Here is a 230,686-nt window from a genome sequence, read left to right as displayed (position 1 = left end):
CTTTTTGAAAGGTTTGGAGGATCTGCTGGGCATAGGGGAGGAATTGTTTGCCTTTGTCGGTCAGATGAATCTGTTTACCCAAACGGTCGAACAGCCTGCAGTCGAGCTCTCTCTCTAGTGACTGGATGCGTGCGGTCACCGTCGGCTGGGACAGAAACAGGACGTCTGCCGCCTTATTGAAGCTGCCGTAATGATTGATGTAGACAAAGGCCTCGATATTTTCGATGTTCAAACTAACACCTCCGGACATCATTATACTCACTATTCCAATGAATATAGATGGTTTTAGGACCGCAATTTCCTTATAAATTATCCTTATCTTAGGCAGTTGGCAAATTATTGTCAATCCAAATATGCATATAGATTTTTTTAATGACAGCATTAATAATTTTGTTTTCCAATGTGTTTAATGGGAATAAGCTGCTATACTAATCTCACCTTATCAGGATACGACCGTATCCTCTGAAACTGTAATGAACTAAAAAAGGAGTGGGAACGATGAATTCAATGCAGGAAGTGATCATACGGGATGCTCATGAGTGGGAACGAGAGGCTGTTGCTGCTATAATGCTGGAATCCTATCAGCAGTATGCCTTCGATCTGTCTACGGAGCGATGGGAGGAATATCGGGATTCCATCAGGAATTCCGCGTACAGCCATGCGCCGCATGCCCGGATCGTCGCCGAGCTTGACGGGAAAATCGTGGGCAGCGTCCAGCTCTTCCTCTCCTCGGAGGCCGCTTACGGAAAACCGGAAATGGGGATTCACTCGCCCATTATTCGCCTTCTAGCCGTATCTCCGGGTTCCCGGGGACGCGGCATCGCCACGCTTCTGATTCAAGAGGCTGCCCGCAAATCGATCCAGCTCGGCGCAACCACGCTGAATCTTCATACCTCCGACATGATGGCCTCTGCGGTGAAACTCTATGAGCGGCTTGGCTTTGAGCGGGCATATGATACGGATACGTTTAACGGCGAACATCTTGTCAAAGGATACCGGATCGAACTGCCCGGCTCCCTGCTGCTGCAAAGCGCCGTGTGAAATAACAGGCTAAATACGAATAACCGGACATCTTCTCCTGCATTGAGGGGATGAGTCCGGTTATTTTTTATATGTACATTTATTCCCTGCCCCCATCGTAGTCGATTCGTTCCATGGTTGTAAAAGCGAGAATTTCATTTCCCATTGATTGACAAGTATCATACAATGAACAACAAAGGAGGATATCGCTCATGTGGAGTAAATGGAAGCTGAACGGGCCGGTATGGGCAGGCATCGCCTCGGGCATTCTCCTCGGGCTGTTCCTTAAAGTGATCGAGCACATCACCTCGTTAGAGGTCTATACACTGCTGCTGAACGTTGATTACGTACCCGTTCTGAAGGAGATGAAGCTCTCCGAACCTATCGAGTTTGCGCTGCATCTCGTCATCTCCGTCCTGCTGAGCATCGCTCTGGCTGTCTTTCTGAAGCAGAAGAATTGGTCCCGCGGACGAAGCTTGTCCTGGGTCACCCTGGTCTGTTTGACCGTAGGGCTTCTCCTGTATCCGACTACGGTCTTGTCGGTTCACACACCGGAGCTGTCCGACTTCGCTGCCCTTCTATTCTGGCTGGCAGGTCATCTGCTATACGGCATTGCATTAGGCTGGCTGCTGATAAGTTCACGCGGAGCCTCTGCCAAGATCGGGAAAGCAGTCATGCGAAAACGTCGATTATGGATAAACGCAAAATGACCGCCCCACTTGAATAGGAGCGGTCACGCTATGATACCGAATGCGCAAATGCCGCACTCATGCTATTGGATCCTTCACTTTAGCAATGCTAGTGTCCCAGGGACAAGTCCTTGTCCGCTTCGCTCTCGGATTCCTCATCCTCGACGTTCGCGTCGTCACCGGACGCCGCTACGCCATCCATGAAGTCTTGAATCTGACCGCTGTTGCGGGTCAACGTAGCAACGGAAACCTCATGCTTCTTCGCGATATCGGACTTCGTTGTTGAAATGTTCAGCGATGAAGTTACTATATATTCCAACGCACTTGCATATCCGCCCTGTTTACGGTACTTCGGATTGGCTTCTCTGGAGAAGCTGTTCCAGACCATCAGGAGGCTGAACACTTGAAACAGCTGCTGATCATCCTGCAGCTCATAATCCCGGCAGATCTGAGGAAACACAGACTCGGCAAGCTCGCGATGCTCATCAGCGTTCCAGTCCATCCATCCTAGCTTGTCGTTAATCATCTGACGCAATTGATCGACCTGCAGCTTAGGCTCTTCTGCTCTCGCACCAGGGAACTGGATGACTTTACCGTATACCGTGCGTTCATCTTTTTCAAGACAACATCTTTTGTACTTTTTCCCGCTTCCGCAGTGACATAGATCGTTTCTTCCTAGCTTTTTCATTTCCTAGCTCCTATTTGAATGATTTCTTCTATTATACATGGAAAATATGAAAATGCGCATCTCAAGCCTGTAAACCCTTAAGGCATGCCGGCCTTCCGCGTCATAACACTCTCTTACAGGGGGGGCTTCCGATAAGAAGGTGTCCAGGCAAGTTAGATAGCAAAAAAGCGCGGGTCCCCTCTATGAAAGCCGCGCCCCTTCATATTATTCTATATTATCGTCATAACGCAAGTAGGATGTAACAAATTTGTTAGAACCTATAATAGACTTGTACCATTTTTGGTAAAGATTCCATAGATCCGCGCCATAAGGCTCATTGGCCTGGCCCAATGGTCACAGATTTCGATTTCATTGCGTTTACGATACTCCACCCATACGCCAACATTTGAACCTGTTGACTGCCTTATCGCCCTGCTGCAGATGCACTATCGCCAATCACTTGCCTGAGCACAGGCTCAAGCCGGTCCGCCATCAGCTTGAAGCCGAGGTCCGTCGGATGAACTCCGTCAACCGTCGTTTCCCCGGGATCATCACCTAACCAATCCGATCCATCGACAAACGTTAGGTTCTGATCTCCCGCCTCGGTCAGCTGCCGGATAAGATCCATCTGGAACTTCTTCCGCGCAAGCCGCCCTTCGAGAATCTCCGGTTTAAACGACTCGGCTCCATGGCGGATGCGGGATATCAAAATGATAGGGACCTCCGGGTGAACCTTGCGGTAGGTCTCGATATATAGAGGCAAGGTCTGTCGATAAGACTCAGTGCTCCCGGCGTTCCCCTCGTAATCAATGACGAGACATGCGGGTTCCGGAATTTGAGCCGCCAGTACCGCAAGCTCCGACTCCCCTTTTCCGTTGCCCGAGAAACCCAAATTGATAAACTCCAGATGAAACCTGCGGCTTACGATGTTTGTATACGACATGCCGGGCCGTGATGCGCATCCGCCTTGCGTAATGGATGTTCCGTATACAATCACTTTTTTGGAAGAATCATAGGATTCCGGTGCCCAAACCTCGGCCCCTGGTTCAAGTCCAATCCATATCTCTTCGACGCCCTGGTACAAGGGCATATTCAGGAGGAATGATCGTGCCGCGCTTGTCTCGGAATCAAAGATGCTGCTCTCATACTCCACCTGACCGGCCTGAAAACGAGCCGTTCCCGCATGCAGCCAATGGCCGGGGCCGCCGATATACGCATCCACGCCGCACTCCCCCGTTGGGGGCATGTGGTACATACTGGAGCCAGCGGTCAAACATACGCGGACCGACACGCTCCGCGAATTCGTGCGAAAGCGGATCTGACCGCCCGATGTGCAGTTCGCTAACGCATCCACCTCAGGTCGGATGTAAACCTCCGGTACCGCAGGCAGTCTACGATATATGCGTTCTGTGTGGAACCAGCCAAATCCGGATACCTGAAACGGCCCCCTCTTGGGGGAATACCATATCCGTTCGTCCGCTCCATGGTTCTCGATCTTCATGTTCTGATCCAACTGATAAGGGGATACCTTCTCAGGTTCAGGAACATTGTTCTGCACAATTCTCGCCTCCCTATGTAGTTAGGAATGAATAAAAATCCAAAGCGCTTATCTTCTTCTCCAGTGTTATATCGCCTCATCCGCTCCGGTTTCGGAGCCATTGAGCCATAATATCAGAGCCTTCTTACCGGTCCCATGCGGTGGCAACCTCTTCCTTCAGCTCCTTCAGCAGCTCTTCCTTGTCGTCTCGGTAGAACATGTTGTAGGTGTCAAACGGGATCATTCGTCCGTCAGGATGCATGATGTGGACGCAGGATTTCTTGACGGAACGGACGTCGAAGTTATGGGCGTCCAGGAACTGCATGATAATGACCCGGAAGACGTTGTCATAGGTAATCTGCTCCGGCACGGCCGCCAGCGGCAGACAGCAGAGCAGGCTCTTCAGGGAAAGTGCAGAGGATTGCGGCGAATGGCCGGTCGACAGCAGCTCAAACATTTTGCCGCGAATCACCGGATCCTGCTCAAACACAATCGTGTTGCTGTCGCCCTCGAGCAGGATTTCCGGGTCGATCATCCGTGTCAACGGCAGCACTTCCCCGCCCAGCTTCAAGGCGTAGCCCATGGCCAGGCAATCCGGGTGGCAAGGAACCGGCAGAATGTCCGCATCCGTAAATACCTCGGACTGGTCGATGATCATCCGCCGCACTTCGCTCACGGTCAGCCGGTCGGTTGCCGGATCATACCCCTCCAGCCGGCCCGCAGCCTGAATCGGCTGAATGGTGACGCCGCGCACCGCTTTTTGCTGAAGTCCATACTGAATGATATCTCCGATTTCGCCGTCATTGAGGCCTTTCTTCAGCGTGACGACCAGTGTCGTGGAGATATTGAATTCATTCAGATGGTCGATGGCTTGCTGGCGGATGCGCCGAAGGTCGGCCCCTCTCAGCTCCTTCAGCACATGCGCCTCAAAGCTGTCGAATTGCAGGTAAATTTCGAATCCTGGCATGTACTCGGCCAGCCTCCGCGCAAAATCGCGGTCCTGGGCAATGCGGATGCCGTTTGTGTTCACCATAATATGCTTGATCGGACGGCTCTTGCACATGTCCAGGATGTCAAAGAAATCCGGATGCGTCGTCGGCTCGCCACCGCTGATCTGAACGATGTCAGGCTCCCCCTCGTTCTCCACGATCCGGTCGAGCATGAATTCGATCTGCGTTAGCGACCGGTACGAGGTACGATGCGGTGACGACTCCGCGAAGCAGATCGGGCACTGCAGATTGCAGTGGTCCGTGATCTCCAGCAGCGTGAGGCAGCTGTGCTGCTCATGGTCCGGACAGAGCCCACAGTCATAAGGACAGCCGTAACGGATCGGCGTATTCCAGACAAGCGGCATTTCGGACGGCTTGATAAACTTTCGCGTCTGATGGTAATAATCGGCCTCTGTGGCGATCAGCACTTTTTCCGGACCGTGAACGAGGCATCTTTTGAGCATATAGATCATGCCGTTCTCCTCGATGATCTTGGCTTCCACTTTGCGGTAACAAGTCGTGCATATGCTATTCGTCAGTTCATGATACAGATAAGGCCGGTTTTTTGGCATAATCAAGACTCCTTTGGTCAGCTTGGAAGATGGGAACCCGGCATGAAGCGGCGAAGCCGGTTTCTGCCGCCGATCAGCCATGCATAATAGATGAGGCCCGCGATGCAGGCTAATTGGATATTGTTCAGTCCCAGGTAAGGATGCGGCGTCGGTTTAATCCAGTCGATCACCAGGCGGAACAGCAGGTACCCGGCCATAAACCATTGAAACATCCGCCCGGACACGTAGCCCTCGCGAGTAGATCTGCCGCGACTTTGGCGGTACAGCGGAAGCAGCAGCAAGGCCAGCACGATCAGGAACAGGATCTCATACAGCTGAGTCGGATGGCGATAAACCCCGTCGCCAAAATCCACGCCTGTGAACCAGGTCGTCGGCGTGCCATAGGTATGGTCATCCAGGCCGGTCAGAAAACAGCCGATCCGTCCGAGTCCCAGGCCCAGCATCAGCGGGTAAACAAAATCGTCGCCCGTGGAATGCTTCCATCCCACCAAGCGCTTTGTCAGCTCGACGCCGATCAATCCGCCCAGAAGACCGCCGACAATCGTCTTGCCTCCCCATAGCAGGTGGAATTGGCGCAGCTGTTCCCAAGTGGCAGCCGGATCCTCCAGCCAAAATAGCAGCTTGGAGCCAATGGCCGCGCCGGCGATGATTCCAGCCAGAATCTGCAGGCTCATCAGCTTGGTCATGCCGCTCGGCCTGCGGGTCCATAAATACACGCGGAAGCCGATAAAATAAGCCAGCGATTCAAACAACACATGGGGATGAATCCGCCAGGAACCTAGGTACAAATAAACAGGAAACTCCATCTGTCCACTCCTTGAAATAATAACTGATTTGAAAATTGCGCTTGTCGGAACTAGGAACACGTGCGTTAATAAGAAAACAGTATGGCTCCGCAGATCGTCAGCAGCAGCAGCGCAAGACCGCCCAAGATAGCCAGTATGGAGACGATTACGGTTACCCATACGTTCCTAGGCCGTCCCGGCATACCGGGAGCGGGGTTCATCTCACCGCAGCGATAGCGGCAGTGGCCTGTCTCCGGATTATGGCATTCCTCGCATACCGGCTTTCCGCAGCGCGTGCACTGAGCGACGGCCTCCCTCTCGGGATGGTTCATGCAGCGGTAGACTTCCATCCAATCACCTCACTTGGCATTTAACCCTTATATTCCCTATTGTAAACGTTACCGGGGAATTAAACTACCAGATTCGTTATGACCGTTGTCCAGTGATCATGAGGTTTTCAGAGGGCATTGCGCCATTTAAAATAGACGCACCTACCTTGGGCGAATCGCAGGAAGAACTTATTGCAAACTGCAAAGAGATGATAAGCGGTGTTTTTTTTGTTGGAGTGCCTCATTCAGCAAAACAAAGGGGAAACAGTCATAAGCGACATTTATTCTGTCAACGATTACAACCTATCCCTGCGCCGAGTAGTGGACTATATTGAACAGCACTGCAAGGACATCTGTACCGTGAGCAGTGGTATGTTAAAACTTTTATCGAACAGAAATTTTCATAATATTTCGGCTGACGGCAATCAGGTAGCGAAGTATGAAAGGACATAGTCATGGCAGGTTTCAATATGAATATTTTTAAAAATAGCATTTGCAATTTTTTAGGTGGAATGATGTCAAGCTAAGACAGAAATAGATACTTCAAATAGAAAACAATGCCTGAAATATGAGAGAGCCGATAACCGTGTAATAGGGTTATCGGCTCTGTGTCTGTACGGCTAGCTCTTTGACATGCGTTTATCAGCAACCCCTCGGTTATGTCACTTGTTGCTGGTCTTCTTGATCAAGTCCACGCCATCGTATGCCAGACTTTCCACACTTGCAGCCTTCTGCAGGATGTAATGATCAAAAAAGTTCTTCGTATAGTCTGTAACAAGATTTCGCATCTCCATAGCATCCCGTTCGCCTCTGAGTTCCTCATTAACACTGGTAAACACGATGTCGCAGTAATCTAAATGCGCAACACGATCAACAGAGAAATAATAGGTTTCCATGCTATTGTTAGCGCCAATTATCGCATTCATGTTATAGTTAGGTTCACAAAACAGTAGCAAGAAGGGTTTCTTAAGGTCGCTGCCCTGAAGGCCGAACGCACCGCTATCCAAGCCAATCCCACAGGCGAACCGGTCGTCGTCCCGGCAAACCATCGCCGTCGTAAGCCCTCCATAAGAATGTCCGACTATGCCCATGCCGATGTCAAGCAACAATCTGCCCTTAAAGATGGAATTCAGTTCTCCAGAGTCCAGTTTGTAAAGATAATCGGCTACATACCTTACATCTTCTGCCTGTAATTCACTATACTCTGTTACCTTGGCAAGTATCGGCAGTGTAAGCACGTTACGGCACATCTCAATGGCAGTTTCATCGTCAGGCCGCATCTCCATCTTACCAGCCAACGCCAGCATCTCCGGATCTTCAGAAAACGCCATAATGACATCCGAAAAATCCTTTGATACATTAAACAGGCGCCCATCTTTACGCTTATACATCGTGCTATTCTGATGGCCGATGCTTACCACAACATATCCCATGCTTGCCAAGTCTGTACAGATCACTGTACCCCATTCTGGAGAACCGCCCCCGCCGCAAACATAGAATAACACCGGATAGCGCTTTTCCTTCCCGGAGAGAGCGAGGTCGTCGTAACACTGGGTCTTGATATCTATAGAGAAAACATCCTTCAACGCAGTGATAAGTGGCTGCTCATTAAACATTTCGTAGACTTCAGGAAACATGTACGTTGATGTAGTCTTACCTTCGCTGCTGTCGGACGGATAGTACACAAACGCCGTCAGTTCTCTTTTTGAATGATCTGATGCCGTGTACTCAAAATCCATCTGGGTTCGACCGACAGTATAGCCGCCAATTGGTTCTGGAAATGCGTCATACGTTTTCATTTTCTTGTTCCCCCTTAATTAATATGGCGAATATGAAATACATACACTGCGCTATGAGCACTTTTCAAAACGGTGAAACGATTACATCCTATCTTCAGTGAATCATATCTACTCCCTGGCTTTCTTGATATCGCTAACCATTTCAGAATATTTATGATCTTCAAGCAGCCCATGACTCATAAAGTCAGCAAAGTACTTGCTAAGCTTATGTTGCAGCGTAGAGTCCTTAATATCGAATTCCCTAAAAAACATGACTAAATTAAACTGCATTGACTCAAACATAAAAGAAATCAGGTCGTCGTCAATATCAGGTCGGAGATATCCATCAACCCTCATTCGGCGTAAAATGTCCTTGATTAAAGGGAATGACTCGCCCTTTAGCACATTCAGATATACTTTAAGTAAAACGTTCTCAGGAATGTTTAAAAATGTTTTAGTGAGTTTGATTTCCAACTCATTCAGCGGCTCGGTCACAGTGCCATTAACGTTACCAAATAAGCCAGTAAGGAAAAACCGGTAAAGGGAATCTTCATTACTGTTATTAAAATACGCAGCTCTTTTCTGGGTGACATTACGTACTAAGAGACAATAAAGGTCATCTTTGTCTTCAAAATACCGATAAAATGTTCCGGGGTGCATGGACAAACTATCCAAAACCATCTTCATAGTTATATCCTCGTAAAGATTATCAACAAAAAGATGCATAGCGTTATTAGATATTTCCTCGCGCCTTGCTTCATCTAAACGATAGAAAGTATTTTTTGGCATAGATTACTCCTTAATATGAAGTGTGAACTCATTCACACCATACCGATAATTCATTCACATGTCAAGTAGTATTGAAATATTAATATCCATATAAAAGATTAAAACCATTGCATAGAACATTATCCTTCCTAAGAGATAAGTTAATGGAGTTGTTTTGTTTTTTTATATGACCTTTGGTTGTGAGAGAATTTTTATAGATAAAGTGAGTGGAGTTAAAAAGAAAAGGGACGGATTAACTGAGGCATTAGATATTGTTCGAAGCGGAGACACAATCGTTGTTTGGCGATTAGATCGACTTGGAAGAAACATGCAGGAACTTATAAGTGTTGTTAATGATCTGAATGAAAAAGGGATTAGTTTTTATAGTCTGCCATGAGACCGGATTTCCATGTCTGCTGGTTTCCAGATGAAAAAGCAGGATAAACCATACGGTCCCTGCCTCTTATCCGTTACTGGAATATAGAAATGACCTGCTCTCTTAAGGACTTGCTCCGAGACCTGCTGCTCGAAATCCTATCCGTTGTAGGGATAGCGGAGAATCCTCTTTCATTTAGGATAGATCCTCCCACCGTGCCCACATCTCTTGCGGATTGAGCTCATATACCCCGTTGTCTCTGAACATGAAATGATGCATGATAAACTCCCGGCGAAGAGTCGCAAAGTCCTCATGGTAACCCTGAATAAACTCGTTGATTTCCTTCTCGGTGTACTTACGTCCCTTCTCCAGCCGGGATACCAAATGTGTAAGCACGATAAGTTTCTTCTTCAGTTGGGCAGGGATGCTCTTCAGCTTCCCGTCGGATGTGAAAAAATGGTTCACAACAGCGTCCCTCGTCCGCTGATCTTCTTCCTCCAAGCGCTCGGGGACGCCCTCGGGCCTCACTCTTTGGTAGATTAGATTTTCCGTAGCCGTTGCACTATTTTTGATGAAATAATGGTTTAACGAGAAATAGATCGTGTTCTTATCCCTGCGCTCTTTGATCAGGCTCGCTTCCCGCAGCTTCGCTGCATGGTGCGTGATCGTTGCCGGCGTGACACCGATCTTCTCGGCCAGAACCTGTCCGTTCAATTCGCCTTCGGCTAGCAGGATCAGCATTTTGATTCGCGTCGGATCTGCAAGCGCCTTATGATAACTAACCACCTTATCCAATTGCATGGATATGTTCACTCCCTACACAATTTGACGAACATCTAATTTGCTATTGATTAAATTAGATATTATCCCATCTGAAATTCAAAGTAAACCTCATTCTTTTTTAAAAAATGGCCAGAACGATGACAAGAGCGATATGACCGGGGAAAAGGTCCGTCATATTCATGTTTTCGTGAAAGGCGGCAAGTAACGCCTGAACTTCATTCACAGGACATGAAATAGCCCGCTCCATTTTCGTAAGGAGCGGGCTGCTGCATGACTATCGTTTCTCAAGTTTCTATTCACATCCAGTTAACCTACAAACCTCATCTTACACGACAGCTGCGTCAACTCTGGACTGATCGGCATTCTGGCATCTCTTGCATACCTTTAGCGCCGTGCCGTCCGACTTGTTGGCGACGTAGAGAAGCTTGATGCGAGACGTGCTGCATACCGGGCATGTGCCGCGGCCACGTGATGGCATACTCCATAGTGCGCGGCCCCGTTTTGTTTTGGCCATGTTTCATATCCCCTTTATTTCATAATCTCTTTAATGTTGTTGCGAACCCCTGCACACAGCTTGTACAAGATTCGATTTCTCTTTGTTATACGAATCGTAGAAAATACAGCCTGAATATCTGTGCAACTCCATTATAGGGGACGGCCTACCGGAAAATATAGGGAATAAACGCTTATGAACTCTTTTTTACATACGGTACGTCACATTGTGCCTGGTGCTTCACGAGGTCCATATCCGCTGTATCACGAGTACATCCGAATGGAAGTTGAGCTGATACACGTCGGGATTGGTTAACGCCTCCCACTCGTCGAAGCCGATCCGGTTATCGTAGTACTTCAGCAGAAGCGAGATCAGGCTCATTGCGACCCGATAGAACCCTCTCCGTTAATCTCTCATCCATCACAGCTTCCACACCAATGAGATTCGCCAAGGGTTTTATCGTATCGAAGGCTCTGCGGTAAGGACTCGAAACAATATGATCAATCCCTTTATCAGATAAAAACTCCGCAAGTTCAAGCGCTTGCTGAATACCTTGCACGGTTAACGGAGCGTCGACGGCTTGTCCCTCAGCCTTGCAGTGTCGCACAATAATTACGTTTTTCATGAAATCAGCAGCTCCTTTATAACCCAATATTACTCTTGAGCCCTTGATAGCTTCCTGACTCCGGAAATCCGCGCTGAACGATCGTCATAAACTTCTCGGAGAACCCGTGACTTGTTAAATCTGCGATTGGGACCAGGACCACATCACCGATGGGATTGAAATCGAACTCGTTCGACGGGAGGCGGATCTCCCCCTCCAAGCGTTCCAGCAAAAAGGTTATATGTAACAGTGAGGGCGATGAATCCGGTTTATCGCATAGATATAGGAGCTTCTTCACTTTTGTAGTTAGCCCGGTTTCCTCTTCCATTTCCCGAACCATGGCTTCCTCCAAGGTTTCCCCCTGCTCTACTCTTCCTCCGGGAAGCGACCAGCCACGTTCTGACGAAACGCTCTGTTTGACCAGCAAAATACGTTCGTCTTCAATCAGGATTCCGGTCACTCTGACCTGCAATAGGTTGCTCATTACCACACCGCCAATTCGTTGGATTCTTTATTCCCTGACTTAGGTTAGCTTACGTCGTGCCTCCTCCGCTCTTTGCACACTCTCCTTCGTCCACGGCGGTGCCATCGGGTGATTCATGATTTCGGACAGCGTCATCCACTGTACCGACTCTACCTCGTCCGGACTCTTGCTGTATGGCGTCCCCTTATCATACTCGCACAAGAACACCATGTTAATGACAGGACGGTCATCGTCCGTTACAAAAGAAGAACTGTATACGTACGTGACGTTCTCCTTCACCTCGACGCCTACTTCTTCGCAAAGTTCCCGCTTCACCGTGTGCTCCAGAATATCCAGTGTGTGCCCCTCCCTGTCGACTTTACCTCCCGCTAACGAAAGTGTTCCGCCCGCATGCTCTTCCTTCATGCTGCGCGTAATCATCAGCCACTGCCCGTCCTTGCAGACGGCCCCTTCTACGTTGACGATAAACATGTCACCCCTCCTCAACCACCTTTTATACTACTTTACACGATCCTGGTGGCGGTTGACCATTGACTCTCACCTTACAGGAGACCGCAAAATAGGTTCCAGCATTGATTCAGTAAGGAGGAATATCACTATGCCAAGCTCCATCCGTTTGCTCCACAACGGCTTCGTCCGAGCGATCCTGATTTCCAATGTATGCTCCCAGCTCGGAATATGGATCCGAAATTTTGCGGTTCTGCTGTATGTCATGGACATGACAGGTGGGAATGCTTTTGCCATCTCCATGATTTCCGTCGCGGAATATGGACCGATCTTTCTGTTTTCGTTCATTGGGGGTGTGTTCGCCGACCGCTGGCGTCCCAAAGCAACCATCGTCTGGTGCGAAATACTCAGTGCCTGCTCCGTCCTCATCGTGTTTCTGATGCTGGAATCCGGCTCGTGGGGCGCTGTATTCTTCGCGACCTTATGCTCTTCCATCCTGTCGCAGTTCGCCCAGCCCTCCGGCATGAAGCTGTTCAAAATCCATGTACGGGACGAGGATGCTTCAATTGGCATGTCGCTGCTGCAAACGCTGTTCTCTCTCTTCATGATCATCGGTCCGATTCTAGGCACATGGGTATTTCAGCAATGGGGCATGTCGACTGCTCTCGTGTTAACGAGCGGATTGTTCATGTTATCTGCGCTAGCCATGCTGTTTGTGCCTAAAAACCAAGAGGTGTCTATAAACACGACAACAGCAGTTCCCTCCGTTCTTCATGATATGGCGGATGGCATTCGTTATGTTCTATTCAAAAGAGACCTGCTGCGGCTAAGCCTCTGCTTCATGGTTGTGGGACTTGGGGTGGGATTGATCTCCCCGCTCAGCGTATTTCTCGTAACCGAACGCTTAGGCTTGTCCGTTCAGGACTTGCAGTGGATTACCATCCCTTACGGTGTAGGCGAAATCCTGGGTGGAATCGTAACGTTTATGCTCGCATCCCAAATCGCTCCCGGACGGTTACTGATGATGGGGTTAATTGTGAACGGAGCGGGCATTCTCCTGCTGGGTCTGTCGACGGTCCTCTGGCTGACCATGCTCTCGCAATTCCTGATTGCGCTGCTGCAACCAGCTATTTTTATCGGGAACCACTCCTTGGTCATGCAGCAAACGGAAGCAGCCTACATCGGTCGGGTCACCGGAGTCCGTACGCCGCTCATGACCGGAGCCATGCTGATCACAATGGGATGCTCGGGGCTATTAAAGCAGACCATGTCACTAACCTACGTTTATGCTTTAGCTGGCGCATGTTTTCTCGCCGGATTCTTGATGATTCTTCCACTTCTTCGTCATGGGAATCACATGATGTCAGGACGTGGTGAAGCAACCGAAACGTAACATCCCCCACAGATAAAAAACCGAGCGAAACGATGGTTTATCCACGTCTCACTCGGTTATTTGCTTTTTCCAGCCTAATGGAGCCTTAGTCCGTGTCGTCTTCTTCCTCAACCTTTAAAATTCTTCCCGATTTTTCAAGAATTTCGACTTCAAACAATCTATTGTCGTACGTCAGAATCAATATTTCATAGACCAACACACCATGCTCCAGATCCGTATCGACACCGTTATTTATATATTAATCGTGGCCTGGGTATTATTCCGAGAGGAACGATCCGTTATAATGAATCATAAGAGCAAACATCCCCAATCTTTTCCAAAATAACGGATCGAGGTGAGTTGTGTGACAGGAAAGACCCTTGTTCATCATGGGTACCTCGAGGGACCGCCCCGGATTTTGCAGACGGCTGTTTTAGGTGGATTAGCACGGCTAACTGATCTTCTGAAATATCGAGTGTAAGGATGATTCCAAGCAGGAGGTGCCTATGAGCTATCACGGATCTGATTTTTATGACAACGACACGAACTTCGAGAAGTACATGGAGCGGCGGCAAGGGCAGGAAAACGCCAACGATACACTAGAGAAGCCGGTCATCTGGCAGCTGCTTGAGGATATCTCGGATCGGCATGTATTGGACCTAGGGTGCGGCGATGCAGGCTTTGGCGTGGAATTGCTGGGCAAAGGTTGTGCTGCGTATATCGGGATTGAAGGCTCTCGTAATATGGTGGAAGCCGCCTCAAGCAACCTGGCCGATTACAACAATGGAACCGTTGTGCTCACGAGGATAGAGGAATTTACATATCCCCGCGATTCTTATGATTTAGTGATCTCCAGGCTCGCCATTCATTATCTGCAGGATATCGAGCGCGTCTTTCAATGCATTCATCAGTGCTTGAAGCCAAGCGGCAGGTTTGTCTTCTCTGTCGAACATCCCGTCATTACTTCAACGCTTCAGCCGTCCGGCACAAGAACGAACTGGGTCGTGGACCATTACTTCAGCGAAGGCTACCGGGAACAGCAATGGCTCGGAGGCACCGTTCAGAAGTACCATCGAACCGTCGAGGATTACTTCACGGCGATGCAAGAAGCAGGCTTTATCGTGGAGCAGCTTAGGGAATCCAGACCCGTGCGAGAACATTTCTTGAACGAGGAAACCTATGAGCGCAGGCGCAGAATTCCACTGTTCCTGTTTCTAGCGGGGAGAAAGAGCACGTAACTCTCATTCCATTTCGAAAAAAAGCACCCTTTCTTCCACTTCAAAAGTGGGAGAGGGTGCTTTCTGAGTCACTATCGTTATTTCTGCTTACGAGGATCTACCGGTCTTGCTTCCCTTATTGAATCCCTCGGATTTGCGCTTACGTGCTTGGCCATCCTTGGGTTTCTGAGCAGCTTCCGATTTGAACTTACGTGCCATCTCTGAATACGGATTACTGACGGCCTCCGCCTTCGGCTTACGTACCAAATTCGTGCTCGAAGAACGAGCTCCGTCTGATTTCGGTTTACGAGCCGTGTCGGTCTTTGGCTTGCGAGTGGTATCGGCCTTCGGTTTAGCAGGTCTAACTGCTGCTGATTTGGCTTTGCCGGACTTGCCCGAGCCCGATTTCGGCGATCGGTCTACCTTGGCTGCTCTTAATGATCCCGACATCGGGAAAGCATGGTCCTTCACTTCGGGTATGGACTTTCCGATTAACTTCTCAATATCGCGGAGAAAAGGCACCTCGTCCACTTCGCAGAACGATATCGCCGTTCCGCTCAGTCCCGCACGCCCCGTCCGGCCAATCCGGTGAACGTACGTTTCCGGAATGTTCGGAAGGTTAAAGTTAATGACATGCGACAGCTCGTCGATATCGATGCCTCGGGCGGCAATATCTGTAGCCACCAGAACCCGGGTCTCCCCGCTTTTGAAATTTTTGAGTGCCGTCTGGCGGCTGACCTGCGATTTATTCCCGTGAATGGCTTGAGCCGAGATGTTCACTTTCGTCAGGTCGCGCACAACCCGGTCAGCGCCGCGCTTTGTACGGGTAAAGACCAAGGCCGACACGATGGACGGGTCCTTCATCAGCTCATTCAATTGCTTCTGTTTATTTCCTGTTTCCAGCAGGTACACCGATTGCTTGATTCGTTCGGCTGTAGAGGAAACCGGCGTGATTTCCACTTTTACAGGGTTTTGCAATAATGTTTTGACAAGTTGGGTGATCTCCGCAGGCATGGTAGCTGAGAAGAACAGCGTTTGTCTTTTGCTCGGCATTTTGGCGATAATTCGTTTTACGTCATGAATAAAGCCCATATCGAGCATCCGGTCAGCCTCATCCAGCACCAGGATCTCCACATGCTGCAGATCGACACGCTTCTGATTCATAAGATCCAGGAGTCTGCCTGGGGTAGCAATGAGGATGTCCGCTCCTTGCTGTAGCGCCCGCTCCTGCGTTTTTTGCGAAACGCCGCCAACAATGGCCGTCGAACGCAGCTTCGTGAACTGACTGTAGGCTTTCACGTTATCTGAAATTTGCAGGGCAAGTTCCCGGGTCGGCGACAACACCAACGCACGAATACGGCGCGACATGCCCGGTTTAGGGGATTGTTCGTTCAACAGCTGGATCATTGGTACCGAAAAGGCGGCGGTCTTCCCTGTTCCGGTCTGCGCGCAGCCCAGCAAATCTCTGCCGGCCAACACAGCCGGGATCGCCTGAGCCTGAATAGGCGTTGGCGTCTTGTAATTTTCCTTCGCTAAAGCTTTGAGAATCATGGGGGATATATTTAAGTCTTGAAATGTCATGGGGTCTCCTTTAAGGTGAATACCTATATTGTCTCATCACGTAACATAGGGCATCTCATAATCGAGTTTCCACAAGCCGTTCCTTTACGTCATAACACATAACGATACCACACATCGGTATAAAAAAAGAAGCGGAATTTTTCTCCGCCTCTTGTTTAAGCCCCAAACCGCTGCCGATACCCGCATTTTCTGCATAGCTCCTCAACGGCTTCCCGGCGTGAAAATCCCTCTACGAGGTTATTCGCCCGCTCCCCATCAACGATGTCCGAGAAGGACTTCTGATGGATATTACCCAAATTGATGACCCCTTCCCCGTCCAGACAGCACGGCACGACTGTCCCGTCTACGAGAATGGCCGCCTGGCTGCGAAGCGCATGGCAGAAGCCTTTGCCTTCATCCTCTGGGGCTGTCAGACTTGGCCACTGGAACTCATAATCCTGGTTCAGATAAACACGGTCGGCCACCTTCACACCACCGCCGGGTTCAACCTTTTCCTCGATTCGGTAATCCAGATTAAATTCCTGCTCCAAAATTTCGAGCGTCTGGCGGTTCCGGCTCTTCTCCAGGTTTGTTTGGTTGTCCTGCGTCAGATTCCACAATCGGAACGAGAAGATGACTTTATGTTCCTCCGCGGCACGAACAAAGGATAAGATTTCCCGTAAATATCCCTCGCGATTTGTTGAACCCTCGTGACCGTCGAAGCTGTGGAGCGAGAAGTTCATCTGTCTTAAGGCCGGCTTGCCCAGCAGCTTATGCCGGTTCTTCGCGATCAACGTGCCGTTGGTCGTAATGTTGACCTTGAACCCTTTTTCATGGCTAATATCCAGCAGCTCATCGATCTTCGGATGGAGCAGCGGCTCCCCCTTCACATGCAGATAAATGTAACTCGTATGCGGCTTGATCTCGTCCAATCTTCTCGCAAAGTCTTCGACCTTAATGAAGTTGGCCTTACGCTCTGTCGGCGGGCAGAACGTACAGGCCAGATTACAAATACTCGTAATTTCTATGTAAACTTTCTTAAATGTCTTCAAGATGTTATCCCCAATCCCGATGTCTATGATGGCATGGCGATTTGCTAGCAAAATCGCTTGCCAATCCTTCATATCGTACCATAGGCGGGCTTATACAGCTACAACTACAGATGCTATCTGATGCCATTCTGTATTAAGTGAAAAAGAGGGGAGCACCTTCCTTCTTTAGTTGTTGCTCTAATTAACCGTTCATCGTTATGTTTGAATCGTCACTCATCAGCATCAACCCATCTTTTTGAAAAGTAGAGGTGCAATTTTTTTCTTGCTCTGACCATCGTTTGAGCTAAAGCTTGTTCCGTTGTTGCTAGCTCCTGTGCAATTTCCTTATATGGTTTTTCTTCGATGTAATATAGAAACAAAGCTTGACGATACTCGGGGCTTAGCTCATTTAGAGCTTCAAGTAGTATTTCTTTCCGAATCTGATCTTCCACTTGCTCGGCTACAGTAGGGCGTAAAAAAGGGGCCTTCATATCAATAACGACTTGAGGATCTCTAAGATGATGATATTTTTTATTTTTTTTTAACAAATCATAGGCATAATTCCTAGCTATTTTAATCATCCAGGCTTTCAAATGCTTAGTGTCTTGCAGTTGAGGGGCTTTAACCACCACTTTATAGAACGTCTCCTGTACAACATCTTCTGCCAGTTCATGACTTCGTGTCAGAAAATAAATGTCCCGATAGACCAAATTCCGATAAGCTTCATAGGCTAATTTTTGGGTGTCGTGGTCTAAATCGTAGAAATTAGTGCGTAAGAAATATAACCATTGTTCTTGCTCCACGTGTACCCTCCTCCGTTTTATTTTATTCATTAGCTGCTTGACGAAGTTTTAAATCAGGCAGTTTACCATTATAGTAAAATATTAACATATATTTACACGATTTTCCTTATGTATGATCGTCAGAAAAATTATATTTTTAAAAAAAGCGTCATATGTTGCTAGGATAAATCGTTTTAGTAGTAGATTAGCTCTATTGGATACATACATCGTTCAAGCTACCTTACTTATCTCAAGCAAGGTAACTAACAAGAAGCTTTGAACCTACTAGATACTTGCCTTAGAAAAGAGGGGTAGCTCATATAGAGGAGGCGGAGGTGAGTTCTTTTATATGGTTGTTTGAATAGCTGATCTAGTAATTAAAAAAATATTAAATTTAAGGAGGATCATTCTCTAATGAAAAAACTTTTTTCACTTGTCCTTACAATGGTTCTGATGTTGTCACTTTCGGTATCCGCTTTTGCAACCTCAGAAGGAGAAGAAGCAATCTTTCCATCTGGAACATCCATTACGGTCAGACCTATGACTCCGGAAGAGATCGTCCTGTTTGAGCAAAGAGCGAATGGAAACCAGGACGTAGGTCTCTTTGACGTTGGTATATTGTCTGATAGCTGGAGTGGAAATGTGAGTGTCCCTATTAATACGGATGGAACCCAAGGAGCAAATGTCGGCCATGCATTTATTCCCTCTCCGGACAGATATGTTTCGATAGCTGTAGGGAATTTGCCAGGCACGATGCCATCCGTTAATTTAAGCATAAAAAGTCAAACCAATAGCAGTGTCAGTTGGTGGCAACCAAATATAGCTGGAAATTCGATTGTTACCATTGACACAGGCAGCTATAGTAACCATACGTTCCAAATTAAAACAAGCACGAACGAGGCTAATTCAAGAAGTGCAGCTTTTTCATGGTCGACCCATTCTGAATAACCCCCAAAAAAAGCACTGCCCTAAAGGCAGTGCTTTTTTCAAAATGGCGGTTTCTTATTTATCAAAATCATATTCAGCGAGTTCTTCTGGCGTTAATGTTGCTCTTAATTCCTCTTCAGTTTCCTTCATTGAAGCTCTTTCTTCAGGTGTCATGGATCTGACCGTTATGGAAGTGCCCGGGGGAATCTCATTTGGATGAGAATATTCATGATCATACTCAGCAAGCTCCTCGGGCGTCAACGTGGCTCTTAATTCCTCTTCAAGCTCCTCCATTGAAGCTCTTTCTTGAGGTGTCATGGATCTGACCGTCATAGAAGTTCCCGGTGGGATTTCATTTGGGTGGGACTTCCTATAACCATCGTCTACAGGGAGAGCTGGTTCTACATTTGCTTGAGATTCAGCACTACTTTTTTCATTTGCACCTATGTTTTTAGGTGCAGCCACGGTTTCATTGCCTTGTTTATCAGTGATTGTTTTATTTTCTGCTACAACTGCAGGGCGAGCTTCTTCTGGCTGAGTTTCAACATTATTTCCTTCATTCTCAACTGCAGGCACAGGACGAGCTTCTTCTGGCTGAGTTCCAACACCGTTTCCTTCAGTTTCAACTACGTCATTAGAAGAGGGCGCTTTAGGAGCCGCTTCTTTGGCTACTTCGTTTGGTTGAGCTTCAGAATGACTTCCCTCATTTCCAATGACTTTGGGCGTATTGCTAGAAGCCCATGCCGCTGCTGATGTGCTAATTACAGCAACCAAAAACACCGCTGTTATCGAGAGATACAGTGTTTTCTTTTTTTGTTTCTTTACATTAAGCATCATCATTAATCTCCTTTTCAATTGTTTCCCGTCACCGGATAAGGAGGCACAAAATTGCACGGGTAAATTCCTTGATCCTACCATAACGTTTAAGATCGTCTCTCCATAGCGTTTTCGCTCGGCATAAGACATCTCTTTTACGACTCCTTCATCACAAGACAGCTCGCTCCATGTGTGAATTTCCTTGCGAAGAATGTACACCAAGGGGTTAAACCAATGTAAGGCGCTGGCCAAGAGCGTGAACGCTTTGACCCATAAATCTTTCCGTTTCAGATGGATCAACTCATGACGGATCACCATGTCCATGTTAACGGTATTCTCTATAGGGAGATAAATAGTTGGTTTCCTTAGGCCGACAAGAACAGGACTCCGAATGATGGAGCTGTAGGCAAGCCGGACGTTGCTTTTCACATTAAGGGCTTCCTTGATGAAAGGGAGCTGTTTAGCCGCTTCGCTGCTAATCGGAACGTTGGTACGCGTATGTTCTAGTTTCTTTAAAAATCTGCGATAACAATACATCTGCCATGCAGCAAAAGCCATAGCGCCGATTGCCCATAAGATAATAAGGGGAAGGGCTACGTTTGCTGAAATGGTTTGTTCTGGGATGAGCTGCACCGGATTAATCCTTGAATACGGATTAGGCAGTGCATGTTGCACAGTTGAAGGTAACTCGTTCATGATGGGGGCGGTTTCTGTTGCATTGAATGTAACAAGCGGTGAAATCCACTGCATACCAAGGACTACGGGTAAAAGATAAAAGCCTACTGCCATTTTGCTCATCCCATAGCGCCACTTTGTAGGAAAGGCATTGATGGGTATGATCCGTAGTACAAGAATGCAGGCTACGACGGCACTTCCAGCAACGGTAAGGGTCAACAGCAATTCAAGAATAATATTCATAAGCACCCCCTACTTTTGCGAAAACCATTGCTTCAGCTCTGCAATATCTTCATCTGAAAGCTTTTCGCCGTCATACAAAGCTGATATTAGATTTTTAACCGAGCCTTGATATAATCCGTCCAGCACGTGCTGCGTTTCCATGAGCTTATAATCTTCAGGTGAAATGCGAGGCATATATTTATTTGTCCGTCCATGCCTCGTAACCGTAAGTGCCCCTTTGTCCACTAAGCGTGATAGGAAGGTGGAAATGGTCTGCGCTTTCCACTCTTTTCCTCTCTGGGCAAACAGACCAAGCAGTTCGGTGGATGTGACAGGCGGTGTACACTCCCAAATCACCTCCATTAGCTCCGTTTCAGTATCCGATAATTTTTGTACTTGGTTCACGGTGAACACCTCTTTACGTCGTTATGCGTCCATAACGAACTTAATCACTACACGATGTAGTGATTATAATCTACTACGTCATGTAGTGGTATGTCAAGCAAAAATGAGTTGAAATTTACTACTGCATAGAACTTATACGAAAAATCAAAGAACCGCGCGGGAGCGCGGTTCTTTGCTAACAATACAGCTACAAATTATCGAGGGTACCGGAATGGAATTCCACCGGTCCTCTTATTCGTACTCTTACAGCTGGTAGTGTTAACGCCGTTTATTTTGAATCGTTGTCGTCATTATCTGCAGCATCGCCAGCTTTGTTACCCAATGCTGCGCCTGCGATACCACCTGCAATCGTGCCGATTGGACCCAATACGGAACCTACAGCAGCACCTACGACACCACCACCTGCAGTCCCTAAGGCTTCTCCAGCGTCAATATCCATTTTGGCGTTGTCGCGGTCAGAATCAACCTTTTGATTACGATCATTTTTATTAGCCATCCATCTCACTCCCTCGAAATTGTGATAGGAACAGCTCCATCTTGCCAGACGTTGTTCCAAACCATATCTTGCCCTAACGGATCTGAAAGAATTCTTTAAAAGTAACCTGCTCAGATTCTTTCCACTCCAAAATGGGTTGCGTATTTTAGACGATGTTTGCGGATTATGGGATTATGTAAACGGTACCAATACTGCTACAATGAACATGCAATTACGAAATGAACTTTTGTTCAAGGGGGATTATACATGAAAAAGCTATCGATTTTACTGTTAACCTGCGTGTTGATTATGGGGGCGCTTAGCGGTTGTGCAAGCAGCGAGTCCGATTCGGGATCGTCCAATAAACTCGTCATCTACAGTCCGAATAGCGAGGAGATCATCAAGACGATCATTCCGATGTTCGAGAAGCAGACCGGGATTACAGTTGAGCTTGTAACGGCTGGTACCGGCGAAATTATTAAGCGCTTACAGTCCGAGAAGCAGAACCCTTACGCTGACGTGATGTTTGGTGGTTCTATGGCAGGTTTCCGCGAAAATGAAGCTTTATACGAGCCTTACGTATCACCTGAAGACAAGAACCTGATTGAAGGTCACCGTAATACGTCGGGCTTTGCTACTCCATATATCTCGGATGGCAGCGTGCTGCTCGTAAACAAAAACCTGATCGGTGATATCAAAATCGAAGGCTATGCGGATTTGCTGAATCCGCAGCTCAAAGGGAAGATTGCTTCCGCTGACCCGGCAAGCTCAAGCTCCGCTTTCGCTCAGTTAACCAACATGCTGAAAGCGATGGGCGGCGATTATGAGAATGAACAAGGCTGGAACTACGTTGGTCAACTGATTGAGAACCTGGACGGCAAAATTGCAAGCGGTTCCGGTGCCGTTCACAAAAGTGTGGCGGACGGTGAATATGTAGTCGGCCTTACCTATGAAGACCCTTCCAGCACTTATGTAAAGAACGGCGCTCCGGTAGAAATCGTATATCCAAAAGAAGGCGCCGTATTCCTGGATGCGGGATCCGCTATTATCAAAGATGCACCGCATATGGACAACGCCAAGAAATTCATCGACTTCATTCTGTCTCAAGAAGCGCAGGATGCGTTCGGCACGCAATTAACGAACCGTCCACTTCGCCTAGATACGAAGCTTGGCGACCACATGAAGCCCTATGAAGAGATCCACATGATTGATGAAGATACGGACTATGTAAGTGAGCATAAATCTGAGATCGTTGAGCGTTATGTCGATTTGTTTACTAGCGTTAAATAAACTATAGAATCAGGTGACAACCATGAGCGTAACTATAACCATTAAAGACTTAATCAAAAAATACGACGACACAACCGTCATTCCCGAGCTGTCCCTGGAGATTAAAAAGGGTGAATTCTTCACCCTTCTCGGGCCTTCCGGGTGCGGCAAGACGACACTGCTGCGTATGATCGCCGGCTTCAACAGCATTGAAGGCGGAACCATTCATTTTAACGAGCGTGTCATTAACCAGGTGGAACCGGGCAAGCGGAATATCGGGATGGTCTTTCAGAGCTATGCGATCTTCCCTCACTTAAACGTTAGAGGAAACATCGCGTTCGGACTGGAGAATCGGAAATTATCCAAGGCGGAGATTAACGCCAAGGTGGATAACATCTTAAAGGTCGTTCAGATCGAGCCCTATAAAGATCGCATGCCGAAGAACCTATCCGGCGGCCAGCAGCAGCGCGTTGCGCTAGCCAGAGCGATCGTCATCCGCCCGGATGTCCTGCTGATGGATGAGCCTCTATCCAACCTGGATGCCAAGCTTCGGGTCGACATGCGTAACGCGATTAAAGACATTCAGAGAGAAGTCGGGATTACCACCGTCTACGTCACGCACGATCAAGAGGAAGCCATGGCGGTATCTGATCGGATTGCGGTCATGAAATCCGGCGTGATTCAGCATCTGGGGACGCCACAGGAGATTTATCAACGTCCTGCGAACGTATTCGTTGCTACCTTTATTGGTCGTACCAACATTCTCGAGGGTACTTTAACAAAATTGGCAGACAGCTATGTCCTGCACCTCGGCTCCGGCTATATGGAAGAGCTGTCTAACATTGAGGTTCCGAAATCCGATGCCAAGGCAGATACGCTAAACGTTCAAATCTCGGTTCGGCCGGAAGAGTTCATTCTGACCGAGGACCAAACCGGCATGGAAGCGACGATTGTACACAGCGTATTTCTTGGGCAGAACACCCATTATTTTGTAGACTTGGCGTCCGGTCAACGCGTGGAGATCACACAAGAATCGAAAACGTCATATATCCTCGAGCCTGGTCAAGTTATCTATCTGAAGGCTAAGAAAGAGAAGATTAATGTCTATGATGCGGCAGGCGAACTGAACTATACAAGGGGCGCTCGGCTATGAGAGAGACGCGCAAACGATTTGATGTCTGGACCAACATTTCGTTACTGATATTTGCGTTCTACATTCTGTTTCTGGCCCTGCCTTTATTTACGATGCTGTTCAAGAGTGTGTACAATGGTACGACTGGCGATTTTTCCCTCGCCTATTTCACGAAGTTTTTCAGTAAGCCCTACTATTTAAACGCTCTGTTCAACAGCGTTAAAGTCACCGTCAGCGTAACCTTGCTTGCCGCCATTATCGCAACGCCGCTGGCATATATCATGGCAACGGTGAAGATTAAAGGCAGTTCGGCCATTCGGGTCATGATTCTGATCTCCTCGATGTCGGCTCCTTTCATTGGAGCTTACTCCTGGATCCTGCTGCTGGGCAGAAGCGGTGTCATTACGAAATTCGTTAGCAACACATTCGGTATTACAATGCCGGATATATACGGATTTACGGGGATCTTAGTCGTCTTGACCTTGCAGATGGTCCCTCTTATCTTCATGTATGTATCAGGCGCACTGAAGAATATGGACCAATCGCTAATGGAAGCAGCCGAAAGCATGGGTTATTCAGGCTTTGGCAAAATGCGCAAAGTGCTCCTCCCGCTCATTACGCCAACCTTGCTGGCGGGCGGCCTGCTCGTCTTCATGCGTGCGCTGGCCGATTTTGGTACGCCGATGCTGATCGGTGAGGGATACAAGACCGTTCCGGTGCTGATCTTTAACGAGTTCATCAGTGAGGTCGGCGGTGATGACGGCTTTGCGGCGGCGATCAGCGTCATTGTCGTTCTGTTCGCCACAACGATATTCCTGCTGCAAAAATTCGTAGCCAATCGTAAATCCTTTACGATGAGCGCACTGCATCCGATTGAAGCCAAGAAGAAGAAGGGCATCGGCAATATCGCGGCTCATGCCGTTATCTATCTGTATACGTTAATCGCGCTGCTGCCGCAGCTCTATGTCATCTATACTTCGTTCCTGAAATCCAACGGCAGAATCTTCGTCGAAGGGTTCTCGCTCCAAAGCTATCGGGATGCCTTCAGTAATATTGGCGGCGTCATTCTGAACACGTTCTTCCTAGCGATCGTGTCGCTGGTCGTCATTATCCTGTTAGCGATACTGATTGCTTACGTAACCGTTCGAAGAAAGAATGCGCTAACGAACACGCTGGATATCTTCACGATGTTCCCGTATATCGTTCCCGGCTCCATTCTGGGGATCGCTCTATTAATCACCTTCAATAATAAGCCGCTGGCCTTGAGCGGAACAGCCGTCATCATGATCATCTCGTTTGTTATCAGGCGCCTGCCCTATACGATTCGATCCAGCGCGGCCATTCTGCATCAGATTAACGATGGGATCGAGGAAGCAGCCATCAGTCTGGGGGCTTCCCAGATGAAGACGTTCTTCAAGATTACGCTTCCGATGATGGTGGCAGGCGTAGTCTCCGGCGCGATCCTGAGCTGGATTACCATCATTACCGAATTAAGCACTTCGATCATTCTTTATACAGGCAAGACCAAGACCGTAACGGTTGCCATATATACCGAGGTCATCCGCGGTAACTACGGCGTGGCGGCGGCTTTATCCACGATTCTTACCGTCATTACGGTAGTGTCGCTGCTTGTCTTCCTGAAGCTCTCCGGGCAAAAAGAAGTTTCCATGTAAATGTGATGAATTCATAACGTAGACTACATCCAAGTCGGCACCTGCAGCATGAGGGGGCGGCTTGGATGTATTTGGATGATCTGCGGATACCGCCAGTCAGTATAATAGAGTCGAGGGCCTTATCGCAGATGGAGGGCAGCATGAAACCTACACATTATCGCAACTTCAAGGAATCAACCCGTCATTTATTTCGCATCTATACGATGATCCCGTTCTCCATCTTAATCGTATTGTTTTTGGCATTCACGATTATTAATGGCAGAATGAACCTAACCCAAAAAACGACCGAAGCCGCCCAGTCCATCAGTCAATCCATATCCGGTGTGTATCATCAGTACTACGAGGAGATTAATCGGATGGCCGTCTCTCCTACCGTGATCAATTATGTAAGCTCGCATCTGGGCAGCGAACAAGTGTATTCTGCCTTTTATGATTTCAACAACCAGCAGAAGGTCAAGAGCATTTTTCATGTCGTCAATACGGATGGGGTCTTCCTGGCAAGCTCCGCTCCAGCGGATGCGCTGTATTCCAATTTTGCCTTCGGCAATCTCATTCATCGGATCGATCAGCGGCCCGGCAACACGCTAACCGAAATGAACAGCTTTCGTTATTCGCATGATCGCGATACAAGTTATACGTTTGGCAAAGCCATCGTTAAGGACAAGCGGACGATAGGTTATATCATCTACCAGCTGTACGAATCCGACATTCAGAAGATGATTTTCGAACAAAATAATGAGATCGCCATGATCACCGATGAACATAACACCATTATTGCCACGACCAGCAACGTAACCAAAGGCGTTCTCAACAAATTCAGCCCCAAGCTCGATAACAAGGGACATGTTCTGCTAAACGAAGGCAAGTACTACATGTATGCCAAGCGGATCCCTGATACGCCGATTCAAGTCATTACGCTGAACTCCTATAAGTCGGAGCAATACACCTACTATACGGTCTCTTTCTTTGTTCTTGCTGCCAGCCTGCTGCTGTGGGTGTTGATCCAGTTCCTGGCGAACAAAATGTCGACCCGCAATTCCGAATCGATCGATAAATTAATTCATGCCTTGGCACAGCTGCGCGAAGGAAACTTCAATGACTATGTCGACATTCAGACGAATGACGAGTTTCAAATTCTGGGCGATGAGTACAATGTGATGCTGGATCGGTTGAAAGAGTTGATCGAGAAAAATAAAGAGCTGTCCGAGCTCAGCACGATTATTGAGGTGAAGCAGCTGCAATCACAGTTCCACCCGCATTTTATATTCAATGTACTGGAGACACTGCGCTATGCGATTAAGATTGATGCGAATCAAGCGCAGGACATCGTGCTGATCCTATCCAGGCTGCTTCGATACAGCATCGGACCTGATCGCAATGTCCAGCTGAAGAATGACATGAATTATGTACGGGATTACCTGAAGCTGCAGCAAATTCGGTTCAATGATCGGCTGGAATATCGGATTACCGTAGCGGAGGAAACACTGGATGTATATGTCCCCAAGCTTCTGCTGCAACCGATTATCGAAAACGCTATCAAATATGGGTATCAGGATCAGAGCCATGTGCTTATCGAGATCCATATCTACACTTCCACAGACAAGCTGATTCTGGAAGTCCGCGACAACGGGCAAGGCATGAGTGAAGAGACGCTTCAGGAAGTGAATCAGCTCCTGCAAAGCCAGACAAACACGACGCAGCATATCGGTCTGTACAACGTTCACCGACGTTTAGTGCTTCTATATGGCGAAGGATCCGGCATTCACATTGACAGCGCACAAGGAAAAGGCACCTGCGTGGCACTTACGATTCCTTACGAATGGAGTGGATATCATGTTTAAAGTTCTGCTGGTCGAAGATGAGGATATGATTCGTAGGGGGATACGTTTCAGCATCGATTGGCTTCAATACGATTGCATCGTCATTGAAGAAGGGCTGAATGGACAGGATGGCTATGAAAAGATCCGCGAGCTAAAGCCGGATATCGTCATAACCGACATCACCATGCCCATCATGGATGGCATTTCGATGATCCGGGAAGGATTGCAGCAGCATACCTTCAGCAGCATTATTATTTCCGGATATAATGAATTCCACCTTGCGAAGCAGGCACTCCAGTTAGGCGTAACTGAATTTCTAGTGAAGCCCTTAGAGGATGAGCAGCTGGTCGCGGCACTCGAATCGGCCAAAGCCAAAGTGGATTTAGTCCGCAAATATGAAGTGATCTCCAATCATCCGCAGGAAAAGGAAGAGATTCTAAACAGCAAATTTCTGGAGAAAGAAACCAAAACCTCGAAATACGTGGCCAAAATGATCGCCTATGTACAGGAGAACTATGCCAAGAAGATCAGTATTCATGACCTCGTGGAAGAGATCGGCTTAAGCGCCTATTACCTGAACCAGAAATTCAAGGCAGAGACCAGCTATACCTTCAACGAGTTTCTCAATCGCTATCGCATTCAGAAATCGATCGATTTACTAAAGTCAGGCGATAACAAGGTCTATACCATCGCGCAGGATATCGGATTTAGTGACTACAAGTATTTTATAAGTATCTTCAAAAAGTACGCCCACGTCACGCCGAGTCAGTATCAGGAGTATTTCGAGGAGAAGAATGGATAGCACGAGTAATCTAGATACTAGAGGTACTCTGTCGTACTTATATTGGCACACACACCCCTACTGGGAATGAGCAGGGGTGTAGAATCTTTATCTATTATTCCTGTCGTTCATAAAGCCGGTACATGGATAGCTCATCACTCATCTTTACCGCTCGAACAAAGGCTTCCTTTACGTCCCGGCCCTGCTGAACGATTTCATAGAACAGCCGAAGAACGAACATCAGCGCATCGTTGCCGTCCGGGTAATCATCCGGCCCGATATACATCCTGCAGCCCCGCTCCATGAAGGCTTCGGCCAGTGCTGGATCTCCCAGCGAGCAGCCGTTCGCAATTACTGTCTTTCCGTCCAGCTTCGCATAATGCTGAATCTCGCCTGGTCCGAAGTCGCCCCTCGGTTCATCCTCCTCGTATACCTCTTCGCCGAGCTCCGGCATGATCAAGCTGCCTTCATCCCCGTGAAAGTTCAACAGGATCATATCGGTGCCTTCATACACATCATCACCTGACAAGACAGAGATCAGATCATTCGGCCTCCCGATCCAATATGTAAAAACGCGCACTCCGAAATATTCCAGAGCCGCCCTTACGGCTTGGCTCTCCATATCGCAATCCGGTCCAACGACCAGAGCGACCTGCATAACCGGCTTACTCACTACTACATCCACTCCTGACAGTTATACTTGAATTGGATTTATTTGTTGACACTATGTTGTTAACAAGAATTTATACTATGATTATACTTTTCTCAATATCATCCACCATTGTTTATCATACGATTCGACTTCAATCTCTTCCAAACCTAGATTTGCTTCGCTAATCCAGCTTCTAGCCAGTTGGATATAGTTGCTGTGAAATTCAGAGGAATAACCCATTTCATCATATCCAGAGTAAGTAATGTTATCGAATATCATATATCCTCCTCTTTTTAACTGCTTATGGCTTGTGTCAATGATTTGGATAAACTCATGATACGCTGCATCTTTCAACATGCCTTTTCGGTCATAATCCATAACAGCTTGTAACATTTGAGGTTCGATTGTCCACCAATCATTGTTTACTGTATCAATGCCCTCACGATTGGCGATAATGGTCTGAATGATATCATTAATAGCGTGATGAAAAGCGACAACATCAAAAGAAGAGGCAGGATAATATAAACCTATATTTGCGGCATCGTCCTCAACAACCTGTATGTTTATGTCCATTCCTTTCGTTTTCTCCTGAAAATTTTGTGTCAACTCCCTGTTGAGATTGGCAGTCACATATGTGCCCATGTTTTTGGAATAAGCGTCTAAAGCCTTTGGAATGTAAACAATATCACCTGCACCAACTTCCAAAAGACTTAAAGCACGGGGCATATTCAGCTCCATGAAGAGATTCTGCCAAGATGCTGAATAATACAATTGAAGATATTCGAATACCCTCTCCTTGGATATGCCTATCGGCACTGCTAATGTGTCTTTCAATTTGTTTTCCAATTGGGCTGCGTTCATCTGTTCTAGTTCAGAAATCATGTCCTGTGAAAAGTCACGTTTTAGAATATCGTTAAACACACCGGCACTCATCTTCTCTGCTAGTGTCTGCATATTCATTAGAGTATCCCTCTCTTCGTATAGTTTCTAGAGTATATTCAAATATATGGTGTTTTTTCCTCTTTTTATTATTAAAATAGAGAATTTGTGCATGATGATCGCTGTCTGTATGAGGAACATAAAAGACGCCGTCTGACGATGGCGTCTTTTATGTTTACACTACGCTCAGCAGCATAATCGAGATTTGGAATCTACCACTTTCGGGAACGATGCACAACACCTGCTCTCCCTCAGTGAGATGACCTTCATTCAGCAGCTCCTCCAGCATAATATAGATCGATGCTGCGCCCGTGTTCCCTTTCGTATATAAATTCGTAAACCATTTCTCTTCCGGAATCCTCACGCCGCCATGCTCCAATAATCGGAAGATTTCATCTCTGAAAAAATGCGATGAATAGTGGCACACCATCCAGTCCATTCTCTCAGGATCAATTCTCCCTTCCTCCACGAGCTCCAATAATCGATTGGTGCCTACGTTTGTTATTTCATTGACAAGCCTTACATCCTGCTTCATATTCAGAGCTCCTTGATCGGCTGCTTCATGAATGGAGGGATAGTCCAGCCAGGAAGGAATTCCATTCTCTTTACTCATGCCTGAATACATACAGACCTCATACTGGTTCGCGTAGGACTGGTTATCGATCCATTCAATACGCAGCGATGGCCCCTTGGATGAAGGCTCATTTTGCAGTACGGCTGCTCCAGCGCCATCCGAAAGCATAAAACGTAAGAAATCCGTGTCAAAAGGCACCCGGTTATTGCTATAAATCCCCTGTGCTTCAAATTTCGTATGTTTGAATTCGCGACTCAAAAACTCGCTGGAACAGGCGATGGCTGCTCGGTGCTCGCCAGCTTTTATATGTACATACGCATTCTTGAGTGCGTGCATTCCGCTGGCGCATAAACCGGAATGAGATGCAATTTCCATAGGGGGTAAACCAGTCTCTGCATGCACCATACTCGCAAACCCTGGCAGGAGCAGATCCGCTCTTGTCGTACCTGTCGCTAGGAAATCGATATCTTGTTCGGTTACGTTGCCGTTTCGCTCCAAGGCATCCCGAATGGCTAAAGAAGCCATCTCTGCGTTTGTGTATAAGCTCTTTTGCTCTTTATCCATGGCATAATATCGGGACCGAATTTGATTCTTCTCCAGAATGAGTCTTTTGGTTTTGGAAGATTTCCCTCCAATCTTGCCAAGATATTCTTCCATCTCATCGTTACTAACCGGAGAACCGGGGAGAAACTTTCCTACACTTGTGATATAAACGGAATTCATAAAACACACCTCGCAAATATAAAATTTGGTTAATAATGGTATATTATATGGATATAAGTACAAGATATGACCAAATGTTAAGAGAATATATCAGCGACCTTGAATGATCGTCGATATCCATAGATAGATTTCCATGCCCGCTTGTTCGATGAATCTTTGTCCGTGCAGAGAACACCTCTGTCATTTATATAATTCTTTCTTTACTCGGATTATTTCTTGAGTTTCTTTAGAAACAAACAGTGACTTTAATTCATATGAAAATTATAAATTCCCATAATCGCAAAAATAAAAGACCCTGCACTATATAATGTGCAGGGTCCTACTTTTCAAATTACTTACTACATTTTAATCAATTCCTGTATCCATTTAATCGTTATTTCATCTTTGACCTCTGTACTCAAATCGGATGGAAACTGTAAATATTGTTCTTCCTCAGGCATTTTATGCAACTGACTATGCACAATAGGATCAGCATTACTGTCATCATTGTAATATTGGGGAAAGCGGTATTCTTGTCTTTCAAGTGAGCGGTAGACATAGAAACTGTACTCGATTCCATCAAATACACAAAAGGCATGGCCTTGAATTCGCGGGTCGCACCAGACGTGAGTCCCTTTTAGCTTTTTCAATGAAAGCAAAAAACCGTTCTTCTGTGCTTCCGTAATATGATAATCATCCAAATAATACTTAGAAGATTTTCGATCAAAATTCGTATCAATAATCTGGTAGTTGAGAATCACTTCTGCCCCCTTTTGAAGAATGGGGTTAAAATAATCCTCTTGGATCCCGCCCTTATACTTTGATAATCGGCTCTTTACCAAGTAGTCAATATTACTATGGTCTAAATTACGACCAAACGTTAACAAAAATCGTCGTTTATCCAACTTTATTCTGAACCCCATTTTGGAAGTGAATTATGGTATACATCAACATTACCCTTATGGTCAGGCCAATTATCTTTTGTATGATAATGCCACCGAGTATGATTTCTTGAATCGGAAGTATAAACATGTAGCCTCAAATATTCCGAACCATTTTGACCATATAAGGAGATTATGTGTTCACCTTGCTTAATTCCATTGGCTTGCGCAGCATCCTCTGGACCAACACTCCTAGTATAACCATGAATTTCATATTCTCTTTTAATTCCTGGTTCTATCTGTGGCCATACTTTATCATCGAATTGTCTACCTATTTGTTGAACAATTTTTTTCCCCATCTTCTTCTTTACTGCGGCTTTAATTATAGCAGATACAACCGCCCAAACAATAGGCCAAATAGCTGGCGAAATTTCACTCGGAATACCGGAGTCCGACAAGTGACTGACTGTAGATGTCTGGCTAGTTGCTGTATCTGCAAATGCAAGTATCATAGCAAACTCTTTGCTATACTCGTTATATTGTTCAATATTCGCCTTTAAATTTTCGTCTACCTCGATTGCTTCCTCTATGCTGCTAGAGTGTTCTTGGATAAATAATAGAAGTTCTTGAATCTCGCTTTCAGTTAGATTTAGTTCATCTTGGATTTGCTGAAGTTCGCTATGTGCTGGGAGCGCCGATACAGTAATTGCAGCAAATACTGTATTTAACAGCATTACCAAAACTAAAACTGAAGCTATTTTCTTGATACTACGCCAAAAACTCAAAAAAACCATCTCCTTATAATATCTATTTTGTATAACACCTCCTAAAAATCTAAATTATTTACTAATATTTAACAAATGATGAAAGTTCTATTTTATTTTAACAATATGTGTTTCATGAATTTTTAATAGTGATTTTGGTATATTATAATATTTACATTTTCCATCTTTACATAAAAGTCATAGACCATACGCAGGTTCGCCGCTTTCTGTCCCCGATCAATCACATGATAAGGCTTTAGGGCAGCCATGATTTTGGTATGCAGCACATTCTGAAGAGAACGAGACACAGCGGAAACATTAGTATATCGGAATGACTCCAATCCACCAGCTCCACCACCGGCACTACAATGGATGGAGACTATGAGGTCAGCGTCCGCTTTGTTGGCCCCATCTGTTCAATCATCAAGCTCAAGAAACTTCCGTGGATCGGGAGAACAGCACCTATACGCCACCATAATCACGTTCCAGCTGCTTTTTAACTCCGTATGAAAGAGTAAGAACGATATCCTTTTCCTGCAGACCATTTGCAACCACTCCCGGGTCCTTACCGCCATGTCCGGCATTGATCCATACCTTCTTCATGACTGAATCCTTTCTTTCGTTTGCTTGATTGCCTGGTGACCAAATACAGCAAAGACCCCTGCAAGGATTCCCTGAATGATGGCTTCAACGGAAAACCCGAGGAGCCCGATTATGCGAGTATCATCGCAAAGAACCCGAGAGAGGCACTTTTTTCAAAGTATCCCTCTCTCGGGCCATGTTCAAAAAAGTAAATATAGCGGTTCTGGCGGTTCTTTTGCCAACAGCTTAAGCCGTTAGCTCACAATATGCGTTCCAGCCTGTTTCTTGATGGCATCGCTTAAGCTTTCCGGGTTCGTAATGATGACTCTGCGTCCCGGTTTCTTTAGAAAATTAAGACTGGCCTCAATTTTAGGAAGCATGCTGCCTTTCGGGAAATGCCCCTCTTTCACATACTGTTTAATCTCTTCAACGGTAACCTCTTCAAGTGCCTTCTGATCCGGCGTACCGAAATTCACGAATACTTGGGGCACGCCCGTTGTAATGATCAGCGTTTCCGCATCTACCTGCTCTGCCAATAAACTTGTGGCAAAGTCCTTATCGATCACCGCATCGATGCCTTCATAGGTATTATCCTTCGTCTTGATAACAGGAATACCTCCTCCGCCGACGGCAATCACGATACATCCTGACTCGATCAGCGATCGAATGGCATCCTTCTCGACAATATCAATCGGCGCAGGTGAAGGAACAACCCTGCGATATCCGCGGCCCGAATCCTCAACCATCACCCACTCGGGGTGCTCGCGCTTCAATTCCTCGGCTTGCTCCAGGGAGAAGAAGGAGCCCACCGGTTTGGAAGGATCTCGGAAATTAGGGTCGGCTTCGCTGACCTCAACCTGTGTGATGATGGTCGCTACTTTTTTCGTGATGTTGCGGTGGATAAACTCATTCGTTAACGCCTGTTGAATTTGGTAGCCGATGCCGCCCTGCGTGTCCGCCACGCAATTCACGAGCGGAACGGCATTCATGCCGATGACCTCTGAAGCAACCTCGCTCCTTCTCAGCTCGAATCCAACCTGCGGCCCGTTACCGTGAGTAACGACCACGTTGACGCCTGCTTGCACCATGTCTGCAATGTTGGCTGCAATTTCACATACCGCCTCGTATTGATCCTTAATCGACTCGCGGCCATTATCCTTGACTAACGAATTACCGCCAATGGCTACAACTACAAATTTATCCATGACTAACCTCCTGGTCGATCAGCCGATGACTCTAGCTGAGTGATCCTCTATAAACGAGCCATACGGCGCGCCGATAATAACGAGTCCTGCATGAAGAATCCCAGCTTTATTGGCACGCCAGAGACCGTAGATGTTTCTGTAAAGATGTGTTTACATTCGAATGGAATTATGGTTTTGCAGCAGCCGTTATTGTTTCTTTCAAGCTCTTGGCTCTGCCATGATCCGGATGAATAGCATGTGCTTGTTCAATGAGCGCCATGGCCTCCTTCGGCTGATTAAGCGCTAACAGGCTGCTGGCTTTCTCGCAGTAATAATCCGCATGATCCGGGCCGCATTGGATGGCCTGATCCATCGCTTCGATCGCCGCCGCATAGTTACCAAGCAAATTCAAGGATTGGCCCTTATGATAATGATATAGCCCATTGGTCCGATCATGCGTGATTGCATTGTCTATCGCATCGGCAGCCTCTTGGTGCTTACCGAGCGATCTCAGGCTGTTCGCCTTGTGAAAGGAAAAATCATAACGCCAAGGCTGCTCGGCTAACAGCTGATCCATCACGATGACGGCTTCCTCGTGCCTGCCCAATTCTCTTAAATAATTGGATTTATGATAGCGGTAGAACGTTTCCTCCGGCTTCCGCTCAATCGCTTTGTCATATTCGGCAATGGCTTCTTCCGGACGTTTCATCATCCGATAAGCATTGGCAGTATAGAAATAGAAGTCGAGATCGCCGGGATCAATCGACAGCCCTTGATTATAAGCAGCCAGTGCCTCGTCATAACGTCCTAATTCTCCGGAACAATAACCTTTGTAGTAGTAGAGGTCGGCAGGATTCCCCTCTTCCCCCAGCACGTTGTCTATGATTGAGATGGCTTCCTCGAACTTCTCTGCCTTACCCAGCTCTTTCGCTCGTAGAATGCTGTCCGGGATACTTACGCTTTGTTTATTGAGAATCTTGATTACCTTATGCTGCTTCATCTCTACGGCATGCTGGAGGGTGGACTTTCCGTCACGATCCTTCAGCTGCACGTCGGCCCCTGCTTCAACCAGAAGCTGAATGATATCGGAGTACAGTCGGCCCCCGTTTCCAAGAATGACAGCCTCCAGCAACGCGGACCATCCCAGATTATTCACATGATTCACGGCAACACCTGCTTCCAGGCAAATCTGAACGGTTCTTAAATATCCTTTTTCGCTTGACGGCAGCAGCGTTGTTCCCCCAAACCGGTTCACGCTCGTGATATCCGCTCCTCCTTGAATAGTCAGACGCAGGATTTCATGAAAACCGTTAGCTCCTGCACACAGGTATGGGGTTAACATGGTGATGTCTCTTGCATTCACGTCGCTGCCGGCTTCGATTAACTTTTTGGCAAGGGGAACTTGGTTTTTCTGCGTTGCAGCCATTAGAGCCGTCCGGCCCTGGCTGTCCTTGTGATGAACATCGGCACCACGCTCCAATAACTGCTCTACCACAGCCAAGTCTCCTCGGTCGCACGCCAGAATGAGTTCGTCATTCATCGCTTCAGCATTCATCGAGTGACCTCCTCGTTTTATGTTTTCAATCCTTGTCATTCAGATCTGCATATTCAGACCAGCGCATTCCGGCATTACTCTGACTGCAATTGATTTGCCGGATCGCGAAGATCGGAAAAATGCTTATAAACAAACAGTGCGGCAACCATCAGGTATGCGTATACGAACGGCATCAGCGCATCTTGGGCAAATCCCACCGTAGGCGCATGGATAATGCCGAATAGGGATAGGACGGCTGCGATGACCGCGAACACGGCAGCCCGCAGCGGCTTATTCAGGATGGCGAAGATGGCAATTGAGCCCCAGATCAAACTGCTGAGTGGTGCGCCGTTCCCCAGATGATTCAGACCGTTATAATAAACGCCTTTGCTTAACAACAAATCGATGCCAACCTTGGAAGCCGTCGTCTCGGCAGCATTAAAGATGTTATTGGCAAGCGTTAAGGCCCAGTTGGCGATCCAAGGGAATAAGGTGATGAAGATAACGGGCACTTCATTCTTAGGCGTTTCCCGGACAACCTGATTGGCAGTGACCACGCCGACATAGACCAGGATCGGTACAATCGCGACAACCGGAATGATGGACAGGAGCAGGGCTCCAATTCCAAAGAGCGAGATGATTAACATGGCAAAGCCGGATGCAATTGTATACCCCAGACCGGCGCCGATGGATTTCCAGCCGGCGTGACCGATGTACACGGTAACCGGGAACGGGTTGCCTGTGAATGCGCCGATACTGGAAGCCACACCGTTCGTCAGCATGACGTTCCGGGTATTATAAGGATCTCCCGCAGCATGCGCACTCTCGATATTTTCCAAGTCAAAAATATAATTGGCGAGACCCAAAGGAATAGCCGATGCCAGGTACGGCAGCGCATGAGGTATTCCTTGGAACAGACTTGTAATGTGAACTTCAGGCGGATTAAAGCCCAGTGTAGACAACGCCGTCGTAATCGCTTCCGGATTTTGCAATCCGAATACCCAAGCCAGGACGGTACCGGCAATTAGGAGCAGAAAACCGGTCGGGATTTTTTTGAATATTGGAGATTTACCAAACCAGTTGATAAAGATGATGACCAGTACGATAAAAGCGACAATCGGTGTTTCGAATGATTGCAGCATCGGGTTCATGGCAAGCAGCAGCAATCCAAGTCCGGACAAACAGGACAAGAGAACGGTTCTTGGAATTACTTTTCTGAGCAAATCGCCCAAGAAGGAACCCACAACCAGGATCATGGCTTCGAAGAAGCACCATACCAGACCGATCTGGAGCGCAAAGGTTGCATCATTGGTCTGTCTGAATACCGGAATCAGCACCAGAAAAGTAACGGTAAATATCGACGGGGCACTCGGACCTGACGGCAGCGCGGTAATGTCGCTGCGGCCCGTTTTCTTTGCCAGCTTATATCCAAACCAACCGTAAGCCATGCTTGCGATGAAGATAGCGAATCCGAAGGCAGGGACTACTCTTCCGTAGACCATATCTTCCGGAAAACCTACAACAAAAATCAAAAGTGAAATCATGGTCAGCAGATTGGTTAGATTATTGGCAAGCAAGCCGAAGAACGCAGCCCAATCTCCTTTTTTCCATAACATTTTCATGAGTACCTGATCCATATAAATGCCTCCTTAGATCACTACACTTATAGAACTAGCATCAGGTACCCTTCAGGTATTAAGGCATGCCTGAAGGGCCACCATTCTATGACTGAATGCGCTGGCTAAGAGCTAGTAACGCCTGTTCAAAACAATCCACCGGAGGATGCGTGATACCCGCTCCAATCATTCCGATTCCCGGGTCTTTATGCGCGATGGCCGTGTTGATCACCGGCATGATGCCGGTTTGGGCCACTTTACGAATATCTATGCCCGTTGGAATGCCGCTGAAGTTCAATAAAGGAATGGTAACGTTCGGATTTTCCGTGGTCGTAATCTCCTTCATCTTGACCGAATAATTCATGGCTTCATCCACGGTTCCGCCGACAAGCGCCACAATCGCCGGAGCGGTTGCCATCGCAAATCCGCCGATTCCGTAGGTTTCCGTAATCGCGCTATCGCCGATATCAAGGCCCGAATCCTCCGGCTTATACCCTGCGAACATGGGTCCAACCACCTTTTGCGCCGGTCCGGTGAACCAGGTGTTACCTGGCATGCCGCTGACGCGAATGCCGAATTCGACGCCGTTGCGGGCCATGGTGGTCACGATGGTGCTGTATTCAATCCCATGCGCCGCATCCAGCGCGCATTTACAGAGCGCCATCCAGGTCGGGCCGGAGAAGTAATCGCTGCTTGCCACAAAATCAAAAACCTCGATTTGCTGCTCCGTAGGGAAGTCGGTCCGCAGAATCAGCGGCGTTAACGCTTGGATTAACAGCGTCGTGCCGGCATTGTTGCGGTTATGGCATTCATCTCCCATATGAAGCGCCTGCGATAGCATGAGGCGAAGGTCAATGCCATTCTCGGAGAACTTCATGGCATCCCGAAGCATCGGGCCCAGCACGTCTCTCATCCAGTTCAGACGGGCGATGACCGTTTCGTCATTAGCACCCATCCGCAGTATTTTGGACAGCTGCTCGCTCAGGTTCGTGTATGCGATATTGCCGTATGTCCGGTTCTCCACGATGTGCATGAACATGGAAGCTGAAGTTACCCCCGCCATCGAGCCTACGCAGTTATGCTCATGGCATGGCGAGAACGTGATTTCACCCGATGCCGCAAGTTCCGCCGCTTCATCCAGATTGCTGGCCAAGCCTTCGAAGACCAGTGCGCCCGTGACCGCGCCCTTCATCGGACCGCTCATTCGCTCCCACGTAATAGGCGGACCTGCGTGCAGGATCGTCTTCTTGGTCATGCCCGGCACGACATTGATCGCCTGATCGAAACCGATCAATACCGGCTGGGAGTTGATGATCCGTTCCACGGCCAGCTGGTTCGCCGCTTCGATTTTCTCCTGAATGTCCGGCTGATCCAGCTTATCAAGCAGTGCGATGACTTCAGGCTTGCCGCCGCCCGGCGGTTTCCACTCCAGGTGGGAAACCTTCCCTTTTTGCTTCAAAATATCGTCTTTAAACATTTCAAGACCCACATTGATTACGTGAAGCTCGCTGTTAAATAGCTCGTTGATTCTGCTCATGTCATACTCCTTTCTCGACGAAGCCTCTGGCGAGAAGCCCCGTGTTCGTACTGCTGCTGGCATAAGTAACTCCGGCAGATACCAGTTTATTTAACTGCTCTTCTACAGACGGCGTATCGAGATCCGTTCCCAGTACATAGCCGATAATCTCCAGATGTCTTCCTTCTTGTTCGGCCGCCTGCTTGGCTTCCACGATCGCCGGGAGCATGACCCCGACCGGATCTTCGTGCGCTCCGTATCCAAGAACGAAATCCATTACGATAACGCCAACCGACGGATCTTTAGCCTCCTGCTTGAATCTGGCAATCCGGGAAGAAGGATCGATCATCGGGTGAGGCTTGCCGTTGGTGAACTCGTCATCCCCAAAATCGATAAACGTGTGGCCCTGGCTCACATGGATATCCTGCAGGCGATACTTCGGATCCTTTGGAATATTGCTGTATACATCCTCGTATTGCTCCATCGCCAGGTACATGGCTTCGTCGCACAGCGTTCCGCCGCAGAACAATCCACGGATGTATTTTTGCTCCGGCTTTAGCTTGGTCTTGATCTCCTCGATGAGAGGCAGATTCAGCGGGTGCTTATCAATGGTGCTCTCGTCGACGCCCGACAGGATAACGGCTTTCAGCGCCGCTTCTTTCGTCGTTTTGGCAAAATGACCGCCGGCGTTCACCACTGCTTCTTCCGTTCCGCCGATAAAACACACCACGACAGGCTTACTCATGTGCTTGATCTCGGCAAGCACCTTCTCTTCCACGCTCTTTGCAGGCGGCTTCGAGATCAGTACGATGACCTTGGTCGCTTCGTCTTGGTTAAGCGCCCTCATGCCGTCCAGCATCATAATGCCGCCAACCCGTTCGCTTAAATCCCGTCCGCCCGTGCCGATCAGCTGGGAGATCCCGCCGCCAAAATCATGAACCCGAACGCTGACCTCCTGGCTTCCCGTGCCGGATGCGCCTACGATCCCAATGCTTCCTGGACGCACGTTATTCGCAAAACACAGCCCCACGCCTCCGATGATGGCCGTACCGCAGTCCGGTCCCATCATGAGCAAACCACGCTCATGCGCCATGTTCTTAAGCTCGATCTCCTCTTCCACGCTCACATTATCGCTGAACAGCATGACGTGGAGATCATTCTCCAGTGCCTTTCTGGCTTCTCTGGCTGCGAACAGTCCGTTTACAGAAATGACGGCCAGCTTGGCCGAAGGAAGATTTCTTGCGGCTGAGTCGATTGTCGGGAACGTAAGCTCACTGTTTCCTGCCTCGCTTCCCTTGCTGTTAAATAAGGCTTCGATACCTTCGTAAGCGCTTTCCACGAACTTCTCAGAGACCGCTTTAATGACGATCATCAGATCGCTGCCCTTGGCTTCCTCCAACTCCGGGGTCATGAGACCGACATTGGCCAGTACTTCCTTGTTCATCTGCGTTCCCATTGCGATAAATGCCTGTTCTACGCCGTCTAATTGATTCGCCTTGGTTGACAGTGACATCAGTGAGACGGAATCAAAGTACGTATTCTTTTTAATCACAACTTTAGTCGACATGCTTTACCTCCCATTGCTTTCTATGCTAAGCTTCAAGCCATTCACCAGCCCGAGTGCGATATCCGTTCCTGATGTAGAACCGATATCAAGTATCCTGGATAAGCTAGATATAACTTCAGTCTTACTGCCATGGATCATATGGTTCATGAAATCTCCTATGGATTCCCTTACCTGGCCGCTTGCGGCTTTCATTAAAGCCATATAGCTAATGGGATTGCTCCTATCAGCCGATGCCGCCACAACCTGCTCGCACACGTGGCGGATCTTAAACAGCGGACCATTCGTTAGATTCATAACGGCAAACAATCCTACCAAGAAATCGTCGCCCGACGGAGTCAGACCCGGACCCAAGCCTATTAGTTGAATTGCATAATGAGATGCAAGACTCACTTCACCTTTGGACAGCGCTTCAAGAAGTCCTTCGGAGCGTTCCCTCAGCATTCTCTCCATTTCCTGATCAAAAGGATTTCCGGTCTCAGCCGCTCGCTTCATCCCGCCGGCCTTGCCGTGAGCTTCAATCCATGACTGCGCTGCAGCTACATGGTTTCTTAAGACTTCTTCGTCTTCCGGATAGGGTGGGAGCTTACTCCGCCATACATGGACTTGCTGAAGCATAATGGCTGCATTCTTCCCTATGCATAACCGATCTCCCTCCGCATAGACCTGATCTCCAATCGTCAGCCCCCGTTTGGAAAAGCTCGCGATGTCCGTGACCAGCGTATTCGGAGCGTTGTCCACGTTGTCAGTGGCAAGTGTATATAGTTCACCGTTCGTCCGGCACCTCAGGTTCACCGTTCGATCAAAGATGCTGTGTACCGTCCCATGGAATTTCAAGCTTCTTATTTGTTGAAGGAACCCCGCATCGCAAGAGATGGCGGCGCTTACAACACAAACCGCTTCTGTACTGGTTCTATTCCCGCAGCTTCCCGTTATATCGCCTCCTTAGCTTACAAATGGACAAATGCTGTCTTTTGTCAGGCTATCCCTTTGAAGGCCTCATTCACCTTGGATCGGCCATGCCTTAGTTGTGGATAAATGACCTAAGATGCTATACTGAATTCAAATTCAGCCGGTATATAAACGTCGAACGTATAACAGGTGAATGACTTTCCACAGCCAAAAGGATGTTTTGTGAATTATATCACAGTTGAAGTTGCAAACTGCTCCTGACACCCTTATTGTAATCCAGGGCTACGCTCCGGTCATTGTACAGCGAAACTAAAAACTTAGTGTATTCGCTGTGCACATTGCACAATGAAGAACAAAAACAAAGGTGTGTGTTAAGAATGCTAACTATCAGGGACATCCTTCAGATCAAAGCGATCGAAGGCATTAAACTCGTTGCAGGTGCGGCAGGAATTGATCACCAAATATCCATTGTGAATATTATTGAAAATCCGGATGTATTCGATTGGCTTGCTTCGAATGAGCTGCTCTTATCCACAGGATATATTTTTAAAGATAGTGAGGAGCTGCAGAATCGGGTCATTCATGAATTGGCCGCGAACAATTGCGCGGGACTGTGTATCAAAATGAAACGCTATTTTGACCGAATTCCGCAAAACATGATTGATCTGGCGAACAAGTATGGGCTTCCGCTACTGGAGCTCCCTTTTGAATACACGCTCTCCAAGGTGATCGCGATCATTAATGAGAAGACCAATGCCGATTATGACGCGCTGAATCGCAGATCGCTCGACCTGCATAATGCGCTGTTCAAAATTCCGCTGGAAGGGGGCGGCATCGAACAAATTTCGGCGGAGCTAGCCGACATCGTCCATAATCCGATCCTGATTCTTGATCGGGATTGGAATTTGCTCTGCTATACAGACCATCCGGATAATAAGACGCAGCTGCATGAGTTCTTGTCGCTCCAGAAGAACAGGCCCATCTTCCCGTCCGAGTTTACCGAGGCGATCCCGACATACGTAAGCGAAATCAAGAAATCGATCCAGCGCGACTACGATCACAAGCATCGAACCTTCAAATGCCGCATCATGCCGATCTCGGTGTCCAGCCATGTGTACGGATACATCGTCGTCTTCCAAACCGTTCGCAAGCTAACGGCAATGGATAATTTAGCGTTAGAGCACGGCTCTACCATTCTGGCCCTCGATCGCATGAAGGCGAAAGAGCTGGAGGAAGTCAAGCTCAAAATCCGACACGATTTCTTTGACGACCTGCTGTCCGGCAGCATCACCTCGACCGAGACACTGCACTCGCAGTCGGATCTACACGGGCTGAATATCAACTATACCTATTACTGCATGGTCGTTCATATCGAACCGACCCTTCTGGAAAGCTATAAGGATATCGTGTACCGAAAATACGAACTGGAGCATATGGTGAAGAAATGCGTCAACCTGATCCACGGCTTGTCCAGTAAAGCGAACGGGGAGCTTACGTGTTACTACCGAAGCCAGCAGATCATCATATTAGTCGGGAAGAATGAGAATAAACCGCCGGTTACAGTCAACGAAACAAAAGCTTTCGCCCATGAGCTAGTCGAGCTATTGACCCGAGAAATGAAGAAAACGCAGTTTCTAATCGGTATTGGCAGTCAGTATAAGACGTTCTCCTCGCTTCATCGAAGCTTCTTCGAGGCCCAGGAAGCGATGCGATTGATGCAGCGATTCAAAGACATTCGGATCATCTCCCATTTTGAGGATTACGCCGTCTATCATTTTCTCGATTCCAATATCAAGCCTGCCGAGATGGAGGAGTTCTTCCACAACACGCTTGGCGTCATCCATCACCATGATCAAACGTTCAACACCAGCTTTATCTCTACGCTGGAATACTATTTCATGCACAATCAGAACGTAACGGAAGCCGCCAAGGCGATGTTCATTCACCGCAACACCTTTATCTATCGCATCGACAAAATCAAAGAGCTGCTGAATTCCAACTTAAAAAACGCGGACGAGTTATTCCAGATTCAATTGGCACTCAATCTCTATCGACTGCTGAATAAAGGGTAGTCCACGGCAAAGAGACGTGAATGGAAGGATCGCTGGGGAGCGGTCATCATAACTGACAATCTCTATTTGACGATTAAAATTAAGCATTGAGCGCCCTGCTGAAATCCATATACAATAAAACTAATTTCCAGGCAAAGGATTCGATACATAGATGAATACATCAACCTTTACTTGTATGATGAAGCCGGCCATTATTGGGCCAGCACTTTCCTTACGGTCTCCAGCAGCCGTTCTTTATGGAACGGCTTTATGACGAAGTCTTTGGCCCCGGCTTGTATGGCGCTAATGACCAGACTCTTCTGCCCGATGGCGGAGCACATAATGACCTTTGCCTTCGGGTCATGTTTCTTGATCGCCCTAAGGGCTTCTAGCCCGTCCATCTCCGGCATCGTAATATCCATGGTTACCAGATCGGGTTTTACCCGCTTGTATAGATTGACGGCTTCTTCTCCGTTGGCCGCCTCGACCGCGATCTCATGTCCGGCTGTCCGAAGCACATCTTTCAACATTTCTCTCATAAAGGCTGCGTCGTCCACAACCATAATTTTCCCACCTGCATGATCGTTCCTCCTTTTAAACAATGGCAGCGTCTTTGCCTCTTGGCATATACGCCGCCATTACCACTCCTATTTCCCTACCATCACCAGTGTATCAAACGAATCTCACAAATTTCTCGCCCGGATCGGATAAGACGATCAGCATAACAGCAAGCAGACAGGAGCCCCTTTCAGTAAACAAAGTATTTTTTCGAGGTGACACTCATCCGAAAATAAAAAAGAAGCTGCCGCTGCAGCTTCCTAATACCAATCTTGTGCTTCGAGGGTCAGAAAAAAATAACGATTCGTTAACGTCCCCCCGTCATGATGGGTTCATAGAACGAAATTACATCTTGAATTGCCGCAGTTTTTGAATGAACATTTTCACTGCCATCGTGTCAGAAGACTTAGGGTCCAGTAAAATGGAAAAATAGCGGGCAAAACGCTGCCCTTTAACGGAAATGCTGCATAGTTCGCCGGATTCGAGCTCCGTCCGTATCACCCACCGGGAGAGAAGGGCCAGACCTAATCCGGCCACCACCGCTTCTTTCACTCCCTGATTGCTGTTAAAGATGAAGGAGCGTTTGATGCAAAGGCCCAGTTCTCCGATAAATTGATCGCTAAACGCCCGTGTACCGGAGCCATTTTCTCTGAGTACCCAAACCTGGTCTTGCAGTACACCCGGTTCAATGATCTTTTGCAAGCTTAACGGATGATTGCGGGGGGCAACCAAGACCATTTCATCCTCCATAAACGGGGGAGTGACCAAAATATCCTTATATTCGACATTGCCTTCCACCAAACCGATACCGAGCTCGTTGGCAAGAACGCCTTGAGCAATTTCATCTGTATTGGCTATCTTTGCCTGAATGTCAACATGCGGGTATTGAAGAACAAATTCAGCTAAAAGATGGGGCAGTATATATTCGCCTATCGTAAAGCTCGCCCCGACTTTTAACGCCCCGGTAACCTCACCCCGCAAAAGGTGAATTTCCTCCTTGGCCGCTTCGTACGTGGTTAGAATCTGCTTTGCCCGTTTGTACAGGATATCGCCCGCCTCAGTCGTCTTCACGCGGTGGGGGGAACGGTGCATAAGCTTGACCCCGAATTCATTTTCCAAATTGCGGATATGCTGGCTGACACTCGGCTGCGAGAGGTTAAGAATCTCTGCGGCTCGCGAAAAATTGCTCTGTTCCACAACCGTTACATATACCTTTAGTGTTTCTACGATCATTGCTTGTTCCTTTCTTGTTCTACGCGTCTGCTGTTATTCATATCCTTCCAGTCGCCCCGAGCATGATTAGGCTAACCGCAGTTACGACAAACCAAACGATAAGTCCCAAAATAATAGGCTTGATGCCGGCCTTCATCATTTTGCGGAAATCCGCGCTTAGGCCAATCGCAGACAACGCCATGACAATCATAAACTTGGCTAAGATATCCAGAACATGCAGCGCTTGTTCACTAAACAACCCTAACGTATTTAATAAGGAAGCGGCAAGAAACCATACGATAAACCAAGGAAATATTTTTGCAAAGCTGTAAGAGACGGTTTGCCCCGCCGTTGCCGCACGTTTTTTACGTACCCCCATTAAGGCAGCCAGCAGAAGCGAAATCGGAATGATCATCGTCGTTCGTGTCAGCTTGACAATGGTAGCGTAATCTCCGGCTTCATTGCTATATAAGTAACCAGCGGCCACTACTGACGAGGTATCATTAATCGCAGTTCCTGCCAACAAACCAAAGGCGTTGTCTGACATGTCAAGCCAATGGCCGAGCGGGGGGAACAGAAGAACCGCAGCAATGTTGAACAAAAATATGGTCGAAATAGCGTAGGCAATCTCGATTTCTTCGGCCTCGATAATCGGCGAAACGGCCGCAATTGCGGAACCGCCGCAGATGCCTGTTCCAGCCCCGATCAATGTTTTAAGCCTTACCGGGATATTCATCATCCGTCCGAACCCGTAAGCCGCGAGGAAAGAGGCAGCTAAACTGACCATCATCAGTGAAAATGATTCCGAGCCCGTCTGCCATACCTGCGTCAGGCTTAACCCGCAGCCAAGGGCAATAATGGACCACTGCAGCACTTTTTTGGAACAAAACCGGATGCCCGCTTGCGTACTTTTCGGCTTGCCTACCGTATTGTTGATCATAACGCCCAGGACGATGCCAAATACAGGACCGCCAATGATGGGCATTAAGGAACCGAGCCAGGTAGAAAATAGGGCGAGTACAAACACGAATAATAACCCTGGCCCGGAGTTTTGAAGCCATTTCATAAATAATCTCCTAACGCAAATAATTCACCGGTGTTCCTTCATAGTAAGGAGAATAAATGGAAAAGGCCAATACGGATCCTCTATGGTGAAGATAGGTAAAAGTAATGATAGACAGCGGGAAAGCAAAAGGAAAAGATCGATAATCTATCCAGCAATATCGGTGATAATTCCGATAGGAACGATTGGAATCCTTTAACTCAGCCGTAACATAGCGTTCGTCATGAGGAAGCGACTTGCAATCCAGGGGCACGTCGGCTGAGATCAAGAAGTAATCATAAGATCCCAGCAATTAATTCATTTGGCCAACAATCACATGTGTGAAGACTTGACTCATACACCTATGTTATTATACTTGTAACAATTCCCCAAAACTCTTCTATCTTGGAGGGATTACTGATGCAATCAAAACTCGGCAAACCTGTCGGACTGTTAAATGTAAATAAGGAAACACCCAAATTTTCAATTTCCCTTCACTCGCCCTCCGATGATCTAACCCATTTTATCGAACATTATTGGGTTGTCCGCTGGGATCTTCGGGGGCAAGAACCGCACCTTCAGGAAAACTTGCCTCACCCCTCCGTTCATCTTGTGTTTGAAAAAGATAACTCCCGAATTGTGGGAGTCGTGAAAGGGCGATTTTCCGTTCTTCTTCGGGAACAAGGTGCCGTCTTCGGCGTCAAATTCCGACCCGGAGCCTTTTATCCTATTTTGAAAAATCCCGTTTTATCCATAACAAACCGTACGGTACCTTTCCATACAGCCTTCGGAATGGGCAGTCAATCGTTAGAACAACAGCTTTTTGCTCAGGAAACTGCGGAACAGATGATTCCTCATGCCGAGTTTTTTCTTCGGAAACGGCTCCCTGAACCGGATATCCATATCGATTTCATCAATACCATCATCCAATGTGTCATTTCCGATAGAAGCATTGTCAAAGTTGAGGATATTGTAAACCGCTTTTCCATTCCAACGAGACAGCTTCAACTATTATTCCGTCAGTATGTGGGGATCAGTCCCAAATGGATCATTCAGCGCTTCCGACTTCACGAAGCGGTAGAAAAAATGAACCACGGGGATATTCCCGATTGGTCAAAACTTGCTCTGGATCTTGGCTATTACGATCAAGCCCATTTCATTAAAGATTTCAAATCCATCATTGGAAAATCTCCAGAAGAATACACCAAGCTGAATAAATCTTAGTAATTCAGTTTCATTAAAGCGGATGTTTGTATAACTCAATCACATTGCCATCGGGATCCCGTAAATGGACGACTCTGGCATTCCACTCCTGTCGATCATGTGGCTCGTTAAGGAATAATACCCCTTTATTCTTCAAACCGACGTAAACCTCATCGATTTGATCCACCGCAAAACTGAGTAAGAATTTCGATGGTGACTCCACGTCGGTTGGCAGATTTTTTTCGCCAATCACTTCAGATATTTGATGACGTGAAAAGATTTCGATTTTGGTTTCGCCGGTATTAAACGATGCGAATTCCATCCCCTCCGCGTAGTATCCTAATGCAAACTCCATCACATCTCTGTAAAACGCTACACTCTTATGAATATCATTGGTGATCAATCTGATTTGTGACAGTTTCATTGTTTCACTACCTCTCTCTCCAGAATGGGAAAAAACCGATATTACAAGTTTTCCTATGCCGAATGTAACAAAATCGCGAAATCCTGTATTGTAAAAACACGAAATACTTGCCGTGAATTGTGATATTACCCCCTTCAACCCTATCTTTTTTGAAATCTCCTCGATTGTTTTCAATAAATTTTCTTTGAAAATTTGTATATTCATCTGTTTTATTGCTGTCCCTGACCATTAATATCTAGCATTCCTGCCGCTAGAACAGCCGTACCATTAAATCGCTTAATCTATACATATTTTGGATTTTCATGGATTAAACATGCGAAAAAGCTCATTCCTAACTCATATTTAAGGAATAAGCCTTTTATCAATGATCAGTAGGTTCGTTAGTTGTAAAACAATACAAACCTAGTTCATGCATTTTATTTTCTAATACTTTTATATTCTCACTTTCTAATAGTTGAGGATTCAACACAGATATAAAATTTAATAGCTTAACTTCCTCAACAAAAGGAACTATGCTGATTATACTTTCCTTCCATTGTGAATATCTAAATTCCTTGTACGGTTTCCCCGCCAAAAGGACAATCATCAAAGAACAATCCGTATTTATTACCATTAAAATTTAGTTCTATGATCCCTTCTATATCTGGTTTTGTTTGATCAAATTGTTTAGCAGACATTTGTTTAATCTCATCAAAATTATCATATGCTTTAAAGGAAATAGTAAACATTTCCTGTCACCCCTAATCTAATAAATCGTTTAGTCTATACATATTTGTTCCATAAACAGAATCCACATTTCCATTTCTAATAAACACTTTAATTGGCTCACCAAAAACAGTAACTGTATGCAATCCATCGGTTATTCCCTGCTGTTTTAACAGTATCGTGTATCTCTAGTAAAATAGCTCACAAAAAACGCACCTCCTATAGTGATGCGTTTTTCGCTGGCAATCCTATGCAGGAGCCCGTGTAAACAGGCTATTTGATCCTATCTTATCTAGTGTGCTCAGAATTCTGGCCTCATCAAATCGCTCAGCACAATAGCCAGATGTTTTTCGGCCAAACGCATATGGCGGTAAAAGGTGGCTCTGCTCATATGGAAGGATGCTGCGAGCTGGTTTTTGTTCCGGTCCTTGCGCAGATAACTTGCGATTAGAATTTCCTTCTCCAATAGCGTCAAAGGTTCCCTCGAACGTGGATCAGCCAGAATCTCTTGAATTATAGCCCTCACCTGCGCCCCGCTCCAACCCAACCGCCGAATGACAGGGAGTTTCTCCAGCTTGTCCGGGTCGAACAGACCATCCAGTATTTGCTTCATTTCGCTTCTATCAATGGCCGGAGGAACCTCATCTTCCCGTTGATATGTCGGTTGACCTGCTGCTATCTCCGTTTGCCGGATGATTCGCTGAATCCACTGATCAAAGGTCGTCTGCCTAAAATCAAGCTCCCATGTCGTCAATTCGATGCACGCGAATCCCGTCGCTTTCCCGCACGCTTTGAATCCCAGAATCGACAACAAAGAGTTCAACTGCGGATCCCCAGCCGCTAAAATCCCCCGCAGGCCGCCAGTCATATGAACCAGCCATTGCTGCATCAGCAAGGCCCCCAGCTCTTCGGGACGATATAAGGACTGTTCGGAGTTTACCGCGGATATCAGCACAAATATCGTATCGGCTGCCTCCGGAGGAAGCCGATGTAGAGAAGAAGCTTCCTCCCCCAACATCCCCCTGCACCCAGGCGCATATCGTTCCAACAATGGCATACTTAAGGCATGCAGCCATACGCCTGCGCAAAACGCCAGCGGCGTCCCTTTTTCGTCCCGCACGATAAAGATTCCTTCTGGAAAATGAGCTGCAATCTCCTCCAGCAAAACTGGGTAATTGGCAGAGTCGACCAGTTCAGACTGCCAGTCGGAGCCCCGAATAGACGCCTTCAAAAAACGCTGCAAATACGGCAAATCCTCCTGCCGGAACGGCTTCTGCTCGCCGGGTTTCAGGCTTGACGAGAAATTGGCATATGCATGGGCCGAGGGTAAAAATTCGCGGTACAGCTCCAAGATGTGGGCGCTCAGGCGCATCTGCATCCGTTGATCGACCGAATGAAATCGTTCCGCCAGCAGAACAAACGCCTGATGGCGAACCGCTTCGAATTGCGCGGGGTTTCTGCGCGCGAAGTCATCTCGTAACATTCGAGCGACGACCTGGTGCAGCGATATCCCATCCACCGTATCCCGTACGAACGAAAGTGCCCTCAGATGGTAATAGTCCGCCCCTTCCAAAGGCGTATCCAACAGCCGGTTCAGCATGTTGTCGTCGGCTGCAGGCAGAAGCGATAAAACCGTCAGCGCACGGTACACGCCAGGAGAAGCCGCTTCCCGTAAAAATTCGGCGCTCAATACAGACGGAACCTCTCGCCATACATCCCACTGCTCCCCAGACTCGGAAAGCAGCATATCCACGGTCAAGGCAAGCGACAACGGATGGCCCTCCGTCTTCTCGGCAATAGCTCTTTGCCATTCCGCAGACAATCCGCTGCCGTCTAAATAATCGTAGACCTCTTCTCGCGTAAACAGCCTCAAAGGGAACCTTCGTAATTGGGACTTCCATTCCGGATTCGTCTGCCACTTGAGCGGCAATCCATTGCGCGAGGCACATACGATCAACACGCGGGCGGACTTCAACTCAGGAAGAAATCTGGAGAACAGCCACCCTTCCAGCTTTTCGATCTCCTCACCATTGTCTATGAACAACACGGTACGCTGCAGCTGAAGCTCGTTAACGATGTATGGCAGCAGCGCGGATTCCGGAGCCCTGGTTCTGCCGTATTCGGTTGCAAGACTCATCTCTAGACTCGCCAGAAAAGCGCCTGACGTCGTTAAGCCTCCTTGCCCGTCCAGCCAAAGGGAACGTACCGAGGACTGCCTTGCCGTGCGGGCCATTTGCAGCAGCAGCGTTGTTTTACCAATGCCGCCAATCCCTGATATTGAAAAAATGGATGTCTGTCCCCGGGAATCCGCCAGCCAATCCGTAAAACTCTTTATTTCTTGTTCCAAACCGATGATGCGATGTCTTGAAATCCTCTCCATCCGTTACATCCTCACTCCATCCGCTTCTCGCCCGTTGAATCTTACAACTAGTAAACCTGCTATTTTTTTATACTATACTATGTTTCGAGTCTACGAATAGGCTCCATAACGGAATAAACGCAAAAAAACGCGCACATTCTCGGTTGGAATGTGCGCGTCAGCTATTTAACTGCAATTAGTTCATGAAATTCAAGTAGAGCAGCATTCGGTTTAAGAGAAGGGTGCTTTGGGCGCGCGTGGCAAACGCCTGTGGTGCGAACGCAGCATTGCCGACGCCTTCGATCATGCCCGCGGCCAGCAGCTCGGCAGCCGATCCCTTGGCCCACTCGGATACCTGGGCATGGTCCGCAAAGCGTTCCAACGCGGAGGCATCCTGCGGCGGAAGCTCGCCGGCATATAAGACGGCTCTGCTCAGCATAACCACCACCTGCTCTCTCGTGACCCTAGCGTCCGGTCGGAACGAACCGTCGGCGTAGCCTTCAATCAAGCCGGCAGCGGATGCGGCTCCAACCGCACCGGCATACCAAACTTCTTTCGGCCACACGTCCGAATAAGCAGAAAGCTGCGGCTTCTCAGCGAGTCCGAGCGAACGCACGAGCATCGCGACAAACTCGGCGCGGGTCACCGTACGGTTAGGATCAAACGTGCCGTCATCCGATCCGTTCACGATGAGCTTGCTTGCCATCCGCTCGATGTCGCTTTGTCCCCAATGTCCCTGGATATCCTCGAAGGTTCGGTTGGATCGAACCGCGGTGTACACCCCGTTATATGGGCCATAAAAAGTCGCTGTCTTCCCTTCAAAAACGGAAGGAACGAAGCGCAGCTTCCCTGCGTCATCCACCCACACGACGGTGGAACGGTCAGGTTCTGCAGCTGCGTTCATCGAGAATGCCCGCTCCATGTACGTTCCTTCCGCTTCGATTCTTACATCGCCGTCGCTGTATAGCTCAAAGCTCGTCGGCGTAGCCAGCATGTCATGCCCTTGACGAGTCAATACCTCATCCAGCTGACGGCTTGCGGAATCTGTCATTTTCGCAATAGCGACCGTTGCGGTCGTTCGTTTCGGGAGGTCACTTAGCACGTGCAGCGGAACGCTGTAGCTTGCCCCGTCCACCCCAAACCGAATGGCTGCATTCGGCTTGGCCGCAAGGAGAACATGCAGCGCTTCAGCCGGAAGGTCTACCTTCACCACCGGATCCTCATTGTCGATGTCGATGACGATATCGTCCCCGCCAGCGGCCCATGACCGAATCAGCTCGGAGCCCAGCATTAATCTCAGAACCGTGCGCCCGTCATGCTCCTGCTCTTTTTTGGCGGTTACCCGAACTTGTTGACCATTGATCGTTACGATCATCCTTGGATCCGGTGCAGGAATAGAAGCAGGAACAGGAGGAACCCAGCTATAGGTTGGAGGTTCCGGTTTAGGGATATAGACAGCTCTCAGATCGATGCGTCCTACGTCGACCGTCTCCCCAGCTAAAACATTCACGGTTGTCACATAATCGTTATACGTCGCTGCTGTCACCGTGAGTGCATGGCGGCCTGCCGCTACGTTATTCAGCGTAAATCTCCCCTCGGCGTCGGTCATATCCTTCGTTCCGCCCACTGATACCGCTGCACCAACCAGCGGTGTGTTACCTGCACCGTAGACTGCACCGATCACCGTCCCCGTGCTCGCTGGAGCCGATTGTACCGTCACAGCGGCGACAGCCGTGTACCCGCCATCGGCAGTTGTCACCGTAACGACCGTCGTACCTTCAGCGATCGGCGTCACCTCGCCGCTCTGATCCACCTGGGCGACGGCTGAATCGCTGGAAGTCCAGGATACCATCTGATTCGTCGCATTCGCCGGCATAAGGACGGCCGTCAGCTTCTGCGAAGCACCTTCTGCCGTAAGGGTCAATTCCGTCTGATCCAGCGTCACTCCCGTCACGCGGACCTGGTCTCGAATATGGGTCGCTTCCACCTGTACGCTGCTCCATGCCTGAATACGCTGCTGTGCATCCAGCTCAAACACCTGATGATACTGACCCGGAATCGGATCCACAATGTCCGCTCCTAGCGAGTACAAGACCGCTTCGCCAGGCAACGCATCACCCACTAGGGGTCGCACACCGGCATCTGACCCGAGCAGATAAGCAAACGTATGTCCCGGGTCGCCCGGAACCGCCGTCACACTCGTCGAGCCGTTCGCGCTGCCTGGACTAATAGCAAGCCCGCCGATGTCCGGTGCAGGTTGATCCACGTTCAGGGTCAACACAGCGCTGGCGATGTTCTGGCCTGCATCGGTCGCTGAAACCGTAACCGGGAACGTACCGCTCACCGTAGCGCTGCCTTCGATCGTGCCATAAGCAGTCATCGATAGGCCATCGGGAAGTCCGGAGGCACTCCAAACCAGTCCTCCTCTTGCGCCATCGAAAGCATCAATCGCAATCGAATAGGGAACGTCCTTGACTGCCCGCTGAAGATCGGTTGTCAAGATGCCCGGGCGCAAATAAGGATAACCCCTATTGACGCCAGCATCGACGGCCCACGTGTTCGCGAAATCCCAACCGCCATAATTGGAGGCTGCCTTCATGTCGTTGGTCGTAAGGCCTGTGAGTTGAATCGAGCCTGGCCCAGCTCCCTCTCCTGCACCAATGGTTTGTGTGGTAGCAACGTTATCGAAATACGAGGCATGAATCGAAGGATTCGTCGAGGTGAAAATGAATCCGACAAAGCCGCCCATCGCACCATGGCTGAATCTTCCGGATTGCGTGACTTCTGTCGACGCATAACTATTGGCGATCGCCCCATATACCAGGTGTCCCACCAATCCTCCCCCAAAGAAAAAGTGGTCGCCACCCGAATTGGTAACCGATCCTGTGGCATAAGAGTCGCTAATGGAGCCTGCACCTTGGGAACCGACAAGCCCTCCGGCATATTGGTTGGAGGAATCGCCACTCTTAACGGAAGCGGATGAAGAAGAACGAATAATGTTCGAATTACCGTATGCCGCCCCCGCCAGCCCGCCTGCTACGCTCACGCCCCCGTAAACCGTATTTCCGCTCGTAACAGTACCCTGCGAATACGAGTTGATAATGCTGCCGCCCGTTAGCTGGCTCACCAATCCGCCGGCATAGCTGCCGCCGTTCACTTGAACCGTGACGCCCAAGTTACGGATCGTACCCGACACGCGGCCGAAGAAACCGACATCCTGCAGCGTTCCACCTTCGATCACAAGGCCCCTGATCTGGTGCCCCTTGCCGTCAAATATCCCGCTGAAGGCTGCTGCTTCATTACCGATCGGGACCCACTCGTAGCCGGTCATATCGATGTCGCCGGTCAATTGGATATTCCGATCCAGATAAGATGCTTGATTCCGACTGATATAAGCCAGTTCTTCTGCGGTCCCAACCCACACCCAACCGTCTGCTTCGGACGGGACCGAGTCGTTACCGGCCCGAACCACAGACAAAGCGGAAGCCAAGGGAGCAAGCACCATCGAAAAAATGAGCGTTACTGCCAGAATGATGGACATTTTTTTCATAAACAGGTTTCTCCTTTGCATCAGTACAATCATCGATGAGTCATAGAAACACGCCGTGATCTGATAAATTTCAACATCTTCAATTAAGTGTAATACAACTATTGAACAAGAACTGTCTCATTTTTGTTTCAAGTTCAATGAGGCCTGATATAACGGAAAAACCGAGCGAATACAGGGAGGGGCCCTGAGTCTTCGCTCGGTTTGATTTTAGTGTATGAGTTCTAGCATGTAATGACTATCATTAGTTTGACAATCTGTCCTCAATATAAGAATGGTCCAGTAAACCAAGCAGGCTTTTGGTTAAATATCTCTTCTGGTATTGATTTAAATCATTATTAACAATTAACTGACCGTTCTCTTTTCTAAGTAGTTGATCCGAACCATTCTCCAAAAATAGTAGATTACCATCAATCTTGTTCATGATCTTCCCAATAACTTTAAACAAATATTCTAAACCTTGATAAAATGTGTTACCAAATAGTTGAATTCTAATACATTGGTTAACATTGAGATTGTAATGATTTCTAACAAAAGCTATATCAGAAATATCATCGATTTCGAGAGCCAGCGAAAAAAATTCAGTGCTGATCACTATTTCTTCTTCGTTATTGTGAAGTGATACGTTTTGATTTACAGATTCAGCTACTATTTTTTGTATGATTTCTGCTAGCGATTTGGAACTTAAATTTGATTCAAGAAACAATTCGCAATCCATTCATTTCTAACCTCCGAATACACGTGTTATTTTTCCGTCGTTTACAATAATTAATTCTTTTAAACTCTTCAAATCTCCATTAGGATTTGCTTTCCTTAGAATTCCCTCAGTGATCTCACTTATTTTTTCTACGGCAAAGTTATCTAAATTAAGAACAATTCTGTCTGCCTGTGCTTTAGTCTTAGTTCTAATGTTTCTAAGAACATTATCAACATTCGTATCTTGTGTAGGTGCATAACAATCAAATACTTTACCTTCAATCAGAAAATCTGGGTTTGACGTTTCTTTTATACCGTGTCCATTCCCACCATTAACTTCATCTAGCATTTCAATGTTATATCCCCGATCTGCCAGCAGATCGGCGGTTTCATTCTCTTTCTTAACACCGTGGGAGTCGCCCTGTGTATACTTCCCTTTAGGTTTACTTCCCTCAGGTAAAGAAGGTTCTGTTAGATTAGTTTTTCCAACAACAACCTTCCCTCCATCCCCACCCGAATCATGCTTCAGGTGCGGGTGGGTCTTCACGCCGATCCGGCGTGTGGCCAAGCCAGCTAGGATCATGGCAGCCTGCTGCCCCATATAATTGGACGCGCCGCCCGAATCCTCGATGTCTGCGGCAAACTTTTCCCGGGTATCGGCATCAAAGATCATTTTGCCTCCCCAAACCGCCGTGTCGATGATCTCTTCCGCCGTCCCGATAGTTGCATTATAGGCCATGTCCTTTGCAGTGCCAAGCGGGTCTTCCACCAAGGATGTGGCCGTATCCTTTACCGAATTTGCTACGGACTTCGCCCCGGTCTGCAGCCCCTGCCAGAAGTCCCCCGCCTGGTCCCAGAACGTTTTGGGCTCGTTCGCAGCGCTCGCTGCAGCTGCCGCGATCATGAGATCTTCATGCATATCAGCTGAAATAAACCGGAAAGCAATGGTTTTCAATTCTTGACCGATGATCCGAAGATGTTCAATCGTTTTATTCATTTCGCCATGGGCGTGCTGAAAATCTTCGAAAAACCGCGAACGGGTCGTACCTTCCCACGATGACATCATATATGAAATCTGCTGGTCCAGCCGATTCTTGGTCGTTTCCAGTTCTTCCGCTGCCCTTGTGGCTTCCTCCGACACCCGAATCAACACCTCAGGCGGGACAAGTATTCTAGGCATTTGCATCCTCTCCAACGGTTCATTGGACTTTATTGTAACCGCCTTCCAGGATACGGAAAAGGCCCCAGAGTCCTTCATATCAAAGGCATTGAAGTATGTAATTTGGAAGAAGCAAGTCATTCATGCTCCAATATGGTACAGAAGCCCCAATATACCTCAGTTGACTCTAGCTTAGTGACAACCTTGGTTGGCATGATAGTGTTTCCCAAATAAAAACAGCCATAAAGGGATACCTTCCATGGCTGTTCGTACTTACTCATATTTCGTTTCACTGACCCTCGACTAGCTCTTAATAAACACAATTTTTACGCCGACCACCTGCTCTTGCTCATTCACGGCCTTATACACGCCGTAGGCACCATCGCCCATGCCGGTTCGAGATACGACGCCTCCATCCAGAACGCCCGCTTCTTCTCCACTCCCGGTGATGTCGCAGCAGGCATAATACCATTCCGTATCCGTATCCGAGCTGTCCGAGGTCGAATCCGCATCCGGAATTCGGTACTTTTGAATATCAAAAATCCCGGCCTGCCCGCTATCCACCCCAGCTACAAAAGGACACTTGATCCACTCCAGGAATGCCCCCTGTTCAGCTGCCGAGTGATGGTAAGCCGTTAGCTTGGCGTTGGCTTCGCCCCAATCCGGGATCTCCACCTTCTCCACTTCCCCTACCCACGTTCCATTCAATACGGCTTCCAACACACCCATAATAATAATGTTCGTATCCAATTCATAACAAGGATCGGCCACAACCAATTGTCCGGAATTCACTTCAAAATGGCCCAGTTGAATGTTCAATGAAGATACCTCCAATAACAACGTATGATGGTTCTATTTTAGCACGTATGATCGGAAGTGTTTAAATGGTGTCCGAGCCACCTCAATACAACGTTTTTTACAGTCAGACTTACACCCATTAGACAAAGATTTTAGTCTACCTATCAACCAATGCCCCTTATAGCATTGATTTCACGTGGTCGAGCGAAATCTTGACACTCTCATAGCCATCGATCTTAATTCGGTCCTGCTCAACAACGACCCACTCGTAGCCCGAGGACTTGGCCTTCTCGATAATGCCTTTCAGATCAAGAATGCCTGTTCCCACCTCGGTCATCTCTTTGCCTTCTTTATTCACCATGTCCTTCACGTGAACCGTCTTGCAGCGTGAGCCGAAACGTTCCATGACCTCTACAGGCTCACGGTCAGCATGCGTTGTCCAAAACATATCGATTTCAAAACCCAGCTCCGTTTCCGTTGTTGCTTCTCGCAGCATTTCGAGTATGGGTTGATCACCGAACTCGTTCGTGAACTCATGATAATGATTATGATATAGAAGATCCATACCGGCTGCCTTGATCTTCGGGCCCATCTCTTTTACGATCTCTATCAGGCTATGTACGTCTTCCATCGATTCCATCTTATAGTAAGGGATCACGATATAGGAAGAGCCGATGACTTGATTGTAAGCAATAACCTCTTCCAAATGATCCAGCAGCTCCTCCATTCGCGTATGGCTGCCCATGGCTTCCAGTCCCGCCTTCTCCAGCATCGACTTCATCTCTTCTGCCGGAATATCAGCAAATCCCGCAAATTCAACACCATCATAACCGTTCTCGCTTACCTTTCTAAGCTTCGCAGCGAAATCTTCCTGATCGTAATCGCGCAAAGTATACAGCTGTAACGCAACCTTCAGATGTGTCATGCCTAATCCGCCTCATTTCTGATGTTAAGTTATGGCAAAGATCCTGCACCATCTTAGCACAAACCTGTTTACGGGGAATCAACAAATGCGGCTTTCCGGACAACAAGTCATTTTTTCAATCATTTAAGACATTATTTTTACAGATACGCGTTCACCTTGTTTGTTAAGATATTAAACAAGATTCTACTAGAGAAGGGTGTTGTCAAAATGAAACGAATACTGTCATGCGCACTGGTTATTATAACAGCGCTTTCAATCCTTGCCGCTTGCGGAGGCAAAGATTCCGGATCCGGCGCTAAGAACGATTCGGGACCTATCACTGAAGGAGATTTGAAAGAAAAGGAGCTCGTGAAGCTCAACGTTGTCATGATGGGCAATAACAAGAAAGATACCGCAGAGGTCGTGGAGGCCGTTAACGAAATCACAAGAGAAAAGCTGAATGTTGAAATGGACCTCACGTACATTTCGTACGGGAATTACGTACAACAGACGACAATGATGCTGGCCTCCGGTAAGGGAGTGGACTTGCTTCCGATCTACATGACGCCACTGGCTACGGTTGCCAACAACGGTCAGATCATCCCGCTTAACGATTTGCTCGAGAAGTATGGTCAAGACCTCGTTAAAGAAATCGGGCCTGAGTACATCGAGAGCGGCCGCATAGGCGATGACATTTACGGTATTACGACAGGTCGCGACCTTGCCAAGGCCTATGGCTTCCAAATGAGAAAAGACTTGGCGGATAAATACAACATCGATTACGCCAATATCAAAACACTCGATCAGTTGGAAGAAGCGCTGACAACGATCCGCGAGAATGAACCCAACGTAATCCCTGTCGTTCCATCGAATGGCGAGCTGGTTCGTAACTGGGGCTGGGATACGCTTGGCGACGATATGACCAACCTTGGCGTACTGATGGATTTTGGCAAGGAACTGAAGGTTGTCAACTTGTATGAAACCGAGTTTTACAAAGATTTTGTTACACGCACGCACAAATGGTATCAATCCGGCCTGATCATGAAAGATGCGATTAACAATACGGAAAGTGCCGGCACGCTGATGAAAGCAGGCAGCGCATTTGGCGGATTTGCCAACCTGAAGCCTGGATTTGCCGTACAGGAGACGAGAAATTGGAACACGGAAATCGTCGTATCCGAAATCATTCCTCCTTATACAACAACCTCTGACGTGCAAATGGCTACTTGGACGATCAGCAGCGGAAGTGAGCATCCCGAAGCGGCGATGAAATTGCTGAATCTGATGTATACCGATCCTGTAATTGTGAACCTGCTGATCTACGGTATTCAGGATAAGCACTATGTAACCGTTGGCGATGCTGCGAATGGACAATCTATGATCGACTTCCCTGAAGGCGTAAATGGCGGCAACAGCGGATATCCCCCGACTAGCGGCTGGATTTGGACAAATCAAACCATTGGTCATGTATGGAAAGGCAACCCGGCTGATTATTGGGAAGTTCAGAAGGAATTTAACAACACGGCCACCCGCTCTGCAGCATACGGCTTCACCTTTGATTCAAGCCGTGTACGAAACCAGATGACTGCGGCGTCCAATGTCGTTGCTAAATACCACGAGGCCTTGATGTGCGGGGTTCTTGACCCTGAAACGACATTGCCGATCTTCCAGAAGGAACTGAAGGATGCGGGCATTGACGACATTATTGCCGAGAAGCAATCCCAGCTTGATAAGTGGGCTGCTAATAATAAATAATCTTTTTTCGATTATTGGCTGAAAGGAGAATGGCCATCATGGCGGCACCAAAGGTAAAAAGAGCTGGAAAAACCGGTTATAAACGCTTTATTCCCATGTACATCATGATGATTCCAGGCCTTATTTACCTGCTGATCAACAACTATGTACCAATGGCTGGCATCATCATCGCGTTTAAACATATTAACTGGAATAAAGGGATTATCGATAGCCCGTTTGCAGGCTTAAGCAACTTTGAATACCTCTTCAAGACGAAGGAGGCATGGATCATTACCCGAAACACCCTGGGATACAACCTTGCTTTTATTATTTTGGGGACTGTTTTAGCCGTTGCCATTGCCATAGTCTTAAATGAAATTCGTTCGAAGTTTTGGAAAAAGAGCTACCAAACGATGATCCTGCTGCCTTATCTGATTTCCATTGTCGTCGTAAGTTATCTTGTATTCGCCTTGTTTAGCTCCGAGTCCGGTTTTATCAATCACTCCATTCTGGAGCCTCTCGGACTGAAGAGCATTTCATGGTACACGGAGCCGAAATACTGGCCCTATATACTAACCATTGTGCATCTATGGAAAACCGTCGGATATAGCTGCATCATCTACTATGCAACCGTAGTCGGCATTGATCGGGGCTACTATGAAGCGGCTGTTATTGATGGGGCGAACCGGTGGAAGCAGATCGTTCATATCACATTGCCTTCTCTGAAGCCAACGATGATTACGCTCGTGCTGCTTGCAATCGGAACGATATTCTATTCCGACTTCGGACTGTTCTACCAGGTACCGATGGATTCCGGTCCGCTATACGATGTTACCAATACGATTGACACCTATGTTTATCGCGGCTTGATCAAATTGAACGATGTGGGCATGTCCTCTGCCGCAGGTGTGTACCAATCGCTGGTCGGATTCACGCTTGTCTACATCGCCAATCGACTCGTTATTAAATTCAGCAAAGAGAACGCGCTATTCTGACGCAAAGGAGATTCGAACATGGTTGATAATAGTAGAGCGTTTCAGATCATAGCGAATATTCTAATGTTCTTGTTCATGATATTCTGCTTGTTTCCGTTTGTACTGCTAGTCGTCTCTTCCTTTACCGATGAGGGCACACTGATCCGGAACGGTTACTCGCTGTTTCCCGAGAAGTTCAGTTTGGAAAGCTATGCGTACATGTATGAAAGACTCGATACGATTGTACGTGCCTACGGCATCACTGTCTTCGTCACGGTTGTCGGCACGGTTACCAGCTTGATAATCACCGTATTGCTGGCTTACCCTCTCTCCAGAAGAGATTTGCCCCATCGCGGAAAATTCGCTTTCTTCGTCTTTTTCACGATGCTGTTCAACGGCGGGTTAGTACCTACGTATATTATGTGGACCCGCTATTTAAACATTGATAATACAATTTGGGCTTTGATCATTCCCGCCCTGCTGCTCAATGCCTTCTATGTCATCATGATGCGTACGTACTTTACGACGACCATACCTGACGAAGTCATTGAAGCCGGAAGAATCGACGGTGCCGGAGAATTCCGCATTCTCTTCCGCATCGTTCTCCCCATGTCGCTGCCGATGGTCGCGACGCTGTCGCTCCTCATTGGACTCAACTATTGGAACGACTGGAGAAACGGTCTGTATTACTTAACGGATCATAGCTTGTTCAGTGTACAAAATATGCTGAATACGATGCTGCAGGATGTTAGATTCCTTGCAAGCGGCGGAGCTGGCGGCAACGCTAGTGAAATTGCATCCAATATGCCTAGCGTAGGGATTAAGATGGCGATCGCCGTCGTCGGGGCTTTACCGATTATGATGGTGTACCCATTCTTCCAAAGGTATTTCGTAAAAGGGATTACGGTCGGAGCCGTTAAAGGTTAGACCTTGCTTTCTCACAAAAAAGGACAAGAAGCACAGCATGAATGTTCATCATCTTGCTGGCCTATTGTCCTTTTTTTGAAATCATGATTTTCATGGAAATAACTTGTTCAGCCTGATCCAGGTGTCTTACGTGATATAATATACAAACATATTAAATCCTAGGTGACCACATCATGAAAAGAAGGTACAGCGCTTCATTTAAAATGAATATATTTCGCGCATTATTGGTGATTACATTCCCGCTAATCGGGATGCTGCTTGCGTTCAACTTCTATTCCTATTACGCGTTTAATGCGAAATTTGTCGAATCGAATCAGCAATCCTACGCATTATATGCTCAAAATTTGCAAAACGATCTGGATGCCATCGATAATTTTTTATCCAACGTTGCCGTAAGCGATTACAATTATGCAACGCTGAGCAGTCCTGTCAGCGCGCTTCGGGCTCATGTTGCGTCTCATGAAATTATGACGCAATTCAATACAGCTCTGAACTCGTATGACTTGGCTAACGCTTTTTTTATATATAGTGCTATCAATGACACTTATCGCGACATTTTTGATAACGGGTACAGTTATGAAACGAAAGAAGCCATTCGGCTGCAGATGCGTACATTGACGGAGCGAGCAGAGAACCATTATAACGCGGGTTGGCTCGCTTTCGAAGTTGAAGGTAAAGCCTATCTTTTCAGACTGCTCGGAAAAAACGGCACGTATGCCGCTGCCATGGTGGACTTTGATCAGATCCATTCGATGGATCTTGTGCAAAAAGGAACCGAGGTGATTTACGCCAACAATCAAGGCGCTCCGCTGACGAATAAACCATTCGTCGCAGACCACGAGCTCCAATTAAACGAATATAACAACAACTTTATCATGATTAGCCAGCCCATTCAGAATACGAACCTTCAATTGATCTTTGCTGTACCGAAGCCGGATGTATTCAAGGGAGGGCTTGCTCTATTGTTCGCGCTGTCCTTGTTCACGATTATACTTGTGATCATCAGCTTATTCTTCTTCAACCGGTCGCTCCTCTCTCCTTGGCATCGCCTGATGACGAGCATTGGCAAAGGCTCAGCACAGGAGCTAAGAGAAGAATACCGCATCGAAGAATTCAAGCAGGTGGGCGCGGCATTTAACCATTTGACAACCCAGGTCAATCACTTGAAGATTGTCGCCTATGAACATGAGATTGAACGGCAGAAGGCAGAGCTGCAGCATTTGCAGCTGCAAATTCGCCCCCATTTCTTTCTAAACTGCTTGAAAAGCCTGTACGGGATGGCCCAGCAGCAAAGCTACGAGCGCATTCAGCATATGATCCTGGCGATATCCAACCACCTACGCTACAATTTCAAGGATAATCTGCAGCTCGTCTCCCTTCAGCAGGAGCTAGATCATGTTCTGAACTATATACGGATTCAGCAAATTGCTCATCATGTTCCGCCGCTGTGTGAATACAGCGTCGATAGCGCCTTGAAGGATTTTACGATACCGCCTCTATCCATTCAGGCCTTCGTGGAGAACAGCATCAAATATGCAACGAAGCCGAATGAACAGCTGCGGGTCGAGATTAAAGCGATTCTGCTAAAGAGTGACGATGGAGATTATGCGGATATCACCATTCAGGATAATGGCGCCGGCTTTACGGATTCGATTCTGCATGAGCTGAATCATGGGGACAGCAGCTTCCATAAGGATATCCATATCGGAATCAGCAATGTGCGTCATCGCTTGTCCATGCTGTACGGGGAGCGGGCGATGCTTGCCTTTTTCAACACAGAGAAAGGTGCGGTTGCTGAAATCATAATCCCGATCCAAGCAAGAATACAAGGCAAGGAGGAAGCTTATGAACGTTCTAGTGGTGGATGATCAATATGATGTTGTGCAAGGAGTTATAGCAGGAGTCAATTGGCAGGAGCTGCATATCGATCATGTGTATCCCGCGTATGGCCCGGACGAAGTCAGAACGCTATTAAATCATCATCATGTACATATTATGCTGTGTGACATCGAAATGCCGCTGGAGAATGGACTGGAGTTGTTCAAATGGGTAAAAGCTCAATTTCCTGCCATCGAGTGTATCTTCCTGTCTTCTTATTCCGAATTTGAATATGCGCAGGAAGCCATTCAGCTTGGCTGCTTCGATTATATTCTCCAGCCTGCAAGGTACGAAGATATTCAAGCATCCATTGAGCGTGCGATCCATAAGATTCATGCCAATACCCACATGCGGCAAATTTATGAGTATGGTGCCTATTGGCGGCAAAATGAAGAATTGCTGCTCGAGAACTGTGTCCGCAGCTTCATGCTGGATTCCCGAATGCATCCGCAGCAGCTGCTGCGAGATTTGAGCAATATCCATATTTCCGTCTCCACTCATGCTCAATTCGGTTCCATCCTGATCCAGCTTACGAAATCGAATCCGCACAAAGACACCATAAAATATGAGCTGAGAAGCATCATATCGGAGCTCATAGAGCCTTATAACCTCGACCTGCTGTTCGTGCAGCTGGATCAGATGAATTATTTGACACTTCTTTATACGGAGGGTGTATTCGATGCCCCCATCTCGGAATTGATGAAGCAATTTATCGACATGGCACAAAATGAGCTCGGCTGCTCAGCAGCCTGCTATATCTCCGATATCGGGGAACCGGAAAAGCTTAAACTGCACTACAAAGCACTCTGCCATATGCGGCAGCAAAATGTCGCTTTATACAGCAAAGTCTTTACGATGCAGCATCTGAACAAGATCAAGGATAGTTCCTACTCCTTTCCCAAGATGCAGAACTGGTCCATGCTCATATCCCATAACAGCATTAAGACCGTCCGGGATCAGATCCATAGCTACCTCCATCAGCAAAAGCAGCTGGGGATTATGTCCGCTGAATTTCTGGCCAGGTTTCATCAAGACTATATCCAGATTTTCTTGACAGCGGCCAACCAGTTGAAGCTCGAAGTGAACGATATCTTCTTTGAGCAATACCCTTATGCCGACTACCTTGAAGCTTATACATCCCTGGATAAAATGATCGACCTGGTCCATTTCACGCTTGATTATGTTCAAGCGCATGCCGGGGAGGCTCATCATACCCAATCCCCGATTGAACGGGCCATTGATTATATCAATCAGAACATCGAAAAGAATTTTAGCCGTGCGGAAGTAGCGGAAGCCATCTATCTGAACCCGGAATACTTATCCCGGTTGTTCAAGAAAGCGAAGGGCATATCCCTGAACGACTTTATTATCACGCGGAAAATGGAAATTTCGAAATCATTGTTAATGAGCACGCACATTCCGGTTCATCTCATTGCTTCCAAGGTGGGTTATTCCAACTTCTCTTATTTCTCACAGGTGTTTAAAAAACACTGCGGCCTAACCCCGCTCGAATATCGGCAGCAGCAGGGCTGAAGGAGGGATGCTCCGGTGAATCGATTTAAGCGAATAATGAAAATAAAGCAGAGGGGCCAAGAATCTTAGGAGATTCTTGGCCCCTCTGCTTGTTCTCTTCTCCTCACTAATGCACAACATTCAGTTAAGCTCCAAATCTCTCCGATGCCCGCTCCTCAATAGCTTCTTAAGGCTCTTGGATCGTGGATTAAATTGAATCCATACGAAGTCACCACAATAATATTCTTTTACCGTGACTCCCGTCCTTGCGACTCACCCGTTTGAACCTCGGAATGGATATTATCAGGTGTTATTTTCGAAAGTACATCTTCTAATGTTTTGGTCCGTGGTTTGATGACGAGATGACCATCTTTAAGGTCAAGATCAATTTTTGACCCCTCTTTCAGTCCTACCTCCATAGCCAGTTCTTTTGGGATGCGGATGCCTAAACTGTTCCCCCATTTTTGAACTTGCAACATGCTACCACCTCACACCAATGTTTATACAAAGTATGAACATTGGTGTGGAATGAAGTCAAATTATCGACCTTTGATAAATTATACAAAATCCTTTGATTACCTAAGACTTGCTTACATTACAACCACCCGCTGATTTTCATCTTCATAGGCGTAATCAAGCTCAATAGCTCTGTGAATTCCTAACCGAATCGACTTCTTTAAGGCACTACCGGACCTAGCATATCCGAGCGTTTTTACCACTTGTTTCATTAATTCATCATAAGGAAGACTAATTTGAGAAGACAGAATGGATATCACGGCAACCGCAACTTCTTCCGGCGGCAAATCCTCAGCCATTCGCTCGCATCCATTATTTCGTCCCACTTGCCCTCGTCATCCCAGATCAGCGAGGAACCAAGGAAAGGGGCCGATACCTCCTTGGCTTGATTCAGCTTCTGTTCTTCTTCCTGCAGTGAAATGATATCCATCAAGTGAGTTCTGACATCTTCCTTCGCTATCACTTGATCGGAAACGGCCATTTTCTTTAGCAGATTAAAAATGCGGTTTTGCCCGGTCCATTTCGGAAGGAACCATTTTAACTCCAAGCTATCCCAAGCAGACAGCGTCATTTGGGCATCTAAACGGAGAGCCTCGGAAGTGAAGAATCTGTAAACCTTAGCTCTGGCCTGGTCTCGGCGTTTGCCTTGATGAGCCGCGTCCTTTAGCTTTTCGACCGATTCTGCCACATTGATCTCCTGCAAGGAGCCGGTTTAATATCCGGGACACAGCTAGCCAGCTCACACAACTGTGCAAGTATGGACACTTTGTCATGAGTCAGCGGAACAGTTCAATGCTACGAACAATACTCTTTTCCCATTAGTGCTAGGGAACGGAAAGTCCTGGGCTGCCGCTATTTTTCATTGTGAGATCGCCTGGTATGTTCAAGGGCAAATAAAAAAAATAGCCCGGCGCAAAGCTGGACTAAGTGCTTTTATAACGATTCCTTTCTCCATTCCAATGGCGTCTTGCCCACATGTTTGATGAACAGATCATAGAAGCGGCTGGAGGAAGTAAATCCGACTTCGGAGGCGATAAACTCGACAGGTTTGTCGGTATGACGCAACAGCCGTTTGGCTTCGTTCAAGCGGACGGAGATGATATACTGCTTCGGCGATACGCCGACACGATCTGAAAATTTTTTGCGGAAGATGCGCTCGGAATGGAAGCGGCGCGCGGCCATATCGGCAATCTTTAATGAAGTAAAATAGGTCAGATGAATTTCCTTCAGCGCGTCCTGTATCATCCGCTCGTCGCTGTCTTCGTCGGCAGGAGCTGGCGATGAAGCTTGAGTCGCGTTCGTGTGGTATAACAGCAGCATCGTTTCCAGCGCATTGCACATTAGATCATGCGAATATTCATTCATCCGCACCCGCACATATTCTTCTCCCAATTGCTCTATCGCAGCCTTTGCTCTATCGAGGTGAGTCTTGTTTAACCGTGATTTCAAAATTTGATTCGGATACTGCCTATATGCGTGCTGAAGCAAAAATTGACAGAAGGACGGGATGTCGCTGGAATCGTAGTGTACCGAGATCCCGTCCCACGCTTTCAAGCACACGAAGCCGTGAAGGATGCCGGCGGGAATGAGGATTAAATCGCCTGCCGTAACCTGTACGTTTTGACCAGCTGAGGAGTAATAGCCTTCTCCCTCAAAAATAAGCGTTATTTCGTCGGTATCGTGCGTGTGTGAGCGGAACAAGCCTGCTCCCTGCTCACCCGCAAACGCATGAGGGGTAAAATGTTCGATGTTTTCAACAAATCCGTATCTCATCGGGATCCCATGCCTTTGTAGATAATGGTTTCCCCTTATTGTAATGGTTAACGGATACGCTTACAACTTTAATCCAAACGATACAGCAGCCACAGTTGCGCATTTCCACCTGGAAGATCTTTCCAAGTTCCTACATCCGCTCCGCTGTCGATGCTGGCCCCGCTTACATCGAGCGCTTTTCCCGACTTCACGTTGATCCATTTGCAGTAGCCGTTCCCGGTATCGGTGAGTTTCCATTTTTGCGTATCCAGGCCTTGATTCTCCAAGATGCCCACTCTTCCCCAAGATTCCGCAGGATCCAGCACGGTCAACGCTTTGCCGGAGTTCGGGTTGATCAATGTATAGGTTCCATCCTCATTCAAGGCAATCTTCCAGCGCTGCGCCGCCCCTCCTTCGGAATCATTCCACATCTGGGTCCATGTCCCATCCGCCATACCTGCATCAACGACTTCGAGCGCCTTGCCGCCATTCGGGTTAATAAGTTTATACTCGGCTCCAGGCTTGATCGAGAACGCGTTGCTGCCCGCAAGCTCAATGTAGTCGATCTCAACGGCATGTTTGCCTTTTGTGAATTCGATCATGTTGTTATAACCTTTCTTCAACTCGACTTGGATCGAGGCCGTCGCATATTGATGGCTTCCCGTGTGAGGCAATGCCATCAATCCGGCCGGTTTGCCGTTCACCGTTACATGTTCCAATGCATCGGGGCCATCGGTGTTCGAATATCGAAGGCTTAAGGTGTAGCTTCCCTCCTCCGACACCATGACATCCTTGATCATTAAGGAGCTGTTTTGGTTATTGAGCCGCACGACTTTGCCGCCGGATGCGCCCTTCTCCTCCTTTATTAACGCTTTGACCGGTGCTCCATGTTCCGCTTCAATCCGATAATCGCCCGACGGAACTGCAAGAGGACCATTTGTTGGGGCACCCAGGTTCGGAGAACCATCGTTCCAAGTAAAAGGCTGTACCCTTGTCGGCCTAGCGCCGCAGCCTTTACCGGGTCCGCTGTTGCCGTGGTACACGATTAAATCCTGCGTCCCGTCCTTGGATGGAACGAAGGAGTTGTGTCCCGGTGCGTAAACGCCTTGTTCCGGCGCCTTGGCGAAAATCGGTTGAGGGCTCTTCGTCCACGATGCGGGATTCAGCAAGTCGCTCGCAGCGCCCGCTGTCAGAATGCCAAGAGAGTAGTCGTCTTCCCAGCAGGCGCTTGCGGAATAGACAAGGGATATTTTTCCATTTTTCTTCAATATGACGGCACCTTCATTGACAGGCATGCCTTTCATTTCCCAGTCGTATTCGGGCTTCGTCAGAATCATATTATCCCCGTCCAGCGTCCACGGATTTGACATTGGAGCTATGGCGATCGCGCTGCCGTGACTGCCCGACCAATCCCCATATGCCGCGTACAGGAAGTATAACCGGCCGTTATGGTCGAATACCGTGCCGTCCAATCCCGAATACTGTGTGTTCAGCTTGCCTTTGTCGGTCCAATCGCCCTGTAAAGGATCCGCTGAATCATTTTCCAGGACATATACTCCCCGGCAGTTATCGCCGCAGCCGGTGTTCGCTGTATAGTAGCATTTGCCGCCGATATTGTGGATTTCCGGTGCCCAAATGTCCTTTAAGCCGGAAGGCGGTGTCCACACCGTTTTTCGTTCTCCCAGATCAATGGCTGTCAGCGATCTCGATTTCCAAATATCCAGTCTGTTGCCCAACGTGCGCGTAAAATAATAATATCCGTCCGAATGCAGCATAACGTATGGATCCGCTCCAGCCGTATTGATCGGGTTTGAATAGTTCATAGTGGATGCGGCTGACGAATCGTAAGCCCAAAAAGAAGTCAATGTAAGCGTGAACAGAAGAACCAGCGCGGTTAGTTTAAATTTGAGTCCTCTAGCAGCGCGCATTTGTGTCACATCGGTATGTAAAAAATAGGATTGCTCCAATCGCGATCAGACAAATACAATGATAGACCGTTAACGGCTTTGAAAGCTCCGGAAAGCGGTTGCATCTTTTAATCAAACAAGCTGAAAATAAACCGGATTCGACGGTCAAATTCGGATATCCATAGATGCTGCCTCCTCTCACTTCCGAATTCATTCCTTGCCGATCACTTCATTAATCTGTTTAATAAAATCCCGGCTATAAATCACATCGTTCGGGTTGTTCGTGATCCAATCGCTATAAAACTGATCGATTTTCGAACCGCCGGATCGTTTCCACAGATCCTGCACGTCTGCCAGCGCCTGCTCGGGGGTATACTTGCTGCCGCCGACAATCGATTTTCTCCACATGTCGGAGACGGTCGGCCCTTTTTCATTAATCCATTTCGTCCATCGGTTGTTGTCGATCGTCCCCGCTTCAGGCGGGACGTTGCCCCGGTCATACAGGGTAGCCGTGATATGCTCCCGCTTGCTGTCTCCGGCTCCGGACGCCGATTTATCGGACGAGCAGCCGGACAGGGCTTCCGCGGTCATTAGCACCGACGTCAAGGCGAGAACGGATAGCTTTTTCATTTTTCGTTTCATACATGACCCTCCCAAATGATATAAATTCCTGTTCTTTTAGCCCTTGATGGCGCCGATCATCACACTTTTTCGAAATACTTCTGCAGAAATGGATATACAACCAGCATAGGAATCAGCATGACGAATAAGGCTGCTGCTTGTCGGAAAGTATGAGCACCCTGAAAATCCCCCACCGACCTACAAGAAATTCTACGGCGGTGGCTTCAGGACTTTCCAATTGACTAATGTGCACCTGTATCCAATCGCAGATGTAAAAACAAGTAAACTATGTGCTGCAGTCAAAGCCTTCCCCCTTACACGAAGGAAGGCAGAGAACGGATACATAAAAAGTTGCGACCGGATATTCAACGGGAACTCGTAAAGCTGATGGAATCAAACCTTCCGAACCGAAGTGTCGAATATATGGACAATCGAATGAGTCGCTACAGCATGAAGATGGGGAAATGCAAAATTACAGGCGTTCATCTTTTTGCAACGTACGTTCACTGCTACCACTATGTACCTCTACATCTTGGAGGCAGCGATAAATTCAGCAACCTGCGCATCCTCCATAAAGAGGTTCACAGATTAATTCACTCTACACTCAAAGAGACGATTGACGTGCTGAGATCCAAGTTCGGCATCACCGAGCCTATGGTCAAGTTGATCAACCAGTACCGCAATAAATGCGGTTTGGAACCGATCTGACCTTCTCTTTCTAGGAGTAACGTGGAACTTATGATTTAGTAAATTCATTTAGATGGAACGCCGGATGCCGGGAAACTGGCACGTCCGGTGTGAAGCAAGGGAAAAGCTGGAGATAACATCAAACGCTTACCTATACGACCTATAGCTTAATAAATAACTAAAACGCGGCTGTCGGCATAGATCGACAGCCGCGTTGCGCTAACGGGCAGGTTAGTTTAATAAGCTTAAATGGATAATCAACAGAATAGACCTAATTTTTTTAATGTTAGGATCGCCAAAGATAAGGCAATCACTCATTGGAGGTGTGCTAGGTTTGAATAAAAATAAAGAGAAAGATCCCATGATTTTTGATATTCATGTTGCTGAAGGTAGCCATTATATGGTCGGTAAACAACGAGCGATTACAATGAAAGAACACTATTCAGAAGATATACCTTATTTCACTAGTCCAATAGAAGGGCAGAATTACATTACCGCATCAACTGCTCACAAGAGAATGATCTTAATTGAAAAAATATGCTCTGGTTTTGTAGATGAAATACAAGGATTCGCTGATGAAGTAGGCATAGAGCCGGAAAGAATAATTTGTTACGCCAATTCATATCATAATTCTCCTCACTTTTGTCAATTTGCAGTGCAGCCCTCAAACACGAGCGATGGTCATTTTTATGTGGGAAGAAGCTACGAATACTTTGTAAGGGATGAGAGAAGCTTATGCATTACACGGGTAACAGGAAAACCAAGTCATATTGGTTTTCCTTGCAAAACTCCAGGAGAATGGATGGGATGAAGGAATATGGTCTCGTCGTTTCCGTGTCCAGTGTACGGCCTACGAATGGAACGTATATATGCGGTAGAATTTATAGTCGATATTGCAAAAGGATTACATACATTGAAGACGATCGTTCAAAGAGAATTCTGAAGAGGCATAATTTAAAGCGGCTGCTCAGGTGACATCTAAGGGGTAGCCTCCTACCCGATTACCCCGAAATTGTAGACGGGTTGTAGATGACCGGGAGAAAGCGCAGGCACAGCATGAGGAACATATCTGTTCCTACGCTGTGCCTGCTGTTATCTATGTTTTATTGTTCCAATATTCGAACCAATATGGTCACCGCTTCCGCCCGGGTCGCAGTACCGTTCGGAACGAACTTATTGTCGCCGCGGCCGCTCACGATGTCCAGCTTGCGAACCGCCTCAATTGCGCCTTTCGCCCACTTCGGGATGTCCTTATCGTCCGCGAAGCCGGTCGTTGCGCCTGCTTCAGCAGACAGTTTAAGCGCTCTAGCGATCATCGCTGCCATTTCCGCACGGGTAATACGCGCATTCGGTCGGAAGCTGCTGTCCGCGTACCCGCTCACAATGCCTGCTTCAACAGCATTCGCGATTTCTTGCTTCGCCCATCCGCCAATTTTGTCCTCATCCGTAAACGCAGTCGCTGAACCTGCTCCTTCCAGCTTAAGCGCCTTAGCCAGCATGAACGTAAATTCGGCGCGGGTAATGGCGGCATTCGGCTTGAACGTTCCGTCCGGATAGCCGCTGACAAGCTTCATGTCTGCCGCGCTCAGGATGGCGCTCTTCGCCCAATGTTCTGCGATGTCTGTGAACGATGGCGCCGGCGCGTTCGGTTCGCCGCTTTCGTCCTTATTCTCGCCTACAGCCATGACCGCAAACTTGGTAAAGTGATCAATCTCGGCCGTAATTCGATCGCCGTTCACGACGCCGCCTATTTCAATCCATGCTTTCTTTGCTTCGTCATAGTAGAAGATAGCGACTCTCTGATTGTCTTCTACGAGAGACGGATCGAACTTCATCGAGATGACGATCGGCTTCTTAAAGTTGCCGGTTGTATTTTTCGTCAATTCAAAGACGTTGCTGACAAGCGTTTCTTTATCGAATACGAGGTTTGCCGTACTGAGCAGCTTCTCGATCTTGATGCGCAGCTCTTGCTCCGCCGCCCCTGCGCCTATCGTTAGGATAACTTCTTTATCGAGGCTGACCTCGCCGGCCCGTCCACTCGGAATAAGAATGATGCCGTTAGTCGATTCGATGACGGAAGTATCATTGCCATTACCTGTGCCGCTGACCGGCGCCTCCGGTTGCGGAGCCGTCGGCGTCTCCGGTTGCGGATCCTTCGGTGTCGCCGTCACGGCATTGGAGAACTTGCTCTCGCCCCCCGCTCCCACGGCTTTCACTGAGAACGCGTATTGCGTGCCATTCGTCAGACCGGTTACTGTGTATGCGGTTTCCGTGACGTTCGCCTGAACTTGCACCCAATCGGCCGGATCAACCGGAGCCGCAGACCCTGCATACTTGTAAACGACATAGGTATCCGCTCCAGCCACGGCATCCCAACTCAGCGAAACTTTCCGGTCTTCCGCCAAGGCGGCAAGACGAACCGGCGCTGCCGGAACCTGCGACAATGTCGAATTCGGCGTCGCCGTCACGGCCATGGAGAAATCACTCTCGCCTCTCGCATCTACGGCTTTCACCGTGAACGCATAGCTCGTTCCGTTCGTCAATCCGGTTACCGTATATGTGGCTTCCGTTACGCTGGCTTGAACCAGCTGCCAGTTGCCCGGATCGGCCGGCGCCGCCATGCCTTCATATAGGTACACGGAATAGGTGACGCTTTCCGCTGAAGCGTCCCATCTTAAGGTTACGGATCGGTCGTCGGACGCCGCCGTCAAATTCGCAGGCGAAGCCGGAACAGATGCTTCATCCGACGATGGGATCACTTCGTTCGACGGCGCGGACGAGGCCGATTCCCATTTGGCGTTCCTTGCTATCACCGTAAAGGTATACGCCGTACCGTTCGTCAGACCGGTGACGGTGATTGGGCTGTCCGAACCTTCCGCCGTCGCAACAGCTTCTCCGTTTGCCCACGCGGTTACCTTATAGCCTGTAATTTCGCTTCCGCCGTTATGGATCGGCGCGGCAAAGCTCACCTCAGCAGACCCGTCATGACCGATGGCATGCACATCAGAAGGCGCGTCCGGGGCGGTAGCAAGAGCCGAATACACTTTAAATTCCCAGAGTGAGTAGCCGTATGTGGTCGCTCTTTTCGTGCCATTCATCTTAACGTATCTTGCATTCACTGGTTCGAAGGAGATCCTATCGATTCCGCCGTCTCCGGTTGTGGTGCTGTAAACTGTAGTCCAATTCGTCGCGTCGTTGGAAACCTGAATTTGGTACGCCTTACCATACGCGTCTTCCCAATGTAGATCGACCCCCTGGAAGGATTGACTAGTGCCAAGATCGACATAGATCCACTCCTGATCGGAATAGTTAGATCCCCAACGGGTACTAAGTGAGCCATCGACTGCATAACCAGGCCCCACGTTCGCGGCTTTGGACGAGCTTGCCTTTACCGGCTTGCCCTCTGCAAGATTGGGTGGTACTGCTTCATACACATTAAATTCATTAAGTGAGTAGCCATTTCCGGTACCCTGCTGAACTCCTTGCATACGAACGTACCTGGCACTGACTGGACTGAAAGAAATCTCTTCGATTCCGCCTTCACCCGTCGTCGTTGAGTAAACATCCGTCCAGGTGACAGCATCGTTCGATACTTGAATTTTATAACTCTCCCCGTACGCTTTCTCCCAATTTAGCCTAACTTTATTGATCAAAAATTGATTTTGTAAATCAACATAAATCCATTCATTATCCGAATCGTTTGAACCCCAATACGAAGTTCTGTAAAGATCCGTAGCCTTCGAGGCATATAGGTTGTCTTTGCTGGATGAAGCGGTTGCACCTTTATCGTAAGCGAGATCGAATCCGCTGTCGTCGATGGAGGATCCCTCATTCAAAGTAATGCTTCGGCCTGTGAACGTATCCTTGCCGAGCGTATAGCTTGTCGTGGAAGTTTCTCCGTTTCGATCCAGCGTCACGTTCACTGTAATCCCCGGTGTTTCGGGATTGGCAACTGAAATACGGACAGGTGCTGTGGATTCGTCAACGATAACCATTGCGGGTTGATCTACTGTGACAGTCAAACCGTCTCTCACCGTCACCGTTCCGGGTTGATAAAACAGCAACTCCGCAATTCCCAGAGACGTATGCCGGACAGCCTGGACGGACGATGTATTCGAAAGAATACTTATCGGGTTGTCGCTCGCGTAGCTGCTGACCTCTTCGGAGGTTTTGTTCGGCAATACAATGTATTGGTAGGAAGCGTTTGTGGGATTCACGCCATGATCTAGCCAAAGCGAAAAAATCGGCTTTGTAATCGCCTCCGTTGAACTTCCCAAGATGACGTCGCTCCATTTTCCGGTTTTCGTCTCCCGTTTTACTTGAAAATCCGTCGGATTCGGGAATATATAGCCGATATTATCGTTATAAGCCCAGCGTCCGTTGGTTTGCATCGTTCCGTCCGCTATCGGATTACCATCTACGAGAACTTCGCCTATCGCCTGACTTTGGTTTAATGTCGTGTGGATAGGAGCCGCATTCGTCGAAGTGATTCCTGTACCAAGCGCCACCATTTCATCATCGAAAAAGAAGTAACCTTTCTTCCCGCTTGTACTCAGCTTGTTAAAATCAAACGCGGTGGCTCCATAACGCTCGGTTGTCACTCCGCCTATAAACGTCTTGGGATTGTTGAAGTTCCCGTCTTTCGTGAATGCGTACGGGGCCGTCGTTCCGGGAACATGGGCCCAATCCATCAGCGGATAAACGGGTCTGTATTCGTCGCCGGTTCTCTGAATGGCGGTGGCTCCTTGCGGCGTCCAGTACAACAGGTTATATCCGCTAGGATTAATTGTTCTCCATTCGCCGCCTTTGACCGTGCTGGAAGACATCTTGACCGTAATTCCATAGTCATTTCGCATATGGGAGGAGACTAGCGTCTGCCATTGCGTCATATTGTTGGCATTCAGTCCGTTGCTCGTGCTCGTACCGAAGTTGCGAATATTGTAAAGGAAACTTGCAAACTCCCCAGCCCGCTTCGGATTGGCCGTCTCCATCCACTGCAACGGATCTTCATAGAAGGTCAAAGCCGCGCTCGCATAATCCGGCCAGTCAGGTCCATTCATCCCCATGCCCAGATCGGCAACATCACCTCTCACGAGATACCTGGTGCCGTCCAACAAGTATGACGATAACGAATCAATCGCCGCCTCGCTGTATGAGAACATGGTGCCCGAGGTAATGTACGCCCAGAATGACATATCTCTGGCAAAGCTTCTTCCATAGCCCGTCGTATAATTCGTTTTGCCATGCATGAAAAAAGACATGTCTGACTGGATTCCCGTCAAAGTCGTCGTCACATTCGACAGTACGTTAAACGCATTCACGGCGTTCCGAACGATCTGGGCATCCTCCAGCAATAAGCCCCGGTACATATAATTTTGATTGTACCAGGACGAATTGGCTCCATCGACAGTGTGAGGGCTGCTGTCTAACGTGTCAATAATATTGGAGACTTGCGTTGCCGTTAAATAGCCTTCACATAGAAGCGCAATTTTTTCCAGCCTTAGTTGTTTGCCGATTCCGGTCTCCCACCAGTTGGTTGAAGTCGGCTTTACCGTGAACCAGTAGTCCAGCGCCTTTTGAATACCGCCTAACATTGCTTCACTATGATAGTACGGACCATTCGGGTCAGCGAACGCCTGAGCCATCGATTGCATCCGATCTAATGCAAGGTAGGGTGACCAGGCTCTCCCATTGGCGCTGGAGGCTGTACTCGCGTAATCGACATCCCCCCAGCTTCCATCCGATTTTTGATTGGATAAATAAGTACCTGCCTGTGATTTGAAGGTCCATTCGACCCGACCGTTCGTTCCGTCATTTATGATATCTTTGGAGATGTAAAAATCAACCATACGCTTTTTCATCAATTTCATATCAGAGATCTCTTGAGAAACATTCGTCTCCTCGGGAGTGCTCGCCGATACGGACGAGTATAAAAATAGGGAAGATATCATTGAACAAACAATAACAAGACATATCCACCTTTTTACAAACCTTTGCATTTGGTTAGCCATCCACATGTGCTCCTTGTTAGCCGCTACCATCAGAATGCTTATCCATTTTTTATGAGCAACCAGACTCATTTTGTGACCTCCTGGTAGTTATTCAATTCCTTCTGCATATCAGAAGCCAGCTGTTCTGGAGTGATCGCCCCCAGTGTGATTGCTTGTAAGCCATTGTTCAGCACCGAGATGACCGTTGCTGGCAATACCGAGTCGTATACAGGCGCCTTACCATCATTCGTTGCCTCAATCACTTCCTTCGTCACTTCTGACACACCTTCTGGTATCTCAATGTTAGCTGGAATCATCAAGCCATCTAATACGAGATTCGCATACAATTCCTCGCTATAGAAGTACTTCAAAAATGCAAACGCCGCTTCTTTTTCCTCACTGCTCAGATCAGCATTCAGCGCAATACCCACACTGCTAACACCTGAGACGTTCTCCGCCTTGCCTAATCCGCCTTCCAGTACCGGGAACCGCGCTACTCCGATATTCTTGCCTTCTGGCTTCACTTCCAAGATCGGTCCTACATCCCATGATCCTCCGAAGAACATAGCTCCCTTCCCTTGAATGAAGTTATCTCTCGCTTGGAAGTCATCCAGCGTATTCATGTCCTCATTGAATGTCTTCAAACTAGTCATCTCTTGGATAACGGACAATCCTTGCAGAAATTGTGGATCAGAGAAAGTGGCGCTGCCATCCAACACCTTCGTCAAATAGTCGCTTCCCGTCGCGCGATCCGCTATCGTTGACAAGTAAACTGACTGCAATACCCATTGTCCTTTGTTTCCCAGTTGGATCGGCGTTGTGCCTCCCTCAACCAGCTTGGCGATCATATCCTTGAAGTCTGCATAGGTATCTGGAAACACATCGTAACCTGCCGCCTTCAGCATATCCTTGTCATAGAAGATCAAGCTGGTGTAACTCATCGTTCCAGGTACCGCATATTGCTTGCCGTCATGCCCATACTCTGCCATGATATCGTCAGCAATCAAGTCGCTCCAATTGGACTTGATCTCATCAATCGGCAGTAACACTCCACCTGCTGCCAGCGGCTCCAGCTCTGCTCCTGGCCAGACTTGAAGCAATTCTGGTAGTTGCTTGCCAGCTGCTTGCGTTTTCAGCTTCGTCTTGTACTGGTCATGCGTCGTCGTCTGCATCTCAACTGTAATTCCCTCTTGACTTGCATTGAAGGCTTCAACACGCGCCTTCGCCGCCTTGCCCTCGGCAGCCTCATCCGTCCAGGTGTTCCACAGTACCAACTTGATCGGGTCTTTGCTAGCGCTACCCGTACTGGATGTACCTCCGCTAGATGAACCTTGGCTTGAATTGTCTGATCCACATGCTGCTAGCATTGATGTGATCAGTAATAGAATGGTTAGCAGCAGTACCCCTTTTCGTTTTCCTAGCATTGTGATTACCCCTTCTGCTTCAAATGTAAGCGCATACTTTATTTGCGCTTATGTTAAAGACTATCAACTAACAGAGTTTAACGTAATCCGAAAATACTCTAAAAACATCCAAAATTCTTCAAGAGGTTGTTCAAAAAGTCCGCTTTTGATCACGAAGTGAATCAAGAAGTAACTCGGCATCGAATCTTGAATTCACCCGGGGACTTCCGGTGCTCACGTACCTACAACGTACGCTCCGCTCCTCAGTCCCTAGCTTCATCCAACCTTCTCGGTGCTGAAAACCGACCTTTTTGAACACGCACTTCAAAGAATATCAACCTTATACATAATCCAAGCTATCCAGCAGCTCTGTTATGCTGAATTCACAGCCAGCCATACATGTATCCGCTGCTCCGTAGTACATCTTTACTGTATCTCCTACGACTATTGCACCGCAGGAGAACACAACCCCGCCAAAGAATCCTTTCATCTCATACTCAGCCTCTGGCACAAGAAAAGGTTCAGTTGAGCGTGCAATCACCTTCGATGGATCATTCAGATCAAGCAGTATAGCGCCCATACAATAACGATTGTCCTTAGAAGCACCGTGATACAGCTCAAGCCAGCCTCTCTCAGTCTTAATCGGGACTGCTCCTCCACCGATTCTGCCATCGTCCCACATGCCTTCTCGGAGCCCTATTAAATGCTGATGATTGCCCCAATACAACAAATTGTCAGATTCAGCTATCCAAATCTCAGGATCAGCATTACTCTTCGGCACAGGTCTGTGCAGTGCATAGTATTTTCCGTTGATCTTCTCTGGGAATATGAGCACATCCTTATTCTCAGGTGCAAATATCATGCCCCGCCGTTCGAATGTAACAAAATCCGCAGTGTATGCAAGAACCTCACCAACCCCATAGGAGGAAGCGGCGCTATAGTAGATGTAGTAGCCATCGTCCATTGCTGTAATGCGCGGATCTTCTATCCCATAGACCTCTAGCTCACTGAAAGGATAGATTGCAGGCTCGTCATCCACAGTAAAATGACGTCCGTCTTTACTTCTTGCGATGCGAAGATAAGATAATGAAGTGAGAAACTCCCATTTGGACTCTCCTCTCCTGCATATAAACCGAGGATCGGAAAAATCATAGCGCTCATCACTCGTGTGAAATTCTAGAATCTCCAGTTGATGGGTATCTGTTCGATAGACAGGTGCTCTCACAACATCTGGCTCGTAGCTAATGGGTCTTTCAGCAACGCGAAGCAGCATGATGATCTCGTCACCATAACTGGTTATTCCAGCGTTAAAGGCACCTATTACCTCATACCCTTCCTTATGGGGCTTCACATCTTCTGGCACGACAAGCGGATTATTTTCATATCGGTAGATTTTCAATTTCTGTCACTCCTAGATTAAGTATTTGAGGACTCACCATGCAGGATCTTTCTATATTCTGTTGGTGTGACTTTAGTAAATTTTTTGAATACTTGTACGAAATATTTATACTCTTGATATCCAACTTGACTGGCAATTTGCCTTACCTTGTCCGGTGTTTTTTCCAGCAGCAGCTTTGCCTTCTCAATTCGAAATTCATTTAGATATTCATTGAAGCTCATGCCTACATCCTGCTTAAATAAAGAGCTGAAGTAGTTCGGAGATAGATTAATAAGATCTGCAACCTCTGAAGCTTTGATGTCACTTGCATAGTACTTTTGAATATATTCAATCGCACTTTCCATCGCCCAATGTTGATGTCTGGTCTTACCTTGATCTACGAAATAGGCAGCAGCAGCCATATCTTCCTCAAGCAATTGGCGCAGCCTGTTATAGGAACCATATGTAGTGACAGACTGAATTTTAAATTCCCGAATAGGAAATTCTTTATTCCGAACTAATTTTTCATATTGAAGCACGATCTTATTCTCAATGTATTGGCATTGCTTATATGCATCTGGCAATAAACAGACGTTCTGCAAAAAAAATTCAATCAACTTTCTAACCACTTCCATAATTTGATTGATATCTGACTTGAATACACCCTTAATTAATTCATCAACCAATTCCGTGGGCACATCATGCATGCTGTTCCATGAAAGATTACTTGGATTATGATGCGATCGCACATAGGTGAAGCGACGATTGCGTGCAATACTCTCAGTTAAAGTGGATCTAAGATTAGAATAAATGTGATTCACTTCACTTATAGGATGAGGAGTAGTATTTAATGCAATGAAGCCCACATTAGATTTCTTCGCTTCCTTTAGCAGATGCCTCAACTCTAGCCGAGAGAGCGCTTGCAGCCATTGATAGATACAGATTAAGGAAAGATGCTCATCCAGTTCGATAAACAGTGCTTTTAATTGGTATTGCTTCAATACAGCTTGAATACAAGCGTATTGGCTGTCACTCCTCATGATGGATTGATCCGTCTTGCTGCTTAGTGCAAAATAAGCGTTCCTTTGCAGGAGTTCATTATCCTGATTAAAGAGGCGCTCATCGCCCTCAATTTTCCCCAAAATGATATTTCGGAGTTCCATCTCCAAATAATATTCATCTTCTTGTTCCTTACGATTGATCTTTTCCACAACTGTACGTACGGTTTCTATTAACTCACTAATTTCTACAGGCTTCAGCAAATAACTTTTAACGCCTACCCCCATTGCTTTTCTGGCATACTCAAAATCATCGTATCCACTAAGGAGTATGACTGTAGGCGTTTTCGGTAGCTTATGAAGCCTTTCAGCCATCTCCAGACCGTCCATTATAGGCATTCTGACATCACTTAGTATAATATCGACGTCTCCATGTGCCTCCAGCCAGTTAAGGGCTTCAAGACCATCCTGGGCTACACCAACTACTTCTGCCCCGCATTCTTCCCATGGTACAGTCAGCCTGAGACCTTCACACATAATAGGTTCGTCATCTACCAATAGTATCTTTCTCATTGTGTGATTCCCCCAAAGGTTGATAGAGCCTTTCTACATTTATATCTTTTGGAATGATCGGTAAACAGATTGTGATCCATGTTCCCGATTTGTTAGGTTTATTCCATCGGAGTCCGTAATTGCTTCCAAAGGCTAGCACCAAACGATCTTGAAGATTTTTGAGAGCATGTCCTTCATTTTCATGGATACAGCGATTGAACTGCTTGAAAGTCAGTCCACAGCCATTATCAATGACATCAATGACCAGCATCGAGTTCTCTTCATAGCAGCGAACACATATCGTCTTAAGTGTTCGTTGCATCTTGAACCCATGAACGATCGAATTTTCAACCAATATTTGAATGGTTTGCTTCATCAAGGTTAAAGATTCGATGGTACAGTCATAAAAGATGTGATATTGCAGCGTATTGCCGATTCTTTTCTGTTGCAGATCCAGATAACTAGATAAGAAAAGAATTTCGTCTCCAAGGGAATTCCATATCTTTTGCTGCAGATTGACTCGAAAAATACGAGACAATTGTTCAATTAAGCGACTCGTCTCTTCTGCCTTCTCCAGCCTCGCCTTCCAGCGAATCATATCAAGTGTATTATAGAGAAAATGAGGATCGATTTGACTGAACAATGCCTTCAACTCGAACTCTTTCTGCTTGATCTTCAAGTTATACTCAATCTCAATATAGCTCTGAATCGTTTCTACCATCTGGTTGAATCTCGTTCCGAGCTTGCCGATCTCATCCATAGCAGTGACATGAACCCTCACGGAGAAATCGCGCTTCACCATCCGCTCTGTCTTTCTCGTTAAGTCGATGATGCGGCGAACAATAGAGTAATAGAAACCGATCAGCGCAACAAGTCCTAATATCGTTAAGGTGATAGCCATATTACGGATCAACGCACTAATTTGAGCGAGTTGATTTGCTACTGACTTTTCATTGACGACAGCAATCAAGTTCCAATTGACATCTGCAATTGACCGCTTAACTACAAGATAATCCTTTTCATCTGCTGAATATTGAAATGATGATTCTTGCGTGTTATCGATATCTTGAAGCAACTGCCCCAGCTCTGGACCATCATTGCCCACTTTAAGAATGGCTTGATTATGTTCATTCGTCAGATACACTGCTCCATGAGCGCTAAGATTTGGGATTTCTACAAGCTTATTCAGCTGCTGTACATCCAGTCTGATGCGGACAAGACCAATTTGTTTCCGAATATCGTTATAATCATTAATCACTCTAGATAACGAGATCACCCCTTTACTCTTACCGCTCCATGCGCTTTGTAATTGGTAGGCATCACTCCATACCATAAGACCCTTCCGCTGAGCTGCAATTGTATTCCATTGCTGCTCATCTCCATTCATAGGTTCGCCAGCATCAATGCATTGACCATTTACACTCTCAAGTTTAATAGACGTGATAAATTCTTTGGACTGCAGTTGAAAGAGCAAATAACCATTAATATTAGCAATGCGCTGCACCATATCCCGATCATTCAGTTGCTCTGTTGATGCCAACATATATCTTCGGATATCATCATTAAATATTGCGTAGGCTGAGATGTTCTCCACTTCCCTAACAATAGAAATCAGATTGTTTTCAATTTTGTCCAGTACATCTTGAGTCGATTCCAATGCTTGCTTCTTGAATACTAGATCCATCTCATAATAGATATAGGTTCCAATAAGCATCGTTGGTAGGGTAATGACAAGTAGAAACACAATGAGAAATTTATATTTTAGGCTCAAGTGCTTGTAGTTTTTGTAAAAAGACCATCTGAACATCGTATCAGCCCACCATCTATTGATTTCTTAACCTTTGACTGCACCTGCTGTCATACCGTTTACGATATATTTTTCCAACAACAGATAGATTGCTAGAATAGGTATCAGTGCCATGGTAAGCCCAGCCATCTGACTTACATAGTTGGTTGTATATTGCCCTGCAAAATTCTGCAGACCTAATGGCAGTGTCATCAGCTTAGGATCATTAACCAATACTAGTGCAAATACAAACTCATTCCAATTATTGATAAAGCTGAGTATAGTTACTGTTGCAACCGCTGGTCTTGTCATGGGCAGAATGATGGACCAAAAAATACGTAGTGTCTTCGCCCCGTCCATAACAGCAGATTCCTCCACGTCTTTGGGGAAAGCCTTCATAAAGCTAACCAACAAAAAGATAGCAATGGGCAGGTTAAATGCTGCATACGGAAAAATCAAAGCGCTTCGTGTATTAATCAGATTCAGTTGCTGCATAAGCAAAAACATGGGAATCAAGGTAGCATGAATCGGTACAAGCATGCCAAATAAAAAGAAACTATAAGCCCATTTGTTCATTTTCAAATTGAATCGGGCAATAAAAAACGCAGCCAATGCTCCAAAAATGACAGTAATAAGAACCGAAACCACTGACACAAATACACTGTTGCCAAAATAATCACTGAAATTTGCTGTATGCCAAGCGTCCACATAGTTTTGAAAATTCAAGCCATCTGGCAGACCCAACTTGTCTCTTGAAAACTGCTCTTTCGTTTTAAAAGAATTAATAACCATCCAGATAATTGGATAAAGATTGATCAGCGAGTATGCTACTAATATCAAATAAATAGTTGCTTTTTTTATTTTTTTTACATATCCAAGTTTCACCTCTCATCCTCCTATTAATTCGTTCTTTGTCCCATTAATTTGTTAACCATCGCAATCAAGGCAACACCGACTATAAATATAACAACAGCTACTGAACTACCATAACCAAACTGAAGCGTGTCAAATGACTTGTTGTACATGTAGATGGCCGTTACTTCCGTGGCATGGGCTGGACCTCCAAGAGTCATGACAAATATCTGATCAAACGTCTTTAAGCTACCAGAGATTGCTAGGACAAGGGTAGCAAAAATGGTTTCTTTCATCATAGGAATAATAATTTTCGTGGTTTTTGTCCATTCTGAAGCCCCATCTATCGCGGATGCCTCCAAGATCTCACCAGATATATTCTGAAGCGCTGCTAAAAATATCATTAAATACAATCCGATAAATTGCCAAATTATCGTTACACACACCGACAACATAGCGTACTTCGTATCACCAAGCCAGTTCTGAGCCCACGAATCAAGACCAATTAGTCTTAAAAACTCATTAAGCAAACCGGTGTCCGAATTATAGATCAAGCTCCATGTCAAGGCGACGACAACGGAAGAGAGGATGACTGGAATGAAGCCAACTGTACGAAAAAATTTCAGACCTCTTAATTTACGGTTCATCAACAAGGCGATAAATAAAGCTATCGACAATTGACCAACAACCGAAGCCAGAATAACGTACCCATTATTCAGGAGAGAATGCCAAAATACAGAATCTCCAAACAACTTTTTAAAGTTATCGAACCCAATATAGCGCATCTCCGAAAAGCCATCCCAGCTCATAAAAGAATAGTAAAAGGACATAAATATGGGTGCGATGGAAAACACAACGTACACAAACAATGCAGGTGCTAACCCTGCCAACACGATCCATTTTGTATTTTTATTTATAATCATACTGTCACTCCTAAGGAACTAAAGTAGACTGTGCGTACTACAATTCAATCTTACGAAGCACGCACAAGTCGTGCATGGTGAACGATGACCTATGGAACTTGCAATTCCTTCTGCATATCAGAAGCCAGCTGTTCTGGAGTGATCGTCCCCAGTGTGATTGCTTGTAAGCCATTGTTCAGCACCGAGATGACCGTTGGTGGCAATACCGAGTCGTATACAGGTGCCTTACCATCATTCGTTGCCTCGATCACTTCCTTCGTCACTTCTGACACACCTTCTGGTATCTCAATGTTAGCTGGAATCATCAAGCCATCTAATACGAGATTCGCATACAATTCCTCGCTATAGAAGTACTTCAAAAATGCAAACGCCGCTTCTTTTTCCTCACTGCTCAGATCAGCATTCAGCGCAATACCCACACTGCTAACACCTGAGACGTTCTCCGCCTTGCCTAATCCGCCTTCCAGTACCGGGAACCGCGCTACTCCGATATTCTTGCCTTCTGGCTTCACTTCCAAGATCGGTCCTACATCCCATGATCCTCCGAAGAACATAGCTCCCTTCCCTTGAATGAAGTTATCTCTCGCTTGGAAGTCGTCCAGCGTATTCATGTCCTCATTGAATGCCTTCAAACTAGTCATCTCTTGGATAATGGACAATCCTTGCAGAAATTGTGGATCAGAGAAAGTGGCGCTGCCATCCAACACCTTCGTCAAATAGTCGCTTCCCGTCGCGCGATCCGCTATCGTTGACAAGTAAACTGACTGCAATACCCATTGTCCTTTGTTTCCCAGTTGGATCGGCGTTGTGCCTCCCTCAACCAGCTTGGCGATCATATCCTTGAAGTCTGCATAAGTATCTGGAAACACATCGTAACCTGCCGCCTTCAGCATATCCTTGTCATAGAAGATCAAGCTGGTGTAACTCATCGTTCCAGGTACCGCATATTGCTTGCCGTCATGCCCATACTCTGCCATGATATCGTCAGCAATCAAGTCGCTCCAATTGGACTTGATCTCATCAATCGGCAGTAACACTCCACCTGCTGCCAGCGGCTCCAGCTCTGCTCCTGGCCAGACTTGAAACAATTCTGGTAGTTGCTTGCCAGCTGCTTGCGTTTTCAGTTTCGTCTTGTACTGGTCATGCGTCGTCGTCTGCATCTCAATTGTAATTCCCTCTTGACTTGCATTGAAGGCTTCAACACGCGCCTTCGCCGCCTTGCCCTCGGCAGCCTCATCCGTCCAGGTGTTCCACAGTACCAACTTGATCGGGTCTTTGCTAGCGCTACCCGTACTGGATGTACCTTCGCTAGATGAACCTTGGCTTGAATTGTCTGATCCACATGCTGCTAGCATTGATGTGATCAGTAATAGAATGGTTAGCAGCAGTACCCCTTTTCGTTTTCCTAGCATTGTGATTACCCCTTCCGCTCAAATGTAAGCGCATACTTTTTTCGCTTATGTTAAGTCTATCAACTAACAGAGTTTAACGTAATCCGAAAACACTCTAAAAACATCCAATATTCTTCAATCTGGACATTGGAAAGGTATTGCATAAAGTCATACTGACTGCTCATTTCTGTAAAAAAAAACGCATCTCCCTATAGAGATGCGTTTCCGTTGACCTGCCAGATTAGATTACTCCGGGATATTTCCCCCAGCCACCCGATCACCGGAATTTCCGGATGGATCGGTTACTTCGTCATCTTCGCCGGCATGAATGATCAGCGAGCGTCCGAGCACTGAGTTCAGCTGGTTCTTTTCAAGGGTTCCATGCTGGATGATCATCTCCGCTTCCACGGTGCCGTCTGCACCTACGACCAGATTCGGCATATCGCCAACATGGCTTCCTTGCGGATGCTTAAGGCCATGATGCTTGTCGGTCGGATTAAAATGCCCACCAGCAGATTTGAAATCCCTATCTTTGATCGTGTTCTCATGCACATGGAAACCATGCTTTCCTGGTGTGAGGCCGGATGCGTTAATCTTCGCCTTTACCCCGTCATTGATCTGCTCCAAGGTAACGGAACCAACAGACTCCCCCGCCGCATTGAACAGCTTGACTACAGGATGTCCCAGAGATTCCTTCCTGGAAGCCTGGTCCCAGAACACGGGTTGGTTAACCGGATCCGAAACCATGCCAGCGGGTACATCGCCGCTGCCGTTAGGCATCTTAGAATCCGAGGCCGCCGTCCCTTGTTTCGCCAATGGTCCGTCAACAGTGGAGTCGCCCTTTCCGTTAACGTAGTGGCTTATTTTAGACATCGTGTGTTTAATCGAATCCAAGGTTCCTTCGGGATTCGCGGCAGCGAACAAAATCCCTGTTAACAGCAGGGCTCCGGCCACAAAGGCGCCAGCCATATATTTTAACTTGTTGGTCTTCTTTTTCACTTCATCGCCTCCTGAATGATGTTATTCATTCATCTCCCAATCCTCTGATTTTATACGTCTAAGTCGTTATTTTCTGGGATATGAGGCGTTCGGCGTTGGTCATGATTCCAAAGACACTTACAATCGCGATCAAAGGTTGATCGTGCATTTAGGGCTATCGATTGAAGATGGTTGTATCTCCATCTCCTCTGCTCTTTAATGTTGTAATCATTTAATGTATCTCCACCTTCTTTGCGGTATGTCCTCGTAAATGAAATTTATTAAAATCCCCTCTATGAACTAATTTTTGAAAAAAGGAAGAATCCTGACGAAATTATTGACCAATGGTGTATTTATGCATTAAATTAATATTATAATTCATTTTCCTGAATATGGGAAATGGATCTGGGGGGGTGATACCATTGGTTCCTACAGACATCTCAATCAGCACTGAACTCGTTAAATACATAGAAAAAGAAAACTTAAGCATCTCTTCTTTTGCGAACCGTGCAGGAATCAATTCCGGAACGCTCAGCCGTTTCATTAACGGTCAGCAACAGCTATCCGTTTCTGGCCTTGATTTAATAACGAAAGCGATGAATCTTGAAGAAGGTTACTTTTATTCTGCCTACGCTAATGAGTCATCCCTGAACTGGAGGCGACTTGGTCCTTTTATTATGAGATGTGCTGAACTCGGTAAACTCGAGTGTATTTCTCACACTGTAGATATGATGGTGGATATCCAGACTTATGCTCCCCAACTATTCAACAGTGCAGAAGCTATATACCATAAAGGTAACCTAGCAGCGGCACTAATCATCTACAAGAAAGTAGCAGAGGGTGAAAAATATCGGCATTCTGAGCGATTAGGTTGGTGCCAATATCGTATCTTTACCTGCTCATTAAACTCCGATCAAGAAAATAACTTAAACTGCACCATCCAGTTTGAGGCCTATGTTCAAAGGCTTCCGGAAGCTGTACAGTTGGAGGCTCTAGAAGCCCTAACCAACACTCTACTTTCCCTCCAAAAGTGGGATAAAGCTAAACACTATGCACGGGAAATGGGAAGAATTTCGAGATTTCTTTATACCGTACATAATCATAAAATATCTAAAAGTAAGAAGAAAAATGTAACTCCTAAAAAACCTTTATTCGGTTATATCCTTTACTCTGATTTGATACTAGGCTCAATTGCTGCAGAAAAATCTAATTATAATGAAGCTTTATTTTATGTTTCCTGTTATGAAAATCAATCATGGATTGTGGAATCAGATGCAGTTTCTGAGGGTATCAAGAAAAAATTTACCAATTGGGCCAAAGGAAATCGCTATCTTTATCAATTAATGAATGGCAACTTTCAAGTAATCGACGAGTATATTGAGTATATTTCTTCTCTTGAAAATGAAATATTAAGAGCACTTTTTAGAATTGTACACGCAGCTATTGTATATCATTGGAATATTGATAAGTATCTAGAACAATATGAGAGTGTTATAAGAGAGCATTATGAACAAGGATGCGTGGTAGGAGACTATAACCAACAAATAATAAATGATCGGTTTGCCAACTTTCTCGCCGAAATTGGTGAATATTATATAAATCAAGGAAATATCCATAAGGGTACAAGATTTATATTGGATAGTTTAAATGTCTCGTATAAAATTAATAATACAGCTAATATAGTAAAGTGCTGTTCGACAATCGAATATATTCGGCATGAGATCGACCCGTTAGATCTACTAAGATACTCCCAATTAATGAAGGAGGTTCATAATCGTAATGAGAAGAAAGTGGACGAAAATTGCTTGCATTCTTAGCTTCATATGTGCATTCGTATTTATTAACAATTTCACTATTCCTGCCAAAGAGGAGCAATTAAAGCCCCATTTTCCTCCCCACATAATTAAAGCAAATAGCCATGGTGAGGGTGGGGGCTGGTAATATCCTGAATTGCATCGGTTAAGGAGGTAGCTTGTGCTGCCTCCTTTGTCATTGTCTTTTTTCTGGACCCGTTGTAAAGTAGGCACATTTACAATATGGCCAGAGCATCTTCAAATCGGAAAGAGTACAAACGCATGAATATGACCATATATCTGCATCAATGGATTGTGCATCGCTCTAGTTCTTCGTCTCAATGTCAAACAAGCCCTGCGGGTAATCCACTGCATACCAGAAAAAGAGGAATAGCCATGTGGAGAAGTCTTCATTTCAAATCCCCTTCAATCTCAAAAATAATGGGAGATTCAGTTATTCTGTGAGGGCCAGCTGATATCCTCTTGTTTATACAAAAAGACCTGTGGATATTATCGCTCATGAAGAAGCAGGCCCGATATCCCCAAGACAATTCCGAATGACCGCAATCGTGTCGTTCCTGACCTGTCATCATGATGGATCCTTCAACTATGCCTCAAGCTCATATCTATTCGCCTTTAAACTATGGACATCTCTTTTTTAACGGACTATAATGACAAAAGCGCTCTAAAAAACGAACATTAAGGCGGTAAATATGAGTAAATATATGTTATTATTTCAAGGGACTTCTTTTTCAAGCAAATCTCCCAAAGAAATTCAAGTATTAAGAGACTATCTTTACTGTATCAATGCGGACGGCATAATTGAACGAATCGTGGCACCGGAAGAGGCAGACTATCAATCCTTGCTGGATACGTATCAAGGCAGCGACAGCTTTCATCGATTAGAGGAAGGGCAGTATTTCTTGCCTGGCTTTGTCGACTTGCATGTTCATGCGCCGCAATGGGCTCAATCCGGAACCGCTTTGGACATTCCGCTCTATGATTGGCTGAACACCTATACTTTCCCGCTGGAATCGAAATTCTCCGATTTGGAGTTTGCGCAAAAGGTTTACGACGATGTGGTAAGCACCCTACTGGCCAACGGCACAACGACGGCGCTTTATTTTGCCACGGTACATAAAGAAGCTAGCTTGTTGTTAGCCCAAATCTGTGCGAGCAAAGGCCAGCGCGGACTTGTCGGAAAGGTCGTCATGGATGACCCCGAGCAAAATCCGGATTACTACCGCGATACGGACACATCCACGGCACTGGCGGATACAGAGGAATTTATTATTGCTGTACAGGAACTCGCCAAGACCACAAAACAAGGCGTGTATCCCGTCGTCACTCCACGCTTCATTCCAAGCTGTACTGATGAGGGGCTGAAGGGGCTAGGCGAGCTGGCAGCTAAATACGATACGTATGTGCAGTCCCACTGCAGCGAAAGCGACTGGGCGCATGGTTATGTGAAAGATCGATTCCAGAAAAACGATGCGTTTGCCTTGCATGATTTTGGCCTGCTGGGCGATAAATCGGTCATGGCTCATTGTAATTTCCTTGATGATCAGGATGCCGATCTATTCGCTGACACCGGCACCGCAATCGCCCATTGCCCGATATCCAACGCGTATTTTGCCAACAGCGTCATCCCGGTCGCCCGCTTCCATGCCAAAAATGTCGAGATCGGTTTAGGCTCGGATCTATCCGGAGGCTTCTCACCCAGTCTCTTCGATAATATAAGACAAGCCGTAATGTCCTCGAGGATGCTGGAAGATGGCGTGAACACCTCCCTTCCTGCGGAAGCTCGCGGCGTTCCCGAGTCGCGGATTACGGTCCACGAGGCATTCTATCTGGCTACGGCCGGGGGCGGTGAAAGTCTGAGCCTGCCGATCGGCCGCATTCAAGAAAACTACGCATGGGATGTGCAGGTGATCGATACAAGACTTCCTTCCGCGAAGCTGCCGATTTTTGATGAGTTTGAAGACATACAAGATATTTTTCAGAAAATCATGTATCTGGCACGGCCTGAGCATATCCGCGAGGTGTGGGTGCAAGGGGAAAAGGTTCATACGCGTTAAGAAAAATAGAGGTTGTTCAAAAAGCAATTCATCCTAACATTCGAGGTGTCCAGCGGAGTGAAAACACAAGCAGAAGAGCAACATGACACGCAAACAACATCACAGCATTTAACGGTTCCTCCCGACGGCAAAATTTCATTCGGGAAATCCGCCATTCTCGGTTTACAGCATGTCGTCGCGATGGACGTCTATGTCGTCCCTTTCCTGATTGCCATGTTAATCGGCTTAGCGCCCAATCAGTCCAGCGCATTGATTCAATCCACGTTTATTGCAGCCGGGCTTGCCACGATCGTGCAAACGTATTTCTGTATGAAGCTGCCGATGGCGCAGGGTCCTTCCTATGTTCCACTCGGCGCAATTGTCGCCATTTATGCCGCCAGCGGCGGCGGAGAGATGGGTTGGAGTTCCGTGCTGGGTGCGAGCTTAATTGGCGCGATCCTCGTGATTATTTTGGGGTATACGGGAGTCTTCAATAAAATCGTTACCTCCTTTATCCCGCCCATTGTCGGGGGCACGATCATCTTCATCGTCGGTCTGTCCTTATTGCCTGTTGCTATTCGAGACAATATCTACGGCGCCACGGACGCTACCATCAATCAGAACGTGCTGCTGGCCCTGATCTCAGCTGGTGCACTCATCCTGTTCGTGATCCTGGGTTCTTTGTTCCGCACAAGAGGCGCGATATTCCGCGTTACGTCCGTGATGGTCGCATTAATTATCGGATGTATCTCCGCTAACTTTATGGGTGTGCTGGATTTCAGTGCTGTCGCAAACGCCAAGTGGTTCAGCATGCCGCAGATTCCGTTTAAGGATTTTGGCTTCTCGTTCGACTTCTCGGCGATCATCACCATGATCATTATTTATCTCGTCCTGCTGGCAGAAACGACGGGTACATGGTTTGCCATCAGCAACGTCATTGATAAACCGTTAACGGATAAGAATATTAATCGTGGGGTGATTGGTGAAGGGATTAGCTGCCTGATTGCTTCCGGACTCGGCTCCACGCCGGTTACCGGCTATTCCACGAATGCAGGTATCATCTCCATCACGGGCGTAGCCAGTCGCCGAGTCTTTCTTGCGGTAGGTGGATGGTTTGTCCTCTTCGGCTGCTCCGGCAAATTGGCCGCATTGATCTCCTCGATCCCAACTGCGGTCATCGGCGGCGTATTCGCGATCGTCTGCGGTATCATCTCGATTAACGGGATCCAGGTCATGAAGAACGAAAAAATCGGGGAAAAAGAAATGTACATTATCGCCATCCCGATGATTTTGACGTTAGCGCTAGTGCTCATTCCTAAAGATTTCTTGTATACACTGCCTACGTTCGTGCAATATTTGCTGGGTTCGCCAATTCTAGCTGCTTCTCTTGCAGCGATCTTGTTGAATAAATTGCTGCCGAGTGCGAAGTAGGTTGAAGGGATAGGACATTGGAGTTGTATGTAAGCTAAACGGGGCTGCCCTCAAAGAGACTACGTTTGTTGTAGGCTTTGGGGGTGGCTTTTTTGTATGGGATTAACGATTAGCGATATTGGGGCGATTAGAATTCTTTAGCATCAGAGACTGAGTCCAGCCCGTAGTTAACGCCATCTCCCCTAACCTTGCCTGAAATTTGGCGTCTTCTTCACCCCAACCCGATTAAAGTAATCTTACCCCTTTATAAGAATGAACCTTGGCCGGCACAGCTACATCCCATTCCATCCCCCTGCATAATCTCAGTCCACTACCCAATTAGTGAGACGTTCTAATACCGATCAAAAAAAGGAGTATATTGTAATTTGATAGGAGATTTTTGTATTTATAAGTAAAATATGTGTTTTATTTCATTGATCAAAATGTTCTTAATGATAAAATATAGCAACTTTTGTTCTTGTTTTGGGAAATGGTTGTAAAAATGGGATTTCATCTCTCTTTATTAGATAGGAGTGTTCTCTTCAAAAAAGGAAGGGGGTCTTATTTTGAAAAAGAAAGAGGATATAAATCGTCGTTTTATCACGTATATGGCCAATCTTATTTACTACAACTCTATTAATTACGACAAAAAGAGACGAATGAAAGACAACCGATTTCCTCTGATGCTAGACAACAATGAAAATCAAGAGTCAGCATTATTTACAGTTTACGATTCAGAATCTGTACCACCAAATTTAAAAGATCACATTACAGATCATCTACTTCATCAAGCTTATGAATCCCTCCCAGCACAACAACAAATGATTCTATCTTACGCTTACGTACAAAAACTAACTGACAAGGAAATAGCCCGGATATTGGGAGTATCCCAACAAAATATCTCGAAACACCGATTAAAAGCGCTAGCTAAATTGCGCCGGTTAATTACGCAAGGGTGAGGAACGAAGCCGGAGGTTGATTTCGCTACTTTTATAGCTAATTTAGGCATTCCTATTGTAATTACTTCGTATCTACTTATTCGTTTTGAAAATACATCTGATTTGATCGAGGCTATTAGTGAATTGAAGATGAAATACAAAAAAACGTAAAGAAGTGATTTTTATGATGGCCGAATTGTTAGTACAAGCTCAGGAACACCATGATCAGAATGCAACTTTACAAATTCTAGAATCTTTCACACCAAAAATAAAAGCCTCCTTGTTACAGGTCCCAGCCAATCATCGAGAAGATTTAAAACAAGAACTCTACGTAAAAATGATCGAGGTTATACAAACTTTTGATATTAGTGAATTGAAATAAAATACGAGAGCGGTTGTAAAATCAGATGCTCATTTCTCTTTATATAGTGAGACGCCGGTGATCTACAAAAACTTTATGGAGGTAATACTTATGGCGATTGGTGATCCACTAACTTCGAGAGATCAGCTTTACGGACGTGATAGTGTCGATCTGGTGGCAAGAACACTTTGGGGGGAAGCGCGTGGTGATTCTGGATCACGTGTTGGTATTGCATATGTCATTAATAATCGTAAAAACAACACATCGTACTATGAATTTAGGAATCTTAATACAGTAAAAGATGTTGTACTTGCTGAAAATGCTTTTAGCTGCTTCAATCCAGGTACCCAAAGTTTACAAGAATGTCTCAAGCCGGATACATCTAGCCCTCAATGGGCTAATATCGTTAGGGTAGCTTCAAACTTGACTAACTACCCAAATCCAATTGCCGGAAAATGCTTCTACTCTGCGAACTGGCGCTTTGCCCAGCTCACCGAAACTCGAAACGGAAAACTCTACTATAGTTTCCCTGGGGGAAGAACTGTCGAAGTTACCTCCAAAATTGTAGTATCTGAGCATACGTTTTTTGATTACACTGGGTAACTCCTGACAAAAAACAAGCTTGCTCTATACTTAAGAGCAAGCTTGTTTTTCTATTTTTCTACAGGCTTAACGTCAATTTGATTAACTACAAACTCGTTTTTGTCTCGATTAAATGTATAGGTGGCGGTAAACTCACACGCAGTAATGGGAGAAGTACCCACTGAGCCTGTAAAGTTTAATTTGATTTTTTGCTCTTCGATATAATAAATTATGATGGCTCCGAAACCTAGTTCCAATTGATTATAATCTGGAGAAGGATCGAAGTTATGTTTGAATTTCGTTTCTTTCCCTTGAGTTTCAACAGTGATGGATAAGCTACCATCATAATTTTTAGAAACCTGCGATTTAATGTTCTGAGAAACAATATCATTAAAGTCTTGTACCTTAAATTCAGATAAATCCTTGGGATTCAATACATGAATATCATAGTTATCAAGTTGTGTTCCGTTTGCTGTCTGTATAATAACTACCGCTTCCTCTACACCGTCTCCTGTAAGGTCAGTATGCAGTACAACCGGTTTGGATCCAGTACTAGTAAAAGTCCAATCAAATTCTTTGGATACTCCATTTACATCAATCGTTACACCTTTATATCCTTCACCCTCTACTTTGTTTGCATAAAGTTTTACCTTTTGATCCTCAGAGGCAACAAGAAAGTTCATATTAGATTCTGCATTATCATTTACCTGAACCCTTGAAGGTTGACTCGTGGATTCTTGAGAGACTGGCGCTGATTTGTCCGAACCACAACCTGATAGCAAAATACTTCCCACCAGCATTAACAAACCAATTTCTTTTTTCAAACCTATATTCCCCTTTCATCTATCTAGCAAAAATTATATCAGAGCAAATAAGAAGTTGAATTACATAATAATAACAATATTTAATAATAAAGTTAAATTTATGTTAACAAACCTCAAGCATCACTTCAAGTAATACCCCAAGCCCAAGTTATAACCATGACGCGAAAAAATGACGTTCCCGGGACGAAACCCCACCTATAACCTCCTAACACGCATTTTCCACGCTCTCATTAACAACTGCAAATGTCTGAGAAGATGCTCATCATGTTTTTTCTCTCGAATGCCGTTTCAATCACATATCTTACGGCCATTTGAACAGAGCAATCCAAGGCAAGGGCGAATTTGTATTCTTACTTTTGGAAATGGTTGTAAAAACGGGGATTCATCTCTCTTTATTAGGTAAACGTTATCTCTTCAGATCATATTACGGATCATCTACTTCATCAAGCTTATGAATCCCTCCTAGCACAGCAACAAATGATTCTATCTTTTGCTTACGTGCAAAAACTAAATGTTATGGAAATAGCCAGGATATTGGGAGTATCCCAACAGAATATCTCGAAACACAGATTAAAAGTGCTAGCTAAATTGCGCCGGTTAATAACGAAAGGGTGAGGAATGATGTCGGAGGTTGATTTCGCTACTTTTATAGCAAATTTAGGCTTTCCCATTGCAATTACTTCGTATCTACTTATTCGTTTTGAAAGAAAAATTTCTGATTTAAGCGAGGCTATTAATGGATTGAAGAATGAAATACAAAAAAACGTAAAGAAGTGATTTTATGATGGTCGAATTATTAGTACAAGCTCAGGAACACCACGATCAGAATGCAACTTTACAAATTCTAGAATCTTTCACACCAAAGATAAAAGCCTCCTTGTTACAGGTCCCAGCCAATCATCGAGAAGATTTAAAACAAGAACTCTATGGAAAAATGATCGAGGTTATACAAACTTTTGATATTAGTGAATTGAAGTAAAATTCGAGAGCGGTTGTAAAATCAGATGTTCAATTCTCTTTATATAGTAGAACGCCAACAAGAAAAGCGTTCAATAAAAAAACTCAAGGAGGTCAATTTAAAATGGCTTGTGCAGCAAACATTAGTAATACTGTCAATGGATCGATCACTTACAATGGAACACGTTACGATATTCTTGCTTTAGCTAAATGGGTATCTTATCAAAGTTGGAAGAAAAGCGGTGGACTTAACGGAATGCCCGTTGCAATGATCATAACACAATGGGGGTTCGAGCATGGATGGGGAACAGCTGGACTCGCAGATATTCAAGCGACACTTAATTTCGCCTTCCAACGTTCAGCTTGCGGATACAGTGGAACTTATGATAATTCCAGACCATCTGGACGTAATTTGATTTTTTCTACTCTTCGAGATGGAATTTCCGCTTACGCAAAACTGATGATAGAAGGTTATATCCACGTTCGCTATGCTTACTCTAGAGCTGGAGGTAACGCACCTGGCATTCGCGCTGCTGTAAAAGCTCTACAAGATGGTTATGATCCGAATTACACTGGACCAGCCTCTGGTTTCTGTCATACTCAAGTATTTGCTCTTAACAGCTATGCAACAAGGCGAATTTGGGCAGAGCATCCTTACCCTGGCATGGATACAACAATTACTAACAGCGATAATACATGTCTCAATAGTTTAATGTACATCCAAAAAACAGATCCTAATGTCTACGGACTTTCGAATTTGTATTAATTATCTTATAAAAAAATGCACTATCAACCGACAGTACATTTTCTTCCAATTAATCTATTCTGATACAAACTGCTTCTTGGATATATCCAATGAGTAGACTATTTTTTCAATAGCTTGTTCATCGTTTTCTCCTTCAGTGTTTCTAGTAGACACAACCAACTTGCCATCTTCATTCTGTGGGAAGGTATCAACTGCATAATTAATAGTTTCTTGGTCATTATCTCCTGTTTTAAATGTTAATGGAAAAACTTCTCCATTCTCTTTATCTATACCAAATGCATATGAGTTATATCCTCTAGAAGCGGTATATTCCGGAGTAAGAAGATAAATATCAACCTTATCAAAACTGATCTCCTCAAAAGAAACGGTTTTATCGGTTTTCTGTACAAATATGAAATCATTTAATTTCTTAATCACTTTTTCTGAACCATCATGTATAAATATTACATTATAATTCCCTCTAAAAGTGAAGTCGCCTTCTGCTCCAAAAACGCTTGGCACCTCAATGTGGCCAATTTCCTCTTTGCCGTTGGATACAACCTGGAGTTCTCCAAACTCAGTACTCACTTGAGCTCGGACAGTTTGGTTCTCCACAATGGAGTCCAGTTTAATACTGTATCCATTATCGGGAAATTGAGACGTTAATTCTTCATTATTATTAGTCTCCTGGCTCTGAGTATTCGGAGACGGAGAGTCTTGAGATACTGAGGGCTGCTCGTTTCCACAAGCAGTCAGCAAGGCACCACACAAAATAACGGCATTTAACATCAAGATAGGCTTTTTAATAATTTTATTTCCCTTCTTTCGATTCATTGTTGAATTTAATATAGATTAGTATACATGATGTATAAACCAAAAAGTTGATATTATGTCATTTTATATTTAAAAAATAGTTACGAATGGAATTAATTAATCTAAGTGGGGCGATAAAAGTGGTTTGTCGAGATCAATTGATCAAAAGCATCCAAGCTGTACATGTAGCAGTCAGAGCATATTCTAAATGTATACCTAGCGATGAAACAAATGATACTGATAAGCAAGAGCAAGAAGTGTTCCAACGGTTTGATTTAGAATTGTCTACACAACTAGCCACTCTCCGTAGGATGTACATTGATAAATTCAACATCGATCCTATCACCGGAAGACCACAGGAAATATTGATACCTTGTAATTGTAGTCAAGTCGAATAGAATTATCGCTGCTTGTTGCGATGATATCTGGTTGGTCGTAACAATTGTCTTAGCATTGAACCAAAACAAAAAGAAATAGGCCGCCCTAGGCAAGGGTGACGACCTATTTCTGAACCTTGTACAGCCTACCGCCCTTAATAGCGGCTGTTGTCAGAAGTGAGGATGTTAGCAGCATCCTCACTCCACTTATATACATATTGTACCATAAAATACTCCATCAAATAGGTTCGCTCTATCCGCCACTTCTTACTTGCTTCCTCTTACTTGCTCCCTCGATCCCTCACTGCGCTGAAAGATTCGTTCGACATGAAGGAAAATGGGTTGCCTCCCCCATCTCGCTTACCTGACTATCTATGCCTGCACAAGCTGCATATACTCTCATCGAAAATGGCCCAATACGGCAGCCGATCTTCAACACCTAACTGAACGAGTGCCTTGCCAGCGAGATAACGTTGAAGCGTCTGACTAAATAAAAAACCTTCACACATAGTCGTGTGAAGGGTCTGAACAAGTTTCTTCAATGATTTGATAATAACTGTTAAGGCTTTGGGGGCAGTCTTTTACATATGAGCTTTTTTACCGATTAGCGGGATATTGGGATGGACGATAAACATTCTTCGGAAAACAGCCCGTACACGATTCAGTTGGCAGTTTATAGCTCTTCTACCTGATGAAGTAAGGGTTTCGGGGATTTTTTTCGTATCCATATCGGCAAAAGTTGTGGAGTGGCAATTCCAAGCAGAACAACGATTATCCCAACCCATCGAAGTAAGGACACCTCTTCATGCAGAATTAACACCGAAGCCACTACAGCGGCCGGTAACTCCGCCGCACCCAGTATGGCCCCCAAACCTGAGCCCAGCTTCGGGACACCGATGGAAAAGAAAAGGACCGGAATAACAATCCCTAGCAGCCCTAAAGGAAGACCAAACTTCCAAAGTCCTTCTGCAATCGCACCATCATAAATGAAGGAAGGCGAAAAAACAATCAAAATAATGATCATGGCACTAGTGGTCATATACAAGCTTTTATTCACGGCAGGTACCTGTGTAGCCACTCTCCCGCTTACAAATATATATAAGGCAAACGACACAGCTGACATTAAGCCGAAAATAACACCTTTTGCCGTTATCCCACCAACGCTTGGTTCAAGAATACCCCCTGCTAAGATCGTACCTATAAGGAGGATGATCATCGAAATGCATTTCTCACGGCTAGGGAACTTTCTATCGACGACTGCCTCCAGAATTACCCCAATCCAAGTAAATTGAAATAAGAGTACGATTGCAATCGAAGCAGGTAATTCCTCCACGGCAAATCCGTAGAATACACCCGTTAAACTGATGGTGATTCCAGCGCCTAATAGCGAGAACGCCAGCTTCAACCCCAGCTTTTTCCGGGAAAATAATAAAACTAACAGGAGCAGCATGCACCATCCAAAAAAGTACTGTGCTCCTACCAACTGCTGCATTTTAAATCCGTCATTCATTCCAAGCTTGATGATTGTAGAAAGTGATCCATAACTACATGCACCTAAAAAAACAAGTAAAGCATATTTTAGTAACCTCATATTCATGGTAGCCTCTTTCCTCTCTGATACATAACATAATAAAGCCCCTTGTCAGTGAAATGACAAGGGGCGAATGAAACCAAAGAATATTTCTTTGACAAAATTCCGCCACTCCATCCATAGGATAGAGTTTGGTTTATTTAATTATACAATGACATTTGCAACAAGAGTTATATTATGATAGATCACATACGATGTCAACTGGAAAATCGGCAAGCCTTTTCAAAAACAAAATAGCCATTGGTTCACTAAGATCATTTTAAGTCATATCGGCAAAATGCCCAAACAACAATCCTATGCTTGTATTTTACAACATCCCTGTTCCGCTCCCAACCGGAGGTTTCGACCCCTCCATAGTATGGCAGTCGAACGTTAGCGACTTATCCTCCAGATTACTCCTTACATAAAATACTACACCAGTTCCTTCTATCATCTTCCGTTGCGCAACCATGACAAAAAACGCACCTCCCTGTGGAGATGCGTTTTTCACTGGATTTCATATGTTGCAAACCGCATGTACTGCAACTTGCCGAGTTATTCCGGAATGTTCCCGCCAGCCACGCGGTCGCCGGAATTGCCCGCCGGGTCGGTAACATTGTCATCCTCACCAGCATGAATGATCAGCGAATGTCCCAGCACCGAATTCGGCTGATTCTTTTCAAGTGTGCCATGCTGAATGATCATCTCCGCTTCCACGGTGCCGTCTGTGCCTACGACCAGGTTCGGCATATCGCCAACATGGCTTCCTTGCGGATTCTCGAGGCCATGATGCTTGTCGGTCGGATTAAAATGCCCTCCGGCAGATTTAAAATCCGTTCCCTGAATTGCATTCTCATGCACATGGAATCCATGCTTGCCTGGAGTGAGGCCGGATGCGGTAATCTTTACCTTCACCCCATCATTGATCTGCTCCAAGGTAGCGGAACCAACAGACTCGCCCGCCGCATTGTACAGTTTGACCACGGGAAGTCCCAAAGAGATCGTTCTGGAAGCTTGCTCCCAATACACCGGTTGGCCTACCAGATCAGATACCATGCGAACAGGCACATAGGTCGTGCCGTTGTGAATAATCGAATCCGGGGCCGCCGTCCCTTGGTTCATAAATTGACCGGCAGGTGTAGAGTGGTCCTTGCCATTGACGTAGTAGCTTATTTTAGATGTTGCGTGTTTAATCGCATCTACGGCTCCTTCGGGATTGGCAGCCGCCAGCGAAAATCCTGAAAACAGCATGGCACCAGCAAAAAATGCTCCGGCCATATGTTTCAACTTGTAGGTCTTCTTCTTCACTTCATCGCCTCCTGATGATGGTATTCATACATCTCCCAATACCCTGATTTTATACGTCTCAACCGTTATTTTATGGGTTTGGGGCTTTCGGCGTTGGTCATTGATTCCAAAGACACGTACAAGCGATAAAACGAAGACTAGCATTCGATATGAAGCTGCTGAAACAGATGAGGATTGCTGCAGATAACGGCTTCACTCCCCCTCTGGCAAAATGAGTTCTCGCATCCGATCCGTATGTTTGGCCGAGACCACATATACGTCTTCTCCCCAATCTTTGAACCCGTAGCTGAACACACTTTCCTGATCCTCTTCCCCCAACCACAGCTTGATGGCATGGATCGGAGATTGATGGGCATAGATAACCATCACATCGTAATCCGGGTCCGTTGGTTTGGCATCATCCGGCTGCTTGCGAGCGTTACGGATCGCTTCCTCAAATACGCTTACAGCCTTCGCATCCTTGAAAGACAACAGTGTATCCCCATTCATGAGGTCCCATTCTTGTTTTCTTATCATCGATGGTTGGACCGTAGATCACTCACTTGTGTGGTCATTATTAGTTTTTCAAGGATATGCTAGCTAGAAAGAAAGCTATTTGTCACGTCGACCTTTAAAATGTATGATAAGTAGATTCGCCATATAAAGACATGGTTGAGCAAAGAAAGACCGTAGACTTTACCATCTACGGCCTTTCCACATTAAAACTACCATTCTACTCCAAACTACTAAATTCATTCATACGCGCAAGTTTTACAAGATCAGTCTTAGGCAATCCGATTTCTCTCGATTTCACCCTGCAATAATAACAAGAGCAATGAATCTTCCCCTTAGCAAACTCACCTGTAAACTTTGCATGCCAACCTAGTTGTTTAGCAAGCCTGCTCTTACGATGGATCACTCTTCGTCGATGATGACGGTAATACGAACGAGTACGATTTTTGCCTTTGCAATTCATTCCATCACACCCCTTGGGAAAAGGCCCAGCCTGCAAAGGAGCCAAGAGGGTTATGTCATCCTCTACAGGCCGAGCGTGATGAAACTACTAAGTTGCACGAACACCATGGATCACCTCAACTGGATGTGATTTAAACCTGTATTACTTTCTTACCAACTCCGCCACACTCTCCACATGCACCGTATGCGGAAACCTCGTCATGAATCTGCTCCAAGGTACCGCAACCCACAAATTCGCCAGCCTCATTGAACAGCCTCACCAGAGAGACGCCATCTAAGATGGCGTCCTTGTTTTACCCGAACATTCCCCCATCAGGTCGTTACAATAACCCCTGCCGCTTGGTCCCCCATCAATTGAGGCCTTACATCCGTAAAGCCCTCACCCGGCTTACGCAGGGCTTCCAACACAACCTGCGCGTTATACCCGTCATGAAAATCATAAATGAGACCGGACTCTCCGTTCAAAATCTGAATGATTTGCTTCAGGATCGGCAGCGGGCTGACGACGTCGTCCACAGGTACAGGCTGCAGTTCGGTGTCCTTGCCGCTTTGGAACAGGTTGCTCCAGTTCTCCAATGCCAAGGTGCCTTCTTCACCGTGGACCACCAGGGAGACACGCTCCTCCCCTTCCCTTTGGTCGGTTCCCGACAGGCGAATCTCGATATCATTATGTAATCTGAGAACGGCCTGAACACGGCTTTCGGACTGATTCGAATCCGGTGGGAACTCGATCTCGCTCTTCACATGCGTAATGGGCCCGAACACCTGCTGGATCATCTGGATCCAGTGAATGCCGACCTCCAGGAGGTATCCGCCCTGCTGCCTTGTCGTGATCCAAGGATTCTGCTGCCAGGCCCTCGGCCACTGCGGAAACTCCAGGTACAGATCCATGCTTTGAATCCGGCCGATCGCCTGCTCCTCAAGCAATCCCTGCAGCTTCAGAACCGCCGGGTCGAGCGGAAGCGAGAAATGAACCGCATGGAGCACATCGGCCTTATCAGCCAGCTCCACCAGACTCCGGGCTTCCGTCAGGCTGCCCGCAAGCGGCTTCTCGCAGAAGACGTGGATGCCTTTCCCAAATGCGATCCGGGCCACGTCATAATGCAGTGACGGCGGAACCGCGATATATACGAGGTCAAGCGGCACCTCGTCCAGCAATTGGCGATAGTCGGTGTACAACCGTGGACGAATTCCTGCTTCTGCGACTTCCCGTTGCAGACTGGATTCATCACTGTCGCAAATGGCGACTAATTCGATCTTCTCCGTATATTGAGGCAGTAAGCGATGAATCATATGACGGCCCATGTGCCCTAAACCGATGACGGCCATTTTTTGTTTAATCATCCTGTTCTCCTACTCCATTCGCGATTGAATTTTTCCATTGAATGCCACGTTCCCTATTATAGATCAAGGGGCTGCAGCCCGTACACTCAGATATCCTGAAAAAGGCATCAAAAAGGCTGCCCGAATGGGCAGCCTTTAACTTGTCATCATTCGCGCGTCCATCCCCGCTCTTCCGGCACCTCAAACAGCAGGTTAACCTTAATCTCTTAACACGCGCTTGTGGGAATACAATTCACTCCACACCCTTCAACGACTCAATCATATGAATCCGCTCACTCTTTTCCGAAGCATTGAGGTTGGAGAAGGGTCAGTAAGAACGCCAGCACAACCGATGCCAGCAGGATCAAAGGTTTAATTGATCCGGGATTTGCTAATGCGTACTCGAAAGCGCAGCATTCTATCATGAACATCTGCCACCAGATTATTTAGTTTAGCTATAATGATGCAGCTGCGAGCGTCTCTCCGTCCGGATCGTTCCATTCATCGTACAAATCAGCAAAACCAGGGGAAGCAAGAATGTAGTTGTTAATTCACTTGATAGAGCGTCATAATAGGCGCTCTTCTGTTGTTATGGTATAATTAACCATAACAACAGAAAGGCTAATATGGGCGGTCGGCTAGTCTCCCGGAAGGGAGGTGATGCCTGTGGAGGTTAAGGATGCTTTGACATTAATGATCCAATTCGGTTCGATGCTTGTCACGCTGATCGGGTTGGTCGTAACCATTGTCTTAGCATTGAACCAAAACAAAAAGAAATAGGCCGCCCGTAGATGGGATAACGACCTATTTCTAGTCCCTGTAAATGCCTACCGCCCTTAAAAGCGGCTGTTGTTAGGAGTGAGGATGTTACCAGCATCTTCACTCCTCTTTATTATATACATATTGTACCATAATATTACCCAGCATTGTAAACATCGAAAAGTCCAACAAATCCAATAGCACTAACAAATTTGTCCAAAATGCAGGCAAGATTGCTTCTTCAGGGTTTCTCAGATCCTTCTACGGAATGCTCATTTAGCTCCATTTTATGAACCTTTATTTTTTCTGGATCATATTGATCACCTTCTGCAATACTTTCAACTTCAGCCTTGATAACGTCACCTACCTTGTAATTTTCAATATTTTTAATGGGAAGCAAGAATCCGTCCACATAAATTTGCGATGATTGTTGTTTAATATCTTCAATAGGCCCCTCAACATGAAACGTGTTCTTGTCCTCCGTGCATCCTACAAGAACCAAAAATAATAGAAACAAACCTATCAGATTGTAACGACCAGGAATATAATGTACTTTTACCATGATTCTCATCCTTGAATCTGTCACCCCCTTTTTGAGCTTGTGACATACTATCACCTCAAACGAATGTTATATAAAATATATATATTCTGAGGTGGAGTCATTTGCCCTTCTCAACTCCCATCCCAACATTACGCCTTTGCACTCAAATAAACAGCTATATCCTGAATCAAATACGATCCTGCCTCTTGGCTGCCATTGAACGCTCGAATAACCAATCGAATCGACTTAGCCTGCTCTACTTGGGCAAACCTGACTTCGAACGTTTCTAACTCATCCTCACGATGGCTCCATGCGACCTGCCCGGATTCACCCACTTTACGCCAATCGGTTACACCATCAGGAGATACTTCAATATCCCACTGTGTCGGACCTTGCTTCAATCCAGCTCGTGTCGTTAACGATACCGTATCAAATGCTTGCGGTTCCATCCAATCCAAATAAATATAGTGAGGTAACGACTCTTCCGGTTTGCTGATTAAAGCGGTATTCGGATCGCCGTCATTGATATAACAAATATGCGATTGTGCATTGTACAAATCTCCCCATGTAATATCGTTACCTACCCCGCTAATGGCAAACCGGGCGAGATTGCCTTCCGTTCCTTCGAGCGGAATGAGCTCCATGGGCATCCCTTCGCGCTTATATACCCTTAAATAATCAACGAGGAATTCCTTCGGATACGGAATGGATCGATCCAGGTCGCCAATCCATCCCCCATCGCCATCATTAATTTGCAGCAGGGTAACCATCGGATAATCCGGTGACTGATCAACTTCCCAATATAGCTCATGATCCAGATAGAATTTCATACCGGATTCATCCCACTCAAAGCCGTATACGTGAAAATCTTCCGATAAGTCTACATCCGTACGATACGGAATATGGGCATACTTCAATTTCGTATCACGCAATGAATGAAGTGTTGTATTCAGTAAACGTGTATCTTTGCCTAACATTTCGAAAATGTCGATTTCAGCATTGTGCTCTTTCTCATTTTCGAACCCGATCATCCACCAAGCTGAATTAAGCCCGCTCCCTTTCGCCACCTTCGCACGTAACTCGAAGTAACCATATTTCGTCACAAGGTTCATGAAGGCACGATCATGATGGTTTAGTCCGAGATCATCACCGTATCGGTGTAGTCCATCTCGCATCCCCGTAACAATAGCGGACACACGCTTATGCTCATCAGGCAGTTGTAACACGATACAGCTATCACGTAATTGATAGGTCGCCTTTGCTTCCTCTAACGTCTTCCAATGGGATAACCCGTAGGGTGAGAACTTCGTCTGGTCGAGCGTTGGGCCATCAAACTCTTCATGAAATACAAGGGTCCAGCCTTCCTTATGCAGCAGATCTGTCATGATTTACTCGCTCCTATTCCGTGCATTCATTTTGTCTGAAACTCTTTTACTGTTTATTCATAGCATCTTTAATCTTGATCGCAGATTCCTCTTCCAGCACACGGATAAACTCCGGGATGTTCATGTCCGAGGTCGCAAACTTCTGCATAGCCCCATTCAAATCAACGTATTTATCCCACACACTTGCTCTAGCAGGAGGAAGCGCAAACTGATTCTGGAACATCGCCATTACATTTTTGCCTTGATGATCTGGATTGTCGGCACCAAACTGTTTGCGAATTTCCACATCGGAGGTAGTCGGGATTGTGCCTTTTCTTGTAGCCTTCGTTTGGTTCTCTATTGAAATAATGGCTTGAAGTACTTGAAGCGCTGCTTCTTTATTCTCACTATACGGGTTAATGACCGTAGGGGCCGTATGAACCGCTGGAGCAGTCTCTGGGATATCAGGCCAGGATGGAACCGGCAGAATGTCCATGTCTTTCTTGAATTCTGCTCTTTCCTCCGGGGTCTCCCCTCCAAACCAAGTCAGGAAACCATGCCAGTTGATTTCCATCGCAGCTGTTTTTTGCATAAACTTATCTGGTTCTTCCGGATTGTAGATGCCTGGGATACTATATATTTTTTTCATCAGTTCCATGTATTTCGTAAACTTCGGATCTTTAGACAATAACAGTTCCCCGGTATCTGGATCTGTCAATGTTATAGATAATTGTAATAGAGCAGCATCCACCGTATCCGAGCCGAACTCCAATCCTATGTATTGATTTCCATCACGGGTACCTGTCGTTTTCTTAGCGAGGTCAATGATTTCATCCCAAGTCATGTTGTCTGTCGGATAAGGAACACCGAATAGGTCGAATACTTCTTTATTGTAGAAGAGACCATAAATTCCTCCATTGCCCGTCAATCCGATCAGCCGTCCTTCAGGGTCTTGGGAACGAATCAGGGCTATGAACGAAGGGTCAACGGTGCTCAAATCGATCCCATACTCCACTACCATCTCATCTAGCGGCTGTACCATATCGAGATCGAGCAGTACATCTACCCCAAGGTTCGGCGTTAGCAAGTCAACCACTGTTCCTGCGCTGTTTATCTCTTGGATTCCTTCAGCCGTTCCGTTCCAATCGACATATTCGAATGTAATATGGGGAACAAGCTCCTTCATATCTTGAACAAAATTGTTCTGGAAATTTTCTTCGCCCCATTGGGTTGCTACCTTTAACGTAACGGGTTCATTCGAGAATTGTTTCACCTCAACAGGTTCAGGTTCCTCCACTTGTTCCTCCGTGTTCATATTCGTTCCTTCCATTGATTCTGTTGGATCCGGCTTGTCACTTGTTATTTCGCTGCCAGCTCCTGAGGAACATGCTCCCAAAACGAACATGAACAAGAGACATATCATTAACAGCAGGCTCAGCCTTTTTTGACCACTACTTTTCATACATAACCCCTCCGACTTCATAAATTTACAATGCCGATGTGAAAAGAATGGATTGTACAAACGCAAAATCCATTCCATCCAATTTTCTAACATTTCAAAAGGCTAACCCTGAGTCGAACCTGAACTGTTCACTTGCCCTCGGAAGCGTTTTCAAATCGTTCTTTTATTCATAGTTTACTCGGCAAATCCTTGGAAGTATTTAGCCCAAAGTAACACTTTTATAACAAAAATCCCCCCTGCTATTCTTCAAGGGGGGAGACGATATCGAGTGACGATATGAGTGTTGCATTAAACTGACTTAGGCTGATTCCCATTCGTTTTTTGAACATTCGACTAAATGAATGCAGTTCCGTATATCCGACCTGGTTCGCGATCTCGCTTATTGTAAGATCGGTTTCAATTGCGAGCTGTTTCGCCTTCTCTATACGTATCGTAGCCAGGTAATCAGACGGTGTCATACCGTAACAGTTGCGAAATTGCCGTATAATATAGTTCCTGCTCAGTCCTGTCATCTCGCTTAATGTATCCAAACGGATTGGCGTACTATAATTTTCTTTAATGTAATTACAGATTTTCACCATTTTCGGATTGATTTTCGTGGTTAGCTTTGCTGTTCCATCCACAGGCTTATTTTCCATCAAATCATATAATATTTGCAGCAGCAGTCCTTGCGCCAACATATTGCATGACAAGGTATGCTGCTGGATTGCCTGAATTAAGGGGATGAGTTTGCCAAGTAACGAACCATCTGGATCGCTCCCTCTAATGTAGTCATTTCCAAACATGAATTCTATAGGTGACTTTGACAGTCCAAAATGAAATGAAATGGTTATTCCCACGTAAGGATCATCTTTAGATGGCTGCAATGAACGAACAACCTCGGGTCGAATGATGTAAATATCCCCCTTTCCAAGCGGATACTTTACGCCATTCATAATATTATCTGCCTTCCCATCAACTCCATATAGAAGCTGAAATTGACTAATCTTCTGAGGTATCATAAACCAACCCGTTGGAGGTTTGTACATATGGGCAAGCGTAATATAAGGCGGGTAATAAAATTGATCCTGCAATAACGGGATCGTTTCCTCTGGATCCAGGACTGGAAGCTTATCATACATCAAGAATTCACCTTCTCCACTTTTTGGCTGCTTAATCCCTTTCCTTTACAATACAATAATCCCCATAGAGGTAGTGTGAAGATTTAATCAGCAAAATAGTCCAACAAGTGCGCAAAGCTATGTAGAGACTCCATCTCTTTTTCAATATAGAATGAAGGCATCCGGATTTCCACTTATGCATTGAATGGAACTCATCTTGGCAAACGCTTACATTCAAATGAATTGGAGGTCTCTACATGAAATTGGTAAAGAAAAGCTGGACCATTCTTTTACTATTTGTAATGTTATGCACCCTTGTCATCGCTTGTGGAAATACGAACGAACACGATGCAATCAATAAAGAAGTTAGCTCGGTAGAAGAGAACCCGGTACCGAACCAAGAAACCAATGTAACCGAGGCGTCGAATAACTTACCGCCAGTAGAAGGAACACCCACGGACCCTGTTACAGTAACTGTGGCATTTCCGTGGGGGGAAGAAATATTTAACAATCGATTCCAAGAGATTGATGAGAAGCTGCCCAATGTAAATATAGAAATGGTAGCATGTGAGTGTAAATCCGCGTCGCTGCAGGAATTGTTTGCAAGCGGAGTGAATCCTGATATTATTTTTCCGAACTATGGGATTCATGAAATAGAGAATTTAGGAGTTATCTATCCACTTGATGAATTAGCAAAAAGCCACGATTTCGATATCCATTCGTTAAATCCAAGTCTCGTCTCCTATATTCGATCACTTGATTCTGAGGGAAGGTTAATCGGTATACCTGATGGAACAGGCTATCTATCCCTCTTCTACAATAAGGAGATATTTGATTTGTTTGGTGTGCCTTACCCTACAGAGACGATGACTTGGGATCAGGCATTCGACTTGGCTAAAAAAATGACAGGACAGCGTAATGGTGTTTCCTATCTAGGACTTGAACTCGGCGGCTATGGGAACACAGGGGATGGTGCCGCAGTACCGCTCAAGGAACTCGCAGTGAATAAGACAGATCCGGACACAGGCGAAGTGCTCATTACGAAAGATCCGGCATTTACGAAATATTTAGAACTGATGAAGAAGTATTATAGTATACCGGGTGTAAGATCTGAAGAAGCTAAGAACGCCGATTTATTCGGGCAAAAACAAGCTGCAATGACCGTTACCTGGACCGCATACTTCGTTCATGGAAACCCGTTTGAAGATGTAGAATATTTAAAGAACAAAGTAGCTATGTTACCTGTGCCTGTGTGGGCAGATCAACCAACGATCGGCCCTGTGTTAGGAACTACGCCGATGGTCATTTCCAGCTCAAGCGAGCATAAAGATGCGGCATTCAGCGTGTTGAAGGAATACGTATCTGTACCGAATCAGACGAAAATCGCTCAATCGATGGCATCCGGTCCTGTGCTTACCGAGGTTGCCGATCAGTATGGTTCAGGAATAGAAAATTACGCTGGGCAAGATGTCACTTCTGTGTTTAAGCTAACTCCAGCAACCTATACTGACAGACAAAGCTTATGGGATCAATACGTGAACCTTGACCTTGCTAAGTTTGCTGATTCCGATATGAATATATCGGAATTTCTAAGAATAACGAAGGAGGAAGGCGAAGCAGCCGTTGCAGAGGCCAGAACACAATTAGAAAACACGAAATAATATTTCACGGACGATATGATCCCCTTTAAGCAGATACTCAAACAACCTCTTATGATGACAAGAGATGAGTGGAGTGAACTTGGAGGGGATTTGTTGTTTGACTAGTTGAGTTCAGTGGATGCATGTAAATCTTGCACCGCTTGTTTACGGAATTCGGAAGGCGAGCACAGCCTATATTTTCTAAACACTCTGTTAAAATAGTTAATATTATTAAATCCCACCCGGTGAGCAATTTGTGTAATGGGTAAACTAGAATTCATAATCATCTCCTCCCCTTTTCTGATTCGGCATAGATTAACATACTCTACAAACGTTTGTCCGGTTATCTTTTTAAACGTCCTACAGAAATGATAAGGGCTCATTCTAGCGAGCTTTGAAATACCGTTCAGTGTGAACTGCTCTCCGTAATGTTCTTCCACATACAACATGACGTCACGAAGTTCCTCGATCCTTCTTCGGTTTACTCCTTCCGCTTTACTGTTACTAACCTCATAACCATATACTCGTGTCAGTGTCACGATAAGCCGATAGAGATAGGATTTGATGACCAATTCATATCCACTCTTTTTCGATTTATATTCAGCAGCAATATTTAGAATCAATTCTTTCAATTCATTATAGTTATCATCCTCAGCTCGTAAACATCGGGGAAATGACAGCTTCCCATTCAATAACGGTTCATGAACGATGTGCATCGATTCCGCAGTTAACAGAATGGATTTATTGATTAAAACCGCATAATATTCCGGGACTTCTTCCTTCTCCATTAAGTACGCCCCATGAATTTGGCCTTCTTCAATCAAGATTATATCCCCTTCTTCTCCCACATACGAATAGCCTTCTATAAAAAGCTGCATCCGACCTTTTACGACGAAGATAATCTCCATAACCCGATCATGCCAGTGAGAGGAGAACAAGGCATTGCCATAGGGCTGTGCTTGAAACAGATTAAACGGAAGATAGTTGCTGATTAGGTAAGCCGGTACATTCGCGGGTGCTGCAAATGATGACATGGGACATTCTCCTTTCAAAGCGTGAAGAACCTGAGACGCTGACCTCAGGTTCTTGACAACATACTTATGCAGACGTCCGGATTCTTATTGCCCTTGTTCTTTCTTTTGTTTCTCTTCCTTGATCTTAATCGTTAATTCCTCTTCCAGTTTACGTAAAAATTCGGCGATATTCATATCTGAGTTTGCGAAGTCTTTCAATTTCTCCGTAATCATACCTTCAGCTAATCGCTGATATTCCGATTTTCTACCTTCAATGATTCTCGCGTTTTCCGGGAAATACGCTTTTACATTTTTGCCTTCGTAAATATCTTTTTCGCTGCCGAATGTCGCGATAACTTCAGGACTCTTCAATACCGTCGGATATCCAGCAGCGGAGAACTTCATCTGCATATCTTCCGCAACGACTTCTTTCATCCACTGGAAAGCTGCATCTTTTTGCTCACTGTATTTATTCAATACATACATATGAGCTTGCGTAGGTGACGCTAACTGTTCTTCCCCTCCCCAGATGGGCATGAGAACCGAATCAACATTCGGTCGAATGGTTTCAGGAATTCCCCATTCCAAGTATGTCGGCCAAGACACTAACATCGCAGCCGTTCCACCGGCAAAAAAGCTTGCTTGTTTATCCGGATCACGTTCATACATACCTGGTATGCTATAGAACTTTTTCATCAATTCGAAATATCTTGTGACTGCCGGCTCCTTCGTAAGTAATACTTCATCGGTTTCAGGATCGACTACATTCGTAATAATTTCTTTAAGAGGTGCGAGCGCTTCGCTTGTTAGACTGTTCGTAAATCCCATCTCCAGACCACGGTAGTTTACACCATTTCGTTCTCCGGTCAACTTCTTAGCTAATTCAAAGGTTTCATCCCATGTCATGTGGTCTGTCGGGTAAGGAACGCCGAACATATCGAAAATCTCTTTATTGTAAAATAACGTAATGGTATCAGCAAACGTGGGTACACCAACCATTGAACCCTTATCATCGTAGGAGCGGAGCAAGGATATTACAGATGGATTGATACTAGTTTCATCCATTTCGTATATCTTCATGAAGTCATCAATGGGCTCAACCATATCCAGTTCTTTTAAACCATCAATTCCCTTAGAACTGTAAATAATATCCGGGACGACACCACTAGCGTTCAATTCTTGCAATGCTTCCGAGGTGGAATCACCTTGAATCCAATGAACGGTTATATTCTTACCTTCTGCTTGAAGCTTATCTTCAATGGGTTGCATGAGAGGAGTAATCTGATCAATGCCCCATTCATGTTGAATGGTGATCGTTGTCTCCTCGCTGAAATCCGTCACAGCTTTACTCGTCCAATCCACTTCTTCTTCCTGTGCATCTTCTTCGTTAGTCCCAGTAGGCTTCGCTTCGGATACAATTTCCGGTTCTTTATTTACCGAATCATTGCCGGTACAACCTGAAAGTATTGTTGTTAGCATGAATACAAAAGTAATGATTAGAAAAATCGATTTTCTCTTCATATATAATCCTCCTGTATTATCCTAAATTATGGATCTAGGTCTACTCGACCAAACCTGTACGTTCAACACTCTCAACAAAGTAACGCTGGGCAAAGAGGTAAAGAATAAGCGGAGGCAATATCACCAGGAAGCTTGCACCCATTTTAATCGGTTCAGCTAAATATTCCGGCAGTCCTCCATTCGTAATAAATGTCGTCAACTGACTATCGATAAATGACATTTTCAGTGCTAACGGCATATCGCCGCTTGAACCTAGGAACATCCTAGGGTAGTACGTGTCATTCCAAGTCCAGACGAACGAGAACAACAAGACGACGAGAATGGCTGGTCTTGCCAATGGAAACATAACGCGTACATAAAATCTCAAAGCACTAGCACCATCGATACGGGCCGCTTCTTCCAATGCTTTAGGCTGCGTGGAGAAGAATTGACGGAATATGATGACAAAGAGTGCGCCCTTGACACCGAACCCAAAAATAGAAGGCAAAATTAAGGTTAATAAATGACCATTCAATCCAAGCTTTGTATACACCATAATCGTCGGCAAAATAACAACTTGAGGCGGAATAATGAATGCCAAGAAGACGAGGAATAGAATCGTCTTCTTGAATGGGACATCGAGCCTTGCCAAGGCATAGCCCGCTAGCCCACACGAGATACAATGCAGCACAGCAGTCGAAATCGCAATCAGTACACTGATGGAGAGAGACTTCGGATAATCCAGCAGCTTCCATGCTTCGACCACATGTCCTAAGTAAACGGAAGACGGAATCCACGTCACGGTTGGATCAATCAAGTCCTTGGCACTCATGACCATCTTCACCAGCATTTTTAAAATCGGGTTCATATACACATAGGAGGTTACGATGAATATGCCGTACAAGACTAGTTTAAATATGAGCCCTTGATTCATCTCTCGACCTAAAATCGTATACTTCACTTGCCGTAATCCACGTTTTGTTGTGAACTTCTGTTTCAGTTTCACACGTCTCGCCAATTCAACCTTCATGTTCTGCCTCCCTTCCTCACTAACGATTTACTCCTGCATTTTTCCGGTTAATTCTACTGTAGAGGAGAATGACAATTCCCAAGAATACAAGAATAATAGCGAAGTAAATCCATGCCAGTGCACTATTAAATCCGTAGTTCCCCGTATTGATCAAACTAATGACAGGATTGGATGGGAACGTAAACATATCTACAACGGTATAAATTAAGTTCAGCAGGATGAACGGTGACATTGCTGGAAGTGTGATCTTCCAAAATACCTCCCAAGGTGTAGCACCATCAATTCGAGCTGATTCATACGCAGACGTTGAAATGGTCTGAAGGCCTGCAATAAAGAGCAGAATTTGCACCCCGGAATACCATAAGACAAGGACAAACTGATTCAATACGGTCTTTACAGGTTTCGCCCATGAACTGTCCCCAAGGAACATATCCATGTAACCGCCAATATTAAATCGTTCAAGGAAACCCAGGTTGCCTTCCCCTTGATTAATAAATGACATCAGTACAGCACCCGTAGAGAAGATAACCGGTAAGAAGAAGATGGCGCGGAATAAGAATCGACCGGGCAGCTTTTGGTTCAGCATAATAGAGATCATCAAGGCAAATATGACGATAACCGGGATCATGATGACGACTTCCTGGAAGTATGGAATTAACTTATCGTATAGATCCGAGCTGTTAAACAAGATCTCACGGTAATATTTGACGCCAACAAAGTCGTACACAATTTTCTTCGGCAATATTTTTACCGTGTGAAAGCTCATAAAGAGTGAGAAGACTAGCGGAAATCCTAAAAAAGCGATAAAGCCGATCAACCACGGTGCAATAAATAACGACCCTTCCAGCTTTCGGGATCTCTTAGCAGAGAGTATTCGCTTTGGGGCCATACTACGCACCTCCTTTGCTTACAATGTAGTCTTTGGCTTTCACAACAGCATCCCCGACGCTAACCTCTTTATCGTTATAATTCACGATGACTTGTTTTTCGTTACTGTATGTTGTTTCAAACACGCCGCTTACGATTTCACGATGGCCTGTAATGAACTCGTTCTGCACATCACCAAGTGCCTCTTCGTATTTTTGATACTGTGACACCATCTCTGCAAGCCAGTCCTTGTAGTTTGTACTGTAGAATTCATGGAGAGAAAGTGATTTTAGTAATTCCTGTGATGAAGCGTTCGTTACGACAAACGACGGTACTGCGCCGTATTCGATTCCCTTCAAGAAATTGTCCGCATAGTCATCACTCAAGTTCGCATACTCGAATGAGTATGTAGTCAGACCATGAAGAGCTATTTGGGCGAATGGTACAACACGATCGATAAACATGTCATAGGAGAAGTTAGAGGCCATGTTGTCCATATGGCTAATATATGGGAAGGTGTACGCGTTACCTCCTGCCCCTCTTACGCTGCCGAATGTTTCTTTTGTCATCTGAAACAGTTGGCTCTGAATTTCCTTTGAATGTTCTCTTGTCGCTCTATAGTTCTCATTAAAGTCCGTATTCAATAACGATCCGATTCCTTGACCGTATAAATAGCCATTGATTCCTAATGATTTCGCTTCTTGGAGATCTCCTTCTATAACCCCTTTCATAAATTGAGGACTGACAAATGTCTTCCGTCTGCTATCCCAATTCGTCGATTCAATGACGGAAGAAGCTAGGTCACGAAGACCGTCTCGATTTTTTCGAAATCCGTCTTCACCGCCTCTGTTATACGTATAGGAAGAGGCATCAAGATAAACCGCATAGCCCTTCGAATGAGCAAAATCGGTGAATTTCTTCATTCCCTGATTACCGCCCAGTTTATCTGGAACGGGGAAGTCACCGCCAAACTTACTGTATCCATCGTTTTGCCAGCCAAGATAAGTGATGTCCATATGATCGACACCAAGTGCAGACAACTCTTGTACGATGCCTTCCGCCTCTTTCGTCGTAGTTAACGGTAGATATGAATCCCACAAAAAACCGTCTTCGGTATCGCCGCCAAGTAAATGCAGCTGCAGCCGCAGCTTCGCTTGCTCACCTTCTAGCGGTTTCATCGCCGACTCCTTCATCAACAATTCCCGATAGCGTTCAGCTAATGTAACATAGCTAATTTCTTCGTTCTTCTCCTCGATCATATAATAACGGGTCGCACGATCTGACTTCGTTATTTCCTTGCTATACGTCAAGTAACCGTTCAACTTCTTCGTATCTGTCGGTTGGAAGAACTTGAACCGGTATTGATACTCCGGTGCAACCCAGTTGAATTGACTGAATGATCCCGAAGGCGCCGCAACCACGTTCGCGTACTCTTCACCTTCCGTGATGACTCCAAGAAGTCCTTGTTTATTCGATTTAATGCCAAATACCGGCATAGTAATCGGATTACGATCAGACATGGTATTGCGGTTACTGTATGCCCAATCGTCACCATAAACACGTTCCGTATAGAGGTTTTGTGTACCCGCTCGACGTTCTCTGAAATCAATTAAAGCGCCCGGCCCGTCTGGAATGTATAGAAATCCATCTTCGTCATCCGAAGTTTGTGCACCCAAGAAAGGGAATAAGCGAATGGACGCTAGGCGAGCCATAGGATCTTTTTTGGGCTTCGGTTTCTTGACTTCTTTGCCATCCTTATCAACCGTTGCTGCCGCTGGTTCTTCCTTCGGCATGACTTTCTCATCTACCAGACCTTCAGCTAATACTTTGGTTTCAACGAAATCTTCGCCAAGCTTGACTTCCACAGGAATGATGAAGCCAAGATCCGGCATGTCATACATAACTTTAAATCCCTGATCTGTTACTTCGAACTGGCTTATTCCCCCTTTTTGTGCATAGAAGTTAGTCTCTTTCAGCAAGTCTTTACGCAGATTAAACTCTACATAACGGAACATAAAGGGTGAAGCAAGATGCAGCTTCCATGCATCTGTATTGAGCTTATCCTGCCAATCCTTCGGATTAGGAAAGGAGCGCCATACTTCTCCTGTGGTTTTACTTGTTACAGTAAAATGACCGGAGGATTTATCAGCTTTGAGCAATAATTTCTCATTCTCCGATATCGTTTGGAACCGGGTTTCATCCGGCAATTTCCCATTTGATTTTGCAGGGGTTACTGCCTTTGTCGTACTCGTCTGAGGTGCTCTCTGTGTCTCCGTTTTAGTCTTTGTTTCAGTCTGTGCTGTTGTTTGAGTTTCGGTCTTCGTCTTATCGGTTGAAGCGGATGTAGCAAAGATGAAACCGCCGAGCGTCGACGCGAATAAGACGCAAATCGCAGCTACCATGAATCGTTTTTTGGACCGTAATAAGCGCATCACATCGACACCTCCTGATAGATCGTGTAAACAAAGTTACCAAATTCGGATGTAAGTCCGATTAAGATGAACACAAGTACCCACATGATGGTCATCGTGATGACCGTAAGTGTAATGTTCAATACCGTTTCGCCAACACCGTAGTTTTGCAACGCTTGAATGTTCCAGAAAAATAATAGCCCACTCCACAAAAGCATACCTACCTCAATCGAGCTGTAAATGGATGCTTCGCTTTGTGTAAAGATGTTCGAAATAAGGGCAAGCGGGATCCCGAGTAACACAACCGGGAATAAGGAATAACAGCTTCCCACGAACACATCTTTAAACCTTGCTTCACCTTGCTTGATCGAACCTACCAGATAATTACATACCACCCATGATAACCATACGGCCAAGAAGACTGTGAGCATGTAAGTTGAACCCTTTGCATAGACCGGCACTGGATTATATGTAAAACTCGTATAGAACGATTTCACCAGAAGCATGACTACCGTTAATATGAGAATAACGAAAGCACTGATGTAGCCACCCTTATTCAAATATCTCAAATCACCAAATCCATCTATCGGATGTTTCAAGATATAGAATACATGCTTTAATTGCTGGAACCAGGTTTGACTGTTTAACTTATTCGATTTCGGCATCATTCGGAAACTGAATTTTTTCTTTAGCCTGATAAAAACCCATAATAAGAGGCTGGCTATAATAACAGAGTTCGCCAAGGTCGAGAAGTTTTTCTGGAACCATTGCAGGCGAATCTGCCAGAATGAGTCTGAGTATCCCTCACCATCTCCTGCAAGCTTGAACAAGTCTCTAGCGCGCTCGTACTCACCGCGAGAAAATGCGGCCTGAGCGATTCCTTTATAAGCTGGAGAGAAGTGAGCATTCAACTTCAGTACTTTGTTCCAATACTGCTCCCCTTCTGCATACTTGCCTTCCTCCATCAACTTGTAAGCTTCGTGAACCGTTGCTCCAAACTCGGTCGGTTCATACTCTTGAATGAGGCCCAGCGCTTCATCCAAAATATAAAGGTGTTTGTTTGAGTTGGTTTCTACTGCAACAGGTGCCGCTGTTAAACCAACCAGCGAATTACCTAAGGCAGAACGGCCTGACCAATAAAATAACATCGTACCGTTTGCATCATACTGGGAGACAATGTTCCGTGATTTATCAATAATCGTTACATTACCATTCTGATCTAAGGAAACATCGGTAAGCTGCTTCTCAATCAGTTCATCAGATTCTACGGTAGCTAAGGAAAACAACCGTTCATTGAACGACATCTCTTTCCATATATTTTCACCGCGAATGTTTAATTTCTTGACTTGCTCTGTTTTGGAACCGGAAACCGTATAGATGAAGCCTTGATCATCGATATCAATATTCCGGATCGTTACAGGCAGAAGTCGAACCTGCCGACTTAATTGCTCTTTCGAATAAAACTGTCTCCGAATGATATCCATCAGCGTTACTTCCGTTTTATTTGTTCCGAAGAACTGGTCGAATTTCCCCTCGGGAGTAAATTGGATGATCCCGTGATAACTTCCTTTCGAGACAACATATATAAAGCCGCGTTTATCGATAACCATATTCGTCGGTTCATATACGAAGGATTCATTGATTAGTGGTGATGTAGGACGACCAATTTCAGTCAATAATTTCGCATGCTTATCCAGGTGAACAACTCGCTTATTACCTGTATCCGCAATGTAAACATCGCCATTATCGGCAACAAACACACCCTGTGGTTGATTAAGCGGACTTTCTGGTAACGTGATTAACCGAACAAGCTCACCACTTTCATTCAGATGAACAACCCGATTATTATCGGTATCCGCAATATAAATATCATCATTGTCTGCAATGAATAGATCTTGAGGACGCTGCAGCGATGTATACTCTACTTCACCCTTCTCATTGACGACTGGAATCTCCTGAGCTAATACGCCGACTGGAGAATATGCAGATTGAGTCATTATCGTACGTTCATAACTGTCTTCCGTGAAGGTACGATAAGGAACATCAGCGCTTGCGATCATCGGGAATCCAGTCAGTGCAATCAAGCAGACTAGCCAAAGCACATATTTCGGTTTGCTTGGATTGTTGCGCATTGTACACCTCCCCCATACCACTGCTTATTTGATCCCCGAATGCGCCATGGTCGTGATTACTCTTCTCTGGAAGATCAAAAAGATGAGCAATGACGGTAAAAACATGATTAATGCTCCTGCTGCCGCAGCTCCCTGTCTAGCTACCGAGTTACTTAGCCCAGATGTTAATGTGCTCATGTAAAACGGCAGTGTCTTCATGGAATCTTCCTGCATGAATAAAGTTGAAGTCTCTACATTCCCCCATGCCGATTGGAAAGCAAGGATTGAAATCGTTGCGATGGCAGGTGTAACGATTGGCATAACGATGCGCAGGAAAATTGTGAATTCTTTCGCGCCATCGATCTTCGCTGCTTCCAGCAACTCGTTTGGCACTTGGTCCATAAACTGCTTCAATAGGAATACGCCCACCGGCATGGCAACAAGTGGCAGTACGTGACCTAAATAAGTGTTCATAATCCCTAGGCTTTGAATGACGATAAAGCGTGGAATCGCGATGGCTTCTGTTGCGAATAGCAACGACAGCATAATTAAACCAAGTACAATTTTTGAACCTGGGAACGGATGCTTCGATAAAGGATAGGCACACATCGCTCCTGTGATAACCATGGCAACGCTAGACAAAAAGGTAACTACAATACTGTTAAATACATACCTGGATACCGGCACAATGGTGCTTGCCGTCATGGCAAACAGTTCGGAGAAACTCCCCGTTGTCGGCTCCCTAACAATAAATGTGGGTGGGAACATGAACAGCTCATGCAATGGTTTAAATGCATGGTTGAACAAATAAATGAGCGGAAGGAGCATGAAAATGGCAAGCGGCAAGATACAGATGGCAATCCATATTTGTGCTCGATCGATCAATCTCAGAGCTAATACAAAGTCGCTCCATTTTATTTTTAATTTCCGCTGCATGGCAGTCATCCGTGCCTCTTGCATTATTCATCCTCCTTCGGTGCGAATAAATAACCAAAAAATTTACTTAACACATAACACATCAGAAGAACGACGATAGAAATGGCACTCGCGTAACCGAGTTCGAAACGAATAAATCCATAGTCATTGATATGATCAATTAATAATTGACCCGCATAATTCGGAGTCGGGTTCGTACCCGACAATTGAACCCCAATACCTCCGGATTTAATCGTATGAACGATTGCCATAATGGCTGCGAACATCATCTGCGGCTTCATCATTGGAATGGTGATGTACCACACTTCTTGAAGACGGCTCGATATACCATCAATTCGTCCTGCCTCGTACAATTGTCTATCCACATTGAGAATACCGGCCAAGATGGCCAAGAAACCAATACCCATAGAAGACCAAATCGAGACAATGATCATAATATTGAGCAGGTAGTCTTTATCGAGTAAGAATAAAACCGGCTGATCAATGATTCCCCATTTGAGCAAAAAGCTGTTAATATAACCCGATCGGTCCCCGGTAAACATAACCGTCCAAACGACTGCCATCGCAACACCTGCAGATAACGAAGGAGCATACATGGCAAGTGCATACCAAGTGCGCATCGTTGTTGGCAGCTGAGCAATTAACCAGGCTAACAGAAAGGCTAAGATGTAACCGACTGGCCCTACGAATACGGCAAACTTAAACGAGTTAGGCAATACATACTGCAAGAAAATAATGTCCTGCGAGAATAAATTCTGGTAGTTAAGCCAGCCCCGCCATGATGGAAAATCAAAGGCATTAAAATAAGTGAAGCTTAACAGAATGCCTGAAACAACAGGAATCAGGATAAATATGATGAACATCGCCATAAACGGCAAAATAAACAAGTAAGATAAGCGGTACTTCCACATGTCTTTCAACAAATAATGGATCCGTTCCGAAATGCTGGGCTTCGTCTTACCGAGCTTGGCCTTAGCTCCGTTCACCTTTTCAGAAAGAGCTGCTGCATTATCTGTCATTCAGAATTGCTCCTTTCCAAGGTTCCGTAATTCGGATCAGATCGAGCTTCTTCAACACTTGCCCGTTTTCATCGATATAATTGAACTCTTGCTGTTTACGCTTCATCTCTCGGTTTATTTCTTTAACCGCCTTCTCTAATGCAATCCTTGGATTTACTTGATCAATGGCTGCATTGTTCCAAGCAAAACCAAGTTCTCGAGCCGTCATATATCCTCCCGGTACATTGGGCCATTCTTGCATCCACTGCCATTGATCCAAAATAACGCTGAGATCATCCTGTTTCCAAGGCATATTCGCAAACGCATGAACATTAGCTGAATTCCAGCGGAAGGTTTCACCGCGATATTGCTCCAGATTAAGTCCAAACTCGGTTTGAATATCTTCGGACATATACCATTTCACAAAATCCCAAGCGAGATCGCGTTTCTCTTTCGGCGTATCATTGAAAAGAATGTTCGCTGTCGGCGCTCCCCCGGCAGCCCATCTTGCAATCGTACCGTCTGCCTGCTTTGTTCCAGGAATAGGAGCGATGGCCCATTCATTCATAATTTCCGGTGCTGCGACCAGTAGCTGCATGTATGTATTGAAATCTGAAATACCGATCGGCATGGTTCCATCTCTAAACTGTTGATAGAAACTGTTCACTTGTCGTTCCATTCCGTACACGTTGAACATTTCCGTCCATTCTTTGAACGCTTCAAAAGCCTTAGGTTCGTTCAATGCACTCGTCAGTCCGTCTTTCGAATACAACTCCACGTTATTTTGGAAGAACAGATACGAGAAGTTATCGGGCGGGATGTAGAAGTTGCTTTCGTTCTGCAATAACGTCGGCAGAATCTTGTATACATCATCCCAAGTATCCGGAACAGATAGGCCAAGCTGATTCATAATATCCTTGCGATAAAACATGATGTTAAAGTTATTGGTCTCCGGTATACCATAAACACCACCGTCATAACGGTAAGGCTGCATAATACCTGGATGGAATTGATCTAACAATTCCTCCGAATCCGGGAATTTTGTAAAGTCATAAATGGCATTGCGCAATGCATAATCAAAGATCGATGCACTCGGTACCCCAATCGCTATATCAGGTAATATCCCGGCTGCTTTACCGAGAACTACCAAATCTGCCGACTGGACCAAATTGATATTCACTTTAATGCCATGTTCTGGTGTAAATCGTTCATTGGCAAGCTGCTGCAGCTCATCAACGTAATCACGCCCTTTGAACATCCAAATATTCAATTCATCTTCTGCATTCCGATCAAGCTGGTTCTTGCTTGAAAAGGAATAGAACAACGTAAAGATCGAGTTCCATAATTTCTCGAAGAAGTTTGCCTCTATTCTTGGCAGTTTTGTATCGGGGGCAGCTACATAAATTCGATCAATTTGCAGCGGAGTATTCATCAAATCCACACGCTGGGCCTCAATTTTCTCTTGCATCGTTCCGATGGTTAACTGACTATAAGGAATTTCATTCGGATCTTTCAATAAATCTTCTAAATCTCGCACACTGGATTTAAAGGATTGTGACACATTGTCCCTTACCTTGTTGATTGCGAGCATTTCATCTGTAAGTTTGTTGAAGCTATCCCTTAATACTTCAAGTCTCTTGGTCATACCCGGGATATCTTTCTCGATATTCCATACGCGATACGCATCTGTGCTATTCCCTGTGGCAATACGAAGTTCTCTGGAAACGTCGCGAAGTTCCTTCGACATCTGATCGATGTCGGCTATGACGGGGATATAAGGTTCGACAGTTGCTTCCATCTTGAGCGAATGCTTTCCTTTTGTGAAATAGAAATCAAATAATTCCCCATCCGTATTAGCAAGCGATACCTTTTTCCAGTCACTGTTATATGGGAACGGAACGTTTTTCATTTCATTAAAAGGAATTTCACCGTCAATATAAATATTTCGGAATACCGTAGCATTTTTACGCAAATTTTGTTTCACACGGAATGTCAGATGGTATACGCCATCTTCCGGAACTTCAAAGTCCCAAGTCACCGCTTGACCGCCTTTGTTCCAACCCGTACCACCCAGCGTATTAAATCGAACGAGATCGAGTGATTTAGGCTCAGATAACGGACTCCGATCGTATTGCGTTTGAATCGAAGAGGAGTTTTTAAGACTGAACTGTTCACCCTCGATGACAATGGCTTCCTTACTGCCGCTTGCTGCATGAGTTGGATACGTTTTTCTCACGTCTTCATAATTGGCAATGTCTTTAGGGACTTGTAAACGGAATGATTTCAGCGCGACCGACTGGCGAATCGTCTCTATACGAATCGTGTTTTCCCCTTTGTTCAAATGCCATTGCAACGGTTTGCTATAAGACCCCTCAGAATCACGAAAAGAAGTCGTTTTCCAACCCACTTCTTCGTCAATTAATGAGCGTATTTGATTACCCTCATCATCATATTTCTCAGGTCTCACCTCAGAGAATCGTCGTTCCAACGAAACGGAATGTGCCTCTCGAAACGGATATTCTCCATTAATCTGGACACTCATAATCACCGACTGGCGCCCGAGCCCATCCTTTGAAAGAAACGGGTGATAATCCGTAGCCAGTTCATATAAGCCTTCTTGATCTACATTTACTTTGTACTCTACCCAGCCTTTAGGCTGAGACCATAGAAGAACATCATGCTCGCCTTCATAAGAGCCCACGGAGACGACAGCATCATCCGACTTCGCATGATACGATTTAGCATCAATCTGAGCCTCCTTCGCTCCCACCTTAACCTTCTTCTGCTCCCATTCTTTCGATATGGTATAAAAATAAGGCTCATGGCTCCAAAAATCTTGAGTACGTGTATCCGGACTGCTTGATTCTGCAATCTTGGGATCACCTTGTGCGTTACCTGGCAACACCGGATTACCTATAAGGGCTACGGATAAGATAACGAGCAATAATCGGTTAAGAAATTTAATACTTCTCTTTACCATTCGTATCCCTCCATCACTTTGTTAATAGAAGCCCTGTATCTTTATGGAAAAATAATGCTTTGTTCATATCCACGGCGACAGCAGTTCTCATTCCATCGTCAAAGTGATAGCGTGGGTGAGCACGGGCAACCAGATATTTCTCCAACCCTATATTCATATGGTAGTAACGGTCAGATCCAACAAATTCACTTAATTCCATCGTTCCGTTAATAATCGACTGTGGATACGCTTCCAACATAATTTCCTCAAAGCTAATGTTTTCTGGCCGCATTCCAATAATGATTCCTCGATCTACGAGATTCATCTGTCTTATCGCATGAGCTTGCTTCTCTGTGAGCTTAAGCCCGAAGCGCTTTGTATGGAATTCAAGGAACCCTTCACGCTCTTCAATTTTGCCGGTCACAAAATTCATCGGCGGGTTTCCGATAAAGTTAGCTACGAACAGATTAGCTGGTTCATTATAAATAACCTCTGGCGTATCTACCTGTTGAACAATCCCCTTCTCCATGACCACAATACGATCGCCCATCGTCATCGCTTCAATCTGATCATGGGTAACATAAATCGTTGTGACACCGATTTTTTTGTGAAGCCGAATAATCTCCGAACGCATCTGCACACGCAGTTTAGCATCCAAGTTGGAGAGCGGTTCATCCATCAGAAATGCCTGTGGTGTACGAACAATCGCCCGACCAAGTGCAACACGCTGGCGCTGACCGCCAGATAATTCTCTTGGTTTACGATCCAGATAGTTTTCAATTTCTAGCACACGGGCAGCCCGTTTAACCGATGACTCAATTTCATGTTTCGGAAGCTTTCTCATTTGCAGACCAAAGGCAATATTATCGTAGACAGACATGTTCGGGTATAACGCATAATTTTGGAATACCATCGATATATCACGGTCTTTAGGCGGCATATCATTCACAATGGTATCGCCAATGTAAATTTCGCCTTCTGAGATATCTTCTAATCCCGCGAGCATACGTAATGTTGTCGATTTACCACATCCTGAAGAACCTACAAAGACAAGAAATTCCTCATCCTCAACTTCGAGGTTAAAGTCTTTCACTGCGTATTCTTTATACTTCCCGTAACGTTTGTGAACATGATTAAATATAATTCTCGACACAAGAATTCCTCCTTTGCACGATCCCATTTTCCTCAGGCAATACCTTGGTTTGAATCTTTTGGTCATGAAATATCTATTGTCCCTTAGCCATGGCATCTTTGATTTTCGCCTCAGATTCTTCCTGCAATACTCTTAGAAACTCTGGAATATTCATATCTGACTCAGAGAATTTCATTAGGCTCCCTGAAAGCTCCACATATTGATCCCATTTGCTGATCGTTTTTGGAATGACTGGTTGGCGTGAGAAAAATGCGTTGATATCCATACCTTCATAAACTTCAAGTTCTGCGCCAAACTCTTCGTAAACTTTCGGATCGGTTAGTACTGGACGATCCCCAATTCTCGCTAATTGGGCCTGATGCTCGGAAGACACATATTCGGTAAGGACTTGAAATGCCTCATCTTTATGCTCACTGTATTTATTAATAATGAATGGATGCGAGAATGAAGCTGGTGCAATATTCGGTAATTCCGGCCATACCGGCACTGGTACGGATTGAATATGTTTCGTGATTTCCGGATCTCCAATGCCCCATTTAATGTATCCCGGCCAAGATACGATCATAGCGACATTTTTATTTTGAAAGGAATAATCCTTTCTGACTTCCGGATCATCACTATAAATACCAGGGATGCTGTAGAACTTCTTCATCAATTCAAGGTATTTAATAATTGCCGGTTCTTTCGTAATTAAAACCTCTCCTGTTTCGGGATCCGTCAGGTTCACATTTAATTGCTTTAAAGGGACCAAGGCTTCCGTACCTGCGAATCCAGGGCCCATCTCAAGTCCATGATATTGGATTCCGTCCCTTTCACCAGTCAGTTTCTTCGCAAGATCAACCATGTCATCCCATGTCAGATCCCCTGTTGGATAAGTTACTCCAAATAGATCAAAAACCTCTTTGTTGTAAAACATCGTATAATTGTCGCTAGCTGTAGGCATGCCTAGCAATCTGCCCTCAGAATCGACTAAACGCCAGTAAGCTATAATGGAAGGGTCTATACCACTAAAATCGAATTGGTGGGATTCGATCAAATCATCGAGCGGTTCGATCATATCCAGCTCCTGCAACGCGTCGATTCCCCAGTTGGCAAATATGATATCCGGCACGATTTGTTTCGCGTTCAGCTCTTGCAATGGCTCCAATTGTGCTTGGGAGTCAACTAATTCCACGTTAATATTAGGAAGCTTCTCATCAATATCCTTAAAAAGTTTATCGAACGCCTCTTGTCCCCATGGATACAAAATCTTGATAGTAACCTCATCTGTCGATACGGCCTGCTCATCCTCTGTTTTCGCATCTGTGGATGGCGTATCCGTCGATGGTGTATCCACGGCTACCGTTTCCGTTGTGTCCTCCTGCTGGCCACCAACATCCGTACTGCACCCTGACAACAACAATGAAATCGATAAAATAAACACAGATAGCAGGACTAATGTGCGTTTCAGCTTCATATAACGCTCCCCCTAATGCATGTCATGTTTATTTCTTGGATTGCTCTTCCTTGATCTTAATTTCCGACTCTTCCTTCAGTACACGCGTGAATTCCGCTACGTTCAAATCGGTAGTGGCAAACTTCGTGAGTGCTTCATTGATCGCAACATGCCGATCCCACGGACTTTTACGTGCAGGTGGTTCAGCAAATGGATTTTGGAACATCGCCGTGACATTTTTGCCTGTATACGTTGGATCATCTGCACCGAACAATTCCCCATCCTCTTGGCTTAAGGATACGGAAGGAGTCCCCATTCTCATCCGGTATTGGATCTGGTATTCTGGGGAGATCACGTAGGTTAACACTTGCAATGCTGCTTCTTTATGCTCACTGAAATCATTGATGATCCAAGGATGAGCGCCTGGTTTAGGAGCAATTCCCGGCATATCTGCAAACGACGGCACGGGAACCATATCCATATTTTTCTCATACTCAACTCTCTCTTCCACTTCTCCGCCAAACCAAGTTAGGAAGCCATGCCAGTTCACGACCATCGCTGCGGTTTTGCCTTCAAATTTACTTTGTTCTTCTGGATTGTAGATGTTGGGTATACTGAAATATTTCTTGAGAACTTCCATCATCTTTGCAAACTTAGGATCTTTGTCAAACAATACTTCACCCGTCTCTGGGTCTGTATAGTTCATCGATAATTGATTAAATAACGCTGTTGGCATGGCCCCTAGATCAAGGCCACTATATTGAACACCGTCCTTCTTGACGGTCAGCTGCTTCGCCAGATCAATAAGTTCATCCCACGTCATATTGTCAGATGGATAGCTGACACCTAATAGATCAAAGATTTCCTTGTTATAGTACAATGCGAGGACATCGCCAGCATCGGGAAGACCAATCAGACGTCCTTCTTTGTCCCTTGAACGTAATTCCTGAAGCAGCTGTGGATTGACTCCACTTAAATCAACGCCATACTCGGCAATCATGTCATCCAGACCGAATACCATCTCAAGTTCTTCAAACGGTGCTTGACCGGTGTAACCTAATACAATATCAGGAACAATACCTTGCGCACTTAATTCCTGCATATTCTCAGCCGTCCCGTTCCAGTCAACATGCTCGACGGTCACATGGGGGAATTGCTCTTGAATCGGATCAATCATTCTCGGTGTGAAATAGTCGATTCCCCAAGGCGTCGCTATCTTAAGCGTTACAGGTTCATCGCTAAATGGTTTGACAGGCTCTTTCGGTTCCTCTTCCTTACCTTCCTCCGTGTTTGTATCCGTATTATTGGTATCCGTCGCTTCAGACTGGCTTTCCGGTTCATTAGCTGTATTATCCGAACTATTGCAAGCGGTTACAAAAATGGTAAGCATCAGGCACAGAATCATAAGCACATTCCATATTTTTCGGTTCTTAATCACAATCAATTCCCCCTCATGGTTTATTCGGAATCATAGGTCTCCCCCACATGGTAGATAGCAATTTGGCGGATTGAAGGCACATCTTCATAATCTGTTATTTCTAACTGAAGGCCTCGAACTTTAATCGGAGGGATGCGAATAATTGCTTTATGTCCAATGTTTCTTCCTTCGTACACCGTGATGGACCGATGTGTTTTTTCAGTCGTGACGTTAATCCGAAAACCCCGCACATGTTCTCCGTGCGCCAAATCCTCTTGAATCAGGATATGATCGATTAAATGAGGTTTCGTTGCCTCATAAGACCATCCTGACTTATTCTGCGAACACTGTTCTATTGAAGCAATAGGATTATCGAATCTTCTACGAATCTCACTACCCATTGCCTGTAACTGTGCTGTATCTTTCGCAGGTAACAAACCTTCTCGATCCGGTCCGATATTTAATAGCAAGTTAGCGCCTCGACCTACCGAATAATAATACAAGCCCATAAGTTGATCTAGACTCTTGACGGTGTGCTCATCACTGTCACTGTAGAACCAATTCGCCCGCATCTGTACATCGCATTCAGCTGGTAACCATATATGTTCACCCAATGCATCTTTCTGCTGGGTTAAAATCGAGAATTCCGTTGCATCTGTAACATTCCAGCAAGGAATCGGCGCAATTCCGTCTTCGTTACCTACCCACCGGAAATTAGGATCGCCCATATTAAAAATTAAAATATTCGGCTGCAGTCGGCGAATCTCACCCATAATCCTTGCCCAATCATATTCATGACCTTCAGAGCCGCAACCGTCAAACCACAGAATATCAATGTCCCCATAATCTCCAAGCAGTTCCGTAATTTGATTAACAAAGTAATCATCATATGCACGGGCATCCTGATTATAAAAATCTGCCGAGCCGTCAAATGGAGAATAATATAATCCAGGTTTCACATCATACTTACGGCATGCGGCGACGAACTCCTTCACCACATCCCCTGTTCCCTCTTTCCATGGGGACTCCGCCACAGTGAATGAACTATACTTCGATGGCCAGTTAGAGAAACCGTCATGATGTTTGGCTGTCAATACCGCGTAGTTCATCCCAGATTCTTTAGCTGTTCGAATCCACTGCTCGCAATCTAACCGAACGGGATTGAATTCCGAAGGTGACATTGAGCGCTTATCAAAATCAACATACCCCTCATAGAATGTACGCAGACCAAAATGCAAAAACATACCGAACTCCCAACCCTGATACTCTAATTGCCGAAGAGTAGGTTTAATCATCGAATTCGTTATCACAAAGACCCCCTCAACTTTTTTTCTAATCTTAACAATTCTGTTGTGAAGGTGGTGTGAAGATGTTGCGTATTTCATGTGATGATCCAACGATAAATAGCAGTAAGAACGAGTGTCCTTACTGCTATTTAAGGGGGGGTTATTATGTATTAGTGCGTGTTCAAAAAGGCAAGCTGCTTTCATTACAATTTTTCATGTAGATACTTTGTTTAACAACAACTGCTGCATGAAAGCAATTTGAATAACACCCATGACAACAGCACAAATAGGTATCGCTATAATTACTGCTGCGGGGCTCCATAAATAGTGAAGTAGCAAGCTAATGACGCCTGAACTAATCATCATGACAATAATAATACCTGACGTGTTAAAACTTGACGCTTGAAAATAACGTCTGCTCTGACGGAATGCTGCATCAACATTCAATTGATTAACAACGATACAATATTCTACATAAATAAAGATGACTCGGAGAACTACAAATATAACGAGGGACAAGAACAGTCCGATAACACCTAGAAACGCTGCCAATAACGTTGTAATGGCTGTTTTTGCTGCGGTTATGATCATAAACAAGAAGATAAAGCGGACCGCGTATTTTTTGCCGTCTTTCATAAATTGACCGATTGATATTGGACTGCCTTCCACAACATTACGCAAAGAAGCGATATACCCCCCCTGAGCAAAAGCCATCAGTAACAGCATGAAGAGAACAGGAATCCACGCTCTCACAGATATCGTATCACCCATAAACTGCATTTGATTGATGAGCTGCGGAATATTACTAACATAACTGACCGATGGAATCCCCATCTCCAGAATAAGACGTATGGATAGTGAAGGCACACCAATAAAACCAACAATGATAAGCCCAATAATGAATGATAACGCATCCAAAATAATCGGATACATAATAATTAATGGGTTTTTGAATAGCAAGCGGAATGTTTTTTTCATGATGAAGTAAAACCTCCGTCACAACTTATATGGCGAATATGAGTTCGCCAGCAACTCGTTTTTGGGCGTTCGGACTAACGGAATATCAATTCGAAACATCGAACCCTCACCTATCTTACTTTCTGCTTGAACAGTTCCCCCATGAGCTTCAATCAGTGCTTTAGCAATACTTAATCCAACCCCAATTCCACCGGTATTTCTAGTACGTGCTTTATCTGCCCGATAAAACCGGTTGAAAATAAGCGGCAAATCTTGCTCCGATATCCCTATGCCATTATCTCTACAATAAATAGTAACCATTTCCTTGTGATCAATCGTGATTCCCACATCGATGCTCCCTCCAATTGCCGTATACTTGATCGCATTGGAAATAATATTCGTCATAATTTGAACGAAACGGTCAGGATCTACTTCCACGTGACAAGGGGTATAGATGGTATGCAGAGTAAAATTTATATCTTTGGCTTTAGCTAAGAAGATTAAATTCTCGTAAACATCCCTCACCAGATTTCGTATATCGATTAATTCAATATCAAGCTGGAATTTTGCTCCCTCTGCTTCAGACAATTTTTCCACATCATCCACAAGGCGGCATAGCCGATCAATTTCGGCGTAAATACGATTTAAATTCTCTTCATTCGCTGGATAAATACCATCAATAAGCGCCTCCATTCTGGATAGCATAGAGGTTAGCGGAGTACGAAGTTCATGTGTTAAATCTTGCATCGATTGCTCCCGCCAGTGTTCTTGGTTATTCAAATCTACAACAAGCTTATTCATAGAAGTAATTAGCTGATTCAGCTCCAACGTTCCCGTTTCGGAAATTAAAGTATCCCTATGCCCCCCAGCAATACGTTTCGCCTGAAGGCTGCTTAAACGAAGCGGCTTCGACAATCGCCTGGCAAGAAGATAACAAATAACTACCATAAGGCATAATAAGATGATGGTAATACCACCGCTACCTCCAAATAAAGCAAACGAAAAAAACGATGCGGAAGGAAGATTGAAATCATTATCCAAATCAACCGTAGCATCCAAAATTCCGATTAACTGGCCATCGACATAAATCGGACTGCTCGCCGTGAAGGGCCGACCATATTGCTGACTTTCCAGCCCTGAATCATACAGCACTTCTTCATGGTCCGGAGCATAGTAACGTATACTCATCGAATATACATTAACTGCTTGTTTAAGCCAGTCCATCTTCTCGATCGATAGCTTGCCCGGTTCTAGATGAGTGCGCAAAGTAAAGGCAATTTTCTGCGTTTGATCCTCTACAAACTTCATCTTATAAACCTCTATTGAACGATCAAATGAAAGACGTGATAAGAAATAGGTCGCTAACAAAAAGATCAAAGATGTCAAAATAAGGGAGATAAACAGAATGCAATGGGTCTGGCGTAATCTATTCCACAATTCCATTAGTACTCTTCATCCGGATGGAACGTAAATTTATACCCCGCACCAATTTTAGTTACAATATAAACTGGATTTTTATGATCTTCTTCAATTTTTTTGCGGATATTTTTTATATGCGTATCTGTCGTTCTCCCATCACCAATATCTCGATAACCTTGAACTTCATAAGATAAATCTTGTCGACTATATAACTTATTTGGTTTTTTGAGCAAAACACTTAACAGCTTAAACTCTGTAACCGTTAAATTCACGAGTTTACCGTTTACGTATACTTCCTTCGATTCAAAGTTTATTTGAAGTCTTCCTTTGTTAAATCGCATCACAGTTCGGCTATTTATAGAGAGCATCTTCATTCTTCGCTCCAGAGCTCGAATTCGAGCGATGACCTCTTTCATGCGGAAAGGCTTCGTAATATAGTCATCCGCACCTAGATTAAGACCATTAATCGTATCGATTTCACGAGCCTTGGATGTGATCATTATGATCGGCATGCTGGAAGACCCTCTCACTTTCCTACAAACTTCTTCCCCTGGTATGCCATGAATCATCAAATCCAGAATTAATAAATCAATTTTAAAGTTATGAATTTTTTGCAGGGCATCATTACCTTCTTCCGAGGTATATACCGTCCAACCTTCATTCACCAGATATGATTGTAATATATTGCAAATTGATTCATCATCTTCAACGATTAGAATGTTCATGCTATATTTCTTCCTCCCAATAGCCTCTTCGCTGCTAGCAGTATCTTTATGCCAAATCGGCTTTTCAATTTTCAAATGATCTCTGAAAATCGGATTAAGAGCGAGCGGTGCTGTTGCCAATTTTTTGTTCTTACTTCAAGTTTACGTCCGTAATTCGTAAAGCTGCCCCCTTTGCTGCAAATGATACATTCCATTTCCTCCTTATCCGTATGTTGCTATGACACGTACATTTGGAAATTTGTTGAGCCTATTTCTCGTGAGAACGCTTCCTAGAATTAACTATTTGCCATGCAGGTCTCAATTCCTTTTTTATGTACCATGTAAATCGTTGATTCTCGCCTCGCCGATTTAATTGGAATGCCTCCTTTGGATAAAAAAAACCTATTCCGACAAAGCTCGGGATAGGTTGTATCATTTTGGGATCAGGGCCGGTCGACAACGACATATCCGCCGGGCTTTCAGAATCCGAATGCATCAAGTATGTAAGGTTGGCTCCAATACCCGTTCGGTTTGGGTCTTAGACATGTTTCGCTGCGCAGTTACCAGCTTGTAATATATTCCTTGCTTCTCGATCAATTCTTCATGGGTCCCGATTTCTGCAATGACTCCTTTATTCAGTACAAGAAGTCGATCCGCATTTTTCAATGTGGCCAATCGATGTGCTATCGCAATTGTTGTCCGGTTCTTGGTGACACGCTGCAGCGCTTCTTGGATTTCCGATTCTGTCTCGATGTCTAGCGAAGCCGTTGCTTCATCCAATATTAGAATTCTAGGATTGTTCAACACGGCTCTAGCAATGGCAAGCCGCTGTCTTTCACCACCTGAAATATTATTCCCGTTCTCCTCCAGTTTGGTATCATAACCGTCTGGGAACTGGCTAATAAAATGATGTGCATTGGCAATTTTTGCAGCCTGTATCACTTCTTCCATCGTTGCCTCTGGTTTTGAATACTTGATATTATTCATTATCGTTCCACTGAACAAAAATGTCTCCTGCAGCACAACCCCGATTTGAGAACGTAAATCTTCCTGCTTGATATCTCTAATATCCACACCGTCGATGCTTATCGTTCCTTCATTGACATCATAGAAGCGGGAGATGAGATTGATAAACGTAGACTTTCCTGATCCCGAGTGACCAACGAGACCTATCATTTCCCCCTTCTTGATATCGACATCGATGGACTTGAGCACGGGTTCATATGATTGGTATCCGAAGGTAACATTCTTAAAACTTATCGTCCCATCAATCTTGTGCTTCGTGGAGTTCGCCGTGTCGATGATTTCCGGCTGTTCATCAATGACCGAGAATACACGCTCTACAGAAATGAGGGCGTTAGCGATCCATCTAGGCATATTCATTAACCACCCAAGTGGACCATAGATCATGGCTGCGTAACCCGTAAACTGAACTAATTCACCAAGGGACAGCCTCCCGCCCAGAATCATATTACAGCCTACTAGCAATACAAAATATTGTCCAATCTGGATCAAGTAATGGGAAATAGGCGATAAATAACTGTATACTTTTTCACTCCGGATTGTAGCTAAGGCATACTCCCGGTGATATGCTCTGAACCGCTTAATCTCCCGCTCCTCTTTACCGAATGCTTTAACCACTCGAATCCCGCTCAGCACATCATGCAGGAATGAATTGGCTTTATCATGAACCCGCCACTGTTTGCGAAAGAGCTTTTTAAGCACGACTTTCCAAACAAAATATTGAATATAAACAACGATCGGCGCCGGCAAAATAATAATAAGGGCAAGCTGCCAGTCTGTGTGAAATAGCAGGAAACTCACAGCAGCCAGCATGATGATTTGATAAATAGCCATCGAAAACACTTCTTGAATCAAATTCCGGATGCGGTCTGTATCAGAATTAATTCGGTTCATGATATCGCCAGCACGCTGCGAGGTTAAGAATCCAAGCGACAAGCTTTGAATCTTCTCAAAGACAAGATTACGCAGATCCGCTGCAATTCTTGAACTTACACGGGCCATAATCCTACCCCTTAATACCCCTAACAACTCTCCTGCTACTAAACCAAATGCAATTCCAGCGAGAGCCATTAGAAATATCCGCGTACTTGGGTTTACGCCGTCTGGCGGCTGCAAAGCCGAGTTCACAAGTGTTTTTTGAAAATAAGGGCCTGTTAGCGTAACAGCCGACATGATTAATAGAACGGCGAGTGCCGTGATCAATATTTTCCAATGTGACTTCGAAACATTCCAGAGTTTCTTAAAGGCAGCTCCTTTATTCATACACTTCGGACATAACCTAGTACCTTTAACAAGGTAGCCGCCGCATTGTGAACATACATTCTCGCTCTCATTGTTGTAGATCCGGATCTTACTGTTCGAAGCCATGTAATTCAGAATTTGAGCAATGTAAGAGAGCCTTGCCGCATGCTGCATCGTACACCGGATGATGATCCTCGGGGTCTGCATATGCGTCGCCTCCATGATCACATTTCCGATTAAAGGAACAACCTTATAATCATGTGCCTCATGAATTGCACAGGTTTCGGTAACTGTCCCATTGTCTACGTGGACCCACTTGGTCTCCCCAATCACAAAATAACCATCCGTCCTACGGCTATCAAACGATAAATCTGCGGGGACGCAATACGTAATATTTTCTCCTAAGGCTTGCTGAACAGCTAGAAGATCTTGCTCTGATAGCTTAAATTGAAGGTTCATCGCAGCCTCCCCTATATATACATTTCTACCAGTCGATATTCCTTTTCGCTTAAATGCTTGATATCCTCGATGACGAATCGGTTCCCATCCACATCGATAATTAACAGCTTGCGATCGGTTACGAGCTTCACATTCCCTCCGCCGCTACGAACCGTAAACCTAACACTCCCGGACACGGTTTCCGTCTCCCAGTAGGAGTACCCGAATTCTTCTTTAATTCTGATCAGTTTCGTGATCTCAGGAGCAAAATATCTCATTTTTATTTGCTCCTCAAGCAGGCTAACGGTATCCTTCGGAAAATCTTCATCCAAAGACTTGATGATGCCAATTTCTTTATTCTCACCTGTGCGAACCGATATATATTCTCTTCTATTGGTGTGTGGGAAGGAGCAATGCAAATATACCGCCGGATATTTCTCATCATTCACTTGAACCATAAGCATTTGGCCTTCCGTTTTCGTAAACACTGTGTTATCAGCCGTTAAATAATTCATGCTCGCTGCGACAGACAAATCGGATTGATTAGGTTCCGTGATTTGCATTAAAAGATTAACCCACCCTTCTCATGCTCAGCGCTTCATCATGCTTTTGTACTAAGCCATGGTATACGCCTTTTATCATCATTAATTGTTCATGTGTCCCTTCTTCAACAACCTTGCCTCCATCCATAACCAGTAAGTAATCCGCATTTCTTAATGTAGACAACCGATGTGCAATCGCTATCGTCGTTCTACCTTGAATTAGCATTTCAAGCGCTTCTTGAATTTGAAGTTCCGTCTCCGTATCCAGTGATGCCGTTGCTTCATCCAGGATTAAAATTTGGGGATTATGCAGAACCGCCCGTGCGATGGATATTCTTTGCTTCTCTCCACCAGACAGGATATGACCTCCAGTACCAACGATCGTGTCATACCCATCGGGCAGCTTTTCAATGAAATCATGCGCATTCGCAATTCGAGCAGCGTTAATGATGTCATCCAGCGAGCATTCAGGATCAGCGTAAGCAATATTCTCGGCGATTGTTCCCATAAACACATATAGCTCTTGCGACACAATCCCGATGTTTTTGCGCATCGTGTCGATTTGGAGATCTTTTACGTTAACTCCGTCTATCACGATTTCACCATCTGTAACATCATATAGGCGAGAAATCAGATTCACGAGTGTGGATTTACCGGCACCCGAGCGTCCCACGACACCGATCATCTGGCCTGGTTTTGCATGCATTGACACATCTTTCAGTATCAGCTTGTTCGGCTCATAACCGAAGGTGACATGGGAAAGGCGAATATCGCCATTCAAGCGCTCTATAGGAATCGCATCCTCCTTTTCTACAACATCGGAGACGGCATCCTGTATTTCAAAAATGCGCTGCGCCGCACTCATACAACTGGACCACCAATTGACAATGTTATTCATAAACTGTAGTGGACCATACAGCATGTAAATATAACTTATAAAAGTCATGATTTCACCGAACGAGAGACTACCCTGCATCACCCTCCAACCACCAAAAGCCCAGATTAAGATGCCCCCAAATTGAGTAAGGATCGTTAATATCGGGAAGATTGTACTGCTCATCAGGTTAAAGGACTGTTCCGAGTCTGAGTAGGATGAATTCGCTCTCTGGAAACGCTCAAGCTCTTGACGTTCTTTCCCGAATGCTTTCACAACTCGCGTACCCTGTATCGTATCACTGATCATGGCGTTGAGCATGCTCACACGTCGATGTCTCCGCCAGGACAACCGCCATAGCTTAGGGAACACCCATCGTATCAGCAGCAAGACAAATGGAATCGGGATGAAGCAGATCAATGTGAGTTTCCAGTCCATAATCAACATAATGGTTGTAATACCGATGATATTCATGGCATTGACGATAAAGTAAGAAATGCCATCCACGAAAAAATACTGCAGTTCTTGCGCATCATTACTAACCCTTGTCATGAGCTGACCCGTCTGTTTTTTCTGAAAAAAACTAAGCGATAACCGCTGCATCGCAGCGAACACGCTTGCCTTCAAATCAAATACTACATTCGCCGCCAATCTGGCATTTATCGTGCTAAATAGGATCCCGAACAATAAGGAAATCGTTCGAAAAACAAAAATGAGTAGGATCACGAGACCAATTCGTCCAGCGAAGCCTCCGGTATTCCCAAGGGCTTGGTCGAACAATACCGTACCTTGCAGATAAGGTATGGCAAGACCTGTAGCGGAATTGAGCAGCATAAACAGGACAATGAAAAACATCAGAAGTTTATACTGTCCAGCAAATCTAAGCAGCCTAGAGAATATGGCATGCTTCTTCATACATTTCGGGCAAATTGGCCTGCCTTCTTCGGGATATCTCATTCCACATTTCGGACAAGTGATGTTCTCCTGGCGATCTACAACCTCTTCATCGCTAATGTCTTCTTTCTTCTTAATCTTAGTAAAGATCGAGACAAACTTGGCAGCGCTCCCCATCTGTCCATTCGTAAATGCTCCGATGACCCGCTCCTCATCCTCTTGTAGAACAACGATACCGGAGGCGATTAAATTGACGGTGAATACGGTTTCAATATTGTCGATATCAATGGACTCTACATTCGCCGTATCTCCTTGGAATGACACAACTAAAAGCTTTTCCTTACTCAGAATTAAATACGTGCTTGCGAAGCCTTCGCCATCTATGCTCCGATCACATAACATCCAGTAGATAACGTCATAAGGCTCATGAGGTTGTATCGCAACAATCACTTCATGCGGTAAGCTTTTGATCATGGGCTCCCCTTTCATCATTCGATACATCCATAAATCCGAATATTTTTCGTTAGAACCCCAAAAAGGTATTTATCCCCTGTAAATATATTATCAATTAAGATGTGAAGATAGTGTGTGTTCTTAAGTCTCATCCAGCTAAAGCTCGTACCAGTATACTCCTTTATTTGCATTGTACAGCATACCCGTTCCGCTCCCAACCGAGGCTTCAACCAGTGACTTCACAGGTTCGCAAGCAAAATCGGCCATAGCGTTTCCCACCAGGATAATATACCCTTCCAAAATATACTGGCCCTGTCCTTCCAAGTCTTCGGATCTCACTGCACGCCACAAAAATCGTGTGCCTGTCCAGCTGTTAATTCGAAGCGTAGCGGATTTCCCAGTGCATCGACCACGGCATGAATCTTGGTCAAACTCCCCTTTAAGAAACGGTTTATTTAAACCTGTTTACTTAATAAGGGAGCATGTCGAAATCGGCAGCTTGTTCCATCATTTATAGTAGGGGGGTTGCGAACTTCATCTCGGGAAAGCGGCTATCCGGTCCTTTCATTAAGTTTCCACCTTGATTTTTCAGATACATGTCAAAGAAATCCAGCATATAGGCAATAATAACGGAGCTCGCTCTTTCAGGTGCAATTTTTCCTGTAATGCCCAGTGTTTTGAAAATAGGAGAAATGAACTGGACATCGGTAAAATTCAAATGCTCTGTATTTTCAATATAGAGGACTTGTCCCCCTTCGTTGACCGTTTCGCGCATCCGTTTAAGCTCCAGCTTTTTATCTTCCGTTACTTGATCCATCCACTCTCTTGTTGAGCCCATACGGTCAAGCTCTGCATCCGTGTAAACTAGGTTATTCCTCACCATTTTTAATTGTTCAAATTCGCTTTCCGAGTGGATGAATAAAAACGGCTTTTGCAGACCCTCTCTGTCACGCAGTCGGTAAAGCCCTCCGTCCAAGTCTATTCCGGCCGTGATTCGCGGATCGTAAGAAGCGTCATAGGCCGTCGCTCCGCCGATGGAATGACCAAACACCCCGACATGCTTGAGATCAATCTTCCCTTTAAAACGACTTGGAATCTGCCCCGATTGGATAAGCTCGAACTGGTCCAGCGCAAAAGCCACATCATCTGTTAAAACTTTTCCCAATTTGTCGCGATTTCCGCTTTCGGTCCGATAATCGTGGTCGGGCGAAAATAAGTCGTTGGTTGTGCTGGTCGTGATTCGACCATCTGGAAACTCAGTTGCAAATGTATTGAAGGTGTGGTCGATCACGGCCACGATATATCCGTGACTCGCGAGATTTTCGGCTTGCGACGTATGGAGGAACCTGGAAGAGCCGAAGCCGGGATTCGCAAGGATCAGTGGGTATGAAGTCTGTGCTGAAGAGACTTCGGCCCCCGAATAAGCATGACTGGATACGTACTTCAAGTGTTGAAAAGTAAACCCGGGAAGGCCATAGTTCGCAGCCATATAACGTAAAATCCGGGTGTCGGGAATAAAGGGAGCATACTTGCTGGAGCCAGCTTGGGCCGGATACCATACCTGAACCATCAATTCCCTCTTGCCTGTCGCGGTTGTGCCAAATGTCTCCTCCCGGCTTGAATCGATGAAATGAAAGACTTGTGTACTTACCTTCAGCTCGCCAGTTGGCTCCGGAAAGTTGAATACGGGAAACACATAGAGGAAGCATCCCGTTGCGATTAACCCAAACCCGATAAAAAGGCGGCCCAGCACCCTACGGATTCGCGAAGCAGTCTGAACGACTGCCGGTGTTTTGAAAGCGTCTATCAGTGAAAGAATAAGCATCAGGAGCGTAAATCCGTATAAAAATAATAGCTGAACCCTGTATCCTTCGACAAGCAAATGGATCACTAAAAAAATGGAGCCTGCTCCGCTTGTCAGGAGCAAAGCTGGTCTTCGGATACGCTGATTGACTATGAACTGGAATGCCAACAAACACGCACTCGAAAAGAATAGCAGCATTTCAAAAAACCTCACGCCAACTCCCCCTTAAAAATAATCCTATCTAGGGAGTATTTTAGAGGAGCAGCCAGGTTGGTACCATTGATTTAGATGACAATTAACTTACACGCTTGTAAGGCTGCACGATGATGCGCGCAAGGCCCGGATCATCCAAGGATAAATCCTGCACTTTTTATTTACAACACCTACACTATGCGTTCTAAGAAAAAGTTCGCTGCCTTTAAATGTCTTCATTAAGCCATTCTTCAAAGAGTCTTTAAAAGGACGCAGAACACTGGACAGGGAACCTAAGAAACGCGGCGGTAGAGATAAATTGAGAGGGATTAGCAATCTTAAAATTGCTGTTGTTGTCGCCCAGGACCGAAATGGTCAAGTCATTGCTCAAAAGGCTGGATGGATAGGTTCCAAGGAGTGGCTACAAAGTACTTGGATAATTATCTTTACTGGTTCAGCTCCCTTCAGCAAAGTAAGAAGTTGGCTGAAAAGGAGCAGATAAACCAAATGCTCCTCAATGCTTGCCAAAATTCAAATAGCATTACCGTCAATTTCTTACGTGAGGTATAAAAAAACAGCCATTCCTATGTTGGAACGACTGTATTACTTATTCCGCTAAAGCCCCCGTTACTTGAATAACTTATACCAGTATAAAGTGGTTTCAATATTAGGATTATATGACTGCTTTAGTGTGTCAACTCCACCTAGTATGAATCCTTGTTTCACATAAAATCTGCATGCTCCAAGATTATCATCTTGTGCTTCCAAGGACATTCCTATAAGTTTTCTTTGTTTTGCCCACTCTTCTGCTTTATTTAAGAGCAACTTTCCGACTCCACTGCCTCTATAATCTTTTTTAGTAGCAATGTTTTCAATATAACAGAAGCGATTCCAATCCTTAATTATTCTAATTTGTCCTATGCAAGTATTATTCATATAAGCTAAAAACAAAGTTTTATCCTCTCGGTTTATATATTGGCTCCAATCAAGTTTGTCATCTGGAAAACGTGTTTCTCTAGTTTCATCAAAAAGAACTTCTTTATAAGACCACCTTCCTGATTGTAAACTGGGGACAACTCTACCATATAACTTAAAATAATCATTTGTCATATTGATATCCTCTATTAACTCATTATTTAATGGAGAAATAATGAGTTTACTTTCACTACCCAATATTACACACTTCCTTTTATGATGTTTTGAAAATATTTTATTTAAGGATAATTAAACCCTATCTTATTCAACATTACTGCCCGTTAGCTGAATAAGCCTCTCCTTATATAATACCATAAAAAGTAAATTATTCCTTGTTATAATTTAAAGCATCAATCTTTACGAAAAGAGCCTTTAATAAAATGAAAAATTTTCGGCGCTTGGCGACCCGCTATGACAGGACAGCGAGCATGTTCAAGGCTTTTTTGGCGTTGATTTCGATAAGGATATGGCTGAAATAGGTTTGCGTACAGGCCCTAAAGCGATGATTATTGAGAATGTCATATTTCAAACTTATCGCTGCTAAAAAGATATTAAAGCGCCACGCCTCATGAAAAAAGCCATGGCGCTTTCTCAGGTCATCAATAAATGCTGACGCTCTACCAATACCCTGATCTTGCTACCGATATTTTTGGAAGTCTAGGGTACTCGGTCCTCCTTATGAAAAAAACCTCACTCCACACCCTTCAACGACTCAATCATATGAATCCGCGTCACCTTTTTCCGAAGCATGAGGTTGGAGAGAAGAGTTAGTAAGAACGCAAGCACAACCGATGCCAGCATAATCACAAGGTTTAATTGATCCGGGATTTGCTGATGCGTACTCGAAAGCGCCTGTATGATGATGGAATAGACATAACCGCTGATCGGCAGAGCGACAATGATTGCAAAAGCGGTTAACAGCATGTTTTCAGAGAAGATTAGCCGATTGATTTTACGTTTGGGGTAGCCTAAGACCTTCAGCGTAGCAAGCTCACGATTCCTTTCGTAAATGTTGATGGAAGAGATGGTGTAGATGGCGCCGAAGGACAGAATGACGGCGCAGACGATAAACATGATGAAGATAAAGCTGTTTTGCTTCAGCATATATTGCGCTGATTTCTTGAGATCATCCTTGTCTGCAATGGCATCCACCTGCGGGTCTTGTTCAAAGAAGCTGCGAACTCCCGCCAGATCTGCAGCGCTTTGGACGCTTACTAACAGCGAGGATGGATTGTAGTCTATACCCAAGCTCTTCATATAGCCCGGTGTGCTGTAGAACGACGGATTCGAATACTGTGTGGATATATCCAGAACCCTCATATCGACGATGGTTTGGTTAAACTCCGGTGCCGTAAATTGAATCTGAATCGTATCCCCTTCAGCAATATGATACTGATCCGCGTAAGATTTCGGTACCAGCACGCCATGTTCCTCTAACGATAGCCGATTGCCTTTTTCATCATAAAAGCGAATCAACTCATTATTCTGCTCCGTAACCACGAGCGCAGCGTTTTCTTTATTTTCCCCTTGGATGAATTCCACAGGGTAGGTGGACAACCCATAATGGTCTGCAATGCCGGAGGGCAGTGCTGCCTGATCCGGGAACGATCCCACCCTATAATCGACTCGTAAATCATACGTATTTACCTCTTCAATCTGGCTAGCTACTTTGAGCAGGGCCGTCTGCGTGCCAAAAGCGCTGATCAACAAAACCGTACTGACCACAACGCCAACGGAGCTCGCGAGTGCTTTTTGTTTATTTAAGAATATATTTCTTAGAATGATCTTGTAGCTGTAAGGCAGCCGACTCCACATCCCCGGAACTTTCTCGATGAGCAGCTTCTTCATTTTCTTCGGCGGTTTCGGACGCATCGCCTGGGCAGCACGTTCTTGCAATATCGCTCTGCCGCTGAAATAGCAGGACAGCATGCCAAACGCACTGGAGCAGATCATTGGAGGTAGGAGTGTAAAGAACGAAAGGGAGAACGTCAGGTCAGGCAGGGAGTAGGATCTTCCAATCGACGTTGTAATGAGTGGAATGAACAGGGCGGCGGCTATGGCATAGCCCAAGATGGAGCCGATGACACCCGCCAGCACAGGGTAGCCCATGTAGTGAAGCATGATGCTTCTATTTTTCACCCCTAATGCCTTCATAATGCCCACTTGATTTCGCTGGGAATCGATAATCCTCGACATGATCAGAAACAGGATCACCGCTTCAATCAAAAAGAGAACGATCGGGATCACCCTGCTCATCAGCTTATTATTATGAATCGTTTGCTGGGTCTGGGAATAGTTGAAGGTCCGCTCTTTGCTAACCTGGCTTACATAAGGGAGCGACTGGGAATGTGCCTCAATGGCTTGGCCTAACTTGTCCGTGTCGTAACCATTCTGGGCATCAATCATGATCTCATTGTAGAAAAATCCGCCAGCGATTTCAGGTATGGTCTCTTCGGGGATATAAGCTATTCCAAAAGCTTGATGGTCCTGGGTTTCGTTCTTCTTGGCATGCTCCACATTCTCGTTCAAACCGCTGATCGTGAACGTCATATCCTTGTCATTCACACGAATGCTGATGGAATCACCGACACGGTAATGATGCGCCTCGGCATAGTGGGAGTCCAATAGGATCTCATTCGGCCCTTCTGGCATCCTGCCCTCCATCATCCTGGACGTGTTAATTGCATTCGGTACGGGGATCGAATGCACCGTTAATGTAGCTTTATCATCTTCAAAAGCCTGTTCGGCCTGGACGGTATAACGCCCTTCAATATGATGAATGCCTTCAATGCTCCGTAAATCCGCAACATCCTCTGCGGAAATTTCACCGTAATAGACGTTCAAGTCGCTTAGATTATGTTCTTGAAAATACCCCTTCGTATAGGCGCTAAGATTGTCGCTCAAGGTAACCAGCCCCGTGTAGAAAAAAGCTCCCACCGCGATAACCAAAACAATGGCTATGAATTGTCCTACCGACTGTTTCATGTCCCTTAATAATTTCAACGATAAAATCTTCATCACCACTCGATCCCTTCAACGCTTTGTTTGTGCTCATTGATCGTGATGCTCTCGATCTTCCCGCTCTTGACGCGGATCACTTTATCCGCCATCGGCGCGATGGCCGAATTATGGGTGACCAGCACGACGCATGTCTTCGTTTCCTTGTTCAAATCTTGAAGAAGCTTTAAGACCGACTTTCCTGTCACATAATCCAGAGCACCGGTGGGTTCGTCGCAGAGCAGAAGCGCGGGATTCTTGGCGACCGCTCTTGCGATCGCAACTCTTTGCTGTTCACCGCCAGAGAGCTGGGAAGGGAAGTTCTTCAAACGATCCGTTAGTCCAACCTTATGTAAAATATCACGGGCGTCCAGATGGTCCTTACATACCTCCGTTGCAAATTCCACGTTCTCCAGCGCATTCAAATTCGGAATCAGGTTATAGAATTGAAATACGAAGCCAACCTGCTCGCCTCGATATTCGGTTAATCTCTTCTCGCTCCATCCCGTAATCTCTTGATCTCCAACAAACACTTGTCCTGAGGTAGCGGTATCCATCCCGCCGAGAATGTTCAAAATCGTGCTTTTCCCCGCCCCGCTGGCCCCTAGAATCACGACGAATTCCCCCTCTAATATGGAAAAGTCAACACCCGCAAGGGCTTGAATCGTCACTTCGCCGATTGGATAGGCCTTGGTTACCTTTTTGAATTCGATTAACGTTGTCACTTCTTACATCTCCCCGTATTGGATTTTCAGTTGGCCTTGATGCGTTTAATCTCATCATTACACCTTATGGTACAAGAGACACCCGACACGCGATGTATTCCATCATCAGCCTCAAGAAGGAATTCCCTTTAGCGACTGGCTAAGGGAATTCCATTGCTGAATCCGGACGAAATTTTCCAAAAGGTAAAAAACAAAAAGCCGCCATCCAACTGTGGGATAGCGGTCTGTTTCATCCTTATAACGGTTTTCCAAAATATCATGGAAGAGTTGTTGATCTTGTCTGAAATGGAACTGATTTAACTTAAAAGCGTCTCTGAAGCCAGCGTAAACCCTTCAATCGCGACATCTTCATCGACTTCAATCATGATGCAGCGTTTACCTTGGAAATTCACCTGTTTGACATACCTTAAATCCTGCGGGCTAACCGAAATCGTAGCTACCTTGGTTTCGATCTTAATGGATTTGGAAGTATACTTCGGCATGACGCTGGTTGCTTTCATTTCATAGTTCTTGTTGTCTACGATGGTTTCAAATGCCCGCTCCACCTTCTCGGTTGTCACGTCCTCTACGCCGCTTGCGTTCAGTACGCGCTCCAGATCTTTATAATCCAGCTTTGGAGGCTCTTCCTCCTTCGTCTCTTCGTTAATTTCGATCACCCGGTTAATTTCCTCGTACACCTGGGCAATGGTCGCTGAATCGAGCTGTTCGCCGGCCACTTCCTTGACGATATCCTCGAAGATCGCTCGCTCTTCAAGTGCCGTCACGGATCTTTCTCCGTTCAAGACCTGTTCGACAAAATGTGGATCCGGAAAATTCGATTTTCCCGTACAATACAAAATACGATTCACATCGGAATAATTGTCCGTCACGCTAGGGTACAGGAATCCTTGCTCCGGCGTGCTTAACTTGATAATCGGATCTACTATGATATTGTACTTGAACTCCCGCTCCACATAATCGAACAAGAGCGTCTTCCGTTGTTTCTCCGTAGAATTCACACTGCATAAAATAAACGGATGGGCGAACACCTCGTTCTTCTCGCTCTCTTCCGCTTCATCGTTTCTCGCCTTGGTCGGCATATAATACTGTCCCCGAACGAACGTGACCACCATATCCCGCTCATATTGGGCATCCTTCAGCATTCTATCCACCAGCATCAGCATCAAGTCCTGCCATTCTTCCGGATCACCCGACACGAGCGCTTGGTGAAGCATGACCTGCGCCGGTTCTTCCGCTGCTTCCTGAAACCTCAATTCGAACAATTTTTGATCCAGTTCGCCGGTCAGCAGTTTTTTGAAATTACCCATGTATAACTCTTGCTTCTCCCGATCCACCAGTTCGAACGGCAGGCGCTCCCAGTGATAGATTTCATTCGTTTCCTTCGTAATATAGACATTGAGAATATCGTAAATATTCATTAAATCGTGATCCAGCTTAAATTGCTTGCGTATATTGGCGACTTCTTTTTTGTTCATATCGGATTCGGCAGCTCCTTAGATATATTCTAGCTTATATAGTATAAATTATTGGAACGCAAATTGGTAAGCGATCTTGCGGCTTGCATTGCTGTGCCTAGGGTCAATTCCCCTGTGCGCCTGATCCTCTATTGTTGCATATTTGAATACCTGAGTCGAGTACATACCCTTGTGGGAACCCATACCAAAAAGAGATATCCTTACTCGAAGGATACCTCTTCCGGATACTCGAACCTATTCATTCAAACAACCTTTGATGTTTATGAAAAAACCGGTAAAAGAATTGTACATTGTCGAGTTCAAACCATTCTGCCGTTTGCAAAATCTTGGCATCGAGATTGTAGATCTTCGCATGAAGCGTACCCAGAACAAAGGGAGAATGCGTAGCAATAATAAACTGACTGTCAAAATAACGCGCCAGATCGTTCATTTGCTCGGCCAGCTTGATTTGATTCGCCGGAGAAAGCGACGTTTCCGGTTCATCCAATAAATACAGTTGCCCGGGAAGCAAATATTCCTCAAAAAACTGCATCGAGCTTTCCCCGTTCGAATACTTCTCCTGAGCGAATTGAATGATGTCCATCTTCTTCTTGAATTCATACGACTGCTCCAGCTCTTCTACCTCGGCCTTGCTCTTTCCCTGTACGAACTGCTCATGCAGCAGCCCTTCGCGAAGCACGCTTTCCTGCTGTATTTTCTTGATTTCATACAATAGATCCTCTGACTTGATGTACCGGCTCCCGTCGGGGAGCTTATATATGGGATGCTCCTGGTCATCATGCCCGAGTTGGTAGCTGCTTTCCTCGATAAACCGCTGCGCGTACACGTTGTGACCATAGCTTGTCATTCGCTCAGCGCCCGCAATTCCCAATTTGTTGGCGATTAGATTCAGCAAGGAGGATTTGCCGGAGCCATTACTGCCGTATAATACCGTGATTCGATCAAACAGCAGAACTTCCCCTGCCATGTGCCTGAACACATGATCGGGATATATATTCGGGTTACTGGAAATGGAAGAAGAGAGTTTGAAGTTAGTTAAATATAGCATCGCCCTCGCTCCCCTCATTCAAGCACGGTCCAAATATCCAGTGCCGCCAGACGAATCGCCGCATGCTCATGATTCCGGTACGCTCTTAAACGGTCGGTACAAGCCTGGTTCCACAAAAGGTACGTTCCCGCAACCTTCAGCAAAGAAAGACCGATATATTGGGCCGCAAACGGCTGCCGATCTCTCAAATGGTCCACCAGGTCCAGAATCGCCTCCGGCCTCCAATACGCCTGGCTGGCATTGGCTGCCCGAGCGATCTGTCTGTAGGCATAATCCAACAGATACGGATGCGTGTTCACCATTTGAATCACAGGGTCCAAATGCAAGGCAGCCTGATCCGCTTGGTTCCATTCAATAATCGCCAAATGCAACTTGATCACGGCTGGTTTCAGGGTTTCTTGGGACTTAAGAGCATCGATCATGCCCGTATATAAAGGAATGAGTACCCGCCTTGCATTTGGAGGTAATGAGATCAGCTTATCAATCAATGCCACCAGACGCTGCCGCTCTGGAAAGTCTCTCTCCGGGGCAGCATTCCATTCAACCTTCGTCTCCGTGTTAGCCAACTGTGTGCAAACGCCGATGACCCGATCGTTCACCTTCCCATCACGACAAGCCACAATGAGCGTATCCATCGCCGCCTTCCATCTGGCGTTATCCTCCAAGTCAAGAATCGCTCGGCCGGCGGAAGCCGCGACCTTATCCTCGCTTCCATTCACCCAACGGCTCATGGCTTGGAAAGCCTCTCTTGCCACAACGGGATCGGTATGCCCTGCAATCTCGATAATCAATTGCAAATACCTTGGCCGAGCCTCCACCGGAAGTCCGCCAGCATACTGGTTAAGCAGGCTTCTTGCGATATCACGCTGCGGTGAAGCAGCCATGGCACTCATCAGGGTCCAGCTGCGTTCATCATCGAGCCATTGTCTGGCAGCGTGACCAATGGCGATTATCACGTCTTTGTGTACATTCGGTTTCTCGTATTCACGGATGAGAAGCGCCATGCTCTCACTGCTTTTATAAGCTCCAAGCAGGCGGATTGCTTCTTTTCTGACCGTGATTTTCAATTTCTCCCGATTCAGCAAGTCTGACAGCATGGACGTCAACAAGACCGGGCTCACCCTGCGCAAACATCTGGGGATCGAGTACATGGCGACCCGAGCACGGTCTCCATCCAGGTTGCCCAGTAATACAGGAAGTGCCTTCTCCGGCTCTTCCCATAACGAATATGCGTAAAGCGCTGCCTCGACGACATGCACTTCCTCATCCTGCAGCAGGACCTCCAGTTGATCGGATTCATAATCCGGCATGACGGCCAAGCTCCGCATCGCCACCGCACGTTCATGGAAACTCCGTTTGGCATCCAATGCCACCCGTTCCAAGAGGGAAGCTAATGCCTTTTGCTGACGCGGCAGCCACCGATGAAATCCATTATAGGCGGGCACAACATAAATCGTTTTTCCCGATAAATGCTTGCCTTTGATGATTTTTCCCGAGATGAACGGGGTAAGCCACTCCTGACGCTTCAGATGCAGATGCATAAATACGTCGTGGAATGAGATGAAGGATGGGTCTCTGTCCAGCAGTTCTCTAACCCTCTCATCCCGAGTTTCATACGGTGCCAGCCAATAATGAACCGCCTGCGGCGATACCGTTTTAGCCTTCAACAGTTCCTCCAGCAGAAGCTGAAGTTTCGGCAATCGATCCACGGCTTTTCCGAACAAATCAGCCATACGCAGGACCACACTTACGTTTTCGCGCTTGTTCGCTTCTACACCAAAGGCATAAATCTCATCGAACAACGCTTCCAGTGCTGAACTTGGTATGCTATCCCAATCCATCGAGAAGAGCGCAAACTGACCGTCCCGCATCGTCAATCTTCCAAACGTTCTCAAAGCGAACTTGAACAGTTCGCCCTTCGGCTCCAATGCATGTTCACGCAGTATGGCAAAAGCCAGTTTCTCCGTGGCGGACCTTGTCCCGTACGAAGTGTCCCTGGCTTCAACCACGCTATCCACCAGCACAGTCAGATCGTTCACATGCTCATCCTTAAACATGGGAGCAGGACAGTTTGAGAGCTCGACCATAACTTGCCAGCGCACCGGATCCTGGTCGTTCTTGATTCGAGTCAGGAAGCGCAGCGTCTCATCCATTCCGCTTCGGGATAGAGCTGTACTCCGAACAAGGTGGGCATAGGCCGCAGCACGCTCATCCGCTTTAGACACCTGGACGGCTTGCTCCAGCTTCTCCCTGGCGTTAACAATGAAACGGCGTGCCGTTGTTTCGAGCATGTCATCCTGATGATCACGAATGTCGCGAAGTTCCAGCATGCGGGCAGCTTCCTTGTCGCGCAGTCGGTGTGGCAGTACATCCAGCAGCGGCATAGGGAAAATGCGTGTCTTCCGCTCGTCTTCCTTATAAGCCGTATCAAACATCGCTTCGCGATAAGACGGCGCAAGGGTATCCAGCACCTTGGCTACATGCACAGGCTGATCTGCAAGCAAGGTAGTCAGCGTGGTCCACTGCGCTGTGGTGAACCATTTTCTCTTCTTCAACACGCCTGCCGGAACGCCATGATTCAAAAGATATTCCCGTGTCTCCTCACGTGTCAGCAGTTCGAATACGTCCTCAGGGCTGGCCTGAATCAGAATGCCCAATTGCTGCTTGAGTACAGGATGAATCATATCCGTCGGCCCAAGCGTAAGCGCACATTCCAGCACGATTGCGGGTCTTGTAACACTCAATACTTCAATCGCCGATGAGAGCGTCCACCATATAGTGACCTTTTCCCGATGCGTTGCGTTCTGCAAAGCATTCTTGAAATATGCTGCAACCAGATCGGGATAGTGCTTCGTTAAGAGCCGCCAATTCTGCAGGGCATACCCCAGCTCCGGAAGCCTGTTGCGAACCGTCTCTTCGCTGCACACGGTCAACAATAAGGAAGCTTCCTGTGCGCCCCACCGGTCAAGCACGAGCGGCAGCAGCCGTTCCGCCCAATCCTGACGATATGTATTCAAGATGCTCCGCAGCAATTGGCGGCGGCAATGATACGACATCAGAGCGATTTCGGATTCAATTGAAAAGTCCGGATCTGTCACCACTTCTGGCAGTAATCCAGCTGCCCGGCCCCTAACTCCTGCCTTCGAATGCTTCAGGGCAAGTAAAACGGCATGAGCATCATGCACTACGTCGGCACCGGTCAAAGCTAGATGCGCCTCATAGGCGGTGCCGCTTTCGAGCAAAGATACGAGCAGCGCGGAATAATCCGCTTCTCCTTTATGCTGGCGCCCCAGAAGCGCCATCCGCTTCATCCTGTCCGAATAGCCCAGCGAATCCAGCTCCATGAGCAATTGCTCTTTTTTCATCAGATCATGGTTATATGTCAACATTTCCTCTCCCCTCGTGTACTTATAACTGATTATAATTTCTACGTAACCGATTTACACAAGCTCTCCTGGAAGTATATAACTTCTTGTTTGTTCGTGCTATGGCCACAGCCGGGGGATAGTTGGATGGTCATGAAAGTGAGATGAATCAACTCCATACTGTATGGAAGTGAGCCTCATCTGCATTCCCGCTGCTCTACCCCGCTTTATTTAAGATGATTGGCAGCGTGATTTGTAGCGAAAAGATATCTTTTTCCTGAGATACCGTCAACGTTCCGTTGTGCTGCTGTATCATTTTCTGACAACTAACGAGCCCGATTTCGTTGCTATCTTTCTTTTTGCCGACACGTTTAATCTTATTCTCTACAACAAGAAAGACCCATTGCTGCTTCAAGTAGACCCTGATCTGAACGGGCTCTGATGGATCGGCGTATTTTCGAATATTTGAAAATATGTTATCGAATACACGGCGAATGGCGACCAGATTGATTTCCAGCAGAAATTTCTCGTGATTAGAATTGGCCTGAATCTGAACATCGATATCATCCAAAACGACCAGTTGTTCATCAATGAGTTGATCGATAAGCGCTCTGCCCTCATAGATTTCAAATTCCACTTCCTCTTCTTCCGCAGCAGAGGATACCGTAAAATATTCGAATAGTTTGTCCGACAGTGCCTTGATCTGATAAGCTTTCTCCCTGCTGTTATGAATATACTGCAATAAATCCTCCTGCGTCTTATATTTGTTGAGTTCTATAATGTCCATATATCCCAACAGAATCGTAAGCGGGGTACGGAGGTCATGGGAAATTGCCGTGATCAATTCACGATTGGCTATCCTCACCCTCTCCTCGCTGCCGAGCCGCTCAATAAATGATTTTCTCATCTCATCAATACTTTGGGCCAAAGACGACAGTTCATCCTTTCCCGATATCGTAATCGAATAATCCAAATTTCCACCTTCGAGTATCTTAATCTCTTGTTCAAGCCTGCCAATATATGATGTTTTCCTGTTAATAAAGAGTAGAAAGGAAACAATGAACACAACAGCCGAGACGAAAACACCAATAATCAGAATGAGGGTATAATATTGATACTCATAAAAGCCGACCAGATATATCTGGGCATCCTGATCCGCGAAACTAATCGTCTTGATGGGTATTTTCGATGGTACCAATTGGGTTAAAAGCTCTTCATTGATGGCAGAATCAATCCCGGTATTGGAGGAATATATCAATTTATCTTTTACAAAAATATACAGATTTAAGTATCGTTCCTCACTTACCCATGCGGACAATCGCTCATGATCAGAGGTTGACACGTTCTGGCTATTCACAAATGTTTCGAATCGATCAAGCGCATCTTGCTGCCTGTTCTCTACAAAAGTGGATTTGCTTAAGTAATTATCCAGTACTGTCTCACCAACAACTTGTAAAATAACGAGTGTACTTATGGAAATGACTAAAGAAATCATAACCGCCAGCACCAATTTGATCTTCAGCTTTTTCCCCATTAGCAATCTATTCAATTTTGTACCCCTTCCCCCAAACGGTCTTCACATATTTAGGGTTCTGTGGGTCGTCCTCCAGCTTGCTTCTCAAATTGCGAATGTGAACCATAACCGTGTTATTACACGTATAAAAGTAGGGCTGCCCCCAGACACTCTCATATATGTTTTCCGCCGAAAATACCTTTCGCCGTTTCTTCGCTAGCAACAACAAGATCTGGTATTCAATTTCGGTTAAAGCCACTTCCTTCTCCCCAACAAAAACAGTCTTGGAATCCTGATGGACCGTAAGATCCTCCATGATGATTTGGTCCGTTTCTTCCCTCTTCTCCTTGCCACGATACACATAATACCTTCGAAGCAATGCCTTTACCCTTGCAACGAGTTCTGTATAGGAAAAGGGTTTGGACAAAAAATCATCACTCCCGGAGGAGAAGGCCAATTGTTTGTCCGAATCCTGCGTTTTAGCTGTGAGAAACAGGATCGGAGCACTTGTTTTTTCACGAATCTCCAGACACGCCTTCAGCCCCGATTTATTCGGCATCATCATATCCAAGATAATGAGATCCGTCTCTTCATTCACTTTATCAATTGCGTCCTGACCATCTACCGCTTCAAGGACTTCATAATTCTCGCTCTCTAACAAAATCTTTACAATTTCACGAATCTCACTGTTATCGTCAGCAATTAAAATTTGCTTGCTCATCCGATCCCTCCGTCCAATTTCAGTATAATATGCGTTAGCAGCCACTACCAGCAGATACAATCGACTTAAGAATTCTTCAGAAGTTATGTAGGTGACTCTTCATTTTTTCGTTTTATACTGTAATCAGTAAAGGTCATAACGCAAAGGAGTCATCAGCTATGCCACAACTTTCGAGAAAAACAGTCATGAAAATACTGTTGGGTCTGTTAATGATTTTGTCCATTGGTTTACTGATCTATTATTCTCCTGCCATTATTAAAGTCATGTCGTCCATGGACAATTTCAGAGCGTATATTCATTCAACGGGACATTGGGGTCCGGTCATGTTTATTTTATTCCAGATACTTCAGATCGTGGTTGCGCCTATTCCGGGTGAAGTGGTGCAGGTTGCAGGAGGATATATCTATGGGGTTACTCTTGGGTCATTCTATACTACAGTAGGCTTGGTATTGGGCTCAGCGATTGCTTTTTATTTCACTCGTTTTATCGGTCGCAATTTTATTGCGCGATTGCTGCAAAAGAAAGACTATAAGTGGATGTCGTTTATTCATGATGAGAAGAAGTTCTCTGCCTTTTTGTTTATCTTTTTCGTGATTCCCGGTTTGCCGAAAGACATGCTCGTATTTGTTGCCGCTCTTACATCCATGAGTTCTTTAAGATTCTTCACGATACTTCTGGTTGGTCGTCTGCCATGGATTATTGCCTCTGCCGCGGTAGGGTCCACAATTCATATGCAACAATACAGCATCGCCATTATCATATCCGTCATTGCCGTTATTGGTTTCGTACTCGGATATATCTATAAAGATAAATTGATGAACTTGTTCTCCAAAGTGGAGAAATCGAAAGGGACAAGTCCTTCTGCCAAACCCAAGGCAATCCCCAGCTTAGCAAAGAGTAGAGATTTGGTAACAAAAAAAGGATAATACAAGATATACAAGAAACCATCATCCTGCAAAAAACACGGCGACCTCTCCCCTGATTGATTCCGGGAAAAGGTCGCCGTTTATATTAATATCTCGTTTTATTGTCTAGCTACCCCAATATTGCTTGGCAATCTGTTGACCTTGATCGATTTTTGCCCATTGCTCGGCTTCGCTTAGTTCGTTACCGCCATCGCAGGACGCAAAGCCGCATTGATGTGAGAGCAGCAGACGATCCTTATCAATGATTTTGGATGCTTCGTCAAGCAGTCGGATTACGCGTGCTTCATCATCAAGCGTATTTGTTTTGGAAGACAGCAAGCCCAGAACAATCTCCGTTTCCGGTCTGTCCTTGAAAACCTCCAATGCTTCAATCGAACCCGCACGATCATCATCCCACTCGAGGAAGAAGCGATCATATTTCAATTGCTTCAGAAACAAGTTGGCGATTTTCGCATAAGATCCACCGCCCATGTTGCGGGAATCATAGTTGCCGCGGCAGTTGTGTGTCCACATTTTCAAGCCAAGGCTATGACCGAAGTCAATCACGGTATTGTTAATATCAATAAATTCGGTGGCGAGCCCCTGTACTTCCGCTTGATTAATATGCTCCCCTGTAAACGGAGAGTTCGGGTTGTCGTCTGCAAACAGCTCCCATAAGCAATCATCGAATTGCAAGATTTTGCCGCCTGCCGCAGCGAATTCCTCCACGAATTCCTTATACGCGCTCACAAGGCCCGCTTTGAGCTCCTGTTTGTTCTGATAAACCGCATCCGTGCCGCCAATGTTATCCGACCAGGAAAGTTCACCGAAGATATGGGAAGGAGATGGTACGCAAAGTTTCGTTTGCTGATCGCCTGCCGTATCTTGAAGCTGTTTGAACAGTTTAATGAAGTGATGATTCTTTCCGCTCAGTTTGTCAGTAATGCGCAATCCAATATCTTTGCGTGTTTCATATTTCGAGGTTCCGTCCACATCCCGGAAAAAGTAGCCATGGTCCGCGATATAACGCTGGGCTCCGCCAAAGCCCCATACAAAATCCAGATGCCACATCGATTTGGAGAATTCACCGTCCGTAATAACCGACAGGTTATGCTCGATTTCCTTTTTCACGACCTGTTTGATCGCCTCTGTCTCGCACTCGGCATACCCTTCAAAATTCTCATAAAAAGGGTACTGGATATCATCACGATGTTCAATTTGCGTTTTATATTTCAGCAGCTCTTCAGGCCGCAACAAACTTCCTACGATCTGGAACTTATCAGTCATGTAAATAACCCCCTCGTTGTATACGATGATCATATCACGACGAGCGGGGTTAGAAGACATACCAAAAGAACATAACTAGTTATAGCTAAAAGCTATAGCAAGAAGGAGTGCTGAGATTTTCCAAAAGAAAAAACACAGCCAATTCGGCTATGTTTTCTAAAAATGTTATTCGTTCTCCTGGAGCGCTGTTGTTTCTCCAGCCTATCCATTTAGTTTCCGTGTTCATCTGCCTCATCATGATCCTTGCTTGCAAATTCATCGAGCAGCGCACGTACTTCACTTGTTGATTTTGCGTTCATTAAGTTATTTCGGAGTTCGCTTGCCCCTCGGAATCCACGGACATAGATTTTGAAGAAGCGAGCAAGAGGTCTGAAGGAGCGTGGCTCCTGTGCTGAATATTGATCATGGAGATCCAGATGCAGCCGCAGCAGATCAAGCAATTCCTCACTGCTATGATCCTTCGGCTCCTTCTCAAAAGCAAACGGATTATGAAAAATACCACGTCCAATCATAATGCCGTCCACTCCATATTGTTCAGCGAGCTGGAGTCCGGTCTGACGGTCAGGAATATCCCCGTTAATGGTTAGAAGTGTGTCTGGAGCCACCTCATCACGAAGTTTCTTAATCTCCGGAATCAGTTCCCAATGAGCGTCTACTTTACTCATCTCATCTCTTGTCCGCAGATGAATGGACAGATTCACAATGTCTTGTTTCAAAATATGGGTTAACCAGTCGCGCCATTCGTCTACGCTACTAAAACCGAGCCTTGTTTTTACACTGACGGGCAGTCCCCCGGCTTTGGCGGCCTGGATAAGTTCCGCTGCAATGTCGGGACGGCAGATCAGCCCGCTTCCCTTCCCATTCTCTGCTACATTCGCTACAGGACAACCCATATTAATATCGATGCCTTTAAACCCTTCTTTCGCCATGCCGATACTCATTTGACGAAAGCACTCCGGCTTATCTCCCCAGATATGGGCTACCATGGGCTGTTCATCCTCTGTAAAAGTCAAACGTCCGCGCACACTATGGTTCCCCTCCGGGTGACAATAGCTCTCTGTATTCGCAAACTCCGTAAAAAACACATCCGGTCTGGCTGCTTCACTTACAACATGACGAAACACAACATCCGTCACATCTTCCATGGGCGCCAGTACAAAAAATGGTCGTGGTAAATCACGCCAAAAATTATCTGTCATATCCAATACCCCTCTATACATACCAGGACAAATCTTTATCCCGAAATAGTAAGTCCAACCTGTTCTTGATCTTGTTCATGCTCTTGCTTTTTCTTCACTTATAGCATATTTAAGCAATGTATATCAAATAGCAGTATATGTTAATCGTAGACACTTTAATGAATATATCATATTCCAGAGAGGTGCATACCCCCAATAAAAAAAGAGGGGCGTGGCCCCTCCTTGCTATTATTTATTTTATCGCCATATGCATTGCCGCGACACCGCCACTATAGCTTTTTACATCTACTTTGGAAAATCCCGCTTCCAAAAACATTTGTTTCAGTACATTTTTATTGGGGAAATGACGAGCTGATTCTTGTAACCATGAGTATTCATCATAACTTTTGGCAATAAACTTTCCAAGCAAGGGCATGATATAGCGAACATAAAAGAGGGAAGCTTGTCTATAACCGATTACTGTGGGTTGGGATGTTTCTAAACAAACGACTTGTCCGCCTGGTTTAGTTACTCGATACATCTCCCGCAACACGGTTGAATAATCGGGTACATTTCTTAAACCAAAACCAATAGTTACATAATCAAATGAATCATCTTCAAAAGGAAGCTCCATGGCATTTCCCTGGATAAGGGTAAGCTGCTTTAAAGCTTGTTGCTCTTGCTTATCTTGGGCTATTTTGAGCATGTTTTGGCTAAAATCTAATCCAATGACTTCTCCATGCGTTCCAACAGCATTTGCTAAAGCAATCGCCCAATCCCCGGTTCCAGTGCACACATCAAGAGCTTTACTACCTTCTTTCACCTTCATCCGTTTCATAACATCATGGCGCCATGCGATATGTCTCCTAAAAGTGATGACCGAGTTCATCGAGTCGTATTGATCCGATATCTTTTCAAATACCTGATGAACTCTTTCCGACTTTGTTTGTTCAGACATGAAATTCCCTCTCTTCCACAAGTGCAATATGATTCTTTCAACGAAAATTATTTATGCTCATCACGCACTGCGCCGCAGTTCATAAAAATATTGCACAATCGGATGCTTTAGCTTCATCCTATCTGCCATGTTTAAAATCCGCTTTTTGCCAACTCGTCTGTCTACCAAAGCTAGAATATTCAATAAGATATCATCGCTCTCTATGCTTTCTTCTATAGAAGTAGATAAGAACTTATTCGCTGTAGCGACAAAATTGGATTTACTTAATGCAGCCTGTGCTGACAAAAGCTCCTTTGCGAGTACGGATACTTTTCTGTTTCTTGCAATTACGTTTAGACGATCCTCTGGAACGGTCCCTTTCGTTTCCTTTCTGACGGCTTCCAATTCATCATCGCTGATCGGAATTTGGATATTGGGATCATTCTTAATTTCCAGCTCCGTCTGATACCATCTGATGGAGCTGGTTTTATCACTCATATTGAGTACGTTCTTTTTATCTACCGAAATATAACAAAGCCCTGCTTTATCAGGTAAATAACGATAACCGGTGGCGCGATATTCAACTCTTCCAGCTAATGCAGGACTGAGAAAACTCTCCAGCTGTTGCTTCAATTTGCTCCAGGACATGGTTCCTCCTATGTTTTCAAACCCTGAGGGGCGCGGTATCATTCTGCACATCTTATTCAGTGTCAACAACTCATGACTGAAGTCGCGAGCTTGTAACTGCCCGGAAGTGAGAGCGGCGGGTTAGGCCTCCTTCCTTAACATGGCGTTACGATAGGCAGGTTGACTGCTGCCCGGCTGTACAGGTATACCTACACAGCCACTTCAGCGATGTACTTCATTCCAATGCGCTGAAGATTCATGGCTCCAATTCGATCATCATTAGAGCCGTAGCCGCACTCTCTGCAACAGAAGTGGTGCTTTTTCCTGTCGCGGTTCGCTTTGTTTGTACGCAGGCACTTCGGGCACTTCTGAGACGTGTACTCCGGATTCGCTGCGATCACCTTGGCGCCTGAACGAATCCCTTTGTACTCGATCATCTGACGAAGTTGGTAAAACGACCATGACACGCTCTCGTATCGATCCCGGATGCGAACACGTTCTGTCACATGGCGAATGCCCGTTAAATCTTCCACAACGAATAAGGTATTCGCTCCGTACCGGTCAACGAGTGCCTTCGATATCCGATGGTTGACATCGGTCATATAACGGTTTTCTCGCTGTCCGATACGCTTGATCGCTCTGCGGGCGGAAGCTGTTCCAACCTGTTGCAGCCGCTTGCGAAGCCGCTTGTACTTTGAACGCTGGTTCTTGACCCTTCTGCCGTGGAAGAATGCGGTTGTTCCCCGCGAATCATAGCTGACGGCGATAAAGTTGATCCCCATATCTACACCGACGATTCTTTCGATGTCATGCACGGACGGTTCGTCCACAGGTTGGGTCACGGGGATATGCAAGAAGAACTTTCCGCGCTTATGCACCAGTTTGGCTGTACCGAATGTCCATGTTCCATCCAAATAATGTTCCATGCCTTTGCTTTCAAAGGGGACCTTGATCCTCCCGGATAAGGTATTGACTGAAAACATTGGGTTTCGCATGGAGTAATCGCGGTTCCAGACCAAATCGAGTTCCGGCTTCTTGAATCGTACAAGAGTCCAGGGATGCCCATTTCCTTGAATGGACTTATAGCGGGCAATGACCGTCTTCATCACCGATTGGCCATTTGAGAGCGAAGCCCGAAATCGGCACGAAGCTTGCGATACGTCAAGAGATGCAGCTTCTGTTGGTGGAGCACCTTCTCATCAAAGACGAGCTTCGATACAAATTGGCTGGCCATCCGATAGGCATGGAGTGTCTGGAACAACAACTCTTTCTGCTCTGGTGAAGGTAAAATTTTGATTTTGGCGGTAACCGTTAGCTTCAACAGATCTCACCCATCCTTTCCGTGAGGATCGAAGTAGGAACAGGGACGTAACGTTTATATTTACCATTATACCAAACGTTGTTCTAGTCCAAAGTAGTTGTTTGTTTTTTGAGAAAGAAGGAGCATTTGCGATGATTCTAAGGAGGAAAAAAACGCAATTCCTCTCACGACTGAAGTCACGAGTGTCCTTACGCAAAGCATGAATAAACGCCTGCCAAAAAACAACCCATAACATGTCCCACATATTGAATGGAATATCTGCTTCTATGTTGCACCGTATTTTTCCAAATCATGCAACAACAAAGACCATAAATCGTATACAATGATAGTATATTAGAACCAGATAGAACCGTATGAAAAGGAGTACTAAGGATGGAAGATTATTTACCTTATAAATCGAAATATTCCAAGTTCGACCGTGTCATTTTAACACTCGCCTTCACATTATATCCCGTCGGTCTCTTGATGACATTATTCCGTGTACTTACGACTCATGTTCATCACTCTCGCAAGGGAAGAAATCATCGACTGATTGGATGGCTTTGGGTTTATACTTATATTTTAATCATGGGATTATTTATTTTAGCTTTTGACCTCAACAACCCTGAGGATGTTCAACTTTTCTGGGATTCTGCCTGGCTATATGGAGTAATACTTCTAATTCCGGCTATCGCTTTTTTCATATTGGGCAGCCGGGCAGATCGCAAATTCAGCTTATTATTGCACCAGTATTACCACCTTGTTATAAACAGAAGAATCAAAGAGATTGATCATATCGCCGTAGCGACGAAACAATCTCCCAATCACGTCATTCGAGACTTGAATTTTATGATCACAGAGCACATGCTGCCCTTCGGCCGAATCCAAAATGGCATCCTCGACCTTGAGACCGAAGAGTATCATGAAGCCTATGATGATGATTATGATGAAGAATATGTAGACGAATACGGTGATGAGGAGTACGAAGACGAAGAATATGAATATGTTGATGAGGAATATGCAGATGAATACGATGAAAGCGAGGATCGGGGGCGCGGACCTAAATCCCTGGAATGCCCAAGCTGCGGAGCCAGGATCATCGTATATCCTAACGATGAGAAGGAATGTGACTATTGCGGTAACGTGATTAGCGCGTAGAATCAAGATACCCAGACAGTATTTTCTAAGCTTCCGTTTAAGAAATGGAGACGAAGTACTAAATACGAAAAACAGACTGCCGCGGCAGTCTGTTTTTGGTTACTAATTTCACTTATGAAAATCATTCCACGTGATATACGGCCAAATTGCGGATCAAAGGTTTCACCACACTGGAAAGGATTCTGACACGCAATTGATCGGTTTCGACGGTGTCGAACCGGTCGATTTTTTTATGCCCAATCGCACTTCCACGTACAAGCTCTTTCCATTCGCCTTGGCTGTATGCTTCAAGCGCGTATTCACGCACACGCTCCCCATGGGTTATGTCCTCCATGATGATTACGTGATTTACTGGCTGGCTATGCTCCAGCTTCAGAAGCAGCTCGCTTCCTTCTCCACTCGTTTGGCCAACCGGCTGCCCGAATCTGCGGCGGATTTCATCTCCGAATTCGATGACACGCTTCACATCCACTTCAGGCAGCAGCCCGCGGTTGTCCGGGGATATATTTAAGAGCAGCGTAGCGCCATGGCCGACCGAGCGGTAATAAATATCCAGTACTTCCTCCAGGCTTCTTAAGCTTGCTTCATCGTCAGGATGCCAGAACCAGTGAAGCTTGCGGATCGGAACATCGCATTCAGCCGGTACCCAGCCCGGGGTTCCTTCCATCCAGGTCATCATATCGCTGGTGAACATACTCTCCTTCGCCGTGGTGGCCGTATTCCAGCACGGATAAGGGGCGACGCCGTCTTCATTCCCTACCCAGCGGATGGTCGGGCGTCCCATATTAAAGACCATTGCATCCGGCTGGTATCGATCCACCAGACCGATGATTCTGTTCCAATCGTATTCCCTGCCTTGGGAACCGGCTCCGTCGAACCATACTTCGACCAGCGGTCCATATCCGGTCAAAAGCTCCGTTAATTGCTCCGCATAAAAATCATCATAAGCCTCTTTATCGGGATAGCAAGGTTCATGTCGGTCCCAGGGGGACAGATACAGCCCGAACTGGAGCCCTTCCTCTCTGCAGGCATCGGCAACTTCACGGACAACATCCCCTTTACCGTCCCTCCACGGACTGGACTTCACGGAGTAATCGGTCGTTTTCGTTGGCCACAGACAGAATCCGTCATGATGCTTTGCGGTCAATACCAGATATTTGAAGCCCGCGCGTTTTGCGGTTCTAGCCCACTGCCGGGCATCAAGCTGCTCCGGATTGAAGATTTCCGCTGAATCCGTCCCGTCTCCCCATTCCTGATCGCAAAACGTATTCATACCGAAATGGCAGAACATACCCAGCTCCATATCCTGCCATGCCAGCTGCTGTGGAGATGGCTTTGCAAGTTCATTCATTGAATCATACACCTGCTTTCTATGAAAATGATGATCCCCTGCGCAAGGGAGACCCGTGCGCAGTGAACCGATTTAGCATTATTTTCCGGCATCCAATGCCTTTTGATAGATTTCCAGGTACTGGTTCAGCTGCATGCCATCCAGCCCTTTCACATATGCATCCCATTCTTTGTTAATATCTTTGGAGCCTGTAATAAACTGCGCCATATTGGATTTCACGTAGTCGACAAGCGTTGTCTTGATCTGAGCTACGAGCTCGGCATCTTCAAGCGCTATGAACAATCCCCCTGGATATTGCTCCTTGGATTGATACGGTTCATATTCCTTGGAGACTTGATTCAGACGGGTACCGTATCCATCGGGAGCGAGCGGATCCTGAGGAGCTGTCCAGGACGCGCGATAAGCGTAGGTTCTCAGTGATGGACCGATCTGCTCCCAACCGTCATTATGCGTCGGCTTTTTGTCGGGGATAGGAATAGCTGTATATTTAGCCTGCTTTCCATCCATACCCTTTTCTCCGGATTCAGCTTTCCGCCACCCTTTGCCTTCAGGGCCATATTCCTGCAACAGGATCGCTTCTTCCGTATACAGATAATCCGCTAACCGGATGGCGGCAATCTGCTGCTCGCTCGTCGCTTTATTCGTAATCGCAAATTGTGAGACAGCGATTCCCGCAAAATTCAGCGTCTGCTGCACACCATTCGGGCCTTTTAGCGGAGGCAGGGCAACATAATCTTTATGACGCGGCGCCTTATCATCCATGCTGTAAGCATAACTAATTAATGCAGTTGAAAGCGTACCCATAATATTGTCCGGTTCGCGGTTGGCCATTTGTTGAATCGCATCCGCATTCTGGGTAAAGGCTGCGGGATCAATTAATCCCTCTTTGTACAATTGATTCAGATAAAGGATGCCTTGCTTCCACTCTTCTTTGTTTGCCGTAAAATCAACTTTGCCATCAATGACGCGGAGGAACGTACCCGAACCCTTGTCGACGTAATCATCAAGGATAAACGAGTTCATCAGGAAGGCGGAGACGTTGCCTGCCCACATTTCATCCGAGCCTGTCAGTGGGAGTTCATCTTGTTTGCCGTTGCCGTTCGGATCCTTCTCTTTGAACGCTTTCAGCACAGTATAAAATTCGTCAGTTGTCGTTGGAACAGGCAGTCCCACTTTATCGAGCCATTTTTTATTGATCCACATTTTGAGCGCATTGTCACAATGGTAGCATTCATTGACCTGCGGCAATGCATAGATGTTGCCGTCCGGAGTCGTGATGGAGGCTTTCATGTAAGGGATATCCTCCATCGCTTTCTTGATATTGGGTGCATATTGGTCTATCAAATCATTCAGAGGGATAAACACGCCCTGCGACCCATACTTCATTTGCTCTTCCTTGGTCAAATTCCCTTGGAGAATGACTTCAGGATAATCGCCGCCGGCCAGCATGAGCTGCTTGCGGTCGTTCAAAGCATTTTCCGGTACAAGGTCCCAAGCGATATTGATGTTCGTCTTCTCTTCAAGATGTTTGGTAAATAGGTTGGTATCCATGTTTTCGATCGACGCGTATTGAGGTGCGAACATTTTAATGGTCATAGGCTCCTTCACGATCGGATAGGAACCGACAGGCGTAAACAAATCTTCATCTGCAGCCGTTTTGCCGTTTGCCTGATCGCCGGAATCGGCCGATTTGGTGCCGCTGCAGGCGCTAAGCAGCAGCATGCAAGCCATCAGGCAGCTGATGAAGCCTAGCCAGTTTTTCTTCTTCATGCTCTTTTCCATCGAATATACCCCCCGTTTATCATCAGTATTTCGGGCGCTTGGCCCCTTTCCTGTGCCGCCACGAGCTTTTGCCGTATCTGAATAATGTACAGCCTCACCTCCTTGATGCCATTATCGCTCTTCATGATCAGCCCTTCAGCGAGCCGATCATGACGCCTTTGACAAAATGTTTCTGGACGAAAGGATATATGACGAGCACCGGCACGCTGGCAACAACAATCAAGGAGTATTTCAGCAAATCCTTAAGCCCCTGCTGCGCCTGCATCTGGCTCACATCAGCCATCATGGAAGCATCGACTGTATTCAGGATTAGAATATTGCGGAGAATGATTTGAAGCGGAAACAAGTCAGGCTTTCTTAAAAAGATCAGTGCATCAAAATAAGCATTCCAATGGCCGACCGCATACATCAACGTCATGACCGCAATAATGGGTTTGGACAACGGCAGGACGATGCTGAAAATGAACCGGATGTCACTGCATCCGTCCAGCTCCGCGGCTTCCGCCAATTCATCGGGAATCGTGGTTTGGAAAAACGTCCTTGCGACGATAACCTGGAATACCCCCAGTGCCCCCGGTAAAATCATGGCCCACCGCGTATCCAGCAGATGGAGATTTTTAACGACGAGGTAATAAGGAATCAGTCCTCCTTCGAACATCATCGTGATCACCAGCAGAACCATGAAGAAATTGCGGCCGTAAAGCGACTTCTTCGCCAGCGGATAAGCTAGCATAATCGTTAGTGTTACATTAATGATCGTGCCGACGACGGTGTAAAAGAGGGAGTTCAGATAGCCGACGCCGATTTGCGGATTATTGAACACCGCCTTGTAGCCGTCCAGCGTAAAATCTACAGGAAACAGCCAAACTTTGCCCGTTACGACTGCTTGAGGCGAACTGAAGGACGAGCTTACAATGTAGATCAATGGTACAGCTACAGCAATAAGAACCAATGACAAGAACAGATAGATCAAGAACATGAAGAGGCGATCGCCTTTCGATTCACGTATAGCCGTTTTATTGAACATAAAGTCTCCTCTCTTTCCGGAGTTGGTTTTGTTTTTTTCGAAAAGCGGGATATCCCTACCACAAGCTGCTGTTAGACAGCTTTCTGGCGATGTAATTGACGGACACCAGCAGTATAAGGTTAATGACCGAGTTGAATAGACCGATTGCCGTCGAGAAACTGAAGCTGGATCCCAGCAAACCAACCTTGTACACATAAGTGGATATGACTTCTGACGTGCTTAAGTTAAGCGGATTTTGCATCAGGTATATTTTTTCAAAGCCTAGTTTCATGATGTTGCCTAGATTGAGAATGAGCAGAATGACCGATACGGGAATGAGGCTCGGGATATCGATGTTTAGAATCTTTTGGATGCGGGACGCGCCATCAACTTTGGCTGACTCGTACAGCTCCGGGTTGACGCCGGACAGCGCTGCAATGTAAATAATCGCTCCGTATCCTGTAAACTGCCAGACATCCGACCAGACGTAAATGGACTTAAACAGACCCGGAATGCCCATAAAATTCGTATTACTCATACCAAGCATCTCAAAAAATTTGCTGATCATCCCAACGTTTGGCGTCAGGTTGACGACAATAATCGAAACCATGATGACTGTAGAAATAAAATATGGGGCATAAGATACCATCTGCACCGTCTTCTTGAATAGACCGTTGCGAATTTCGTTCAGCGCGAGTGCCAAAAGAATTGGGGCGGGAAAACCTACGATCAATCCATAGAAACTGATGCCAAGTGTGTTTTTAATGTAGAGCCAGAAGTTCGGCGAATCGAAGAACTGGTGGAAATATTTCAGTCCGACCCAGTCGCTTCCCCAGATTCCCTTGATGACGTTATAATTTTTGAATGCGATTACAATACCGGCCATCGGTACGTATTTAAAAATGATCAAATAAAGAATGGGCAGCAGCAGAACGAGATACAGCTGCCAATGACGCTTAATTTGTTTTCTTCTTGACCTTCCTCTCCCCCCTTCTGGCAGCGCTTTCAATTGTAGGGGGTGTTTCCGGTCCAGGCTTGGTTCAGTTTGAAGCCTAGAGTTCAGTCTCGGCATGCTGGTTAACTCCTTTCGTCCATTCCTACTTTCAGGTCCTTGCGATGTAAACCGAGTGTATACAACAATGTCATCCGGCAACAAGAAACAAAAATAAAATCGACTAACCGTTTTCGCCAAGGTCTCCTCGTAAAAACGCATCAAGGTTTACTGGAGGCGAGCGGACTGCCTTAAAAACGGGTACATTTCCAATCAAAAAAGGCAGCGATGTTTGATCGCCGCCTTAACCGTTTTCTACTACTGAATCATTTTCTCCACGCTGCTGTGCCTTCCGGTTATTCCGGTATTCGCCCGGGGTAACTCCAGCCGTCCTCTTGAAAACGCGGGTAAACGAAATGGCGTGGGCGTATCCGACCCGCTCTGCAATCTCCTGCACGGAATAGTCCGTTTCCGTCAGCAGCCGCTTCGCTTCCTTCATTCGAATATCGATCAGGAAATCAACGAACCTTTGTCCGGTGTTTTCCTTAAACAATTTACTTACATATTTGGCGCTCAGCTGATACTGTTCCCCCAGCATTTCAAGGGAAAGATCCGGATTGGCATAATCGCACTCGATTAGGCTGCATATGTTTCTGATCATATTGGAGTATTGGTTTCCATCCTGAATCTGTTTCATCTGTTCATAATGATCCGTCAGCACTTGTTTGATTTCCTGTCTCAGCTGCTCCAAGGAGTAAGAATTGTCTACCTTTACTGTCAGCTTCGGCAATCCCTCCTGTATCCACTTGTTGTAAATTTCCTTGCCCAGTCCCGACATTTCGCGGCCGATATAATAAATAAGGTAATTCATCAGGCTGAATATTTCATCATTGGTCAGGAAGCTGTTCTTCAGCTGTTCAAACCATTGATCGTAATCGTCACTCCAATGCTCTTTCAGCATTCTGAAGGACTGGATGATCGAGCGGATTTCACCTAAATGTGTATAGACCTCGACGATGCCATGACTCGAAATATCCTCGCTGCGGATCAGCCGGTTTTCACCGAGCACGATTTTATACTTTAAAGCTTGCATCGCGTCTTTATAAGAGTGCGGAATATCGCCAATTTGATCTGTGGATCCGCCTATGCCAATCGTAATCGTAAATTTCAAGTTTTGGTGCGTCCATGCGAGGATTTGTTCTGCAACCGGGACCAGTACGGCCTCCTCGAACTTGTCCTGATCCTGTTCTTCAAACAGCATAATGGACAGATTGGAAGGTGAAGTCCATTCCGACCACAGCCGGCAGTCCTTTTTCGAAGCGATCTCATCCACGACCGTCCGCAGGGTGAATTTAAGCAGATCTTGATCGGCTTTGGAATAGTCCCGGCAGAAATCGCCATACTTATCGATTTCAAGGATGAGGATACGATATCGATCCAGCGGCAGCGGCAAATTCAGCCGAACCGCTTCAGATTTCCATTCGGAAATAGACAGACGAGAGTCCCCTTCGATCAGCTGACGGAACATATACCGGGTTCTGACATGGAGATCCTCACGGTATTTCTCCTGATATTCCTTGAATTGTTCCAGTATGTTGTCAAAGGCGGATTCGATAAAAGCAAATTCATCCGGCTTCCCCTTCCCCCGACCTCCGCTCACCACCGGAAGCGAATAGCTGCTGAATCGGGCGGCGATTGCCTCAATGGGCTTGGAGTTGCGCCTGGAAACATAAATCATCCATAGGAAGCCGATGGCAATCATGCCAAGACCGATGATAAACCAAAGGTTATACAGATAAGAGATAGCGCTTACAAAACTATTGTTCAACAAACCGCTTCCATATTTCCAATTCGTATAGCTTGATACGTACTGGGAATTAACTTGAGATGGCGGGCGATCCATCGAGGTGCCGAACAGATGATTTCCGGAAGCATCCTGGGCCTGAATGAAGCTCATCTTGGAATCCAGCATCTCTTGGGTAAGCTTGTTCAAAGATTCCGCGCTCACATTGACGACGATCATGCCAAAATCGTTTTTCATATAAGGCGATCCTCTGACCAGGCTGACCACCTGTTTGCCGCCTTTCATTGTAAATTGTTCAAAATTTCTCGCGCCTGTCCATTTCGGCGTTTTCGATACTTGATATTGCTCGATAAATTTATGGTCCGGATATGTACTTATGTATCCGTTCGTGGCATCGCTGAGCACATAACCGTCCGAATTTCTCACCAGATAAATCGAATCGATCAAGGGATAATAATTAATGATCTCCTTAAGCTTCTTAACAGCCTGGATATTGATATATGGATCGCTCACGGCAGTAGATTTGAAAAAATCGTTCAAAGCCTTGCTGTTGATGCTTTCAAGAACGATCATATTGTCGATCACCTTCAGAGACGTGTCCACCATTCGCATCGCTTGCAAGGATAGCGATTTATTGGCATTAAGTGCCTCCCGTCGGCTCTGTTCGCTAAACAGCTGAAAGAACACAAAAAATATAAAGGTAATCACAATAACAAAAATGGGCATATAGGAGAGCAATAGACGCTTGTACCAGGATCTCTGCATGATTTAACCCTCCCACGTTTTTTCATAAATTTTTTATTATTATAACTTAAAAAGCACCTCTTAGGTTATAGTTCTCCATAGCCATTTGCTTCATGAGGCTAGACCGCAAATTCCGCACAACCATAGACAACGAATGAAAATATTAAAACCAAGGGATTCAAATCCCTTGGCCCATTGACTAACTTCTGTTTTAGCACGAAAAATCTACCAAGCAATTGGCTTGCGTTCACGAAAGTAGCCTCCATTAGGACCATCTTCGCCAAGTAGCGCCAACCAAACAGCCGTATCTGCTCCTTCCTCAATTGTTTGGGGTGCATCTGCTCCTCCCCTCCCATATCCGTTTGCACCCTGCCCGGACAAAAAGCGTTAACTTTGATCCCCATATCAGCCACATCTTGTGCAACCAAGCATGTCAGAGCATTAAGCATCGTTTTAGAAATGCGATAAGCTGATGTTGACCCTTTTAAACCTAAGAATCCTTGTAGAATCTCAAAGGACCCTAATCCGGAAGAGATATTAACGATACGCCCATACCTATTTTCATTCATCAAATCGAAGAAGCCTGGTCGGTGACACTCATCGACCAGGCTTCTGTGTTCTTTGATTCCGGTATTGGTTGCTGGTTGAAGGGGATGAGACGGAGCTAAACTTTTCCGTTTTAGAAGCTCGCTTTTTATGGCCCACTATACTCTGTTTCAATTCTAATCGGAACAGAATCTAAGTTTTCATTTTTTGCGATTTTTTCAAGTTCTTTTCGATCCGTTATTACTTGATTATCTAACGTAGCTCTTTCCTCGGCCGGTGAGTTTCTTTCAAATTCAATCGTTTTGATTTTATTTTCTGAAATTTGCTTTGCGGTACTACTCTGTTCTAGCATTAAAAAACAACAAGTTGCTATTGCAATTGAACTCATTAATAAGAGTAATCGTGCTCTAAGGTTTTTCATAACATTACTCCTTTTACTCCTTACTTGATGGTCTTATTATATGTCATATAATAACAATGATACTTACTCATGTACAAAAGGAGTGGTGAGAATACCCTGTACTTATTCAAGTTACAGTGGCTCTCGCCGATTGCTGAGAATGGCATCTACACACTATACACCCTGTTTTTAACCTGTTTAATACGAATAGAAACCCTGCACCTTTAGAAAGGCCAGGGTTTCTCGACAATCTGAGGGGAGATAAACACCTTCTTTTTTTCAATAAAATGTCTTTTTAATAAAAGTCCCAGTGGGTCTTACTGCTTCACCGGAACCGACGTAAGTCCCAGTTGTACCACCACCGGAAGAGGTCTCATCGTATACATCGAAGGTTTTTTTATGGTATGTGGTATAGCATTGAGCGTGTAACCTTTCACCAGCTTTTACTGGCGTATTACTTGTGAAAGTAACTAGTTCCTCTTTACCAATAGTAAAGTTAGTTGCAGCGTTGATTGCACTGTAACTTACACCAAGTGAATTAAAAACGGTAGTTATTTTTTTTGTGCTCTCAGAGATTACAAATGTATCTGGACCATCAATAACGAATTCTTTATACATATCTGAACTTGGATCATACCATCCGTGTCCTTGATCTCTTACATTTATAACACGCAAGGCAAGAGGTGATATTGGATTATTTTCGTTTTCAATATCGGGCATTGCAACGTATTCATATTCAATACGGATCGGCAGCTTTCCCTCTTGATATAAGCTTCTATCTTCCAAAGATAGTTTTTCTATTTGTTCCTTATCAGAAATCACTACTGTATTGTTACCTAACTCAAGTGCAGCTGCAAGTTCTTTTGGTAACGAGTTTAAATCAGATTCTGGTAAATCTGATGTTTGAGCGAATGCACTTAACGGTGTAACCAACATAAAAACAACAATGAGAGATAATAGAATAGAAATTCGTTTAAACTTCACCAAATCAAATCCCTTCAAAATTAGTTTTAAGAGCTTGCTAGTATTGTAGCTGCTCTCAAGCTACTTCTTCAGAAACCTGATCTACCTGTAACACACCACCTTTTTCTTGTTCTATAAGTCGATGATTAGTGATTAGTTATTTCCTAGTCACACTATAATAAGTTGATCTATTAATTAGGACTCCTAAATCCTGGAAATGGTTACGATTTTTTTGATATTTTTGTCGATCTTTTTTGCAGAGAGACGGGGTTTTGATTAAATGACCAACATACTACGATGTGCAGCGGCTACGCTACTAATACAAAACTGAGCTTTTTATAAAACACTCGGTGCAGCATTTGGGTACTTCTCAAGATGCCTCCAATTCCACCTTCCTGGTGTCCCGTCCGCATCCGTGCAGTATGCAGCTCCAGGGCCGCCCTCCGGTTGCATCGACTGCGGCCAAGCGCGGCCATCTTCCTGGTCCCTTTCCGATCCGCACAGATCTAACACAGGCCGGACACAGATGAATTAAAGGCATAACAGCCGACAAAAAAGAACCCTTAACTTATAAGAGTCCTCCAAAATAAAATCATTAAATTTCTTCTATTCCTGAAACTGAATCAAAATGCCTAATCATATCGTCATCGTTACTCTCTCTTAGGGACTGAAGCTTGAAACATTCGTAAGGCACCAAAATAATTAGTCTCAAATGTCTCTCTCATTACGGACTCTTCAACATCCAACACAGAAACTCCCCGATCCAAAATAATTCCTGCATTATTCACGAGAACATCAAGACGACCAAAATCATCTTTTACTCTTTCGATCATCTGCCTGATACTCTGTACATCATTTACATCGACTACTTGTAATTCAACAGATAGTCCTTCTCTTTGTATCTCTTTAACCGTTTGCCGCCCTTTATCTTCATCCCGTCCCAAAAGATAAAGAACTCGCTGAAATTGTAGAAGATATATTCCATTTTTCTAATGCAGTTTTCACGCTTAGCACAGTACCAGCTTCATTTTTCGGCTCATTATAGATATCTGTAACGATTGCTGGCTGAATTGCACCTGATTCACCGAGGTAATTATTTCTTCGTAGTATCTCAAGGAACGAAGACTCACTCCGATTTTTCGAGACAATTCACTAATATTGATAAGATTACCTCCCCGGCTAACTAATATCTCACATACTAAACCATCACATCATGTGAAGGTCAAGGCCCCTAATCATAATTTATAAACAAAAAAAGAAGCGGGACTTCTCCCGCTCCGTTGCTGTAAATCCTAGTATGCTGAATTGAATATTTTATAACAGTGGGTTTTCGTGTTTTGCTTTTAGAATCGACCAGCGGCGCTCCACTTCTTTTTCAAATTGGCCAAGCATTTCTTTATTTTCTTCCTTGAGCAGATGTCTTGATTTGCCCATGTATTTCAGCCAGTCGCTGAGTGGTACCCGTTTCTTCTTCGCTTCAGGATCGTACGTAATGTTCGTTTCTCCCTGCTCTACTTCATACAGTGGGAAGAAGTTTGAATTCACGGCCGCGCGGACGATATTCTCCCCATCCTTATCGCTCGATTTCCAGTTCAGCGGGCATGTGATCAACAGTTTGCCGTAGACAGTACCTACATTCTGAGCGTACCACTGCGCTTTCGCCGCCTTTTTCACAAGATCCTGCGGGAATGCTTCCGTCCCCGTGAATACATAGGGAATATGTGCCGCCGCCATCATTTGTACCGTATCTTTGTGATGGAACGCTTTGCCCTGCTGCTGTTTGCCGACACCCGACGTACTGGTCATGTGTCCTAATGGTGTAGAATACGAAAGCTGTGCACCAGTGTTCATATAGCCTTCATTATCATATTCCAGAATGATCAGATTATGGCCCCGCAGCGCCGTCCCGATGGCCGAACCCATCCCGATGTCCATGCCGCCGTCTCCGGTCACCATCACAAAAGTGAAATCCTCAGGAACTTCGATTTCCCCGCGGCGTTTCTTCTCAAGGAACGCTTCTACCGTGCCGGATAAAGTAGCCGGTCCGTTCTGGAACAAATTATGAATGAAGCTCTGCTTATGCGAGTTATATGGATAACCCGTTGTTGTGATATAAGCGCAGCCGGTATGGAATAAAGTAACGACATTGCCTTCAATCCCTTTGAAAAAGAGCTCCAGCGCCGGGAAAATACCGCAGCCCGGGCAGGCTCCGTGACCGGAAGCAAACCGTTTCGGTTTCGCGGCAAGCGCCCGCATCGGCGGTACTTTAACGGATAGTTTGCTTGTCTCTTCATCTACCTTTACGGTGATCAGGCCAGATTTAAAGGTGTCTCCATTCATCGGGGCAATGACCGGCTGCAGCCTCTGCTCCTCAGCTCCCGGTGTTTGGCCGTAATAATCAAACGGCACTTTGGCATAACCGAGCTCCATGGCCTCGATCGTCAAGGCAAAAAAAGCTTCCGCGTCATCCGCGTAATAGTCTTTCCCGCCAAGTCCAAATATGCGGGACAGCACAATAGGCTGCGGACCACGGATTTCCTGCAGGGCCGCTTTGACCTCATGGGTCAGATTGGCCCCGTGCGCACCGTAAGAATCGGCACGTTCGCCAACCAGCAGTGCTTTGACACCTGTCAACGCCTCGCGGATTTCTCTTGCCGGGAACGGCCGGAGAATATTCGGACTGATTACGCCCGCTTTAATTCCTTTCGCCCGCAGCCGATCCACGACGTCTTTGGAGGATTCGGCCGCCGAATTGAGCAGGAATAAAGCCACCTCCGCGTCTTCCATGCGATACAGATCAAGCGGCGAATAGGATCTTCCGGATAAAGCTGCGTATTCCTCTGCCACTTCCTTGAACACCTCGCCCGCACGGTACATGGCGTTTGACTGTTGGAAGTGGTTGTTCATCAAATCGTCGCCGTTCATATAAGCCCCAACAACGATCGGGTTGTTCTCGTCCAGCACATGTGGATATTCCGGCGCCTTTTCCCCTACAAACTCCTGAACGGTTTCCCGGTTCGTAAATATTTGTACCCGGCGTTTCTGGTGTGATGTAAAAAATCCGTCATAAGCTACAATGACCGGCAGGCGTACGTCTTCATGTTCAGCGATTCGCAGCGCCATGATATTCATGTCATAAACTGCCTGCGGTGAACGGGCGGTCAAAATCACCCAGCCGGTATTCAGACCGTAGTAAAGATCCGAATGGTCACCACGAATATCCAGCGGTCCGCTGACTGCACGCGTCACCAGATTCATGACCATCGGGAAACGTGTGCCCGCCTGCACAGGAAGCTGTTCGATCATATACAGGAAACCATTCGCGCTGGTAGCATTGAATACCCGTGCTCCGGCTGCGGCCGCACCGTAGCAAATCCCCGCCGATCCATGTTCGCCGTCAGCTGGAATCAGCTTGATGTCGTGTTCGCCGCGTGTACGCATCATGTCAAGATATTGGGCGATTTCCGTAGAAGGTGTAATCGGAAAATAACCCATAATGTGATAGTTAATCTGGGCAGCCGCCATGGCAGCCATTTCGTTGCCCGATTCGAAGACTGCCGTTTGAGCGGCCAGCTTGTTCTCCGCTGTTTCTTGAATTTGCATATTCATGATCTGACTCCCTCCGCAGTTAAATAGGGAAATGATTGCGGCACACGGTGCTGCTCCGCATAATGCGGCTCTTCTAACATGGCAGCCAAAGCGGTGGTCGGACAAGCTTCGATACACTTCAGGCAGCCTTTGCAATACTGATAATCGATACCTTTCATAAACATCTGCATATTCCCGCGCTTATCCGGTTTCTTCTCCCACACGATGCAGAAATCCGGACATACCGTATCGCAGGCGGCACAGTGAATGCAGTCCTCTATCTTGTACTCTGGCAAATATCCCTGCCGGGAGCCGCTAAGATCCTTCAAGACACTGTTCGCCGTAACGTTCAGAATCCCGCCCAGCTCCTGCGTTTCATATCCAAGAATCGGCTGCGGTCTTGCGAAAGCGATTGGGTCTATAAGCTCTGAGCCATTTCCCAAGGAAAGGAACTGGACTTCGTTATATCCTCTGTCAAAGGTCCGCAAATTCGCTTCCACAAGGTGGGGCAGCTTTCTCTCAAATGTTGTGCGGATAACCTGCCGCATATCGTCCGGGTTTAGGAAGCTGCAAATCCGGAACAAAGCCCCCAGCATTGCCGTATTCACTTTGGTTTTTTCCTCAACGGAAATTTTCAGCGCATCAACTACGGCCAGCGTTCCCTGCGTCATGTTCAGATCAACGGCCACTTTGGAAAGGTCTCGCGCCGTATTCACAAGCACCGTTCCATCAGGCTGTAATCCGCTTATGACATCTATCGTCTTATACAATGCTTCATGAAATACGCCGACGACATGCGGCTGCTCAATGGGACTGTGATCGCGGATTTCCACCTCGGAATCGCAGAACCTTACGAAACTCTTCACTGGCGACCCTTTTTTCTCCGAACCATAGCTGGAAAAATTCGAACCGTTAAGTCCGGAGCCGGTAACCCCGGCTTCGGCCAGCATTTTTCCGGCCAGATTGGCGCCAAGCCCGCCGATGGATTCGAGACGGATCTCGAAAAATCCCAGTTCATTCTTTTGAGGTAAAATCGACATGTTCTCTCCTCATTTCTTCTTAGGTCATTAATTCCAGTTTAAAAGAAGAAACGGACCGGGTTTGTGATTAAACTCACTACTTAAGAAATTGTGATTCCAATCACTATGTCGGTTGTGGGAGCGAAGTATACTGTCTTCAACAGTCCAATTGCGAGGCAATCTTATACTGACTTTAACGAGAATTCACGAAACCGGGAGGAGAAAATAATGAATAACAACGCCCAAGAGACCTTAAAGCATCAGCCGTCCATGTTCTGCTTTCAATGTCAGGAAGCATCCAAAGGAACAGGCTGCACCATTGTCGGAGTATGCGGCAAACCGCATGATGTGGCAAACCTGCAAGATTTACTGATTTATTTGCTGAAAGGTATCTCTTTTCTCAGTCTGGATGTCCAGCTGCCGGAGGTGCTTGAACAGCGCGTATCGCTGTTTATGATGGACTCCTTGTTTGCAACAATTACGAACGCCAACTTTGACCGCGAGGTTTTTGTGGGAAGAGTCCGGGAAGCGATAGAGCTCCGCGGCGAGGTGCGCACCTATTATAACGAACAATATCCGGAAGGAACCGGCAATCTCCCTGATGCTGCCGTCTGGCAAGCGGATAACGAAGCTTCTTTTGATGAAAAAGCACGTACGGTTGGCGTCCTCTCGACCCGCAATGAAGACATCCGCTCGCTGCGCGAATTGATTACTTACGGCTTGAAGGGGATGGCTGCTTATACGTACCACGCGCTTCATCTGGAGAAGGATGATAACGAATTAAACCGTTTTATGCGCCGTGCGCTAGCCGCCACGCTTGACGACAGCCTTGAAGTGCAGGATCTGGTAGCTTTGACGATGGAAACCGGTAAATACGGCGTAAACGCAATGGCGATGCTTGATGAAGCGAACACTTCCGTTTACGGAAATCCGGAAATTACGAAGGTAAATATCGGGGTAAGCAACCGGCCCGGCATTCTCATAAGCGGTCATGATCTTAAGGATTTGGAGGAGCTGCTGAAGCAGACGGAAGGTACCGGCGTGGACGTGTACACGCACAGTGAAATGCTGCCTGCTCACTATTATCCGGCATTCAAGAAATATGAGCATTTTGTAGGCAATTACGGGAATGCCTGGTGGAAGCAGAATAGCGAATTCGCAGCCTTTAACGGACCGATATTAATGACGACCAACTGTATCGTTCCGCCGAAAGACAGTTACAAGGACCGTATATATACAACAGGCAACACTGGGTTTCCGGGTGTCCGCCATATTCCAGAAGGAAAAGACGGTGCTCCCAAAGACTTCTCCCTACTAATCGAGCAAGCGAAAGGATGCCCAGCTCCAACGGAACTTGAAACGGGTGAGATCATCGGCGGTTTCGCTCATGCCGCTGTAATGAACGTGGCCGATCAAGTCGTCGATGCCGTGAAATCCGGGGCAATCCGCCGCTTCTTCGTCATGGCCGGCTGCGATGGACGGATGAAATCCCGCAACTATTACACCGATTTTGCGGCTGAACTTCCAAAAGACACGGTCATTCTAACTGCAGGCTGTGCCAAATACAAATACAATAAACTGGATCTAGGCGAAATCGGCGGTATTCCACGGGTCCTGGACGCTGGTCAATGCAATGATTCTTACTCGCTAGTCGTGATTGCATTGAAACTGAAGGAAGTATTCGGCCTTGAGGATATTAATGATTTGCCGATTTCCTATAACATTGCCTGGTATGAGCAAAAAGCGGTTATCGTGCTGCTTGCCCTGCTTTATCTTGGCGTGAAAAATATTCATCTCGGCCCTACGCTCCCTGCATTCCTGTCGCCTAACATCGCCAAAGTCCTCGTGGAAAACTTCAGTATCGGCGGCATTACCAATGTGGAAGATGACATGAACATGTTCCTTGGTGCCTAAAAAAAGAATGCCCTCACCGAGAGCCCTGCAAAAGACTTGCTTTTGAGTAGAAGTGAGCTTCAAATTGGAAATGTACTCGTGAAGACAAAAAAGCAGCTCGTTCATCATCCGAGGGCGCGCTGCTTTTGCTCTACTAGCTTCACCATTCGTTTCACATTTACAACAAACGCGGTAAGGTACGCCTGTATTCGCATGCGAAATAGACCTCGGTATTTGGCTATTGCCATCCCGTGGAACCTCTTTATTTCTGCGTTCTTGTGTTCAATGATGGGTCTCCGCTTAATCCGCTCTTTAAACGTATCACTAAGCTCAAACTCGATCTGTTCCTTGTAATGCTCCGCAATGATACGAATCGAGTATGTTTTGCTCTTAGACCCTGGTTTGTAACACCCTTCGCTTAGCGGACAGGTCTTGCACTTCTCCATATCAAAATGGAATAACAGGCTGAATGGTTTCTTTTTTCATTTCTGCAAGATTATCTTTGCCAGAGTAGGCCGTATCTGCAATAATTTCCGCTACCGTCATGCCATTTGCTTGCGTTTTCGACAACAGGGAGGGCAGTTGTTTTCCATCATCGCTGCTGCCGGGCGTGACTTCAACCGCTGTAATAATTTCTTCTTCTGTCATAGCTAAATGCTCTTTGTATCCAAAGAAGGATTTGGCTTTGCTTTTCCATGCGAATCGGGCATCTGGATCAATGGCTGAAAGAATACCCTTTTGGGACAGCAACCGCTCATCTTCTACGATTTGTCTAGCAATTTGAAGCTTGTCACTAATGGCCCCTTCATGATCGGGCAGCAGTTCCTCCACGGATTCACCTAACTTAGCCAAGTAATGAAGCATAACCTTCTCTGCATCCTCTTGTTCGCTTTTTACACGAGGTATGGATGGTAGCCTCTTCACCAGCTTCGGATGTCGTTTGACAACCGTTCGCATAAGACGTTTAGCTGCATCCCGTAACACGTCCAAAGGTCGCTGCTTTTGACTACTTGCTTGGGTATGAGTAGCATCCAAAATAATGGTTTTACTCTTAATGAGTCCTTTCTCCACACATTGACTCACCACGTGTTTCAACACGTCTTCCACTTGACTTGCACCAAGGCGATGATTCCGAAAGCACGACAATTGCGAGGCATCTGGCAAGGGATCTTCTGGGTTAACGCCAAGAAACCATTTGCTAAATTCACCTGCGCTTCCTGAACAACTCGCTCATCCGAAAGATTGTAAAGGATCTGCAAAAAGAGCAGACGAAAAAGCAACTCAGGCTCATTAGCCGGTCTGCCATAATATTTGCAATAGCTGTTTTCGACCAACTCATGAATGAAGCTGAAGTCTACAATGCGATGAATCTTTCGCAACAAGTGATCTTCAGGAACAAGATTATATAATTCCGCATGGAATGATGCAGTTAATTGTCCACCGGCATGTAACAACAGGCTCATCTCACTTTTACTTTTCTTCCATTATACAACAAACCCAGTACCGACAAGGTACTGGGCTCCATTTTACAGATACTGTATTCATTTTGCAGGGCTCTCCTCACAGGGGCATTCTTTTTCTTAAAATTCAGTAATTTTCATAGCGTACTGCGCCGTAGTTCATAAAAAAACTGCAAAATGGGATGCTTTAACTTCATTTTCTCGCTCATATTTAAGATTCACTTTTTGCCAACGCGTCTGTCCACCAAAGCTAGAATATTCAATAGAATATCATGACTGTTAATCGTGGAAGTGGCCAATCCTTTACGATCAAGATTCTGAAGATAAACATCAAACATTTCCGACATGTGTTAATCCCTCATTTATAGAAGATGACAAGTTTTTCTGTCCTTACGGAACGGATGAATGCGGGTTCCCTTTTTCCATTATATCACAACTCGTCATCTTCTTTGTAGAGAAGACGACGAATGATATAGTTTCTCCTCCCTAACTGGAATCACCTCCTCATGCGCTTTACTTTAGTGTCTGAGGACAAGAACATAGTCCCTTCTAGGACTAGAACTTGATCCCTTAACCGAATTCACTCCTTATTCATTCTATTTTGGGTAGTAAATCGTAAACGGATACTTCGAGCGCATTGGCAATTCGATATAGATAGTGAATACGTACGGGTTGGCGACCTACTTCAATGTTTGCAATTGTTGGTCTGGCAAGTTCAACTATTAGTGATAGTGTCTCTTGAGTTAAGCCTTTTTTTTCTCTCTTTAAACGACTCAATTCGCCTATTTCTTTATAGCAGCGGGTTTTATTCACACTTTATAACTCCTCTCCTAATCGAATAAATCTATTATTCCCGGAAATTATGAGATATAGATCTATTGGCTATGAGACTAAGTTCTTGTCTACTATCGGCTAAGGGATCAATTTCTTGTCTCTAGCAAAGGACAAGAAATTGATCCCTATAAACAGAAAACCGCGCAGTCCGCGGTTTCTTAAAAGACTATGTTCTTGTCCTGTGACATTTAGTTACCCAAGGTTGGCAATAAAACAAGACGGAGCTGTATTTTACGCAGCTCCGCCTTGTTTTATTTATTTTCATTTGATTAACGGTATTTTACAAACAGTGTCTAGTTTGTACAAAGGAATCTCAACAGTATTCAAGCGAAAATTTTAAAATTTAATCTCAAATATATTGATGGTAAAAGGATCAGAGGACTTACTAGCAAAATATCCTAGATAATGATCTGTAACTGGAGCCTTATATGTGTCTGTTACTGTTTGTAATGTACCCTCAGATCTCCATTCATAAGGTGGGGTGGAAAAAGCTCTAATCCAAACATAATGATTAGCAGGTCTGTCTAGCTGGTATCTAATGCTCATATTTGTATCTTTGTATACATATAGTCCACGCTGTTCACCATCCGGATAAAATGACACCGCATCACCATTAAACATTTTTATTCCCCGCCAAGCATATTGAGGCTTGATAGTTCCATCATCTGAGATCTGCATTGGAATAATTCCTTCTTCAATTACATTGCCATCAGCATCAAACTTTGTATAACCCCAGCTAATATCTGTGCTAGAAGCTTCTTCGTTGGTACCACTAGTAGATCCTGCAGCGCTTACCGATGTAACTAGAAAGAGTGACAATAATAAAACCGATACTAGACCCATCATTTTTTTCTTCATTGTTTTTTGTCTCCTTAAAATTAATAGAGTAGAATCAATAATAAAAATATTAGTTATTTTTTGTGAGCCTTAAAGTTCCCTCTTTCAAGGCAATCGTATCAGAACTTGCATTTATTATGTAAAAGTAATATTGCCCTGATTCCTCAATAGTTAAATTGTAATTCCCCTTTAATTGATCGAATTTTTGCGATGGATATAGAACGCCGTCTTTAACGTAACCCATTAATATAATTTGATTTTCAACCACCTCCGATTTGTACTTTTCAAATACATATTCTACAGAGTCACCAGCTTTTAGTTCCCACCCCCTTCCATTAGTATCTGTTAAGACGCTTAATGAACCATTTACAGTAATAATCTCAGGGGAAATATATACTCCGTTTTTTTCTTTTGTTTCTAACTCGAATATTGAGGAAGGCATAAAATTTTCTTCCATAATCTTTGTGATAATCCGGTTTTCAGGAAGACTATTTCGTGTTCTATTCTTTAATTCTTCTAGTGAGTACTCGATTCCATTAGAATCAATATATATCCCGTTTCGATATATCATATAATCGCCACTTCCTTCTTTTCCAATCAAATGGCGATTATAATCAGTTATTAACTGTGTTTGTTTTATTTCTTTAGGATTACAAGCAATAATTGTTGATAAACCAACAACGATTATACCGATAAACAAACTTTTTCGGATTTTTTTAGAGTTATTACTATTAAACACCATAAATATGAATCACCTCTCAGAGTAATTACCAGACATGTTATATGTTAATTCTACTGGATAAGATACGCGGTTCCTTTGCTATTGACGAATAATCCATTATAAATCTCCTGTATTTTTCAATATTTTCCATGCATTATTAATAACACCAATTACAAGGGGAAAGTTTGGTGTCTCTATTTTTTTTGATTTAGCCGGCCATGGATGGAGCGCCCCAATCTACATTGAATCAAATCGGATAGGAGGCTACCCATCGAGGACACAGGAGTTTGGTTTGTGTTTAATGGAGAAGAAAATGAGTCTTTTGTATAGAGAAGATGACGAGATGAATTGTACAATACGAATCTTGAGGAATCAGCTTATGTTTGTTCTGCTCGTCCTTGCGGTAGCCGTAGGGGGCAAATGCTCCCGTGTAATCGGGATACAGTAGGCCGGTTCGGGACTCAGAGTACGTCCTAGCAAAAAAGTAACGGCCTGTGACCTGCAACTCCATTATGGAGTGTGCAGATTCACAGGCCTAGTACATTTTGATTCATGGTGGTGGCCATTATTAGGCCATGGTAGTTTGGGACAGCCCCGTTCAGACTGATAGCTTCTTTTTAACATTGATTTATTAGGTACGAAAGTTGAGTTGGTTTATAAAAACTGGAAGTTGAATTAAAGAGGTACGTCAGATGCTCGTACGCTAATTTTTCCACTTACTGTACCATCAGCTGTATTATAATCTACATAAAAAACATGCCCACTTCCGTTAGTAACATTAATAGTCGAAGTGCCGTTTGCACTAACTGTTCCAGTATAGATATTTTCTTTCTTACCATTTAATTTGTATGATATGTAGACATTTAGTTTTTGGGATTGTGAATTGGAAATAAATACTCTAGCATAATCGTATCCAGATGGCTGTGTCCAAGAATTTCCACCATTATTGAGATTCGCATTATCGATCACTAAGGTGTCGCTGAATGGTGTGATTTCAGGAAGAGATGAGTCTACGGTAGTTACAGATGGTGGTGGAGATTCAACAGCAAGGACTGAACCGGACGACAACGACATTAATGCGACTACTACGGAACAAACTAAAAAACTCTTTTTGAATTTTCTCACTTTCATTCCCTCCAATTTTACGTTGATATTCACCTATCCCATTATTGGGAGATATTGGTGATAGTATTATAATACCATATATAGTTATTAATTTCCAGAATTATTTAGAGAGCATATATAGCTGGTAAGTCAAATGTCAAATGTAGAGTCAAACGATGGTGTAGCGACCGAGTTTCAGCTCAGCATCGTATCGATAACCCGAATAACCACCCCTTTTTGTTGGTTTCGTAATCAATCTGAGATTGGAGGCGGAGCATCTTTCTTTCATACGGCGGGAGCTTCTTTAAAGCTTCAAATTCAGCTTTTTGCTTTTCAAATGTCAAACAGGACACCTAGCCTTTCAATATGGAATAAATAGAAAATCTTCATCTTTTATACGTGCGAATAAGTCTACTCTTAAACATGCCGGCCGGAATCGTCTTAGCAGCTTCATATGTTAACTCCACAACTTTTAGGCGCTTCTAAGCCATACCGCCCCTCCTTATTGCATTAAATTTTCGGAATGTGTAGTTAAACCCTTTTAGTCGACAAGACATGCTCATGCTCGTACTCAGTAGTTTGACTCATTTCCTTAACTCTTGTAATCAGCACTTCCTCATCATGTTCTTCGCACAGTAACACATTAATGTTTTCCTCGCTGTCTGCTGCGATTAAAGATCTGAAGTAGCCGCCCGTTTCTATACCACCCATTCCATAGATTGTTTCAAAAACTTTCATATAGTGATTCTCCTTCCTATATTAAATAGGTCTTCTACAAGATTTCCAGCAGATTGCTGATTTTCGGTTGTCGCCTCGTCGGATCGATTCTAAATTAATTTTTTAACAAAATTTGATATTTTATACGTAACTTTCTAGGATAGATACCGTTCTATTATATATATGCATAAAAAAGAGGGTGCATATTAAAAGGTCGTGGTGAGAAGGGAAGAAGATCCGCGCATCTAGAACTACCTCTTTTGATGAGTCTCTTTTAACTATTGATAATAATATTTGGGGAGGCTTTATTTATGAAATCGAAGTCTATGCTATTGTCTGTTTCCTTGGTTGTTGCAGTGCTTTCACTTCCTTTAAATGTATTTGCGGATACAGCAGACGAAACCTCTTCTGAAGCGTCAACAATTCAATCAAATGAAACAACGAATATAAATCCTGAATTCACTCCTCAAGAAAAAATTCGTGAAGAAAAAATGGATCAATTGAAACAATTGGCCCCTACCAATTCTAATTTTAACGAGATCAATTCAAACGAGATCTCCCTTAGAGCGGCTGTATTAACTTATAACATTGAAAAGTTGTCTGCTGGTAATACAATTACATCAATCAATTCTTTCAAGTTACCGGCTGGTTCAAAACCAACACTTACACTAGTGCAATATCCATATAGTGGTGGAAACGGGACGGTCAAAGCGTTTTATACTCTTGTAAATGTTGATACAGGAAACGAAATAAGTGATAGTGTTATAGTCAACAAGAATTACACACACACTAACTACTCTTATACGTTTAGTAACGTACCTATTTAAGTACCTCCTTTCAGCTCTCCCGATTCGTTTCTCCGCAACGAGGTCGATCCGATTCCATTTTTGACGAAGTTTCATCCGACGATTCAGGGCGACAGCGTACAGAAGGAATAGAAATAGGTGAAATGCAGCTCCCAACGGGAGCTGCTTCTTTGTAATATCTACAGCGGTCTAGAAGCATCCAGGAAGACAGGGCGAAGCCGGCGCATGTAATGTGATCGGCAGTCTGCAGCGTGTGGCCAGATAGGACCTCCTGGATCAAACGGGTACAATTCTGGCAGCGAAGTATGCCACTTCACTAAGCCTGCCTCTACCGCCACCAGCTATAACAGAGATCGTGCCTTCTGAAGGGGAGTCACTTCACGAAGTCGAGATTCCTTCGGAACTCCAACAGCGCATTTTGCAGAACACGTTGGCAACAGAAATTTTTAAGTATACGGTTGAGAGCCAAGCCGAAATGACAAGACTTGTCAAAATCTCCTGACGACCTGAACTACCAATTGTGTGAGTGTTGTTAACCGAGCAATCCGCACCGTTACCCTAAACATCCGGGTATTGATGTTGGTAAGGTCAATGGAATAAGCGACAAAATTAAAAGGCCGGTTATAATTTCCATATGAACCTCCTCTGATAAAAAAGCACCTATCACCCTAACGGACCGCTGTTAGATCGAAGACGCAGACCCTATTGCCTTTCAGCTAAAATATTGGAATAAAATAAGACCCACCCCAAGCTTTCGCATGGGAGTGGGTTTTATTTTGAGTTTAAAGGAATCTCATCTATTAATTCGGAACCCGTATTCTTAACGTTTCCTACTGCAGCAGAAACTGGATAGGATAGCATGTTGGCTGCAGGGAAAGGGGATAATAATTCCTGAAGCTTTTCTTTATCTTGTACATCCGGATCCAGCCAACCGTAACATTCCACATGCACTGTATCTCATTAGGAATTGCCCTGTTGCACATATTTTCCCGCACCATTGTATGTAGGAAGCCATCTACTGCATCCAGGCAGACCCTCGGATCATGGCGATCCGGGATCTTTAGGGTTTTCTTCAACTACTCTTCCGGTTTTTGCTTCATATTTATCCAGTCCAATGAAGTCGGCATTTTCATTAGTCAGATCATGATGATCTTTGTGGAGGATTGGTCACATCAGCCGCGTTGAAAAGATATTATATTTCTCAATCGACTTCCCGTGAAAATGCTGCTCACTAACAGTACGAATCCGCCAAACAGATAGGGCAAGTTAAAGTGGACTTCAAACAAAATACCTGCCAGCATCGGTCCAAATATCGTACCGAGACTCGTATAAGCGTTATTCATCCCTGCAACAAATCCCTGTTCATCCCCGGCCACTCTGGACAACAGCGTATTGATCGTGGGGCGCAATATATTATTGAACGTAAAGAACAACATCGTGACTACCATGACATAGTAGAAATGGCCTGAGAATAACAAGAATACAAGGGATACTGCCGATAACAACAACATGGCAACGATGATCCGTTTTTCTCCGAATCGTCGTGTGATCCGGTCAGTGAACAACAATTGATTCAACGTGCCGATGAGCGAACATACGGTAAGCAGTATAGCGATTTGACGCGTCGTGAATCCGTAGACTTGTACGACAAAAAGCGGGAAAATCGCTTCAAAATGCGTTAAACCAAAGGTCATGGCGAAAACAATGAGCAACAGGACAAAATAACGAGACCGAACCGAAAGCACGATTTGCCGGAATACATTCTCGCTCTTCTCCTTCACTTGACTACGCATCTGGCGAATGTCCGCCGACAGCGATTCAGGTAATCCCCATAGACTGCAAACCATTGCCAGCAGCCCTACACATGCGGATACATAGAAGGGCATCTTGATGCCCCATTCCGCAAGCAAACCACCGACACCCGGACCAATAATAAACCCGGATGTCATCGACGCACCTAACCATGACATGGCCTTGCTGCGCTGCTCATCTGCTGTAATGTCGGCAATATACGCAATAATGGACGGGATTAAGGCTGCTGAGCCTATTCCGCCAATCAACCGCGATACGAATAATAAAGTTAGATCGCCCGCGAACGCCGCGAGCAAGTTGGAGATGGCGAACAAGATCAAACCTATGATAATCATGGGTTTACGGCCATATCGATCTGACAAATTACCTGCAAGAGGTGAGAATAGAAACTGGGTCAGGCCAAAGCAGGAGACCAAATAGCCCGCGGCCTGTCCGCTTGCTGTAAACTGCTCAAGAAGTTCCGGTATGATCGGAATGACAAGGCCCATACTTAGATTAGCGAGAAACATGTTGAGCAGTAGTAATGGAAACGCTGACTTTTTTAACATTTAGGACCACCTATATCGAATGAATAAAAACCATGAATCGGAAACTGAATAACAGCCCTCCCTCAATCTGCATTTGTATATGTTAGCATGTGACTATCTACAATAAAAATATGAAAAACATATAAGGTCTTAATCTTTTTGATATACATAATGGATTCGATTTTGACTAAAGAAAACTCCCCTTCAAGCAGTCGGTTTTTTTTACCTGTCTGCTAAAAGGGGAGCATATCACAAGGCTCGGAGCCTTTTGATTCAATTATTTCCGAAAAGTGGACGCCTGCTAAGAAGAAGTAAAATATTGAGGGGGTGCGTCAATTTTTGATGTACCTTCATCACGATCCCCATCTCCCAACGGAAGGCGAACTTTGTGAAGCCTATGGGAAGACCGAGCGAAGCGAAGGATTTCACTACCTTTTATTGAAAATTCGTATTAATAATTTGAGATATATTAGAAGTGGTTAGAGTTACTACTATTAGAAAGGGGATTGTGAATCTGTGGACTCTATTAAAAAAATAGTTATACCCAACAATGACGAAGATGAATTCGGTCGGTTGTTTGAAATAGTTACCAAAAAGTATCATATATCAACGCAGTCGTTAAGTTTGATAACCGGAATTGATGAAGAGCTAATTAATAAGCAGGAGTATGGGCATGACTTAGCTACATTAAAACAGTTATTGGTCATGTTATCTACCGGAATGGAACAAGTCGGGGAGGATGAACGAGTACGGGGAATAATTGAGGTCCTAAATCAGGTTTTTAATATTACTAGCCAAACTATTGCCTTGTATTCTAGAGTAGATGAAAACGATGTGGAGCAAATGTTAAACGGTAATTACGGCCAAATTTCATTTGAAAATCGCTACCGCATTGCAACTACATCAATATTTCTTCACTACCTGTTTAAAAGAACCTCGTTACGCTAATTAAATGGCCCCCAATTTACAGGAGGCCATTTATATTAAAGATTAGTTCTCCAAGTAATCGTATTAGGAACAGTTTTAGCTACAGGAGTAAGTCTGAAGTATGCTGTACCATCCAAATGTGCGTTATTTACATATCAATGTAACACCTTAATTCTTTCCGCCATAGCCCTTATAAGTAGCATAAACTGCATCTGCATATTGATCTGCCAGAATAGGACGGCCATAAGAATCCGTGGCTCCCGGATACCAGTTATCTCCACCGTTATAGTGTAATAATCCGTTGTAGATATTTCCAAACTTCGTAATCTTCTCATTTAAAATCAACGCGCCCAGATATACCTGATCTTGTTCACTGCTATGATTATACGCACGGCCAAATTTTGAGCTGAATTGAGATAAATACGCATTGCGTGTGTTTGGTTCTACCTGCATCAATCCGTCGCCGGCCGATGGACTACCTGGTAAACCTGCTCCAAAGCTGCTTTCCTTTTTGATAACAGCACTTAACAATAAAGCAAAATCTCCGCCTTTCCCATAGGCATTGTCCGCATTCATGACATATGTCCATATATGGCTTGGAACCTCGGCAGGCTTTGTTACTGTAGGAGGTGGTGAACCCGTATAAATCTTGACTGATGACATTTTGTCATTGATCGTGTTGCCAACCCAGGAAGAATCTGAAGTAAAGGTCCACTTGGTTCCTCCAAAATTATCATTCTCATATACTTCAACCGTCCAACCGCTTGGAACCTTAAGAGACGACATCCAGTCATTCGGAATTCCGTTTGCGTTCAACTGAGACAGTGTATAATTGCCTATCCCGAGTGTCACTGCTTTTCCTCCATAGTTTATATCTGCATAGAACGTCACTCCGTTTGTTGTCGGTGGCGTAGTTCCGCCGCTACCGCCTTTCTGCCATAAAGCAGGGACATTGGACGGTTCCCAACCTACGAGAGAAGTATGTGCCTGAAGACAGGTATAAGTGCTTCCACTATAGGTTACTGTGTCATTTGCTGCATATGCAGTATTTGGAGCCCATGCTCCTCTAGCGGCTGCGTTTACTGACGGTAAGGCTGCGCAAAATGTGGATAGAAATAATGCTAAAACTACCAAAAGTGATAAGCGCTTAAAAGAAAACCTTTTATTAGTCATTTTCAAACCTCCTTGTTCTTTATTTATCTGTAGCGCTCCCATGAGACATGCCACAGGTTTTTACTGTACTATTATCTTACTTTATTTCCATATTCCGAATTAATTCCACAATTTTTCAATGATACGGTAGGAGGATGTGAAGATCGGGACCAAAAAGGCAATTCAAGTCGTGCTAAAAACAGAAGAAAGACTATGGAAAAATGAAGGGGAAGGATTCAATAAAAAAACCGAGGAAAAACAGGAATGGATACCTGAATTTCGCCCGGCACAACATTAGACTTTAACACGACTTTATAGGCTTTGAGATGACTTTAATTGCGTTCTACACCTAACGCACTAACAATGCGCAACACTCCACATATGACGAGTAGACAGTGATAACAAATTACAGGAATAGCATTTGCTCAAAGTTGGAGCGGCTAACTACAGCCGCCTTTTATTATACAGAAATGCAAGCACAATCACAGGAGCTATTCGCCCCTGCATATCAAAATTTCTCCGTTCTATCAAGCCCTTTAGTCATATGTAGATAGATAGTCCGTTCAATAATTGACGGGGGTGTATCAAAATTTGACCCACCTTACCACCTCATGTAGTTTAGTACCAGTCCCCCACCAATAATTAAGATCATGACGACAACGGGTAATGTTGTTAGGGTAATCCCCGCTATCGCCATACCTCTTCCTTTAGAAGATTTTCTTGCAATAATACCTAAGATAAAACCAACAACACTAAGTATAAAAGCAAAGAAAAGTGTGGCCATGGTACCTGGTGAAGTCATGTAGCTGTACTGGGAATCAAAGCCCAACTTTAACATCCCTACTATGAAAAACAATATTCCGAATATACCGAATATTAATGATACTACAGCTTGTCCTAGTCTATCCTTTGGCTGATTCTTCATGGCTGCTTTTGTTGTTTTACTCGTGTTACCGGAAGGACTATCCGCTCCCCCCACTTTATTGGTTGCTGCCCTGTTTACTTGTGGACTAGCCGGCCTAGCTTTACTGCTAACGGTCCTGTTAGCTTGGGTGGGCGTTGTCCTATTGGGCTGATTAAATGTAGTAGTTCTAGTGTCCTGTTTCACTTCTTTTGACCCCCTTCTGATATATGTATGTAGTCATTTAGAACTATTCAACAAAACTTTCCAATATCCTCTTTACAATCGGAGCGACCACGATAGCAAAACAGAAAAACAGTCTCAAGAATCCAATTTCCTGCGCAACCAATCGAGCCACCCTAAGCGGTTGGACAATAGTCGGGCAATACATTGACAATGGTATTAGCGGGGCGACTAGAGAAAAACGTGCGGAACTACAACGATTGCTTCGTGATACAAAAAAGAAGAAATTTGACGCTGTGATTGCTAAGTCGGTATCTAGCGGTTCTTGCTGAAGAGGAAAGCGCCAAACTATCTAACCGCATAAAAAATAGGCCTGATGGCTAGCGAACTGGGTATTCGGAATATGTGGTGGAAAAGGGCTTATAATTCGCCCTTCTCCAATTTCTTGATCAATATTTCCAGATATTAACATGAGGTCAGCTGGGGCTTAAAATTAATATTAATTGACCCCAAAAATTGAAGCAGCGGCAGTCATGGACGACAAAATAAGTCCTAGACTAACCGCTGTTGTATTGAACTATTGTTTCCCAGTAGTTGAATCAGCCACTTATAGTCTCTCTATTCCAAAATCCGCATTCGATCAGCACTTTTAGTCTAAAGCTTTATCTTCTTTTTTCACTTACTCCCCACCCGCCGAAATCGGATTCCCCTCATAAGAAACCCAGTTGCTCTAACTGACCCCATATAGCTTAGACCGAACCATCTGGCTGAGATGTACGAAACGCTGACTTTCAACCAGCCTCCTGCCCCGGCTGCCCTTTGTTGGATGAACCGTTTCACTCGATGCGCGAGCTATCCTTTTTTCCTGCCGATAAGACGCCTATCGATGAACCGAGCGCCAAGCAAAGACAGGATACCGAGCAAAATCGGTATGCCAAACGCTTCAAAGGAGAAAGGGTGGCCCTCGAGCTTCAGGTGGTCGGTGGCACGATATTCAAGCCGCTTAGCGGCAAATTTCGCTGTCTGGATATCCTCCTGTTTTGCCAAATCCTCGAATGCAGGGTCCATTGCAAACCGGCCCGACATATCACGATGCAAGAACATCAGCTTCGCACTATTGCCGCTGTTATTCCACTGCTTGATATCCTCGGCAGCTTCAGACTCGGCATCGGCACCGACGACAATCATTTTCTCGAGCTTCGGCACGTCTTTTGTTTGATAACGCGCGACCAGGTTCAGGCCGTGTTTCGTTACGATGGCTTCATCCTTGCTGGAAACCGTTAGTGTGGTTGTCGTACCGGAAGCGGCATATGTGTCAAATGCGGCTGACAAATCCAGCTCATCTGCGCCGTTATAGAGAAGCACGCCCGCTTTGACTTTGTTCCATTGATAAGCATTATTCAGTACGTACGTTATATCACTCAACCCGGCATTGAATGGCTTCATTTTCGGATTTGTCACGTAATCGTAAGAAGGATAATTCATATTTTCCGCTACTTTTCTCGCAACCGCATCGCCCAACTGCTGAGAGATGACATATAGCGTTGCGTCGATCCCTGATGTCAGACCGGCAGAAGATACGATATTACCTTGCGGAACGTAGCGCTGATCTTTCACCCACTGAATGTCTGGATATTTTTTGATAAGCCGGTTAATGTCTCCCCAGTGCGTCGCGGCTGATTTGCCGTTCAGCAAGCCAGTATCCGCCAGATTTTCTGCTCCGTTGCAAATAGAGAGCAATGTCGTATTAACGTCCGCGTGCTTTCGAATCCATTCTCGGACAGGTACATATTTATTATCATCCAAAATCGGCATAAACGGAATGACGATAATGTCCGGACTTTTGCCTAGCATCGCGTCCATTTCATCAAAAGAATAATGTGGGACAACATCGAGTCCCCCGGTTAGGGATTTAATTTCGCGGTCAGGGGCAACGCCATATACATTGTAAGCCTCTGTCATCGCAAACATCTCGTACGGGACGAGAAAGTCGAACACTTCCGTCACTTCGTTCGCCAGTAGCACAGCCACTGTCGGTTTGCCAGCATCATATTTCGGTACCTGCACATTCGTTAATGTGGGGACGGCTTTATCGTAAATCGACATTCCGTTATTCATTGTGTTGATGAATCCGATCGCTCCTGCCCCTCCCACGACAACGACAAAAACGATGAGATAAATTGTGATGCGTAATACAACTTTCACTAGTCATTTCTCCTTTTGCTCCGGCTTCTTTACCGAACAAATATAACAAACCAAGATGAATTTATCATCGATCTATGGTCGGTTAGAGGAGCTCGACCAATGTTGGAACGGATCCTGGACCTAAGACTGTTCTACTTTTCATGCAAGACTCGATAGGGCTATAATTTTTCTGAAAAGGGCGAAACATCAACGAAATTTCCACAAATTTCCCAGATGCACGTTCTCATGAATTGGGGGCAATGTACCTGATGGTGGAACACGGATTTGCGGATGGACAAAAGCCTTTATGTACCTGTTCCTCATCATCGACTGGTATTGCCGCAAAGTCATCACTTTACGACAGGGAGAACGAAATACTAAGAGCTTTATTTAAAATCATCCAAGCCGCTAACATATATCATTTTGAATTTGATGAATATCTCGAAAGATTTGAGAATCTGATCAGGGGTCATCTCAAGCGACGAGAACCAGTTGGCAGTTATAACGAAAAACTAATTGATGACCGATTTGCTAAATTCCTTACCGATGTCGGCATGTATTATATACGGAAGGGTCACATTCAAAAAGAATCAAAATATATACTGGATAGTTTAGAATTCTCATACACCATCAATTTTGAAATTAACATCGTAAGATGCTGCACAACCATGGAGCATATACAGTCTAAGCTAAATCATGACGATCTAGAAAGGTATGCTGAAATAAGAGATAAGTTAAAAGCTAGCGGTACTCTTATTCATCCTTAGCTTCGCAGGAGCTCTTGTGTTATGGCAGCTTAACTTCAGCAGCAGACTCCCAAGATGAACTTAGCATCTATTCGCGAGTGGAGTGATCGGATATCAGTGAATTAGAGAGCGGAGAAAAGAGCCCGGGCTAATGTATAGATCATCAGCCTGAGCTCTTCATGTTAAGTCCTCGATTTTGACGGTACCGACTTCAGTTAATTCTTAATTTAAAATGACATGTATTTAATTACTTAAGATTTCGAATCTTCATCAAACGTTGGATAAAACGTATAGAATACCGTCACAGCATGTTCATCGTAGTCGTCAAGATTCCAAAATACGGTCAACAATTCTTCAAAACAAGTTAAAGTTTTTCCTTCCTCACATATGAAAACCCAGTGATCATTAGAGTTCTCAACAGCATCAAACATAGTAAAGGAAATAAGATGATTGGAATCAATGAGCTCATCTGTCTCTTGATTGTGTATTTTATCTGGGAGATCCGGAAGCACGACAACTAAATATTCGGAAAACCCTTCAGAATTGCCAAGTTGAATGATCAATGAAGATGACGGCTAGCTTTATTTCTCAAAAACAGAGTGGTATGGTTCATAGGGTAACTCTAGTGGGCTGGATATCTGAAGAAGGAATTCATCCGCTTTCTTAATCAGGTTCATTAGATGTGTGGGCTGCATTTTGCTAATGAGGGAGTTCTCCTGTGATAAAAAGGATAAGGATTGTATAAATATCAACGGCTCCACATTCATCTCCGAGTCTTTGGGGAACATCTGCAGTATTTCTTCTAGCAACATATTTGAAATAGGCTGTCTTCTCTCCTTCTTTATATATAAAGCGGTTAGCATGGATTCTAATGCCCTGTTGCATAGTAATAAACTGACGTGATGCATGTTTTTGTCAAAGAAATGCAAAGATAAATTCATATATTCTTGAGAGCAGCTGGCATGAAGAAGAATCATATCCTGATAAAAGCCGCCTGTTTCCTCATGTTGGGAGGATGTATTCACATTCAGGTCGGTATCTCTTGTTACCGTCGATTTCATAATTAGCTTCACTCCCATTTTTCACTAAGAACATATTCTAGTTATCCAATTTAGTATTTTCCAGTATCTGTATTATAATATTCCAACCATTTTGTAGGCAATAGCCTACGGAAATTCCCTTATAGAAACACATAAGATGAATTTAACTATCTATTAAGGGGTTATAACGTGGCTAATCATAATGATAAATCCAAAGAGTTACTAGCCTTCGGCAGAGCTCTCCGAAATATTCGTAAAGAAAAGAAGCTCACCCAAGATGAGCTGAGCCTGTATTCCCGTGTCGATCGGTCTTATATTAGTGAACTGGAGAACGGAGAAAAAGCGCCTACTTTGCTAACGATTACCGCATTAGCAAGGGCGCTTCATGTTAAGGCTTCGGGTTTGATTGAGGGGTATGAGAGGGAGTTGGAGTTGGAGAAATAGAAAAATCCTCTTGATGCTTATTGATTCTCCAACATAGGCTAGAAATCTACTTTGCCCCCATTTTTTCTTCTGCAAGACTATTCTCTTTTTTTAAGCCCAATACTGACAAAATAATACCTGCCATATATGCAAGAATAGTAATATCGATGATTTTGTTAATACAAAAATGAAAAAACTGAATGATGTACATGGATGGTGTTTGTTTAACTGCATTATCTAACTCTTCGTAAAAAGATATCGTAGGAATTGGTATTGAAAAGTGAAGACAAAATGCATAATAAAATATTTTCACATAATTCTTAAACATTAATAAATAATCATTATAAGATGCAAATCTCTCTACCTGGATACCCGAAAATGTTAAGTAGAGTAGTGAATACGCCAAATCAGCAAATATAATAATTAATGCTATTTTTATAAATAATTGCTGTACTTCAATTCTACGCCATGTTTTAAACTTTTCTGGCTTCATTATAAAAACCATCTTTATAAGAAAATCTATTATAAAGACGGCAATAAGCAACGAAAGAATCAGAATTACGGTAACCGTCAAAAAATTCGACTGAGATTCCATAATCATTAAGGCAATAGGATGACTTGGATACAAAGAAATAAACCAAACAACAAAGATAAAGAAAGCAAATAAAAATATAAATACTCCCACAACCCAGACACAAAATTTATAATAAGAAGCTAATGTTAATGGCATGCTTCCTTTATGATATAAGAATGCTTCTATTCTATCTCCTAAAAGCTCAAATATCTTATAAAACAAAATAGCAAGCGTTATCACACTAAATAAAAAATAGAATAAATTATATAGAGACAAATAAACAGGAACTATCATTATTACACATAGCGGAATTAGGTTAAACCATTTCCATTCACTTTCTTTATCTCGCAAATATACGCTACTTTTAACAATAAGATATATTACAAACATAATGTAAAGCGTTATAGCAACTACAAACCTTGCGATATTATCTTTTTCTACTAAAAACAAAGTGAATGCAAACACTAAAGGCAATATGGTAGACGTGTTTGCCCAATTATTTTTTTCAACGATTTTTTTAGGAAGCAATTTTTCCTCTCCAATACTTTCACTTAGTAAAATTTACTGAGCATCCGTAAGTTTTGTTAGTGCCTTCGTTTGATGTGACCGTGATTTCGTATTCTTTGAAGTTGTGTTAGAGGCTGCTCTGGTTGCGGGACGTTTCATGGATTTCTTATTTGCTCGTCTTTTTCCGCCATGCAGCGCCCACCCATTGGGCAACGAACAATCCCAAAATAAACACATCTACAAATAAATATACCCCAATGTAATTTAGGATTAATAAAATATAACGAGAGGGCTGTAATCGTAAACAGTCCTCTTAGTACATAAGTAAGCTGTTGCCCTACGGCTTTATAAGTTTTCGCCATGGCGTTTTAACTTCTCCATTGATTCATTTCATCTAAACCATGAATTCCCAGCACCCGTTTAGCTAAATCCACCTGCTCATGATCCAATTCCACCCTTACCGTTCCAGTTCGTCTATGCTCACGCCACTTTATCAGATCTTCTTCCGTCTCTAATTTCAGTTCCGCTATCTCTGCGGCCCGGTCGAAAATATACTTCGATGTATACAGAGCCGTGTAGATTCCTCGTCCACCTGAAACAATCGGTTTATCCCGTTTCATCCACCTATCGATCGTAAATTTTACATACAGCTTTTCCTCAGATCCCCGCCTCGCGGGACGTTCGGTAATTTCCTTGCGACGAAGTACCTTCCAGTCAGCCACTCGTCCGTACCAGTGAATGCCTGTTTCTCCGGTAGAAGCGAATTTTCCCTTCGATTGATAGAGGGCAATATATTCGATCTGCGTTAAAATCTTGTGGTCCGTCACATTTTCAAGGGGGATATGGTAAAAGTTTAATTCCAGTGCCTGTTCCAGCTGGGAAGGTTCTTTTAGTGAACCTACCAATACATTTTTGCCAGCCATTTTGTCCTGGTAGTAACTCTTCGTACCTCGAGGTCTCGTCGAGCGTTCGTATGCTTTTTCCGGGCTGTCCTTAATGAGCTCATCCAGGAATTCTTCCATCAGCTCTGTTGAGTTAGGTAGAAACGGGAAGGCTCCTACATTGACGAGCTCGATACTCTTATAAAAACGATGCTCCCTGAACTTCTCCTCATCATGATACGGAAAGAGCACATACGCTCCAAACATACTCCGTTCATACTCTTGCTCTTGCTTGTCTGAATAAACGATTGCGTCCCGATACCGATGCATCGTGTTGATGTCGTCTTCCTCCGGACCTGGCTGCTTGTATTTATAATAATAAGGGGTTCCCTCGTATGCAGGATTTATCCGATATTTCGCGTCAAAAATATACTTATACTCCACCGTAGCATCGTTTTTCTTCAGCGTCAGCACATTATCCGGCTTCTGGCCGAGTGTAGCGCTCCGATCGCCTTTAGGAAGCGTGTTGTAATGGAGTGTAAATATTTCACCGTTACTCGGGTTCCTGTACACCATCCTAGCGCTGGCTGACTTGTCCAACGTCACAAAAATGCCTGAACGCTGAACCTTGATGATATCTTGCTTGAGAAGCTCATATTTCTGACTGAGGAGATCATGGATTTTCAAGAAGCACCAGTATTCGTACAGCTGCGCCAAGTCTTTCATCGAGAGATGGAACAAGTCGCTTTGGATCGATAAACCTTTCATAAGCATTAAATAATTGCGATATACTTCCCGATATCCAGGTGCCATTTGCAATACTAAAGATACGGAAAGCTGCTTCATCCCACCAACGTTCAGAAAATCCAGTCTTAACAATCGCTGCAGCTGATTCTGCATAGAGCTCATTCGCTTCATTAGGAGGGGATCCTGCATCCGAGCACTTCCGGATAACCTTGACTTTAATTCATTCAATTTTTTCGATATTCGCTCAAGTACCCAACGTACAAACCGATTCTCCATCGTGTCATATTGGATTCGACGTTTCATCTCCAAGGCTTGGGTAGGGTACAAGGATTGACCGTTAACTGGAATAAAACCGATCTTATCGTCTCGTCTAAGTGAATGAGGATGTTTAGTCAGGTACGCAATGTTCTCTTTACCTGTCTTCTTAACTCTTGCTGCCTCGACCTTCCTCATCTCTTTCTCTAGCTTGTAGTTAGGAGAAGTCTGTACTCGCTCCACCGCTTGAACAAGCTGTTCAAACACATGCTGAAGAATCGCAAAGAATTCCGTAAGACTTTGATGTTTCGTTTCTTTTAATCCAGTTAAATGATACGTTTTGCGAAGAAAATCAAAAGACAAATTATAAATTTGCCGATTCACATCGTCTAGAATCATCTGATAATCTTCTTTGTAATCCATTTTGGAAGGAAAAATCTCAAGCTGTAGCTGAAAAACAGCCTGTCCATTTAGCCTGAGCTCCAGATCGGATAGACCTACCTCGTTCTGAAAGTTCAGGATCCCCGACAGGATAGATTGGCCAAGTGGCTTAATCGCTTGTCTTACGCTAGCATTCTCATGATGGAAAGTTAGAGCCAGTGGCTGCTTCTTCTCCACAACGAGCTCATACGACTGCGTTTCGAAAAATAGCGGCCAGCTCTTCTCCCCCACCTCCCATGGGGTGAGCGCTCCTGTTTCCGTTGAGAACACCGAAATCTGCTCGATCCTTAAATCACCCGAAAGGGAATGAACCTGTAAGCTTGTATCCAACCATTCCCCGTCTTTGCTGTGATGAAGTTGCATAGACTCCACCGTAGGATGATACGGTTTGCCCTGAATATAGAGATTGAAGAGGGTAGTCTCGACTCGCAGCAGTTCCACACTCTGATTAAGAGAGCCAGTAAGAGGTAAATCCATCTTCTTCTAACCTCCGTAGCATAAAGGCGATTTTCCGAGCGCTTAAAGGATGCTTTGCCTTGTTCTCCTCTTCGTTGTCATTCCATTTTTGATAGATCTCCGACGCATCATCCATAAGTTCTAACACTGGCAAAATTCTCCCTAGTGCCCCTTGCAGAAGCTTGAGGAGTACCCGCTTCACTGATAGGCTACTGCCTTGAACGCGAGGTAGGATTTTCTGTAGGAGCTGAAGATCAAAAGCTCTATCATTCGAAAGCAGCTCATGGCGCTGATTGTATATCATATAGAAACAGATCGAATCCCGGATCCGAAATCCGACATGAGAATGGATCTCTTCAAGGATATGGTTAATCTTCACCAGCTTCTCCGTGGTCGCATGAACTAACTCCGTATACTCAGAATACACGTCAACCAGTTGCAGATACTCGCTTCGTAAGAACGAGTTATGAACGGGCAGAAGCGCCCCCTCATCTTGCAGTTCTAAGTCCGGATATTGCTGTAGATCAATATAATTAAACTCGATCGTATTCGCGCGATCCAGTACCTTTTTGCTAAAAGGATGAGTAGTCTCATCCATGTTCACAGTTCCAATCAGATACACATTATCTGGAATGGACAAGTCTCCATATATCGATTGATCCTCTTGCAGCAAGGACTCCTGGTTAATGAGCTTGGTCGTCACGATCCGCTCTTGTCTCCATTCCTGTGTCTCAATCACGCTGAGCACATCGCTGAAATAATACTCCACTCGCGCTAAGTTCATTTCATCTAGGCAGACAAAATAAGGCTTGTGCTGATTCTCAAGCTGAGAAGCTTCAACAAGCACCTCCGCTAAGCGTCCAGGCCGAAATACTCCCGACAAGTCTTTATATCCTAGCAAATCAGAAGGATCGCTCCAGTCAGGTCGAACCGGAATCAGCGTAAATTGTCCATTGTCTCCGGTAGCACCTAGTGCCTCAGCAAAAAGCTTAACGAGCTTGGTTTTTCCGGTACCCGATACTCCCGCCAGAATAACGAAAGGCTTGGTTTTTAGAGAGAGGTACAGGTTCTCGATAAGGCCGTGAGGATAATGGAATCCTCGGTGGGAGATGTATGATTGGATTTGCTCGTTTTGTTCTGGCACAGTTAATGAACTCAAGGATAGGCTCTCCTTCTCTTCTTTCGATGGCGTCTCTTCGTCTACGCCTTTATTGTTAATGACATGGTCCACATACATTTTATAGTTAGAGACCACATTCTCTAGATCTGCCAGTAATTGATCGTCATCTGGAATCGCATTTCGATCATAGCGGATGTACGCCACGGTAGAGACTTGATAGTCACGGCCGAGACCGCTTCTCGAGGTAAGGTTAATGTCATCATCCTTCTGCATACCTTCCAGTGGAAGAAGTTCGCGGAGCTCATTCGCCTTCTGCTCAAGATAGTGGTACCCTTCTTTCTTACCAAGCTCATCTTTGGGTACAGTAACCCCTTGGTTTAACGTAAGATAGACAGATTCCATGTCCTCTGAAAATAAATAAACGATATATTCGCCGTGTTGTGTTGTATCCGTTATCCGCTTATCCATCACCGCGATCCAAGGAATATTGGCCCAGTTCCCCTGACCAACCGAACCCTGGATTTTGTAGTTGGGATCGATAAAATAGAGTGACCTTATTTGCTCAGGGATTGTCTGCCTGAAGAGAGTGCCCAATGGGTGACCCGCAAATGCTTCGTTTCTAGCTGCTATGTAACTATTCATAATTTCGATCAGAGCATTTTGAAGAGAGAATAGGGGCACCCCTAACTTATCGTTATAGTTCTGGAGCTCAGTTAGAGCATACTCTTTTAACTCTTGCATGACGTGGTCATCTAGTTTATCTGCTATATCAGAACGAAACGTTACCGTTTGCTGATTTTGATCAACTTCTAAGATGGCCGATAGCGCCTCCAATGGTGTTTTAAGCAAGGTTATGGTTTGAGATAAGGTAAAATCATCCCAGTGGCTTGCCTTGCCAGGGGGAGGTGAATCTACTCTCTCACCTAGCTTACTATTCTCTTGAAAGTATGCCAAAAACCGCTCAGCGATTGTACTGAGCGGGAATGTGAATGAACGGCTTTGTTGGTAATGTTCGATGAGCGATAGAACCAAAACCATTTTGTAGGATTTTTGTTTGACGCGAAATATGGATGAGAGTTGGTTTGGTAGCATTGGGACCTCCGTATTTATTACCATTATACATACACAGCATTGAACCCAACAAATACATCAGACTTACTTCTAGTATTCAATCCCTTCGGTTCTTTATAGAATCAAGTATTATTTTCATAATTCCCCAATAACACTCAAACGTTCATTTATAAAATTGGCTATTTCTTGTGGAGTAAATTTAGTTCCATCAACATAACCATCTGTGTTAAATACTCCATCAACATGTCCCGCGTCTAGTCTTATATACATAATTCTATCTATTGCTTTTTCCATTATCATTTCTCGAATGGCTCTAAACTCAAGTCCACACCATTTCTTCTCTTGATATTTTTCACTTAGAAAAACAACAATTAATTTAGAACGATTTCTGTATATATCTTGCAAAAGTATATCTAAAGATGGTCTTGCAAGTTGACTAATATAGTTATTATCATAAAAGATACAGTCCATATTTCTTATCTTTCCAAGCTCATTTACTACTTGTTCCACTATATATCTTGATTCACCAGCAAATGTAAACGATACATCAAAAAAATGTCTAGTTATGTCTACAATCTGACTTGCTTTTGTCTTTAAGCTATTGAGACTGATACCTACATGTTGCAATTCCTTATATAGGTTAACTTTTTTTATTGCCCAATGTGTTCTATTAAACTCCCACTTCTTTATATCCAATTCAAATTGCAGTCTATGTAAGTCCTCTATTGAAAGTACCTCTACTTTCTGAAAAGAAATTTTAATTCCTACTTGCCGTACTATGATATCTGTTATATAACCAATGCTGGCATCTTTATTACAATAGTCTTCATATGCAAAAATACAGGGAAGTTTCTTGATCTCATTAATTTCTACAATGCCAAGCTTACCAAATTTCTCAACAATGTCCTTTTCAGTATATTCTCGTAAACAACGGTCTTTATCGAATATTTTTGTGTCCGATTCCCAAGCATTTTCATCCCCAGATATAAAAAGGTTATATAGTTCTTCTGTCATCGAATAGTCGCCCCTTACTAACATATTGATACAATAAATGAAAATTCCTCTCATTTCATTTATCGGGTAATAATGTTCACCACCTATAATATCCCTATTTACTTATGGTAAGAGTCTTCCACATATAAGCCTCCCTTACTGGGGGGCTATGACTATTTTACCAGAGTTTCTAAACTAAATGGATTTTTATATACTTCTGCCACAGCATTTACCTTAAAGTGAATTCTCTCCTTCTAGCATGTCTATCTTGGAGTACTAATAAGTAAAAGTAGACGAAGACGAGGTTTGAGGAATAGTCACGAAACCTTGCGTCGGTTTCTTTACATCTTTGACTAGCATTACTATAAAGTGTGTCTACATATTTACTGGAGATAGTCCAAACATTTGCTTCCTACTAATATTTCTAATTGCTTTATTGGTTGTGCTTCATATACTTTCCTATCAATTCCGCCTTGAATGGTTTGTCTGAATAGTAAAAGCTCCAGTACTTTAGTAGATACTAGAGCCTATTCAAGTAAATAATATATATCAATTTCCCATCCTAAACCCTTCTCAAGAGTATTCACTATAATTCCATATTCATGAAACCCTTTTTTAAAATTTTCAGTATAATAAAGAAAAGAATCATCGAAGGAGATTTCAAAATGGGTTACCAACCAGAAGCACAACTCGAAAAAAATTTACATACACAGCTCGTTAATCAAGGCTATAAACGCGTAAAGATTGCAGATTATGATGCACTCCTTACAAACTTTAAAAATCAACTTAATGAATTTAACGAACATAAACTCGATGGCCGACCACTAACTGATATTGAATTCAAACGAATTTTAACGCGGATTGAAGGCAAAAGCATATATGATTCAGCAAGAATTTTACGCGATAAGTTATTGATTGAACGTGAAGATGGCACAGAGTTATATGTAGAGCTCATGAATACACAAGACTGGTGTAAGAACTTATTCCAAGTAACGACGCAAACAACAATGAAAGGCACGTATACAAATCGTTATGATGTGACCATTCTTATTAACGGTTTGCCCCTTGTACAAATCGAACTGAAACGTCGTGGATTAGATTTTAAAGAAGCGTTCAATCAAATTCAACGTTATCGTCGCCATACGTTTACTGGTTTGTATCGATTCTTACAAATATTTGTCGTAAGTAACGGAGTAGATACGAAGTACTTCTCCAACTCTGACTATGACATTCAGTTTGGCTTTACGTTCTTTTGGACAGATGAAAACAATGAACTCATAACAAACTTACAAGGTTTTGCAAGCGCATTCCTAAAACCATGCCACTTAGCAAAAATGATTAGTCGTTATATGGTTATTAACGATAGTGACAAAGCCTTAATGGTCATGCGTCCTTATCAAGTGTATGCAGTAGAAGCATTGGTACAGCGAGCAACAGAAACAAATAATAATGGATACATTTGGCATACAACTGGTTCTGGTAAAACATTAACCTCTTTTAAAGCCGGACAAATTTTAGCGGATGAGGAAAATATTAAAAGGGTCTTCTTCCTAGTCGATCGCCAAGACCTAGATAGCCAAACGATTGCAGAGTTCAATAAGTTCCAAAAAGGTGCGGTTGACCGTACAGACAAAACCAGAACCCTTATTGAACAAATACAAAATCCAATGAAACGATTCATTGTGACAACGATTCAAAAAATGAATAATGCTATTAAGAATCCTAAATATGTAAAAGTCATGGAACCATACAAACAAGAGCATGTTGTGTTCATCATTGATGAATGTCACCGCAGCCAGTTTGGTGATATGCGAAAAGAAATCGATAAACATTTCCAAAATGCACAGTACTTCGGCTTTACAGGAACGCCACGTTTTGTCGAGAACAAGAGTCAAGATGGACGAACAACCGCTGATCTTTTTGAAAAGTGCCTGCATCATTACCTCATTAAAGATGCGATTCGTGATGGGAACGTACTTGGATTTTCTGTAGAATATATTCGTACTTTCAATGCTAAGATTGACGAAAATGATGATACCAAAGTACAAGCGATTGATACAGATGAAGTATGGCATGATGAACAACGGTTAAATCTCGTAGCTGATCATATTATTAATAATCATCAACGACGTTCTAAGAGTAAAGGTTATTGTGCAATGTTTGCAGTGGATTCCATTCCAACATTAATTAAGTATTACGATATATTTAAATCGAAAAATCACGACCTAAAAATTGCTGGTATTTATTCATATGGGCAAAATGAGGAAAGTGATGGAACAGATGAACATTCTAGGGAAGCATTAGACCGTATAATTAAAGATTATAACAGAATATACGAGACAGACTTCTCGACAGAAACATGGGATCGTTATTTTTCTGATGTATCCAAAAAGGTAAAAAAGGCTCAAGTTGATATTTTACTTGTCGTAAAAATGTTCCTAACTGGATTCGATAGTAAGCCACTCAATACACTCTATGTAGATAAGAACATGGTGTATCACGACCTGTTGCAAGCGTACAGTCGTACAAATCGTGTAGAGAAATCGACTAAGCCATATGGTAATATCGTTTGTTATCGCAATTTAAAAGACAATACAGATGATGCAATTAAATTATTCTCTAGAACAGACAATGTGGATACCGTTCTAATGGGTGGCTACGATCAATATTTAAAAGCGTTTAGAGAAGCTGTTAGGAATTTGCGAACCATTACAGTCATTCCAGAAGAAGTAGACGAGCTAGAGAGAGAAGAGGATAAGCGGCAATTTATCATTGCGTTCAAAAATGTGACGAAATTGCTTCAACGTTTACAATCGTTTTCTGATTTTGAATTTGATGAAACAAAGCTAAGGATTTCACAGCAATCTTATGAAGATTTTAAGAGCAAATATTTCAAGATTTACGATAGCTTTAAGCGTAGCGAAGTGCCAAAAGAATCGATTTTACATGACATCGACTTTGAGATAGAGCTGATGCATACAGACAAGATTAATGTCAGCTACATTTTAAATTTGATTGCAAGCCTTAACACAAAAAATAAAAATGAACGTGACAAAGAAATTCGTTTCATCAAACAAGAATTAGACCATGCATCTGATCCGAAGTTACGTCTAAAAATTGAATTGATTAAAAATTTCTTAGATAAGGTTGCACCAACATTAACACCAGAAGAATCTGTAATAGAGGCATACCATCGTTACGAAGAAGAAATGAGTGAGAAAGAGCTCTCAACATTTGCGAAAGAATTAGATATTGAAGATAGTGTATTACGTGAACAAGTATCAACTTATGAGTATTCCAATTTAATTGAAAAAAATGCGATTATGGATTCTTTATCAGGTTCATTCCTAAAAAAGAACAAAGCCATCAAAGCTATTACATCCTTTATTCGTGACTTTACTGAAAAGTACGGTGCATAAACTCTATTTCATTTGATTAATGAGCGCCTGACTAGCGCTCTTTTTTATGTTATTTTAAAAAATATCAAAAAAATCACAAAAACCATTGATATTATTTAAAATATCAATTATATTAAAATCGTCAGATGTGATATATTAAAAAATATCAAGGAGGTGTAAGATGAAACTTTACAAAATTGCTGAATTTACACAAGGTGCATTTACAAACCGTTTAGAAATTTTATCTTCTGATGATGAGACATTAAAAGTTAAACCACTCTCTTTAAAGGAATTTAACGAGACACTAGGTTTAGCTTATCGAATTTCAAATGAAAAAAACGGAGAAATTACTGTACCGAAGGAAAAGTTGGTACCTCAACTTTTAACCGATACGAATAGTCTTGTTCTACATACTCATACGCAAAAAGTTGCTTGGCTACCTAAGAAATACAGTGGGCTGTTATTAACCAATAATTTTATTAAAATTCAACTAATAAATGATGTAGATCAAGCATTTTTTGAATGGTATTTTAATGACCATCCTTCCATTCAGAAACAGCTGGCGGTATTAAGTGAAGGGACGGTCATTTCGTTATTGAAACTATCCCATTTAAAAGATCTAGAAATTGACTTACCCCCTATCCAACAGCAAACCATTATCGGAAAAATCGCACAGCTTAAAAAGAGAAAAGAATCATTGATAGCTGAAAAAAGTGAATTACAGCAGCTGTATATTCAGCAAAAACTAATTCAAAGTATTATGAACTAATTTACCATCTTAGGAGGAGATAACAATGACAACAAGTGAAAAACAGCGTCAACAACAAATGGAACTGCATAAAAAACTATGGGCAATGGCAAATGACTTACGAGGTCAAATGGATGCCAGCGAATTTAAAGATTATATTTTAGGTTTAATCTTCTACCGTTATCTTTCGGAAAAAGTAGAAGCTCGCGCAAATGAATTACTAAGAGAAGACAACATTTCATTCGCAGTTGCATGGACAAACAAAGAATATCGTGAAAACTTAGCGGAGTATTTAATTGATGAATTAGGTTATATCGTAGAGCCGCAATTCCTATTTTCTCATTTCCTTGAGGAAATCGAAAAAGGTGCAAAAGGTAACTTTGACGTTGAAATGTTGCAAAACGGTGTCAAAGCAATTGAATCCTCTACTCTAGGAACAGATAGCCAAGATGAATTTCAAAACTTATTTGACGATATGGATCTTACTTCATCACGTTTAGGACGTACAGTTAAGGATCGTACCAATTTAATTAGTAAAGTGATTTTGAACATTGCAGACATTCCATTTTTACAGGACGATGTAGAAATCGACATTTTAGGCGATGCCTATGAATATATGATTTCTCAATTCGCGGCAAATGCTGGGAAAAAAGCTGGAGAATTTTACACCCCACAACAAGTATCGAGAATTTTAGCGAAAATCGTCACTGCTGGAAAAACAGAAATTCGTGACGTATATGACGGTACTTGCGGTTCAGGTTCATTACTACTACGTGTAGGTAAAGAAGCGAAAGTACACAAATACTACGGTCAAGAAAAAGTATCTACAACATATAATTTAGCTCGAATGAATATGTTACTGCATGATATTCCATACCAACGTTTTAATATTCGCAATGCCGATACATTAGAAGAGCCACAACATATCGACCGACGCTTTGAAGCCATTGTTGCAAATCCACCATACTCTGCAAAATGGAGTGCAGACGATAAATTCAAAGAAGATGAACGCTTTAGTGCCTATGCAAAGCTTGCTCCAAAATCAAAAGCTGACTTTGCCTTCATTCAACACTTTATTCATCAATTAGATGATAATGGGATAATGGCGGTCGTATTACCTCACGGTGTTCTTTTCCGTAGTGCTGCTGAAGAAGCTATTCGTAAGTATCTGATCGAGGAGAAAAACTATCTAGATGCTGTTATCGGCTTACCAGCTAATATCTTCTATGGAACAAGTATTCCAACATGTATCCTTGTATTCAAAAAATGTCGTAAACATGATGAAAAAGTGCTAATCATCGATGCATCCAATGAATTTGAAAAAGGTAAAAACCAGAACCATTTATCAGATGAACATGTTGAAAGAATTATTGCTACATTCCAAAACCGTGAAACAATCGACAAGTATTCATATGCAGCAACTTTAGAGGAAATCAAAGAGAATGACTACAACTTAAACATACCTCGTTACGTTGATACATTCGAAGAAGAAGAACCGATTGACTTACAGGCAGTGTCTCAACGTCTAAAGCAAATTGATGATGAAATTGCAGAAGTAGACCGTGAGTTGGAGAAGTTTTTTAGAGAGTTGGGGGTGTAAAATATGAATACACCAAAACTTAGATTTAAAGAATTTAAAGATTCATGGTCTTCTTATAAACTAGGAGAAGTATGTACGTTTTCAAAAGGTAAAGAACTTTCTAAAGCTGATTTAAGTAAAAGTGGTGAACCTTGTATATTATATGGAGAATTATATACACGTTATGGAACATTAATTAACTCTGTTGTAAGTAAAACCAACTCCAACTCTATGTCCCTAGTACGAGCAGGGAAAAATTCGGTGTTAGTTCCTTCCTCTGGAGAAACAACTTTAGATATAGCCTGTGCTAGTGCTCTAAATATTGATGATGTATTAATTGGAGGAGATTTAAATATTCTGATTCCCAATTGTAGTATTAATGGACACTTTTTAAGTTTACAAATTAATGGTAAGCAGAAGGTGAAATTATCTAATCTTGCTCAGGGAGCTACAATTGTTCATTTATATTCCGATTCAATTAAAAGATTAGAATGTGCTTTCCCATCTCTAGAAGAACAGAACAAAATATCCCGTTTATTTGAAATCCTAGAGAAAAAAGTCCATCTTCAACAAGAAAAAATCAACATGTTAAAGGATCTGAAGAAGGGATATGTGCAGAAGATATTTAGTCGGGAAATAAGATTTAAAGATAAGAATGGTCAAGAATATCCAGAATGGTCACTACAGAAACTTCGTAATTTTTCTGAACGTGTTACAACAAAAAATTCTGATTTAGTAACTGTTAGACCATTAACCATTTCGGCACAATATGGTCTTATTGATCAAATTGAATTCTTCAATAAAACGGTTGCTTCTGAAAATTTAACGGGTTATTACTTACTTAACAAAGGTGAATTTGCATACAATAAAAGTTATTCTAATGGTTATCCACTTGGCGCTATTAAACGACTGGATGATTATGAAAGTGGTGCTTTATCTACACTTTATATTTGTTTCAAGCCAAAGGAAAATGTAAATAGTGATTTCTTAGTTCATTATTTTGATTCTACTCAATGGTATAAAGAAGTGTCATTAATTTGTGTAGAGGGTGCCCGGAATCATGGTTTATTAAATGTAAGTGTATCTGAGTTTTTTGAAACTCTTCATTATTTACCTTGCCTAGAAGAACAATTGAGAATCGCAAAATTCTTTAATTGTATTAATCAGAAAATTAAACTAAACGAACAAACATTGGAAAATTTGCAAGGTCAAAAACAAACCTTAATGCAACAAATGTTCATCTAATTTAAACAGCACCTTCCACAGGTAAATGGACGGTGCTGTCTCTGTTTTCCCAAAAAAATTTAGATGGAAATCAACTTACGAAGTTTTTATGGACGGTGTCGCACTCAGCTTGACAGATTGTCTTTTTTTCGATTAGAAGTCAAGTCTATAGTAACGTTTATCTATTGGTATATCTAGTAAAATCGCATCTATTCGATATGTATCATACATATAGAGAAGATTAATTACTAACAATTTTAAAATACTTAGAGCCATTACGTTTTTTTCTATGAACGTTTTCCAATATACAGTTTACACTTTTTTCATTCAAATTCAAATTAATTAATTACAGGAGTAGCTCCTTACTTGAATCTTCCCTTTGGCTTTAATTTACTAATTTTTTGCTTATCTTACTCCAATGATTCTTTACTTGATCTTTCACTTTCACCTCAATATTATTAATTGATTCAAATTCACTTTGAGCACGTTCAGCGTAGGTAATAAAATTACCTTTAACTTTTTCATTTCTTGGATTCTTATAATTTCTACCAAGATGTGTATAAGTCTTATACAGTTCTCTTCTTTTAACCTTCCTACCATGTAGTTTAGATAACTTATTACACACTTTGACTTTTCTATACGCTCTTGTATAGAACTTGAATAAACTCTTTTCTCTTAAATAGATTCGTTCACCATCAAATCTAAATCCTAAATAATCTAAATTTTTGCTTGTTCCATTAATTTCATTTATTTTTTTATCTTGATATAAAAAATGATTCGTCTTTTCTCTTTGAATAATTAGATTAGGCACTTTAGCAGAAATCTCATTTATTTTATTCTCATGCATTTCAGAATCTAAATTATTCTCAATATTCATCGGAATAACTATTATAATGTCATCACAATATCTTCTATACATCCCATTGTAACTTTCCACATAATTATTAAGTTCCTGATCAAAATCAAGAAGATATACATTTGATAATACAGCACTTATCCCTGAACCTTGAGGTATTCCATATGGTTTAGAGTTTTTTTCGATGTTAGTATATTTGTAGTTATTGAATTGTGCAGTTGTTAAATATCGCTCTTTTCTTTTGAAATATGTATCTTCTTTATTATCAATTAAATATCGTTCTAATTTCTTTTTATTTATGTAACTAAACTTAGTAATATTCTTAAACACGTTATAGTAATCAGAGGGTAGATTTTTCCGATCCAATACTATCTTTAACTTTTCTTTTAAGTAACGATGATCTAAGTTATCAAAAAAATCTGAGAAATCAGTAACCAATATGTATGATAGTTTATGTTTAGTGATAAAATTAATTACTTCGGCAGCAAAGTGTATATTGCTCTTTCCTTTTTTATTATTTCTATATGCAATTGAAACATCATCAATATTTCTCTTTATGGTTAAACTATTGTAAAGTTCATTAATTTTGTCACCGTAATAACTATAGATGTAACCGTCTATATGTGCTGCATAATATATATTTCGAATTTTCCGTTTTTTCATCTTTGTCTCGCGACTATATTTATTGAATATTATCTTGTAATGCAAAAAAGGATAGAATCCATGCTGAGTAACCCACTCAGCATTTTGAATTTTATCCTTAACATTTTCGAATGATATTCTTTTATCGAAATGAGTAAAATACTTTGTTTTAAACATCTTCATTTTTGCAGAGCTGGTACAAGCACCTAATCGTGACCTATTAGATAGATTCACTCATACCAGCATACCCTCCCCTTCGGGAAATTCAATTAGAGTGTAACTCTCGTGGTCACTAATAACTACAATTCATGTATACTATTATTAGTATAATGGCAAGGTTTGCAAATCTGAACAAAGGAGACAATAAGCATATGACATACTTGAGTCTATTACTTGATTTCGCAAGTCTATTCTTTAGTATTACTCAATATGAAATTGACCTTGACAGAATTCTACCTTTTTCCTCTGTACCCCTTACACTACAGAGCGTTATTCCTTCGTAATTTTATCATATTTTGTTACTTATTGTAAATAGCAATCACATCAATAGGAAAGATGTTCTTACCCATCACAGGTATCTTGTATCAATGATTGAGTTATTTAAATAAAATGAAAATCTGAACAAAGAAGCGAGTATAACGCTAACTCCAATGACTACGTTGGATATCCTCAAAAACTTATATCAAATACCTTAATTTAAAAGATCACTTTTACCCTTGTTAACTAACAGAATAGGTTTCAATATGTATTTTTTTCCTCGTACTTCCTTCAACGAACCTTTCACATCTCAAAATGAATAAACTCGTCTAAAAAACAGCCAACAAACCCGCATTCCGCCGTTGCACGTATAAAAATCTCATGCTACAAAACAGGTACTCCTCCGATTTTTGACTAAATGCTTTCTATCACGACTTTACGAAACTGCATAATGTCTTGATATAAAAACAGTGGAAAGTATTAAAGGAGCTGTATTTCCCCTTCCTCCATTCATCCCTTCCTTACTTTATCACTCTTTTTTCAATTTTTTAGCAGGAGTTTGTTTGAAAAAGGACGGGGTAATTTGTTGGTAGACATCCCTCATCAACACTGCAAAACTCTCCACATGTTTGGAGTATCCAATGGAAACAACCTAGCGGAGTACTCTGGCCAAAATTGTTGCAATAGTATTATTCCATTTACAAATCCGGTAGTTATTTTGAAATTAAATCCAATATCAATTGCTTGTTTTATTGCATTATTGTTACAGGAGCATATATTTTATTAATGCCTTCCATTATCACATCATTGTTACTGACTGTTCCAATTTTTCCACTAAAACTGTAATCATCATCGGAAATGTCTGAGGTTGAATACATCAATGATTGGTCAATCCCATATGCCTCAGCAATCGCTTGCTCTAAATAGCTCTCCAACGATAGGAGTCGATCATTAAAACGGATTGGCGGCCAATTAACGAATCTATTACTTCCAGTTTGCAAAATACCTGGCACGCCTACATCAACAATAAAAACATTATCTAATAGGTCTATCGTACACTTATGCTCTTTTTCATAAAGGAACACGCTAGAATCACTCGTGCAAATAATTTCTTTAAATGCAGAAGCTTTTATTAGAGAAACGATTTCAGAATAACTTAAATAACCCACTTTATTTTTAGATATTTTTAAGCTATTACATTCTCCCCCGAATGCTCTGATTACCGATGCACATTCTACTTCTAATTCATCTCCACAATTTAGTTCAGCAATCAATTTAGATTGTTCACTTGACCACTCAATCATTTTCTCTTTTTCAACCAGAGGAATTCCTGTATCTCTAGAAGCGCTCTCAGGTTCGCCTATAAAAACTCCCAAAACGCTTGTAAGCGAATTTGTGTTAGTGCCGCCAACAGTTACGCATCCACCTATTAAACTTTCTTCTTGATACCCCAATTCCCTTGGAAATATCAGCGCTCTTGCAACTACTTCTCCATCTTCATTCTTGATTATTCTCATGTTCTTTGAGAAGTTTTCTATTTCTTCTTTTGAACTATCACTTAATAATTCATACCTTATTATCGTTCTCTTAATTAACAGTATTGGATCCATGTATTTCCAATCGTTTGAACTAATAACTTTAGCTTTAGTATTCTCTATTTCATCCTCATAGTAGAGATCAACATTAAGTGTTGGAAATTTATTTTCTAGAAACTCTTGATATGTTAATTTATAATTTCTTAAAGCTCTTGGCTCTAGTAGTCTCTTAATAATATCTTTACTAGATAACCATACCCTTATCTTTGTCCCTCCGTTTTTAATGTATTCATCTGGAAATGCATTTCTGAGCAACGGCCTATCATCCACTCCGTTTTGAAACTCTAGGACACTTGTTGAATCTCTGCTTCCATCATAACGTCTTGTTGAGACTCTTACTTTCGTGCCCCACATAAATACAGAGAAAAATCCAACACCATATTTACCTGTTGAACTGAAGGGCTTTGATTCTAACCCTGGAAACTCCTCATGCATTAACTTTGTTGACCAAAATGATTGTCCAAAATCTAAAAAAGGGCCTGTTAATACTTTTGGAGACATCCCGAGACCACTATCTTCCACTTCAATATAGTACCCATCTTCATCTACGCCTGTTCTTACTACTACTTTCCCCCAGGATTCATCTTCTTCCTCAAGTATTCTTCTAGCTCGAATTGCATCAGTAGCATTTTGAATTAACTCTCTAAGAGGAGCAAATAGATTCGAGCCATATAATTGCTCTCCCCCCAATTGCTTTACTAACTTAGCTACATTACCAACATTAATTTTAGTATCAACAGGTTGCCAACCATCTACAGTAATTAATTTAGATAATCGTTCTAAATTTGAAATTGATGCGACACCTATTGCCCTTAATTGTTGCCTATTTGTATCAGCAAGTAATGAATCAACTTCCCTGAGCTCTGAATCAATTAGTTTTAGTGTTTCGTAACAGAGCCACCAACTATCTACCTCTTCTATTCTAAAAGGCGACTTAGATGTATACACTACTCTTCCTCTTTCCAACCTTGGCTGATATAACTTTTGTTGAAATGCCCAGTGTTTGTCAGCGTAACTAGAAGGTTTTCTTACCGCTCTTAAAAATCCTGGTGCCCTTCTATCATCTATATGACATGCATCTGCAACCCTCAAAAGACAAGCAAGCTTTAAAGGATCAACTGTCCAATCCTGCGGAAACATTCCAGGCGCTCCTAGTTTAGTTGGTAATTTATCCTGTAATTCCTCAATACTCCACCAATGACTATGAGCTATTTGTCCAATAAGCTTGCCATACGATTCACGTAATTCAGAATTCTCAATTAAGTAATATTTATTTTTATCAGTACCCGTCCATGAGACTTGTGCTAAATTTTCGGCATGTTTCGCATGCAATAGTCTCAATATCTCGTTTGTTGCTTCTTTTTCAATCTCTTTACTTGGATTTTGGAGTTCATGATCTGTAACTTTTCTTCTTTTGTCTTCCCCTTTTATCAATGATGCAACTGTGTCCTTCCACAGCATACTTTTCTTTAATTCTGAAACACCTTCTGGAAAAGCTGCTAACCCCATTCCAAGATCATGAATTAAAAATGCTCCACCCAGAACAAACACTTCAGGTGGAGTAAGTTTGTAGTCACCATCAGTAATTAATTCTGTCATTTCCCATAAAGCATCTATATGACTGATATCATGAACTGTAAAGTCTGGCAAATTCACGTGTATTTCACTAGCTAAGACTTTTGCTCTTTCACGAAAGTTTTCAAGAGTTACTCTTAATAGCTCTCTTTCTTTAGAGTACAAATCTGATTCATACTGTACAGCAAGATTGCGATTCCAGATTGTTGTTTGTTCGTAACGATTCATTCTCTTCATTCCTCTACATTAAATTTGGATAGTTAATTTTAACATGTAAAAATTGACATGAATATATTTCCTTCCGTTGAGTGGTACCCCTAAATGAACATTTTGTTGCATTTTGGTGCGTCGGGTTAAATTGATTTTTACCGCGCAACACTGAATCATATGGTCAAGAGAGTGTATTTGCTCGTTGTGCTGATTGCTGTAAGGTATGATGTTTCGGAAGGACGCTATGAGGAAAGAGGGCGGCGCATATGTTTGCGGGGAATAATCATACATCTTCATTCTGTTCTTAGCATATCGTTGCAAATAGAAGTAGTTGACACCGTAGTAGCTGATTTACGAGAACTGATAACAAACAATGTAAAGATGGAGCGAATCTATAGAATAGCGGGCGGGGAACTTGAACTACATCAGACCGCCTATTCTAAAGAGTTACAAAGAGTCAATAAAGAACTTGCAAAGCTTGAAGGTGATTTCCGTTTTGGCTCACTTTACTTCAACAAAAGCGGTCGCTTAGGATCAGTTCAAGTCGGCTAATAAGGGTATACAAGCTGAACAAAGTCAATTGGCCACCGCAAGGTTGAACTTGAAACACTGATTGAATCAAAGAAAGATACGGAACGCTAAATGCAAGATTTCCAACGTCAAGTAAACAAGATAGCAAAGCTAGACATTGATAATGAACAAGTATTAAAGCATATCATCCAAAAGCTGATTCACAAGATTGAAGTACATGCGGATGGTAACATATAAAGATTCACTCCAACATCACCCGCCCCGCTTCTTTAGGAGTATAAAACAAGCGGGGGAAATCAATCCCCCGCCCACTTAAGCACCGCCACACTCTCTACATGCACCGTATGCGGAAACATATCCACCGGCGTAACCTCAACCGTCCGATACCCGCCATCCTCCAGCACCCGCAAATCCCTCGCCAAAGTAGACGGATTACAGCTCACATAAACCACACGCTCCGGCTTCATCTCAAGAATCGTCTCTAGCAGGCGCGGATCGCATCCTTTACGCGGTGGATCAACCACGATGACGTCCGCCTCGATGCCTTGTTCCTTCCAGCGTGGAATCACATCCTCGGACGCTCCGACTTCAAACTCCACATGTTTCATACCATTGAGCTCAGCATTCGCACGTGCGTCCTCGATCGCTTCCTTCACGATCTCGACCCCATATACCTTCTTGGCATGTTGGGCCAAGAACAGGGAGATCGTTCCGATGCCGCAATAGGCGTCGATCACGGTCTCTTCCCCGGTTAATCCTGCATACTCCACCGTCTTCCCGTACAGCACTTCGGTCTGGGCGGGGTTCACCTGATAGAAGGACCGCGCTGAAATCGCGAACTTCACGTCGCCAATATAGTCATGGATGACCTCACGCCCCCACAGGACGCGGGTAACATCACCAAAAATAACATTAGTCTTTCGAGTATTCACGTTCTGGCAAACACTTACTACAGCCGGGAGCTCCTCACGGATCGCCGCGATCCACTCGTTCACGCGCGGTATCCGCTCGCCGTTCGTGACGAGTACAATCATCATCTCCCGGGTAGCAAAACCGATCTTCACCACGACATGGCGAAGCAGGCCTTGGCCTGTTTCTTCATTGTACGCGGTAATGCCGAGCTTCCGGCCAATGGCTTTGACACGGCTGACGACCTCGTCGTTCTGCTCGTGCTGGATGAGGCAAGTCTCCATATCCACGATCCGATGGCTGCCGCGGGCGTAGAAGCCGCCGACCAGGCCGCCTTCCGTTACGCCGATGGGCACCTGGGACTTGTTGCGGTAGCGCCAAGGCTCGCTCATACCGAGTGTCGGCCGCACGAGGATCCCCTCTTGATCTGAATGAACGTGGGACACGGCAGGATTGGCCCCATTGGTTTCAGAATTCTTAATGTCCCCTCCACCATCTTTGCCACTCCGCTCGTCGTCCCCACGCGTCGCTCCAGCACCTTCCGCCTCACGCACCACCCGCAGCTTCCCGATCCGCTCCAGGTTGTCCACCACTAGCTGGCGCTTCCACTCCAGCTGACCGGCATAACTCATATGCTGCAGCTGGCAGCCGCCGCATTGGTCGTAGATCGGGCATGGGGCCGCGATGCGGTTCGGGCTCTGCTCGACCAGCTCCAGCAGCTTGGCGTAGCCATACTGCTTCTTGGTCTTGAGCACCTTCACCCGGGCCTTCTCGCCCGGCAGGGCGCCCTGAACGAATAAGGTGTAGCCGTCTGCGCGGCCGACCCCTTCCCCGTCATGGTTCATTCCTATAATATCGATCACTACCTCGTCGTTCTTCGCCACCGGCAGGTCCAGGAGGGCCGCCGAAGCCGCCGGCTTGCCGCTGCGGCGCGTGTCGCTTCCCTTGCGGTTCTTCTTCATGATGTGCTGTTCACTTCTTTCCGTTCAACTTGTCCCTTACCACTCTATATTCCCATTCGGCGTCCCATCCATAATAGAAGTTGTTCAAAAAGCTCGCTTTTGATCACGAAGTGAATCAGGAAGCCACTCGGCATCGAATCTTGAATTCAGCCGGGCCTTCCGGTGCTCACGTACCCAAGCGTACGCTCCACTCCTCAGTCCCTAGTTTCATCCAACTGAAGCGTTTTGAAAAAACGCACATCGGGAGCATAAGCTTCGGTGCTGAAAACCGACCTTTTTGAACACGCACTTCATAAAACGGATGATCTTCCGTTAACCTTCATTCGCTTAAACAACAAAAAGCTCCCCCAAGGGAGCTTAGCGCACAAGCTCACGTCCATCATTATACGGGAGCCTCGTATGTTATTCAATCCATCCAGCCTGCAAATCCATTCATTTACTTACAACAACCATCACGCCTTACGCGCCCAGATGCCTTCCGCCTCTCTACCATCCACCATCTCAGCCAAAGATCCGCAAATGCTGCGGCAGGACGCGGAACGTGCCCGGCAAGACGCCGCCGAACTCGCCGTCCAGGTTCAGCTGAACCGGTCCCGGAGAGACGACCTCCATATAGTCGGTGCGGAAATGCACGACTCTCTTGTCGTTGATATGCTCGCCGCGCAGGGCCAGTGTAGCCACGCGCACGAACTCAGCCAGATTACACTTGCGCAGGGCAATGACGTCGAACAAGCCGTCGTCGATGCTCGCGCCCGGCGCGATTTTGTCGAAGCCGCCGACCGAGTTGCTGTTGGCAATGAGGAACACCATGAATTCGTCATGGATCGCCGGATGACCGCTGGCGTTGATGATGAGCTCCTGCGGCGTGAGGCTGACCATTTTCTCGATCCCCTTCAAATAATACGCCAGCTGCCCGATCATCGTCTTCAGCTTGCTTGGCACCTCATACGTAAGCTCAGTCAGCGTACCGCCGCCCGCAATATTGATGAAGTAACGATCATTCGCTTTGCCCACGTCAATCGGACGCGTCTCGCCCCGAATGACCAGGTCGCAGTACTCTTCCCAGTTCTTCGAGATGCCGAGTGCCCGCGCAAAATCATTCGTGGTGCCCAGCGGAAAAATACCGAGCGGCGGGAGGTTATCCCTGCCAGCCATCCCGTTAATGACCTCATTGAGCGTACCGTCTCCACCAGCTGCGATCACAAGATCGTACCCGCGTTCCACGGCATCTGCCGCTTCACGGGTCGCATCCCCCTCTCCGGTTGTTGCATGACAGGAGGTTTCGATGCCAGCACTGTCCAGACGGTCCAATATATCAGCAAGCCGACGCTTCATTTCCTCCCGGCCGGAGGTTGGGTTATAGATTAACCTTGCATTTCTCATTAACGATACGCCACCTACTTATGATTTCAAGGATAGAAGAAGAAGTTTGGCCTGCGACTCCATCCACTGCGGCAGCAGCGGATGCGGAAGCAAGGTTCTGCCTGAATATCGGCATTCAAGCCCCTCGAGGCGATCAGGTATCACCTTCTCCGTAAAATACCCCTCACTTAAAAAAAGCGGAGCTACGATCACATCGCAGCCGCGCTCCATCCATGCTGTCACCTTGTCCCGAACATCGCCGGGACTGAGTAAGGCATAATCTGCGCTTGTTCCGCTTACCTCGCTAACTCGCTGTGCCAAAGAGTTAATACCCTTTTCCCAGCGGCTGCGAAACAGATCATGCCGGCTGCCGTGTCCGACGAGAAGAATAACCTCCTTCGCCGGATTTACGGACAGCTCTTTTACCTTATCCCATACCATGGCTGCAATCTCGGGGTCATCGTCCATCGGTGTGCCAAAATGAACCCGGGACTGGACCCGAAACGGCGCCAGGTCCGTCTCCATGTCCGGAACGGCCTTCGCTCCTATAGCATAAGCTATTTCGTCGACATGTGTGCTGCCGGACGAGACAAATAGAGGAATGACCACAATGTCGGTGACACCCTGGTCTTCCAAGTCCGTAATGCCGTCCTGAATCAGACGGCCCTCTACCAATTCCAGGTACGAAGATACGACCGGTATATCCATATGAGAGGCCAGCTTCTGGACGGCTTCGTCCACCAGCGACACCCATTTCTGTTCACGTGAACCATGACTAATAACCAGCACACCCGGCTTCGTCATAAGTTTAACGTCCTAAACGCTCCAGCGTCATTTTATAACCGTCATTGCCGTAGTTCAGGCAACGCTTCACACGCGAAATCGTTGCGGTGCTGGCTCCCGTTTCTGCTTCAATCTGGTTGTATGTGCATCCCTTGCCCAGCATGCGCGCCACTTCCAGCCGCTGCGACAAGGACTGAATTTCGTTAACGGTGCAGAGATCATCGAAGAATACATAGCACTCTTCCACACTGCCCAGGGTTAATATCGCTTCGAATAATTGATCGATGCTTTTATCATTTAGCTTCTTTAATTGCACTGGATGATCATCCCCTATTGTTACTGTGTATAACACTCGCACTCCCATTGTACCCGAGCGGATATAGTATTTTCAAGCATTAACGATTTCACGCACTACAGGACAACCATTACCCAGAGGCAGCATCCCTTATACACGCTCACATTTCGCATCTCCAGTGCTCGCCAAAATCTTCCTAGGCTATCGCCCGATTCCGCTCCTATCCCGAAAATCGGGACATCCGCCTAAACCCATCGCCCGCCCGTGTCATACAGTATAGTATCTTAACTCAAAAAGGAAAGTGATATCATGACGCGTCATTCTCACTATTATCACCGTCGACCGACCAACCAGCGCTCCCTCATTGAAAATGAATCACTGCCGCAGGCGCCATCGTCATACCCTGGCATCTCTCCATACAGCGATTATCCGGAAGTGGGTGAAACCGCGTTATATCCATATACCGACGGTGTAACGGACATGGAGGCTTCGGCTTCGGCTCTGGCTCCATCCACGAATTCCGGTGGCGGTGGCCTGGCAGGTCTCCTTGGCGGAGGAGGCAGCAGCGGCAGCGGCAGTGGAGGCGGATTAAGCAAGCTCCTCGGCGGGCTCGGGGTCAACAATATGAGCGACGTTAAGGGACTCATCGACCGGATGGGCGGCATCGACGGCATCGTCAACAACATTGGCAAGGTACAAAAGGTCATGCAGGGCTTCCAGCAGCTTGCCCCCATATTCTCCGTGCTGGCAGGCGCACTTAAGAAGAAAGGCAAAAGCGGATCAAACACATTTACGGACCAGAATGAGGACGCCTACGAATACAGACCGAGAAGACGCCGCCGTTCCTCGGGAAGCCGGCGCCGCTCCGGATCGCGCAGAACATCCGGCAAAAGCAGACGTCGCCGTTGATTTATGTAGATCGGTAGGCTATAAACCCTACTGTGAGTCACAGAAACACCGCAGCCTCTGATCTTCGAAGGATATTGGGCACGATTGGTTTAGCAGATACGTTTGAAACTCACTATAGGCGGGATCATCCGAACCAACATACATCATGCAGCAGGCTTCAGTCTGTTACACTAGGCTGGAGCCATATCCTTTTATCAAATTATGCTATCCTCATCAGCGCGTCCAGTCCCCTTCGGGGCTGGCTTCTTTATTCTCGACGCTTTCGAGTGATTTTAACCGAAACCAATAGGAGCCGCGCAAACCGGAACGCAGCAGCATCATAATACTGCCCAGCAGGTACAGTACGGTCGGGATTCGCTTCATATGGGGATAGAACATCATGATGCTGCCTGCAATGAACAACAGGCCCGTCGCAATCTCGCTGATGACCATACCCACCTCATAGCGGTTCGTCACGGCCAGCTTTCGTTTTCGTTTCCAAGCCAAGCGCAGCATCCGGCGCAGCAGCCGGGAACGCAAAGGCTCATCTGGTTGACGCGATGAACGCTTCTTGGGATGTGGTTTGAGCCTGAGTTTCATATGCAGTCCCTCCTCAGCAAGCCTTTACCCCTTACAGAGGAACAAGAAACCTCAGCGATTTAGCATTCGTCATATGATGAAGGACAACTTTCCCCGCTCATCCGTTGACTTCTTGGCAAAGAATTGGACCCGTCGATACTCTGGCTAACATGCCTCTACTTCTGAATGGCATTACGATTTTCACGTCAAAAATAAACCTTATTATTTAAACCAGCCTCTGCGCATAAACCACATCACCATGCCCCCGCCAAGCACAAACATGAGAATCAGCACGAAGAAGTATCCGTAATGCCACTCCAGCTCCGGCATATTCTGAAAATTCATCCCATAAATCCCGGCAATTAGGGTGAGCGGCATGAAGATGGTCGTGATCACCGTTAATGTCTTCATGATGGTATTCATCCGGTTCGAATTCACCGATATGTAGCTATCCCGAAGATCCGCCGTCATTTCGCGGTCGGCCTCGATCATGTCCGCCAGCTTCAGCAGATGGTCGTAGATGTCGGAAAAATAAGCATGGTGCGCGTGGTGCTCCAAATGCTGCGAGTTCACGATCCGGTACAGCAAATCCCGCATCGGCACAACCGTCCGCCGCAGGCGAAGCAGCCTCGAACGCAGCGCAAACACCTGATTCATTAGCTCCTCGACCGAATCCTTCTCCCCTCGGCTTTCCAGATCGGCCAACTCGTCCTCGATGGCAAACAAGCTGGGAAAGTACTGATCCACCAGCTTATCCACGATCGTATAGGCCGTGAAGCTCGGACCGTCCTGGCCCAGCGGACCCTTGCCGGCGACCGAGGTCACGCGTTCCCAAGCGTCATTCATTTCGGGCAGCGCCTTTTCGTGGAAGGAGACAATAAACGAAGGTGCAAGAAACAGATCCACCTCGACAGCTTCCAGAGTATCCGGCTGAAGGGCATGCAGAACAAAAAACTGCATCTGTTCATAATAATCCAGCTTCGGCCGCTGCAGAATGTGCAGGCAATCCTCCACCGCCAGCGGATGAAAGTGAAAGTAGCTCTCCAGCATCCGGGCCTCCTCCGGCGTGGGCTCACTGAAATCGACCCAAATCCAGGCATAGTCCTCTATCCGAATCTCTTCGAGTGGAAGTCCGATTACGGCTTCGTTGCTTGGCGTAATAGATAACGTACGAATCATGATACGACTCCTTCCCTGCACTTTCGGTTTCGTTGAACAAAAAAAGCCAATCGATTCCTGATTGGCCCACTACTATCCATTATCTATGTGTAATTACGTTTTAGAAAAGAATTTTAAATATGATTCCTGCCAGTACAGCCGTAATCGGAATCGTAATAAACCAAGTCACAATAATGCGTCCTGCCAGAGACCATTTCACGGCGGAGAAGCGTTTCGCTGAGCCTACACCGAGAATTGCCGAGGTGATCGCATGGGTTGTACTGATCGGCAGATGAAGCAGCGTAGCCGAGAAAATGACGGATGCGGCCGAGAAGTCAGCTGCGAACCCGTTGATCGGCTCGATTTTGAAAATTTTCGTACCCATGGTCTTGATGATCTTCCAGCCACCGATCGAGGTCCCGAGCGCCATCGCTGTCGCTGCAGAAATTTTAACCCAGAGCGGAACTTCCATCTCAGTCAATTGACCGGAGGTGACCAGAGCAAAGGTGATAATCCCCATCGCCTTCTGTGCATCGTTGGTGCCGTGCGTGAAGGATTGAAGTGCTGCCGTAAAGATTTGCATCGTACGGAAGCCTTTATTCACCGTATGCGGGCTGTGTTTAGCAAAGATAACCTTGAGCAGCTGCATGACCAGATAACCGATCACAAAGGCAATGATAGGCGACAAGATCAACGCCAAGACGATATCCTTAAATCCGGCATAATTCAGCATGTCGCTTCCCGCGCCGACAAATACCGCACCGGCCAATGCCCCGATCAGCGCATGGGAAGAGGACGAAGGCAATCCGAACCACCAGGTAACCAGGTTCCAGATGATGGCTGCAAGCAATGTTGCAATAACAACCTCGATCCCGTTATCCAGCTTGGTCGGATCCGCGACGCTGCCGCCGATGGTTTTGGCAACCCCTGTGAACAGCATCGCACCGATGAAGTTCATACTGGCTGCAAGCAATATGGCTACCCGTGGTTTCAAGGCCCGGGTTGATACCGACGTTGCAATGGCATTCGCCGTATCATGAAACCCGTTGATGAAGTCAAATGCAAGCGCCAAAAAAACAACAATTACTAATACTAACATCGTTGTATCCATTGTTCAGGACTCCCTTACGAGTTGCGCATAATGATGGATTCCAGCATATTTGCCACGTCTTCGCAGGTGTCCGTGGTCGTTTCAAGACGTTCGTAAATCTCTTTTTTCTTGATCAGCAGAATCGGGTCAGAGACGGTGGCAAACAGATCCTTGATGCAGATGCGCAGCAGCTCGTCGCCTTGGTTCTCCAGATCGTTCAAGCGGATCGTGTACTCACGAATAGCCAGAAGTTTCTTTTGAGAGAGCAAATGAATGGCTTTCTGAATTTCGTAAGCCGATTGACGCAGAATTTCAGCAAACTGTACCATGTACTCGTCAGGTTTCCCCAAATTGTACATATAGAACCGGGATGCGGTTGCTTCCAATCCGTCCATCACATCGTCCATGCTGGTTGTCAGGTCCATAATATCATCGCGTTCGATTGGCGTGATAAACGTTTTGTTGAGCTCAGTAATGATGGTATGTGTATAGGTATCACACTGGGACTCGTATTTTTTCATTTCATTGGCAAATTCAAGCACATCTTGAAGATTGGAAACGTGCTGCGAAAAATAATCTGCGGCTTGTACCACCGTATCGGCCATATTCTCCAGCGTTTGGAAGAATATATCCTTCTTCTTCAATTTCATACTCTTAACCCCTTTTTTCGATAAATTGCCGCGAACGCCCTCAAAAGATAGACAACCTTGACTATCTTATCACATCCATGGCAGGGTGTGTATAGAAAAGTAACACTCAGAAATGTAAGGAACTAACAAAAAAGAAGATGCATGGATATCGCTTCAATTCTCCTGCCTATTAACATCTCCGTATGAGTGCAAATTATCCCGAATCGCATCCTCCATCCGCTACCTTATGCATCAAAGATTCGTGATGGTCACATGGCTTTCAAAAGAAGGCGAATTCGGCACAATGTTGAAATACGTCGTTCCCGGGACCAACGGCACTTCCTTGCCGTCCTTCACGAAACGGATCGCATCGCCCGCTGCGCGTACCCACTGCCCCTCGATAACTTCTCCGCGCTGGAACAGCATCGCTTTCCCGCCCGTTTCCACATTCACGGCAAGCCGGCCCACATCATCCAGCACTTTATGATCCGCCCCCAGCACGATTACATTCGCGGCCTCGAGCTGAACGTTATCGTTAAGATCCACATGCGGCGATCCGTTGACCCACCGTTTGTACGTATTGGTCGAACCGTCATACTCATAAGCCACCACATAACTATCCAGTAAAAATTTGATTTCTACCTTCTCCCCGGGTTCACCGGAAACAACCTCTACATGCGCCGTTCCCTCTGCACCATCGCCGCTTTCAGCCGCCGGCTCCGAATAGAACGAATATTGCGGCACTTTCACGTCGTTGCCATAATTAAGCTTGGCTGCTCCTTCACGGAGCTTCTCGTCGCTGGAATACAGATTATGCGGCGCTTTGCGTTCCTTGTCTCTCCAAAAATAAGAGCCTGCATTTCCGATCTCGTCCATATCCTGCTTGCCTTGCTTTTGGATGATGCTATAAGCTTCAGGGCTGCCGCCAGCATGTACAAGAACACCGCCGTAGCTCTCGCCTAGATTGATCAGATAAGGACGAATGCTGCGAATCGGCCCGATCTTCTCAATGCCGCTCTGGCTTTGAAAAATGCCGATCAAACGCGTGATCCCTCCCTCCGCCAGCACTTCATACACCATGTCCGCTTGTCCCAGACCCGACTGCGGCCTTGCCGCCGGGGCGTTATTGATCATAACGGCCAGCGGCCGCTGCGTCAGTGACGCTTCTAACGGCAATCCGGTCAGAGGTGCCTTATATGGAGAAGATGCATTCTCCTGAGGCACTTCCACTGGCTGCTCGATCGGAGCCTCCACCACCGGCGCCGGGACAGACTCTGCCTGCTGCTTACCACCACATCCGGACAGCAGCAATACTGCCGCCATCGACAACAAGCTTGTCCTCCATGCGAATTTCCTGAAAGACCCTTTGCTATGCATATTGTTTCCCCCTATGAACGCTCCCATTACTTATTACCCTAATTTCCCAACCTATTTTCCCAAAATTCCCAACCAACAATTCAACTTTAGTTTACATTTAATCACAAAATCCGTGCTTTGTCTGTATATAGAAGGGATACAATCCTTTAATGAATAACCTTGACAGCGTCGGTTTTTCTAATCGCTTTTTCCAAATTTCATTCCACTTGGTTAAGTTTCTTTCCTGATTCCAATACTCCTTTTCATCCCCGTCTAGTAACGGAAAATTACACGCTTTACCCATCTTCAACACACATTACACATTACACATTACGACGAGGTAAGAATTAACGAGTCGAATAAAAACCACTGATTTCCTATTTGAGAAATGAACTGCACCCCAAATGTTAGACACCATCTAACATTAGAGGTGCAGTTTTTCTATGGCTAAGTTTAGTTCAGACGAAAAATTACAAGCAGTTATACGTTATCAAAATGGAACGGAAAGCATGAAATCCATTACAAAGTCCATAGGACTCCATCCTACCGTCCTATTAAATTGGATTAGACAATATGATCATCATGGTGAAGAGATCTTTAAAAAGCGCTATACAGCGTATTCTGTACTGGATAAACTAGACGTATTTAATCATATGAAAGAATATGGACGTCTAGTAGTGAGACGGCTGCGGTATTTAATATTGCGAGTCATAGCACCATTCTAAGCTGGCAAAGAAGCTTAGAATTACATGGTCTAGATGCCCTATAACGAAAGAAAAAGGGGCGTTCATCCATGGAAAGAGATCCTAAACAACTGAATGATACAGGCCCTGTAGAGGGGTCTGTAGAGGCTTTACAAAAAGAGGTAGAACGTTTGCGTATGGAGAATGCTTATTTAAAAAAGTTGAAAGCCTTAGTTCAAAACAAGGAAAAATCACCAAACAAGACAAGGCGCAAGTAGTCTATGAACTAAGGAACGAATTTCCGGTGAAAGCACTCTTGCAGCTCGCAGATATCCCCCGTAGCACGTATTACTACTGGGTGAACACATTCGGTATGTCAGACAAAGATTCCGAGCTAAAAAACGTTATTCAAGCGATTTACGAGGAGCATCTGGGGCGTTACGGTTATCGCCGTATTCGAGACGAGATAGTGAATCGAGGTCACCATGTGAATAATAAGAAAGTGCAACGGGAGAAAAATTATATTTATCTCCCATTTTAGATCTTTATAATGGGGAGAGCATTACATATACAATCGGATCAAGACCAGTCTATTCCCTTGTTTCAACGATGTTAAATCAATCATTCCATCGATTAACGGATGAAGATACTCTTCTGATTCATTCCGACCAAGGCTGGAACTACCAGATGAAACAGTATCGTCTTCCCCTCAAAGAACGCGGTGTCAAGCAAAGAATGTCCCGTAAAGGTAACTGTTACGACAATGCCGTCATTGAGAACTTTTTTGGCATCATGAAGTCTGAATTTCTATATTTAAATGAATTTGAAAGTATTGAGCAGTTTAAAAAAGAGCTCTCGACATATATCGATTATTACAATCACAAGCGAATTAAAGCAAAACTAAAAGACATGAGTTCGGTCAATACCGAACTCATGCCCAACTAACCTGTCTAACTTTATGGGGTCAGTTCAAAATCAGTGGTTTATTATTGTTCAAAAAATTGTATATAATTTTACCAAGGCGCTGCAAATTGAATATCGAAGAAATAGTAGTTGTAAATTCTTTCATCCCAAAAGGTCGTTGAATCTTTCATTTCATATGCCCTTTGATCTTGGATATCCCAACTTTTAGAAGGTACATACTGAACTGATTGCTGCTTATTAGTTATGTTTCTACCTACCATTTTTTGGATATTAACAGTCTGGTAATTAATATAGTCCATAATCGCCTTTTGTCTCCAGTCACCTAACCAACTAATACTTGTATATCTACGATATTTACCTTCAACATATGTCACAACTGCTTTGTCATTCGAATCACCACCGACGGTGGCGTCTGCACCGAATATGTCATAAAGTGAATTTGCTACCCAACCGAGTGGTAGCAAGTTTACTAAATCCCCGATCCCTTGTCTTATCAGATGCTTATAAGCCTTTTTATATAATGCCTGACCTGCTGTACCACCCAACTCTCTAACGCCTGGGTCACTTATATAGTTAGCATAGTACATCCATGTATCTTTATACGAATAACCCTTGTATCCCGTATAATAAGAATCGTATTGATGTTCAAAACCGTTGATTGACACAGAACCTGGAATCAATTCAGGTGAATAAATCGTAACAGTGGTGTCTTCAAGGTTTCGATCCTCAATTTCTTTCATTAACTTTTTCAAATCTGTCTTCACTTCATCAGATATTCTGTTATCTTCGAGTACTGATTGAACGTTTTTAGTGGTAACTTCTTTCTCGGCCACCCCCAAAAAAGTATCCGGGTTTGTTTGCATGAGTAAACTAAATGGTTGTTCCGCCGGTGAATCTACTATTTCATAGAGAAAGCTATGTCCATCTTTTTTCTTAGCTTTGTACATAGTATTGGATGATATTCCCATATTTTGTTCTGTACTCACTTTAAATGAACCATGTCCTTCAAAATCTAAAAGGATATCATCTTGTGTAAGTGAATTTTCTATATTGCTCGATTCTGCCGAAACTAATCCAGCTAAAAAAGTAAAAGTAAGTGCGCCCACGAGAATAAACGAAGTGATTTTTTTGATCATTAGTTTTTCCTCCAAATTTTATTTTAGAAGGCTGAAAAGTATCTTAATCTAGCAACCGATTCAATATAAAAATCACTAAGTCGTAACCTATACCACACACCACCCTTCCTTTTTTTACAAATCAGCTGATGTTTAGCAGTGACTCCTAGTCACTTGAAAAGTTGATTCTATTAGTTATAACAACCAAAATTTAGGTAAAGTTACGAAATAATTATAAAAAAGTCAATGCAACACATACTGTCGCATTGACTCCGCATCTACAATTAAGAATTAGCATTTAAAAAATGGATATTATGTTGGCTGTTCAATTCCATTTTCAAACAGCCAAGTTGATAGTTGTTTAAAGACTTCCGTCTCTTTCCTCACAATTTTAAACTTTTTTTTATCGCTGATAATAAAACCGTGTTCATTAATATCCAAAAAATAATCTTTTGGTTTTCCATCACTATCGCGGTAGAGAAAAATTATCGCTAATGTAGTATTACCATTTCTTATGTTTTTGCTACCCAATGATCTCGTGTAAGAAACTGAGTCAAAGATACTCATCAATTGGTCAATTTCTGTGTTTTTGTCATTAAATTCGATCTTATAAGGTGTAATTTTATTTCCTTTCAAATAACTAAAGTAAATATTTTCTATTTGAGTTAAATGGGGAATGACGCTTTTAGCAGGTAAGCGAACAGAATAATAGGCAATAGTAGCAGACACTATTAAGAGAAACAGTATAAATGCAATCATTATCTTTTTAATCTTTTTCAACCAAAGCACTCCTTCCTCTTCCTTATTTTTTGTTTGTTCTTCTCTCTACTCGTGCTTCACATCTTTCCTCCTCCATCAATATCGGGAATATCCTCTGACTTAAATTTTCAATGTTCCCTCGATCGATGTCGCTCCCGATCCCCTCATCCGCACCTTTTATGATGCTCGATTCCGCTATAGATCCTCACGTTGGTCTAACTAATAAATGTTAGGACAGAAAATATATAATGGGAGGCTCATCGAAGGTCATTCAACTTCCTTAATAAGTTATTCACCTGACTTCTATGTTCACTCCGTATATAACAAATTGTAATCTCCCTAGAACAAACGAGTACACCATCTAAATATCAATGAAGAGCAAATGGGTCACAGCTATGGGGTTGAGAACAGCCTTTTCTTATTCAGCAATAATACCTCCTAACAAGGAACTGTATAATTATAAACGTATTACTTATTGAATTAGTTGGAAAAAATTATAAATATTATGTAACTGAATTGAACTATTAACCACTCCTAGTACCATACTCATAATCATTTTGACCCAGTTGTTTGTTTCAATAAGCTTTAGACAAATCATCTGATCTGCTAAGTGGATAAGTTCTTCTCCCAAGTTTGGGGGAAGATCATTAAGTCAAAAATACCACATAATTGGCAACTGTTTATCAGCATACGTTCTTGTTTTCAGGCGGATTTGTCAATCTTAATTTACATTTCACTCATCAATTTAGCTAAGTAGTCAAGTTTAATTTGGAAGATATCTTATTAATACGAAAAAGCTGCAATTTTATGCGGTTATCGAAGTCTATATGTTCTTGCCCTCACAACATCGGCATTGAGATCTCGCTTCATAGTATTATTTGATACAGACTTAATATTTACGATCGCAGCACTCTTTGAGGCACTCATTCCGAAACGTTCACAACTTTGTGATATTTATCACATGTAATGTGAATATTTTCACTTATAATAAAGACATAGAGAAGGTGATCACTTCCCAAGGCAACAAGAACTAACAGCAACGACATCAGAAACAACGCAATATCCCATTAATCCAAAAAATCAAAACTCATTCAAGGAGTGGTTTATATGTTTAACAACTGGCTGAGAACAAACAAATTTGCAATGTGGCTGCTGACTATCATACGGGTCTACATCGGTTATGAATGGCTGACAGCAGGTTGGGGTAAATTGACAGGCGGCGGATTTGACGCAGGGGGCTTCCTCCAAGGCGCGATTGCCAATGCAACCGGCGATCATCCAGCGGTACAAGGCTGGTGGGCAGCGTTCCTCGAACACGCGGCACTGCCGGGCGTGAAGCTCTTCAACTTCATCATCCCGCTCGGTGAATTCCTGGTAGGTCTCGGACTTATTCTTGGTACCTTCACCACCTTCGCTGCCCTGATGGGACTGGTCATGAACGCCGCGTTCCTCTTCTCGGGCACCGTGAGCACCAACGCCCAAATGCTGCTGCTTGAAGTGCTGATCATCGTCGCTGCGGCCAACGCTGGTAAAATCGGTCTCGACCGTTGGGTACTCCCTTACCTTCGTGGCCTGTGGAATAAAATGACCCACAAAACAAACCAAGATGAAGGTATAACGCCAACACCGCTTAAAAAACGCACCGCGTAAAGATAAAGCATCAAACACGAGATGATGGAGAACCATTCGGTTCTCCATCGTCTTTTTTCATGCCAAGAACCCATGCCAAATCCCGACCTTTGCGAATACTGTATTTAAATACAGTTTTTTGCAAATATGAATAATTTGTTAGGATGCGACATTAAATAGATCGTTGCTGTTTTTTTCTGCTTCCATCGCACTTACGAATTTCAAATTTGCAAAAATCTGAAAACAGAAAAAGAGAATGATTATTCATGGAGGAGTGATGCTGGTGTTAATTCAATGGTTGCAATCAAGCAAAATCGCAATGTGGCTGCTGACGTTCATTCGGGTGTATGTCGGGTATAAATGGTTGACGGCAGGCTGGAGCAAGTTAACGGGAGGCTTCGATGCAAGCGGATTTATGCAGGGGGCCATCGCCAAATCCACTGGTGAGCATCCCGCAGTTCAGGATTGGTGGGCCGTATTCTTGAAGCATGCTGCGCTGCCGGGTGTAAAATGGTTCAACGTCATCATTCCGCTAGGCGAATTCCTCGTCGGACTTGGCCTCATTCTCGGCACATTCACTGTGTTCGCCGCCCTAATGGGGCTCGTGATGAACACCGCGTATCTCTTCTCCGGTTCCATCAGCATCAATGGTCAGCTCCTACTGCTCGAATTTCTGATCATCCTCTCGGCTGCAAACGCCGGAAAGATTGGGATCGACCGCTGGCTCATGTCCTACCTCCAAGATAAATTCACCCGCAAAGCAAAAATCAGCAGTGACCCCTCCACTCTACAGAATCAGGCAGTCTGAAGGGCTTTAAAGCTAAATCAACACCGATGAACATTAGCTGGTTGCTATAACTAGAATCAAAAGCGGCTTGCTTCCTCTTCTGTAAGCTGCCGCTTGACTTCCCTCCTCTCAAAAAGTGGAGACTGACTCATTCTCACCGCTTAATCCGATTCCTCTTTGAGCTTTTTCATGCAAACTGCAGGTTACTGTTGGTGCTATTACTGTTGCTTCTCTACACAACTGCATACTGCTGCCGCCTGGCTGATGGTGCTGGTGCGGCAAACTGCTACTGTTTCTGTTAGTGCAACTGCTGCAAGCCTGTACGTCACTACTTCTGTTGGCTGTTAGTGCGTTGTGACACGCTGCTGCAACTAGTTTTGTTTAGTGCAAATGCTACTACTGCGCACTGTTCCTATTGCTGCGACTACTGCACTGCCACTGCTACTCGTATTGCTGCTGCCGCAATTACTACTATCGCTACTACGTGCTGCTGCATTTTTTTACTCATTGCTGAAACTGCCACTGCTACAGCTATGCTAGTACTACTACTGATTGCCGCGATTGCTTCTACATGGCTACTGTAATTCCTGTTGCTGCAACTGCTGCGGCTACCACACTACTGCACTGCTACTCCTATTGCTGCTGCAGCAAATTACTACTACTATCGCTGCTACTTCCTGCTACTCACTGCTGCTCACTGCTGCATTGTCACTTCCATTGCTGAAACTGCCGCTCCTGCAGCTATGCTGTGCTACTACTTCCTGCTGCATTGTTACTCATTGCGGAAACTGCCACTACTACAGCTATGCTAGTGCTAATACTGATTGCCGCGATTGCTTCTACCATCGCTCCTGTAAACTACTTATTGCTGCAACTACTCTACTACAACACTACACCATAATTGTAACTTTAACTGTACCTCTTAACTTCAACCGACGGGTGATCGCGGCCTCAAGCCCGATCATCCGTCTTTTGCTGTACGTTAACTGCGTCAACCCGTAAAATTTTTTATGATTTTTATCACGAATGTGATTTTAATCACATATATTGTGATTTATTTCACTTATAATAAAGACATGAAAGAGATGATCATCTTCCTAAAGAACAGCATCGCAGAACTTCAGCACATCCGAGAATTTGCAAGGAAGCTTTCATAAAAAAGAATTCATACTTTTAAGGAGTGGTTTATATGTTTAACAACTGGCTGAGAACAAACAAATTTGCAATGTGGCTGCTGACCATCATACGGGTCTACATCGGTTATGAATGGCTGACAGCAGGTTGGGGTAAATTGACTGGCGGATTTGACGCAGGCGGCTTCCTGCAAGGCGCGATTGCGAAGGCAGCCGGCGATCACCCCGCCGTACAAGGCTGGTGGGCAGCGTTCCTCGAACACGGAGCACTACCAGGCGTGAAGCTCTTCAACGTTATCATCCCGCTCGGTGAATTCCTGGTAGGTCTCGGACTCATTCTCGGTACCTTCACCACCTTCGCCGCTCTGATGGGACTGGTTATGAACGCCGCGTTCCTCTTCTCGGGTACTGTAAGCACCAACGCCCAAATGTTACTGCTTGAAGTGCTGATCATCGTCGCTGCTGCCAACGCCGGTAAAATCGGTTTCGACCATTGGGTACTCCCTTACCTCCGCGGGTTGTGGAACAAAATGACCCATAAAACAACCAAAGGCGACGGAACCACGCACACACCATTCAAAAAACAAACGGCATAACATAGTAGGTAACTGTAGTTAAAAAATTCTACCCTATTGATTAGACAGCCTGGCTTGAGCAATCAAGCCGGGTTGTTTTTTGTTATGGCAGCGTTCGAGCGTTGTTACATACAGCATTGCTTAACGAGTTTATACAACATTGTTTTTAACGAGTACATGAGACGCTGCTTAGCGAGTTTATACAACATTGCTTAACGAGTGCAGGAGAAACTGTTAACGACTTACAATTTTAGCGGACTCAGCGGACCTTATTTTGTCCAAAAGCACCATTTCTTTAACACTAACGGACCAGAGATCCGTTATTCACCGAAATAGGCCATCATTTTACGGATTATCCGCAACTTAACGGATCGTGTGTCCGATAAACCTCGCAATATCGTGCGTATAGCGAAAATAACGGATCTGAGGTCCGAAGAGTGTACTCATTCGAGCGCCGTCATACGTTTGAGCTTTGCATACATTTGAGCTTATGCTTGCGTTCGAGCGACGTACATTACGGCACACTGCTTAACGACTTACAATTTTAGCGGACTCAGCGGACCTTATTTTGACCAAAAGCACCATTTCTTTAACACTAACGGACCAGAGATCCGTTATTCACCGAAATAGGCCATCATTTTACGGATTATCCGCAACTTAACGGATC

General features: G+C 44.7%; 192 protein-coding genes and 7 pseudogenes (1 of these 199 running past the window's edge). 53 read left to right on the top strand and 146 right to left on the bottom strand.

Going from position 1 to position 230,686, the window contains the following annotated elements:
- Positions 1 to 232, bottom strand: the 5' portion of a protein-coding gene (locus ACOZB4_RS18690; protein ID WP_339270866.1) for a LysR family transcriptional regulator. The gene continues 647 nt to the left of window position 1, outside the view; 232 of the gene's 879 nt are visible here — the first part of the coding sequence; the start codon lies at positions 230 to 232; the stop codon falls past the left edge of the window.
- Positions 233 to 498: 266 nt separating this feature from the next.
- Between ACOZB4_RS18690 and ACOZB4_RS18685 the strand changes: the two genes are divergently transcribed.
- The gene (locus ACOZB4_RS18685; RefSeq protein ID WP_379412361.1) at positions 499 to 1,041 is read left to right on the top strand and encodes a GNAT family N-acetyltransferase; all 543 of its coding nucleotides are present in this window, start codon (positions 499 to 501) and stop codon (positions 1,039 to 1,041) included.
- A 191-nt stretch (positions 1,042 to 1,232) separates the two neighbouring features.
- Entirely contained in the window at positions 1,233 to 1,730 is a 498-nt protein-coding gene (locus ACOZB4_RS18680; RefSeq protein WP_379412357.1) for a hypothetical protein, read from the top strand.
- Positions 1,731 to 1,818: 88 nt separating this feature from the next.
- On the opposite strand, the gene ACOZB4_RS18675 is transcribed toward ACOZB4_RS18680, so the two are convergent.
- From ACOZB4_RS18675 to ACOZB4_RS18645, 7 genes are all read right to left on the bottom strand, one after another.
- Entirely contained in the window at positions 1,819 to 2,397 is a 579-nt protein-coding gene (locus ACOZB4_RS18675) for a YecA family protein (RefSeq protein WP_076322755.1), read from the bottom strand.
- Positions 2,398 to 2,800: 403 nt separating this feature from the next.
- Positions 2,801 to 3,934, bottom strand: a complete 1,134-nt coding sequence (locus tag ACOZB4_RS18670) for an SGNH/GDSL hydrolase family protein (RefSeq protein ID WP_379412354.1) — start codon at positions 3,932 to 3,934, stop codon at positions 2,801 to 2,803.
- 124 nt (positions 3,935 to 4,058) lie between these two features.
- Complete coding sequence (locus ACOZB4_RS18665; protein ID WP_076322754.1) at positions 4,059 to 5,474, bottom strand: radical SAM protein; 1,416 nt, start codon at positions 5,472 to 5,474, stop codon at positions 4,059 to 4,061.
- Positions 5,475 to 5,491: 17 nt separating this feature from the next.
- Complete coding sequence (locus ACOZB4_RS18660; protein ID WP_100540466.1) at positions 5,492 to 6,280, bottom strand: prolipoprotein diacylglyceryl transferase family protein; 789 nt, start codon at positions 6,278 to 6,280, stop codon at positions 5,492 to 5,494.
- A gap of 65 nt (positions 6,281 to 6,345) precedes the next feature.
- A complete protein-coding gene (locus ACOZB4_RS18655) occupies positions 6,346 to 6,609 on the bottom strand; it encodes a hypothetical protein (RefSeq protein ID WP_379412348.1) in 264 nt (87 codons plus the stop codon).
- A 641-nt stretch (positions 6,610 to 7,250) separates the two neighbouring features.
- Positions 7,251 to 8,387 (bottom strand): choline esterase, encoded by a 1,137-nt coding sequence (locus ACOZB4_RS18650; RefSeq protein ID WP_379412346.1) that lies wholly within the window; start codon positions 8,385 to 8,387, stop codon positions 7,251 to 7,253.
- A gap of 108 nt (positions 8,388 to 8,495) precedes the next feature.
- Positions 8,496 to 9,155, bottom strand: a complete 660-nt coding sequence (locus tag ACOZB4_RS18645; RefSeq protein ID WP_339270851.1) for a TetR/AcrR family transcriptional regulator — start codon at positions 9,153 to 9,155, stop codon at positions 8,496 to 8,498.
- Between the two features lie 169 nt (positions 9,156 to 9,324).
- On the opposite strand from ACOZB4_RS18645, the pseudogene ACOZB4_RS18640 reads away from it, so the two are divergent.
- Positions 9,325 to 9,525, top strand: a pseudogene (locus tag ACOZB4_RS18640) (recombinase family protein); the annotation flags it as partial.
- A gap of 180 nt (positions 9,526 to 9,705) precedes the next feature.
- Here ACOZB4_RS18640 and ACOZB4_RS18635 read toward each other — a convergent pair.
- The 6 genes and pseudogenes from ACOZB4_RS18635 to ACOZB4_RS18610 all read right to left on the bottom strand — a co-directional run bounded on the left by ACOZB4_RS18635 (position 9,706) and on the right by ACOZB4_RS18610 (position 12,345).
- Positions 9,706 to 10,311 carry a metalloregulator ArsR/SmtB family transcription factor gene (locus tag ACOZB4_RS18635; protein ID WP_339270849.1) on the bottom strand — a complete coding sequence of 202 codons (606 nt, stop codon included), beginning with the start codon at positions 10,309 to 10,311 and terminating at the stop codon, positions 9,706 to 9,708.
- Positions 10,312 to 10,411: 100 nt separating this feature from the next.
- Positions 10,412 to 10,540 (bottom strand): hypothetical protein, encoded by a 129-nt coding sequence (locus tag ACOZB4_RS18630; RefSeq protein ID WP_422759597.1) that lies wholly within the window; start codon positions 10,538 to 10,540, stop codon positions 10,412 to 10,414.
- Positions 10,541 to 10,618: 78 nt separating this feature from the next.
- Positions 10,619 to 10,807 carry a hypothetical protein gene (locus ACOZB4_RS18625; protein WP_074961888.1) on the bottom strand — a complete coding sequence of 63 codons (189 nt, stop codon included), beginning with the start codon at positions 10,805 to 10,807 and terminating at the stop codon, positions 10,619 to 10,621.
- A 219-nt stretch (positions 10,808 to 11,026) separates the two neighbouring features.
- A pseudogene (locus ACOZB4_RS18620) lies at positions 11,027 to 11,411 on the bottom strand (histidine phosphatase family protein).
- A 16-nt stretch (positions 11,412 to 11,427) separates the two neighbouring features.
- Complete coding sequence (locus ACOZB4_RS18615) at positions 11,428 to 11,874, bottom strand: NUDIX hydrolase (RefSeq protein WP_339270847.1); 447 nt, start codon at positions 11,872 to 11,874, stop codon at positions 11,428 to 11,430.
- Between the two features lie 39 nt (positions 11,875 to 11,913).
- Positions 11,914 to 12,345 (bottom strand): NUDIX hydrolase, encoded by a 432-nt coding sequence (locus ACOZB4_RS18610; RefSeq protein WP_379412340.1) that lies wholly within the window; start codon positions 12,343 to 12,345, stop codon positions 11,914 to 11,916.
- Positions 12,346 to 12,472: 127 nt separating this feature from the next.
- On the opposite strand from ACOZB4_RS18610, the gene ACOZB4_RS18605 reads away from it, so the two are divergent.
- Positions 12,473 to 13,714 carry an MFS transporter gene (locus ACOZB4_RS18605; RefSeq protein ID WP_379412335.1) on the top strand — a complete coding sequence of 414 codons (1,242 nt, stop codon included), beginning with the start codon at positions 12,473 to 12,475 and terminating at the stop codon, positions 13,712 to 13,714.
- 485 nt (positions 13,715 to 14,199) lie between these two features.
- Complete coding sequence (locus tag ACOZB4_RS18600; RefSeq protein WP_379412332.1) at positions 14,200 to 14,931, top strand: class I SAM-dependent methyltransferase; 732 nt, start codon at positions 14,200 to 14,202, stop codon at positions 14,929 to 14,931.
- Between the two features lie 87 nt (positions 14,932 to 15,018).
- Here the strand turns inward: ACOZB4_RS18600 and ACOZB4_RS18595 are convergent, their stop codons facing one another.
- From ACOZB4_RS18595 to ACOZB4_RS18585, 3 genes are all read right to left on the bottom strand, one after another.
- Positions 15,019 to 16,491: a DEAD/DEAH box helicase gene (locus tag ACOZB4_RS18595; RefSeq protein ID WP_379412330.1), complete on the bottom strand. Its 1,473-nt coding sequence runs from the start codon at positions 16,489 to 16,491 to the stop codon at positions 15,019 to 15,021.
- Between the two features lie 155 nt (positions 16,492 to 16,646).
- Positions 16,647 to 17,522, bottom strand: coding sequence for a radical SAM/SPASM domain-containing protein (locus ACOZB4_RS18590; RefSeq protein WP_098742173.1), 876 nt, complete (start codon positions 17,520 to 17,522; stop codon positions 16,647 to 16,649).
- A gap of 209 nt (positions 17,523 to 17,731) precedes the next feature.
- A complete protein-coding gene (locus ACOZB4_RS18585) occupies positions 17,732 to 18,304 on the bottom strand; it encodes an RNA polymerase sigma factor (protein ID WP_379412325.1) in 573 nt (190 codons plus the stop codon).
- A 393-nt stretch (positions 18,305 to 18,697) separates the two neighbouring features.
- Between ACOZB4_RS18585 and ACOZB4_RS18580 the strand changes: the two genes are divergently transcribed.
- Entirely contained in the window at positions 18,698 to 19,231 is a 534-nt protein-coding gene (locus ACOZB4_RS18580) for a hypothetical protein (protein WP_076322740.1), read from the top strand.
- A 54-nt stretch (positions 19,232 to 19,285) separates the two neighbouring features.
- Here the strand turns inward: ACOZB4_RS18580 and ACOZB4_RS18575 are convergent, their stop codons facing one another.
- The 3 genes from ACOZB4_RS18575 to ACOZB4_RS18565 all read right to left on the bottom strand — a co-directional run bounded on the left by ACOZB4_RS18575 (position 19,286) and on the right by ACOZB4_RS18565 (position 21,824).
- On the bottom strand, positions 19,286 to 20,944 hold the full coding sequence (locus tag ACOZB4_RS18575) for a M56 family metallopeptidase (RefSeq protein ID WP_379412322.1): 1,659 nt from the start codon (positions 20,942 to 20,944) through the stop codon (positions 19,286 to 19,288).
- Positions 20,945 to 20,953: 9 nt separating this feature from the next.
- Positions 20,954 to 21,328 carry a BlaI/MecI/CopY family transcriptional regulator gene (locus tag ACOZB4_RS18570; protein WP_215164245.1) on the bottom strand — a complete coding sequence of 125 codons (375 nt, stop codon included), beginning with the start codon at positions 21,326 to 21,328 and terminating at the stop codon, positions 20,954 to 20,956.
- 268 nt (positions 21,329 to 21,596) lie between these two features.
- Positions 21,597 to 21,824, bottom strand: coding sequence for a hypothetical protein (locus tag ACOZB4_RS18565; protein WP_379412318.1), 228 nt, complete (start codon positions 21,822 to 21,824; stop codon positions 21,597 to 21,599).
- Positions 21,825 to 22,070: 246 nt separating this feature from the next.
- Here ACOZB4_RS18565 and ACOZB4_RS18560 point away from each other — a divergent pair, with 246 nt between their 5' ends.
- The 5 genes from ACOZB4_RS18560 (at position 22,071) to ACOZB4_RS18540 (ending at position 28,499) form a co-directional block, all read left to right on the top strand.
- Positions 22,071 to 23,093: an ABC transporter substrate-binding protein gene (locus ACOZB4_RS18560; RefSeq protein WP_076322737.1), complete on the top strand. Its 1,023-nt coding sequence runs from the start codon at positions 22,071 to 22,073 to the stop codon at positions 23,091 to 23,093.
- Positions 23,094 to 23,115: 22 nt separating this feature from the next.
- The gene (locus ACOZB4_RS18555) at positions 23,116 to 24,225 is read left to right on the top strand and encodes an ABC transporter ATP-binding protein (RefSeq protein ID WP_339270827.1); all 1,110 of its coding nucleotides are present in this window, start codon (positions 23,116 to 23,118) and stop codon (positions 24,223 to 24,225) included.
- Positions 24,222 to 25,877, top strand: coding sequence for an ABC transporter permease (locus ACOZB4_RS18550; protein ID WP_379412313.1), 1,656 nt, complete (start codon positions 24,222 to 24,224; stop codon positions 25,875 to 25,877). Before ACOZB4_RS18555 ends, ACOZB4_RS18550 begins: the two co-directional genes overlap by 4 nt.
- Positions 25,878 to 26,017: 140 nt before the next feature.
- On the top strand, positions 26,018 to 27,718 hold the full coding sequence (locus ACOZB4_RS18545; RefSeq protein ID WP_379412523.1) for a sensor histidine kinase: 1,701 nt from the start codon (positions 26,018 to 26,020) through the stop codon (positions 27,716 to 27,718).
- Entirely contained in the window at positions 27,711 to 28,499 is a 789-nt protein-coding gene (locus ACOZB4_RS18540; RefSeq protein WP_379412311.1) for a response regulator transcription factor, read from the top strand. Before ACOZB4_RS18545 ends, ACOZB4_RS18540 begins: the two co-directional genes overlap by 8 nt.
- A gap of 94 nt (positions 28,500 to 28,593) precedes the next feature.
- On the opposite strand, the gene ACOZB4_RS18535 is transcribed toward ACOZB4_RS18540, so the two are convergent.
- The 13 genes from ACOZB4_RS18535 to ACOZB4_RS18475 all read right to left on the bottom strand — a co-directional run bounded on the left by ACOZB4_RS18535 (position 28,594) and on the right by ACOZB4_RS18475 (position 41,823).
- The gene (locus ACOZB4_RS18535; protein ID WP_379412308.1) at positions 28,594 to 29,151 is read right to left on the bottom strand and encodes a delta-aminolevulinic acid dehydratase; all 558 of its coding nucleotides are present in this window, start codon (positions 29,149 to 29,151) and stop codon (positions 28,594 to 28,596) included.
- 81 nt (positions 29,152 to 29,232) lie between these two features.
- Positions 29,233 to 30,090 (bottom strand): hypothetical protein, encoded by an 858-nt coding sequence (locus ACOZB4_RS18530; RefSeq protein WP_339292492.1) that lies wholly within the window; start codon positions 30,088 to 30,090, stop codon positions 29,233 to 29,235.
- A gap of 154 nt (positions 30,091 to 30,244) precedes the next feature.
- Positions 30,245 to 31,366 carry a beta-ketoacyl-ACP synthase III gene (locus tag ACOZB4_RS18525; RefSeq protein ID WP_379412305.1) on the bottom strand — a complete coding sequence of 374 codons (1,122 nt, stop codon included), beginning with the start codon at positions 31,364 to 31,366 and terminating at the stop codon, positions 30,245 to 30,247.
- Between the two features lie 338 nt (positions 31,367 to 31,704).
- Positions 31,705 to 32,250, bottom strand: a complete 546-nt coding sequence (locus ACOZB4_RS18520) for a hypothetical protein (RefSeq protein ID WP_379412303.1) — start codon at positions 32,248 to 32,250, stop codon at positions 31,705 to 31,707.
- A 2-nt stretch (positions 32,251 to 32,252) separates the two neighbouring features.
- On the bottom strand, positions 32,253 to 33,020 hold the full coding sequence (locus ACOZB4_RS18515; RefSeq protein WP_379412301.1) for a YpjP family protein: 768 nt from the start codon (positions 33,018 to 33,020) through the stop codon (positions 32,253 to 32,255).
- Between the two features lie 113 nt (positions 33,021 to 33,133).
- Entirely contained in the window at positions 33,134 to 33,364 is a 231-nt protein-coding gene (locus ACOZB4_RS18510) for a hypothetical protein (RefSeq protein ID WP_379412520.1), read from the bottom strand.
- 88 nt (positions 33,365 to 33,452) lie between these two features.
- Positions 33,453 to 33,593, bottom strand: coding sequence for an N-acetylmuramoyl-L-alanine amidase (locus ACOZB4_RS18505; RefSeq protein WP_379412298.1), 141 nt, complete (start codon positions 33,591 to 33,593; stop codon positions 33,453 to 33,455).
- A 233-nt stretch (positions 33,594 to 33,826) separates the two neighbouring features.
- Positions 33,827 to 34,777 carry a carbamate kinase gene (arcC, locus tag ACOZB4_RS18500; RefSeq protein ID WP_379412296.1) on the bottom strand — a complete coding sequence of 317 codons (951 nt, stop codon included), beginning with the start codon at positions 34,775 to 34,777 and terminating at the stop codon, positions 33,827 to 33,829.
- A gap of 166 nt (positions 34,778 to 34,943) precedes the next feature.
- Positions 34,944 to 36,311 carry a tetratricopeptide repeat protein gene (locus tag ACOZB4_RS18495; RefSeq protein WP_379412293.1) on the bottom strand — a complete coding sequence of 456 codons (1,368 nt, stop codon included), beginning with the start codon at positions 36,309 to 36,311 and terminating at the stop codon, positions 34,944 to 34,946.
- 74 nt (positions 36,312 to 36,385) lie between these two features.
- On the bottom strand, positions 36,386 to 37,927 hold the full coding sequence (locus tag ACOZB4_RS18490; RefSeq protein ID WP_339270810.1) for a xanthine permease: 1,542 nt from the start codon (positions 37,925 to 37,927) through the stop codon (positions 36,386 to 36,388).
- 85 nt (positions 37,928 to 38,012) lie between these two features.
- Positions 38,013 to 39,443, bottom strand: a complete 1,431-nt coding sequence (locus ACOZB4_RS18485) for a DUF1116 domain-containing protein (RefSeq protein ID WP_379412289.1) — start codon at positions 39,441 to 39,443, stop codon at positions 38,013 to 38,015.
- A 1-nt stretch (position 39,444) separates the two neighbouring features.
- Positions 39,445 to 40,989: an acyl-CoA synthetase FdrA gene (gene fdrA, locus ACOZB4_RS18480; protein ID WP_379412286.1), complete on the bottom strand. Its 1,545-nt coding sequence runs from the start codon at positions 40,987 to 40,989 to the stop codon at positions 39,445 to 39,447.
- Positions 40,990 to 40,992: 3 nt separating this feature from the next.
- Complete coding sequence (locus ACOZB4_RS18475) at positions 40,993 to 41,823, bottom strand: DUF2877 domain-containing protein (protein ID WP_422759595.1); 831 nt, start codon at positions 41,821 to 41,823, stop codon at positions 40,993 to 40,995.
- A 452-nt stretch (positions 41,824 to 42,275) separates the two neighbouring features.
- On the opposite strand from ACOZB4_RS18475, the gene ACOZB4_RS18470 reads away from it, so the two are divergent.
- Positions 42,276 to 43,970: a PucR family transcriptional regulator gene (locus tag ACOZB4_RS18470; protein WP_379412282.1), complete on the top strand. Its 1,695-nt coding sequence runs from the start codon at positions 42,276 to 42,278 to the stop codon at positions 43,968 to 43,970.
- A gap of 191 nt (positions 43,971 to 44,161) precedes the next feature.
- On the opposite strand, the gene ACOZB4_RS18465 is transcribed toward ACOZB4_RS18470, so the two are convergent.
- The 3 genes from ACOZB4_RS18465 to ACOZB4_RS18455 form a co-directional block, all read right to left on the bottom strand.
- Entirely contained in the window at positions 44,162 to 44,512 is a 351-nt protein-coding gene (locus ACOZB4_RS18465; protein WP_379412279.1) for a response regulator, read from the bottom strand.
- A 340-nt stretch (positions 44,513 to 44,852) separates the two neighbouring features.
- On the bottom strand, positions 44,853 to 45,740 hold the full coding sequence (locus ACOZB4_RS18460) for a LysR family transcriptional regulator (protein ID WP_379412276.1): 888 nt from the start codon (positions 45,738 to 45,740) through the stop codon (positions 44,853 to 44,855).
- A 37-nt stretch (positions 45,741 to 45,777) separates the two neighbouring features.
- Complete coding sequence (locus tag ACOZB4_RS18455) at positions 45,778 to 46,785, bottom strand: YeiH family protein (protein WP_379412274.1); 1,008 nt, start codon at positions 46,783 to 46,785, stop codon at positions 45,778 to 45,780.
- 396 nt (positions 46,786 to 47,181) lie between these two features.
- On the opposite strand from ACOZB4_RS18455, the gene ACOZB4_RS18450 reads away from it, so the two are divergent.
- Positions 47,182 to 47,985, top strand: a complete 804-nt coding sequence (locus ACOZB4_RS18450) for a DUF6597 domain-containing transcriptional factor (RefSeq protein ID WP_379412272.1) — start codon at positions 47,182 to 47,184, stop codon at positions 47,983 to 47,985.
- A 13-nt stretch (positions 47,986 to 47,998) separates the two neighbouring features.
- Here the strand turns inward: ACOZB4_RS18450 and ACOZB4_RS18445 are convergent, their stop codons facing one another.
- From ACOZB4_RS18445 to ACOZB4_RS18410, 8 genes are all read right to left on the bottom strand, one after another.
- Complete coding sequence (locus ACOZB4_RS18445) at positions 47,999 to 48,592, bottom strand: VOC family protein (RefSeq protein ID WP_379412269.1); 594 nt, start codon at positions 48,590 to 48,592, stop codon at positions 47,999 to 48,001.
- 341 nt (positions 48,593 to 48,933) lie between these two features.
- The gene (locus tag ACOZB4_RS18440; protein ID WP_379412266.1) at positions 48,934 to 49,116 is read right to left on the bottom strand and encodes a hypothetical protein; all 183 of its coding nucleotides are present in this window, start codon (positions 49,114 to 49,116) and stop codon (positions 48,934 to 48,936) included.
- Between the two features lie 278 nt (positions 49,117 to 49,394).
- Entirely contained in the window at positions 49,395 to 51,473 is a 2,079-nt protein-coding gene (locus ACOZB4_RS18435; RefSeq protein WP_379412263.1) for an ATP-binding protein, read from the bottom strand.
- A 175-nt stretch (positions 51,474 to 51,648) separates the two neighbouring features.
- Entirely contained in the window at positions 51,649 to 55,002 is a 3,354-nt protein-coding gene (locus ACOZB4_RS18430; RefSeq protein ID WP_379412260.1) for an S-layer homology domain-containing protein, read from the bottom strand.
- A 241-nt stretch (positions 55,003 to 55,243) separates the two neighbouring features.
- Complete coding sequence (locus ACOZB4_RS18425; protein ID WP_379412257.1) at positions 55,244 to 55,717, bottom strand: hypothetical protein; 474 nt, start codon at positions 55,715 to 55,717, stop codon at positions 55,244 to 55,246.
- Positions 55,718 to 55,723: 6 nt separating this feature from the next.
- Entirely contained in the window at positions 55,724 to 56,875 is a 1,152-nt protein-coding gene (locus tag ACOZB4_RS18420; RefSeq protein ID WP_379412255.1) for a WXG100 family type VII secretion target, read from the bottom strand.
- 282 nt (positions 56,876 to 57,157) lie between these two features.
- Entirely contained in the window at positions 57,158 to 57,673 is a 516-nt protein-coding gene (locus ACOZB4_RS18415) for a hypothetical protein (RefSeq protein ID WP_379412251.1), read from the bottom strand.
- 157 nt (positions 57,674 to 57,830) lie between these two features.
- Complete coding sequence (locus tag ACOZB4_RS18410) at positions 57,831 to 58,577, bottom strand: sugar phosphate isomerase/epimerase family protein (RefSeq protein WP_379412248.1); 747 nt, start codon at positions 58,575 to 58,577, stop codon at positions 57,831 to 57,833.
- A 207-nt stretch (positions 58,578 to 58,784) separates the two neighbouring features.
- Between ACOZB4_RS18410 and ACOZB4_RS18405 the strand changes: the two genes are divergently transcribed.
- The 5 genes from ACOZB4_RS18405 (at position 58,785) to ACOZB4_RS18385 (ending at position 65,602) form a co-directional block, all read left to right on the top strand.
- Positions 58,785 to 60,311, top strand: a complete 1,527-nt coding sequence (locus tag ACOZB4_RS18405; RefSeq protein WP_379412245.1) for an ABC transporter substrate-binding protein — start codon at positions 58,785 to 58,787, stop codon at positions 60,309 to 60,311.
- A gap of 38 nt (positions 60,312 to 60,349) precedes the next feature.
- Positions 60,350 to 61,285: an ABC transporter permease gene (locus ACOZB4_RS18400; protein WP_379412242.1), complete on the top strand. Its 936-nt coding sequence runs from the start codon at positions 60,350 to 60,352 to the stop codon at positions 61,283 to 61,285.
- Between the two features lie 18 nt (positions 61,286 to 61,303).
- Complete coding sequence (locus tag ACOZB4_RS18395; RefSeq protein WP_076326497.1) at positions 61,304 to 62,191, top strand: carbohydrate ABC transporter permease; 888 nt, start codon at positions 61,304 to 61,306, stop codon at positions 62,189 to 62,191.
- Between the two features lie 203 nt (positions 62,192 to 62,394).
- Complete coding sequence (locus ACOZB4_RS18390) at positions 62,395 to 64,059, top strand: sensor histidine kinase (protein WP_379412237.1); 1,665 nt, start codon at positions 62,395 to 62,397, stop codon at positions 64,057 to 64,059.
- Positions 64,037 to 65,602: a helix-turn-helix domain-containing protein gene (locus ACOZB4_RS18385; protein WP_379412234.1), complete on the top strand. Its 1,566-nt coding sequence runs from the start codon at positions 64,037 to 64,039 to the stop codon at positions 65,600 to 65,602. Before ACOZB4_RS18390 ends, ACOZB4_RS18385 begins: the two co-directional genes overlap by 23 nt.
- 227 nt (positions 65,603 to 65,829) lie before the next feature.
- Here the strand turns inward: ACOZB4_RS18385 and ACOZB4_RS18380 are convergent, their stop codons facing one another.
- From ACOZB4_RS18380 to ACOZB4_RS18355, 6 genes are all read right to left on the bottom strand, one after another.
- Positions 65,830 to 66,060 (bottom strand): AbrB/MazE/SpoVT family DNA-binding domain-containing protein, encoded by a 231-nt coding sequence (locus tag ACOZB4_RS18380; protein WP_379412232.1) that lies wholly within the window; start codon positions 66,058 to 66,060, stop codon positions 65,830 to 65,832.
- Between the two features lie 111 nt (positions 66,061 to 66,171).
- Positions 66,172 to 66,396 carry a hypothetical protein gene (locus ACOZB4_RS18375; RefSeq protein ID WP_379412228.1) on the bottom strand — a complete coding sequence of 75 codons (225 nt, stop codon included), beginning with the start codon at positions 66,394 to 66,396 and terminating at the stop codon, positions 66,172 to 66,174.
- Positions 66,354 to 66,785: a hypothetical protein gene (locus tag ACOZB4_RS18370; protein WP_379412226.1), complete on the bottom strand. Its 432-nt coding sequence runs from the start codon at positions 66,783 to 66,785 to the stop codon at positions 66,354 to 66,356. Before ACOZB4_RS18370 ends, ACOZB4_RS18375 begins: the two co-directional genes overlap by 43 nt.
- 245 nt (positions 66,786 to 67,030) lie before the next feature.
- Positions 67,031 to 67,870, bottom strand: a complete 840-nt coding sequence (locus ACOZB4_RS18365; protein ID WP_379412223.1) for a helix-turn-helix domain-containing protein — start codon at positions 67,868 to 67,870, stop codon at positions 67,031 to 67,033.
- A 68-nt stretch (positions 67,871 to 67,938) separates the two neighbouring features.
- Positions 67,939 to 69,777: a family 43 glycosylhydrolase gene (locus ACOZB4_RS18360; RefSeq protein ID WP_379412517.1), complete on the bottom strand. Its 1,839-nt coding sequence runs from the start codon at positions 69,775 to 69,777 to the stop codon at positions 67,939 to 67,941.
- Between the two features lie 189 nt (positions 69,778 to 69,966).
- Complete coding sequence (locus tag ACOZB4_RS18355; RefSeq protein ID WP_379412221.1) at positions 69,967 to 70,398, bottom strand: hypothetical protein; 432 nt, start codon at positions 70,396 to 70,398, stop codon at positions 69,967 to 69,969.
- A gap of 414 nt (positions 70,399 to 70,812) precedes the next feature.
- Between ACOZB4_RS18355 and ACOZB4_RS18350 the strand changes: the two genes are divergently transcribed.
- On the top strand, positions 70,813 to 71,085 hold the full coding sequence (locus tag ACOZB4_RS18350) for an HNH endonuclease signature motif containing protein (protein ID WP_422759594.1): 273 nt from the start codon (positions 70,813 to 70,815) through the stop codon (positions 71,083 to 71,085).
- A gap of 313 nt (positions 71,086 to 71,398) precedes the next feature.
- Positions 71,399 to 71,875 (top strand): hypothetical protein, encoded by a 477-nt coding sequence (locus ACOZB4_RS18345; protein ID WP_379412216.1) that lies wholly within the window; start codon positions 71,399 to 71,401, stop codon positions 71,873 to 71,875.
- Between the two features lie 292 nt (positions 71,876 to 72,167).
- Here ACOZB4_RS18345 and ACOZB4_RS18340 read toward each other — a convergent pair whose 3' ends face one another.
- The 9 genes from ACOZB4_RS18340 to ACOZB4_RS18300 form a co-directional block, all read right to left on the bottom strand.
- On the bottom strand, positions 72,168 to 76,934 hold the full coding sequence (locus ACOZB4_RS18340) for a polysaccharide lyase family 8 super-sandwich domain-containing protein (RefSeq protein WP_379412214.1): 4,767 nt from the start codon (positions 76,932 to 76,934) through the stop codon (positions 72,168 to 72,170).
- 206 nt (positions 76,935 to 77,140) lie between these two features.
- Positions 77,141 to 78,478 carry an extracellular solute-binding protein gene (locus ACOZB4_RS18335; protein ID WP_379412212.1) on the bottom strand — a complete coding sequence of 446 codons (1,338 nt, stop codon included), beginning with the start codon at positions 78,476 to 78,478 and terminating at the stop codon, positions 77,141 to 77,143.
- A gap of 319 nt (positions 78,479 to 78,797) precedes the next feature.
- Positions 78,798 to 79,856, bottom strand: a complete 1,059-nt coding sequence (locus tag ACOZB4_RS18330) for a glycoside hydrolase family 130 protein (protein WP_379412209.1) — start codon at positions 79,854 to 79,856, stop codon at positions 78,798 to 78,800.
- A 17-nt stretch (positions 79,857 to 79,873) separates the two neighbouring features.
- On the bottom strand, positions 79,874 to 81,406 hold the full coding sequence (locus tag ACOZB4_RS18325; RefSeq protein WP_379412207.1) for a response regulator transcription factor: 1,533 nt from the start codon (positions 81,404 to 81,406) through the stop codon (positions 79,874 to 79,876).
- Positions 81,381 to 83,192 (bottom strand): sensor histidine kinase, encoded by a 1,812-nt coding sequence (locus ACOZB4_RS18320; RefSeq protein ID WP_379412204.1) that lies wholly within the window; start codon positions 83,190 to 83,192, stop codon positions 81,381 to 81,383. The genes ACOZB4_RS18325 and ACOZB4_RS18320 overlap by 26 nt, the downstream gene beginning before the upstream one ends.
- Positions 83,193 to 83,219: 27 nt before the next feature.
- Positions 83,220 to 84,056: a carbohydrate ABC transporter permease gene (locus tag ACOZB4_RS18315; RefSeq protein WP_379412201.1), complete on the bottom strand. Its 837-nt coding sequence runs from the start codon at positions 84,054 to 84,056 to the stop codon at positions 83,220 to 83,222.
- A gap of 14 nt (positions 84,057 to 84,070) precedes the next feature.
- On the bottom strand, positions 84,071 to 84,946 hold the full coding sequence (locus ACOZB4_RS18310) for a carbohydrate ABC transporter permease (protein WP_379412197.1): 876 nt from the start codon (positions 84,944 to 84,946) through the stop codon (positions 84,071 to 84,073).
- Positions 84,947 to 85,035: 89 nt separating this feature from the next.
- Complete coding sequence (locus ACOZB4_RS18305; RefSeq protein ID WP_422759593.1) at positions 85,036 to 86,358, bottom strand: extracellular solute-binding protein; 1,323 nt, start codon at positions 86,356 to 86,358, stop codon at positions 85,036 to 85,038.
- A gap of 225 nt (positions 86,359 to 86,583) precedes the next feature.
- The gene (locus ACOZB4_RS18300; RefSeq protein ID WP_379406852.1) at positions 86,584 to 87,336 is read right to left on the bottom strand and encodes a superoxide dismutase family protein; all 753 of its coding nucleotides are present in this window, start codon (positions 87,334 to 87,336) and stop codon (positions 86,584 to 86,586) included.
- Positions 87,337 to 87,728: 392 nt separating this feature from the next.
- On the opposite strand from ACOZB4_RS18300, the gene ACOZB4_RS18295 reads away from it, so the two are divergent.
- The 7 genes from ACOZB4_RS18295 to ACOZB4_RS18265 all read left to right on the top strand — a co-directional run bounded on the left by ACOZB4_RS18295 (position 87,729) and on the right by ACOZB4_RS18265 (position 94,477).
- The gene (locus ACOZB4_RS18295; protein WP_379406851.1) at positions 87,729 to 89,132 is read left to right on the top strand and encodes a helix-turn-helix domain-containing protein; all 1,404 of its coding nucleotides are present in this window, start codon (positions 87,729 to 87,731) and stop codon (positions 89,130 to 89,132) included.
- A gap of 689 nt (positions 89,133 to 89,821) precedes the next feature.
- Complete coding sequence (gene guaD, locus ACOZB4_RS18290; RefSeq protein ID WP_379406850.1) at positions 89,822 to 91,186, top strand: guanine deaminase; 1,365 nt, start codon at positions 89,822 to 89,824, stop codon at positions 91,184 to 91,186.
- Positions 91,187 to 91,243: 57 nt separating this feature from the next.
- The gene (locus ACOZB4_RS18285) at positions 91,244 to 92,596 is read left to right on the top strand and encodes a uracil-xanthine permease family protein (protein WP_379406849.1); all 1,353 of its coding nucleotides are present in this window, start codon (positions 91,244 to 91,246) and stop codon (positions 92,594 to 92,596) included.
- 545 nt (positions 92,597 to 93,141) lie between these two features.
- Positions 93,142 to 93,534 carry a sigma-70 family RNA polymerase sigma factor gene (locus ACOZB4_RS18280; RefSeq protein ID WP_076326502.1) on the top strand — a complete coding sequence of 131 codons (393 nt, stop codon included), beginning with the start codon at positions 93,142 to 93,144 and terminating at the stop codon, positions 93,532 to 93,534.
- 33 nt (positions 93,535 to 93,567) lie between these two features.
- A complete protein-coding gene (locus ACOZB4_RS18275) occupies positions 93,568 to 93,684 on the top strand; it encodes a YvrJ family protein (RefSeq protein WP_379406863.1) in 117 nt (38 codons plus the stop codon).
- A gap of 13 nt (positions 93,685 to 93,697) precedes the next feature.
- Positions 93,698 to 93,895, top strand: coding sequence for a helix-turn-helix domain-containing protein (locus tag ACOZB4_RS18270; protein ID WP_379406862.1), 198 nt, complete (start codon positions 93,698 to 93,700; stop codon positions 93,893 to 93,895).
- 90 nt (positions 93,896 to 93,985) lie between these two features.
- Positions 93,986 to 94,477: a hypothetical protein gene (locus tag ACOZB4_RS18265; RefSeq protein ID WP_379406848.1), complete on the top strand. Its 492-nt coding sequence runs from the start codon at positions 93,986 to 93,988 to the stop codon at positions 94,475 to 94,477.
- A gap of 50 nt (positions 94,478 to 94,527) precedes the next feature.
- Here ACOZB4_RS18265 and ACOZB4_RS18260 read toward each other — a convergent pair whose 3' ends face one another.
- Entirely contained in the window at positions 94,528 to 95,280 is a 753-nt protein-coding gene (locus ACOZB4_RS18260) for a hypothetical protein (RefSeq protein WP_379406847.1), read from the bottom strand.
- Positions 95,281 to 95,688: 408 nt separating this feature from the next.
- Here ACOZB4_RS18260 and ACOZB4_RS18255 point away from each other — a divergent pair, with 408 nt between their 5' ends.
- From ACOZB4_RS18255 to ACOZB4_RS18240, 4 genes are all read left to right on the top strand, one after another.
- Complete coding sequence (locus tag ACOZB4_RS18255) at positions 95,689 to 95,895, top strand: sigma factor-like helix-turn-helix DNA-binding protein (protein WP_379406861.1); 207 nt, start codon at positions 95,689 to 95,691, stop codon at positions 95,893 to 95,895.
- Positions 95,896 to 95,898: 3 nt separating this feature from the next.
- Positions 95,899 to 96,057: a YvrJ family protein gene (locus ACOZB4_RS18250; RefSeq protein ID WP_379406846.1), complete on the top strand. Its 159-nt coding sequence runs from the start codon at positions 95,899 to 95,901 to the stop codon at positions 96,055 to 96,057.
- Between the two features lie 4 nt (positions 96,058 to 96,061).
- On the top strand, positions 96,062 to 96,259 hold the full coding sequence (locus tag ACOZB4_RS18245) for a helix-turn-helix domain-containing protein (RefSeq protein WP_379406845.1): 198 nt from the start codon (positions 96,062 to 96,064) through the stop codon (positions 96,257 to 96,259).
- 102 nt (positions 96,260 to 96,361) lie between these two features.
- A complete protein-coding gene (locus tag ACOZB4_RS18240; RefSeq protein WP_379406844.1) occupies positions 96,362 to 97,003 on the top strand; it encodes a hypothetical protein in 642 nt (213 codons plus the stop codon).
- A 54-nt stretch (positions 97,004 to 97,057) separates the two neighbouring features.
- Here the strand turns inward: ACOZB4_RS18240 and ACOZB4_RS18235 are convergent, their stop codons facing one another.
- The 5 genes from ACOZB4_RS18235 to ACOZB4_RS18215 form a co-directional block, all read right to left on the bottom strand.
- Positions 97,058 to 97,771, bottom strand: a complete 714-nt coding sequence (locus tag ACOZB4_RS18235) for a hypothetical protein (protein WP_422759592.1) — start codon at positions 97,769 to 97,771, stop codon at positions 97,058 to 97,060.
- 1,074 nt (positions 97,772 to 98,845) lie between these two features.
- The gene (locus ACOZB4_RS18230; protein WP_379406860.1) at positions 98,846 to 99,763 is read right to left on the bottom strand and encodes an EamA family transporter; all 918 of its coding nucleotides are present in this window, start codon (positions 99,761 to 99,763) and stop codon (positions 98,846 to 98,848) included.
- 534 nt (positions 99,764 to 100,297) lie between these two features.
- The gene (locus ACOZB4_RS18225; protein ID WP_379406842.1) at positions 100,298 to 101,050 is read right to left on the bottom strand and encodes a superoxide dismutase family protein; all 753 of its coding nucleotides are present in this window, start codon (positions 101,048 to 101,050) and stop codon (positions 100,298 to 100,300) included.
- 192 nt (positions 101,051 to 101,242) lie between these two features.
- Positions 101,243 to 101,539: a hypothetical protein gene (locus ACOZB4_RS18220; RefSeq protein WP_422759591.1), complete on the bottom strand. Its 297-nt coding sequence runs from the start codon at positions 101,537 to 101,539 to the stop codon at positions 101,243 to 101,245.
- Between the two features lie 777 nt (positions 101,540 to 102,316).
- Positions 102,317 to 103,348, bottom strand: coding sequence for a Gfo/Idh/MocA family protein (locus ACOZB4_RS18215; RefSeq protein ID WP_379406840.1), 1,032 nt, complete (start codon positions 103,346 to 103,348; stop codon positions 102,317 to 102,319).
- A gap of 645 nt (positions 103,349 to 103,993) precedes the next feature.
- Here ACOZB4_RS18215 and ACOZB4_RS18210 point away from each other — a divergent pair.
- Positions 103,994 to 104,107, top strand: coding sequence for a putative holin-like toxin (locus ACOZB4_RS18210; protein WP_353049531.1), 114 nt, complete (start codon positions 103,994 to 103,996; stop codon positions 104,105 to 104,107).
- A gap of 220 nt (positions 104,108 to 104,327) precedes the next feature.
- Here the strand turns inward: ACOZB4_RS18210 and ACOZB4_RS18205 are convergent, their stop codons facing one another.
- The 4 genes from ACOZB4_RS18205 to ACOZB4_RS18190 all read right to left on the bottom strand — a co-directional run bounded on the left by ACOZB4_RS18205 (position 104,328) and on the right by ACOZB4_RS18190 (position 108,526).
- On the bottom strand, positions 104,328 to 104,648 hold the full coding sequence (locus ACOZB4_RS18205; RefSeq protein ID WP_379406839.1) for a hypothetical protein: 321 nt from the start codon (positions 104,646 to 104,648) through the stop codon (positions 104,328 to 104,330).
- A gap of 128 nt (positions 104,649 to 104,776) precedes the next feature.
- Entirely contained in the window at positions 104,777 to 106,012 is a 1,236-nt protein-coding gene (locus ACOZB4_RS18200) for a family 16 glycosylhydrolase (protein ID WP_379406838.1), read from the bottom strand.
- A gap of 46 nt (positions 106,013 to 106,058) precedes the next feature.
- Positions 106,059 to 107,453, bottom strand: coding sequence for an ABC transporter substrate-binding protein (locus ACOZB4_RS18195; protein WP_379406837.1), 1,395 nt, complete (start codon positions 107,451 to 107,453; stop codon positions 106,059 to 106,061).
- A gap of 239 nt (positions 107,454 to 107,692) precedes the next feature.
- Positions 107,693 to 108,526 carry an AraC family transcriptional regulator gene (locus ACOZB4_RS18190; protein ID WP_422759590.1) on the bottom strand — a complete coding sequence of 278 codons (834 nt, stop codon included), beginning with the start codon at positions 108,524 to 108,526 and terminating at the stop codon, positions 107,693 to 107,695.
- A 284-nt stretch (positions 108,527 to 108,810) separates the two neighbouring features.
- On the opposite strand from ACOZB4_RS18190, the gene ACOZB4_RS18185 reads away from it, so the two are divergent.
- Positions 108,811 to 110,214 carry an ABC transporter substrate-binding protein gene (locus tag ACOZB4_RS18185; protein WP_379406836.1) on the top strand — a complete coding sequence of 468 codons (1,404 nt, stop codon included), beginning with the start codon at positions 108,811 to 108,813 and terminating at the stop codon, positions 110,212 to 110,214.
- 101 nt (positions 110,215 to 110,315) lie between these two features.
- Here the strand turns inward: ACOZB4_RS18185 and ACOZB4_RS18180 are convergent, their stop codons facing one another.
- The 22 genes and pseudogenes from ACOZB4_RS18180 to ACOZB4_RS18075 form a co-directional block, all read right to left on the bottom strand.
- Positions 110,316 to 111,227 (bottom strand): AraC family transcriptional regulator, encoded by a 912-nt coding sequence (locus tag ACOZB4_RS18180; RefSeq protein WP_379406835.1) that lies wholly within the window; start codon positions 111,225 to 111,227, stop codon positions 110,316 to 110,318.
- An 84-nt stretch (positions 111,228 to 111,311) separates the two neighbouring features.
- A complete protein-coding gene (locus ACOZB4_RS18175) occupies positions 111,312 to 112,727 on the bottom strand; it encodes an ABC transporter substrate-binding protein (protein ID WP_379406834.1) in 1,416 nt (471 codons plus the stop codon).
- Positions 112,728 to 112,767: 40 nt separating this feature from the next.
- The gene (locus ACOZB4_RS18170) at positions 112,768 to 113,736 is read right to left on the bottom strand and encodes a carbohydrate ABC transporter permease (RefSeq protein WP_076325471.1); all 969 of its coding nucleotides are present in this window, start codon (positions 113,734 to 113,736) and stop codon (positions 112,768 to 112,770) included.
- Between the two features lie 19 nt (positions 113,737 to 113,755).
- Positions 113,756 to 114,625, bottom strand: a complete 870-nt coding sequence (locus ACOZB4_RS18165; RefSeq protein WP_098742108.1) for a carbohydrate ABC transporter permease — start codon at positions 114,623 to 114,625, stop codon at positions 113,756 to 113,758.
- Position 114,626: 1 nt separating this feature from the next.
- On the bottom strand, positions 114,627 to 117,035 hold the full coding sequence (locus tag ACOZB4_RS18160; RefSeq protein WP_379406858.1) for a DUF5696 domain-containing protein: 2,409 nt from the start codon (positions 117,033 to 117,035) through the stop codon (positions 114,627 to 114,629).
- Positions 117,035 to 119,146: a YIP1 family protein gene (locus ACOZB4_RS18155; RefSeq protein ID WP_379406833.1), complete on the bottom strand. Its 2,112-nt coding sequence runs from the start codon at positions 119,144 to 119,146 to the stop codon at positions 117,035 to 117,037. Before ACOZB4_RS18155 ends, ACOZB4_RS18160 begins: the two co-directional genes overlap by 1 nt.
- Before the next feature lie 24 nt (positions 119,147 to 119,170).
- Positions 119,171 to 120,085: a carbohydrate ABC transporter permease gene (locus tag ACOZB4_RS18150; RefSeq protein ID WP_213645700.1), complete on the bottom strand. Its 915-nt coding sequence runs from the start codon at positions 120,083 to 120,085 to the stop codon at positions 119,171 to 119,173.
- Positions 120,085 to 121,080, bottom strand: a complete 996-nt coding sequence (locus tag ACOZB4_RS18145; RefSeq protein ID WP_076325476.1) for a carbohydrate ABC transporter permease — start codon at positions 121,078 to 121,080, stop codon at positions 120,085 to 120,087. The genes ACOZB4_RS18150 and ACOZB4_RS18145 overlap by 1 nt, the downstream gene beginning before the upstream one ends.
- Complete coding sequence (locus tag ACOZB4_RS18140) at positions 121,070 to 124,039, bottom strand: extracellular solute-binding protein (RefSeq protein ID WP_379406832.1); 2,970 nt, start codon at positions 124,037 to 124,039, stop codon at positions 121,070 to 121,072. The genes ACOZB4_RS18145 and ACOZB4_RS18140 overlap by 11 nt, the downstream gene beginning before the upstream one ends.
- Before the next feature lie 13 nt (positions 124,040 to 124,052).
- Positions 124,053 to 125,171, bottom strand: coding sequence for an ABC transporter ATP-binding protein (locus tag ACOZB4_RS18135; protein ID WP_076325478.1), 1,119 nt, complete (start codon positions 125,169 to 125,171; stop codon positions 124,053 to 124,055).
- 73 nt (positions 125,172 to 125,244) lie between these two features.
- Positions 125,245 to 126,627, bottom strand: coding sequence for an ABC transporter substrate-binding protein (locus ACOZB4_RS18130; protein ID WP_379406831.1), 1,383 nt, complete (start codon positions 126,625 to 126,627; stop codon positions 125,245 to 125,247).
- Between the two features lie 28 nt (positions 126,628 to 126,655).
- On the bottom strand, positions 126,656 to 128,044 hold the full coding sequence (locus tag ACOZB4_RS18125; protein ID WP_379406830.1) for an ABC transporter substrate-binding protein: 1,389 nt from the start codon (positions 128,042 to 128,044) through the stop codon (positions 126,656 to 126,658).
- Between the two features lie 20 nt (positions 128,045 to 128,064).
- Positions 128,065 to 129,318 (bottom strand): alpha-L-fucosidase, encoded by a 1,254-nt coding sequence (locus ACOZB4_RS18120; RefSeq protein WP_379406829.1) that lies wholly within the window; start codon positions 129,316 to 129,318, stop codon positions 128,065 to 128,067.
- A 204-nt stretch (positions 129,319 to 129,522) separates the two neighbouring features.
- Positions 129,523 to 130,287 (bottom strand): hypothetical protein, encoded by a 765-nt coding sequence (locus ACOZB4_RS18115; protein ID WP_379406828.1) that lies wholly within the window; start codon positions 130,285 to 130,287, stop codon positions 129,523 to 129,525.
- Between the two features lie 18 nt (positions 130,288 to 130,305).
- On the bottom strand, positions 130,306 to 131,709 hold the full coding sequence (locus tag ACOZB4_RS18110; RefSeq protein WP_379406827.1) for a sensor histidine kinase: 1,404 nt from the start codon (positions 131,707 to 131,709) through the stop codon (positions 130,306 to 130,308).
- Positions 131,709 to 132,530, bottom strand: coding sequence for a response regulator transcription factor (locus ACOZB4_RS18105; protein WP_251035621.1), 822 nt, complete (start codon positions 132,528 to 132,530; stop codon positions 131,709 to 131,711). The genes ACOZB4_RS18110 and ACOZB4_RS18105 overlap by 1 nt, the downstream gene beginning before the upstream one ends.
- A 354-nt stretch (positions 132,531 to 132,884) precedes the next feature.
- Positions 132,885 to 135,113, bottom strand: coding sequence for an ABC transporter ATP-binding protein (locus ACOZB4_RS18100; protein WP_379406826.1), 2,229 nt, complete (start codon positions 135,111 to 135,113; stop codon positions 132,885 to 132,887).
- An 11-nt stretch (positions 135,114 to 135,124) separates the two neighbouring features.
- Entirely contained in the window at positions 135,125 to 135,655 is a 531-nt protein-coding gene (locus tag ACOZB4_RS18095; protein ID WP_379406825.1) for a DUF1854 domain-containing protein, read from the bottom strand.
- Between the two features lie 7 nt (positions 135,656 to 135,662).
- A complete protein-coding gene (locus ACOZB4_RS18090) occupies positions 135,663 to 137,876 on the bottom strand; it encodes an ABC transporter ATP-binding protein (RefSeq protein ID WP_379406824.1) in 2,214 nt (737 codons plus the stop codon).
- A gap of 135 nt (positions 137,877 to 138,011) precedes the next feature.
- Positions 138,012 to 138,194 carry a hypothetical protein gene (locus ACOZB4_RS18085; protein ID WP_379406823.1) on the bottom strand — a complete coding sequence of 61 codons (183 nt, stop codon included), beginning with the start codon at positions 138,192 to 138,194 and terminating at the stop codon, positions 138,012 to 138,014.
- A gap of 11 nt (positions 138,195 to 138,205) precedes the next feature.
- Positions 138,206 to 138,310: pseudogene (locus tag ACOZB4_RS18080) on the bottom strand (IS5/IS1182 family transposase); the annotation flags it as partial.
- Positions 138,311 to 138,366: 56 nt separating this feature from the next.
- Positions 138,367 to 139,872 carry an alpha/beta hydrolase family protein gene (locus ACOZB4_RS18075; protein ID WP_379406822.1) on the bottom strand — a complete coding sequence of 502 codons (1,506 nt, stop codon included), beginning with the start codon at positions 139,870 to 139,872 and terminating at the stop codon, positions 138,367 to 138,369.
- Between the two features lie 226 nt (positions 139,873 to 140,098).
- Here ACOZB4_RS18075 and ACOZB4_RS18070 point away from each other — a divergent pair.
- Positions 140,099 to 140,421 (top strand): annotated as a pseudogene (locus tag ACOZB4_RS18070) (hypothetical protein); the annotation flags it as partial.
- Positions 140,422 to 140,478: 57 nt separating this feature from the next.
- Here ACOZB4_RS18070 and ACOZB4_RS18065 read toward each other — a convergent pair.
- The 8 genes from ACOZB4_RS18065 to ACOZB4_RS18030 all read right to left on the bottom strand — a co-directional run bounded on the left by ACOZB4_RS18065 (position 140,479) and on the right by ACOZB4_RS18030 (position 152,670).
- A complete protein-coding gene (locus ACOZB4_RS18065) occupies positions 140,479 to 141,024 on the bottom strand; it encodes a GNAT family N-acetyltransferase (protein ID WP_379406821.1) in 546 nt (181 codons plus the stop codon).
- Between the two features lie 492 nt (positions 141,025 to 141,516).
- Positions 141,517 to 143,844 (bottom strand): ABC transporter permease, encoded by a 2,328-nt coding sequence (locus ACOZB4_RS18060; RefSeq protein ID WP_379406820.1) that lies wholly within the window; start codon positions 143,842 to 143,844, stop codon positions 141,517 to 141,519.
- Positions 143,844 to 144,548 carry an ABC transporter ATP-binding protein gene (locus tag ACOZB4_RS18055; protein WP_379406819.1) on the bottom strand — a complete coding sequence of 235 codons (705 nt, stop codon included), beginning with the start codon at positions 144,546 to 144,548 and terminating at the stop codon, positions 143,844 to 143,846. Before ACOZB4_RS18055 ends, ACOZB4_RS18060 begins: the two co-directional genes overlap by 1 nt.
- Before the next feature lie 296 nt (positions 144,549 to 144,844).
- Positions 144,845 to 146,023 carry a DUF4317 domain-containing protein gene (locus ACOZB4_RS18050; RefSeq protein ID WP_339270707.1) on the bottom strand — a complete coding sequence of 393 codons (1,179 nt, stop codon included), beginning with the start codon at positions 146,021 to 146,023 and terminating at the stop codon, positions 144,845 to 144,847.
- 238 nt (positions 146,024 to 146,261) lie between these two features.
- Positions 146,262 to 146,990, bottom strand: coding sequence for an AAA family ATPase (locus ACOZB4_RS18045; RefSeq protein WP_422759589.1), 729 nt, complete (start codon positions 146,988 to 146,990; stop codon positions 146,262 to 146,264).
- 95 nt (positions 146,991 to 147,085) lie between these two features.
- Positions 147,086 to 150,460: a HEAT repeat domain-containing protein gene (locus ACOZB4_RS18040; RefSeq protein ID WP_422759587.1), complete on the bottom strand. Its 3,375-nt coding sequence runs from the start codon at positions 150,458 to 150,460 to the stop codon at positions 147,086 to 147,088.
- A 193-nt stretch (positions 150,461 to 150,653) separates the two neighbouring features.
- Positions 150,654 to 151,985, bottom strand: coding sequence for a HAMP domain-containing sensor histidine kinase (locus tag ACOZB4_RS18035; protein ID WP_379406816.1), 1,332 nt, complete (start codon positions 151,983 to 151,985; stop codon positions 150,654 to 150,656).
- Positions 151,978 to 152,670 (bottom strand): response regulator transcription factor, encoded by a 693-nt coding sequence (locus tag ACOZB4_RS18030; RefSeq protein ID WP_379406815.1) that lies wholly within the window; start codon positions 152,668 to 152,670, stop codon positions 151,978 to 151,980. The genes ACOZB4_RS18035 and ACOZB4_RS18030 overlap by 8 nt, the downstream gene beginning before the upstream one ends.
- 185 nt (positions 152,671 to 152,855) lie before the next feature.
- On the opposite strand from ACOZB4_RS18030, the gene ACOZB4_RS18025 reads away from it, so the two are divergent.
- Positions 152,856 to 153,596: a TVP38/TMEM64 family protein gene (locus tag ACOZB4_RS18025; protein ID WP_422759586.1), complete on the top strand. Its 741-nt coding sequence runs from the start codon at positions 152,856 to 152,858 to the stop codon at positions 153,594 to 153,596.
- Positions 153,597 to 153,701: 105 nt separating this feature from the next.
- Here the strand turns inward: ACOZB4_RS18025 and ACOZB4_RS18020 are convergent, their stop codons facing one another.
- The 5 genes and pseudogenes from ACOZB4_RS18020 to ACOZB4_RS18000 form a co-directional block, all read right to left on the bottom strand.
- The gene (locus tag ACOZB4_RS18020; protein ID WP_379406813.1) at positions 153,702 to 154,862 is read right to left on the bottom strand and encodes a cobalamin-independent methionine synthase II family protein; all 1,161 of its coding nucleotides are present in this window, start codon (positions 154,860 to 154,862) and stop codon (positions 153,702 to 153,704) included.
- A gap of 209 nt (positions 154,863 to 155,071) precedes the next feature.
- On the bottom strand, positions 155,072 to 156,061 hold the full coding sequence (locus ACOZB4_RS18015; protein WP_379406812.1) for a tRNA dihydrouridine synthase: 990 nt from the start codon (positions 156,059 to 156,061) through the stop codon (positions 155,072 to 155,074).
- A gap of 232 nt (positions 156,062 to 156,293) precedes the next feature.
- Positions 156,294 to 156,998, bottom strand: a complete 705-nt coding sequence (locus ACOZB4_RS18010) for a demethylmenaquinone methyltransferase (protein ID WP_379406811.1) — start codon at positions 156,996 to 156,998, stop codon at positions 156,294 to 156,296.
- Between the two features lie 60 nt (positions 156,999 to 157,058).
- Positions 157,059 to 157,625 (bottom strand): SF0329 family protein, encoded by a 567-nt coding sequence (locus ACOZB4_RS18005; protein WP_379406810.1) that lies wholly within the window; start codon positions 157,623 to 157,625, stop codon positions 157,059 to 157,061.
- A gap of 188 nt (positions 157,626 to 157,813) precedes the next feature.
- Positions 157,814 to 158,925 (bottom strand): annotated as a pseudogene (locus tag ACOZB4_RS18000) (RNA-guided endonuclease TnpB family protein).
- A gap of 372 nt (positions 158,926 to 159,297) precedes the next feature.
- Between ACOZB4_RS18000 and ACOZB4_RS17995 the strand changes: the two are divergent.
- Positions 159,298 to 160,062, top strand: coding sequence for a hypothetical protein (locus ACOZB4_RS17995; protein ID WP_379406809.1), 765 nt, complete (start codon positions 159,298 to 159,300; stop codon positions 160,060 to 160,062).
- Positions 160,063 to 160,183: 121 nt separating this feature from the next.
- Here ACOZB4_RS17995 and ACOZB4_RS17990 read toward each other — a convergent pair whose 3' ends face one another.
- The 11 genes from ACOZB4_RS17990 to ACOZB4_RS17940 all read right to left on the bottom strand — a co-directional run bounded on the left by ACOZB4_RS17990 (position 160,184) and on the right by ACOZB4_RS17940 (position 174,277).
- The gene (locus ACOZB4_RS17990) at positions 160,184 to 161,413 is read right to left on the bottom strand and encodes an alpha-L-fucosidase (protein WP_379406808.1); all 1,230 of its coding nucleotides are present in this window, start codon (positions 161,411 to 161,413) and stop codon (positions 160,184 to 160,186) included.
- A gap of 78 nt (positions 161,414 to 161,491) precedes the next feature.
- Positions 161,492 to 163,195, bottom strand: a complete 1,704-nt coding sequence (locus ACOZB4_RS17985; RefSeq protein ID WP_379406807.1) for an ABC transporter substrate-binding protein — start codon at positions 163,193 to 163,195, stop codon at positions 161,492 to 161,494.
- A gap of 127 nt (positions 163,196 to 163,322) precedes the next feature.
- Entirely contained in the window at positions 163,323 to 164,222 is a 900-nt protein-coding gene (locus ACOZB4_RS17980) for a carbohydrate ABC transporter permease (RefSeq protein ID WP_379406806.1), read from the bottom strand.
- 55 nt (positions 164,223 to 164,277) lie between these two features.
- The gene (locus ACOZB4_RS17975) at positions 164,278 to 165,273 is read right to left on the bottom strand and encodes an ABC transporter permease (protein ID WP_379406805.1); all 996 of its coding nucleotides are present in this window, start codon (positions 165,271 to 165,273) and stop codon (positions 164,278 to 164,280) included.
- A 223-nt stretch (positions 165,274 to 165,496) separates the two neighbouring features.
- On the bottom strand, positions 165,497 to 167,761 hold the full coding sequence (locus tag ACOZB4_RS17970; RefSeq protein WP_379406804.1) for a helix-turn-helix domain-containing protein: 2,265 nt from the start codon (positions 167,759 to 167,761) through the stop codon (positions 165,497 to 165,499).
- A 98-nt stretch (positions 167,762 to 167,859) separates the two neighbouring features.
- Complete coding sequence (locus tag ACOZB4_RS17965; protein ID WP_379406803.1) at positions 167,860 to 168,309, bottom strand: SDR family NAD(P)-dependent oxidoreductase; 450 nt, start codon at positions 168,307 to 168,309, stop codon at positions 167,860 to 167,862.
- A 125-nt stretch (positions 168,310 to 168,434) separates the two neighbouring features.
- Complete coding sequence (locus tag ACOZB4_RS17960) at positions 168,435 to 168,707, bottom strand: hypothetical protein (RefSeq protein WP_379406802.1); 273 nt, start codon at positions 168,705 to 168,707, stop codon at positions 168,435 to 168,437.
- A gap of 258 nt (positions 168,708 to 168,965) precedes the next feature.
- A complete protein-coding gene (locus ACOZB4_RS17955) occupies positions 168,966 to 169,670 on the bottom strand; it encodes a hypothetical protein (protein WP_422759585.1) in 705 nt (234 codons plus the stop codon).
- A 629-nt stretch (positions 169,671 to 170,299) separates the two neighbouring features.
- Positions 170,300 to 170,629: an SDR family NAD(P)-dependent oxidoreductase gene (locus ACOZB4_RS17950; protein ID WP_379406857.1), complete on the bottom strand. Its 330-nt coding sequence runs from the start codon at positions 170,627 to 170,629 to the stop codon at positions 170,300 to 170,302.
- A 334-nt stretch (positions 170,630 to 170,963) separates the two neighbouring features.
- Positions 170,964 to 173,258: a thiamine pyrophosphate-dependent enzyme gene (locus tag ACOZB4_RS17945; RefSeq protein ID WP_379406800.1), complete on the bottom strand. Its 2,295-nt coding sequence runs from the start codon at positions 173,256 to 173,258 to the stop codon at positions 170,964 to 170,966.
- Complete coding sequence (locus ACOZB4_RS17940; RefSeq protein ID WP_379406799.1) at positions 173,255 to 174,277, bottom strand: 2-oxoacid:acceptor oxidoreductase family protein; 1,023 nt, start codon at positions 174,275 to 174,277, stop codon at positions 173,255 to 173,257. Before ACOZB4_RS17940 ends, ACOZB4_RS17945 begins: the two co-directional genes overlap by 4 nt.
- A 207-nt stretch (positions 174,278 to 174,484) precedes the next feature.
- Between ACOZB4_RS17940 and hcp the strand changes: the two genes are divergently transcribed.
- Entirely contained in the window at positions 174,485 to 176,170 is a 1,686-nt protein-coding gene (gene hcp, locus ACOZB4_RS17935; RefSeq protein ID WP_379406798.1) for a hydroxylamine reductase, read from the top strand.
- Between the two features lie 104 nt (positions 176,171 to 176,274).
- Here hcp and ACOZB4_RS17930 read toward each other — a convergent pair.
- The 7 genes and pseudogenes from ACOZB4_RS17930 to ACOZB4_RS17900 form a co-directional block, all read right to left on the bottom strand.
- Positions 176,275 to 177,603, bottom strand: a pseudogene (locus ACOZB4_RS17930) (transposase).
- Between the two features lie 224 nt (positions 177,604 to 177,827).
- Positions 177,828 to 177,956, bottom strand: a complete 129-nt coding sequence (locus ACOZB4_RS17925) for a hypothetical protein (protein ID WP_422759602.1) — start codon at positions 177,954 to 177,956, stop codon at positions 177,828 to 177,830.
- Positions 177,957 to 178,200: 244 nt separating this feature from the next.
- The gene (locus tag ACOZB4_RS17920; protein ID WP_379406797.1) at positions 178,201 to 178,422 is read right to left on the bottom strand and encodes a helix-turn-helix domain-containing protein; all 222 of its coding nucleotides are present in this window, start codon (positions 178,420 to 178,422) and stop codon (positions 178,201 to 178,203) included.
- A gap of 357 nt (positions 178,423 to 178,779) precedes the next feature.
- The gene (locus tag ACOZB4_RS17915) at positions 178,780 to 179,301 is read right to left on the bottom strand and encodes a hypothetical protein (protein ID WP_379406796.1); all 522 of its coding nucleotides are present in this window, start codon (positions 179,299 to 179,301) and stop codon (positions 178,780 to 178,782) included.
- 49 nt (positions 179,302 to 179,350) lie between these two features.
- Positions 179,351 to 180,022 (bottom strand): hypothetical protein, encoded by a 672-nt coding sequence (locus ACOZB4_RS17910; RefSeq protein ID WP_379406795.1) that lies wholly within the window; start codon positions 180,020 to 180,022, stop codon positions 179,351 to 179,353.
- Between the two features lie 654 nt (positions 180,023 to 180,676).
- On the bottom strand, positions 180,677 to 181,126 hold the full coding sequence (locus tag ACOZB4_RS17905) for a hypothetical protein (protein WP_379406794.1): 450 nt from the start codon (positions 181,124 to 181,126) through the stop codon (positions 180,677 to 180,679).
- A 510-nt stretch (positions 181,127 to 181,636) separates the two neighbouring features.
- The gene (locus ACOZB4_RS17900) at positions 181,637 to 181,843 is read right to left on the bottom strand and encodes a hypothetical protein (protein WP_379406793.1); all 207 of its coding nucleotides are present in this window, start codon (positions 181,841 to 181,843) and stop codon (positions 181,637 to 181,639) included.
- Positions 181,844 to 182,133: 290 nt separating this feature from the next.
- On the opposite strand from ACOZB4_RS17900, the gene ACOZB4_RS17895 reads away from it, so the two are divergent.
- Positions 182,134 to 182,649 carry a hypothetical protein gene (locus ACOZB4_RS17895; RefSeq protein WP_379406792.1) on the top strand — a complete coding sequence of 172 codons (516 nt, stop codon included), beginning with the start codon at positions 182,134 to 182,136 and terminating at the stop codon, positions 182,647 to 182,649.
- A gap of 1,151 nt (positions 182,650 to 183,800) precedes the next feature.
- On the opposite strand, the gene ACOZB4_RS17890 is transcribed toward ACOZB4_RS17895, so the two are convergent.
- A complete protein-coding gene (locus ACOZB4_RS17890; RefSeq protein ID WP_379406791.1) occupies positions 183,801 to 184,988 on the bottom strand; it encodes an MFS transporter in 1,188 nt (395 codons plus the stop codon).
- Between the two features lie 495 nt (positions 184,989 to 185,483).
- Here ACOZB4_RS17890 and ACOZB4_RS17885 point away from each other — a divergent pair, with 495 nt between their 5' ends.
- Positions 185,484 to 185,915 carry an HTH domain-containing protein gene (locus tag ACOZB4_RS17885; RefSeq protein ID WP_379406790.1) on the top strand — a complete coding sequence of 144 codons (432 nt, stop codon included), beginning with the start codon at positions 185,484 to 185,486 and terminating at the stop codon, positions 185,913 to 185,915.
- A 147-nt stretch (positions 185,916 to 186,062) separates the two neighbouring features.
- On the opposite strand, the gene ACOZB4_RS17880 is transcribed toward ACOZB4_RS17885, so the two are convergent.
- Complete coding sequence (locus ACOZB4_RS17880) at positions 186,063 to 187,067, bottom strand: carbohydrate-binding protein (protein ID WP_379406789.1); 1,005 nt, start codon at positions 187,065 to 187,067, stop codon at positions 186,063 to 186,065.
- Between the two features lie 136 nt (positions 187,068 to 187,203).
- Here ACOZB4_RS17880 and ACOZB4_RS17875 point away from each other — a divergent pair, with 136 nt between their 5' ends.
- Entirely contained in the window at positions 187,204 to 187,344 is a 141-nt protein-coding gene (locus ACOZB4_RS17875) for a hypothetical protein (protein WP_379406788.1), read from the top strand.
- Between the two features lie 303 nt (positions 187,345 to 187,647).
- Here ACOZB4_RS17875 and ACOZB4_RS17870 read toward each other — a convergent pair whose 3' ends face one another.
- A complete protein-coding gene (locus ACOZB4_RS17870) occupies positions 187,648 to 188,154 on the bottom strand; it encodes a DUF4190 domain-containing protein (RefSeq protein WP_379406787.1) in 507 nt (168 codons plus the stop codon).
- A 65-nt stretch (positions 188,155 to 188,219) separates the two neighbouring features.
- On the opposite strand from ACOZB4_RS17870, the gene ACOZB4_RS17865 reads away from it, so the two are divergent.
- Positions 188,220 to 188,462, top strand: a complete 243-nt coding sequence (locus ACOZB4_RS17865; protein ID WP_379406856.1) for a recombinase family protein — start codon at positions 188,220 to 188,222, stop codon at positions 188,460 to 188,462.
- Between the two features lie 520 nt (positions 188,463 to 188,982).
- On the opposite strand, the gene ACOZB4_RS17860 is transcribed toward ACOZB4_RS17865, so the two are convergent.
- Positions 188,983 to 190,335: a DJ-1/PfpI family protein gene (locus tag ACOZB4_RS17860; RefSeq protein ID WP_379406786.1), complete on the bottom strand. Its 1,353-nt coding sequence runs from the start codon at positions 190,333 to 190,335 to the stop codon at positions 188,983 to 188,985.
- Between the two features lie 248 nt (positions 190,336 to 190,583).
- Between ACOZB4_RS17860 and ACOZB4_RS17855 the strand changes: the two genes are divergently transcribed.
- On the top strand, positions 190,584 to 191,081 hold the full coding sequence (locus ACOZB4_RS17855) for a hypothetical protein (protein ID WP_379406785.1): 498 nt from the start codon (positions 190,584 to 190,586) through the stop codon (positions 191,079 to 191,081).
- A 230-nt stretch (positions 191,082 to 191,311) separates the two neighbouring features.
- Here the strand turns inward: ACOZB4_RS17855 and ACOZB4_RS17850 are convergent, their stop codons facing one another.
- Both ACOZB4_RS17850 and ACOZB4_RS17845 read right to left on the bottom strand, forming a co-directional pair.
- The gene (locus ACOZB4_RS17850) at positions 191,312 to 191,623 is read right to left on the bottom strand and encodes a hypothetical protein (RefSeq protein ID WP_379406784.1); all 312 of its coding nucleotides are present in this window, start codon (positions 191,621 to 191,623) and stop codon (positions 191,312 to 191,314) included.
- Between the two features lie 18 nt (positions 191,624 to 191,641).
- Positions 191,642 to 192,121: a hypothetical protein gene (locus ACOZB4_RS17845; protein ID WP_379406783.1), complete on the bottom strand. Its 480-nt coding sequence runs from the start codon at positions 192,119 to 192,121 to the stop codon at positions 191,642 to 191,644.
- A gap of 168 nt (positions 192,122 to 192,289) precedes the next feature.
- Between ACOZB4_RS17845 and ACOZB4_RS17840 the strand changes: the two genes are divergently transcribed.
- A complete protein-coding gene (locus ACOZB4_RS17840) occupies positions 192,290 to 192,544 on the top strand; it encodes a helix-turn-helix domain-containing protein (protein ID WP_379406782.1) in 255 nt (84 codons plus the stop codon).
- A 46-nt stretch (positions 192,545 to 192,590) separates the two neighbouring features.
- On the opposite strand, the gene ACOZB4_RS17835 is transcribed toward ACOZB4_RS17840, so the two are convergent.
- The 5 genes from ACOZB4_RS17835 to ACOZB4_RS17815 all read right to left on the bottom strand — a co-directional run bounded on the left by ACOZB4_RS17835 (position 192,591) and on the right by ACOZB4_RS17815 (position 199,589).
- A complete protein-coding gene (locus ACOZB4_RS17835) occupies positions 192,591 to 193,625 on the bottom strand; it encodes a hypothetical protein (protein WP_379406781.1) in 1,035 nt (344 codons plus the stop codon).
- A gap of 134 nt (positions 193,626 to 193,759) precedes the next feature.
- Complete coding sequence (locus ACOZB4_RS17830) at positions 193,760 to 193,966, bottom strand: hypothetical protein (RefSeq protein WP_379406780.1); 207 nt, start codon at positions 193,964 to 193,966, stop codon at positions 193,760 to 193,762.
- A 6-nt stretch (positions 193,967 to 193,972) separates the two neighbouring features.
- Complete coding sequence (locus ACOZB4_RS17825) at positions 193,973 to 196,405, bottom strand: DUF2357 domain-containing protein (protein WP_379406779.1); 2,433 nt, start codon at positions 196,403 to 196,405, stop codon at positions 193,973 to 193,975.
- Positions 196,377 to 198,596 carry an MrcB family domain-containing protein gene (locus tag ACOZB4_RS17820; protein WP_379406778.1) on the bottom strand — a complete coding sequence of 740 codons (2,220 nt, stop codon included), beginning with the start codon at positions 198,594 to 198,596 and terminating at the stop codon, positions 196,377 to 196,379. Before ACOZB4_RS17820 ends, ACOZB4_RS17825 begins: the two co-directional genes overlap by 29 nt.
- A 114-nt stretch (positions 198,597 to 198,710) precedes the next feature.
- A complete protein-coding gene (locus ACOZB4_RS17815; RefSeq protein ID WP_379406777.1) occupies positions 198,711 to 199,589 on the bottom strand; it encodes a toll/interleukin-1 receptor domain-containing protein in 879 nt (292 codons plus the stop codon).
- A gap of 644 nt (positions 199,590 to 200,233) precedes the next feature.
- Between ACOZB4_RS17815 and ACOZB4_RS17810 the strand changes: the two genes are divergently transcribed.
- The 4 genes from ACOZB4_RS17810 (at position 200,234) to ACOZB4_RS17795 (ending at position 206,538) form a co-directional block, all read left to right on the top strand.
- Entirely contained in the window at positions 200,234 to 202,987 is a 2,754-nt protein-coding gene (locus ACOZB4_RS17810; protein WP_379406776.1) for a type I restriction endonuclease subunit R, read from the top strand.
- A gap of 160 nt (positions 202,988 to 203,147) precedes the next feature.
- Positions 203,148 to 203,735, top strand: coding sequence for a restriction endonuclease subunit S (locus ACOZB4_RS17805; RefSeq protein WP_379406775.1), 588 nt, complete (start codon positions 203,148 to 203,150; stop codon positions 203,733 to 203,735).
- A gap of 25 nt (positions 203,736 to 203,760) precedes the next feature.
- Positions 203,761 to 205,314, top strand: a complete 1,554-nt coding sequence (locus ACOZB4_RS17800; RefSeq protein WP_379406774.1) for a type I restriction-modification system subunit M — start codon at positions 203,761 to 203,763, stop codon at positions 205,312 to 205,314.
- A 3-nt stretch (positions 205,315 to 205,317) separates the two neighbouring features.
- Positions 205,318 to 206,538, top strand: coding sequence for a restriction endonuclease subunit S (locus ACOZB4_RS17795; protein WP_379406773.1), 1,221 nt, complete (start codon positions 205,318 to 205,320; stop codon positions 206,536 to 206,538).
- Positions 206,539 to 206,902: 364 nt separating this feature from the next.
- Here ACOZB4_RS17795 and ACOZB4_RS17790 read toward each other — a convergent pair whose 3' ends face one another.
- Positions 206,903 to 208,249 carry a reverse transcriptase domain-containing protein gene (locus tag ACOZB4_RS17790; protein WP_379406772.1) on the bottom strand — a complete coding sequence of 449 codons (1,347 nt, stop codon included), beginning with the start codon at positions 208,247 to 208,249 and terminating at the stop codon, positions 206,903 to 206,905.
- 992 nt (positions 208,250 to 209,241) lie between these two features.
- Positions 209,242 to 211,890, bottom strand: coding sequence for an HD domain-containing protein (locus tag ACOZB4_RS17785; protein ID WP_379406771.1), 2,649 nt, complete (start codon positions 211,888 to 211,890; stop codon positions 209,242 to 209,244).
- Between the two features lie 297 nt (positions 211,891 to 212,187).
- Between ACOZB4_RS17785 and ACOZB4_RS17780 the strand changes: the two genes are divergently transcribed.
- Positions 212,188 to 212,424: a hypothetical protein gene (locus ACOZB4_RS17780; RefSeq protein WP_379406770.1), complete on the top strand. Its 237-nt coding sequence runs from the start codon at positions 212,188 to 212,190 to the stop codon at positions 212,422 to 212,424.
- A 275-nt stretch (positions 212,425 to 212,699) separates the two neighbouring features.
- Here ACOZB4_RS17780 and rlmD read toward each other — a convergent pair whose 3' ends face one another.
- The 4 genes from rlmD to ACOZB4_RS17760 form a co-directional block, all read right to left on the bottom strand.
- Positions 212,700 to 214,274 (bottom strand): 23S rRNA (uracil(1939)-C(5))-methyltransferase RlmD, encoded by a 1,575-nt coding sequence (gene rlmD / locus ACOZB4_RS17775; protein ID WP_379406769.1) that lies wholly within the window; start codon positions 214,272 to 214,274, stop codon positions 212,700 to 212,702.
- Between the two features lie 501 nt (positions 214,275 to 214,775).
- A complete protein-coding gene (locus ACOZB4_RS17770) occupies positions 214,776 to 215,657 on the bottom strand; it encodes a diacylglycerol kinase (RefSeq protein ID WP_379406768.1) in 882 nt (293 codons plus the stop codon).
- 18 nt (positions 215,658 to 215,675) lie between these two features.
- Positions 215,676 to 216,440, bottom strand: coding sequence for a sirohydrochlorin chelatase (locus ACOZB4_RS17765; protein ID WP_379406767.1), 765 nt, complete (start codon positions 216,438 to 216,440; stop codon positions 215,676 to 215,678).
- Positions 216,441 to 216,444: 4 nt separating this feature from the next.
- The gene (locus ACOZB4_RS17760; protein ID WP_053489879.1) at positions 216,445 to 216,735 is read right to left on the bottom strand and encodes a YerC/YecD family TrpR-related protein; all 291 of its coding nucleotides are present in this window, start codon (positions 216,733 to 216,735) and stop codon (positions 216,445 to 216,447) included.
- 288 nt (positions 216,736 to 217,023) lie between these two features.
- Here ACOZB4_RS17760 and ACOZB4_RS17755 point away from each other — a divergent pair, with 288 nt between their 5' ends.
- Positions 217,024 to 217,623 (top strand): hypothetical protein, encoded by a 600-nt coding sequence (locus ACOZB4_RS17755; protein ID WP_379406766.1) that lies wholly within the window; start codon positions 217,024 to 217,026, stop codon positions 217,621 to 217,623.
- 213 nt (positions 217,624 to 217,836) lie between these two features.
- Here ACOZB4_RS17755 and ACOZB4_RS17750 read toward each other — a convergent pair whose 3' ends face one another.
- From ACOZB4_RS17750 to ACOZB4_RS17730, 5 genes are all read right to left on the bottom strand, one after another.
- Entirely contained in the window at positions 217,837 to 218,202 is a 366-nt protein-coding gene (locus ACOZB4_RS17750) for a YrhK family protein (protein ID WP_076325558.1), read from the bottom strand.
- A 201-nt stretch (positions 218,203 to 218,403) separates the two neighbouring features.
- On the bottom strand, positions 218,404 to 219,360 hold the full coding sequence (gene corA, locus ACOZB4_RS17745; protein WP_379406765.1) for a magnesium/cobalt transporter CorA: 957 nt from the start codon (positions 219,358 to 219,360) through the stop codon (positions 218,404 to 218,406).
- Between the two features lie 100 nt (positions 219,361 to 219,460).
- The gene (locus ACOZB4_RS17740) at positions 219,461 to 220,450 is read right to left on the bottom strand and encodes an inorganic phosphate transporter (protein WP_076325560.1); all 990 of its coding nucleotides are present in this window, start codon (positions 220,448 to 220,450) and stop codon (positions 219,461 to 219,463) included.
- Positions 220,451 to 220,464: 14 nt separating this feature from the next.
- Positions 220,465 to 221,079, bottom strand: a complete 615-nt coding sequence (locus ACOZB4_RS17735) for a DUF47 domain-containing protein (protein WP_053489885.1) — start codon at positions 221,077 to 221,079, stop codon at positions 220,465 to 220,467.
- A gap of 231 nt (positions 221,080 to 221,310) precedes the next feature.
- Positions 221,311 to 222,435 (bottom strand): DUF3048 domain-containing protein, encoded by a 1,125-nt coding sequence (locus ACOZB4_RS17730; RefSeq protein WP_379406764.1) that lies wholly within the window; start codon positions 222,433 to 222,435, stop codon positions 221,311 to 221,313.
- Positions 222,436 to 222,857: 422 nt separating this feature from the next.
- Here ACOZB4_RS17730 and ACOZB4_RS17725 point away from each other — a divergent pair.
- Positions 222,858 to 224,042, top strand: a pseudogene (locus ACOZB4_RS17725) (IS3 family transposase).
- 68 nt (positions 224,043 to 224,110) lie between these two features.
- Here ACOZB4_RS17725 and ACOZB4_RS17720 read toward each other — a convergent pair.
- Both ACOZB4_RS17720 and ACOZB4_RS17715 read right to left on the bottom strand, forming a co-directional pair.
- A complete protein-coding gene (locus tag ACOZB4_RS17720; RefSeq protein WP_379406763.1) occupies positions 224,111 to 225,157 on the bottom strand; it encodes a hypothetical protein in 1,047 nt (348 codons plus the stop codon).
- 291 nt (positions 225,158 to 225,448) lie between these two features.
- A complete protein-coding gene (locus ACOZB4_RS17715) occupies positions 225,449 to 225,916 on the bottom strand; it encodes a hypothetical protein (RefSeq protein WP_379406762.1) in 468 nt (155 codons plus the stop codon).
- Positions 225,917 to 227,002: 1,086 nt separating this feature from the next.
- On the opposite strand from ACOZB4_RS17715, the gene ACOZB4_RS17710 reads away from it, so the two are divergent.
- The 3 genes from ACOZB4_RS17710 to ACOZB4_RS17700 all read left to right on the top strand — a co-directional run bounded on the left by ACOZB4_RS17710 (position 227,003) and on the right by ACOZB4_RS17700 (position 230,040).
- Positions 227,003 to 227,545: a DoxX family protein gene (locus ACOZB4_RS17710; RefSeq protein WP_379406761.1), complete on the top strand. Its 543-nt coding sequence runs from the start codon at positions 227,003 to 227,005 to the stop codon at positions 227,543 to 227,545.
- Positions 227,546 to 227,807: 262 nt separating this feature from the next.
- Positions 227,808 to 228,332 carry a DoxX family protein gene (locus ACOZB4_RS17705; protein ID WP_379406760.1) on the top strand — a complete coding sequence of 175 codons (525 nt, stop codon included), beginning with the start codon at positions 227,808 to 227,810 and terminating at the stop codon, positions 228,330 to 228,332.
- Between the two features lie 1,168 nt (positions 228,333 to 229,500).
- The gene (locus ACOZB4_RS17700) at positions 229,501 to 230,040 is read left to right on the top strand and encodes a DoxX family protein (protein WP_076325572.1); all 540 of its coding nucleotides are present in this window, start codon (positions 229,501 to 229,503) and stop codon (positions 230,038 to 230,040) included.
- The last annotated feature ends 646 nt before the right edge of the window (positions 230,041 to 230,686 follow it).

Origin of the sequence: Paenibacillus sp. NPDC058898 (assembly GCF_049316025.1) — a bacterium.
Taxonomy (GTDB): domain Bacteria; phylum Bacillota; class Bacilli; order Paenibacillales; family Paenibacillaceae; genus Paenibacillus_AQ.
The sequence above is the reverse complement of the archived record's forward strand: the minus strand, read 5'-3'. Positions and strand labels throughout refer to the sequence as shown.

Coding starts and splice junctions, on each gene's coding strand:
- ACOZB4_RS18685 (WP_379412361.1), top strand. CDS start 499: ATGAATTCAATGCAGGAAGTGATCATACGGGATGCTCATGAGTGGGAA.
- ACOZB4_RS18680 (WP_379412357.1), top strand. CDS start 1,233: ATGTGGAGTAAATGGAAGCTGAACGGGCCGGTATGGGCAGGCATCGCC.
- ACOZB4_RS18675 (WP_076322755.1), bottom strand. CDS start 2,397: ATGAAAAAGCTAGGAAGAAACGATCTATGTCACTGCGGAAGCGGGAAA.
- ACOZB4_RS18665 (WP_076322754.1), bottom strand. CDS start 5,474: ATGCCAAAAAACCGGCCTTATCTGTATCATGAACTGACGAATAGCATA.
- ACOZB4_RS18660 (WP_100540466.1), bottom strand. CDS start 6,280: ATGGAGTTTCCTGTTTATTTGTACCTAGGTTCCTGGCGGATTCATCCC.
- ACOZB4_RS18655 (WP_379412348.1), bottom strand. CDS start 6,609: ATGGAAGTCTACCGCTGCATGAACCATCCCGAGAGGGAGGCCGTCGCT.
- ACOZB4_RS18650 (WP_379412346.1), bottom strand. CDS start 8,387: ATGAAAACGTATGACGCATTTCCAGAACCAATTGGCGGCTATACTGTC.
- ACOZB4_RS18645 (WP_339270851.1), bottom strand. CDS start 9,155: ATGCCAAAAAATACTTTCTATCGTTTAGATGAAGCAAGGCGCGAGGAA.
- ACOZB4_RS18635 (WP_339270849.1), bottom strand. CDS start 10,311: ATGCAATTGGATAAGGTGGTTAGTTATCATAAGGCGCTTGCAGATCCG.
- ACOZB4_RS18630 (WP_422759597.1), bottom strand. CDS start 10,540: ATGGAGCGGGCTATTTCATGTCCTGTGAATGAAGTTCAGGCGTTACTT.
- ACOZB4_RS18625 (WP_074961888.1), bottom strand. CDS start 10,807: ATGGCCAAAACAAAACGGGGCCGCGCACTATGGAGTATGCCATCACGT.
- ACOZB4_RS18615 (WP_339270847.1), bottom strand. CDS start 11,874: ATGAGCAACCTATTGCAGGTCAGAGTGACCGGAATCCTGATTGAAGAC.
- ACOZB4_RS18610 (WP_379412340.1), bottom strand. CDS start 12,345: ATGTTTATCGTCAACGTAGAAGGGGCCGTCTGCAAGGACGGGCAGTGG.
- ACOZB4_RS18605 (WP_379412335.1), top strand. CDS start 12,473: ATGCCAAGCTCCATCCGTTTGCTCCACAACGGCTTCGTCCGAGCGATC.
- ACOZB4_RS18600 (WP_379412332.1), top strand. CDS start 14,200: ATGAGCTATCACGGATCTGATTTTTATGACAACGACACGAACTTCGAG.
- ACOZB4_RS18595 (WP_379412330.1), bottom strand. CDS start 16,491: ATGACATTTCAAGACTTAAATATATCCCCCATGATTCTCAAAGCTTTA.
- ACOZB4_RS18580 (WP_076322740.1), top strand. CDS start 18,698: ATGAAAAAACTTTTTTCACTTGTCCTTACAATGGTTCTGATGTTGTCA.
- ACOZB4_RS18575 (WP_379412322.1), bottom strand. CDS start 20,944: ATGAATATTATTCTTGAATTGCTGTTGACCCTTACCGTTGCTGGAAGT.
- ACOZB4_RS18565 (WP_379412318.1), bottom strand. CDS start 21,824: ATGGCTAATAAAAATGATCGTAATCAAAAGGTTGATTCTGACCGCGAC.
- ACOZB4_RS18560 (WP_076322737.1), top strand. CDS start 22,071: ATGAAAAAGCTATCGATTTTACTGTTAACCTGCGTGTTGATTATGGGG.
- ACOZB4_RS18555 (WP_339270827.1), top strand. CDS start 23,116: ATGAGCGTAACTATAACCATTAAAGACTTAATCAAAAAATACGACGAC.
- ACOZB4_RS18550 (WP_379412313.1), top strand. CDS start 24,222: ATGAGAGAGACGCGCAAACGATTTGATGTCTGGACCAACATTTCGTTA.
- ACOZB4_RS18545 (WP_379412523.1), top strand. CDS start 26,018: ATGAAACCTACACATTATCGCAACTTCAAGGAATCAACCCGTCATTTA.
- ACOZB4_RS18540 (WP_379412311.1), top strand. CDS start 27,711: ATGTTTAAAGTTCTGCTGGTCGAAGATGAGGATATGATTCGTAGGGGG.
- ACOZB4_RS18530 (WP_339292492.1), bottom strand. CDS start 30,090: ATGAATATGCAGACACTAGCAGAGAAGATGAGTGCCGGTGTGTTTAAC.
- ACOZB4_RS18525 (WP_379412305.1), bottom strand. CDS start 31,366: ATGAATTCCGTTTATATCACAAGTGTAGGAAAGTTTCTCCCCGGTTCT.
- ACOZB4_RS18515 (WP_379412301.1), bottom strand. CDS start 33,020: ATGGTTTTTTTGAGTTTTTGGCGTAGTATCAAGAAAATAGCTTCAGTT.
- ACOZB4_RS18505 (WP_379412298.1), bottom strand. CDS start 33,593: ATGAAGAAGGTATGGATCAATGCCGGACATGGCGGTAAGGACCCGGGA.
- arcC (WP_379412296.1), bottom strand. CDS start 34,777: ATGGATAAATTTGTAGTTGTAGCCATTGGCGGTAATTCGTTAGTCAAG.
- ACOZB4_RS18495 (WP_379412293.1), bottom strand. CDS start 36,311: ATGAATGCTGAAGCGATGAATGACGAACTCATTCTGGCGTGCGACCGA.
- ACOZB4_RS18490 (WP_339270810.1), bottom strand. CDS start 37,927: ATGGATCAGGTACTCATGAAAATGTTATGGAAAAAAGGAGATTGGGCT.
- ACOZB4_RS18485 (WP_379412289.1), bottom strand. CDS start 39,443: ATGAGCAGAATCAACGAGCTATTTAACAGCGAGCTTCACGTAATCAAT.
- fdrA (WP_379412286.1), bottom strand. CDS start 40,989: ATGTCGACTAAAGTTGTGATTAAAAAGAATACGTACTTTGATTCCGTC.
- ACOZB4_RS18470 (WP_379412282.1), top strand. CDS start 42,276: ATGCTAACTATCAGGGACATCCTTCAGATCAAAGCGATCGAAGGCATT.
- ACOZB4_RS18465 (WP_379412279.1), bottom strand. CDS start 44,512: ATGGTTGTGGACGACGCAGCCTTTATGAGAGAAATGTTGAAAGATGTG.
- ACOZB4_RS18460 (WP_379412276.1), bottom strand. CDS start 45,740: ATGATCGTAGAAACACTAAAGGTATATGTAACGGTTGTGGAACAGAGC.
- ACOZB4_RS18455 (WP_379412274.1), bottom strand. CDS start 46,785: ATGAAATGGCTTCAAAACTCCGGGCCAGGGTTATTATTCGTGTTTGTA.
- ACOZB4_RS18450 (WP_379412272.1), top strand. CDS start 47,182: ATGCAATCAAAACTCGGCAAACCTGTCGGACTGTTAAATGTAAATAAG.
- ACOZB4_RS18445 (WP_379412269.1), bottom strand. CDS start 48,592: ATGAATATACAAATTTTCAAAGAAAATTTATTGAAAACAATCGAGGAG.
- ACOZB4_RS18440 (WP_379412266.1), bottom strand. CDS start 49,116: ATGTTTACTATTTCCTTTAAAGCATATGATAATTTTGATGAGATTAAA.
- ACOZB4_RS18435 (WP_379412263.1), bottom strand. CDS start 51,473: ATGGAGAGGATTTCAAGACATCGCATCATCGGTTTGGAACAAGAAATA.
- ACOZB4_RS18430 (WP_379412260.1), bottom strand. CDS start 55,002: ATGAAAAAAATGTCCATCATTCTGGCAGTAACGCTCATTTTTTCGATG.
- ACOZB4_RS18425 (WP_379412257.1), bottom strand. CDS start 55,717: ATGGATTGCGAATTGTTTCTTGAATCAAATTTAAGTTCCAAATCGCTA.
- ACOZB4_RS18420 (WP_379412255.1), bottom strand. CDS start 56,875: ATGCCTAGAATACTTGTCCCGCCTGAGGTGTTGATTCGGGTGTCGGAG.
- ACOZB4_RS18410 (WP_379412248.1), bottom strand. CDS start 58,577: ATGACACATCTGAAGGTTGCGTTACAGCTGTATACTTTGCGCGATTAC.
- ACOZB4_RS18405 (WP_379412245.1), top strand. CDS start 58,785: ATGAAACGAATACTGTCATGCGCACTGGTTATTATAACAGCGCTTTCA.
- ACOZB4_RS18400 (WP_379412242.1), top strand. CDS start 60,350: ATGGCGGCACCAAAGGTAAAAAGAGCTGGAAAAACCGGTTATAAACGC.
- ACOZB4_RS18395 (WP_076326497.1), top strand. CDS start 61,304: ATGGTTGATAATAGTAGAGCGTTTCAGATCATAGCGAATATTCTAATG.
- ACOZB4_RS18390 (WP_379412237.1), top strand. CDS start 62,395: ATGAATATATTTCGCGCATTATTGGTGATTACATTCCCGCTAATCGGG.
- ACOZB4_RS18385 (WP_379412234.1), top strand. CDS start 64,037: ATGAACGTTCTAGTGGTGGATGATCAATATGATGTTGTGCAAGGAGTT.
- ACOZB4_RS18380 (WP_379412232.1), bottom strand. CDS start 66,060: ATGTTGCAAGTTCAAAAATGGGGGAACAGTTTAGGCATCCGCATCCCA.
- ACOZB4_RS18375 (WP_379412228.1), bottom strand. CDS start 66,396: ATGGCTGAGGATTTGCCGCCGGAAGAAGTTGCGGTTGCCGTGATATCC.
- ACOZB4_RS18365 (WP_379412223.1), bottom strand. CDS start 67,870: ATGAGATACGGATTTGTTGAAAACATCGAACATTTTACCCCTCATGCG.
- ACOZB4_RS18360 (WP_379412517.1), bottom strand. CDS start 69,777: ATGCGCGCTGCTAGAGGACTCAAATTTAAACTAACCGCGCTGGTTCTT.
- ACOZB4_RS18355 (WP_379412221.1), bottom strand. CDS start 70,398: ATGAAACGAAAAATGAAAAAGCTATCCGTTCTCGCCTTGACGTCGGTG.
- ACOZB4_RS18350 (WP_422759594.1), top strand. CDS start 70,813: ATGAGTCGCTACAGCATGAAGATGGGGAAATGCAAAATTACAGGCGTT.
- ACOZB4_RS18340 (WP_379412214.1), bottom strand. CDS start 76,934: ATGAAATTGATGAAAAAGCGTATGGTTGATTTTTACATCTCCAAAGAT.
- ACOZB4_RS18335 (WP_379412212.1), bottom strand. CDS start 78,478: ATGCTAGGAAAACGAAAAGGGGTACTGCTGCTAACCATTCTATTACTG.
- ACOZB4_RS18325 (WP_379412207.1), bottom strand. CDS start 81,406: ATGAGAAAGATACTATTGGTAGATGACGAACCTATTATGTGTGAAGGT.
- ACOZB4_RS18320 (WP_379412204.1), bottom strand. CDS start 83,192: ATGTTCAGATGGTCTTTTTACAAAAACTACAAGCACTTGAGCCTAAAA.
- ACOZB4_RS18310 (WP_379412197.1), bottom strand. CDS start 84,946: ATGATTATAAATAAAAATACAAAATGGATCGTGTTGGCAGGGTTAGCA.
- ACOZB4_RS18305 (WP_422759593.1), bottom strand. CDS start 86,358: ATGCTAGGAAAACGAAAAGGGGTACTGCTGCTAACCATTCTATTACTG.
- guaD (WP_379406850.1), top strand. CDS start 89,822: ATGAGTAAATATATGTTATTATTTCAAGGGACTTCTTTTTCAAGCAAA.
- ACOZB4_RS18270 (WP_379406862.1), top strand. CDS start 93,698: ATGATGGCCGAATTGTTAGTACAAGCTCAGGAACACCATGATCAGAAT.
- ACOZB4_RS18265 (WP_379406848.1), top strand. CDS start 93,986: ATGGCGATTGGTGATCCACTAACTTCGAGAGATCAGCTTTACGGACGT.
- ACOZB4_RS18250 (WP_379406846.1), top strand. CDS start 95,899: ATGATGTCGGAGGTTGATTTCGCTACTTTTATAGCAAATTTAGGCTTT.
- ACOZB4_RS18245 (WP_379406845.1), top strand. CDS start 96,062: ATGATGGTCGAATTATTAGTACAAGCTCAGGAACACCACGATCAGAAT.
- ACOZB4_RS18240 (WP_379406844.1), top strand. CDS start 96,362: ATGGCTTGTGCAGCAAACATTAGTAATACTGTCAATGGATCGATCACT.
- ACOZB4_RS18235 (WP_422759592.1), bottom strand. CDS start 97,771: ATGTTAAATGCCGTTATTTTGTGTGGTGCCTTGCTGACTGCTTGTGGA.
- ACOZB4_RS18230 (WP_379406860.1), bottom strand. CDS start 99,763: ATGAGGTTACTAAAATATGCTTTACTTGTTTTTTTAGGTGCATGTAGT.
- ACOZB4_RS18220 (WP_422759591.1), bottom strand. CDS start 101,539: ATGAATGGGGATACACTGTTGTCTTTCAAGGATGCGAAGGCTGTAAGC.
- ACOZB4_RS18215 (WP_379406840.1), bottom strand. CDS start 103,348: ATGATTAAACAAAAAATGGCCGTCATCGGTTTAGGGCACATGGGCCGT.
- ACOZB4_RS18205 (WP_379406839.1), bottom strand. CDS start 104,648: ATGGTAAAAGTACATTATATTCCTGGTCGTTACAATCTGATAGGTTTG.
- ACOZB4_RS18200 (WP_379406838.1), bottom strand. CDS start 106,012: ATGACAGATCTGCTGCATAAGGAAGGCTGGACCCTTGTATTTCATGAA.
- ACOZB4_RS18195 (WP_379406837.1), bottom strand. CDS start 107,453: ATGAAAAGTAGTGGTCAAAAAAGGCTGAGCCTGCTGTTAATGATATGT.
- ACOZB4_RS18185 (WP_379406836.1), top strand. CDS start 108,811: ATGAAATTGGTAAAGAAAAGCTGGACCATTCTTTTACTATTTGTAATG.
- ACOZB4_RS18180 (WP_379406835.1), bottom strand. CDS start 111,227: ATGTCATCATTTGCAGCACCCGCGAATGTACCGGCTTACCTAATCAGC.
- ACOZB4_RS18175 (WP_379406834.1), bottom strand. CDS start 112,727: ATGAAGAGAAAATCGATTTTTCTAATCATTACTTTTGTATTCATGCTA.
- ACOZB4_RS18170 (WP_076325471.1), bottom strand. CDS start 113,736: ATGAAGGTTGAATTGGCGAGACGTGTGAAACTGAAACAGAAGTTCACA.
- ACOZB4_RS18165 (WP_098742108.1), bottom strand. CDS start 114,625: ATGGCCCCAAAGCGAATACTCTCTGCTAAGAGATCCCGAAAGCTGGAA.
- ACOZB4_RS18160 (WP_379406858.1), bottom strand. CDS start 117,035: ATGCGCTTATTACGGTCCAAAAAACGATTCATGGTAGCTGCGATTTGC.
- ACOZB4_RS18155 (WP_379406833.1), bottom strand. CDS start 119,146: ATGCGCAACAATCCAAGCAAACCGAAATATGTGCTTTGGCTAGTCTGC.
- ACOZB4_RS18150 (WP_213645700.1), bottom strand. CDS start 120,085: ATGCAAGAGGCACGGATGACTGCCATGCAGCGGAAATTAAAAATAAAA.
- ACOZB4_RS18145 (WP_076325476.1), bottom strand. CDS start 121,080: ATGACAGATAATGCAGCAGCTCTTTCTGAAAAGGTGAACGGAGCTAAG.
- ACOZB4_RS18140 (WP_379406832.1), bottom strand. CDS start 124,039: ATGGTAAAGAGAAGTATTAAATTTCTTAACCGATTATTGCTCGTTATC.
- ACOZB4_RS18130 (WP_379406831.1), bottom strand. CDS start 126,627: ATGAAGCTGAAACGCACATTAGTCCTGCTATCTGTGTTTATTTTATCG.
- ACOZB4_RS18120 (WP_379406829.1), bottom strand. CDS start 129,318: ATGATTAAACCTACTCTTCGGCAATTAGAGTATCAGGGTTGGGAGTTC.
- ACOZB4_RS18115 (WP_379406828.1), bottom strand. CDS start 130,287: ATGAAAAAAACATTCCGCTTGCTATTCAAAAACCCATTAATTATTATG.
- ACOZB4_RS18110 (WP_379406827.1), bottom strand. CDS start 131,709: ATGGAATTGTGGAATAGATTACGCCAGACCCATTGCATTCTGTTTATC.
- ACOZB4_RS18100 (WP_379406826.1), bottom strand. CDS start 135,113: ATGAACCTTCAATTTAAGCTATCAGAGCAAGATCTTCTAGCTGTTCAG.
- ACOZB4_RS18095 (WP_379406825.1), bottom strand. CDS start 135,655: ATGCAAATCACGGAACCTAATCAATCCGATTTGTCTGTCGCAGCGAGC.
- ACOZB4_RS18090 (WP_379406824.1), bottom strand. CDS start 137,876: ATGATCAAAAGCTTACCGCATGAAGTGATTGTTGCGATACAACCTCAT.
- ACOZB4_RS18060 (WP_379406820.1), bottom strand. CDS start 143,844: ATGAAGATTTTATCGTTGAAATTATTAAGGGACATGAAACAGTCGGTA.
- ACOZB4_RS18050 (WP_339270707.1), bottom strand. CDS start 146,023: ATGAACAAAAAAGAAGTCGCCAATATACGCAAGCAATTTAAGCTGGAT.
- ACOZB4_RS18045 (WP_422759589.1), bottom strand. CDS start 146,990: ATGGCAGGGGAAGTTCTGCTGTTTGATCGAATCACGGTATTATACGGC.
- ACOZB4_RS18040 (WP_422759587.1), bottom strand. CDS start 150,460: ATGTTGACATATAACCATGATCTGATGAAAAAAGAGCAATTGCTCATG.
- ACOZB4_RS18030 (WP_379406815.1), bottom strand. CDS start 152,670: ATGAGCAAGCAAATTTTAATTGCTGACGATAACAGTGAGATTCGTGAA.
- ACOZB4_RS18025 (WP_422759586.1), top strand. CDS start 152,856: ATGAAAATACTGTTGGGTCTGTTAATGATTTTGTCCATTGGTTTACTG.
- ACOZB4_RS18020 (WP_379406813.1), bottom strand. CDS start 154,862: ATGACTGATAAGTTCCAGATCGTAGGAAGTTTGTTGCGGCCTGAAGAG.
- ACOZB4_RS18015 (WP_379406812.1), bottom strand. CDS start 156,061: ATGACAGATAATTTTTGGCGTGATTTACCACGACCATTTTTTGTACTG.
- ACOZB4_RS18010 (WP_379406811.1), bottom strand. CDS start 156,998: ATGTCTGAACAAACAAAGTCGGAAAGAGTTCATCAGGTATTTGAAAAG.
- ACOZB4_RS18005 (WP_379406810.1), bottom strand. CDS start 157,625: ATGTCCTGGAGCAAATTGAAGCAACAGCTGGAGAGTTTTCTCAGTCCT.
- ACOZB4_RS17995 (WP_379406809.1), top strand. CDS start 159,298: ATGGAAGATTATTTACCTTATAAATCGAAATATTCCAAGTTCGACCGT.
- ACOZB4_RS17990 (WP_379406808.1), bottom strand. CDS start 161,413: ATGAATGAACTTGCAAAGCCATCTCCACAGCAGCTGGCATGGCAGGAT.
- ACOZB4_RS17985 (WP_379406807.1), bottom strand. CDS start 163,195: ATGGAAAAGAGCATGAAGAAGAAAAACTGGCTAGGCTTCATCAGCTGC.
- ACOZB4_RS17980 (WP_379406806.1), bottom strand. CDS start 164,222: ATGTTCAATAAAACGGCTATACGTGAATCGAAAGGCGATCGCCTCTTC.
- ACOZB4_RS17975 (WP_379406805.1), bottom strand. CDS start 165,273: ATGCCGAGACTGAACTCTAGGCTTCAAACTGAACCAAGCCTGGACCGG.
- ACOZB4_RS17970 (WP_379406804.1), bottom strand. CDS start 167,761: ATGCAGAGATCCTGGTACAAGCGTCTATTGCTCTCCTATATGCCCATT.
- ACOZB4_RS17965 (WP_379406803.1), bottom strand. CDS start 168,309: ATGAATGAAAATAGGTATGGGCGTATCGTTAATATCTCTTCCGGATTA.
- ACOZB4_RS17960 (WP_379406802.1), bottom strand. CDS start 168,707: ATGAAAAACCTTAGAGCACGATTACTCTTATTAATGAGTTCAATTGCA.
- ACOZB4_RS17945 (WP_379406800.1), bottom strand. CDS start 173,258: ATGAATATGCAAATTCAAGAAACAGCGGAGAACAAGCTGGCCGCTCAA.
- ACOZB4_RS17940 (WP_379406799.1), bottom strand. CDS start 174,277: ATGTCGATTTTACCTCAAAAGAATGAACTGGGATTTTTCGAGATCCGT.
- hcp (WP_379406798.1), top strand. CDS start 174,485: ATGAATAACAACGCCCAAGAGACCTTAAAGCATCAGCCGTCCATGTTC.
- ACOZB4_RS17925 (WP_422759602.1), bottom strand. CDS start 177,956: ATGTCGGAAATGTTTGATGTTTATCTTCAGAATCTTGATCGTAAAGGA.
- ACOZB4_RS17915 (WP_379406796.1), bottom strand. CDS start 179,301: ATGAAGAAAAAAATGATGGGTCTAGTATCGGTTTTATTATTGTCACTC.
- ACOZB4_RS17910 (WP_379406795.1), bottom strand. CDS start 180,022: ATGGTGTTTAATAGTAATAACTCTAAAAAAATCCGAAAAAGTTTGTTT.
- ACOZB4_RS17900 (WP_379406793.1), bottom strand. CDS start 181,843: ATGAAAGTTTTTGAAACAATCTATGGAATGGGTGGTATAGAAACGGGC.
- ACOZB4_RS17895 (WP_379406792.1), top strand. CDS start 182,134: ATGAAATCGAAGTCTATGCTATTGTCTGTTTCCTTGGTTGTTGCAGTG.
- ACOZB4_RS17890 (WP_379406791.1), bottom strand. CDS start 184,988: ATGTTAAAAAAGTCAGCGTTTCCATTACTACTGCTCAACATGTTTCTC.
- ACOZB4_RS17880 (WP_379406789.1), bottom strand. CDS start 187,067: ATGACTAATAAAAGGTTTTCTTTTAAGCGCTTATCACTTTTGGTAGTT.
- ACOZB4_RS17855 (WP_379406785.1), top strand. CDS start 190,584: ATGGTGGAACACGGATTTGCGGATGGACAAAAGCCTTTATGTACCTGT.
- ACOZB4_RS17845 (WP_379406783.1), bottom strand. CDS start 192,121: ATGAAATCGACGGTAACAAGAGATACCGACCTGAATGTGAATACATCC.
- ACOZB4_RS17830 (WP_379406780.1), bottom strand. CDS start 193,966: ATGGCGAAAACTTATAAAGCCGTAGGGCAACAGCTTACTTATGTACTA.
- ACOZB4_RS17825 (WP_379406779.1), bottom strand. CDS start 196,405: ATGGATTTACCTCTTACTGGCTCTCTTAATCAGAGTGTGGAACTGCTG.
- ACOZB4_RS17820 (WP_379406778.1), bottom strand. CDS start 198,596: ATGCTACCAAACCAACTCTCATCCATATTTCGCGTCAAACAAAAATCC.
- ACOZB4_RS17815 (WP_379406777.1), bottom strand. CDS start 199,589: ATGACAGAAGAACTATATAACCTTTTTATATCTGGGGATGAAAATGCT.
- ACOZB4_RS17810 (WP_379406776.1), top strand. CDS start 200,234: ATGGGTTACCAACCAGAAGCACAACTCGAAAAAAATTTACATACACAG.
- ACOZB4_RS17805 (WP_379406775.1), top strand. CDS start 203,148: ATGAAACTTTACAAAATTGCTGAATTTACACAAGGTGCATTTACAAAC.
- ACOZB4_RS17800 (WP_379406774.1), top strand. CDS start 203,761: ATGACAACAAGTGAAAAACAGCGTCAACAACAAATGGAACTGCATAAA.
- ACOZB4_RS17795 (WP_379406773.1), top strand. CDS start 205,318: ATGAATACACCAAAACTTAGATTTAAAGAATTTAAAGATTCATGGTCT.
- ACOZB4_RS17785 (WP_379406771.1), bottom strand. CDS start 211,890: ATGAATCGTTACGAACAAACAACAATCTGGAATCGCAATCTTGCTGTA.
- rlmD (WP_379406769.1), bottom strand. CDS start 214,274: ATGAAGAAGAACCGCAAGGGAAGCGACACGCGCCGCAGCGGCAAGCCG.
- ACOZB4_RS17770 (WP_379406768.1), bottom strand. CDS start 215,657: ATGAGAAATGCAAGGTTAATCTATAACCCAACCTCCGGCCGGGAGGAA.
- ACOZB4_RS17765 (WP_379406767.1), bottom strand. CDS start 216,440: ATGACGAAGCCGGGTGTGCTGGTTATTAGTCATGGTTCACGTGAACAG.
- ACOZB4_RS17755 (WP_379406766.1), top strand. CDS start 217,024: ATGACGCGTCATTCTCACTATTATCACCGTCGACCGACCAACCAGCGC.
- ACOZB4_RS17750 (WP_076325558.1), bottom strand. CDS start 218,202: ATGAAACTCAGGCTCAAACCACATCCCAAGAAGCGTTCATCGCGTCAA.
- corA (WP_379406765.1), bottom strand. CDS start 219,360: ATGATTCGTACGTTATCTATTACGCCAAGCAACGAAGCCGTAATCGGA.
- ACOZB4_RS17740 (WP_076325560.1), bottom strand. CDS start 220,450: ATGGATACAACGATGTTAGTATTAGTAATTGTTGTTTTTTTGGCGCTT.
- ACOZB4_RS17735 (WP_053489885.1), bottom strand. CDS start 221,079: ATGAAATTGAAGAAGAAGGATATATTCTTCCAAACGCTGGAGAATATG.
- ACOZB4_RS17730 (WP_379406764.1), bottom strand. CDS start 222,435: ATGCATAGCAAAGGGTCTTTCAGGAAATTCGCATGGAGGACAAGCTTG.
- ACOZB4_RS17720 (WP_379406763.1), bottom strand. CDS start 225,157: ATGATCAAAAAAATCACTTCGTTTATTCTCGTGGGCGCACTTACTTTT.
- ACOZB4_RS17710 (WP_379406761.1), top strand. CDS start 227,003: ATGTTTAACAACTGGCTGAGAACAAACAAATTTGCAATGTGGCTGCTG.
- ACOZB4_RS17700 (WP_076325572.1), top strand. CDS start 229,501: ATGTTTAACAACTGGCTGAGAACAAACAAATTTGCAATGTGGCTGCTG.